The following is a 205,733-nucleotide window of genomic DNA, read 5'->3' on the forward strand; positions in this document are numbered from 1 at the left end:
AGGCGCTCCAGGATCAGGTCGAGCACCGGCGAGCTGTAGGCGTAGCTGTCGCCGAGGTTGCCGGTGAGCAGGCCGCCGATCCAGTGCCAGTAGCGGGTCCACGCCGGCAGGTCGAGGCCGAGCTTGGTGGCCAGCGCCGCGACGGCCTCGGGCGATGCGTCGGGGCCCATGAGCATCTGCGCGGCGTTGCCGGGCAGGATCTCGAGGACGAGGAACACGATGACCGACGCGCCGACCAGCGTGCCCAGCAGCGTCAGCGAACGCTTCAGCAGGAACAGGCCCATCTCAGTCTCCCCGGCCGCGAAGGGATGGGCAGGGCGTCATGCCGAGATGCAGTCGGCAATCGCGCGGCCCACGTCCACCGTGTTGGCCGTGCCGCCCATGTCGCGGGTGCGCGGGCCTTCGCTCAGCACCGTCTCGATGGCAGAGACCACCGCGGCCGAGGCTTGCGCGTACACCGGGTCGTTGTTGCCGAGGTGGTCGAGCATCATCGCGGCCGACCAGATCTGGCCGATCGGGTTGGCGATGCCCTTGCCCGCGATGTCGGGCGCCGAGCCGTGCACCGGCTCGAACAGCGAGGGGAACTTGCGCTCGGGGTTCAGGTTGGCCGACGGCGCGATGCCGATGGTGCCGGTGCAGGCCGGGCCCAGGTCGGACAGGATGTCGCCGAACAGGTTGGAGGCGACCACCACGTCGAACCAGTCGGGGTGCTGCACGAAGTGCGCGCAAAGAATGTCGATGTGGTACTTGCTGGTCGCGATGTCGGGGTGGCGCTTGGCGATTTCGGCCAGGCGCTCGTCCCAGTAGGGCATGGTCACCGAGATGCCGTTCGACTTGGTGGCGGCCACCAGGTTCTTGCGCTTGCGGCGGCTGGCCAGCTCGAACGCGTATTCGATGATGCGGTCCACGCCCACGCGGGTGAACACCGCCTCCTGAATGGCCATTTCGCGCGGCGTGCCTTCGAACAGGCGTCCGCCCACCGAGGTGTATTCGCCTTCGGTGTTCTCGCGCACCACCAGGAAGTCGATGTCGCCGGGCTTGCGGTGCGCCAGCGGGCCGGGCACGCCGGGCATCAGGCGCACGGGGCGCAGGTTCACGTACTGGTCGAAGTCGCGGCGGATCTTGATGAGCAGGCCCCACACCGCGATGTGATCGGGCACCTTGTCGGGTGCGCCCACCGCGCCGAAGTAGATGGCGTCGTGGCCCTGGATCTTGTCGGCCCAGTCGGCCGGCATCATCAGGCCGGTGCGCACGTAGTGGTCGGAACCCCAGTCGAAATGGTCGTAGGAGAAGTCGATGCCGAAGCGCCGGCCGACCGCGTCGAGCACGCGCAAACCTTCGGGCATGACCTCGACGCCGATGCCGTCTCCGGGAATGACGGCAATCCTGTGCTTTTTCTGCATTGACTCAACCTGTTCCAAGTTCGTTTCGATGGGGCGCCGGCGCTCGTGACGCCGAGCCAGGCAAAAATTCTAGGAGCGAGAGGCACACAGCCGAAGGGGGTTGGCACCCAAAGCGCATTGACAAAATCAGAAGGCGTCGCAGACGGGTTTCTCAAGATGCGCTGGGATTTTTGTGTCACGAAACTGACTTTGACTTCTAAAAATTAGAAGGCCAGGCGGGCCGGCAATGGCACGCGCAGCGGCCGTCGGCGGCGGATTCATGAAGGTTTTCTGAAGCTTTGCGCCCAGGCCCGCCGGATACTCCACGCGCTCGCGCAGCGCTCCCCCGGGGAGACCGCGGCCAGGAGACCCATGAAGCTTTGGACCGTCGTCATGCAGGCATTCGCGCGGCGCGTGCGGCACTGGCTGCAGCCCTCGCTGGTGCGGCGCCTGCTGCTGGCGCAGGTCGCCGTGGCCGCGCTGCTGTGGTGCGGCACCGTGGGGCTGTTCCTGTACGAGTCGAACCGCACGCCGGAACTGGTGCGCTTCGACAAGGTCTTCGTCAGCATCATCGAGACGGCGCAGAGCCTCGCGCACGACCCGGCCCGCCAGCAGGACACGCTGAAGGCCTTCGACATGGCGCTGCTCGAGACCTCGGGCGATTTCACGTCCGGCTCGGACAGGGCGCCCATCATGCAGGTGTGGCAGCAGGGCCGGCTGATCTACACCTCGAGCGCCACGGCACCGGTGATGCAGACCTCTGCGCCCGGCCCGGTGGAGCGCGTTCGCGCCGGAAACCGCGTGTGGCGCGCGCGGACCATGGTGTCGCCGTTGCTCGACACGCGCGTGCTGCTGGCCGAGCCGCATTCGCTGCGGCTGAACATCACCGTCGAAAACCGCGTGTACTACCTGCTGCCGCTCGCCATCAGCCTGCCGTTCCTGGTGTTTCCGGCCTGGCTGTCGGTGATGCTGGCATTGCGGCCATGGCGCGAGGTGACGCGCGAGACCGCCGCGCGCGGCCCGGCCGACCTGACGCCGCTGTCCTTCGAGCCGGCCCACAAGGAACTGCAGCCGCTGGTGCGCAGCATCAACGGGTTGCTGCGCAGCGTGCGCGACCGCACCTCGCGCGAGCGCGGGCTGATCGCCGATGCGGCCAACGAACTGCGCACGCCGCTCGATGCGATGCGCGTGAACGTGGAGGCACTGCAGGCGCAGACCGCCGACGAAGGCCAGCGCGAACTCATGGCCAACCTGCTGCGCAGCAACGACCGTGCGGCGCGTCTGGTGACGCAGCTGCAGCAACTGATGCACAGCGACGAGATGCCGCAGCGCGCACTGCCGGTGAAGCTGGACTTCGGCGCGCTGGTGCGCGAACGGGTGGAGCTGGTCGAGAGCCTGGCGCGTGCGCGCGGCATCGTGCTGGACTTTCGTTGCGACGCGCCGGTGGCCATGTGCGGCGAGCGCGAGAGCCTGATCTCGATGGTCGGCAACCTGGTGGAGAACGCCATCAAGTACAGCCCGGACGGGGCCACGGTGACGGTGTGCCTCTCGCGCGAGGCGGGGAGCCAAGAGCATGGAGGACACGCGATCTTGGGCGTGGCCGACCACGGACCGGGCATTCCGCCGGCCCTGCGCGAGCGCGTGTTCGACCGTTTCTTTCGCAACCCCGACCAGACGCAGTCGGGCAGCGGGCTGGGGCTGGCCATCGTGAAGTCGGTGCTGCTGGCGCACGGCGGCGAGGCCGAGCTGGCCGACGGTGACGGCGAGCGCGGCCTGCGGGTCACGGTGCGCCTGCCGCTGGCGGCGGACTGACGGGGCTTGCGCCCGCCGTGGGCGTCCGTACCATGGCCCGATGCGAACACTCCAACTCCCCACCGGCGGCGCGATGCCGGTCCTCGGCCTCGGCACCTGGCGCATGGGCGAAGACCCGGGCCGCCGCGCGGCCGAGGTGAAGGCGGTGCGCGAGGCCATCGCGCTCGGCTACCGGCTCATCGACACCGCCGAGATGTACGGCGAAGGCGGCGCGGAAACGGTGGTCGGCCAGGCCGTCGGCGAAGCGCTGCGCGCGGGCGACGTGCGGCGCGAAGAGCTCTTCGTGGTGAGCAAGGTCTACCCGCACAACGCCAGCCGGCGCGGCACGCGCGAAGCCTGCGAGCGCAGCCTGAAGCGGCTGGGGCTCGAGGCCGTCGACCTCTACCTGCTGCACTGGCGCGGCAATCATCCGCTGCGCGACACCGTCGCCGCGATGCAGTCGCTGGTGGCCGACGGGCGCATCGGCCACTGGGGCGTGAGCAACTTCGACACCGACGACATGGAGGCGCTGATGCACGCGATGGGCGACGGCCCCGGCTGCGCGGCGAACCAGGTGTACCTGTCGCTGGGCGAGCGCGGCCCGGAGTTCAGCCTGCTGCCGTGGCAGCGCGAGCGCGGCATGCCGCTGATGGCCTACAGCCCGATCGACCAGGGCGCGCTGGCGGCGGACGAGGGGCTCGGTGAACTGGCCGGCCGGCTCGGCGTGACAGCGGCGCAACTGGCGCTGGCCGCGGTGATTTCGCGGCCCGGCGTGGCGGCGATTCCGAAGGCGGTGCGCGGCGCCCACCTGAAAGAGAACCTGGCCGCGGCCGACCTGCGGCTCGATGCGGCGACTCTGGCCGAGCTGGACCGCCTGCACCCGCCGCCGCGGCGCAAGGCGCCGCTGGCGATGATCTAGAGACGATCTAGAAAAAGCTCAATGCGCCTCGGCCTGCTTGGCCGCGGCGATCACGGCCTGCTCGTCGTGCTTCGCGCCATTGAGGAACAGGTTCAGCAGCACGGCCACGATCGACGCCAGCAGGATGCCCGACTCGATCAGCGAGTGGATCGCGTGCGGCATCCATTGCTTGAAGTTGGGTGCGATCAGCGGGATCATGCCGACGCCGATCGACACCGCGACGATCATCGCGTTGTGGCGGTTGGTCTTGAAGTCCACGCCCGACAGGATGCGGATGCCGGTGGCGGCCACCATGCCGAACATCACCAGGCCCGCGCCGCCGAGCACCACGGTGGGCAGCGACTCGACCAGCGCGGCCATCTTCGGCAGCAGGCCCAGCACGATCAGGATCGCGCCGCCGGCCACGCACACGTAGCGGCTCTTGATGCCGGTGACGGCCACCAGCCCTACGTTCTGCGAGAAGCTGGTGTACGGGAAGGTGTTGAAGATGCCGCCGATGAGCGTGCCCAGCCCGTCGGTGCGCAGGCCGCGCGCCAGGTCCTTCTGGCTGATCTTGCGGTCGGTCATTTCGCCGAGCGCCAGGAACATGCCCGTCGACTCGATCATCACCACGATCATGATGAGCGTCATGGTGAGGATCAGGATCGGGTCGAACTGCGGCATGCCGAAGTGAAAGGGCAGCACGATGTCGACCCACGCGGCGCGGCCGACCTTCTCGTAGGTCATGAGGCCGGTGACCGACGCCACGACGGCGCCGATGACGATGCCCAGCAGCACCGAAATGTTGGCGATGAAGCCCTTGGCGTACTTCACGATCAGCAGGATCGACACCAGCACCAGCGCGGCCACGCCGAAGCCCGAGAGGTCCGCGTACTTGGGGTTGGGCACGGTGGGCATGATCGCGAAGCCCTTGGGCACCGCGGGAATGGAACTGCCGGGCGAGGTGACCTCGGCGAGCCACCTGGCATACACCGGGTCGACCAGCGCGGGCGCCGTCGGGCCCACCGGGTTGCCGAAGATCCAGTTGATGCCCACGCGCATCAGGCTGATGCCGATGACCGCGATGATGGTGCCGGTGACCACCGGCGGAAAGAAGCGCAGCATGCGGCTCACGAGCGGCGCGATCAGTATCGACACCACCCCCGCGCCGATGATGGCGCCGAAGAGCAGCTGCGCGCCGTTCTGGCCCGGGTTGGCATTGGCGATGGCGACCATCGGCGCGACCGACGCGAAGGTCACGCCCATCATCACGGGCAGCTTGATGCCGAAGAACTGCGTGGCGCCCAGCGCCTGGATCAGCGTGGCGATGCCGCAGCAGAACAGGTCGGCCGAGATCAGCAGCGCCACCTCGTCGGGCGAGAGCTTGAGCGCGCGGCCGACGATGAGCGGCACCGCAACGGCGCCCGCATACATCACCAGCACGTGCTGCAGGCCGAGGGCCGCGAGCTTGCCCGAAGGCAGGCGCTGGTCCACGGGGTGGACTTGGGAGAGGGAGTTGTCGGCCGTCATCGTTGGGCTCCAGCTGCTGCGAGAAGGAAGGCGGGCGACACGGCTTGCCATGCGCGCACCCTGTTTGTGTACGCGAAACTGTATACAATTAATGCGACAATCCGGACTCAGGTAAACCCGCATCCGCCTGGGGGGCTTGTAACCGGCTGCTAAGCCACCGGATAAGGGCCCTGCGCGAAGGCCCGCGCGTGGTAGCCCTTGATGCCCACGTCGCGTGCCAGCTGGCTGCGAAAGTCGCGGCCTTCGCGCAGGCACTGCAGCACATGCGCGAAGTCGTGGCGCGGCCGCCACCCGAGATCGCGCCGCGCCAGCGCATTCACATACACCCGGTCGAGCTGCGCGGGCAACGTCCATCCCTGCCTTGCATAGAGCGCCTCGCAGTCAGGGAACAGGCGGTGCAGCACGCGCGGCGCGCTCTCGCGCAGCATCGGCAGGTCATCGCGCGTGAAGGGCGTGGTGGCCGAGACGATGTAGCGGCCGAAGCCGATGGCCCTGGCGCGCCGCACTGCGAGCAGGTGCGCATCGACCACGTCCTCGATGTCGACGCGGCGGTGCAGCAGCTCGTTGGCCTGCATGTTCTCCAGCGCATGGAGACTGCGCGCGACGGCATCGTCGTCGTCTTCCGGAAAGAAGCGCGAGGTCTTCAGCACCACCACAGGCAGGCGCTGCCTGCGATGGAACAGCTCGCACAGGCTCTCGGCGGAGGTCTTCGTCACGCCGTAGATGTTCTTGGGGATCGGCGTCACGTCCTCGGTGATCCACGCGGCGGGCATGCCCTCGGCCGGCGTGAGCGCCGCGCCGAAGGTGCTGGTGGTGCTCGTGAAGACGAAGGCCTCGACGCCGGCCGCCGCTGCTTCCTCGAGCAGCACCAGCGTGCCCGTGATGTTGGTGTCGACGAAGTCCTGCAGGCTGTGCGTTGCCACGTGGGGCTTGTGCAGCGTGGCCGCATGGACCACGGCGCGCACGCCCTTCATGGCATCGCGAACGAAGGCACGCTCGGCGATGGAGCCGGTGCGGTCGGTGAACGGGGAGGGCGCGATGTCGATGCCGCGTGCATCTTGCGAGGTGGCACGCAGCGTGCGCATCAAGGCCTCGCCGAGGTGGCCGGCGCTGCCGGTGATCAGGGTCGTCATGGCCGCGAGACTACCGCCGGGTGGCGGCGCGGTCCACGCATAAGTTATGCGCGGACCCGGCGAGGATCAGCCCCGGACGCGGGCCTCGCGCACCGTGAGTCCCGACGCCGCGTGCTTGGCCTCGTGCTTCGCGATGGCCGCCTCGCTGGCCACGTCTTCGGCGTGCCTGAACATGCCCGGCGGAATGCGCACCGCCCCGATGGACAGCGTGGTGAGCGGCGTGAAGCGGATCACGCCCTGCCGGTCTTCGCCCTCGATGCCGCCGGCGCGCCGGTCGGCCTCGTCGTAGAGGTCGCGCGCCAGCCGGTTGAAGTCGTCGATCACGCCGGCGCAGCGTTGCTGCCAGTCGGGGCTCTGGAACAGCACCAGGAAGTCGTCGCCGCCGATGTGGCCGACAAAGTCGCGGTGCGCGTTGGCGTGCTGCGTGGCCAGCCGCGCGAGCAGCAGGATCATCTCGTCGCCGCGCCGGTAGCCGTAGTGGTCGTTGAACACCTTGAAGTTGTTCAGGTCGGCGTAGCAGGCGACGAAGTCGGCGCCGCCCTCCAGCAGCCGGCCGATGTGGATGTTGGTGGGCAGGTTGCCCGGCAGGAAGCTCAGCGGGTTGGCGTGCCGCGCGGCCTCGATGCGCGCCTCGGTCACGGCGCGCACGAGCTGGTCGCCGGTGCCCAGGCCCACGTAGCGCTTGTTCTGCGTGACGATGAAGCCTTCGCTCAGGTAGCGCTGGTCTTCCGACATCAGGATGCCCATGAGGCTTTCGACGTTGTCCTCGCGCTCCACGATGCGCGGCGTGTCGCTGCCGTACGAGAGGCAGGGGCGGCGGCCGTGCACCTCGCGGAAGTACATGCGCGCGTAGTCGTTCATGAAAGAACGGCGGTTGATCAGCGCAACGGGCGTGCCCTGGTCGACCACCGCGAGCGCATGCAGCTCGGGGTGGTCCTGGAAGGTGGCCGAGACCTCGTCGACAGGTGTGAGCGGGCTGAGCGCCGGCGCCTGGATCACCGAGAGGCTGCGCAGCACGTTGGGCTGCGAAGGCTGGGCGGCGTGCGGCATCACCGCGATGCGGGTGTCGCGAATCACCGCGGCCACCGGCTCGGGCAAGGCCGGCTGCAGGGCGGGCGCCGGGTGGCCGAAGAGGTAGCCCTGGCCGTGCGCGATGCCGAGGTCGCGCAGCACGCGCAGGTCCTGCGCGTCTTCCACGCCTTCCGCGACCAGCTCGGTGCCCAGCGCATTGCCCAGGCCGACGATGGTGCGCACCAGCTCCACGTTCTGCGGGCAGTTGGCGACGCCTTGCGTGAGCAGCTTGTCGATCTTCACGTAGTCGGGGTGCAGCTCCTTCCAGCGCCGCAGGTTGGAATGCCCTTCGCCGAAGTCGTCGAGCGCCACGCGCGCGCCCAGCGCATGCAAGGCCTTGACGGCCTGGCGCAGCGCCTCCGGATTGCCGGCCGCCCGCTGCTCGGTGAGCTCGATGGTGACGTCGCGCGCCGCCACGCCGTGCTGCGCCAGCATGCGCTCGAGCCAGCAGGGCGAGCCCGCGCTGCTGCTCTCGCTGACGTCACCCGCCTCACTCATCTCACCCGCCTCGCTCATTGCCGCGGTGAGCGCATCCGCGCTCATGTTCACGAAGAGCCGGCCGGGCTCTGCCTGGCGGCCCCACTCGGCGAGGATGACTTCGGCGCAATGCAGCTCGAACTCGGTCAGCCGCGATTCGTTCGCCGCCAGTGCCAGCAGCGCCAGCGGGCTGTGCAGCGCCGTGCCGGCGGGTCCGCGAATCAGTGCTTCATGGCCGAAGACCGTGCCCCGGCGAAGGTCCACGATCGGTTGGAAGAAAGGAAATATTGCGGGATGCGAGGCGGGAGCGTCGCTGTGCCGAAGTTGCCGGGGCATGCTGTAGAAATGGTCGTCCATGGTGCTGCCGCAGGAATGCGGAGCCCGTCCGGGATGCAGCATGAGGCATTTGTATGACAAGCGCTCGGGCCGCGTCCCGGGCACGCGCGCTTTCGAGCGAGGGTGTGGCCGTCAGGCCACGGTCGTGACGATGCGCCCCGCGCGGCCGCTGGACAGCGCGATGCGTTCCCACAGCACGTGCCCCGACAGGATCGGCATCAGCGGGTCTTGCGTGGCGCCCGTCGCGATCTCGAGCGACGCGAGTTCGCCGTCATGCCAGCCGAGGCCGTCGAGCGTGGCCTCGGCCTCGAGGATTTCCTGCGAGGCATAGCCGATCAGCGAACGGCCCATGAACTCGGCGGCGTCCGCGCGCCACTCGGCCTGGCGCGGCGCCGACGCGGCCAGCAGCCGGTGCGTGCGGTCGCAGATCAGATGCACCTTGCGCGTGGAGGACTCGACCAGCCGCTTCAGCGCGGCGTCTTGCGCCGAGTCGCACGCCGCCGCAAGCAGGCGGTGCGCCGCGGCCTGCTGCGCCGCCGAGAGCGGCAGCTGCCCGCGCTCCCAGCGCGACACGGTCGCCTGGTTCACGCCCATCAGCTGCGCGAAGTGGGTCTGCTTGATGCCGCGCAGCAGCCGCATCTGGCGCAGCGCGAGGCCGAGGTTCTTCTGCGGTGCCATGCGCGGGCCGGGCTTCAGGCCAGCAGCGCCTTGACCAGGTCGAGCTGGCGGTCGGGCTTGTCGGTGCCGAGCTCGAGGCTGGCCTCGATGCGTTCGAGGTGTTCGGTCATGCTGGTCACCGCGGCCTCCGTGTCGCCCTTGCGGCACAGGCGCAGGAACTCCGCGTGCTCGTCCGACGAGCAATGCGGGTCGTTCGACGAGTGGTACAGCATGGCGATCAGCGAGCTGCGCGCCACCAGCTCGCGCACCAGCTCGGCCAGCGTGCGGTTGCCCGTGGCCTCGGCCAGCGCCACGTGGAAGTCGCCCAGCAGCTTCTCGCGCACCGTGCCCATGGTGGTGGTCTGGCGCAGCGCGGCGCGCTCGAACTTGATGTGCTGCTCCAGCACCTGGTAGTCGCGCGGCCGCGCGTTGGCGATGAACAGGCGCACCACCTCGCTCTCGAGGATGCGTCGCACCGCGAACACCTCGCGCGCCTCTTCCACCGTGGGCTGGCTCACGAAGGCGCCCTTGTCGGGAATCATCTCGATCAGCTTGTCCTTCGAGAGCATCAGCAGCGCCGCGCGCACCTTGGTACGGCTCACCGAATAGACCCGGCCCAGGGCCTCTTCGCGCAGCCAGGTGCCAGGGGGCAGGCGCTTTTCGACGATCGCCGTGGCGATGTCGTTGGCGATGCTTTCGATGGAGCTGTTCTTGTCGGCCGGGGCCACGCCCGCTTCGGCCGGAGCGGGCGCGGCGGGGGTGACCGGACGGGCCGGGGTCGTGGGAGTTTTGGAGCTGGCGCGGGGCATGCGCGGATTGTGGCCTAGCGCGTTGCGCGATCCACAGGTGAAGGCGTCTCGCCTGGATGGAGGTGCGTTGCCGGGAACATTCCTGGCTGGCCGGCGCGCCAGCCCGCCTGCCGGAACCAGTCCGGGTCGTACAGGTGCCTGAAGACGAATGCCGTATCGCCGGAGCCACGTCGTTCCGCGCACACGGCAAGGCGGTGGTTGTCGTCGAGCGCCCCCAGGCCGAATTGCCAGCGCTCGGGCGCGTCGTCGGTCACCGCAGGGTCAAGGTGCAAGCGGATGCCCGGTGAATCGAAAGAGAACCTGAACTGGTCGAGGGGCAGCGACAAGCCGATGCCGCGAGCCTTGATGTAGCTCTCCTTCAAGGTCCAGAGCTCCCAGAATCGTGCGGCCCTGCCGGCGTCGTCCACGCTGGCCAGCATCGCTCGCTCTTCGGGCGCAAAGCTTTCGGTGACTTCGAAAGGAGCGTCACGCGCGACGAACTCGGTGTCCAGCCCGATGCGGCGGTTGCGCGCCACGCCGATGGCGATCAGATGGTCCGTATGGGAAATATTGAAATCGAGGCCGTGCGCCAGCGCGTGTGCGTTGGCGATGGCCGGACGCCCATGCGCATTGGCACGAAAGCGCCATTCGGCTGGCGCGAGGGGGATGTAGCGTGAAAGCACATGGCGGACCATCGAGCGCGTGGCCAGGTAGCGGCGCCTGTCTTTCGCGAAGAAAAATCGCGCGCTTTGCGCGATCTCTTCCGGGTTCAGAACCGCACTCGGCCCCGATGCGCCCTCGAGCACGCGAGGGTCGTCCGTGCGGCATGCCCAGACATGAACCGCGTCCCCGTCGGCGAACGCGGGGTCATGTGCCGTCACTGGCGATCCCGGCAATCTTGTGCATTGAAGTCATGGAAAGTCGCTGGACGCCGACACCCTGTCCCAAGGGGTCAGCGCGGCAGCGTGAAGCCCTCGAGCGCGCCGATCATCGTCTTGGGCAGCGGCTTCGCCAACTCCCCGCGCTTGCTGGTGCGCAGCTTCAGCGTGACGAGCGACTCGATGAGCTTGGTGCCCGCCGCCACGCCGTCGACCACCGGCACGCCGAGCACCTGCTCGATGTGCGCGCACAGGTCGGTCATGCCGGCGCAGCCGAGCACGATGCAGTCGGAGCCGTCTTCGGCCAGTGCGCGCCGGCATTCCTCGACGATGCGCTCGCGCGCATTCGAGCCCGGCTCCTCGAGCTCGAGCACCGGCAGTTCGCAGGCGCGCACGTTGGCGCAGAAGCGCTCCATGCCGTAGATCTCGGCCAGGTGCCAGGCCTGTCCCATGGTGCGGCCCAGCGTGGTCACCACGCTGAAGCGGCTGCCGATCATGCTGGCCAGGTGCATCGCGGCTTCGGCGATGCCCACCACGGGGCCGCTGGCCAGTTCGCGCGCGGCCTTCAGGCCCGGGTCGCCGAAGCACGCGATCACGTAGCCGTCGATGCCGTCGCGCTCGCCCGCCGCAATCTCCTGCAGCAAGCCGGGCACGGCCAGCGCCTCGTCGTAGTGGCTCTCGATGGAGACCGGCCCCATGGCCGGGCTCACGGCCACGATCTCGGTGCCGGGGTGCGCCACCGCGCGGGCGCAGGCACCGATCTTCTCGGTCATGCTCCAGGTGGTGTTGGGGTTGATGATCTTGATGCGCACGGCGTGGCCCTTTCTCTTTCTATCTCTTCAGTTCAAGTCTTGCGGTTGCGGTTCAGCAGCACGTACAGGATGAAACCCAGGCCCATGCCGATGAACCACGCGTAGTTGGCGGCGCCGCGCAGCGTCGGCACCATCACGCACAGGATCGGCACCAGCGCCGAGGGCACCAGCGCCTGGATCGCCTTCGGGTTGTAGCCGCCGCTGTACCAGTATTCGCCCTTCGGGCTCATGGTGTAGAGCGCGTCCACGTCGATGCGCTGCTTGCGCACGATGTAGAAGTCGGCAATCAGGATGCCGAACAGCGGACCGATGAACGAACCCAGCACGTCGAGTGTGTAGTGAATGACCTCGGGGCTGTTGTAAAGGTTCCAGGGCGTGAGAAACACCGAGCCCACCGCGGCGATCATGCCGCCCGTGCGCCAGCTGATGTGCTGCGGCGCCACGTTCGAGAAGTCGAAGGCCGGCGAGACGAAGTTGGCGACGATGTTGATGCCGATGGTGGCGATCATGAAGGTCAGCGCGCCCAGCACCACGGCGGTGGTGCTGTCGATCTTGCCCACGGTGTGCACCGGATCGGTGATGAGCTCGCCGAACACCGGCAGCGTGGCCGCCGTGGTGATCACGGTCAGCAGGGAGAAGAACACGAAGTTCACCGGCAGGCCCCAGAAGTTGCCCTTCTTCACCGCGTCGAAGCTCTTGCCGTAGCGCGAGAAGTCGCCGAAGTTGAGCATCGGGCCGCTGAAGTAGCTCACCACCAGCGCGATGGCCGAGAGCATGACCGGCAGCGCGTCCCAGCCCTGGAACTTGATGCCGCCCAGGTTCAGGTCGATCTTGCTCCAGCCGGCCTTCCACACCAGCCAGCCGCACAGCACCGCCATGACCACGTACACGGCCGGGCCGGCCCAGTCGATGAACTTGCGAATGGCTTCCATGCCGTGCCAGAACACGAAGGCCTGCAGCACCCACATGACCATGAAGGCGACCCAGCCGAGGGTCGACAGGCCCACGAAGCCGTGCTGCGCCACGTCGGCGTACGGCGCGAGGCTGGGGAACATGTGCAGCGCCAGCACCATGAAGGCGGCCGACGCGAGGTAGGTCTGCACGCCGTACCAGGCCACCGCGATCAGTCCGCGGATGATGGCCGGAATGTTCGCGCCCAGCACGCCGAAGGGCGCGCGGCACACCACCGGGTAGGGCACGCCCGTCACCTGGCTGGGCTTGGCCACCAGGTTGCAGAAGAACTGCACGATCACGATGCCCACCAGCAGCGACACCAGCACCTGCCAGCTCGACAGCCCCAGCGCGAACAGGCTGCCGGCCGTGATGTAGCCGCCCACGCTGTGCACGTCGGACATCCAGAACGCAAAGATGTTGTATTGACCCCAGGTCTGCTTCTTCAGCGGCGCAAGGTCCTCGTTGGTCAGGCGCGGGTGGTAGCCGGGCTTGATGAGGGCGTTCGATTCCGCGTGCGGCGCAATGCCGGCTTCGCTTGCCCCCGCGGGGGCTTGGCTGACGACTGTGCTCATGGTCTTTCCTCGTGCGAGTGAGTAGGGATTCGAGACCCGTTCCTGACGCAAATTTCGCATCGGATTTCGAATGCGTTATTTGTATACAAAAACTGCACGCAATCAAGAGCATTCGGGAAATCATATATCCGTAGATTCCCTGATGCGGTGCTGATGCTCAATAAAGTGCGTCGGGAAAATAAAGTGCGTCGCCATGTCGACGATTCCGTCGCGGGGCTGGGGAGTTCGCTGCGCCTAGTAGCGAATGGCTGTTTTCATCTGTCGATGCGACCGCAGTTACACATACTTCTCCGACAACACCAGAGGCATCGCAGGAAAGTCGAATGGGTCGATGCTTCCGATCTCTACGCCTGCACTCTCTGACCCAAGCTGACAAGGACTTTGTAGCGTTCGGTGTAATATACTGTATATAAATACAGTAAAAATGCGTCCAGCCACCATCACTACCGAATTCATGCCGAGCGCGCGCAGGCCAGTGCCGAGCGCGGGGGCGCTTGGTCGAGCTTGGCAAACTGTGCAATCGGAGAGAAGACCGATATCGGAAGACACAGTCCCCCTCGCAGGCGCCTATGGTCGGCCGTTACCTTCATTGAGGGGGCCTCGCCCGCCTAACGAAAACGTGCGTAACAAATTCGATACAGTCGACCTCATCGCCAGACAAAGGTGGAGGGGGAACTGCATGGGAACAAAGAAGCTTGCAATAGAGCTGCTTTTGAAGCGCCAGGACGTGATTCCATACGTGCGGCAAGTCGTCGAGGCAGCAGAGAGCGATCGGGCAGCACTGGGGTGGTTTCCATTCAAGGTATTTGAAGAAGCCGCGATAAGCGAGAAGCTGATCGTGACGCTCGCTCGTGAGGGTGATCAGGTCAGCTACGCTGGACATCTGCTGTTCGCCACCACGTTCCCGCGCGGGCATATCATGCAAATCCATGTGTCTTCCAGCTACCGCCGGCAGGGAGTCGCAAAGAAGCAACTGGATTTCCTCAAGAGTCATTTGGCGGGACTCAACTACATCTCCATCGGGGCTCGAGTCGCCGAAGACCTACGCATGTCGCAGGAGTTCTGGCAAAGCCAGGACTTCTATGCCCATGGAACAACTCCGGGCGGAAAAACCCGCGGCCGAACTCTGGTCCTGCGCAGCCACGAACTGCCGACCCAGCAGCTCTTTGCGACGAGCGGGCTGACGCACCGAGATCCGCTTGGCCTGGCGGTCGACCCCGCGACTGCGACGAAGCTGTACCTGCTGGACCTCAACGTCCTGTTCGACCTTGGACCGCGGAGGGCGCGACATCAGGACGTCGTCGACTTGTTTGCACTCGAGCGTCTAGGTGTCTGCCGCTTGGCACTGAGCACGGAGTTCGATGCCGAACTAGCCCGCTCGGCGACCAGCGGCAAAACGGATCCGATGCAAGGCCTGGGTCAAATCTTTCCGAAGTTCGCAGCACCTTCAGGCGATGACTGGGATCAGTTCGTCAAAGAAATCGGCCCCATGGTGTTCCCGGAGCGCCATGCGGCAGAGAAATTGACGAAGAACGACCTGTCGGACTTGCGCCATCTCGCGACTGTCATTCATCACAATCTTGCGGGTCTGGTCACGAGCGATGGTTCGATCCGTGATGCCGCAGCGATGCTGCGCATCCGCTACGGGATCGAGGTTCTCTCTCCCGCAGCTTTCAAGATTCTTGGGGAGCTGGATTCCGGGATCGGTGCCATCACTGCAAGTACCCGAGTCACATTGGATCTGGAAGAGCTTGCATCGGGTCAGGAGCAGGGTGTTCGAGCCCTGTTGACCGATCTGGGCGTCTCGGTGAGCGGCCAGTCAAGCCATTGGGCTGCGGATGATGGACGCAACAGAGCATGCCATCGCTACATCGTGCTGGAAGGACCGCGCGTCATCGGCTATCTCATGTGGCCCAGCAGCTTCCGGGGTAGTACATGCGATGCCTTCATCGCGATCGATGAAAGCTCGGCATGTGCCAAGGATGCTGCACGCCTGATGATCGTTCACCTCACGGGGCGAGCAAAGGAGCAGGTTCAGCGCGTTCGTCTGAACCTCGCCCCGCAACAGGCTTCAGTGAGAGAAATCGCGTTGGAAGTCGGTTTCACTGGCACAGACAAGACGCAGGAGCTGAACAAGGTTTCATTGAACGGTGTTCTTGTTCCCGAGAACTGGGCCGCACTGCGCGCCGAACTGTTGAAGGTGAGTGAGATTGGGCTCCCGAAAGCGATGCCCACTTTCCGGGATGCGGACCAATACTTCGAGCTGCAGCGCCCGGATGGCCAGCGTACGCAGTTGACAACCTTCGCCCTGGAAACCTTGCTCTCTCCGGCATTGATTTGCATGGCCGGCAGACCGGGTGTGCTCGTGCCGATTCAGCGGGATTATTCCGAGCATCTTCTCGATCACCTCGATCAGATGCAACTGCTCCCGCATGGCAAAGCGTTGCTGTATCAACAGCGCCACTACCTGAGTGCTCCCAGGACGCTCAAAGTGTTCCAGCGCGGCAGTCTCATGCTCTTCTACGAGTCGAACAAGGGTAAGGGACTGAAGGCCGTTGTCGCAATCGCAAGAGTGATAAATGCGTACCTGAGCTCAGAAGGCGCCGTCGAGAGAGCAGACCTGGAGCGATCCGCGCTGGAACCAAGCGACCTCGTGGCGATCGGAAAATCTGAAACCAAAGCCGTGGTCGTCTTCGACAATCTGATGAAGTTGCCGCATCCGGTGCCGCTCGAAAGCCTCCGACGATTCGGTTGTGGCCAGGCAACCCAATTGCTCACGAGTCGTCCACTCACTCCTGATCAAATCCGAAACATTCTCCTTGAAGGACTCCAACATGAGCGCTCCGCAGAACGTCCTGATCTCTCTTGAAGAGCGGCACGCGGAAAAAATTCTTGATGGAACAAAGACCGTCGAGCTGCGCCGTCGCCCCATGCACGTCGCAATCGGTGCGACTGTCTGGTTCTATGTGAAAGTGCCGGTTGGCAGCGTGATCGGATGCGCCAAGGTGGCGGGCGTCCACACGCTTGCACCAAGCACGCTCTGGAATCGTTTCGGCCCGGTCTCTGGCCTTCAGCGCCGTGAATTTTTCGATTACTTCTCGGGGTTGCCGACGGCGTTTGCCCTGAACCTCAAGGAGCCCTGCAGGCTTGCAAAGCCGATTCCACTCAGCGAGCTGCGGGATGTTTCGAGCGGATTTCACCCACCGCAGTTCTTCGCGAACGTCGCGAGTGATGGCCCTCTGCTCTTGGCCATGAGTCGCGGTCTGCAGTCAAAGCGCTCAACTGGGCTGCGGCACGAACCAGCCCTTTCCCTCGTGTAGTTCACCTAGCGATCAAGTTGCGAACGCCATCTAACTCGGTGCCCCTAAGTCGGCTTTCTTCCACCACCATACTTGTGCAACGTCATCTGTGTGGGAATGGCTGAGTCGTTGTCACCATTGAGTTATTTGCTCCGTGCCGTACTACTTCACGGAGTAATTAAAGTGCGCATGAAAAATTAAAAAATCATGTGTGCGAAATAGTTTCCTCTACAAGAAGAGCGGCGATGTCATTTGATCGGAGGGTGGCAGCATTTCCACCTGGCGCAGAAGAAGAGTGGGGAATCGTCATCGACCAGTTGCGTGCACGCAGTGTCAGAAGCTAAGATGGCTCGGCATAGATCACTTTTGACTTTACGAATCCCCCATGTTCAAGCTCTCGGCCACTACCGCCAAATGCGTCAGCATCGATGCAGGTGTGGTTATGCGCGTGGTGATTCGCTCGGGATGTTCAGGCCAGTCGGCGAACCGAATAGCAGTGGTGGCATCGCCTCTTCTCGCCCTCGTTCCCCAGTCTTAAGGAGCTGACATTTTTGGCTCCATCTAGGAGCCCAGAATGTTCAGCCGAATCAGTTTTCTCCTCCTCTCTCCCTTGGGCACGCTGCCCAAATTGATGTTCCTTGGCGACTCGGCCGTAGTCAGGAAATCAAGCGCCTCAATCCCACGCAGATCGCCGACCTATAAGACACCACTGTTTCTGCTGGGGGCGAGGTCTCAATGGTGAAAGCGATGCCGATCCACGACGCCCCCGGCCGCGCCGGTGACTCCAGCGATCTGCTGTTCCTGGATGTAGACGGTGTTCTTCATCCTGTCGGCGCGGACTACTCGTTCAGCAGCAGGTTCTTCAGTCATTTGCCGCGGCTGGAAGAGCTCCTGCGCGAGTTCAGGTCTGTCGATATCGTCATCTCGTCGGATTGGCGACTGGCCGAAAGCATCGAGCAACTGCAACAGTATTTCAGCGATGACATCCGGCACCGGATCATCGGAGCGACGCCGCAGATTGACCCAAGTGTCGTCGTCCGACACCGACGCCAGTTAGAGATCCAGGCCTGGCTCTATGGAAACGGCAGCCATGACGCAGAGTGGGTCGCACTTGACGATTGGCCCGGGAGCTTTGAAGCGGGCTTCGCGCGGCTCGTGCTCACCGATCCCCAACGCGCGTTCGATCAAGATAGCTTCCAGGAGCTGCGCTCGCACTTCATTCGGTTCGCGGCTGGCCGATGCACTGTCGTCACTTCGACGCACATGAGATGAAAACTCATATCTCGTCGGACCTCCACGCGCGATCCGAACACGACCAGTCGAAGCCGAAGCTGATGTTCTTCGGCGACCCGCACGGCGATCTCGATCCGGTGATCGCCGCGGTCGAGCGCTTTCGGCCTGAGGCGATCGTGCTGCTAGGTGACATCCAGGCGCGCCGGCCTCTGCACGTCGAGTTGAAGCCGATCCTGGATCTCACCGAGATCTGGTTCATCCATGGGAATCACGATACGGACTCGGGCTCGGACGCCGCCTACGACAACCTGTGGGGATCGAAGCTCGCGCATCGAAATCTCGATGGCCGTGTGATCTCCGTCGCCGGGTACAGGGTCGCGGGCCTGGGCGGCGTCTTCCGCAGCAAGATCTGGGATCCGCGACGGCCGATTGAGGAAGCTGCGTTCCAGTCGAGCGATGCCATGCGCCGAACCATGAAGCGCGAAGAGCGCTGGCGCGACGGCATCTCGCGTCGGCACCGATCGTCGATCTTCCCAGCCGACTACCAACACCTACTGCGGAGCGGTCCTGCCAACATCCTGGTGACGCACGAAGCGCCTTCGGCTCATCCGCACGGCTGGCGGGTGATCGACGAGCTTGCCGAGAAGCTCGGCGTTCTGTTGGTGGTACATGGCCATCATCACCAGAACATAAATTACGCCGAGGAGGGCTTGATGCCCGCTGCGGGACCGTTTCGCGCCTTCGGGGTAGACATGGGCTCGTACCTAGCATGGCCACGGGATCCGCACGAGAAAACTGGGTTGGGAAGTCCTTCACAAGACTTGCTGAATCTCGCTGAGCAAGTGTTCGGCGCAGAGGCCCGAGTATGGCTGGACAAACCGCACGAATGGCTCGATGGCCAAACGCCAGCAGCGTTCGCCGCCGGAGGCGGTTCGAAAAAGGTGCGATCGATCCTCAACGCGATTCAAAACGGCGGGGTCGTGTGATCAACGCCGCGACGCCCTTCTGCGCCTTCGACGCCGACATGGGCTCGTGCCTGACGTGGCCACTTGGCGGAAGCCGGCTGGGAGGTCCGGAGTGATCCTGTTCCTCGACTTCGACGGCGTGCTCCATCCCGAAGGGGAGGACCACATCCACAACGGCGGCGTCGACTTCTGTTTCCTGCCCCGGCTCGAGGCACTGCTGCGCGAATTCCCGCATGTGAGGATCGTCATCAGCTCGAGTTGGCGCGAACAGCTTGCCTATCGGACCTTGCTCAAGCCTTTCTCCGATGACATTCGAGTTCGGATCATTGGCGCGACACCGCCTCGCGAATTCGGGCTTCCCCACCCATTCGCCCATCGCGAAGGAGAGATCCTCGCCTGGCTGCAGCTTCATGATGCCGTCGGTGAGCCATGGGTGGCACTCGATGACGCCGCATGGCAGTTCGACAGGTACAAGGATCACCTGGTCGTCTGCGGGTCGTTCATTGGATTCGACGACAAGGCGAGTGCGGCGCTTCGGGATCGCTTCGAAGAGGCGTCTCGATGAAAGTACTGGTTCTTTCAGACCTTCATCTCGAGTTCGCCCCCTTCGAGCTAGCACCTGATCTCCAGTTCGATGTCGCCATCCTCGCCGGTGACATCCATTCGCCAGCAGCGGCTGCCCTCGAGTGGGCAGCGGACCGGTTTCGCGGCAAGCCAATCATTCAGATCGCTGGCAATCACGAGTACTACCAGTCAGTGATGGACAGAGAGCTGGCAGAGATGCGAAGCCGCGCCAAGGAACTCGGCATCCACTTTCTCGATTGCGACGAGGTCGTGATCGCCGGCGTGCGCTTCCTTGGCTGCACTCTGTGGACTGACTTCCGCCTGCGCATCGACAATCCAGGCTTCGCGGGGCAGCCCGTGCGTCGGCTGTCCGATCGCCAGCGCTCCATGACGGAGAGCGCGCGCTACCTTGCCGACTACTCCGCCATCCGCATCGATGACCCGCAGACCTCCAACTCCCGCGGCACGCGGCGCTTGGTGCCGGCGGACACCTTGGAGATCCATCGGCGGCACCGCTCGTGGCTACGCGCGAAGCTGTCTGAGCCATTCAACGGGTCTACGGCGGTCGTCACCCACCACGCGCCGCACCGCAACTCTCTGGCGCCCCGGTTCGCTGGGGACTGGCTTTCGGGTGGATTCGTCAACGAGATGCCGCCCGACTTCTTCACGGTCCCGTCACTCTTCGTGCATGGGCATACGCATGACAGCTTCAATTACGAAGTCGGCACATGCCGGGTGGTGTGCAACCCGCGCGGGTACTTGAACCGGAAGGGGCAATTCGAGAACAAGGATTTCGATCCTGGGCTTGTCATCGATGTCCAATCCTGTGCGTGAGACCGCGATCGTTCAGATCCATCTGCGCGGCGAATGGCACGCCGCTGCCACCGTTCAGGCCCTGGGCTCTGACCGTTGCCGCGTGGAATATCTTCCGGAGTACGTCTTCGGCGTAGACGACCCGGTACCTATCGCGTCGGGCCTGCCCCTCGCCCTGGAGCCGGACAGGTTCGTGGACGGCCCGACCGGGCAGGAGGTAGATCGGCGAGCCAGTGCATTCCTCTATGACCTTGCTCCACAAGGCGAGGGGAGAAAGTACCTTCTCCAGCGCTTAGGACTGCAGGACGCGGAGAACCTGGTCCTGCCACTCGTCATGGCCGGCGCTTTCAATCCCATCGGCTGCTTGAGACTCGACTCGGCGCTTCAGTTCTTTCATGAGGAAGCACAGCACAACCCCGACACAACGGCGACAACCGGCTTCTCGGTGGAAGAAGTGTTCGGTCACAGCGAGGAGTTCCTGAACCATCTGTCGACGCATGCGATGCTGGCATCCGGTACTACCGGTGTCCAGGGCGTATCCCCAAAGTACCTTCTGAGCACCGATGAAGAGGGGCGTTGGTTTCCAGATATGACGGTGCCCGATGAACGCGCGCGCGCTCACTGGCTTCTCAAGCTGCCGCGCGGCAAGAGCAAAGCGGATCGGACAGTGCTGCGAAACGAAGGCGCCTACCTACGCTTGGCGGAGGCGTGCGGGCTGCGCGCGACCTCGGCGCCAGAGCTTCACGGCGATGTGCTGTTCTTGCGTCGCTTTGATCGACTGCTGGTGGAGGGCCGCCTGTACCGCTTGCATCAAGAAAGCCTGGCGAGTGTCTGCGACCTGCGCGGTTTCGGACTTCCCAAGAGCCAGCAGACGCTGCTGCGGGGGTTGCGGACCGTGGTAACCGATCCGCTTGGCGAGACGATCGAATTCATGTTGCGCGACGTCCTGAACCTAGCGATGCGCAACACCGACAACCACGCACGCAACACGGCTGTGCAGCGGCTGCCGGGCGGAACGGTGCAGCTCACACCCCTCTTCGACTTTGCTCCGATGTTCCTCGATCCGGAGATCATCCCGCGCAGCTGCCACTGGCAAGCCAGCGACGGTAAGGTGCAACGCGTCTGGACGGAAATTGTCGAAGGCCTGGAAGTTGATGACCGCGAGCGAGGCGCGATCGCCAAAGCCCTGCATCATTTCGCGCCAAGGATGGCCGCTTTGGCTGAAATCGCAAAAGACTGCGGCGTCGAGGCGCAGGTCATCGAGCCTTGCCGAATGACCATCGACGCCCAAGCGCAGCAACTCGATGCATTGGCAGCCCTGTTGCCCAAAGGGAAGTGCTCAAATGGGTAACATGCGATAAGGAGTGAACGCCGGCATCGGTGGTAACCAGATTCTCAATGACTCCGGGGGTGGCCCTTCTGCCCTCAGCCGGCTTGAGCGCGACGTACTGAATTTGTCGGGAGTCGGTGCCGTGATCTGGCTCGAGGGCATCAACGACTTGAATGCGGGGGCCTCGGCGGAGGCCGTAGTCAATGGGATCAAGTCAGGCGTGGCCATGATGCGTGCACGTCGACCTGGCTTGAAGATCATTCAAGCGACTATCCTTTCAAGCTTGGGCAGTCCGGCTCTTGGATATGGAACGCCCGAACTGAACACCCGCCGGCAGGTGGTCAACAGTTTCATTCGCACCGCGGGAATCTTCGACGCGGTGACCATTGATCCGAGCACAGGTCAACTACGGCCGGAGTTCCAGGCGAACAGCAGTACGGCCGCAATCGATTTTCTTCACCCCAACCGCGCCGGCTACCCGGCCATGGCTGGAGCAATCAATCTTGACCTGCTCGCTCCCCTGGGCATCCACAGGAGACCCAGGCGCCGTTGAACTGGTTGCTCTCTCGATCGATTCGAGTCTCTTTCGGGCACTTCCGAGTCAGACCAGTGCCGCAGGCCTCGCAATGTAGCGCTCGCGTATCGCCTTTGCCGACCAGTAGGCCAGCGCCGCAACCAGACCGGTCGGGTTGTAGCCCAGCCCCTGCGGGAACGCCGACGCACCGGGCACGAAGACGTTGTGCACGTCCCAACTCTGCAAGTACCGGTTGACCGCGCTGGTGCGCGGATCGGTGCCCATGATCGCTCCGCCGTTGAGGTGGGTGGTCTGGTAGCTGGTCGTGTCGAAGTGCTCGCCGAAGTTCTTGACGAACACGCGCACGGCCTTCGGGCCCATAGCCTCGGCGATGCCGCGCATCTTTTCCGCCATGAAGCGGGTCATGCGGATGTCGTTGTCCTTCCAGTCGAAGGTCATGCGCAGCAAGGGCAGGCCCCAGGCGTCCTTGTAGGTCGGGTCCAGGCTCAGGTAGTTGTCGTGGTAGCTCATGTGCGCGCCATGCGCATCCATCGACATCGTGTGCGTGTAATTGTCGGCAACGGCCTGCTTCCACGCGCTGCCCCAGCCGGGCGCACCCTCGGGCAACGAGATGCCGCTGATCGGCTTCACGCCGGCCTGGTTGACCCACATCGGCGAGCCGCCCACGAAGCCGAACGGGCCGTGGTCGAAGTTGTCGGCGTTGAAGTCGTCGATCGCCACGCCGTTGCCGCCCGCGCCGATGAAGGGGTTGGCATGCACGTCCTTGTCGAAGAAGGCCTTGATCGTCGCCATGTTCTGGTACGCGAAGTTGCGCCCGACGGTGCCTTTGCCGGTCGCCGGGTCGTAGGGCGTGCCGATGCCAGACAGCAGCATCAGCCGCACGTTGTGGAATTGGAACGCGCAGATGACGACGATGTCCGCCGGCTGCTCCACCTCGCGCCCTTGCGCATCGACATAAGTGACGCCGGTGGCGGTGCGGCGATCGGCAGCGAGGTTCACGCGCAGCACGTGCGCATGCGTGCGCAGTTCGAAGTTGGGCACTTGGCGCAGCGCCGGCAGCACGTTGACGTTGGGCGAGGCCTTCGAGTAGTTGTAGCAGACGTAGCCGCTGCAGTAGCCGCAGAAATTGCACGGCCCCATCTGGCAACCGTACGGATTGGTGTATGGCCCGGAGGCGTTGGCCGATGGCAGGTCGTAGGGGTGATAGCCCATCTTGGCCGCGGCATCGCCGAAGCGTTGTGCCGACACCGTGCGCTTCTGGGCGGGCAGCGGAAAGGCGTGCGAGCGGTCGGCCGCGAACGGGTTGCCGCCCTTGCCTTCGCCCACGTTCTTGCCAGCCACGGTCCACGCGGTGCCCGAGGTGCCGAACACCTTTTCAGCAAAGTCGAAATGCGGCTCCAGCTCTTCGTAGCTGACGCCGAAGTCCTGGATCGTCATGCCCTCGGGAATGAACTTCTTGCCGTAGCGCTCTTCGTAGTGGCTGCGCAGGCGCAGCTCGGCGGGGTCGACGCGGAAGTGCACGCCCGACCAGTGCAGCCCCGCGCCACCGACACCGGTTCCGGGCAGGAAGGCACCCAGCTGCCGATAGGGCAGCGCCGTGTCGTTCATGCCGTGGCGGATCGTCACCGTTTCGCGCGAGATGTCCTGGAACAGCTTGCGGCGGATGTTGTAGGTGAGCTCGTCAAGCACCTTGGGGTAGATGCCGTCGGTGGCCGTGTCCTGCATCGGGCCACGCTCGAGCGCGACCACGTTCAGGCCGGCCTCGGTCAGCTCCTTGGCCATGATCGCGCCGGTCCAGCCGAAGCCGACGATCACCACGTCGGCTTTCTTCATCGTGTTGCCGGCCATGCTCAGCCTCTCTGCCCACTCAAGGCCACGGGTGGCAGCGGGTACTTCACGTCCCGCTCGACCCAGTCCATGAAGTCGGCGCGCGCGCCAGGGAACCCGATCAGCGTCCAGCCTGCGAGGCCGCGGTTGCCGCCGTGCACCGGATCGGCGAAGAAGCCTTCGCGCACGTTCTGCAGCAGCATCGAGAAGAACAGCTTGGCCGGCACGACTTCGAACACGGCCTGGCCGGATTCGATCTCATGCAGCGCCGCGTCTTGCGCGTCCGCCGCAAGTTGAACGAAGGATTTGCCTTGCGCCTTCCGCACGAAACCGTCGGCGGCGGCAATGCCCAGGCGATAGATTTGCTGCGGGGTGAGCTGGGATTGATAGCCCATCGTGGCCGGTGCGTCGGCGTTGAATGGCCCTTGCATGTACCAGAGCTTGCCGGTGGCCCAGGGTGTGTCCATCTGCCGGTCGATGTACTCGGGCACGCCAGACTCCACAGCCCCGGGGCCCAATGCGTCGTTCGGGATCAGCCGCGCGCTGGCAGCATTGACGAAGGCCCATTCACCGGCGGTGAAGAACCGTGGCGCATAGGTGCCCGGTGCCGGATTGCTTGCTGTGGCCCCTCCTTGTCCGGCCGCCGACTGCCGGGTGTCGCACCCGGGAAGGACGGCGACGGCGAGGGTCGCTGCGCCCAATCCCTTGAACAGCTGGCGCCTCGATGGTGTTTGCGATGAGTCCGGTGCTGTCACGGGCATGCTCCTGTCTGGGTTCATGGGGCGGTCAACGCGCGGCAGCAGCTTGCGCGGCCCGCTCCTTCTCGATGGCGCGGCGGATCGTGCCGACTTGCTCAGCCTGCACGGCCGAAGCCTGGTTGCCCCAGCTCTGGCGCGTGAAGCTCGCTAACTGGGCCACCTCGTCGTCCGACAGGCGCCAGCCGAAGCCTGGCATGGCAAGCTCCGAGGGTGCGACGCGCGTGGCGGGCAGTCGGCTGCCGTCGAGAATCAGGCGGATCACCGAGCTCGGGTCGCTTGCCAACACGCTGGAATTCCCGGCCAGGCGCGGAAATGCTTGCGCATAGCCCAGGCCGTCGCTGCGATGGCAGGCCGCACAGTTGTCGACATACAGTTCGGTCCCGCGCGTCGCATTCACCCCCTGCCACAGGGCCTTGGCGGTCGCGGGATCGGCATTGAACGACGACGGCGAGTGCGCCGAAGGTGGCAGTGTCTTCAGGAACGCGGCGATGGCCTTCAAGTCATCTTCGCTCAGGTGCTGCGTGCTGTGCACGACGGCCTCGTTCATCGCCCCGCCCACCACCGCGCGCGACATGTTGCGCGCGCTGCGCAAGGTTGCGACGATGTCAGCAGTCGACCATGCGCCCAGTCCATCCGCCGGATTGCCGCGCAGGTTCACCGCCACCCATCCGTCGATGAGGGGCCCGCCGGCCAGGTAGTCGGCGCCGGACTCGTCCAGCGCTTTCTCCTGCATCGTCGGCGCCCGCGGCGTATGGCAACTGCCGCAATGACCCAGACCCTGCACCAGATATGCACCCCGCGCCACCGAGATGTCGGGATAGCGAGCGGGATCGAAGGCGACGGCATCCGGTTGCGGCGCAAATGCCTTGCGCCACAACGCCATCGGCCAGCGCATCGACAACGGCCAGGGGATACCGTGTGGATGCGGTGATGACTGGGCCGGCGTCACCCCGTGCATGAAAAAGGCGTACAGCGCGCGGACGTCGTCGTCGCTCATGCGCGCATACGACGGGTAGGGCATCGCGGGGTACAGCGAAGCGCCGTCGGCCCGGATACCGTGGCGCACTGCGCGATCGAAGTCGGCGAGCGTGTACTTGCCGATGCCGCTGTCGCGATCGGGCGTGATGTTGGTGCTGTACATCGCACCGATCGGTGAAGCCAGCGGCAGCCCGCCTGTGAATGGCATTCCGCCTGGGGACGTGTGGCAGGCCACGCAATCGCCGGCCTGGGCCAGGTAGCGGCCCTTGTCGATGAGAGCCTGCGAATTGCTGTCGGACGCGGTGGCGATGGTCCGCGTGGTCGTGGGCCACAGCGCAAGAATCAGCACCACGCCAACGACGAGGACGGTGATGCCTGCGAAGGCCCACAGAAACTTCTTCGTCATCGTTGCATGCTCCTAGTACTTCCAGGTGTCGTTAAGCAAAGGGTGGAGCAGACCGGCTCTTGATGGATTCTTCGTCTGAGGCGAACCTATGCAGGCCGAGTCGAACCCGATGCACAAGTGGACGCGGCGGCTGGTGCAAGCCGAGCAGTTCAAGACCGGCATGCGCGCGAAGGTCGAGCATCGGTTCAATGGGATCAAGAATCTCTTTGTTCACAGGGAGATCAGTATTCGCTCGGAAAACTCGGCACGCAACGCCCATCGATCAGTGCCTGCCTGGTTGCTCGACGCGCTGCGTTCGCGAGACGAGCGGCTTGGCGCCTTGTTCATTCATGATTGCCGCGGCCCATTCACGCAGCCGACGCAGGAAGCGTGCCGCCTAGTCGAGGGTGCGCTTGACGTCAGACCTGGTACTCGGGACCCTTGGGATCCGTCTTGATCTTCCACTTGCCCCCAGAGCTGAACGAACGCGCAGATGCGAACGTGTCTTCCATGAACATAAAGTACACGATCTTCCCGTCCTTCACCTTCGCATGGATTGCGAGAGGTGAGCGGAACAATTTTCCGCGAGTCTTGGAGCGGTAGGTAAACGAGCCGAACACGGACACGTTCTCCCCGGCACCGAAGGCATCGGAGATCTTGAAGTCTTCGATCGTCCAATAGTTTGCAACACCGATGAACGTGCTGGTGTACGCCTTCCGCCCATTCTGGGTACCGGTCCAGGGCAGGATTTTCTTCAACTCCGGATTGTCGAAGTTGAGAGAGATGTAGGTTGCGTCCTCGGCTACAAGTCGTGCGACGGCAGCTTCGATCTTGTCTGGTGCGGTGTTGTTCAGGAACTCCAACACCACTTTGGTGGCGGGAGTTTTCTCATCGCCGGACTGAGCTTGCGCCGATGCGCAAGCCAGTACCGTCGATGCGCCAACAGCTCCGGAAGCAACGATGAATCCGCGGCGGCTCGGCGGCGCGACAGCAGTGTGGGCTTGGTCTTTCATGGCGAATCGTTTCATGGTTGAGTTGGCATTCGTGAATCCGGACATGGAGTTCGCTGCATTGCACCGATCATGGTTCGGACACTGATACTTTTGAAGGTGGCCCAGTGTCCGTACACTTCGGACACCATGTCCGGAATGCTTACCCTTGATTCCTTGAGCGGCCTGCTTGCCTTCGCAACGACCGTCGAGCTCGGCAGCTTCACATCGGCGGGACGAGAACTCGGCGTTTCCGGCTCTGCCGTTGGGAAATCGGTCGATCGCCTTGAAGGCCGCCTTGGCGTCGTACTGCTTCAGCGCACAACGCGTTCCATCGCGCTCACCGCAGAAGGAGAAGCCTTGTACGCCCGCGCACGGCAGATCCTTGGCAGTGTCCGAGACGCCGAGGCCTTGATAAGCAGCACGCGCGAGACGCCTCGCGGCCGCGTCAAGGTCAGCTTGCCCACGGTTGTGGGGCGGCACGTGATCGTGCCTGCTCTTCATCAGTTCCTGGACGCGTATCCCGATGTTGAGATCGACTTGTGGCTTGATGATCGGATCGTCAACGTGGTCGCCGAGGGTTTCGATTTGACTGTCCGACTTGGTCATCTCAAGAATTCGGGGTTGATCGCGCAAAGGATCGGCCCTCATGCATTCGCGACGTGCGCATCCCCCAGCTACATCGCCAGGTTCGGTTCGCCCCAATCGCCTGCCGATCTTGCAAATCACCGATGCGTGCGCTATCGGTTCCCCACGACGGGGCTGCTCGAGCAGTGGGAATACGCAGGCGAGCAGAGGACGCCACCGCTGGGTGCGGGCTTGGTCTTGAATGATGGCGAGACGCTCGCTGTTGCCGCCCTGGGTGGGTTGGGATTGGTGCAGTTGCCGATCTATCAGGTTGCCGGCCACCTTAAGGGCGGACGGCTTCAGGCAGTCCTTGAAGGGGGCGACGCAACCCGGGGTGATATTTGGCTCGTATGGCCTCCGGGCCGCTCCGATATTCCACGAGTACGGGTGTTCTCGGAGTTCGTCCAGACCCTGCTGAGCCGGTGCCCCGAAAACCTTTCTCGCTCAACTCAGGAGCCGGGGTCGCGATCTTTTACCGAATAAGGGCTTTGATGCGCGCGGTTCAGCGGCCCAGAAACGACTGTAAGTCGTTCGTGAGTCTCACGTGGGTTCGCCCAATGGGCTGCCTCTGGTCTGGTTCGTTCGCGAAGGTGCTGTCGTGAGTGCGTTCCTCAGCATGGATTCGGCTGAATCGAGGAGCACGCTGGGTCAGTGTTCGCCGGGCCGCTTCGTCCGCTTGAGGATGCTTTCTTTTTCCGTGGCATTCAGGCCGGCCGACGAAACCATCCCTCCTATCCGTGCTGACAAGGTGCGAGCGGCGATGCCTAGCGCCTGGGTGACCTCTGGAATCGACTTTCGCTGTACCTGATCGATCCGCTCGGCGTACGGCACGGTGAGTGCGGCGATTGCTTGCCCCTGCGTGTCGAGAATCGGGAAGCTGATGGCGTAGAGGCCGCGGACCTGCACGCTCGGAATCGACTCAAAGCCAGTGGCGCGGATCGAATCGAGGATGGTGCCTATCTGCTGGTTTGCTTGCTCCGGTCGCCGCTGGAGCGATTCCTCGATGCGCAGCTTGCGCGTCTCCTCATCTTGGAACGCCAGCAGGACGCGGCCAGATGCGGAGATCAGTACGTCGAGTTCCGCCCCGGCACGGACGGCAAAACCCATGCCACTGGGGGTATCGATCTTGCACAAAACCACCTGCTTGCCCTGACCGTAGATCGTGAGGTGACAAGACTGATCGAGTTCGCCCGCCAGTCTTTGCATGATCGGTGTGGCTTCGAAGAGAAGCCGGTGCGTCGGCGGATTGATGTGAGCGAGCTCGAACAGTTTGGTCGTGATTCCATAGCAGGTCTCGTCGACGAGCGTCACGTAGTTGCGGTTGACCAGGCAGGCGACCATCCGGTAGATCTCGCCGAGGCTGCGACCCAGGCGCTGCGCGATATCTTTTTGCGAGAGGGGTTGCTCGCTTCGGCACAGGGCCTCGAGGATGTCGAGCCCCTTTTCCAGGGCTGGAGCCGAGTAAGACCGGCTCTCGGCTTCGGCCACCGTAGTCACTTCATTCGCATCGTCTTTCATCTCGTACCTCCGTCCGTTGCCCAGGGCAACATCGGCATGATTCGGCTGGGGTTCATTTCTTTATTGTGCGTCAGCGTCCAAGAAGGCCGGCACGGCATGCTGCGGTCATTCTTGCCGGGGAGCCTGGTGCAGTCGAGCAAGCACGTTGGGGTGAAGACGTCGATCGCCTCGGGCTTCACTCGACCTTCGCCCCGGATTGCTTGACGATCCCGGCCCATTTCGAAAGCTCCGCCTTTGCGAACGCGGCGAACTCTTTGGGCGTGTTGCCGATCGGCTCGGCCCCCAGGCTGGCGAACTGCTCGCGCACCTCTGGCAGCCGAACAATGGCTGCGATTTCCCTCGACAGGTGTTCAACGACTGGGGTCGGCGTGGCCGACGGCGCCCACATCCCGTACCAGGTACTGATGCTGAAACCGGGGTATCCGCTCTCGGCGACCGTCGGCACATCCGGCAATGCCGAGGACCGCCGAGGCGTCGTCACCGCCAACGGGCGGATCGCGCCTGACTTGATGAACGGCATGCTCGAGGGAAGCGAGTCGAACATCAACTGGACCTGCCCACCCACCAGGTCCGTCAATGCGGGCGCGCTGCCCTTATACGGAACGTGCAGCATGTCGATGCCGGCTGCGATCTTGAAGGCTTCGCCGGAGAGGTGCTGGGACGTCGCATTGCCCGCCGAAGCAAAGGCGAGGGGCGTTCTGGAGGATTTGGCCAGCGCGACCAGTTCCTTCACCGACCGCGCCGGGACCTTTGGATGCACGCCGAGCACCAGCGGCACATCGGCGAGATTGCTGATGGCTGCGAAATCGGCGAGTGCGTCGTAGCGCGGCTTCGCGTACAGGCTCGGGTTGATGACATGAATCGAGGCGTTTGCCAGCAGGGTGTAGCCGTCCGGAACTGCCTTTGCGACCGCATCGGCCCCGATCATCCCACTCGCGCCGGGCTTGTTGTCAATGATGACAGGCTGCCCCAGCCTCCCGGCCAGGCGCGTCGCGACGATGCGGGCGAGCACGTCGGTGGGCCCGCCTGGAGGGAACGGGACGACCAGGCGGATCGGCCGCGACGGGTAGTCCTGCGAATGCACACCGAACGGCAGTGCGACGAGGCCGGCGGCTGCCGATTTGAGCAGTTGCCGACGGTCCAGGCAGCGGCTGGGGCGGGCGAAGTGGTTTGCGTCCATCGTGCGATTAGGTGGAGGACGCGGCCTGTGCCGCGCCGGCGGATAGCAGCGCCTCTATGGCATCGTCTTCGTAGCCGATCTCGCGCAGCAATTCGCAGGTGTCCGCGCCGCGGGGCTGCGCTGGCGAGCGTCGAGGTGGATAGGCGCCCTCGAAGCGGATCGACGACCGGATCGCCGCCGTTCGGCCTTCAGTCGGATGTTGCTCGAAACCGATCAATCCGACGGCCTCAAGGTGAGGATCATGAGGCAGCGTCTCAAGGGTGTGGCAGGGTTGCACGGCGATATCCGCAGCGCGCAAGACATCGAGCCACTCGGCCGTCGTCCGGCTCGTCAATGGTGCGCCGCGGACTTCGAACCATTCAGCGACATGGCGTGCGCGCGCCGCCACGTTCGTGAACCTCGGGTCGTCCAGCAACTGCTGCCGGTCGGTGGCCTTGAGGAACGCGCGGACCTGCGGGTTGGTATTGATGGTGAACGAGATCCACCCATCCGCGGTCTTCACCGGCTTGTTGTGCGGACTCAGCAGTCGCAGGTCGCCGGGTGGGCCCACGGGCGGGTCGAAGCTGTGCTGTGCAAGATGCTCTTGGAGAACAAAGGTGGCCATGGTTTCGAACATCGGCACCTCGATGCTGCAGCCCGAACCGCTGGCCCTTCGCTCCACGATGGCGGCAAGGATCGCACCCGCCGCGATCTCGCCGGCCACGTGATCGCAGATCAGCATCGGAACGTAAGCCGGCTCTCCGTCGCGCGCAAGCATCAGACCCGCCATCCCCGTCGCGGCCTGCACGACACTGTCGTACGTGGGCCGGCCCGCGTACGGACCATCGGTGCCGTAGCCGGTGATCAGGCAGTAGACCTTGTCGGGATGCTTGGCGCGCACGGTCGCCGCGTCGAGGCCCAATCGCTCGAGTGCTTGGGGGCGCATATTGGCGACGATGACGTCGGCCGACGCAATGAGCCTTTCGATGACTTGCCCGGCGCCTTCCTTCTTCAGGTCGAGGCAGATGTTGCGCTTGCCGCGGTTGAAGTGCAGGTAGGCACCTGAGTGCTGGCCCGTCGGCGACAGCCCCCCCAGTCCGCGCATCAGATCGCCTTCGGGGCTCTCGATCTTCACGATCTCGGCGCCATACTGACCCAGTCGCCAGGTGCAAACAGGGCCGACCACGACGCTGGTCAGGTCCAGGACGCGTACGCCCTTTAGGGGTTCGAAGTTCATTAAATGTCTACCTCCATATCGACTGCGTGGGTGTTGAGGTCGTCGAAGGCCTTCAGGTGCCATGCGCTGCCGTCTCGATCGGCTGCCAGGGTCACCGTCCGCCCACAGTACAAAGGGGCCAGGTGGCGAACTCGGATTGCTGAAGGAACGACGAGGAGATCCTTGCGGAGAAACTCGGTCAGCAGGAGCGTGGCAAGGCCGCCGTTGACCACAAGATCGGGGAAGCCCTCCACATCCCGGGCATGCGCCCGATCGATATGGATCTTGTGGGAGTTGAAGCCGAGGGCGGAGTACTGGAAGAGCAGGGTTTCATCGGCCACGGCGGTTGTGATTCGCTCGGCCGACACAGGCGGCAGCCTGTCGACCTTGCCGGGCGACAGCTTCGAGGCCGGCAACAAGAGGTAGGTCTGGGTTTCGCTGACGGCAGGACTCGCGTGGCCATCGAGATTCAGCTCGTGACCAATGGTCACGATGGCCATGGACCCAGATGTCGTCTCCTTCTGTCGGAGACTTCTCACCGAACTTGTTCTCTTCAAGCTCGCGCCGATCGGGATGTCGCTATGAAAGGCGACCGTGCGTGCCCCCAGCATCAATCGCGGGAGGCCGAGGTCAGGCATCGGGACGCCGAGTCCGGGGAAGCCATCGACACGCAGGGCAGACCTTCTTGTGTCCGCCCCGAGCAGGATGAAGTGCCAACCCCGTGGTAGCGGGGCGCCTTCACGGAAGTCATCCGGATCGAGATCCAGCATCGCAGCCACGCGACGTACCGTGGCCACGTTGCAGCACTCTTCGCGTGTGATTGCATCTCCAAGTTCAGTCAAGGTTGTCCCCGTTTTTCACGCCTACAGATGACGACGTTGCCGATGCGTGATTTCGACGTGCAACGATTCGTATATGCAATTAACTATGCACCTGTGAAGTGTAGTCGTCGACAAGTCAGGGAGAAATGGGTGCGATCTCGACTTAGGTGTTTTCACCTATGCATTATTGACTTCACCAATGAATTTAAATATCGTTGCGCCGTGCTTCGACTGTCGGGCACGAACGACCGTTTCGCTAAGGCGCGAACTGCGTGAACACCGTGACATTTGCGGCGACGTTCCAAGTGACTGCCAAGACACCGCCGCGCGTGGCGCATCCCTTCGACTTCTCAAAAGGACCACACATGAACTTCAAGTTCCATCACATGAATCTGTGCACTGACAGCCTGCCCAGGCTCACCAAGTTCTATCAAACGCTGTTCGACCTCGGAACGATCAAGGATGAAGAACACACGGTCGTCAGCGGCCAATCCCCGAGCCGCCCCTACACCGGCAAGGTCGACTTTCTGAGCGACGGCGCGATCGAGTTTCACTGGGCAGAGCGCGACCTCGATACAGGCTTCAAGATGAAGCAGTTCGTCAATCCGATGGCTCATGGTCACTTCTGCTTCCGGACCGACGACATCAAGGGCTTCATGCGCAGGTGCGACGAACTGGGGATCCGCTATTCGGACTACGGCACTTGGGCGATCCCGGGTTGGTACCAGGTCTTCCTGCAGGACCCGGACGGCAATGTCATCGAGGTGCACCAGCCGGGCGTGTTCGGCAAGTGAACTCCATGCTGCTGAAAGACAAAGTCTGCATCGTGGCTGGCGCCGCGTCGACACGCGGTATCGGCTACGCAACCGCGGAACTGTTTGTTGAACATGGAGCGAAAGTTGTCATCGTCGACGTGGCGATTGACGAACGCTCAGGTGCGGCTCTCGAGGCGTCGATCCGCCAAGCGACACGCTCCGATGCCGAAGTGCTCGCCGTTCGATGTGACATAGCGAACGCCGCAGACTGCGACCAAATGGTCAGCGCGGCGATCAAGCGCTTTGGAACCGTCGATTGCCTCGTCAACAGCGCCGGAATCGTCAGGGCGAAGCCCCTCGTGGAGATCAGCGAGCAGGAGTATGACCTCGTGGTCGACGTGAACCTCAAGGGCGCATTCAACCTTTGCAAGAGCGTGCTTAACTTCTTCTTGCAAAAACAGAATGGGGTGATCGTCAATGTCGCGTCAGCGGCTGCGCAGCGAGGAGGTGGTCTCGTGGGCGGCGCGCACTATGCAGCAGCCAAGGGTGGCGTGATCAGCCTTACCCGAACCATCGCACGCGAATATGGGGCGCAAGGCATTCGCGCCAATGTGATCTGCCCCGCGATGATCGAGACGACCATGTTGGACGGCCTCTCGGACGAGAGGCTGCTGGGCATCATCGATGGCATTCCGCTGCGACGTACCGGGACGACCAGAGAGGCGGCCGGCGTCTGCCTTTTCCTGGCCTCCGATCTCTCTGCCTACGTCACGGGGGCCACGCTGGACGTCAATGGCGGAAGCCATATCCACTAGGGGCGAGAAGCCCACCGTTTCCACCATGCGCGCGAGCCGCGCTTCTCAACCCATCGGCCGCAAATGGCCAGACTAGGAGACAAAAAATGATGCAACGTCGTACTGCCCTCAAGACGCTGGCCAGCGCTGCCGTCGCGACCTCAATGCCAGGCTTGGCGTTCGCGCAAGGCAACAAGATCTCGATGAAGCTGGGCATCTCGCTCGCGCAATCGCATCCCACCGTCGTGGGCTTGCAAGCCGCCTGCGCGGAGATCCTGAAGGAGTCCAATGGCCAGTTGGCCATCGAGGTGTTCCCTAACAGCCAACTCGGCAGCGACACGGACATGATCTCTCAGGTTCGCTCGGGTGCCATCGAGATGATGGCGACGGCAAGCGGTGTCTTCGCGACTCTGATTCCCAGTGCAGCAGTAGCCGTGACGCCGTTCGTGTTCCCCGACCTGGAGTCCGCTTTCCGCGCCATGGACGGTGACCTGGGCGCCCACATCCGCGCCGGCTTCACGAAAGTCAACCTGGTGCCGCTGGGCAAGGCATGGGATCACGGGTTCCGTCATGTCACGATGAGCACCAAGCCCGTCAAGACGGTGCAGGACCTGCAGGGCGTGAAGCTCCGCGTACCTGCGACGCCGGTGCTCCAGCAGACTTTCAAGGCGCTCGGGGCGTCTCCCACGACCATCGGCATCGGCGAGGCCTATACGGCGCTGCAAACCAAGGTCGTGGACGGCCAGGAGAATGGGCTCGCCATCATCGAGGCCCAGCGCTTCTATGAAGTCCAGAAGTACTGCTCGCTCACAGGACATGCGTGGGAGTGCTTCTGGATCGCTGCCAACCCGCGTACCTGGAGCGTGGTGCCCGAGAACCTGCGTCAGATTGCTGCCCGCGCCTTCGAAGCGCACGCCGTGAAGACGCGCGCCGCCATGGCCAGCCTCAATACCTCGCTCCAGGAAAGCCTGAGCAAGCGCGGATTGGTGTTCAACAATGTCGATCCCAAACCGTTCCGCGAAGCGCTGCAGAAGGCCGGGGCTTACAAGGAATGGAAGAGCAAGTTCGGCGATGAAACCTGGGCCTTGCTCGAGAAGTACGCAGGCAAGCTGGCCTGAGCAGGAAGGAAGAGACATGACTCACGCAAGCCAAGCAGGCGCCATGCCTATGCTGGAGGACGGGATGTTTCCCGCAGAGGGCGAGAGCCGACCGAAATCCGGCTGGATCATCCCACTCGAGGTCGTCGCCGCCCTCCTGATCGCAGGCATCGTTCTGCTCCTGTTCGGCGGAGTCGTGTCCCGGTACGTCTTCTCCCAGCCCATCGACTGGATCGACGAGACCGTGTCGATGGCATTCATCTGGGTCGGGATGATCGGTGCGGCCATCGCGATGCACAGAAACGAGCATCTCCGATTGGCGACATTCGTGGACAGGCTGTCGCCGAGAACCCGTGAATTCGTGAATGCAGTCGCGCTTGTGTGCGTTGCCGCGTTCCTGATCGCGCTTATTCCGCCTGCGATCGAGCACGCGAAGCAGGAATGGGTGATCGAGATGCAGACCCTGCACATCCCGAACACCTTCCGCGTCGGCGCCATCGCGGTCGGCGCCCTGCTCATGCTCGCCGTGGTCCTGCTGCACGTGGCTCGCACGGTTCCCAAGGCCCAGTTGGCATGGGCCGCTGTCATGGTCGGCGGCGCCGCCCTAGCGTTCTACCTTTTGTCGCCGTTCATCGCCCAGTTCAAGGTGGGAAGCCTGGTCCTGTTCCTGGTCGGCGTCGTGGCACTGCTGCTGGCCGCAGGGACACCGATCGCCTTCTGTTTCGGGATTGGCGTCATGGGGTACCTCGCGTTCGGGACCGCGGTCCCGATCGGTGTAATCGTCGGCCGGATGGACGAAGGCATGTCAAATCTCGTTCTCGTCTCGGTTCCCGTTTTCGTGCTGCTGGGGTGCATCCTGGACGCGACTGGCATGGGGAAGGCCATCATCGACATCCTCGCGGCCCTCATCGGACACATCAAGGCGGGCATGTCCTATGTGCTGCTGGGGTCGCTCTTCATCGTGTCCGGCATCTCGGGCTCTAAGGTCTCCGACATGGCGACAGTCGCTCCGGCGCTGTTCCCCGAAATGACGCGGCGCGGGAACAAGCGACCCGAGATGGTGGCGCTTCTGGGAACGGGGGCGGCAATGGCGGACACCGTGCCGCCGAGCATCGTGCTGATCGTTCTCGGGTCGGTGGCCGGCGTATCCATCGCCGGTCTGTTCCAGAGCGGGTTCGTGATTGCGATGGTGCTGCTGCTGACGCTAGTGGCCGTTGCGCGCTGGAAGGCCAGGAAAGAGCAGACCGATGGCACGAAGCGACCGGCGTGGAACAAGATCGGACGCCTGGCACTGATCGCCGCTCCGGCGCTTGCACTTCCCTTCCTGATTCGCAGCGCAGTGGGCGAGGGCGTGGCGACGGCAACCGAGGTGTCCACCATCGCCGTGATCTACGCGCTGATCGTCGGACATGTGCTCTATGGTGGCCTTCGTTTCGGAAGGCTCTACGGAATGCTGGTCGAAACGGCCGCGTTGAGCGGAGCGATTCTGATGATCCTGGGCACAGCGTCAGCGATGGCGTGGGGCATTACCCAAAGCGGCGTGGTGCAGGTGATGTCGCAGTTCCTGACGACGATGCCCGGCGGTGCGTTCGCCTTCATGGCCGCCTCCATCGTGATCTTCGTGGTGCTCGGATGTCTGCTGGAAGGGCTGCCAGCGGTCCTGCTGCTTGCGCCGATCATGTTTCCCATCGCGAAAAAGCTCGGGATCCACGACATCCAATACGCCATGGTCATCGTCTCCTCGATGAACATCGGCCTGATGTTGCCGCCCGTCGGCGTGGGCTTCTACGTGGCCTGCCGGATCGGGGAAGGCCGGCCGGAGGAGGTCATGCGGGCCATCTGGCCCTACATGGCGGCCCTGCTCGTCGGCGTGATCGTGATCGCGACCGTCCCGGCGCTTTCGACCATTGCCCTGTAGCGCGAGGACCTCCACGATGAAAGTGTTCATGACCGGCGCCGCCGGCTATATCGGGGGCAGCATCGCCGCGCGACTGGTCGCCGACGGCCATGTTGTTCGGGGGCTGGTGCGCGACGGCGCAAAGGCCGACCTTCTTCGCACGCGAGGCGTCGAGCCCGTTCCCGGCAGCCTGGACGACAGCGAAGTCCTGGCCCGCGAGGCACGCGACGCGGATGGCGTCGTAAACACCGCCAACGCGGATCATTTGCCTTCGCTGGAGGTGATGCTCGCAGCGCTGGAAGGATCCGGCAAGCCGCTTCTGCACACCAGCGGCTCGAGCGTCATCGGCGACGATGCCCGCGGCAACCGCCCCTCGGACACCGTCTTCGATGAAGACACGCCGTTCGTGGTCGAACCCGGCAAGCGCGCCCGGCACGCGCTCAACGAGGCCGTGCTGGCCGCCGCAAGGCGCGGTGTGCGCACGGTCGTGATCTGTCCGACCTTGATCTACGGTGCGGGCAGAGGATTGAACCCGCACAGCATTCAGATCCCATTCCTTGTGGAGCAGGCGCGAGCACAAGGTGTGGTGCGAGTCGTGGGCCACGGCCTCAACCGCTGGTCCACGGTGCACATCGACGACCTGACGGACCTGTACGCGCTTGCGCTGGACAAGGCGCCGGCCGGCTCCTTCTACTTCGCCGAGAACGGAGAAGCCTCGTTCGCAGCCATCGGCGAGGCTATCGCCGCTCGCCTTGGGACAACCGGTGTCGAGCCGCTCCCGGCAGAGGAAGCGGCAAGGCTGTGGGGGCCGGGCCGCGCGTACTACACCTATGGAAGCAACAGCCGCGTCTTCGCAAGGCGAGCGCGGCGCGAATTGGGATGGACGCCTCGCCATGATTCCGCGCTGGCGTGGATCCGCAACGAGATGCCCATCTGAGGAAAGACGAACGATGATCCTGGAACTTGCCGACATTCGCGTCCATTCCGGCCAGCAGGCCGAGTTTGAACAGGCCGCGCGCCATGGCCTCGAAACGGTTCTTTCGAAGGCGGATGGCTTTCGCAAATACGAGGTACGCCGAAGCGTCGAAACTCCCGAACGATTCGTACTGCTGATTCACTGGGACACTCTGGAAGACCACACAATCGGGTTTCGCGCGTCGCCGGCATATGCGCAATGGCGGGCTATCGTCGGCCCCTTCTTCGCGCAACCTCCCTTCGTCGAGCATTTCGAGTTCTGCGCCTCGCTTTCGGCATGATGCCCCGGACCTCCTTCTTCGAAGGGCGGGAGTAGGGCCCCGCGCGAAGAGGCTGCCCAAGGTCTTTCTGTCGCGCCTCTCGGAGTGATGGACGGGAGCTACGTCGCGAAGAGCACGCGCTATTTGTCGCTCAGGCTGGCGCAAGTCGCGTTGCTAGATTTGCTAGCAACGCGGGATGAGGTTCGTGCCCGACGCCGGGCGCCAAGTCCAAGGTCGCGTCAACGCCCAATTCAAGCAGCCGCGCTTGCGCGGACTGTCCCCGAGCAGCGGGCATCACTGGGTCTGCACTGCCATGCAAAAGATGAATCGCAGCGGCGGATTTCTGCTGCGGCAGCGTGGCGAATCGTCCCGCAATGGCGACGATGCGCAGCGCGGGAGGCGCTGCGAGCTTGGTGGATTCGAGCGCCATGATCGCGCCCTGTGAGAAACCGGCGATCAACGTGCGTTGTTCATTGACACGCGAAGCCTGCTGCCAGTGCCGCACGGTCGCCACGAAGACTGGCATGGCCGCATCCACGCGTGCCTGGCGATTGGCCTCGGTCACGTTGCGCACCGAGAACCACTGGAGTCCGTTGGAAATATCAGAAGGTTCGGGCGATGCGACGCTGACCACCATGGCGTTTCGGTCGTGGTTGGTGAACCAGCGCGCGACGCCCAGCATGGATTGCGGTACGGAGCCGACACCGTGCGTGAGCAGCACCAGACTGGACGCTGGGCCTTCGGGTTGTTGGACGATGATGGACATGGAAGACACGTGTTTTTTTCCTGGACATGCGATGAGTCAGGCCGCGGCGGACACGCCGGGCAGTTCACCGAATACGTAACCTTCCATCGAAAGTACACCGTAGGTGACGCCGCCTTCGATGACTTCGACAGGTTCCCCCGCGCTGCTGGTACCGGCTGCGACGAGCAGCGGCAAGTAGTGCTCGTCCGAAGGGTGGGCGCGACGGCCGTGCGGGGCACCTCGGAGGTCGACCAAGGCGCTCACGTCATGCTCAATGGCCGCCCGGCGTGCCCACTGCACGAACTCTCGCACGTAGTCCTCGGGCGCCTCGGTTTCGGACTGGCGGAACTCATACAGGTTGTGCGTGAGGCTGCCCGAACCCACGACAAGTACACCTCGCTCACGCAACGGCGCCAGAGCGCGCCCGAGGGCGAGTGCATTGGCGGGACGCAGTTCAATCGGCAGCGACAGTTGAAACACCGGCACCGATGCGTCAGGCAGCATGTGCATCAGCGGCACCCAGGCACCATGGTCCAGCCCCTGCTCATCCACCAGTTGCGCGGAGAGCCCGGACTGCGTCAACAACTCGGCCACCTCACGCGCTACGTCCGGCGCCCCTTCAACGGGGTAATGCAGCGCGTACAACGATGCGGGGAAACCGCCGAAGTCGTGGACGGTCTGAGGCCGCGCACTGGCCCCGATGCGCAGGCCGCGGGTGCGCCAGTGCGGCGATATCACCAGGACGGCCCGCAGCCCGGACAGCGCGAGGACACGTTTGCCGATGGCGTGCAGCAGCGGGCCGGCCTGACCAGGTTCCGCCGCAAAGGTGGGGGCACCGTGTGAGACGAAGAGAGCAGGAAACTTCATGGGACGCTCCTTGGCGCTGGCGTCCCCCGCGCCGCAAGGCACAGGGGACGCAGGCGGACTACTTGACGAGGCCGAACGGGTCTTTCACCGGGCGCTTGGCGGGGTCGGCGTTGTTCCAGAATTGCTGCACGATCCAGCCGTACTCGGGCAGGCCGTTGATGAACGGCGGCAGCATGTCGTTGCCCGACGGAAGCTTCCAGTCGGCCTGCAGCTCCGCACCGAGGGCATAGACGGTGTTGAGTTGCGCGCCCGCGGCACTCATGCGCTGCATCGCGGCTTCGGCTTCGTACTTGCTCCAGGCGCCCGATGCATCGACCACCGGGTGTACAACGTAGCCGTCGTTGATCATCGCCAGCGTCGGCAGCGCCACGCATGTACCCAGCGTCACACCCGAGATGATGATGTGCTTGCGGCCCGTCTTGGCGACCAGGTTCTCCAGTGCCTTGCGGAAGGTCGGATCCTCGTAGGCGTTGATGATGCCGGTGCGGCGGTAGATAGGCTGGTCCTTGAAGATTTCCTTGAGTTCCGGCAGCAGGTCGCCGTTCTGCCATTGGGCATTCGATGACGACAGGAGCACCGGGATCTTGAGAGCCTTGGCCATCTGCGCCAGCGACACCACATTGGCCTTGTAGCCCGAGGCTTGGGCGAAGTCGCGCACGCTGGCCATCAGGCCGACCTGATGGTCGATGAACAGGATGATGCTGTTGTCGGGGGTGGGCTTTTCGTAGGCCGCACGGCCGGCCTTGCGGGCGTCCGCCGGGCTGGTTTTGGTGGACAGTGCCTTGTCGGTGATCGGGCTCACGATGTCGGCCGGGCGATCCTGCGCAGCAGCGAGGGTGGTGGCAGCCGCCAGGGCGATTGCGGCGGTAACTCGGGTCAGCTTCTTGTGCATGTGTGTTCTCTTTGGCGATGACGATCGAGGTGAATCAGGCGCGGCGGATCCAGGTGGGCGAGATCTGCGTGCCTTGTCCAGCGCCGTAGGCGAAGTAAATGTTGAGACCTGCCACTGGCTCCAGGTAGCGCGCGTTCTTCAGCCCGCCCGCGTCCACGGCGGCAAAGCCGATGCTTTCGATCAGTGCACGCACGGTCTGCTTGGCACGCTCGTCGTCGCCGGCATAGAACACGGGCACGGTCTGGCCGTTTGCGAACGCCGGGCCTTCGGCCAGCACCTGGGCCAGCACGGTGTTGAAAGCCTTGACTACTTGCGCGCCAGGCAGCGCCTTGGCGATTTCTTCGGCGGCGGACGTCTCGAAGCCCAATGTCAGACCCATGTAGTCATTCGTCAGCGGGTTCGTGATGTCCACCACCACGCGACCTTCGAGCGAGCCGAGTGCCTTCAGCGCGGGCACGGCATCGGCAAAGCCGGTGGCGACGATCACGACTTGCGAATCGCCCAGCGCGTCGGCCGGGGCCGCGACCGTGACGCCCGGATGCGCGGAGGCCAGCGCCTGAGCCTTGGCCAGATCGCGCGCGGTCACGCGCACTTTGTGGCCGGCGGCGGTGAGTTGTTTGGCAAAGCCCGCGCCCATGTTGCCGGCGCCGATGAGTGTGATGTTCATGATGAAAGTCCTTCAGTGGTTGGGTGGAGCCGCGGAGATCGAGGTGCCCAGCGGCCTGTCCGCCAGCAAGTTGTGCTGGCACGGGAAGGACTTTATTAATATCGAATGTCGAGATAAATAACTGCGTGCAACATATATTGTTCTGAAAGTCGAAACAATGGACGTTCTTCAAGCCATGAAAACCTTCACTGCGGTTGTCGAGGCCGGCAGCTTCGTCGGTGCGATGGACGCGACGGCGCTGTCCAAGCCCGCCGTGTCGCGGCATGTCAACGAGCTGGAGGGGCACCTGGGCACGCGGCTGCTGCAGCGCACGACGCGCCGGCTCTCGCTCACCAGCGAGGGACAGCTCTACTACCAGCGTTGCAAGGAGGTCCTGCAAGCCGTCCAGGAAGCGGAGGCCGAAGTGGGGGCGAGCACCGGTCAGGCCCAGGGACGTCTGCGCATCGGCGCGCCGCAGACCTTCGGCGCGTTGCACTTGGCGGCGCTCTGGGGGCGATTCGCGGCAGAGAACCCCCAAGTCACGCTGGACATCGTGCTGTCGGACCGCGTGGTCGACCTGGTCGAGGAGGGCTATGACCTGGTCGTGCGCATCGCGCGGCTGTCCGACTCCAACCTTGTCAGCCGTCCGCTTGCCAGTACGCGCATGGTGCTGTGCGCCTCGCCGACCTACCTCGCGCAGCACGGCAAGCCGGCACAACCGCACGCGCTGGAGAAGCACGATGTGGTGTCGTACACCTACTGGTCATCCGGGGACGTGTGGAGCTTCCAGGGGCCACGAGGCGAGGTCACGGTGCGCACGCACTCGCGCATCCACGCCAACAACGGTGACACCTGCCGCGCAGCGGCACTCGCGCATCAAGGCATCATCCTGCAGCCCGATTTCCTGGTTCACGAGGATCTGCGCAGTGGCGCCCTTGTCGAGCTCATGCCAGAGTTTCGCGCAACTGAGCTGGGCATCTTCGCCGTGTACCCGACGCGAAAGCAACTGCCACTAAAGGTGCGGCGACTCATCGACTTTCTGGTGGACGCGTTGCGGGATCCGCCTTGGGGCCGGGAGCCAAGCTCGCACGTGTGATGTGTTGATGGCGGGCTGCGGGGACTGTGCGTCGACGGGCGGTTCTTTTAGCCCATCCGATTTCTGGTTGGTTAATCAAATCTTAAAACCACTAAAAAGTTATTAAAGCCGCTCCCTCAGCATCCGCTCCAGAGGGTGACGACATGGTGTCGATCGCCAGGTATCCCTACTGGAGTCCCCATGCTGAATTGCCTCGTATTCGCTGGCGTCCCGCTCAGGTCGACGCTGGCCCCGAGGGCCCGCGCGGCAAAGGCCACGCTGGTCCTGTCGCTGGCTGGCGCCTTGTTGCTGGGCGGTTGTGCCACCCCCCAGCGCCCCGATCCCCTTGAAGCCATGAACCGCCAGGTCTTCGGCTTCAACGAAACCGTAGACAAGGCTGTGATGGCCCCTGTCGCCCGTGGCTACGAGCGCGTTGTGCCAGAGCCGGTTCGCGGTGGCGTCAGGAACTTCTTCGCCAATCCCCGCGACCTTGGCGCCGGCGTCAACCTGGTGCTGCAAGGTCGGCCGAAAGAAGGCCTGACCGATCTGGCGCGCGTGGCGACGAACACCACGGTGGGATTGCTCGGCGTGTTCGATGTTGCGACACCGCTGGGGCTGCCGCGCCAATCCGCTGATCTGGGCCAGACCCTTGGGCGCTGGGGCGTCGGATCAGGAGCCTACGTTGTCTTGCCCCTGATGGGCCCCTCGACCGTGCGCGACACCGCCAACATTCCGATCGACATGATGCTGACGCCGCAGACCTTCGTTTCCAACAGCGCGCTCGGCGGTGGGTTGACCGTGGCGCAGTTCGCGAGCAAGCGTGCGGATCTTCTGCCGGCAACGCGCCTGCTCGACGACGTCGCGCTCGATCGCTATCTCCTTGTCCGCGACACCTATCTGCAACGCAGACAAAGCCTCGTCCTTGGCGCCTCGCAGCCCGGTCGGAGCAGCGATGACAGCGCGGCGCCGCCTGCTGCAAACCACTGATTTTTTCAACCCCGAGGATTTCCATGACAGAACGAATCCGCCTTGTGAAGCAAGGCAAGAACTTCCGCGCCCACCTGCCTTTCACGGCCATCGCCGCAGGGGTCGCGTGCGCCGCTTTCCTTTCGCCGGCGTGGGCACAGGCCGATGCAGAAAAAAGCCCCGAAGCGAGTTCGCAATGGGGCCTTGGCATTGGCGTGGCCATGGAGCAAAAGCCCTATCGCGACTTCAACAACAAGGCCCAGGGCATTCCGATGATCACCTACGAGAACAAGTGGGTCAGCGTCGCGTTTCCGAGCGCCGATCTGAAGCTGACATCCGTAGGGCCGGTTTCTTTGCGGCTGCGCGCGCGGCTCGCTGGAGACGGCTACGAGGCCGACGACTCGCCATTCCTCAATGGCATGGACAAGCGCAAGAGCGGCCTGTGGCTGGGCGGCGCGGCCATCTGGCGCAATGACATTGCCAACCTGTCGGCCGAACTGCTGGCCGACGGATCGGGCAACAGCAAGGGCTCTCGGTTCAAGGTACAGGTCGACCGACGCTTCGCTGCAGGTGCCTTCGGCTTCACGCCTCGCCTGGCGGCACATTGGGTGGACAGCAAGTATGTCGACTACTACTACGGCGTGAAGGACTCCGAAGCTCAGTCCGGCCGGCCGGCCTATGTAGGGAGGTCGAGCGCCAACATGGAGGTGGGCCTGCGTGTGGACTACGCCGTGGCCCCCAAGCAAACGGTGTTCCTGGACGTGAGTGCGACCAGCTTCGGCAGCGGTATCAAGAACAGCCCGCTCGTCAGCCGATCCAGTCAGTCCGGCGTGCGTCTGGGCTACGTCTACCGGTTCTGAGAAACCCTAGCCGCGCTTGCGCGGCCAGAGGGCTGCATGGCGCACCAGCGCTTCAGATTGCAGGGCCTGCAAAGAGCTTCGGTGCGCCTTCACGCGGGCCCGTCGGTTCAGGCCCGGCGTCTTCCACGCGAAATGACTTCCTCCCTCACACCCAGCCGGAGCATTCCATGACCTTCCTTCATTTTTTCCGCCTTGCAGGCATCGCAGCCATACTCGCCGCAGCCTTCAACGCCCACGCCGGCAGCTTCGCTGCGTCCGTGGCCTCCAGTGCCGGCTCCGCATCCAGCAACGGCGTGTCCGCGTCGCTGCGCGGTTCCAGCAAGAGTTCGTTCGACGGCGACAAGGTGGCCGAAGGCGACTACCGCATCACGGAGATCGCGCGGGCCAGCGACCGCGAGGGCTTCACGCGCGTCGCAATGCAGAGCGACGGCGACGCGCAGCGGCGCATCGTGCTCGAACTGCCGCAAGCCACTTTCGCGAAGGAACGCCTGGGCCTCGGTGACCTTGTGCACGCACAGCAGCGCACCTACGGCACCGCCTTCGCACGTGGCGATACGCGCGAGGCGTTCTACCTCGTGCTCACCGACGACTGGTACGGGGGCCTCGCCGCGCGCGCCGTGAGTCTTTGATCGTGGCTCGCAAGTTGAAGGCACTGCTGGGCCTTGCGGCCATCCTCGCCTTCGCAGGGGGCGCTGCACACGCAGCATCCTTGCATTTCTGCGATCGCGCGAAACCGCTCACAGCGAGTCAGCAGGATCGCCTGCTGCGTTTCACCGCCGTCGTGCAAGAAGCGCTTTCGAACACTGGCAGAGACGCCGTGCTGATCAGCCGCTCCGGGCTCGATCTCTCGCGGTTTCACATCCGCTACTCCCACGCCGCCATCGCCTGGAAAGCTGCGGACGGTACCTGGTCCGCACGGCAGCTGTACTACGCCTGCGACGAAGGACACCCGCGCCTCTACGACCAGGGCCTGGCCGGCTTCGTCATGGGCATCGACGACGCTGCGCTAGGCTACGTCTCCATCGTGGCGCTGCCCTCCGAAGCGGCACAGGCGCTGCGCAGCGCGGCGCTCGACACGCCGCGCGCCATGCATCTGCTGGCCGCGCGCTACAGCGCCAATGCCTATCCGTTCAGCCTGCGCTACCAGAACTGCAATCAGTGGGTCATGGAGCTGCTTGCCGTGGCGTGGGGCAGGCTGCCCGACGGAGACGACCTGCGCGAGCGCGCCCAGCAATGGTTGCGCGAAGCACCCTACAAACCCGAGCCGGTCGATGTCGGCTCGCATGCGCTCATCTTCGCGTCGAACTTCGTACCCCTGCTGCATCTGGACGACCACCCGGAGGACGACACCTATGCGCTCAGGCTTCGCATCAGCCTGCCCTCGGCCGTGGAGGCCTTCGTGCGCGAGCAACGCCCCGGGAGCGAGCGCGTCGAGCTGTGCCACGACAGCAGGCAGGTCGTGGTGCACAGTGGCTGGACACCCGTCTCCGATGGCTGCTCTCCGGGCGAGAGCGATCGTGTCGTGTCGCTCGACTAGCGCGCAGGCAAGGGGAACACAATGATTTGGCTCATCCCCACGATCGCTGTACCGGTCGGTATCGCACTGAGCGCCTGGGTCCTCCTCCGGCGAGGCCCCGGGATCGATGAGAGCTTCAGAACGACCGAATGGCTGGATGCTTGTAGTACGCAATTCCTGCTGCATGTCGAGGACGCCGGTTTGCTCGGCGTGGGCTCTCCGGCGTTTTTCCGGCGCATCAAGGTCGGCCAGGTCGCCGCTTGCGAGCCCGACGGTGACGGCCGCGGCGCGATGCTGCTGATCTTCGTGAACGCGCCCTATGACAAACCCGAGGGCGCCAACACACGCTTCTGGCATACGAGCGGGTTCGGCCTGCAGCTCATCTCGAGCGGCGCGACGCTGAGCACGCCGTCGTTCACATCCTCCCTGCTCTGGGGTATTGTCTTTGGCGCGTCGGGCGACGCCAGCGGTCCGGTCGCCTGGGAGAACACAAGCTTCGCGCCACTCCTGCAACCGGACGACAGCAAGTGAAATACCCCTCCAGCTTTGCAGTCGCCCACGCCGCAGTGCTCGCTCTGGTGCTCGGCGTCTTTCTGATGGACGGCTGCGCGCAGAGGCAATCGAGCACTTCCCTGAAAACTCTAGATGCGCCGGCTTCAACACCGGCACAGGGGCCTTACCGATGAATGTCCTGTTCCTCAAATCCGGAGGCGGGACGTGCGATGAATTTGGCGGCGTGCTCGGAAGATGTGGCTTTTCCGTCGACGTGATCGACTCCCCCGATGCAGGCGCGTGGCTTTTCGCAGGCAAGCCGTATGCACTGATTCTTGTTGACGCCGTGCAGCCGGCAGCCGCTCATGCGGTGATACGTTCCGTGCGGCGTAGCAGCAGTGCTCCGCTGCTGGTATTGATCCAGCGAGACCAGGTGGTCGAACGCCTTGAAGGACTGGCCCGGGGTGCGACCGAGTACCTGGTCAAGCCTTGTGCGCCGGCCGATCTGGTGGCGCGCGCCTGGGCGCTTGCATCTGGCAATCATGGTCTGAAGTCGGCCGTCCTGCGATTGGCGGACTTGGCCATCGACCGCGCGCGCGGCAAGGCGTTCCGTCAAGACGTAGACCTCGGCCTCAGTGCCACGCTGTTCGAGCTTCTGGATGCGCTGATGGCACGCAGAGGCCGGGTGTGGTCGCGCGCTGAGCTGATCAAGGCCGTGTGGGGATCGGGCGCCGGCGAGAGGGACAATATGGTCACGGTTGGCATCCTCAGGCTGCGTCAGAAATTGGACGATCCGTTTGATCTGAAGCTGCTCCACACGGTGCGCGGTCAGGGGTACGTGCTGAAGCTGTGCAACGGCCATCAGGAAATCAAGCTCCGGATGGCTTTGTGCAGACAGGGCTGCATCGCCCCAACGCCTGGATTTTCGGCAACACGCTGGCCTTGATCGTCGCGTTGCCAACTTGAATGTCAAGCTGCCTTTCTGTTTCCGGTTTGGACGGCGACAGATTTTCTCTTCCAGAGGTGGCCCTCACCATTCCTCGGCCGTCGGTCCGGGAGCGAGTACAAAGCTAAGTCGGGGCTTTTACCGAGGGGAAAACGACCCGTATGCAGCAACCTCGCCCTTCCAATCCATCCCCGGTCTCGATCGTTGCATGGTGTAGTTGGGAAATCCCGGCCACCAGCGACAACCCAATACCGCTACCGTGCACGGAAGTACCTGCGACTCGATAGAAGCGTTCGAAGATCGCCTGTCGTTCCGACAGCGGGACGCCAGGACCGTCGTCCGCCACTTCGACATAGACCCGTTGTTCCGCCGCTTGCCCGCCTTCCTGTGTGGCGGCGGCCTCATGCCCGCAACTGACGCGGATGCGTCCTCCCTTTGCGGTGTAGCGCAGCGCGTTGTCGATCAGGTTACGCAGCAGGATACCCATCTCATCGATATTGCAGAGGATGATGCAATTGTTGCGAATATCGAGTTGGATCGAACGCTCCTGCTGGAGGGCATAGGTGTCGAAATCTCGTACCACGAGCAGAGCGAGATCGCTCAAGTTCGCAAGCGCGTGCTGTGGGGCGTTGGCGCTCGAATTCAGCCGAGCCAGGTCGAGCAGCTGTTCGGACAGTCGTGTGCTTCTCTGCGCGACCAGAAGCAGTTTTGTCAGCGCCACGTCCTTGTCGGCCAATGTGGTGGCACGCAGCGCAATCTGGGCGTGCGCCTGCAGTGTGGAAAGGGGTGTGCGCAACTCGTGCGCGGCATCACCGATGAAGCGGCGCTCGCCTTCGACCGACTCGGAGAGCTGTTCCAACAGATGATTGAACGATGCAATCAGCGGATGCAACTCGCGCGGCAGGGTAGAAGAGGTCAGCGGCGTGAGGTCGAACTTGCGGCGGCTTCGCATGGCGGCCTCCAGCGCCACCACCGGCTTGAGTGAGCTGCGAACCACGAACCACATCAACGTGCCTACGATCAGCAAAAGAATCGAGCTGAGTACCAAGCCAACCAACGCTTCGTGCTGCATTTCGGCATCCACCACGCTGTGGAGATTACCGACCTGCACGTAGATTCGGCCTTCGGAATCCGAGACGGAATAGACGCGCCACCGCCTTCCCTCGATCACCGTGGTGGCAATGCCATCCTCAAAGTCAGGCCGTAGCGGGGATCCGGGTGCCCCGGGCGTACGAACGGACAATCGTTTGCGGTCGATCCAGACTTGAAAGACGAGCTGCTCGCTCTCTGCCAGTGCGGGATCCCGCAACTGCAGTCCCGGCCCCGTCGCGACCATGTCCTTGCCAGCCGGAATTGTCAGCAGGATGCGCGTGGCAATGGTCTTGAGCTTGTCGTCCCAGATGCTGGCCTTGTTGTGCGAGAGATATGCGAAAAGCATCGCGAATGCCACGATCCAGCATAGGGCGATGGTTGCGCCCAGCACCAGGATCATTCGCGCGTACAGTGATTTCGAGTTCACGGCGGAGGTTGGTCGACAACGTAGCCGTGGCCGTGAACGGTGCGGATCAGGTCGTCGCCGAGCTTGCGGCGCAACTGGTGAATGAATACGGCAATGGTGTTGCTTTCGACGACGCTGGCCGTTCCGTAGACCACATCCTGCAGTTGGTCGCGCGTGACGACGTGGCCGGGGCGTTCGAGCAGGGCAAGCAGGGTGCGGTACTCGTGCGCGCTCAGCGGCACGTCAACGCCTGCCTTGGTGACCACGCGGCGACTGCGGTCGACCGCGACGTCGCCACGGGAAAAAACGGGGATCACGCGACCCTGGCTGCGGCGGATGACCGAACGGACGCGCGCCCACAGTTCATCGAACTGGAAAGGCTTGACAAGGTAGTCGTCGGCGCCTGCATCGAGGCCGTGGATGCGTTCGCTCAACTGATCGCGCGCCGTGAGAATGAGAACCGGTGTCGGGTCGTAGCGGCTTCGCATCGATCGCAGCACCGTCAGTCCCGACTCCCCTCCCGGCAGGCCCAGGTCCAGCAGCACTGCGGCATAGGAATGGTCGATCAGGGCGATCCGGGCGGCAGATGCATTGCCGACGCGATCGATGGACCAGCCGCTCTGGCGTGCGCCATCGCACACGGCCTCACCCAGCATGTCGTCGTCTTCTACGAGGAGCAGGTGCATGGATAGGAACTTCTTTTGGCCAAGTGGGACATCTTGAATGATGACCGTGGAATATTAGGATCTTTTTAAGGTGCGTGGTGGCTGCCGAGCGCTTGGTCGATTGCGGCTGTGAATAGGGGCAGTCGTCCGCTAGCTGTGGCGGCGAGATGCACTATTGCGCGACACGCGACCTGAACCAGCGCTCGAATCCGTTGACATACGTGAATACCACAGGGACCACGAGCAGGCTGAGCAGTGTCGAGGTCACGAGACCACCGATCACAGCGATCGCCATCGGCTGACGAAAGCTCGCGTCCGAGCCCAAACCGAGGGCGATGGGCAGCATGCCTGCGATCATCGCTACCGTGGTCATCACGATCGGCCTCGAACGCTTATGGCAGGCATCGATCAACGCGTCCATGGGAGGAAGGCCGCGGTCCCTCATGCCGACGACTGTGTGTTCCACCAGCAAGATCGAGTTCTTGGTGACGATGCCCATGAGCATCACCAATCCGATCATCGACGGAACATCCAGCTCACTTCGCGCCAGAAGCAGCGCCACGAAGGCTCCGCCCAGCGACAGCGGAATCGCCGAAAGGATGGTGACGGGCTGCAGGAAGTCTTTGAAAAGAAGCACCAGCACACAGAACATGCACAGCACGCCAGTGAGGATCGCGAGGCCGAAGCCCGAGGTCAGCTCGGCCGCCACTTCGGCATCGCCCGTATTGATCAGCGAAACGCTCGACGGCATCTGCTGCGCCGCTGGCAGTGCACGGGCTGCTGTCAGTGCCTCGCCCAGCGGCATGCCGCCGAGGTCGGCGCTCACGGTGACGTAGCGGCGCCTGTCGTAACGGTCGATCTGTGCCGGGCCGCTTTCAACAGCCAGTTCGGCCACGCTCGACAGCGGTACCAGTCCGTTGCGCGAAGGCACTCGCAGGCTAGCGAGCGCTTCGATGTCCTGGCGCGTCGTATCGGGCACGCGCACACGGATGTCGACCTGGCGGCTGTCGAGGTTGAGCTTGGGCAACTGCGCATCGAAATCGCCACTGGTGGCAATTCGGATGGTCTCGCCAATCGTGGCCGTGCTCACTCCACGCTCGGCGGCACGTTTCAGGTCGGGCCGCACGATGATTTCTGGGCGCTCAAGGCTGGCTGTTGTGCGAATACTCGAGAGTCGACTCACGCCGCGTAAATCGCGCTCGAAGGCTTGCGCACTTGCTTTCAGTGCCTGCGCGTTGTCACTCGTGAGAATCAACGACATCTGTTCGCCTGCGCCGCCACCGCTCACGGCAAAGCGTGCACCCGGTAGCGTGGTGAGTATCCTGCGCACACTCTTTTCGATCGCCATTTGCGAGGGGCGGTCTTCACGGGCTCGCAGCACCAAGGTCAGCGCGCTCTTGCGCACATCGGAAGCCTGGCCCGCACCACCGATTTGTGCGGCTCCCACGGCGGTAAATACGCTGCGAATTCCCGGGACGTCGTGCAGCGCACCGCGCACGCGCTCCGACACTTCCACGGTGTCGCTCAGCGAACTGCCCGGCGGTAGCTCGACGTTGACCGTGGTGAAGCCGCGATCCGATGCGGGAATCAGGCCTGAGGGTATCAGCGGGATCAGCGCGATCGAGATCAGGAAGAACGCGGTGGCTGCGGCCATCGTTGTCCAGCGGTGCGTCAGGCACCACCGCACCGAGTCCAGGTAGACGCGCATGAGCTTGCCGTCTGCCTCCGGCTTTCCCGACGGTGCATGCGGCTTGAGCAGCCATGAGGCCAAGATGGGTGTCAGCAGGCGCGCCACGAGCAGCGACGCCAGCACTGCGATCACCGCAGTCCAGCCGAACTGCTGAAAAAAGAGACCCGGTATGCCACTCATCAACGTGGTTGGCACAAAAACCACCACCAGCGTCATCGTGGTTGCGATCACCGCCAACGCGATCTCATTGACTGCGTCGCCGGTGGCCTGCAGCACGGACTTACCCATGCGCCGGTGGCGTTCGATGTTCTCGATCTCGACGATGGCATCGTCGACCAGGATGCCGACGATCACCGCCAGAGAAAGCAGCGTCAGTGTGTTGAGCGAATAGCCGAGCCAGGACATCGCCGCGAACGCCGGCAAGATCGACAGCGGCAGGGCAGAGGCTGCCACCAGCGTGGCACGCCAGTCACGCAGGAACCACCAGACGACCAGCACCGCAAGGATCGCTCCCTCGTACAGCATCTGCATCGAGCCGTGGAACTGTTCGCGGGTGTATTCCACACTCCCCGATACCGGCGTGACGACCAGAGACGTGTCGGCCGCCTGCATGCGTTCTAGCGCTTCGGTGACGCCCTGTGCGATTCGCGTCTCGTCGAAGCCTTTGGCGCGATAGACGCTGAATCCCACGACGGCCTTGCCGTCCAGCAGTGCGGCCTGGTTGCGTTCGGCATTCGTATCGTGCACCGATGCCACTTGGTCCAGCCGCACCTCGCGACCATCGGCCAGGGCCACCGGCATGTCCACCAGTTCGGCGGCCTGTCGCACCGTCGCAACCGTTCTTACCGATTGCTCGGAGAGGCCGATCTGGCCGCGCCCACCGGAGGATTCCTGCTGGGTGCGCCGCAATGCCCGCGAGACGTCGGTTGTCGTCACGCCAAGCGCATTCATCTGTGCGGTATTCACTTCGACGCGGACTTCGCGCTGGACGCCACCCAGCCGGTCCACGCGTCCGACACCGGGTACCGCGAGCAGCGCTTTGCCGACAGCGTCATCGACGAACCACGAGAGCGCTTCCTCGTTCATTCGATCGGATGCGATGGCGTAAGTGAGGATCGGGCTGCCGCGTTCGGTGACGGCGCTGATGGTCGGTTGCAGTAGATCCGCTGGCAGGTTCGAACGCACGCGATCGACCGCATCTTTCGTGTCGATCAGGGCGTCCGAAAGCTTCTTCTCCAGCGAAAACTCCACACGGATTTGCACGCTGCCGTCGGTGATCGACGTGCGTGTGTGCTTGAGTCCGGTGATGGTGGCGAGCGAATTCTCTACCGTGCGAGCGACCTCGGTCTCGAGCTGGGCGGGAGCCGCGCCAGGCTGAGAGAGCACGATGTTCACGGTCGGCAGGTCCAGGTCTGGAAGAGCCTGGATCGGGAGTTGCTGAAAACCGCGCACACCTGCAAATGTCAGCAGGGCGAACAACAGGATGGCTGGAATCGGGTTGCGCAAGGACCACGTGGCGAAGTTCATCGTTCAGCCCTTGTTCAATGTCAGCGCCGCCAACGGTGCAGTGACTGATGGACTGGCGACGCGCACGGTATCGCCATCGTTTAGCAGGCCGGCACCCTGCGCGACTACGTGATCGCCTTGCGCGAGGTTTTGCAGGATTTCGATCTCCGTGCCACGTCGACGTCCGGTCGTCACGGCCTGCGCACGCACTTTGCGCGTGGCCTCGGATCCAATCAATCGGAATACAAAACTGCGACCGTCGCGGATCACCACACTCGACGCAGGAACCACCAACGCATTGCTCGTCGTCAGTGCGATCTGACCGCTGGCGTACATGCCGCCGCGTGCGGTGCTGCCGGGGGCAATGTCCGCATACACAACGCCGAGCCGCGAACGCTCGTCGAGCAGGGGCGCGATCTGACGGATGCGCGCCTGGGCGGTGCCGCCGTCGGGTAGCGCGAGCGAAACCGACTGCCCCAAGGTCACGGCTGCGATCTGCCCGGCCGTGAGCTCGCCGCGCCATTCGAGCCTGCTTTGCCGCACCAGCCGGAAGAGCTCCTGCCCGCTGCTTGCCACCGCCCCCAAGGTGGCCGAGCGCGCGCTGATTTCACCATCGTCAGGGGCAATGACGTCTGCATGGCGCAGTTGCAAGCGTTTGGAGTTCAATTGCGCGCGAGCCGAATCGACCTGCGCTCGCGCAGTCGCGGCTTGCGTGACGTACTGAAGGATCTCCTGCTCGCTGATGCCTCCGCTGCCCTTGAGTTGAAGGGCGCGTTCGCGGTTCGCATCGGCCTGCGCGGCGAGACTCTCGGCTTGCGCAACGCCGGCGAGAAGTTGCGCTTCATCCGCGCGCAGCATGGCGGCATCGAAGCGCGCGAGGAGCTGGCCGCGTCGTACGACGTCGCCCACGCCGACATGCAGTTCTGCAATCCGCAGCCCCGAAGTCTGGGAGCCGACGACAGCTTCCTGCCATGGCGCAATCGCGCCAGTGGCATCCAGCGTGGTGGGCCATTCGGTCGTGCGCGCGAGAGCTTCCGTTACCGTCAATGCAGAGGCGGTCGGTGCCGCGGGGAGCGGCGAATGGCGTTCCCGAAGGCCCCACACGGCAAATGCGATGGACAGCACGGCGATCGTGGATGTGGCAACAACCCACACAAGGCGTCGGCCCGAACGTAGAGCAGGGCGCAGGGCATGCTTTGCGGGCTGGAGCGTGACCAGTTCGGTGTTGTCGTACTCGTTCGAGTTCATGAAGAGAGAGCGGTTTCGGTGACGGCGGCATTGCCTGAAGCTCGCACGAGGCTGATCCAGGCTTGGCCGCTGTCCTGTGCGGCAGTGATTGCGCTGTCCTGCGCTGCCGCGAACTGGCGTCGTGCGTCCTCGAGCTCGAAGAGGCTCACGGCGCCAGCGCGCCAGCGCGCTTCCGTGGCTTCGAGAACCAGCCGGGCGGCGACCACCGCCTCATGGGTGGTGAGGCGGCGTTCATCGGACGAGGCGACCGCCGCCAGGGCGTCTTCGATTTCCTGAGCCGCGGAGCGCACGGCGATGCGCAAGGCAGCTACCGCACCGCGGTAGCGGGCCTCTGTCGCTGCCACGTTGGCCGCGCCGCGTCCGCCGTCGAACAAACTGCCCACGAGCGCGGGACCTGCTGACCAGGCTGTGTAGTCGAGCGTGGTGCCGGCTGCGTGAAGCCATTGGCCGCTCAATGCCGCTGAAAGGTCCAGTCGCGGAAGGCGTTCTGCCCGTGCCACGCCAATCTCCGCCCAGGCAGCGGCGACTTCGCGCTCGGCACTCACCACGCTGGGATGTGCCGCAAGCACCTCGGCTGGCAAGGACAACCGCGCGCGCGGTGCGACTGGCATCACCGAGTCGATCCCAAACCGGGTGTCTCTGCTGATTGCAGCGGGAAGCGATGCTGACAACGGGACGAAAACAAGTGCGCGAACGGTGTCGAGTGGCTGTCCACTCAGTGCCACCAGTGCATTGGCACTGCGGGCGCATTCCTGCCGCCGAGCGGCAAGGCTTGTGCGTGCGGTGGCCAGTCCGCTGATTGCGCGCGCTTCTTCGATGGGTGCGACAAATCCGGTGGTGACGCGGCGACGGGTAAGTTGAAGCGTTTTCTCGCGCGAATCGATGTCTTCGGCCAGCACCATGCTGGAAAACTCGCAGGCCCGCAACGCCAGCACCTGGCTTGCGATCTGCGAAGTCAGCGAAAGGTGGGCCGCGCGGGCATCGGCATCCCGGGCGTCGAGCTTGCGCTCACTGGCCTCCACTGAATTGCGGATGCGGCCGAAGAGGTCAAGCTCCCAACTGGGGCCAATGCCGACGGATGTCGCGGTGGTCGTGCGCGTGCTTCCATCGCTGCTATCGGTGTTCAGGCTGCGCCCGCGCGTGCTGCCGGCGTTGATGCCCAAGGTCGGCAAGCGCTGTGCGCTGGAAACGCCCAACTGAGCCCTGGCTTCATCGACGCGTGACATGGCTTGAGCAAGGGTGGGGCTGTCGGCCAGTGCTGCGCCGGTCAGTGCATCGATGGCGGGGTCGTTCAGTTGGCGCCACCACTGGGTGTTCGCCGTGGCTGTGGAGAGGCCTTCCTGCTGCATCGCAGACCAGGCTGCCGGCGCTGAAATGGCGTCGGCTGCATACGGCGGCTGCGTTGAACAGCCAGCCAGTGCGGCAAGCAGTGGAATCAGGAGGGATGCTGTAAATCTCGGCTTCGCGCTGCGCATCGGGTGGCGCTTCATTGCGCAGTTCAGCATGGGGTCTCCGGTCTGAAAGGCATGCGCGTGACGACATGTCTTCGCTTGCTGGAGCAGATGCTGAGCGAAGGGCTTTAATAACTCTTTAGAGAAATTAAGAATTGATTAATTCGGGAGGGCCCCGCCTGGGCGTCAACCCAGCCGACCTTTGGCCGCATAGGCCAGAAGTTGATCGATCACGTAGCGCACACGAGGGTTCAGGTGTGCCTGTCGTGGCCACACGGCGTGAACCTCCACGCCGACGCCCGAGTAAGCCCGCAGTACAGGCCTCAGGAGGCCGGCGCTCAATGGCTCGCGCACCAGCGAGTGGGGCAACTGGACGATCCCGAGGCCACCGATGGCGGCATCCACCATGGCCTCTCCATCGCTCAGCCGGTGTGTAGCAGGTGGAGTGAAGCGCTTTTGTGTTCCATCGTCGCGCACGAACCAGACGAGGGGTGGACCTTTCAGTGAACCCACGATGCAGCGATGCGCACGGACGTCCGTCAGGGTTCGAGGCTCGCCGCGTGCCTGCAGATACGCTGGCGAGGCACAGATCACGCGCTCTTGTGTCACGAGATGGCGTGCAACGAGCTCGGCACTGTCCGGGAGGGCCCCGAAGCGGATTGCCAGATCGACTCCGTCCTGCAGCAGGTCGCTGGTGGCGTCCGTGAACGTGAGCGTCAGGCTCAGATCGGGGTGAGGCCGCGTGATCTCGATGAGTGCGGGCAAGAGGACCCGTCGACCGAACGCGACGGGCATGTCGATATGCAGCCGTCCGCTGAGGATCTGGTTGTCGGATGAAAGGGCCGCCTGTGCCGCGGTGATCTCATCGATTGCCGAAGTGCAGGCGGCGAGATAGGCCTCGCCGTCGGCCGTCAGCTTCGTCAGGCGGGTGGTTCGATGGAACAGTTTGAAGCCGAGCCTGTCTTCCAGGCGGGCAATGGTCTTGCCCACCGCCGACTTCGTCAGGCTCAGCCGCTCGGCGGCTTCCGTGAATGTGCTCGATCGCGCGGTCGCCACGAAAACGGACACGCCAGACAGGGGGTCGCGTTGCATGGGTGTATCTCCAGAGGCTACACAGAGTGGAAAGAATGGCTAATTATGGACTTCAGTTCTTCATTAGCATTGGTATTCCACAGCCGGAGCACCACGTCCACCAAGGGCGCTTTGGTGCCGGCTTCAACCGTTTCAAGGAGCACTTTATGCCCGTCGTTCGTGTGAGTTGGTTTGAAGGCAAGGACCATGCGCAAAAGGAAAAGGTCGCATCGGAGATCACGCAGAGCATCGTCCGCAATACCGGGACGGACCCGAACTACATCTATGTGATCTTCGAAGACGTCAAGGCGTCCGACTGGGCCGGGGCAGGCAAGCTTTTCGGGAAAGCGTCGGAAGAAAGCGCCGGCTGATTCGCGGAGGAAGAACATGCAAAAGACGATCGCAGGCCTCGCGCTTGCCGCGGTGTGCGGCTTGCTTTCCATCCAGGTCAGAGCCGAACCCGCGCTGGAGGTCTTGGGCCGAGACTTCGTGTTTTCCCATCGCGTCGAAGGCATGCCGGCCAGGCTGTCCGATTTCAAGGGCCTTCAAGTTAACCATTTCGTCACCAACGACGGGGTCAAACTGGCCTACTGGGAGGCAGGGCAGGGCAAGCCGTTGATCCTTGTGCCCGGATGGTCGGCCAATGGTGCCCAGTACATCAACGTCATGTATCTGTTGGCCAAGCACTACCGTGTCTATGTGCTGGACCCGCGCAACCAGGGGTTGTCGCAGCACGTCGACTACGGCAACCGGATTGCACGCTATTCGATGGACCTGAAGGAATTCGGGGACCACCTCGGCGTGAAGTCGGCCGACTACGTGGGGCACTCGATGGGGGCGGCTATCCTCTGGAGCTATATCGACTTGTTCGGTACGGGCGCTATGCGAAAGGCGGTCTTCGTCGACGAGCCGATCTCCATCTACTCGCACAGCGATTGGTCGGAAAAGGAGCGCTCCGAAGCGGGTGGGAGCACCAGTTCGCCGGAGCGGATGGTGGCCGCCTTGACTGCGGGTGGCCCGGTCAACAAGCTCATCACGGACATGAAACCGTTCGAGCGCGCACAGTCATTCGACTCGCCCTACTTTGCGAACTCCGAGGGCTTTGCCAGTGCAGTCATCAAGAGCGATCCACAGGCGATGGGACGGGTGCTGTTCAATCACACGGTAAGCGACTGGCGCGACGTCGTGCGCCACAAGATCGACATACCCGTTGCGATCTTCTCGGGAGACGAAAGCAACAATCTCCCCAGCCAACGCTGGGCGCAGTCGGTGATCCCGAACGCTACGCTCTACAGCTACACGTCAGCCGAACAAGGTGATCACTTCCTGATGTTCAAGAATCCCGTCAAGTTCGCCAGCGATCTGCAGGCATTCCTGGCGCGTTGAGGTGTACCGGGCAACGTGCGTGCGGTCCGCCTCGCTCTGAACCACTCAAGCGGCGTCGGGCTGCGCCGACGGTTCTGCGCGCTTGAACGCTTCCAGGCTTGAACAGGCGGCATCGATGGCCTGCAACCGAGGCCAACGACCGAGTTCGACCTTGAACCTGCGAGCGCTTTCGATCTGAGGAACAAGATAGGTATCGGCCAGCGTCGGGTGGTCGCCAAAAGAGAAGTCACCGCGGGACCCTTTGGCTGCAATCAATGCGTCGAATGCGTCGAACCCGCTGGTGATCCAGGTGCCGCACCACTGATTGATCGCTGCTTCGTCAGCGCCGAAGCAGCGGCGGAGCGTCTCCAGAATCCGACGGTTGTTGATCGGATGAACGTCGCATCCGATGATCGCGGCCAAGGTTCTGACATGTGCGCGTTCGAGCAACTCCGAGGGGAGCAGTGGAACATCCGGATAGCGTTCCTCCAGCCACTCGATGATCGCTGGCGATTGGGTGAGCCGGGTGTCACCGATGTCCAGTGTCGGCACCAACTGCTGCGGGTTGATGGCCGTGTAGGCTTCGGCGAGATGCTCCTCTTTGCGCAAGTCGACCGCGATCTGTTCATAGCTCAGACCTTTGAGATTCAGTGCAATGCGCAGGCGGTGGGAGGTGCCGCTTCGGAAAAAGTTGTAGAGCTTCATGGTGTTGGACTCCGGAAAAAGCGGGCGTCGGAAGGTTCAGGAGCAGGTCGGCTAGTTCGCACTCCCGTTCGAGGGCGTACTAAACGCCCATGTACTGATGAACGATCTCGGGCTGCCCGCGCAGTTCGGTGGAGCTACCGCTCCATACGACGCGTCCCTTCTCGATCACGAAGTGACGATCCGCGAGGTTCAAAAGCGACTTGACGTTCTTGTCGATGACTATCTGCGAGAGGCCGTCCTGCTTGAGCTCCGTGAGCGCGCGCCAGATCTCATTGCGGATCAGCGGTGCCAGGCCTTCGGTGGCTTCATCGAGCACTAGCAGGCGAGGATTCGTCATCAGTGCACGGCCAATGGCCAGCATCTGCTGTTCGCCACCGGAAAGCTGCGTTCCAAGGTTGCCGCGCCTTTCCTTGAGCCGGGGAAAGAAGGCGTAGACGCGGTCCAGATCCCATTGACGAATAACGTCCTTCTTGCTTGCGCGTGCCGTGGCGACGAGGTTTTCCTCCACCGTGAGGTTGGAGAAAATCTGGCGCCCCTCGGGTACCAGCGCAAGTCCATGCCGGGCAATGCGGTGCGAAGGCAACCGATCGACCCGGGCGCCGCCGACCCAAATGTTCCCGCCGGTCACAGGCAACATGCCGAAGAGGCACTTCACCGTGGTGGAGCGACCCATGCCGTTTCGCCCGAGCAGCGTGACGACTTCGCCGGCGCCCACGTCGAAGGAAATGTCGAACAGCGCCTGCGCGTGGCCGTAGGAAGCCTTCACGCCTTTGACAGACAGAAATGTGCTCATGCTTCGGCCTCTTCTTCGCCCAGATACACAGCCCGTACCTCAGGGTGGTTGCGGATCTCGTCGGGGGTCCCGGTGAACAGGATCCTGCCGTAGACCAGGACGCTGATGCGATCAGCCAATGCGAATACCGCGTCCATGTCGTGCTCCACCAGGAGAATGGTGTACTGACGCTTGAGCCGCTGAAGCAGCGCGATCACGCTGCTGGACTCCTGCACGCTCATGCCGGCCATCGGCTCGTCGAGCAGCAGAAACTTTGGACCTGCGGCCAAGCTCATCGCGAGTTCGAGCTGCCGCTTCTCGCCGTACCCCAGATCGCCAGCTGCCACGTGGTGGTGGCTCCCCAGGCCGGTCGCGGCGAGTGCTTCCTCGGCCGAACGGTGGGCCTGACGATCGGCCGCCATCGGGCGCCAGAACTGGAATGCATGTCGCTTTGAGGCAAGCGCAGCAAATGTGGCGTTCTCGATCACGGTGAAATCTTCGAACACCGAAGTGATCTGGTAAGAACGCAGCAGGCCGCGCTGCGCCCTTTCCTGGATGGGCAGGCGGGACACGTCGGTGCCGTTGAACCATACGGTGCCGGAGTCCGACGCAAGTTCACCCGAGAGCTGGTTGATCAGCGTCGTCTTGCCGGCGCCATTGGGCCCGATGATCGCGTGCAATTCGCCTTCGCCGATGTCCAGCGATACGGCATCGGTGACGAGCAGCGCGCCATAGCGCTTGGTCAGCGAATCAGTGCGAAGAACGGTTGAGGTCATGTCGTCTTCCTGGCTGTCGATGTCGCATCGATGGCTGCGTGTTCTGCAATGGGCGCGGTCGTCGATGCGTTGACCGGTGCGCGCGCGTCGAAGTGTTCGAGCAGGCCGACGATGCCGCGCTTGCCCAGCAGGGCGACCAGCACGATCAGTGGGCCGAAGATCACCATCCAGTGTTCCGTCACGCCTTTCAGCGCTTCTTCCAGGCCGAGGAAGACCAGGGCACCCAGGAGTGGCCCGAAGACCGACCCGAGCCCGCCGATTACCACGATCACGATCAGCTCGCCGGACACCGACCAGGCAAGCGTGCTGGGCGATGCGAACGCATTGAGGTTGGCCAGCAATAGGCCCGCGACGCCGCACAACATGCCAGAGATAACGTAGGCCAGCAACTGGTAACGCCTGGCCGGAATGCCTGCCGCATTCACGCGCCGCAGGTTCTGCGTGGCGCCGCGAATCACCATGCCGAACGGCGCGACGCGAAGGCGCGCCAACCACCAGAGCGACAAGACGAGAACAACGAATGCGGCGATGTAGACGTTGGTGGCCGAAGAAAGGTCGAACGGACCGAAGCGGCTGCCCGTCGCGATCGACAGTCCGTCATCCCCGCCATAGGCCTTCAGGCTCACGAACAGAAAATAGCCCATCTGGGCGAAGGCCAGCGTGATCATGATGAAGGCGATGCCACTCGTGCGAAGGCTGATCGCGCCCGTGACAAGCCCCACGAGGCCACACGCAACCAGGCACACGAACAGATGGACCCAGCCGCTGCCGATGCCGTGAAACGCCGCAAGGCCCACCGCATAGCTTCCCAGCCCCAGGAACAGCGAGTGACCGAAGCTCACCAGCCCACCGTAGCCCAGTGCGATGTTGAGCGCGCAGGCGGCAATGGCATAGATGATGATGCGTGCGAAGAAGGCGATGTAGAAGGTCTCGCCGATCGCTTGCGCGACCAGGGGGACGCTTGCAAGGAGCAGTAGGACAAGTAGCGGCACCCAGACACTGGGGCGTGAGAGGAGTAATTTCATGGGATCACCTGTTGGCCGGAAAGAGCCCTTGGGGCCGCCAGGCCAGAACCACCGCCATCAGCAGGTAGACCAGCATCGAGGCCAACGCGGGACCGGCCGCGTCGGCGAAGGAGCGCTCCGTCATCTGCCGGAGGATCAGCGGCAGGAACACACGGCCCATCGTGTCGACGATGCCCACGATCAAGGCGGCATAGAAGGCCCCCGTCACCGAGCCGATACCCCCGATGACGATGACCACGAGCGTGGTGATCAGGACAGACTCGCCCATGCCCGACTGAACCGAAAGAATCGGCCCGGCCATCGCGCCGGCCAGTCCTGCCAGCATGGCGCCAACGGCAAACAGCATGGCGTTGAGCAGCCGTATGTTCACGCCCAGGGCCGCAACCATTGCCGGGTTGACGGCGCCCGCGCGGATCAGCATGCCCACTCTTGTCTTGTTGATCAATATCCAGGAACCCACTGCAACCGCGAGTCCGACCAGGATTATCGCGAACCGATAGGAGGGATAGCTGAACCCGCCGATGTCGATGGCGCCGCTCAGGAAGTCGGGCACCTGCAGGAAGACCGGTTGCGAACCCCAGACGATGCGCACCAGCTCGTTGAAGAAGAGCACAAGTCCGAACGTGGCCAGTACATGGTCGAGGTGGTCGCGGCGATAGAGCCGAGCCACGACTGCGAGCTCGAGCACCAGGCCCAGCAGCAGCGCGCCGCCCATGGCCGCGGCAACGGCAAGGCCGAACGAGCCGGTGTACTGGAAGGCGGTGGCCGCGAAGTACGCGCCCATCATGTAGAGCGATCCATGCGCCAGGTTGACGAAGCTCATGATGCCGAAGACCAGTGTCAGGCCGGCGGCCAGCAGAAACAACAGGACCCCGTACTGGAGCCCGTTGAGAAGCTGTGCGAGAACGAGCGTGCTGCTCATGAGATCACTTCTGTGCGCACTGCGTGTGATACGCGTCGACGTGCTTCGTCAGTGGCGTTGCAAGCAGCTTGCCGGTGATGCGCCCGCCGTCCTTCACGGTCTCGAAGGCGTAGTAGTTCTGCACCGGCATGTTGTTGTTGTTGAATGCGAAAGGGCCGCGCACCGATTTCAGCTCGCTGCCGGCGGCGCGGACCGCAGCAGACAGGGCCTTGCTGTCACCCGGTTTGGCCTTTCCGAGCGCGATGTTCAACAGGTTGGCCGCGTCGTACGCGGTGGCTGCGTATTCGCTTGGCGTGCGCTTGTACTTGGCTTCGAAGGCGGCGACGAACTTCTTGTTCTCGGGCGTGTCCAGCGCGGCGTCCCACATCGCGCCGCTGATGCTGCCGACGGCCGCATCGCGCAATGCGGGCAACGTGGTGCCGTCCACCGTGAAGACTGAGTACAGCGGAATCTTCGCCATCAGGCCGGCCTGTGCCATCTGCTTGATGAAGTTGACACCCATGCCGCCCGGATAGAACACGAACGCCGCATCAGGCTTGGCCGCCTGGAGTTGAGCGAGTTCGGCGGAGTAGTCCGGCTGGTTCACCTGCGTGTAGACCTCTTCGACGATCTGCCCCTTGAAGTAGCGCTTGAAGCCGCTCAGCATGTCCTTGCCGGCCTGGTAGTTCGGCGCCATCAGGTAGACCTTCTTCACACCGCGGTCCTGCGCGAACTTGCCCATCGCTTCGGCTGCACCGTCGTTCTGCCAAGCCGTCGAGAAGACATTCGCCTTGCAGCCGGCGCCAGCGACTGGCGACGGTCCTGCATTGGTCGCGATGGCCACGGTGCTGGTTTCGGCAATGCGCGGAAGGCTTGCCATCATGACGTTCGAGAAGCTCAGGCCAACGATGGCGTCGACCTTGTCCTTGTCGATGAACTTGCGCACGATCTGGCCGCCGATCTCCGGCTTCAGCTGGTCGTCCTCTTTCAGCACGGTGGCCGCTTGGCCGCCGAGCTTGCCGCCCAGTTGTTCGACGGCCAGCATGAAGCCGTCGACCTGGTCCTGACCCACGACAGCAATAGGCCCGGAAAGCGGCGCCATGAGGCCGATCGTGGCTGCGCTCGCGAGATGACCTATGCCCGCGCTGGCCAGTGCGGTGAGTGCCAAAGCAGTGCGGCGGAAAGAGGTGTTCGGTGTCGTCATGGTCGTTCTGGCGAAGCCAGGTCCTGGGTTGCGTGAGGTAGCAGGAAAGGTGGATTGCCGTTGCGTCGAAGCGAAGGCAGATGCGGCCGCGCGTAGCCGGGCCGAGCGCGATCTGTGCGCATCATTTGGGGGATGCGCCAGGAGTGCTCAGGGGAGCTCGTGTTGGCTCAAGGAAGCTCGAAGTTCAAACTTCGATCGTCACGGGAAGGGCGTCAAGGCATCGCGTTCAAACTGCTCGTTCGGTCTGCGAGTCAGCGCGTTATTGACGCTCCTGCGGCGGGCGCCGAGGCCCTATGAGAGATGGAACCGGTGCATTTTTGTCTCCGTTGTAGGCTGCTCGCTGGGCGCCTGTTCGTGGGTGCGGGTGGCGCAATCATTGCGCCACCGGAGACATAAGCCAATAGTATGTAGTGAATACAGCGCATAGATTTGGCGAATATTGATTTCGCTTCGTCATGGCTTGCATTCGAGACAGCTAGGTGATTACCACCATCTTGCCGCTTGCCTCGTTGTTCTCCATCCTTCGATGAACCTCCACGATCTCGTCGAGGCCGCAGATCTGGTCAATGGGGACCTTTGCTGTTCCGGCGCGAACCCGGTCCAGGAAGTCCTGCAGCACAGGCGCCGGCAGGTCGCTCGCATCCCCGGAATATGCGCAAAGCCGAATGCAGCGCGGCAGGTACGCGATGGGGTAGAAGTCCCTCACGGTCCATTCGTTGGAGAGCATTCCCGTGAAGCAGACGGTGCCCCGGTTGCGGGTTGCCCGCAGGGTGTCCGGCAAGGTGGGCGCGCCTACCAACTCAAGTGCGGTGTCCACGCCCTCGCTATGCGCGAGAACCTGCGATGCGACATCGCCATCGTCGATGAGTACGTGGTCGACGCCAGCGTCCACCAGGACCTGTCGCTTGGCTGTACTGCGTGTTGTCGCATACACGGTCATGCCGCGTTGCTTTGCCAGTACGGCGGCGGCCAGTCCCACCGAGGACGTGCCACCCCTGATCAGGATGGACTGGCCTGGTTGCACATCCAGTGCGGCCGTCAAAGAGCCATAAGCGGTCTGAAGCATCTCCGGTATGGCCCCCAACGTGCTCCACGGAAGATCGCTCCGGAAGGCAATCGCCTGGCTTACCGGCACGCAGGTGTACTCGGCGTAGCCGCCGTCGTACGTGCGTCCCATGTTCCCCATCATTGCCGCCACCTGTTGACCTGATTGAAGTTCCCCGCCGGGGCAGGCTTCGACTATGCCGCAGGCTTCGATACCCAGTACGCGCGGAAAAGTAACGCCCTCGGCGAGGCCCAGCCTGGTGTGCAACTCCGACCGGTTGATGCCGAAAGAGCGAACGCGAATCAGCACCTCGCCTGGCCGAGGAACCGGCACTGGCAATTGGCGAATGCGAAGTGCCTCGGGAGGGCCCGGGGCATCCAGAACCACGGCTTTCATCATCGGTTTCATCGGCATCTCCGTGCAGCATTCATCAGGCTGCGTAACCCTTCAGGAAAACTTCGACACAAGCCGCGCAGTAGCGCTTTGTCTGTGCGCCTGTTCGTCGGCACTGTAGGCCAAGAATCAGTCGAAGCTGCTCGTTTCCGCGAACCATCGCGGCGAACTGTTCGGCCGCATCCTGTGCATGAGCAATTCTGAGGCTGCGAACACGATCACAAGCCCTCAGGTATTTGACGAGCGTCGTGGTCACTGCCTCCGGACCGCTCTCCAGGAAGCTGGTCGAGAGGTCGACATTGCGGGCTCCGGACGCATTGAGCATCCGGACGTGTTGGATCACTGCCGCATCCGTGATCAGACTCAGATAGCTCTGTGCAACGCGAAGCAGTGCTTCTCGCGGATTGCCTGGATCCAGCGACGCGATGTCCAGGTCCAGCGCCTGGCGCACCGGCTCGTTCACGGTCGCGTTGAACAGGGCTTCCTTGGACGGAAAGTACTTGTAGAGAGTGACTTTCGAGACTCCCGACGCTTCGGCAATGCCGTCCATGCTGGAGCCTTCGAGCCCGAGTTGGGCGAACTGCTCACGGGCGGCAGAGAGCATCCGGTCAAGGCGGGCGGGGTCGCGCGGTCGGCCTCTCGGCCGCGCAGACAACCGTGTCGTGAGTGGGGTAATGCTGCTCATGCCGAATCCTGTTTATTTGTTTACTGTACTGTTCAGTAAATAAATTTATATTCTACGCGCTGTCGACCATGCGGCGCTCTCCCAGCGATGAAGCAATCGACGAGTTCCACTATTCGAGGCGCCCAGGGGCTTCTCTCGCGCCATGCCCTGCTGCTCATGCTGGTCTTCTGTCTCACAACGACGGACTTCCTTCAAAGCACCATCGTGGCGATCAACGCCGCCGCGATCATCGGGGATCTGGGTGCGAGTCCCGAGGAGTTCAGTCTTGCCGCAACCATGTATGCGCTGGTGGCTGTCGGTGCGATCTATAAGCAGCGTTGGCTTGTCGAGCGCCTGGGCTGGCGGCTGTTCACGCAGGTCTCCATTGCGATCTTCGTCGCGGGTCTGCTGGTCAGTTCGACCGGCCGCTCCATGGTGCAGTTCGTCGTCGGGCGGGTGTTGATGGCTGCAGGCGGCGCGACGTTCGTGACGGTGGCAAGGGTCATCGTTAATCACATCCCCCCGTCTGCGCGGCGCTTCGACGGCGTGAGGTTTTTCGCTTACGGTCTTGTTGCGGGCAGTGTGCTTGGGCCCCTGGTTGCCGTCATGGCGCTCGATCACGGGTCATGGCGGTATGCGTTCTGGATACTGGGCGTGCCGGCGGTGGCGATGGCCGCCCTCGCTACCGTGGTGCTGCCCGAGGAGTCGGCGCCGGCCGAACTCCGCTCCGAAGCACATCCGACCGGCCTGCTTCTTCTGATGCTCGGTACCTTCGCGCTGCTTCACGCGCTGCAGCGGTCCAGCTATGACTGGTTCCCCGATCGCTCGACGATCCTGGCATGGAGCCTGCTGGCCATCGCCCTGCTCGCGCTCTACGCATTGATGGAGCGGCGGCGGCACCGGGCGCCGCTTCAACTTGCGCGGCTGGGGCACGGTCGCTACTTGCTGGGAGTAGCGGCGTTCACCGTCGCGTACATGGTCATGGCCGGCGATAACTATGTCGTTCCGCTTCTCATCAGGCAGGGCCTGGGCCTGCCGCTGCAGACCGTGGGGTCGCTGCTCGCCACGGGAGCTGCAACAGGTGTCGTCACTTGGTTCTTCATGGCTCGCCTGATGAAGCGCCATGCGCTGTCGACGCCCTTCTACGCACTGGGTTTCACGTGCCTCGCGCTCTACGGCACATTGCTGGCGCGTCTGACACCGCAGGTGCACCCATGGCTGCACATCGCACCAGTCCTCATGTTGCATGGCATGTTCGTGATCCTCGTGCTCGCGACGACGGCGGTGCAGACCTACCGCAACGTTCAGCACGACGAGGCTGTCTTTTCGACTGCCAACCAGGTCAAGAACATGTTGGGTCAGTTCGGCACGGCCGCAGGCATTGCGCTGGCCACGCTGGTGACGCAGTGGCGCACCGCCTGGCATTACGACCAGCTTGCTCAGGACATCGCGCGAGGGCGGCCCGGAGTGGATGAAATGCTTGCGCAGCTCACCACCCGTTTTGCCACCACGGATGCACCGCTTCTTGCGGCGCAACGCGCGCTGGGCTACCTGCAGCAGCAGGTGGCTGTGCAATCGACCTTCATGGCGACGACGGACTATTTCTGGGGCATCTCCGCGCTGGGCCTGCTCTGCCTCCTGCTCGTGGCCATCGAATGGGGAGTTCGACGACCCGTGAAACAGGTGGCTTGAGCAGGCCATTGGTCAGCGATGACGGCTGGGAGCACCCATCATGCCTTGCATGAACCTCAGATCGGATACTGCTGTCCGGACGGCTCGATGGTGATCCACTTCAGCTCGGTGAATTCATCGATGACCGCGCGCCCGTCGAAGCGGCCATAGCCGCTGTGCTTGGTTCCGCCGTAGGGCGCCTGTGCTTCGTTCTGCACCGTCGCTCCGTTCACGTGGCACGCCCCGGTGTCGATCTGCATCGCAACATTCAGGGCACGCATGACGTCCTTGCAGAAGACGGCCGCGGAGAGCCCGTAGGCCGTGTCGTTGGCCACGGTCGCGGCCTCCTGGTCGCCGTTGACGCGAACGATGGTCGTGACCGGCCCGAAGGTTTCCTCGTCGTAGATCTTCATGTCGCGGGTGACGTGATCGACGATGGTCGCCGGCATCGACGCACCTTCGGCACGTCCGCCGCACGCCAGCTTTGCACCTTTGGCGAGAGCGTCCTCGAGCAGCGAATTGAGTCGCGGGCCGGAGTCTTTGGACACCATGGGGCCGATCACGCATTGCGGGTTCTTCATCGGGTCGCCCGCAGGCAGTTCCTTCGCGCGTGCGGCGAACTTCGCGACAAATTCATCGGCAATCGATTCATCGACGACGATTCGCTCGGTGGACATGCAGATCTGGCCTTGATAGAGGAACGATCCGAACACGGCTGCGTTCACCGCATCGTCGATGTTCGCGTCCTTCAGGACCACCAGCGGCGACTTTCCGCCGAGCTCCAGCAGGCAGCGCTTCAGATGCACGGCGGCCTTTTGCGCAATGATGCGGCCGACACGCGTCGAACCGGTGAAGTTGACGCGCCGCACGGCCTTGTGGGCAATCAGCGCATCGATCACCTCCGGTGCGTCCTGGGGCGCATTGGTCAGGAAGTTGAGCACGCCAGGCGGGAGCCCTGCATCGACTAGCGCCTCTGCCACCAGCATGTGAGTGCGCGGGCTGGCTTCGGATGCCCGGAACACCACGGTGTTGCCGCACATCAGCGGGTAGGCGATGGCCCGGGCGGCCAGCACCACCGGACCGTTCCACGGCACGATGCTCAGGATCACGCCCACGGGCTGGCGAACGGTCATCGACAACGCGCCGGGCTTGTCGGTCGGGATGGTCTCGCCCTGGATCTGCGTGGTCATCGATGCGGCCTCGCGAAATGCGGTTGCAGCCAGGACGACGTTGAATCCTGCCCAGAGTGCGGCGGCGCCGACTTCGGCCGCCATGGCTTCGATGAAATCCGGCATCCGCGCTTCCAGCGCGTCGGCCGCCTTCAGCAGGATGCGGCGACGCTCCGACGGCGAACTGTGCCGCCACGATTGAAACGCGATGCTGGCCGAGTCAGCCGCCGCGATGGCATCGGCCACGTCCCCCGCGGCAGCGCGGGTGACGATGTCGCCACTGGTCGGATGCCGGCGCTCGAAGATGGCATTTCCGTGGGCAGCGCGCTTCTGGTTGTCGATGATCAGTTCTGTTTGCATGAGAGTGCTCCGTCGATGGAGTGTTGAATAAAACGGGATGAGTGAGAGCGGCGGGGGAGCGGGTGTTCAGGCTTTCGGGCGCAGGAGCTCCGCCATGCGTTCGCCGATGAGCGCGCAAGTCGCCATGGTTGCGACCGCCGGGATGGTTGGCATGATCGAGCTGTCCGCGATTCGCAGGTTCTGCACGCCGTTCACGCGCAATCTGGCATCGACCACGGCTGTCGCATCCTTGCCCATGCGGCAGGTGCCGACCTGATGGAAGTAGGTCGTTGCGCCGTTGCGCACGAAGTCTTCCATCGCCTTGCCCGACAGCTTCTCGCCCGGTGCGACTTCGCGTTTCACGAAATCGCGCATGGCCGCCGAATTGCCGATCTCCCTGCACACCTCGATGCCATGCGCCAGCGCCTTGACGTCGTCGGGGTGGCTGAGAAAGCGTGCGTCGACGATCGGACGGTCCGCCGGATTTGCCGAGCGAAGCCGGATCTCGCCGCGGCTCTTGGGGGCCACGAGGCCCGCGCACAGCGCCCAGCTGCTTGGCGGCGGAGAGAACTGCTTTCCGACGACGTCGCTGGCATAGGGCAACTCGATCTGCACGAGATTCAAGTCCGGCGTGTTCAGGCCAGCGTGACTCTTCAGGAAGCCCGATACGTTGGCGGCGCTGTTGCGATGGGGAACCTGCTCCTTCGGCTCCCAGATGCAGCCGCCATGCAGCAGGTGGTCGTGGAAGTTCTGCCCCACATCCGGCGAATGCGCCACGGTCTGGATGCCGTGTGCGCGCAACTGCGCTTCGTCGCCGATGCCGCTGAGCATGAGGAGCTTTGGCGTGTTGATGCCTCCGGAACTCAGGATGACTTCGGACCTCGCCTGGATGCGAACAGGCGCTGCGTCGTCGCGGGTCAGTTCCACTCCCGTGACGCGGGTGCCGCTGAACGTCAGGCGGTTGACGTGCGTCTTGACGAGGACCGTGACGTTCTTCCGCCCGAGGACGGGGTAGAGGTACGAGCGCGCCATGCTTTGCCGACGGCCATCCCGGATGATCTGGTTCATCAGCGCAAAGCCGCCAGCACCAATTTCCCGGGCGCCGTTCAGGTCATCGAGCATGGGCATGCCAAGCGAGCGGCATGCCGCCAGCATGCCCAGCGCGACGGGTGGCGGATCGAATGCCGGCTGGACCCACACCGGGCCGCCTTTGCCGCGGTAGTGGCTGTCGGCCTTGCCTTGCCAGTTCTCCATGCGGCGGTAAATGCCGAGGCAGTGCTCATAGCCCCAGGCGGCATCGCCGCTCTCTCGAGCCCAGTGTTCGAGGTTGTTTCGAAAGGGGCGCGCCCAGATGGTGGCGTTGATGCTGCTGCCGCCGCCAACCACCTTGCCCATGTGCTCGGGAATGGCCCGGCCGTTCGTGCTGGGGGATGGCAGGGCGACGTCCTTCCAGTCGAGTTCGGTCCCCAGGTTGGTGAACCACAGCCGCGGGTCCATGACGGAGGGCGCGGCATCCCAATCGCCCGCTTCGATCACAAGGATGTTCGCGCTTGTCTTTGCCGCCAGCCGGCCGACGAGTGCGGAGCCGGCGCTGCCGGTCCCGACAACGATGTAGTCGTAAGCGGGCAGCAGCGAGGCGGTTCGCTCGGCCTGGTTGGCTCGCGCGGCATCCAACTCGTCGGCGAGCGAAGGCAGACTCGTCGCGGCAATGCCTGCTGCGGCGGCTGCTCGCAGGAAGCCTCGTCGGTCGAGCCGTCCGGCGATCAATGCACGTTCCAATCGGTCCAGCTTGTCGTCGTTGTCTTTTTCGTTCTGGGGATGCAGAGAGAGTCGCATGGCGTATCCACCTCGGGTTGGGAGAAAAATGCTCGTTGGATAACGCTCCGGACGAAGGCCGAAGTCGTATCGCAGGGGGAAGGTAAGTCACCGGATACGGTGGCCGAAGCATCGGGAAAACCCGACCCGATACGGGTGTTCCGTTTCGGAACGGTGGGCGATGCGAAGCTAGCGCCTGGCCTGCGCGCGATTGCGCAGTCGTCGATAGATCAACCCGCGCGAAACGCCGAGTTTCTCGGCCGCCTTGGTGACGTTGCCGCCGTAGGTTTCCAAGGTTCGATCGATGAGATCGTTGCCGCATTCGCGAAGCCTGACCGATGGCTCGCTGGCATCGCGAGGCGCTTCAGGTCCGGGCGGCGCGGAGGCGACGTCCGGCTCTTCGATTGCGCTCGCGGTCGCAAGCTCGGCAGTGGTCTCTTCGTCGCTTGGCGCGGCCAGGGCGCAGGGGGAAGTCACTGCTGGTGCAGGAGTGGGGTCACGTTTCCCGAACTCATCGACCCCCGGGACAAGGCCACGGTGACCATCGGCGGCGCGCATCTCGCCGCGGGCCCAGACCATCAGTCCATTCGCCAGTTGCAATGGCGCCGAGCCCGATCGGGGCAGTGAAGCCAGTTGCGCGATGCTGGCGCCCATGGCCTCTTCCACGGACGAGGTATTCGCGCCGCGCTCGGCTGGCGGCAACCCTAGTAGGCGGGCTGCCGCACCGTTCATCCAGGCGAGCTGGCCGTTGATGTCGATACCGACCAGCGCGACAAATCTCGAATCGAGCAGCATTGCATCCACTTGAAATCGCACTACGAGATGCTGGTCGGACTGCGAGATGAAGAGCCGGTTCTCGATGGCCGCGGCATACAGCCCGACAACGGAGGTTGCATCGAAGCTGAACGGAATGGCCTCGCTCGATATGTCGAGCACGCCAACCAGCCGGCCGCGGGTGTCGTGAATAGGCGCTGCGGCGCAATGCATCGCCTTGACCTCGTCGAAGAAGTGCTCCGCGCCGTCGACCGATACCGCGCGACCCGTGCGCGCGGCCACGCCGGGTGCGGTCGTGCCCACCGCTTCCTCGCAGAGGTTCACGCCCGTGCGGGTCGCGATCGGCATGATGCGTTCGTGCGAGCGGCCCACACACGTGGCTCCGATGAGTACGCCCGTTGCATCGGTCAGCATGGCCGCGCAAGAGGTCGCACCCAGTACCGACTGCAGTTGCGGGAGTTCTTCGAGCCAGGCGTGGACGAGATCGCGATTCTTCTGAAGCGCCAGATGTGCCCGGCTCGTCGAGACCGGCTGAAAGGAGACCTTCGCGCCAGGACCGTCATGCAGGCGCTGGCACCGCGCCCACGACTGATACACAGCGTCGCTCACGATCCCCGAGGGCAGCAGTCCTTCTTCGAAGTAGCGCCGACGCGCGAGCGCAAGACGCTCGATCCTGGAGTTGAAGAACAACGATGTTCCGGGGGAGTTCATCGACAGCTGCGTGGTCAATCTTCTGGCCGTGTGTTTCTCACGCGAGTGTCCCCCGGCCGGCACGGCTGGCAAGCCGGGCTATCCCTGCGTCCGCCCGCGGGGGAATGGCCGGGGCATTCGCGTCACTCTTGCTCGGCCGAGGCGGCTCTGTGCGCGTGGAGCGCTTCGAGAATCGGTGCGTCGCTGAAGCGGAACAGGTCGAGCGATCCGGGGCAGGTCTCGTCGCAGTGGGCCGAAAACGCCTGCCACGACGGCACAACGAACATGTCCCCACGCCTGACCGTCCAAGCGTGGTCACCGACCTTCACCTTGCCGCTGCCGTCGAACACCTGGTACACGGACGAGCCCACCTCGCGCCGCGAAAGGGTGCTGGCACCGCTTCGGATGCGGTGCATCTCCGTACGGATCGTGGGCAGCACATCGCGCCCGTTGCTCGGGTTGGTGAAGCGAACGGCCGCATGACCCGGGCTGAGCGTGGCTGCATGGCCCTCGGCTTCCAGGATCAGCTGGTCTGCGAGCGCCTTGTCCGTGTCGACCCAACGGTAAGCGAGCAAGGGCGTGGCCACCGGGGACTCGGGCTGCGACAGCGGGCGCAAACCAGGGTGTCCCCACAAGTGCTCCGATCGCGAACGCTCGGGCGTCGACTGCTCGGCCGTGCTGACGCGTTCGCGTCCGAACTCGAAGAACTGCGACTCGGTGTAGTAGGAGAACGGAATGTCCAGCCCGTCGATCCAGGCCATCGGTGCGCTGGCTGCGTTGTGGTGCGAGTGCCAGTTCCAGCCGGCCTGCGGCAGGAAATCGCCACGCGACATTCGGACCGGATCGCCATTGACCACGGTCCATACGCCTTCGCCTTCGACCACGAAACGGAAGGCATGCTGCGTATGCCGGTGTTCCGGGGCGTTTTCGCCCGGCATGAGGTACTGGATCGCAGCCCACAGCGTGGGTGTGGCGAACGGCCTGCCGCCGAGCGCCGGATTGGCCAGCGCAATCGCGCGGCGTTCCCCGCCGCGGCCGACCGGCACGATGCGTCCGGCTTCGGCGGCGAGCTCCACAAGGCGGTCCCACCGCCAGAGATGCGGGGCGGCCTTGCTGCGTGGCTGGCGGGGCATCAGGTCGCCGATCTCCGTCCAGAGAGGAACCAGCAACTCGCGCTCGAAGCCTCGGTAAAGCTGCTCGAGCGCCGGACTGGGGTCGGGCTGGGACGGGCCGGCGACGGCCTTCAGGTGCACAGGGGAGGGGACGGTATCGGCGGTCATCGGCGGTTCCTTTGCGGGGCTGCGAGCGCGACTGGTGCACGCCCGCAGCTTGGCTGTTCAGCGGTGCTCTGGGGAGCGTTGTTGCATCATTCGGCCGGGCCGACCGTGAGGGCGATCTCTCCGACGCCGGCAACGCTGCCTTCGACGCGATCGCCCGGCTGCAATGCACCGACGCCTTCGGGTGTTCCCGTGAAGATCAGGTCTCCCGGCTCGAGGTGGTAGAACTTCGAGAGATCCTCGATCAGCTCGGGGATGTTCCAGATCAGCTTCGAAAGGTCGGAGCTCTGCCGCTCCTGGCCGTTCACGCTGAGCCTCAGGGCGCCCTGGTCGATCACCTTGCCGGCCATCGGCACCACTTCGGATACGACCGACGATTGCTCCACGTCCTTGCCGAGATCCCATGGCCGACCTTTGTCGCGGGCGACCAGCTGGAGGTCCCGTCGCGTCATGTCCAGACCGCAGGCATACCCATAGATCAACTTGTGGGCGTCGTCGCGATTGACACGGAAGCCAGGCGCTCCGACCACCAGCACCAACTCCATCTCATGGTGGTAGTTCTTGGTTTCGGGCGGATAGGCGACGGTCACACCCGACTCGACCAACGTCGAGGGGCTCTTCGTGAAATAGAACGGGACTTCGATGGTCTTGTCGACGGGTCGTCCCATCTCCACCGCATGCGCGTGGTAGTTGCGGCCCACGAAGAAAAGCCGGTTGATGGGCAGGCGCTGCGAGGTGCCGCGCACCGGCAGCGAAGGAACGGCAGGGGGATTCCAGAGATAGGTGGGGGTCATGATTTAGGTCTGTAGAAGGTGAAAATCCGTCCGGTCGTTTTCGACCTTCAGAGCTTGGAAAGAGGGACCTGGAGGTTGGCGAGTTGTTGGGGATCGACGCTTGTGCGGCGCTCGATCAGGCGTCGCGCAAAGCGCAGGTCGCGTGCCGCGTTCGGCCCGAGCGCAGCGGCAACTCTGTCTGCCTCAAGAAAGAACATGACAAAGCTGTTGGAGCCCACGTCGCCGCGTACGACCACCTGGTGCCTGGGCGTCGGAACGCCGAATATCTGCAGATTGACGTCGTATTGGTCGGACCAGAACCACGGCAGCGGCTGATGGTTCACCGCGGCTCCCAGCGCGGCGCGCGCGGCCGCGATCCCTTGCTCCTGGGCGTTCTGCCAGGACTCCAGTCGCATGCGCCGGGCAGCCCAGTCGCAGTGCCAGACCGCGACGTCGCCAGCGGCAAGGATGTCCGGATCCGAGGTCCGGCACTGGGAATCGACCAGGACGCCGCCTTCACATGCCAGACCCGCTTCGCGTGCGAGTTCATCGTTCGCGATCAATCCAACGCCGAAGAGAACCACGTCGCAAGCCAGCTCCCGTCCGTCGCTGAGGGTTGCCGTCAGGTCTTCGCCCGGCCCTTGGGCCAACTGCTCGATCCCCGCACCCAACTCGACCTGAACGCCATGCGCGGTGTGAAGCCGCAGCAGATAACTGGAAATCTCCGCAGGCACTGTGCGCTCGCACAGCCGGTCCATGGCTTCGACGACGATGACGTCCAGGCCCTTCTTTCGGGCGGTTGCCGCGACTTCCAGTCCGATCCATCCTCCGCCCACCACAAGCAGCCGCTTTCCGGCGACGAGCGCCGCTCCGAGCGCCGCCGCATCGCCGATGCTGCGCAGGGTGAAGATGCCAGGCAGATCGGAACCCGGGATGCCCAAACGGCGCGCCCGTCCTCCGGTGCAGAGGATCAAGCTGTCGTAGTGAATCGGCTCGCCGTGGCTCAGATGCAGTCGTTTCGCGGTCCTGTCGATGCGCGTTGCGCTGACATCGGGGCGCCAGTCGAGGTTCAGCGCATCGAACGCTTCCGATTTCTGCAGGTAGGTCGTGTCCGGATGCGCATCGCCTGCGAGCACCGCCTTTGACAGGGGCGGCCTTTCGTAGGGGCGGTGAGGTTCGTCGCCGATCAGCACCACCCGGCCATCGAAGCCGTCGCTGCGCAGCGTCTGCGCAGCCCATCCTCCGGCCTGACCACCGCCCACGATCACGATCGTTCGATCACTCATGGGGCCTCCGGGCCGCTGGGGAACGGTGTGTCTGCGCTCGGTGCGCGAGCATCGCCATGTGACGCATTGATGTCTCCATTCTTCTTGGCGCGAGGGGAAGCGGACGTTCGTGTTCCGCTTGTCGAACTGCCGTCTTGCAGCGGCGCTTCACGCCGCCGCAAGGGCATTGCCATGCAGCTGAATCAGCCCAGTGAAAGAAACACCCGACCGCCTTCGATCTTCACCGGATAGGAGCGGATCGCTTCCGTCACAGGGGCGCACGTCGGTGCGCCGTTGCGCACGTCGAACTTGCCTTGGTGCAGAGGGCACTCGATCTCGTGTCCCTCCAGAAAGCCCTCGCACAGGCGGGCGTGTCCGTGGGTGCAGATGTTGTCGGTCGCATAGATCTGACCGTCTACGCTGTACAAGGCGATGTCGCGTCCGCCGACGAGCATGCCCACGACATCGTCTGCCGGTACTTCATCGACCGGAGTCGCGTCGGTCCATTGGAAATCAGGATCGCTCATGGGTTGCCTCACAACGGGTAGATGACGGAGTTCGGGATCATTTCGCTGTCATAGATGACCTGCCGCGAAGCGAATTTCAGTCCCTGTTCGGTCCGTACGACGACGTCGATGTAGCGCCCGACGCTGAAGACCGTCGAAAGCTCGGAGAGCTTGGTGCGAAACACCGCGTAGTTGGCCTCCGACTCGAAGCGATTGGCTTCGGCCTTCAGCACAACCGGTGTTCCGACAATGTGGCGCTGGTAGTAGGGGTCGTGAAACAGGGTTTCGCGAATCCCGTAGACACGGTCCTTGAGCATCCCCTTGCTCTCGAACGAGAGCGTCGCCAGCGGAAAGCCGCGGTCGTAGTTCTCTCGTGGCTGAAGCCTGTAGATGCAGTCTTCCGTGAAGAATTCGGGCCAGAGTTCCCATTGGCTGGAGCTGACGGCCTGGGCGTAGCTAGCGTAGAGCTGGGACAGTTCGAAGTAGTCTTTGAAGTCCATGTTAAGCCTCCATCACCTTGCGCCAGTACTCGTACATGCCCCGGATCAGGGTCTCGGTGACCATGTGATCCGTGTCGCCGACCTCGCGTCCGCCAAGCTCGGCGAGCGTGCGATGAAAAGGCTTCTGCTCAAAACCCTTTTGCGACAACTCGATCACTTCACCGTCGTCCGCGGACACGAATCCGGCGGGTCCGAAGAGATTGGCCTGACGCAGCCGGCGCTGCGTCATTTCTTCGGTATCGTCCTCGAATCCGAAGTGGGTCCAAACAAAATCGAAGGCACCGGGGCCGCTCGGTTGGATGTGGCGCGTAGAGACGCTGTTGACCTGCTGTTGAAAGATCACGCTCGGGAACAGCGTCATCATCACAGCCGTCGGTCCGCCCCACCAAGGCTCCGGCACGATGTCGAGGAAGCGGGGGTCGTTGAGCTGCATGCTTTCCTTGAAGCTCGACACCTGGGTGACCTGGTCGGCCTTGCCGCTCGCACCGCGCGTTGAGATCATGGCGGCATGCCGATGGTGCCGATCCATCTTGAGCTCCGACTTGTTGTCTGCACGCCAGAGACCGAAGGTGACGAACCAGGTGTGCAGCAGGCCCGGGTGGTATGGGTCCTTGATGTTCTCCTGCATCAGCTTCCAGTTGCCCGGAATGCGCTGGCGGTTGTAGCCGAGGATCTTCAGCTTTCGGCCGTTGAACAGCCGATCGAAATAACCCAGGATCTCCGGCCCCATGAAGTCTTCGAGCGATTCGACGTCGGGGTCGAAGGATGCAAAGACGACACCCCCGCGGGTCGCGACCTTGAGTTTGTTCAGGCCATGGTCGGCGGGCTTGAAGTCCACTGGCATCCCACCGTTGACCTTGCCGTCCTGCTTGACGCCCCGGCGAAACGGCACGCCTTGCAAGTCGCCGGTGAGTGCGTAGTTCCACTGGTGATAAGGGCAGGTGAACCCCTCCGCCTTGCGGTTTCCATGGCGCTCGCGGCAGAACTGCATGCCTCGGTGAGCGCACACGTTCTCGACGACGCTGATGGAGTCCTCGGCGTCGCGCACCATGATCACGGAGCGTTCGCCGACGACTGTTCGCTTGAAGTCCCCGATCTCTGGAATCTCGGCTTCGAGGCCGACGTAGCACCAGTGGTTTCGATAGAAGAGGCGTTCCAACTCTTGCCGATGCTGATCAGCCTCGGTGTAGGCCATGAAGGGGATTCGGCTGGTGCCCTGGTTTTCCCAGTGGATCTTCTGGGGGAAGACGGCTGATGTGTCATCCATGTTTTGTGTCTCCTGTGCTGCCGCAGGGGGACAGCGTCTTGTGGGTGCAGCAATGATGTCCATTCCAGTGCCATCGCTCAATAGAATATGGGGAATAGTTCAGATTGATTTTGCGAATGTGAGGCGCCATGGAGCTCAAAGACATCGACCTCAACCTTCTGGTCGTTTTCCATCAGTTGCTAGTCGATCGACGCGTCTCGAAGGTGGCCAGCAGCCTCGGCCTTTCCCAGCCGGGCGTGAGTAACGCGCTGGCTCGCCTGCGCAAGCTCACCGATGACCAGTTGTTCCTTCGAACGCCAAACGGCATGGAGCCGACGCCGTATGCGCAGCAGCTTGCAGGACCCACCGCGAGCGCATTGCAAGTCATCCACGCGGCCATCAACCAGAAGGCGTCATTCGACCCGTCGACTTCGAAGCGCGCCTTCACGGTGGGTATGACGGACATTGGCGAGATCTACTTCCTGCCCAAGCTGATGAAGGAGGTGGCACGTGTTGCGCCGAATGTGTCAATCAGCACTGTTCGGAACACGGCCGTGAATCTGCAGGATGAGATGGAAGCGGGTCATGTGAACCTTGCGATCGGTCTGTTGCCGCAGCTCAAGGCGGGCTACTTTCAGCGCCGGCTGTTCAAGCAGCAGTACGTCTGCATGTTCAGGCGAGGTCATCCCCTCGACAAGAAGACGGTTTCATTGAGTGAGTTTTCCTCGGCCGACCACGTCGTCGTGATCTCCGCGGGAACGGGGCACGGCAACGCCGACGAAATCCTTGGACGGAAGAAGGTGGTGCGAAAGGTGGTCCTCACCGTTCCGCACTATGTGGCGGTGGGCCACATCCTTCACGACTCCGACTTGGTGGCAACCGTTCCTGAGCGGCTCGCCCAGGCTTTGGCGGGGCCCTTTGGCCTGTCCTACATCCGGCACCCGGCCAAGCTGCCGGAGATTGCGATCAACCTGTTCTGGCATGGTCGCTTTCACAAGGACCCGGCCATCACGTGGCTGCGCTCGCTGATCGTCGGGCTGCATGGGGAAGGCGCGCCCGACTAGGGCTTTGAAGGTCGGCGCCTAGCGCCGTCTGAGCTTCTTCAAAAGCCAACAGGAAAGCACTGGCTCGGCTTTCCGATGCGACACCGATGTGTCGCAAAGTGTCGCGGCCGGGACGGCGCATCGCGACTAAGTCCTTGATTTGATTGAGATCCGCTTCGGGCATGCGATCTGCAGAGATCGTTGGGAGCGCATCACCAAACCAACTCAGGAGACTTCCCGCCATGTCCTCGCTCCCCGATTCCTCTGCCGCACTCGATGTCGCAACCGCATTTCGAGACGCCATGCGTCGCGTTGCGTCCTCGGTCACCCTGATCACCACACGCGATGCGAATGGCGAGCCTCACGGGATGGCCGCTTCCGCCGTCATTCCGGTGTCCATGGACCCGCCGGCCATCCTGGTGGCGGTGAATCGCACGTCAGGGCTGCATCCTGCGCTCAGCGCACAGGGGCGGTTCTGCGTGAACCTGCTGGCGGGGGCTCATCACCCCTTGCTGGGCGCGTTCTCGCAGAGTTCGCGCAGAGGCGAGCGCTTCGTTACCGGCGATTGGCAAGACAGCTCCGACTCGCTCCCTTGCCTGACCTCGGCACTTGCCGCGGTCTCCTGCGAAGTCGACCAGCGCGTCGAGTACGCGACCCACACTTTGTTCATCGGTCGCGTCACGGCCGTGCAACTGGCAGAGGGCCAATCGGACCCGCTCGTCTGGTTCGACGGAGCGGGCGTGGCCGTTTCGAGCCGCTGCAAGGCCGCTGCGGAACAAGCCGTGGCCTGAGTCTTTCCATGTTCCCCGCGCGGCATCCGCTGCGCTTTTCAACCCTGCAAAAAAGGAGACTTCATGAAACTCGGATTGTTCGGCATGCCTCTGCATCCACCCGCCCGGCCCAAGTCGGAAAGCTTCACGGAAACTACCGAGAAGATCGTGTACGCCGATGAAATCGGCTTCGACGAGGTGTGGATCGGTGAGCATATTTCCTGCACGACGGAGCCGATCTCGTCACCCCTCATCTTCCTTGCGTCACTGATCCACCAGACCAAGCGCATCCGCTTCGGAACGGGCGTCATCGCCTTGCCGAACCACCATCCGGCCGTGGTGGCCGCAGAGATTGCACAGTTCGATCACATGAGCAAAGGACGCCTGATGTTCGGCATCGGCCCCGGTGGCCTGGCCAGCGACATGGAGTTGTTCGAAGTGCTCGATGGTGCGTATCGCACCGAGCGCATGATGGAATCGATCGACACGATCCTCAAGCTCTGGTCGCAGGACCCGCCCTACGATATCCAGGGAAAGCACTGGAAGATCTCTCTGAAGGACATGGTCATCCCCGAGCTGGGCGTGGGCTTCATGCCCAAGCCGTACCAGCTCCCGCACCCCGAGATCTCGATGACCGCGATGTCGCCGTTCTCCGACAGCGTGAAGACGGCTGCAGCGCGCGGGTTCGGCGCGATGAGCGCCAACTTCTGTCCGGAGTATGTGATTGCCAGTCACTGGAAAAAGTATGTCGAGGGGTGCGAGTCCGCGGGCCGCGAACCCACCGGGAATGACTGGCGGGTCGCCCGAAACATCGTCATTGCTGCCAGTGATGCTGAAGCCCGTGAGCGGGTGATGGATCCGGCCGGCAGCAACTACTACTACTTCGACTATTTGTGGCGTGTTCTCAAGTCCGTGAACTACACGGCTGTCATGAAGGACGACCCCAAGCAGCCCGACGACGCCGTGACCGTTGAGCAACTCATCGAGAGCATGGTGATCTACGGATCTCCCGGCACCGTGGCGGACAAGCTGGTGGCGTTCCGCGAACGCACGGGGCCATTCCATGGACTGATGATGGCATCGATGGACGGATCCGGCGTCAACCGCGAATGGGAATGGGAGACCATGCGCAGGCTTGCACAGGACGTGATGCCGAAGGTGCGCAAGGCGTCTGCGCGGGGCTGACACGCAGTTCCGCCAGCGTGACACCAGGGGGCAAAGGATGCAGAATCCTTCGACAAGGGCCGGCTCCAGGCCCCCTGCAGGAGACAACGCGCTGTGGACAAAGCATCCCATTCGAACGTGCTGCGCGCTGCCGCAGTGCTGGCCCCTATCCAGGACGAAGTGATGGAACGTTGGAGCGTTGCCGCGTCGAGAGAACGCTGTGTTTCGCTCCATGGCCTCAACCCGGAAAGGGTGGGTCGCCCTGGTGTTCTCACAGCGGTCGAAATCCAGGACCATCGCGAGCCCATCGCCGATCTTCTGTCGCTGTCGCAGGGCGAAGTTCAACGCCTGTTCGAGCTCCTGGCGGAACAGGACTATGTCGTGATGCTGACCGATCCCCAGGGCGTCGCTCTGGGTTTCCGCTCGACCGAACTGGTTCTGGACGCCTGTAGCAATGCGGGCGTCTTGCCCGGTTCGATCTGGTCGGAGGAGATGCAAGGCACGAACGGAATCGCACTGTGCATCCGCGAGCAGAGGGCGCTCTCCGTTGTGATGCAGGATCACTTTGCTTCGAGCCTGGCGAGTGTGAGCTGTACGGTGGCGCCCGTTTTCGGCGCCGGCGGCCAGTTCGCCGCGGCGTTGAATGTCACGACGCTCCGGGCATCCGACCGCGCGACCCAGGCTGTGGTTCGCCAGGTGGTCATTGCGTCGGCGCGACGCATCGAGAACCTCTATTTCGATCGTCGCAATGTGGGACAGACGATTCTTCGCGTATCCAGGCATGGCGACTTCTGCGATGCGGCTGTCGAGTCGCGCGTCGCCCTCGATTCATCGGGCAGAGTGCTCGACGCCACGCCGTTGGCGCAGCGCATTCTCCTTCCCGCAGGAGCGCCGTTGATCGGCCGCCCTTTGTCCGATGTCTGCGGAATGGACCAGTGGCAAAAGGCCTTCGATGGCAGGGATCTCGTGCTCCAGCTTGCAAGCGGCCAGCACTTCTTTCGCGTGGAGCAGCCGAGACGGCAGCTTCAGGCCGTGTCGGCGCCGGAGAAGCTCGATCGCACCTTCGACATCAGCCAGCCTGCGGTGGAGGAGATCATTGGAGACGACCCGGCAGTCGGCGAAGCGGTGTCGATGGCGCGCAGGCTCATGGCCCACCAAGTACCGGTGTTCGTGCACGGAGAGACCGGAACAGGAAAGAGCGCCTTGGCGCGCGCATTGCATGTCGATGCAGGCGGCAGGCCCGACAAGTTCGTTGGTATCAACTGTGCCGCGATCAGCGCGGAGTTGATTGAAAGCGAACTGTTTGGCTACCGTCCCGGTGCCTTCACCGGCGCATCCCGACACGGCTCGCGAGGCCGGTTGCTGGAGGCGAACGGCGGCACCTTGTTCCTCGATGAAATCGGCGACATGCCATTCGGATTGCAGACCCGGTTGCTGCAGGTCCTGTCAGATGGTGAGTTCACGCCTGTGGGAGCGACGCGGCCGGTGCAGGTGCGCTTTGCCCTCATCGCGGCCAGCCTGCACGACGTGGCGCAGCTGGTGCGGGAAGGGCGTTTTCGCGAAGATCTCTATTTCAGACTGGCTGGGGCTACCGTGCGCTTGCCGGCGCTGCGGCAGCGCGACGATCTCGAGCAACTGATAGAGCGAGCCGTGATTGGCGCCGCGCAACGCGTCGGACGGCGGGCTCCCGTGCTGACGGCTGCCGCCGCGAAGGCGCTGCTCGCGCACGATTGGCCCGGAAATTTACGTGAACTCCACCATGCCATGCGATTCGCCGTTGCGATGGACTCGGACGGGAAGATCGATCTGGCCGATCTTCCTCCCCCTTTGGGGCAAAGAGGAGTGTCGCGAAACACTCGTCCGTCTGGCAGGCGTGCTGCGATCGAAGCGGTTCTGGAGCGCTGTGGATGGAATGTGTCTGAAGCTGCAATCTCGATGGGCGTGTCGCGCGCAACCCTCCATCGCCACATCCGAGAGTTGGGAATTTCTCGTCCCACCGACTGATACGCCTAGATGTCGAAAAAGCGTGACCGTCGCCGGCTCGGTTTGCAGGAGAAGGCAATTTCGATGGCTGCCTCTGGCAACTCAGCGACCGTTGGATCGGTCTGAGCGTTTGAGGATGCTTTCCCGTTCGGTGGGATTCAAGCTTCCCGACGAGACCACTCCACCAGCACGCACTGACAGCGTTCGGGCTGCCACGCCTAGTCGTTCGGTCACTTCTGGAATTGACTTTCGCTGAATCTGGTCGATCCGCTCGGCATAGGGCACTGTGAGGGCCGCAATGGCACACTCCAGAGTATCGAGAATGGGATAACTGATTGCGTAGAGACTGCGGACTGCTCGCGTGGACGAGCCAGTAAATGAAGGCGGCATATCGAGCAATTGAGCTCCTTGGTCTGGCAGGCTGTGTTGGGGACAGCGGTTGCACGAAACAAGACGACAAGTATCGTTTCACAGAACTCCTGCACGGACTTCACTCTGACTTCACTTGGGTCACGCACACTGACTCTCGACAGTGGTTCGGCGCTGGTAGAGGCCAGGGAGAAAAAAGCCGCTCAGGGAACCGCCTCGATGCCGACCGCTGTCGCTTTTCATGCGCAGGCTCGCAGAAAGCATCAGCGCTGCAATGGGACGGCACAATGCGTCCATGCCAAACATCGCCTCGATCCTCAAAGCCGAGATCTCCCGCGTTGCTCGCAAAGAAGTGCGCGCCGAGATCGAAACGCTCAAGAAGGCATCCGTCACGCATCGCGCGTCGATTGCCGAGCTACGTCGCCAAGTGAATGCGCTCGAGAAGGAACTGCGCCGTGTTGCGAAGGGAGCGACGCGCCCCGCCACGGTGCCCGATTCGGACCATGAAGCAGCAACGGGGACGAAGCGCCGATTCAGCGCAACCAGGTTGGCGGCACATCGCGCAAAGCTTGGACTTTCCGCAGCGAGTTATGGGCAGTTGGTTGGCGTGTCCGGGCAGACGATCTACCACTGGGAACAGGGCAAGGCACGTCCGCGGGCGGCGCAACTCGAAAGTCTTGCGGCAGTGCGAGACCTCGGTGCACGCGAAGTTGCGGAGCGCCTAAGCTGTTGATTGCTGCTGAAAATTGACCCAGGCAGAGCCAGACTGATCGAGGTCAATCGCGAGATCGTCGATGCGGCAGTTGGACTCGCAGCTCTGCTGAATGAGCGCACTGACTTGAAGAATGGCTCGGGGTTTTCCTGCGATACCCTTTATCACCCGGTGGATGCATTGCACGCCGCTGCGCATGGCAACTACAGCTACAGGAATTGGGTGCAGGCGAAGCTGCAGGCCATCAGGGGGCAGTTCGACCTCAAGTACTGGCCTTCTCTAGGCGAGGTCATTCAGGCCATTGCGGATGACGCTTTGCGCGCCGAGCCTGTGCCGCATGATTCAGTGACTGGAGCCTGGTTCTAAAAAGGCCCTCGAACCCACGCCAATACTCACTTTTCCCATCTCATCTGTTCTTTGGGTACACCGCTGGGTACACCGGACTGATTGAATGGGCTAGTGTGCTGTCCCGTTAATTCGCCCGCATAGGCGGGAGAGTTTTTCGAGGATGGAATCTGCGGTAGCCGTCCACGCGAACGGTTTGCAGGCCTCGTTGTAGTGACTGACGAACGTGTCGATCTTGTTCGTCAGTTCCTTGACGCTTTTGAACGATCCGCGGCGTATCGCCTTGTCGGTGATGATCCCAAAGAAGCGCTCCACCTGATTGAGCCAGCTCGAGTAGGTTGGGACGAAGTGCATGTGCCAACGTGGCCGCTGCGCCAGCCAGGCGCGCACCTTCGGGTGCTTGTGGCTGGCGTAGTTGTCCACGATGCAGTGCACGTCCAGTGCCGGCGGCACCGCCTTGTCGATCTCACGCAGGAACGCCAAGAACTCCTGGTGCCGATGGCGAGGCTTGCAACTGGCCAGCACGGAGCCATTGAGCACATTCAACGCCGCGAACAGTGTCGTCGTGCCATGTCGCACATAGTCGTGTGTGACACCTTCAACGTAGCCGAATCCCATCGGCAGCATCGGCTGAGTTCTCTCCAGCGCCTGGCATTGGCTCTTCTCGTCGACGCACAGCACCAAGGCGTTCTCGGGCGGGTTGAGGTATAGACCCACCACGTCGCGCAGCTTTTCGATGAACAGCGGATCTGTTGAGAGCTTGAAGCTCTCAACGCGATGCGGCTTGAGCTGGAACGCCTGGAGGTAGCGGGCCACCGTCGTCTTGCTGATCCCGGTCTCGGCCGCCAGACCACGAGTGCTCCAGTGCGTCGAGCCATCCGCAGGCTTGGTATGCAGCGTCGTGTTGATCAGCCCGGCAACGCGATCGTCATCGACCGTGCGCGGGCGGCCAGGCCGAAGTTCGTCATACAGCCCCGTGATTCGCTCGCGCGCATATCGCAGTCGCCACCTCGTCACCGTGCCACGGTTGATCCCTAGCGCCTGTGCCACGTCTGTGCTGGCCTTTCCGGGCCCCTCACACGCCAGCACGATGCGCGCTCTCAGCGCCAGCGCCGCCGGCAGCGAGCGTGATCGAGCCATCGATGTCAGCTCGGCGCGCTCATCGTCGGTCAGCGCAATTTCGGTCCGCGTATGGGCATTGGGCATGAGGGCATCTCCAAGGATGCCTCAACCCATGCAGTTCTTGTGCCTGCGAATTAACGGGACAGCACACTAGTGGAAACGAACCACCAAGCTTGCAGTGATTATCCCACAGCCTCCCAAAATCAGCTGCTGCGCAGTATGGACGAGAAAAACCAGGAACACATCGCCCCATTGCTTACGATCTGGCGCTTCGGCGCCGTCGAAAACCAAAACCGATACCGCAGCCCAAAACAAAGCCCCGCCGGCAGCACGCCGACGGGGCTTTCTGTTTCTGGAGCGGCGCTCAGGCGAGCGTGATCGTCACGTCGATGTTGCCGCGGGTCGCGTTGGAATAGGGGCAGACCTGGTGCGCGGAGTCCACCAACGCCTGGGCCTGTGCGCGGTCCATGCCGGGCAGGTGCACGGTCAGGCGCGCGGCGACGCCATAGGCCTGGCCCACGGGGCCGAGGTCCACCTCGGCGTCCACCGCCACATCAGCCGGCACCGCCAACTTCAACCTCCCGCCCACGGCCTTGAGGGCGCCAATGAAGCAGGCGGAGTAACCGGCGGCGAACAGCTGTTCGGGGTTTGTGCCGTTGCCGGGTGCGCCGGGCGGGGTGTGGGTTACAGCCAGGCGGCCGTCGTCGGAGCGCGAGGCGCCGTCGCGGCCCCCTGTGGTGTGGGTGCGGGCGGTGTAGAGGACTTTGTCAAGGGAAGCCATGATGGTGGGGGTCTTTGGGTGGGGATTTGTGGAGGAAACGGGTGGTTGAAAGAACCGGGGGGCGGGCTCAGGCCGTGAGCCGCTTGGGCAGCGCTTGCACCTAGCGCGCGAGCGCCAGGCCCTCGGCCAGGTCGAACTGCGAGGCCCGCAGCACGCAGCCCGGGATGTGCTGGGGGGGCGGACCTTGGGGACGAACTATCTCGCGGCACGAGCCTTCGCTACCTGGGCACGTCTTGCTGGAGCGTAGGGTTCCTGACCAAGAGCGGTGTAGAGGGCAAGCGAAACGTCATGGTGTTCGGCCAGGCCGGTCCGTTCCAACAACGAAATGGGGCCCTCAGGGTAGCCAAGGCCAAGGCAAAGTGTTTTGTCAAGATCGTCTGCGCTGGCAAGGCGTTCATCCAAGCGACGCAGCGCCGCGTTGAAATAGGGCCTGATCAAGCGGTTGATGATTCGACCAGGGAAATCCCCACAAACTGCGACCTTGAAGCCAGCGCTCTCAAAAGCGGACTTGGCCGCCTGCAAAGCAGTTTCCTGTGTGCCTGGTTGACGCACGAGTTCAATCAACTGCGTGGGATCTGCCGTCCCGAGCCGGAAGCGTGCGAAACCGACGACATTGGTGCCCTCGAGTCCTCGGGACTCGCCCGTGTACTCCCCCAGGCACTCGTTGCCCAGCTCGATCGCCACGAAAGGGCATGCAACGAGCTCTCCAGCATCGCGCAACGCGGTGCCAGCATCGCTGCCGATAAAAACACGTGAGGCGCCTTGAGAGTCGCTTTGCTCCAGGAACGGATGCGCGACTGGAAAGGAACGGCTCTCGCCGGCGCAGAAAACGCGGTACTTGCTCATGAATTCAGGCTCCGTACATCTTGCTGTCGGCATAGTCGTGGAAACCACGGCCGGATTTTTTTCCTAGACGATTGGCAGCAATCATCCGTTTGACCAGAGGTGGGCAGGCCGCACGGGGCTCGTTGGTGATGCCGTACATCGCCTCACACAAGAGCTTTTGCGTGTCCATGCCAACGAGGTCAAGCAATTCCATGGGCCCCATGGCATATCCCATTGCCGTTTTGATCGCGAGATCGATATCCGCAGGGGTTGCCACACCTTGCTCAACTAGGCGAATCGCGTCGTTGTTGAATGGGATGAGGAAGTAGTTCAGCACGAAACCCGGCGTGTCTTGCGTCTTCACCGGCTTTTGACCGAGTGCTTCGCATACAGCCCACGCAGCTGCAAAGGTTTCATCGGATGTCGCCATGCCTGGCGACATCTCAACCAGTTTCATCAGCTGCGCCGGAAGACAAAAGTGCATGCCAACAAATCGGTCCGGTCTTCCGGAGCCGCCAGCAATCTCGGTGATGCTGATGGTTGACGTGTTGCTTGCGAAGATGGTGTGGGGCGCACACAACTTGTCCAGTTTGCTGAACAAGTCATGCTTGACGGGCAGGCTTTCAAAGACCGCCTCGATGACCAGATCGCAATCAGAAAAATCGGCCAGGTCTGTGGTGCCTTGCCACTGGGCCATGATTTGTGGAAGCTTGTCAGCTTCAAGCTTGCCGCGCTCGACACTTTTCCGTAGAAAGGCTTCGGTCTGCTGACGAGCCCGATCAACGGCATCCTGTTTGAGATCAAAAAGGCGTGTGCGGAAGCCTGCTCGTGCACATACGATTGCGATGCCTGCACCCATGGTGCCGCCGCCCGCAATGCCAATGGTTTTGATGTTTTGCATGGGTTTTCTTTCAACGTTGAAGGAAGCTGCGACCAACAAGCTGGCGGTGAACTTGGTTGGTGCCCTCCCATATCTGAGTAATCTTGGCATCGCGCATGAGACGCTCCATTCGGTAGTCTTTGCAGTAGCCATAGCCACCCAGAAGTTGGACACCTTCTGTCGCCATGCGCATGGCCAGGTCCGTGGCACGATATTTGAGGATGGAGGCGTCAATGCCAAAGTCCTGCTCACCCGCATCAACACGTGCGGCAAGCTGCCACAGCCAGCTTTCAATGAGTACGAGTTCTGACGCGAGATCGGCAAGGAGGAACTGGATGCCTTGAAACTCAAGAATGCGTTTCCCGGACTGCTTGCGCTCGTTGATGTAGTTCACCGCATCCTCGAAGGCCGCTCGTGCTATGCCCAAACCATGGGCTGCAACACTGGGACGCGACTTGTTCAGCGAGGCAAATAGGATTTTTAAGCCGTCGCCCGGTTCGCGCAAAAGGTTCGAGCGTGGAACGCGGCAATTGTCGAAGGCAAGCGACGCTGTGCTGGACGCGCGCGTGCCCATTTTTTCTTCCAGCCGCACCACCGACAAGCCAGGCGTTCCCTTTTCGAGGATGAGGACAGAGATGCTCTCCTTGGCTCCGGCAATACCGTCCCACTTGCCAAAAAGAAGAAATAGGTCAGCGACATCGCCGTTTGTGATGAAGGTCTTGCTTCCATTGATGACGATCTCATCGCCATCCTCCCGGAAAGTGGTCTTCATGCCTGTTGCGTCGGAGCCTGCTCCAGGTTCGGTGATTGCCAAAGCGGCCAAGCCACCTCCTGCGATCCGAGGCAGCAATCGCGATTTCTGTTCCTCGCTGCCCCAATCGATTAGGGGTTTCATCGCATGGTAGTTCGTCGCCCAGACAATCCCCGTGGAGGCGCATGCCTTGCTGATCTCTCTCACACAGGTCAGATAAGCTGTGTAAGACAGTTGTGCTCCGCCGTACGCCTCAGGGATGAACATGGCATTGAGCCCAAGTTCATTGATAGCGCGAACGTTCTCCCAAGGGAACTCACAAGAACGGTCCGCATGCTCGGCACGCGGGGCGATCTGCTTCGCGGCAAGCGATTGAACGCTGTCAAACAGCATGCGCTCATCGCTGGTCAGCGAGATGCTCTTGTCGAGGCGTTCTAAAACGTTCATAACTTGATGTCTCCTCAGTGAGCGATGCCCTGCGCACCGTCGATATAGATTGTTTCGCCGGTCAAGAACCGACCGCCGTCGTTGTAAAGCGTTGTCACCAGGGAGGCCACATCGTCTGCAGTCCCTGGAGTTCCAGAGGGAATACGCTTCTCCAGGTACGCGCGCAGCGGCCCCGTGGTCAACGCTTCTACGTTCAAGTCTGTCTGGATGTAGCCGGGAGCCACGTCGATGACACGAATGCCTTTGCTCGCCCACTCCACCGCCAAGCAGCGCGTGATGGCACCGACCGCAGCTTTGCTCGCGCAATAGGCCAGGTTGCGCTTGACCCCCATCTTGTCAAAGAATGACCCGATATTGATGATGAGCCCGCCACCGGACGCCAGGAGTGCGGGGTAGGCGACCTGACAAGTGGTCAAGACCGAAGTTGCGTTTGTATCGAGAACCTCGCGCCAATGATCCGCGGAGATCTCCGCTGAGGAGCCCTCCAAGTGGACACCAGCGTTGTTCACAAGACCGGTGATGCGAAAGCCTTTACCGATGATGGTCTCAAAGGCTTCGCGCAGACTGGTTGCGTCTGTGACATCAGCCTTAACAGGAATCCAGCGACTGGTGACTTCCTTGGACGCGTCTTCTCGTTTTGGTGCAGACCCAGAACGTGAAAGGCAGGCAACGTAGTAGCCTCCCGTCGCAAGTTGATGGGCGATGGCGGCTCCGATGCCTCGGCTTGCGCCAGTAACTACGATGCAGTTTTGATTCATTTTCTTAGCCCTCGTGCTTAGATTATTCGTCCCGAAACAGGGGTTTTCGCTTATCTACAAAGGCCTGCATGCCCTCTTTGGCGTCAGAAGTTTGGTAGGCAAGCGTCGACAAGTCAGCCTCCATTCGAAGCCCATCGTGCAAAGGCAGGTCTGCTGCACGCAGTACTGCTTCACGGGCTAGCTGAACAGCGCGCAAACCGTTGCCAGTGAACTCTCGGGCATAGGAGAAAGCTGCGTCCAGGCCCGGCGGCTGGACAATTCGATTGACCAAGCCAATGCTCAGCGCCTCTTCGGCTGCAACCGTCCGACCGGTCATCGTGAGTTCCAAGGAGCGACCCATGCCGACCAAGCGCGGTAGGCGTTGAGTACCCCCATAGCCGGGAATCAGGCCAAGTTTGACCTCAGGAAGTCCGAATTTGGCGTTTGGCAGCGCTATACGAAGCGTGCACGCCAAGGCAAGCTCGCAGCCGCCCCCAAATGCATATCCATTGACCAGAGCAACCGACGGGATGGAAAGGCGGTCCAAAAGGGCAAAGACTTCTTGACCCCTCTCTGCTCCAGCACGCTGCGCACCAAGATTTCGGCTCTGCAACTCTTTAATGTCGGCGCCAGCACAAAACGCTTTCTCGCCCGCCCCTGTGACGATGAGCGCACGTGCCTCCGAGCGTCCTGCTTCGGCAATCGCGCTGCCAATGTCATCAATGAGACTGAAGCTCAGTGCATTGAGTGCCTCTGGACGACGCAGAGTAAGTACTGCGAATTCTTCTTGGTAGCTAAGCTCAATCATTGAGGCTTCCCTTGGTAGCGGATGGGTTGAGGTTGGAGCTTGCCGGTGCGGGCCCATGCGACAAGCTCGCGTTTGAGAATCTTTCCACTGGCAGTGAGCGGCATGGAATCCAGGGCCATGTAGTATTCCGGCATATCGAACTTGGACAGGCCAACCTCCGCCAGGTGATTCAGCAACTCGTCACCGCTAGGCGCTTGCCCGTCCGCGATGATCGCAAGGCACACCTTCTCTCCCAAGCGCTCGTCAGCGACAGCAAATGCTGCCGCCTTCTTTACCCTTGGATGCCTGTGGGCCAAGTCCTCAATGCGTGCAGGATGGATGTTGTGGCCCCCGCGGATGATGAGGTCCTTTTTGCGACCGACGATCTGAACGTTTCCGTTCTCATCGAACTTGCCCAAGTCACCACTCATGAACCATCCCGAGGAGTTGAAGGAGGACTCCGTGGCTTGTTGATTGCCAAAGTACCCGAGCATCAGAAGGCCACCACGACCACCAATCTCACCGATCTCGCCTGACGTAGCCTCGACGTCTGGGTTTTCTTGATTCCACAGCTTGATCTCATACCCCGTGCAGGCCTTGCCACACGTACTCGTGATGACGTCCGGAGAGTCCGTTGGCTTTGTGTACTGATGTGAACCGTTCTCGGTCATGCCGTAAACGTTTTGTGGCTTTGCCCCCATCGCCATCAGTTTGCGCGCAGTTTCCGTTGGAATTGGTGAGCCAGCAAGATAGAAGACCCGGACGGATCCGAGTTGCGTCAAGCCCCGTCCCTCTGCAATATGCAGCAGATCCATTGCGTGGGTCGGAACGCCCATCACGTAGGTTGCACCGGTGTCATGGATCCAATCGATAGCCGCCGTTCCCGCTGCAGGGTCATGCACCACCAGCTCACAACCAGCTACCAATGCTTGCTCCAGAGCCACTGTGCCAATGTGATGGCTCATTGGGCTAAGAGACAGCAACACGGTGTCAGAACCATGCCCCCAATCCGCGACCATCGAACGCCCGTTGGCCAAGAGCGTGTTGTCGCTATGCATGACAGCTTTGGGTAGCCCAGTCGTTCCACTGGTGAATGCCAGGTAGACGATCTGGTCCGGATCTGAACTTGGAGTCGAGAAATCCGGTAGCCCCGCTCGCCCGGTGGGGAGCCCGGGGAACTCAGCGGCGCCTGCAGGAAGTGAAGTGACGGCCGCATTCAACGATGGCAGCGCATACACGCGCTTGAGAGAGGGAATGTCTGCCGCCGAGGAGAAGATGCTCGCCGTCGACGAATCAGCTCCCCAGCCTGGTTGAGTGATGAGTGCACGCGCTCCAATTGAGCCTAGAAGGCCGGCGATTTCCGCTACGGTGTAGTTTTGATGCAGCGACGGATTGCAGATGTAGCCATTTCTGGAACAGGCGAGGAAAGCCACAGTCGCTTCAAGGCGGTTTGGGAGCCAGACGGACACCCTGTCGCCACTGCGAAGGCCTGCGGCCTCCAGGTCGTGCGCAAACACATCTACCCAAGAAACGACTTGCGACCAAGTCAGCCGGCGATGGGCATCACGCAAAGCAAAGCTATGCCCGCGCTCAATCGCATGCCGTCTTGCCAGCTGATACATCGTGTCGCGTTGCCAAACATTAGCGCGGTAGTACTCGCGGGCTTGGTTGGGGTGGTGCAGTGTCAGAATTCGAGCCATATAGAGCCTCTACGCGCACGATCTCAGCGACCAAAGTGCTTGGGGTCAGGGCTCCGTCGTTCTGCGAACGCAACAGCAAGCTCAGTGTGTTCTTTCGTCTCGAGATATCCGCGCAGCAGCAGGTCGTGAGCCATGCGAGACAGCCCGCTGACGCCGCCGTGGCGCGCATTGAATGCGGCTTTGACGGAGGCCAGCGCGAAGGACCCGCGGTCCGCGATCTCAAGAGCCATTTTGCGAGTTGCGTCTGCGAACTCAGCATCGGGCACCACTTGATTAATGAGGCCCCACTCCTGTGCTTCACGAGCGCTGAGCTTGGGATTGCGGTACCACATTTCCTTTGCTCGCTTTTTGCCAACCAGGTCCTCAAGGTACCAAGTGCCGTAGCCTGCGTCGAAGCTACCCATCATTGGGCCGACCTGACGGAACACTGCACTCTCTTTCGCGATGGTGATATCACACACCATCTGCAGGACATTCCCGCCGCCGACGGCGAAGCCGTTGACTGCTGCGATCACAGGCTTTTGAATTCGGTCAATGCTTTCGTACATCTCAAGGGTAGGGAGTACTCCCGCATAGAGGAGCGTGTCTTCCATGCCTTCTTTGCGACCGCCGATGCAGAAAAAGCGGTCGCCAGCACCCGTGATCACAAGGACGCGAGTGCGGGTTTCCCGACGGACCTCATTGATGCAGTCACGAATCTCATGGCACATCAGGGGGGTAAACATGTTGCCGTCTTGGGGGCGGTTCAGCGTGAGCGTGCCGATCGGGCCGTCTTCGGTGTAGGTGATTTCTTGAAATGCCATGGAAGTGATCTCCGTTTAAATAATCTTCTGTGAACGCAGTTGCTCAAGCTTGTCGGTATCCAAGCCAGCCCATTCTCTCAATACCAGCTCCGTATCCGCGCCAAGCTTGGGTGGGGGAAGCGTTGTGCCTTCCGCCCGGCCATCGAAGCGGATGCCCAGCCCCACTTGAGGGATCGGACCATCTGCTCCTTTGCTTGAGTAGATGAATCCGGAGTCAAGAAGCATGGTGTCTTCAGCTAGTTCGTCAAGGCGGTAGATCGGGCCAGATGGCACGCGAGCTGCGGCCAGCAGTTCGAGCCAGTGGGATCTGGGCTTCGTACTGAGGATGCTGTTGATGCGCTGCACAATTTCATCGCGAAGTGCGCGCCGTGAGGGGTTGTCCTTAAAGGCTGGGTCCTCGGCGATTGCTGGTTCGCCTAGAGCCAGCCAGAAGCGTTGCCATATGCCATCATTTCCCAGGCCAAGGGTGATTGGGCCATCCGCAGTCTCGAAAACTTGGTAGATCGCAATCACGCTGTCAGTTCCGCCCGAGCGGCGAGGCAATTGTCCGGAGCCAAGGTACGGAAGCAAGCGTGGCGACATGAAACGGGCCATCGTCTCAACCATTGAAATGTCAATGGCGCAGCCCTGCTGGGTGTTGGAACGGCGATAGAGCGCGGCCAAAACCGCCAAAGCAGCATCGCCACCAGACAAAAGGTCTGCCGCGGGCGTTCCAACTTTCTGTGGCGCCCCTTGCGCTTCACCGGTTAGATCCATCACACCCGAGTAGCCTTCGGCAATGAGGTCATAGCAGGGAAGGTCTGCGCGAGGGCCGGTCAGGCCGAATCCTGTCAAAGAAAGATGGATTAGCCCAGGATTTACCGCGTGCAAACTGGAGGAGTCCACACGCAACTTCTTTTGGACTCTCGGAACGAGGTTGAGCAGGATGACGTCTGCGGTAACAACCAACGCCATCAGCGCTTCGTAGCCCTCTGGCTGAGAGTAGTCAAGCGTCACACTTCGCTTGCCACGATTTACGCTGAGGAACCAAAGTGACGCCCCATCGAGGAATGGCGGCCCCCAAGCTCGACAGTCATCACCTGAACCCGGGCGCTCGACCTTGACGACGGTAGCGCCAAGATCCGCAAGCAGTTGACCGGCATATGGACCGGCAATGGAGGTCGTCAGATCTAGCACCTTGACGCCCGACAAAAGATCCAGCGCAGGCGACGACTTCAGGGGAAGTCGGTGCAGAGGAAGGGTGTGATTGCTGCTGTTCATTGCCTCCGTACATGCAACGCCTGTGCCAGCCGTTTTGAGTACGAAATGCACTCAAATTCGCCGCTCGCAGGCACAAAAACCCCTGCAGTGCTGTCGCTGCGGGCAGCGAAGCGCGCTCCCAACTGCTAACATGTCCTTCATGAAGACACGAGAAGAACAGCAGGAGACACAGCCCGAAAATGCAGACTCCATCGGCCAAGACGCAGCCCTTAAAGGCATTCTCGTTTTGGGCGCGGATGGGCAGCTTAAATCTGCACTAGGGATAGCGTCGCGCAGTGAATTTGCGGTTCGTATGCATCAACGTTGGCTTGAGGCCAACGAAGACGGTCAGTCTGTGTTTGTTGTTGATGACGAACCTAACGGACCACGCGTCGTAATCGCGCTGACGAGCGACGAAGGAACTGTTCTGGTTGCGCTGCAGCATGACCGCAGGAATGCGTTGATGGAGCTGGTGGCCTCCGTCGATTTTTCCGGTGACATCCTCCAGCATCTTTTGACCAACCCGTTCGAAGCGTTGACCGTGGTCGATCACGCGGGTGTGGTGAGGTACATCAGCCCAATCCATGAAAAGTTCTTTGGTATTGCTCCCGGAGGTGGGACTGGGCGGCATGTGACTCAAGTTATTGAGAACACTCGACTTCACACCGTCGCCGCGACGGGCAAGGCCGAAATTGGCTCACTACAGCCCATGCGGGGGGGGAGCCGTGTTGTGTCTCGGCATCCTGTGCTGGGGCGCGACGGCAAAGTAGTGGGTGCCATCGGCCAAGTGATGTTCAAGGGGCCCGAGCAGCTCCAGGTGATGTCGGCTGAACTGAAGCGCCTGCAGGCCGAGGTTGGGTTTTATCGCAGAGAGCTCAATGGTTTGCGCAACCGTAGTTACGGCCTCGAGCACATCGTGGGTAACAGTGGGGCAATTGAGCGTCTGAAGCGACAGATCGTGAAGGTCGCCTCGATGGATATCCCTGTTCTTCTGACGGGTGAGAGCGGGACAGGTAAGGAACTCGCTGCCCACGCTATTCACCTGTTGAGCAATCGTCGCGACGCGAACATGGTGATGGTCAACGCGGCTGCGCTGCCTGCGACCCTTGTTGAGAGTGAGTTGTTCGGGTATGAGGCGGGCTCTTTCACCGGTGCGGAGCGCAAGGGGCGGAGAGGGAAGATTGAACAGGCTGACAAGGGCAGTCTTTTCTTCGACGAAGTTGGAGATATGCCCGCAGAAGTGCAGGTCAAGTTGCTGCGGGTGCTACAGGATGGTCGCTTCGAACGAGTGGGCGGTCATGAGTCAAAGCTTTCCAGCTTTCGCTTGATAAGCGCCAGCAATCGAAATTTTGACCAGATGATTGAAGAGGGAACGTTCCGGCTCGATCTCTTCTATCGAATCAGCGCGGTCACCATTCGAATGCCCGCTCTCCGTGAGAGGCGTGAAGACATCCCGTTGCTCGCGGACCTCGCGCTACGGAACTTTGCGTCGCGACATGGGCTCCAGCCAAAGAAGATGTCTGCAGATGCCCTTTTGTTCTTGCACGGCCTGGACTGGCCAGGAAACGTGCGGCAGCTCATTCACACCGTTGAAAGAGCCGCAATCTTTAGCGAGTCCGACGTAATCGAACCTCCTGATTTTGGTCTTCTGGATGACACTCTCGACGAAGTTCAGGCACCACCCTCACCTAGCCTGACAACGGACTCGGTTGTCGAAGCATTGCGCCCGGAGCCCTTGCCCTTGGACGGAGGGCGCACCGAGACACTAGGCGTGCGCCGCGCTGTGGGGGAGGTTGAAGAACAGCTGATTCGTGCTGCGATGGTTAAGTGTCGTGGCAACAAAAAGCAAGCCGCTGTCGAACTCGGCATCTCCCGTTCCTATCTCTATAAGAGACTGGGTGAGCTCGAGATTCAGGGCTAGCTTCATGCTGCCACGCGTCTGCCTCATGTGTTTGGAGTAGATGCCACCTTCGGGTTTGCAGGTTTGCGCTTCTGACCAGGAGTTAGTACGGCGAGCAGCCCTCCGACTATTCCCTTGCGGAAGGACAGGACACAAATGACGAATATCACGCCCATGATGACCGTTACCCAAGACCCTACCTTGTCTGCGAGTTCAGACTGAATCCCCACAACAGCCGTGGCGCCAATCACTGGGCCCAGAAGCGTGCCGACGCCGCCCATCAGCGTCATCAGCACAACCTCGCCAGAGGTATGCCAGTGAACATCGGTCAGCGTTTCAACGCCCAGGACCAACACCTTTAACGACCCAGCCAGTCCCGCGAGTGCGGAAGAGAGAACGAAGGCAAGCAGCTTGAATCGATTGGCATCGTATCCAAGAGACACGGCACGTGGCTCATTCTCCCGAATGGCCTTCAGGATGTGACCAAATGGGGAATTGACGATTCTCCAGATGGCAACAAACCCTAGCACAAAGACCAGTGCGACGAAGTAATACATGGCTATGTCGCTCGACAGATCAAAGATGCCCAAGAAGCTCCCGCGAGGAACACCTTGTAGGCCATCCTCGCCGCCCGTGAACGGCGCTTGAAGCAGAACGAAGTACACCATTTGCGATAGGGCCAGCGTGATCATCGCGAAGTAGATGCCCTGTCGGCGAATGGCGAGTGACCCAACAAGAAGGCCAGCTAAAGCCGCCGCGAGCGTTCCGAGGAGCAGGCCGATTTCAGGCGTTACACCCCAGGCTTTCATGGCATATCCAGCGGTGTAGCCGGCCGACCCGAAGAACATGGCGTGTCCGAATGAAAGCAGGCCTGTGAATCCGAGCAACAGGTTGAATGCGCATGCGAACAAGGCGAAGCACAGGATCTTCATTAGAAGAACTGGATATAGGCCGAGATACGGCGCCGCCAATAGCAGCAGTGCGCCGACAACCCAAGAAAATTTGGTTAAACGATTCATAGGTCAAGCTTCCCTGCCGAACAGGCCGGCCGGCCGAAGGAGCAGTACCAAGGCCATGATGATGAAAAGGATGGTGGCAGATGCCTCTGGGTAGATAACCCTGGTGAGGCCCTCGATGACTCCCAGACCAAGGCCTGTAGCGATCGATCCGAGAATGGAGCCCATGCCGCCGATGACGACGACTGCGAAGACTACGATGATGATGTTCGAGCCCATGAGAGGACTAATTTGAATGACTGGTGCTGCCAGGACACCGGCGAAGGCTGCTAAGCCAACTCCTGCGCCATAGGTCAGCGAAATCATCAAAGGAACGTTGACCCCAAAGGCTTGCACCAGTTTTGCGTTCTCCGTGCCTGCGCGAAGGTATGCGCCGAGTCGGGTCTTTTCGACTAGGAACCATGTTGCAAAGCAGATAGCCAGTGACGCGACCACCACCCAGGCCCTGTAGGTTGGAAGCATGATAAAGCCGAGATCTGTCGCGCCCATCAACGCTTCCGGGACAGGGTAGGGCTGACCCGCCACACCAAAGAAGTGACGGAACAGGCCTTCGATGATCAGCGCAAGCCCAAACGTAAGAAGCAGGCCGTAGATGTGGTCCAGCTCGTACAGCCTTCTCAGCAGGGTGCGTTCGATGAGCATTCCGAAGGCTCCGACGACGATCGGAGAAAGCAACAGGCTCCACCAATAGCCGATTCCAAACCAGTTCAAGCCCATCCATGCGCAGAAGGCACCGAACATGTACAGAGCGCCATGGGAGAAGTTGATGATGTTGAGCAGGCCGAAGATGATGGCCAGGCCCAGTGACAACACTGCGTAGAAGGAACCGTTCATCAGTCCCAGCAAAATTTGACCAAGCCAAGCTTGTGCCGGTATTCCAAAAATATCCATGACTTCAAACCCCAAGGAATTCGTGCAACATGTTCATCTTTGACTCGAGTTCCCTTGCTTCGAATCCTTCCACCACTCGACCGTGCTCCATGATGTAGAAGCGGTCAGCCAGCGGTGCTGCAAAACGGAAGTTTTGTTCGACCAAGATGATCGTGTAGCCCTGTTTTTTAAGAGCGCGAATTGCCCGGTCGAGTGTCTGCACAATCACAGGCGCAAGACCCTCCGAGATTTCGTCTAACAGCAGGACCCGTGCTCCAGTACGCAAAATGCGTGCAATGGCAAGCATCTGCTGCTCGCCGCCTGAGAGCTTTGTCCCTGGGCTGTTTGCCCGTTCTTGGAGGTTGGGGAAAAGTCGATAGATCTCTGCCACGCTCATCCCACCTTCCGCAATCTGAGGCGGTAAGAGCAGGTTCTCTTCGCAGGACAGGCTTGCAAAGATTCCTCGCTCCTCGGGACAGTAGCCAACACCCATCCGCGCAATCTTGTGTGGTGGGATGCCGAGGACATCCTTGCCTTGTATTTGAATCGTGCCCGTGCAACGGCCCATGAGCCCCATCAGTGACCTCAGAGTTGTCGTTCGACCGGATCCGTTGCGGCCGAGCAATGTGACGACTTCACCTCGGTTGACGTGCAAGTCCACGCCATGAAGAACGTGAGATTCGCCGTAGTACGCCTGGAGGTTCTTGATGCGAACGCATTCGATGGTTTCAACCATGACTGCCTCCGCCAAGCTGTGCAGAAGCGTCACCCATGTAAGCTTCGATGACCAAGGGATTGCGAGACACTTCGTCGTAGGACCCCTCTGCTATGACGCGTCCGCGTTGTAAAACGCTGATGGCGTCACACAGACCAGCAACGACACTCATGTTGTGCTCAACCATCAGTATGCTTCGCCCCTTGGACACTTGTTTAATGAGTGCGGTGACGCTCGCGACATCCTCGTGCCCCATACCCTGCGTAGGCTCGTCAAGCAACATCAGCTCCGGCTCCAGAGCCAGCGTTGTGGCCAACTCCAGAGCGCGTTTCTGCCCATAGGCTAGATCCGCAGTGGTCCAGTCGGCAAGGTGCTCGAGCCCGACCTCGGTCAATAGCTCCATAGCGCGGTCGTTCAGAACGCCCAAACTGCTTCCGGACCTCCAAAAATGAAAGGCGGTACCCAACTTGCGTTGAAGTGCCACGCGAACGTTCTCTTGCACCGTCAAGTGAGGGAAGGTGGCTGAAATCTGGAAAGAACGCACCAAGCCTCTGCGCGCAGTTTGTGCTGGACGTTCTTGGGTAATGTCCACGTCGTTGAACTGAATCGCCCCCTTGGTTGGCAGCAGGAATTTGGTTAGCAAGTTGAAGAAGGTCGTCTTCCCGGCCCCGTTGGGACCGATAAGCGCGTGGATGTCTCCACGCTTGACCTTGAAGTTCACATCGCTTACCGCGGTGAACCCCCGGAACTCTTTGGTGAGTCCGGTTGTTTGAAGAACGTAGTCAAAACTCATCGCGGCAAGCCTAGTCTGCTGTGTTTAGGGCAAGGTGAAAATCAATTGCGCTTGACCAGATTGCACGTGCTTGCGGCCAGAGGTTGGAATGCCTCATCGCCAGGAATAGTCCGCTTGATCTTGATCATGTCCCACTCACCCTTGGACTCCGAGGGCTTCTTCACTTCAGCCAGGTACATGTCATGAACCATCCGACCGTCAGCACGAATCTTTCCGCCTTTGGCGAAGAAGTCGTTCACCGGAGTGGCGTGCATTTGTGCGAGAACCGTCTCGGCGCTGTCGGTCCCTTTGGCATCGATAGCCTTCAGGTAGTGCATGGCGGCGGAATAGGCGCCTGCGTGAATCATCGTTGGCATGCCTTTGTGAATGTCGAAGAAGCGCTTGCCGAACTCCCTTGTCTCCGGGTTTGCATCCCAGTAAAAGCCCGTGGTGAACATCATTCCCTGGGCAGCAGGAAGGCCGAGGCCTTTGATGTCCGTGTCGAACACCAGCAGGGTTGCCAAGGTTTGGTTTTTGGTGATGCCAAACTCGGCAGCTTGGCGAACGGCGTTCTGCGTGTCTTTGCCCGCGTTGGCCAGGCCCACAACCTTTGCTTTGGAGGACTGCGCCTGGAGCAAGAAGGAGGCAAAGTCGGAGGCGTTCAATGGGTGCTTTGCACTACCCAGGACCTTGCCACCCATCTCATTCACCACTGCGGACGTGTCGCGCTCAAGAGAATGGCCGAATGCGTAGTCGGCAGTTACGAAGTACCAGGAACTTCCGCCTTCTTGCATCACTGCGCGACCAGTGCCGGTGGCCAACGCGTAGGTGTCGTACACCCAGTGAATCCCGTAGGGTGAGCACTCCTTGTTGGTCAACGCCGTGGTTGCAGAGCCCGCAAAGATGATGGGCTTCTTTTTGTCCAAGGCCACCTTCTGCATAGCGATAGACGCCGCAGAGTCCGTGGACTCGATGATCAGGTCTACCTTCTCAACGTCGTACCACTGGCGAGCCTTGGACGAAGCAACGTCGACCTTGTTTTGGTAGTCGGCGGAAACCACTTGAATGGGCTTGCCTTGCACCTTGCCGCCAAAGTCCTTTACGGCCATTTCAACGGCGCGAACTGCCCCCATGCCGCCATTGGCCGAGTAGACGCCGCTCATGTCGACGATCACACCGATCTTCACGGTTTCGTCGGAAATCTGGGCGAATGCCGGACCCGCGACGAGCGCTGCGAGCGTTGTAGCGGCGAGTTTTAGAACCTGGTTCATTGCGATCTCCTGTAAGTGTGTGAAGAGCTGTCGAAGTTGAGCTCTGCACGTATCACCGCAACCTGTGTGCCAATAGGAGAAAGACAATGAACAGGAGATTTTTCAAGGGTTAACCCTTGTCTTTGACATACTTGGCGGTAATGGTGTGCGCCAAGACAACACGGCATAAATTTGTCGTGTACTTCGAAACTACAGGAGCAGAGCTCCTTCAAACAGAAGAGCTCCGTGACGCGCTGCGCGACGGAGCTCAAAAGGCTTCCCAAGCGTCGGCGCCCGTGGGATGGACGCGTGCTACTGCATGCCGGAGCTATTTGCTGAGGTGTGTGACCAACTCGGGAACGGCTCGGAAGAGGTCGGCCTCCAGGCCGTAGTCGGCCACCGAGAAGATCGGGGCCTCTGGGTCCTTGTTGATCGCCACGATGACCTTGGAGTCCTTCATGCCGGCCAGGTGCTGGATGGCGCCCGAGATGCCGCAGGCCACGTACAGTTGCGGCGCCACGATCTTGCCGGTCTGGCCCACCTGCCAGTCGTTGGGCGCGTAGCCCGCGTCCACTGCGGCGCGGCTGGCGCCCAGCGCGGCACCCAGCTTGTCGGCCAGCGGCGTCATCACCTCGTTGAACTTCTCGCTCGAACCCAGCGCACGGCCACCGGAGACGATGATCTTGGCCGCTGTGAGTTCGGGGCGGTCGCTCTTGGCGATCTCGCTGCCCAGGAACTTGCTCTTGCCTTCGTCGGCCACGGCTGCTGCGGTTTCCACTGCGGCACTGCCACCGGTGGCGGCCGCCGGATCAAAGCCGGTGGTGCGCACGGTGATCACGTGCTTCGCATCGGTGCTCTGCACGGTGGCGATCGCGTTGCCGGCGTAGATCGGGCGCTCGAAGGTGTCGGCGCTGATCACTTTGGTGATGTCGGAGAGCTGGCCCACGTCCAGCGCAGCGGCCACGCGGGGCGCCACGTTCTTGCCGCTGGCGGTGGCCGGGAACAGGATGTGGCTGTAGTTGACGGCGATGCTGAGCACCTGCGCGGCCACGTTCTCGGCCAGGCCGTGTTCGAAGCCCGGGGCATCGGCGTGGATCACCTTGCTCACGCCGGCGATCTGCGCGGCAGCGGCAGCGGCAGCGCCGGCGTTGTGCCCGGCGATGAGCACGTGCACCTCACCGCCACATTGGGCGGCGGCGGCCACGGTGTTGAGCGTGGCGCCCTTGACGAAGGCGTTGTCGTGTTCGGCCACCACGAGAATGTTTGCGAGTGCGGTCATGTTCTTGGTCCTCAGATCACTTTGGCTTCGTTCTTCAGCTTGTCCACCAGGGCGGCCACATCGGCCACCTTGATGCCCGCGCCGCGCTTGGGCGGCTCGCTGACCTTCAGGGTCTTGATGCGCGGGCTCACGTCCACACCCAGGTCTTCGGGCTTGAGGATGTCGAGCTGCTTCTTCTTGGCCTTCATGATGTTGGGCAGCGTCACGTAGCGCGGCTCGTTCAGGCGCAGGTCCGTGGTGATGACCGCCGGCAGTGTGATGGACAGCGTTTCCAGGCCGCCGTCCACCTCGCGCGTCACGGTGGCTTTGCCGTCGGCCACTTCCACTTTGGAAGCGAAGGTGGCTTGCGGCAGGCCCGCGAGCGCGGCCAGCATCTGGCCGGTCTGGTTGCAGTCGTCGTCGATGGCCTGTTTGCCCAGGATGATGAGGGCGGGTTGTTCCTTGTCCACCAGGGCCTTCAGGAGCTTGGCCACGGCCAGGGGCTGCAGCTCCACGGTGGTCTCCACCAGGATGGCGCGGTCCGCGCCGATGGCCATGGCCGTGCGCAGGGTCTCCTGGCACTGCGTGACGCCGCAGGAAACAGCGATCACCTCGGTGACCACGCCCTTCTCCCTCAGCCGCACGGCTTCTTCCACAGCGATCTCGTCAAACGGGTTCATGCTCATCTTGACGTTGGCGATGTCCACGTCGCTGCCGTCGCTCTTGACGCGCACCTTGACGTTGTAGTCCACGACACGCTTTACTGCGATCAATATCTTCATCTGTATTTCCTATCTAACAATGTAAGAATCTGAGACGCGGTGAGAGGTCCGCAGTCAAATTTCACGAGCGCAATCGGTGGGTAGTTCCAGGCAGCCAAAGGAGTTCTCTAGAGCCGCTGCGTTGGGACTTCATCCGTCGCGTTCTGGCTGCTATGCATCACTTGTCATCGAATAGCCAAGCGACGGGGATGTTGCCGTTGATCTTGATGTCCAACAGCACAGGCCCCTGGGGATTCTTCAGAATTGACGCAGCCTGCTCCAAATCCTGCATGGTTCGGATGGTGGCAGTTTCAAAACCCAGCGCTTCTGCGATGGGTGCGAAGTCTATGTCGAGGAAAAGGGTGGTGGCTGGCGGCATGTTCTGCATCTTGAGATAGTGAACCTCAGCCCCGTAAGCACAGTCATTCATCAAAATGACTACCAGTGGAATGTCTTCTCGGACGACAGTTTCGAGTTCGCCGATGGTCATAAGTAGACCGCCGTCGCCGATCACAAGAACGGAAGTCGCGTTAGGGCGACCGACGCTGTATCCCATAGCCGCGCCGATTCCCAGGCCAATGGAGGCGAAGTCAGTCGCTTGGCGGAAGGCCCGGGGATCCGGGACTGTCAGATACGGCAGGGCCTGCAGAAAGTTGCCTGCGTCGTACACGACGTTTCGATTGCTTGGAAGAATGTCATTTAGAGCCAGCGCTACTGCGCGCGCATCGACGGTTCGTGGCGTGTGTTGCGGCGTGAAGTCCTGGGAGAGCTCAAACTTTTCGAGCCAGCTGCGATACGGCTCAAGATGAAATTCTTTCTCGTTGGGTGCACGTCCGGGAATCGCTTCAAGGAGCGCTTGAGCCGCCAACTTGGCATCCGCCAAGATGGCCACATCAGTGGCAAACCATCGACCAATGCTGGAGCGCGCACTGTCAACGTGGATGAGAGGAACATCGCTAGGAATGGCGGTTCCCATAGACGTTGTACGCCCATTGAGGCCTGCGCCGAACGCGATGATGCAGTCGGCTTGTTCGATGAGACGTCGACCACCAGCGTGAGAGTAGGAACCGACCAAGCCGCAGTCCATTGGGTGCCCGTGAAAGAGGTCCTTAGCCTTGAGTGTGGTGCTCAGTGCAGCGCCCAAATGGTCAGCCAGCGCAATCAGTTCATTTTTCGCGCCAGCCTGGTATGCACCCCATCCGGCGATGATCAGAGGGCGCTTGCTCTTGGCAAGTAGCGCCACAGCTGCTTCGATAGCCGGTTTGCGCGGTGCTCGATGAACTTGAGTGGGTGCGACCACCATCGACGGTGCAGTTGCTGATAGATCGACCGAGGCTCGCTGTACGTCCGTGGGAAGAAGTAACGCAGCCGCACCTGCGTACGTCGCATTGACGGCTTGAACAAGCGTTTGACGTGCGCTTTGAGCGTCTCTGGCTACATAGGCTTCCATGCCGGCCGCGCGAAGCGCTCCCACGGCATCGAATCGTTTCAGGTCGGGCCCGCATCCGTGAGCAGGAGGCTGCAGTGCAGCATCACCAAAAATCATGAGAACGCGTGATCCGCTGCGGTGTGCGTATGTCGCCGCATGGAGTGCGTTGGCGGTCGCGGGACCGCGACCGATAACTGCAATACCCAGTTTTCCAGTGGACGCTGCATAGCCATCCGCCATAGCAACGGCGGTGTTTTCATGGCGAGCGCCATAGAACTTGATTCCAATAGAGTCAAGCGTCGCAACGAAGAGCGCTGTATCGTCGCTGATTAGCCCGAAAGCGATCTCAACTCCCATCGCCTTGATATCGAGGGCGAGCGCTTCATAAATGGGCACTACGGTTTGAGTCAATTTTTATCTCCTCAGATAAATACGGTTAATGGTGAAGACAAAGAGTCTGCGATGAATCCGCAACGTGCATGCCAGTCGAGACAGGAGCAACCGAGCTGATTCCCCCCCTTAGAGACAGTGTTGTGCAAAGAACGTGGTGTTTTCGAACACAAGCTGTACTCGGCGAAGACATGCTTGGCGCGCCTGTGGCTGTCTTTGACAGCACGCGAAAATGCTTTGTGATCGACGGATGTGCCGACTTGAGAAGACCGCTCATGTTTTATCGTTTCGGCATAACGATTTCTTCACTAAGTTGGCTGATGTCAACGCAGCCGGTGAATGCCATCGTCAGCTGAAGTTCTCTTTGGATGATCTCCAAACATCTTTGAACTCCTGCTTGGCCTTGCGCTCCCAGGCCATACAAGAATGGGCGGCCGATCAACGTGCCCGTTGCTCCGAGTGCGCAAGCCTTCACAACATCTTGGCCGCTTCGAATGCCGCTATCCATCCAAATCTCAGTTTTGCTTTTAACTGCATCTGCAATGAGAGGTAGCATGCGAATTGTGGATGAAGCCCCGTCCAATTGACGACCGCCATGGTTCGAGACCACGATGGCGTCTACGCCCATGTTTGCTGCAATCAAGGCGTCCTCGGAGTCCAGAATGCCTTTAATAACCAACTGACCCGACCAGTTGTCCCGCACCCATTGCACGTCAGTCCACGTGAACGTCGGGTCGAACTGCTTCGCAGACCATTCGGCAAGAGTCTCCATGCTGGCAACACCATTCACATGACCAACAATGTTGCCCAGACTGTGGCGCCTGGTGCCCAGCATGCCCATGCACCAGCGTGGATGCATGGCCATGTTGAGGATGTTCTTCGCGGTCAGTTTGGGTGGAGCAGAGAGGCCGTTTCGAGCATCTTTATGGCGGTCACCAATGATGGGAAGATCGACTGTTAGAACTAGAACTGGACACCCGAGTGCGTGCGCACGTCCCATCAGGCTTCTTATGAAGCCGCGGTCACGCATGAGATAGATCTGCTGCCAAAACGGCGCCTTGGTGTGGGCTGCAACGTCCTCCATGGAACAAATGCTCGCAATACTCAGAATGAAGGGGACCCCGAATTCCTCCGCAGCCCGCGCCGCCAGAATCTCACCATCCGCGTGCTGCATGCCCGCAAGACCTGTTGGCGCCAATGCCACTGGCATAGCCACTTTTCTGCCCAACATCGTCGCCTCGGTGCTGCGACTTCCAACGTCAACGGCAACACGCTGACGCAACTCAATTGCTTGAAGGTCGCTTTCGTTTTTTCGATAGGTGGCCTCGGTCCAAGATCCCGAGTCCGCGTAGTCGTAGAACATTTTCGGGACTCGCTTGCGCGCGAGGATGCGCAAGTCTTCGACCGACGTCACGATAGGCATAACTGATCTCCAAAGGCCAGAGGACGCCAGTGGTCTGGCGCTTCAATATGTGGCGAGAGACACGGCCCCGTGAGGTAGACCGGGGCATCAAAAGGTTGGCGCATAGCGGCGCGATCCGCTCACTGCAGCGGTATGTTCAACTGTTTGATGGTCTTCTCGTATTTTTTGACCAGCACCTGAGACTCCGCCTTGGCTTCTGCGGGAGGTAGATAGGCAGGGCTCATTGCCACTTCGTTCAGCCAAGCGATGATGCGAGGAGACTCGAGAGCACCTTTGAGATGAAGGCTTAGCTGCTGTGTGACGGAGGGAGGGGTGCCGGGTGGCACATACGCTGCGAACCACGTCCCACCGGAAAACCCTGGGTACCCTGCCTCAATAAACGTTGGAGCGTCTGGGAACTGCTTGACTCGCGACGATGCGGTTACGGCCAGCAGGCGCACTTTTCCTGTCTGAACAAGCTGCACAACAGTGGGTAGATCCACCATAACCGCTGCAATCTGACCTGCCATCAGATCTTGGACCGCGGGTAGTCCACCGCGATATGGCACGTGAATCATGTTTCTGACTCCAGCGCGCTCCAAGAATCCCGCCATTAACAAATGGAGAGTCGTACCTGTTCCTGCGGAGCCAAATGCAAGTCCGGGCTTTTCTTGAGCTCTGCTGACGAACTCTTTGACCGTGGCTGCAGGAAAGTCGGGCGCAACCACCAAACCGAGGCCTGACTCGTACAGTTTTGCAGTTGGCTGCAGCAGTCCAGGATCGTAGAGGGGTTTCCTGTAAAGGAACTGATTGACCGCGACAGTGACTGACTCAAAAATCGCTAGCGTGTGTCCGTCTGGCTGCGCTTGGGTCAATGCGCTGACCGCTGGGGCAGTTGCTCCCCCAGTTCGATTTTCAACAATGATCGATTGACCCATTCGGGCACTCAGCTCCTGGCCCAACTGCCGTGCAAATACATCAGTTGACCCTCCTGCTGCATAGGGGACAATGATTCGAACAGGTTTGGATGGGTAGTCGGCCGCGTGTGAGGTCGCAAGCCAAGGGGTCATGGCAGCCCCAGCCATCGCAAATTGACGACGTGTGATGCTCAATTTTGTCTCCTTGTTAAGTCCACTGATAGTTCGCGTTCGCTAGCATCCCAGCCCAGCTTGTGGTGGGAGAGGCTTTAGCGAACTTTGGATCGTAGGGGGCTGCATCGCCGATGAGGCCGATACTTCCTCGCGCTCATCCCGAAACGTTTTCGGGCTGTGGCTAGCGCTCCAAGGGGGTGACTCTCAATCGCTCTTGGAGCGGCTGCGGTGAACCACCCCGGGGCGATTCAGCGGAGGCTCGCGAGATGCCTCGGAGAGCGGCTGCTTACGCGTTGGAGAAAAAGCTCTTTGTGAGCGCGAAATTCCTCGCAGCGATCCTGCGGCAGAGCCCCTGAAGCCAAGAGATAAACAGCTCTGCCTCTGCATGCATTGGATTTGGAAGCACGTAGTAGCTCCCAGGCGGCTCTGCGTAGATGTCGAAGAGTGGCTGAAGTGCTTTTCGGTCTAACCAGTCACCCATCAAGCTGGGCCGGCACAAGGCCACCCCCTGACCATTGACCGCCGCTTCATACACAAGCCCTAAGTCCTGGAATTTCGGGCCAGTGTCCGGTTCACGGCAAACCAATCCGGCCGCGTCCATCCAAATTTTCCAGGACTCGTAGGGCGCGTTCAATCGCGTTACTCTGTGCAGCTCAGATGGCATAAGAGGTGCTTGCAGGCTTTGAAGGTACTTTGGTGAGGCCATCGGCGTCACAACGTCCTGCATCAATACGGCAGGATCTGAAGTGGGTCTTCGCCCTTGCCGGATTTCTACGTCTGCGCCCGTCGCGGGCGAGTCGGGAACAGGCGCGATCACAATCAACTCCAGGTCGAACTGTGGGTGAGACTCTGCAAATGAAGTCAGGTGTGGGGCAAGGATTTGCCTCGCGAATGTAGGGGTGGCTGTCACTGTAAGTCGCTTGAGCTGTGTGGCATGAGCCCCTCGATGCATCGCCGCGAGCATCCGGAGAACCTCTCTCGCTTGCTCAACATAAGTTGCTCCAGCTTGGGTCAACTCAAGTGAATTGGCCTTCCTCGTGAACAGAGAAATTCCCAGTAGACGCTCCAAGGTGATGACTCTCTTGCTGACCGCGCTGGGCGTTAGGCTGAGCTCTAGCGCCGCACGTTCGAAGCTGCATAGACGCGCGGTAGCCTCGATGGCCCGCAGTCCCTCAATCGACGGAAGGTGGATTGGTGGGACGCGGTTCATTGTGAGATGAGAATTAGGCCTAGCAGGGCGGCTGGCAGCACTGGACTGCTCACTCAGAACGACGGCGAGGATGATTCGACTCCCCGTTGGAGAGTTTCCTTGACGATATGCTCGATGTTCGGCCCATTTAAGATGCTTGATGCAAGCTCTTTGGGTCTGCCTCACCGAGAGCGGGGGCTGGGCGCGCTGAACCGTGCAAAAAGGACGCCGCAACGGGCAAGGGAAGTGCTGGAATATGGCCTCCTGAGCCGTCAGATATCTGCTCTGAAAATAGCCCACGGGCTTTGAAGTGAGGGGACTCCACCGCTTCTCGCAAAGACTTGACGACAGAGACGCAGGCGTCCACTTCAGAAAACTTCTTCATCCAGTCCTCGGCCGTGCGAGTCAAGATGATGGCTGCAACGGCCTTGCAGATCTTTTGAGGGTCTTTGGAATCATCCAGCAGCTCTGGGGCCGCAATAACACCGAGAAAGCTCTCCCAGAACTTCTGCTCCAACGGTGCGGCCGCCAAGAATCGATCGTCTTTTGTGCGATAGACTTGGTAGCGCGGCGTGCCGCCAGTGAGGAGCTCCCGTCCTGCTTCAGGCCAGAGACCGGCAGAAAAGCCATTGCCAAGGCCCCAATAGTTGAATGTGAAAAGGTTGTCTGCCATTGCGATGTCCAGCATGCAGCCTTGCCCGTCAGCCTCACGGGAGCGCAGTGCCAGGAGAATATTCATCACCGCTGGATAGGCGCCTCCGGCGATGTCCGCCGATAAGAGACTCGGCAGCAAGGGTGTGCCGTCAGTTCCAGCCGTCAAGCCCACAATGCCTGCCTCCGCCTGATAGTTGAGGTCATGTGCCGCAACGTTGGCCAGCGGACCATCTTGTCCCCAGCCTGTGATCGAGCAGTAGATCAGCCCGGGATTGATGGCGTGCAAAGCCTTGTATCCCAGTCCGAGTCGTTCCATGACTCCGGGACGAAACTGTTCGATTACAACGTCGGCAGACCGAACAAGATCGATTGCTTGCTGCACATCCGACGGATCCTTGAGGTCTAGAGCGACTGAGCGCTTGCCCTGGTTGAGTAACGCAAAGTTGACCGAATGGGAGCCGAATTTTGGCTCATACGTTCGCATCTCGTCGCCGCGGCCGGGACGTTCGACTTTGATCACTTCGGCACCGGCTCGGGCGAGGATGAGACTGCACATAGGTCCGGGAAGCAGTGTGCTGAAGTCGATGACACGAATTCCGGCAAGTGGAGTCGAACCGGTCAGTTTTTTAGGGGTGTTTGCGTTTTCCATGCAAGTCTTCGAGCAAACGGCATGCCATGGCATTGCATGCCAGTTTTCAGTGGAGTGTGCGCGAAAAAGACAGTTAGTGTCATGCTGGCGCACAGGGATGCCGTTTTCCTCCTTAATTTTATGAACTTTGACGGGCACGCGTTTTGCGTTTACCTCGGCTCTGCGTCATTTCACAAACACAGGAGAGCATCAGGTGCGTGCAGTTCAGGTTCGACAACCAGGTCCTCTGGATAGTCATCAAATTGAGGAAATTTCAGATCTGACCACGGGCCCTGGAGAGGTCGTTGTGGACCTCAGAGCTGCGGTGGTCAACTATCCAGACCTCTTGGTCGTAACTGGCCGATACCAAGTTACGCCTCCCGCCCCCTTTGCACCTGGTAAGGAGGGTGCTGGCATAGTGAGTTCGGTTGGCCCTGGCGTGAAAGGACTGCGCGTCGGAGACCGCGTTCTCGTGCACGTAGAGCACGGAGCGTACGCCACTCAGGTAATCGCCAAAGAAGGCCAGTGCTTTCCGCTGCCGTCCGAGATGAGTTTTGTTGATGCCGCCGCCGTGGGACTCGCAGCACAAACTGCGTGGTTTGCCTTACAGGAGCGAGGGAAGTTCGAGGCGGGTGAGATTGTCTTGATCACCGGAGCAAGTGGGGCTGTAGGTCAAGCCGCCGTTCAAATTGTTGCTGCGTTGGGCGGTGTCGCCATTGCCGCGGCAAGCAATCTCGACCGCGCCAAGACGGTCCTCGAAGGAACGAATAGCCATTTCGTGAACCTTGCTGCTCCCGATCTGCGCAACAGTTTGAGGCAGCAGGTGCATGACGCCACGCAAGGTAGGGGCGTTGACATCGTCATCGATACGCTAGGCGGTGACGTCTTCGATGCGGCAATTCGCACGTTGGCGTGGTGCGGCCGTATTGTCACTGTGGGTTTTGCCGCTGGCCGAATTCCAGAGGTAAAAGCGAACTACCTCCTAGTCAAAAACATTTCCGCTAGCGGTCTCCAGTGGTCTGACTATCGGGACCGAACCCCAGAACGGGTCGCACGCGCTCATGGAGGTTTGGTCGACCTGTGGTCTCGAGGTCTCTTGCGTCCTGGGAAGGTAAGAACGCTCCCTTTGAGTGATTTCGCAAAGGCACTTGAAGCGATTGACTCTCGGCAAGCGACCGGTCGGCTGGTGCTGACGATGGAGTGAGCGTCTGCGAGAGCCTGTTGGTGGGCTGTCATGCATGCCCGATGTGACAGCGGTCGTGGGATTTCGGGGGGCTTACTGGATGTGGCGTCTCACATCTCAGATGAAGAGTGTGTCAAGACGCGTTTCACGCCGACGTCCTCTTGACTCCAGATCTAGTTTTCGTGTCCCCAAAAATGTGATCGGGGCGAGAACGTTCTATATCAAGCATTGTTTTCAACTGAGGAGCATCAGGAATGGGTTTTCAAAGGATTGGGGTGGTGGGTGCCGGGGCAATGGGGCTTGGAATTGCACAAGTGTGTGCCGCCGCAGGCTGCTCGGTGCGACTGTTTGACGTAACCCCCGGTGCAGTTGAGCGGGCACTCGATACCGTCAAAAAAGACCTTTCGCATGGGGTTTCAAAGGGAAAGCTGTCGCAAGACGAAGCCGACGCAACGGTGGCGCGTATCGTGCCTGCGCGAGAGCTTCAGGATCTGAGTGACTCCGACTTGGTGGTGGAGGCAATCGTTGAAAGGCTTGATGCCAAGCAAGACTTGTTTGGTGCTTTGGAAGCGATCGTCACGCCCGACTGTGTCCTTGCGACCAATACGTCCTCTCTCAGCGTCACGGCGATCGCAGCAACCTGCAAACAACCGCAACGTGTTGCTGGGTGGCACTTCTTCAACCCCGTCCCGCGCATGCGGGTGGTCGAAGTCATTCAGGCCCCACGCACCAACCCTGGCGTTGTCGATGCCCTCGTTGAGCTGTCCAAGCGAATCGGGCATAGGCCCGTTGCCACTTCAGATTCGCCTGGCTTTGTCGTGAACCACGCGGGTCGAGCGTTTGTTACGGAGGGCCTTAAGCTTCTTTCTGAGAGAGTCGCCGATCATTCCGTCATCGATGGAATTCTGCGCTCTTGCGCCGGTTTTCGGATGGGTCCACTGGAGCTGCTCGATTTGACTGGGTTGGATGTTTCTGTCCCTGTCATGGAGTCGATTCACTCGCAGTACTACGGGGACGACCGATATCGGCCGGCAGTATTGGCTCGCACACGGATGGTCGCGGGCCTTTTGGGAAGAAAGACCAAGCAAGGCTTCTACAGCCACGACTCTGCGAAAGAGGGACCGGCCACCATTGCGGCTGCACCTGTCGGCACCCCGAACGTGCGTGTTTGGTGGCCGGTTGAGGGGCCAGGAGCAGTTTCCTCAAACGTCGCCTCGCTGCTGGGCGGCATAACACGCCAGCCTGCTCCCGATCACGCAGACGTTATCTTGCTGGCGCCAACAACAGGAGATCTCTCCACAACAATTGGAGCTATGGCATTGGGTGCCGCTCGGACTGTCGCGATTGACCCCTATTTCAGTGGGCCGAGTGGCGTCACCCTCATGACTTCTCCAGCGACATCCTCAACCACCGTTGATGCACTCAGGGCACTGTTCGAGGCGCGCCAGATCCCTGTCTATGTGGTGGCAGATTCCCCCGGCTACGTCGCGCCACGCGTCGTAGCTTGCATCATCAATTTGGCCTGCGAAATTGCTCAACAGGGCATCGCGTCTCCCGCAGACATTGACGCGGCAGTTCGCCTTGGACTTGGCTATCCGGCTGGGCCATTTGAGTGGGGTGACAGATTGGGCTTGCGGACAGTGTTAGAGATTCTGCAAGCTCTTCACAAAACATTTGGGGATCAACGCTATCGACCATCCCCATGGCTTGTAAGAAGGGCGACGCTGGGACTATCTCTGGCAGCGCCTGACCGGGCTGCTTAGCCCAAACATTGACAAGGCACTTCATGAGCACACATTCAGCCTTCATCTGCGACGCGATTCGCACCCCCTTCGGCCGCTACGGCGGCGCTCTCTCCGGCGTGCGCGCCGACGACCTCGGCGCGATCCCGCTGCGAGCATTGATGGCATGCAATCCCAACGTGGACTGGGCCGCCGTGACGGACGTGATCTACGGCTGCGCCAACCAGGCCGGTGAAGACAACCGCAACGTCGCCCGCATGAGCGGCTTGCTCGCCGGTCTGCCGATGGAGGTGCCGGGATCGACCGTTAACCGCCTGTGTGGTTCCGGGCTGGACGCCATCGGCACTGCGGCGCGCGCCATCAAGGCCGGTGAAGCGGGCCTGATGATCGCCGGCGGGTTGGAGAGCATGAGCCGCGCACCCTTTGTCATGCCCAAGGCCGAGAGCGCCTTCAGCCGCAACAACGCGGTGTACGACACCACCATCGGCTGGCGCTTCGTCAACAAACTCATGAAAACCCAGTACGGTGTGGATTCCATGCCCGAAACCGCTGAGAACGTTGCGACCGTCTATGGGATCGAACGCGAAGCGCAGGACCGCATGGCGCTCGCAAGCCAGATGAAGGCCGTGGCCGCCATCAAGGCCGGTCACCTGGCGCGCGAGATCTGCCCGGTGAGCATCCCGCAGAAGAAGGGTGATCCGGTCATCGTGGACACCGACGAACACCCGCGCGAAACCAGCCTGGAAACGCTGGCCAAACTCAAGGGCGTGGTGCGGCCCGACGGCACCGTGACCGCCGGCAACGCCAGCGGCGTGAACGACGGCGCCTGTGCGCTGTTGCTGGCCGACGAAGCCACAGCCGCGAAGAACGGACTCACGCCGAAGGCCCGCATCGTGGGCATGGCCACGGCGGGCGTGGCCCCGCGCATCATGGGCATCGGCCCGGCACCGGCGACGCAGAAGGTGCTGGCGCTCACCGGCCTGACGCTGGAACAACTGGACGTGATCGAACTCAACGAAGCCTTCGCTGCCCAGGGCCTGGCGGTGCTGCGCCAACTGGGCCTGAAAGACGACGATGAACGTGTCAACGCCTGGGGTGGTGCCATCGCGCTGGGCCACCCGCTGGGCGCCAGCGGCGCGCGGCTGGCGACCACGGCGGTGAACCGCCTGCACGCCACCGGCGGGCGCTACGCGCTGTGCACCATGTGTATTGGGGTGGGGCAAGGCATTGCACTGGTCATCGAGCGGGTCTGACAGTCAGCGCGATTCGAATAAGTAGTAGGAGAACCCAAATGAGAATAGGTGTGCCAGCCGAATCTACGGCAGGCGAGACGCGCGTGGCTGTGACGCCAGAAACGGCAAAAAAACTTGTTGCCGGTGGTCACGAGGTTCGTGTTCAGTCGGGTGCTGGCTTGCGCTCTAGCGCATTGGATTCCGCGTATGAGGCTGTCGGGGCAAGGATAACCAACGAATCAGGAGCCCTCGGTGCCGATCTGGTGCTCAAGGTGCGCACCCCGTTCGACAACGAGCTCGCGCTGATGAAGTCCGGCGCCACCATCGTCGGCATGCTCAACCCGTTCGACGCCGCTGGCCTGCAGCGCATGGCGTCTGCCGGCCTCACCGCCTTCGCGCTCGAAGCCGCACCGCGCACCACACGCGCGCAGAGCATGGACGTGCTGTCCTCGCAGGCCAACATCGCCGGCTACAAGGCCGTGATGGTCGCGGCGCACCACTACCAGCGTTTCTTCCCCATGCTCATGACGGCGGCCGGCACCGTGAAGGCCGCGCGCGTGGTCATCCTTGGTGTGGGGGTGGCGGGCCTGCAGGCCATCGCCACCGCCAAGCGCCTGGGCGCGGTGATTGAGGCCAGCGACGTGCGCCCGAGCGTGAAGGAGCAGGTCGAGTCGCTGGGCGGCAAGTTCATCGACGTGCCCTATGAAACCGCCGAAGAGAAGGAAGCGGCCGAGGGCGTGGGTGGTTACGCGCGGCCCATGCCACCAAGCTGGCTGGAGCGCCAGAAGCTGGAAGTGGCCAAGCGCGTGGCACTGGCCGACGTGGTCATCTCCACCGCGCTCATTCCCGGACGCGCCGCGCCGGTGCTGATCACCGAAGACATGGTCAAGTCCATGAAGCCGGGCAGCGTGATCGTGGACATCGCCGCGGGCAAGGGTGCGGACGGTGTGGGCGGCAACTGTCCGCTGACCGAGGCCGACAAGACCGTGGTCAAACACGGTGTTACGCTGGTGGGTGAGACCAACCTGGCGGCCATGGTAGGTGCCGATGCGTCCGCGCTGTATGCGCGCAACGTGCTGGATTTCCTGAAGCTCGTGCTGCAGAAGGAAGCGACGGCTGTGCAGGTGGACATGGAAGACGACATCGTGGCCGCGTGCCTGATGACGCAAAGCGGCGAGGTCAAACGCAAATGAGCCGAGTCATGCTGCGCGCGAAACTGCACCGCGCGACCGTCACCGAAGCCGACCTGCACTACGAAGGTTCCTGCGGCATCGATGAAGATCTACTCGACGCCGCCGACATGCGCGAGTACGAGAAGATCGAGCTCTACAACGTCAACAACGGCGAGCGCTTCTCCACCTACATCATCAAGGCCGCGCGCGGCTCGGGCGCCATTTCGCTCAACGGCGCGGCGGCGCGCAAGGCGCATGTGGGCGACCTGCTGATCATCTGCACCTACTCACCGGTGGACGATGCCGTGGTGCCGCAATGGAAACCGCGTGTCGTGTTGCTCGGCGAGGGCAACCGCGTCAACGAGATCAAGAAAACCTGAAGCGAGGACATTCCCATGGAAGCCGTATCCCCCACCGTTCTCAACCTCATCATCTTCGTGCTGGCCATCTACGTGGGCTACCACGTGGTGTGGAACGTCACGCCCGCGCTGCACACGCCGCTGATGGCCGTGACCAATGCGGTCTCGGCCATCGTGATCGTCGGCGCCATGCTGGCCGCCGCGCTCACCGAAACGACCTTGGGCAAGACCATGGGCGTGATGGCTGTGGCACTGGCCGCGGTCAATGTGTTCGGCGGCTTCCTGGTCACGCGGCGCATGCTGGAAATGTTCAAGAAGAAAGAGCGCAAAGCACCTGCGGCTTCTGAAGGAGCGCACAAATGAGCATGAGTCTCGTCACGCTGCTGTACCTCGTTGCCAGCATCTGCTTCATCCAGGCGCTCAAAGGCCTGAGCCATCCCACCACCTCCATCCGGGGCAACGTCTTCGGCATGACCGGCATGGCCATCGCCGTGCTGACCACCGCCGCGCTCATCGTCGAGCTCTCCGGCGGCAAGGCCCAGGGCATGGTCTGGGTGCTCGGCGGTCTGGTTGTGGGCGGTGCCATCGGCGCGATCATGGCCAATCGGGTCGAGATGACCAAGATGCCCGAGCTGGTCGCCTTCATGCACAGCATGATCGGCCTGGCCGCTGTCTGCATCGCCGTGGCCGTGGTGGCCGAACCCTGGGCCTTCGGCATCGTTGCCAAGGGCGAGGCCATCCCGGGCGGCAACCGCATCGAACTCGCGCTGGGCGCCTTCATCGGCGCGGTCACCTTCTCGGGCTCGGTCATCGCGTTCGGCAAGCTCTCGGGCAAGTACAAGTTCCGACTGTTCCAGGGCGCGCCGGTGCAGTTCGCCGGCCAGCACAAGCTCAACCTGCTGCTGGGCTTGGCGGTGGTGTTCTTCTGTTTCGGTTTCTGGCACTCGCAGAGCTGGATCGACATCGTGCTGGTGATCGCGCTGGGCTTCATCCTGGGTGTGCTGATCATCATCCCCATCGGCGGTGCCGACATGCCGGTGGTGGTGTCCATGCTCAACAGCTATTCGGGCTGGGCGGCCGCGGGCATCGGCTTCAGCCTGAACAACTCCATGCTGATCATTGCCGGCTCGCTGGTGGGCTCGTCGGGCGCGATCCTGAGCTACATCATGTGCAAGGCGATGAACCGCTCGTTCTTCAACGTGATCCTGGGCGGCTTCGGTGGCGAAGCGGCCGCCGCCGGTGGCGCCAAGGCCGAAGCGCGGCCGGTCAAGAGCGGCAGCGCCGATGACGCGGCCTTCGTGCTGGGCAACGCCGAGACCGTGGTGATCGTGCCCGGTTACGGCCTGGCCGTGGCGCGCGCGCAGCATGCGGTGAAAGAGCTCGCACACAAGCTGACCGAAAAGGGCATCACCGTGAAGTACGCGATCCACCCGGTGGCCGGGCGCATGCCGGGCCACATGAATGTGCTGCTGGCCGAGGCCGAGGTGCCGTACGACCAGGTGTTCGAGATGGAAGACATCAACGGCGAGTTCGGGCAGGCCGACGTGGCGATCATCCTGGGCGCCAATGATGTGGTGAACCCGGCCGCGCTGCAGAAGGGCAGCACGATCTACGGCATGCCCATCCTGGAAGCCTACAAGGCCAAGACGGTGATCGTGAACAAGCGCTCCATGGCCGCTGGTTATGCGGGCCTGGACAACGAACTGTTCTACATGGACAAGACCATGATGGTGTTTGGTGACGCCAAGAAGGTTGTTGAAGACATGACCAAGGCTGTGGAATGAGCTGGTATGCCAGTTGCATGAATGCCCCGTGATGCGAGATCGCAGGCACGAAGACACGCATGTTGAGCGCCTGCATTAGCGCTCGTTTTTAACCCGAAGGAGACTTAGATGAAGGTTTTTGCCGTTTCGCACATCGATGTGTCAGACCCTGAGCTGTATATGGAATATGTCGCGCTCGCACCAGCGACCGTCGCCACCTATGGTGGTCAGTACTTGGCCCGCAATGGAAAAAAGTATGCGCTCGAAGGTGAGATCCCGGACAAGCGCATGGTGGTGATGGAGTTCCCCTCGCTGGAAAAAGCCATGGCTTGGTACAACTCACCCGAGTATCAGGAAGTCGCCAAGATCCGCCACCGTGCTGCCAAGCACAGTTCGATCATCCTGATCGAAGGGCCGGAAGTGCCGGTGATCTGAGGTACACGCCGCATCGATAAAGGCCCTGCCGCGTTTGCGGTTGTGGCCGCGTTGAATGCAAGGTACGGATAGTTCTGGTGCGTGCGCAATCGGTTGATCGATGACGCGCGCCTTTTCCTCTTTTCCTTTTAGTCGTCCTACTAGGGTGCGGGACCAACGAAGACAGTCCCGTGGCAGCCTCCAATACGAAACCATATTTTCATGAGCTTTCGCCTTGCAATCTGTACGTCAGTGGCTCATGCCCGCTTTCAAAAACTGTTGGAGCCACTGTCGCAAGTGGCGGTGCAGTGGGTTTCTGCTGCCGAGCTACCTGAGGCCGCAAATCGGGCCGATGCCTTGGTTCTGTCTGCGGCTGACTACTTTCCCGCAGTTGCCCATGCGCTTTCCGGTCCCGAAAGCGCCTGCAGGTGGTTGCAGCTGCTGACCGCTGGCTATGAGACCCTTCAGATGCATGGCGTACCCGATCGTCTGGAGGTGACAAACGCGGGGTCGGTGTGGTCACCTATGGTGGCCGAGCACGCAATGGCCATGATTCTTGCGGTGGCGCGCCGTGTGCCGGCGTTGCTCGCGGCGCAAGCCCGTGGCCAGTGGGATGACAGTATCCGTCAGGATATGGCTATGCTGTTTGGCGCGCGTCTCGTCATCGTCGGCATGGGGAGCATTGGGGGTGAGCTTGCGCGCCGCGCGCGAGCTTTTGGCATGCACGTGACCGGTGTGAGTCGCAGCGGACGCGCCCACCCAGATGCCGACCAGGTGCTGCCCGTGAGCTGCCTGCATGAAGCGCTATCGCAGGCCGACTTTGTCGTCTGCGCAGTTCCCGGCTCACCCACAAACACCGGCCTTATCGGCGCGAGCGAACTCGCAGCCTGTTCGCGCCAGACGGTGATCGTGAACCTGGGCCGTGGCAACGTCATCGATACACCCGCGCTGCTGCACGCCCTGCAGACGGGCATCATCTCCGGTGCTGCGCTCGATGTGACCGACCCTGAGCCACTGCCCGAGGGCCACCCTCTGTGGCAGATGCCGAACGTGATCATCTCGCCTCACCTCGGTGGCGCTGCGCCCGAGCGTTATTACGACCGTCTTGCGCACCATGTAGTCCACAACCTCCAAGCCCGCCTTGCTGGCCAGCCACTCAAGGACCGAATTGAATTCCGCGCGTCCGCATGAACTGCGCAGCCGGTCCTGATCTGATACCACCGCACCTTTGATCCGGCCAGTGCAGGCGTGTGTGCACAGCAGTACCCACCGGGATCAATGGTGGGGTATTCGTCTGCAGACTGGACGCGATCAGACTCGGGGGCTACTTTTGGATGACCGGCTTGGCAGAAAGCTTGCCGTGCGACCAGCCGCCATCGCAGACCAGCACCTGGCCCGTCAGGTATCCGGCTTCTTCGCGCGCAAGGAACGCAGCAGTGGTGCCGAACTCTTCAGGCGTTCCGAGACGGCCAACTGGAATCTCGTCTATGACGGATTGCTGCACACCGAGCTGCTTCATGCGGTCGGTGGCGTGGTAACCAGGGGCCACAGCATTGAAGGTCACGCCCTGACTGGCGTGTTCCGCACTCAGCGTGGTGAGCAGCCCATGCAGACCGGCGCGCAACGAGGTCGACACCGAGAGATTGGGAACGAAGCGCACACAAGACACCGAGGTCACCCAGATCACCCGGCCCCAGCGACGTTCCAGCATCGGCGGCAGCAACTGACCCAGCAGGGCCAATGGGCCTGCCCACAGCAGGTCGAATGACTCTTGCCAGGCTTCTGCACTAACGCTCAGGGTCGTTCCCTTGGCGGGACCCGGACCGTTGACGATAAGGATGTCAGGCTTGATGTTTGAGCTCGCCAGAGCCTGGGCACAGGCTGCCGGCGAGGCCTTGTCGTGGAAGTCGAGGTGCACGATGTCGTTCACCACGCTGTCTTTGGAAGGCGCGCGCGAACTGGTTGACACCACGTGTACGCCTTGCTGGCGCAGGGCGAGGGCGATTCCGCCGCCGAGGCCACTGGTGCCGCCGCAAACGAGGGCTGTTCGAACTGTCATGGAATGGGTCTCCTGTGTATTGGGATGAGAAATTGGGTTCAAGCCCTGGGCAGGACTTTTCCGGGGTTGAGGATGTTGTGTGGGTCGAGGGCCTGCTTGAGGGCGCGCATCATGGCAGTACCCGCCTGCCCATGCTCCCTGACCAGATAACGGGCCTTGTGCAGGCCCACACCGTGCTCACCGGTGCAAGTGCCTCCAAGACGGATGGCCCGCTCCACCAAGCGGTGGCCAAAGGCCTCAGCCGCTTCGATCTCTGAGGGAGAATCGGGGTCGAGTAACACCATACAGTGGAAGTTGCCATCACCCACGTGCCCGAAGACCGGAACCAGCAACTGGTGCTCAGCGATGTCAGTCTGTGTCTGTTCGATGCATTCGGCCAGGGCGGTGAGAGGGACGCAGACGTCGGTGGACAGGCTGCGGGAACCGGCCCGCAGTTGCAGGCAGGCAAAGTATGCATGGTGGCGAGGGGTCCACAAGCGAGAGCGCTCTTCGGGGCGGCTGGCCCACTGAAATTCACCCCCGCCGTGAACGTTGGTGAGCTCGCGCATCACCTCGGTCTGCGCATTGATCTGTTCCTGGCTGCCCACGAACTCTAGAAACAGCGTAGGCTCTTCGCGTAGAGCGGTTCTGCTGTGGGCATTGATGGCGCGCAGTGCGAGCGCGTCCAGCATCTCGGCACGCGCCAGTGGGACGCCATGCTGGATGGCCTCAATCACGCACTGGACGGCGGAGCGCACATTGGGGAAAGTGACCACGGCAGCAGCGATCGCTTCGGGCAGCGGGTGCAAACGAACCGTGACCTCGGTGATCAGGCCCAGGGTGCCTTCGGAACCGCAAAACAGTTGCGTGAGGTTGTAGCCGGCAGAGCTTTTGCGGGCGCGGGAGGCGGTGCGGACGACCTCCCCTTCAGCCGTGACGACCTCCAGGTTCACAATGTTGTCGCGCATGGTGCCGTAGCGGACGGTGTTGGTACCAGAAGCGCCGGTCGCGACCATGCCACCCATGCTGGCGTCGGCACCAGGGTCAACCGAGAAGAATAGACCAGTGCCTTGCAAGGCTGCATTGAGTTGGGTCCGCGTGACGCCTGCCTGTACTGTGGCGTTGAGATCGCCGGGACGAAGTTCCAACACCTGATTCATCTGTGAGAAGTCGACGCAGACCCCACCTTGCACGGCGAGAAAGTGTCCCTCAACGGATGAGCCTGCGCCGTAGCCAATGACAGGCGTTTTGTCCGCTGAGCAGGCTGACAACACGAAAGCCACCTCTTCGGTGCTGTGCACAAAGACCACGGCGTCTGGCGGCTGTGTCGGGAAGAACGATTCGTCGCGGCCGTGTTGCTGCAGAACGGCCGCGCTCGTCGAGAGGCGGTCGCCGAAACGCTCCTTGAGCGTGGTCAGCAGTGGGCTGGAGGGGGGGCGCCTTTGTGTGGATGTGGTGGGAATCGCGCCAATATTCGTCGCGTGCATTGCGAATGTTTCCAGGTCCTAGATAAACGGATGGTCCGCCGCGTTTTCGTCAACGCAGCGATCGCTATGCAGCGCAAGAATCAGGCCCGCCATTCAGAGGTCGCAAAGCTGCTTTCCATGGGTGGCTGTGTCTTTGTCAAAGACACGCTGGCGTTTCGAGCAACACCCTTTGCGTCGTTTGAAGCACAGCATCCGTGAAACGCGTGTTATTCAGGCCCAGGAAGGCCGGTAGGGTTGGGGTTTACGCGCGGAGTCACATGGCATGCAGTTTGCGAAGTGATGGTTTTGTGGCGAATGCCTTGCGTGTTCTCCAAAGTATTAGCCCAACCCCGAGATCTGAACCCCATGAATGCACCTTTGCCCGAGTCCGTTCGAAAAAACCTGGAGAGCGCGTCTCTCGATGACAAATACAGCCTGGACCGTGGACGTGCCTTCATGAGTGGTGTGCAGGCGCTGGTGCGTTTGCCCATGCTGCAGCGCCAGCGAGACAAAGCCGTTGGTCTCAACACAGGTGGATTCATCAGCGGGTACCGCGGCAGCCCACTGGGCTCTTATGACCAAGCATTGTGGTCGGCACAGCAGCACCTCAAGGCCAACCACATCGTTTTCCAGCCCGGCGTGAACGAAGAGTTGGCTGCGACCGCGCTTTGGGGAACTCAGCAACTCGATTTGTATCCGCAGAGCAAGCAATACGACGGCGTGTTCGGCATCTGGTACGGCAAGGGTCCGGGCGTGGACCGCTGCGCCGACGTATTCAAACACGGCAACATGGCCGGTACCGCGAAGTACGGTGGTGTGATTGCAATTGCAGGTGACGACCACGCGGCCAAGAGCAGCACCGTGGCGCACCAGAGCGACCAACTGTTCATGCACTGCAGCATGCCGGTGTTCTTCCCATCCAGCGTACAGGACATCCTCGACATGGGGTTGCATGCATTTGCGCTGGGCCGTTACGCGGGAGTGTGGACCGGCATGAAAACCATCCAGGAGGTCGTCGAGTCTTCGGCTTCGGTGAGCGTGGACCCCGACCGCGTGAAGATTATCCTGCCCGAGGATGTGGCGCTGCCTGCGAGCGGTGTGCACATCCGGTGGCCCGACACGCCGCTGGAGCAGGAGGCGCGGCTGTTCGACACGAAGTGGCATGCCGCGCTGGCCTACATGCGCGCCAACCGCCTGAACCACAACGTGATTGAAGGCCCGCAGGATCGATTCGGCATCATTGCCAGCGGCAAGGCCTACAACGACACGCGTCAAGCCTTGTCTGACTTGGGACTTGACGACGCTACGTGCCGCCGCTTGGGCATCCGCCTGCACAAGGTTAACGTGGTGTGGCCGCTAGAGCCGAGCGCCACACGTGAGTTTGCCCAGGGTCTGCAGGAGATCTTGGTGGTTGAAGAGAAGCGCGAGATCATGGAGAGCCAGATAAAAGAACTGCTCTACGGCTGGCGCGACGATGTGAAACCCACGGTTTTGGGCAAGTATGACCCCGTGGCTGGCCTGCTGGCCGATGGCATGCAGGCGAACCCAGCGGACCACTGGCTGTTGCGCGCCAAGGCGGACCTGACGCCGGCGCTGATCGCCAAGGCCATTGCTAAGCGCCTGCGCGCTCTAGGTCTGGCGCCCGAGGGCAGTGAGGTGGCTGCGCGTATGGACGCACGTCTGGCCGCGGTTATGCATCGGGAACAGACGCTCAACAATCAAACCACAGAAACAGGTGAGCGCCAGCCCTGGTTCTGCAGTGGATGTCCACATAACACCAGCACGCGCGTGCCTGAAGGCTCGCGTGCCATGGCCGGCATCGGTTGCCATCACATGGTGCTCACCATGGACCGTAGCACGAGTACCTTCAGCCAGATGGGTGGCGAGGGCGCGGCCTGGGTGGGGCAGGCACCGTTCACCAGCGACACGCACGTGTTCTCCAACCTCGGTGATGGCACCTACTTCCACAGTGGGCTTCTAGCAATCCGTCAGAGCATCGCTGCGGGCGTGAACATAACCTACAAGATTCTCTACAACGACGCAGTGGCCATGACCGGCGGGCAGCGCGTGGGCGAGCGACCGGAAGGCCACAGCGTGCTGCAGATCCAGAAGAGCCTGCTCTCGGAGGGGATCAAGAAGCTCGTCATCGTGACAGACGAGCCACAGAAGTACGAGGGTGTGGCTCTGGAGTCAGGTGTGACCGTGCACCACCGCGACGAACTCGATACGATCCAGCGCGAGTTTCGCGAGTTGTTGGGTACGACCGCGATCATCTATGACCAGACCTGCGCCACCGAGAAGCGCCGTCGCCGCAAGCGCGGCAAGCTGGCTACGCCGGCCAAGACGGTTGTGATTAACGAGCTGGTGTGCGAAGGCTGTGGCGACTGTTCAGTGCAGTCGAACTGCCTGTCGGTGGAGCCGCTGGAAACGGAGTTCGGCCGGAAGCGCCGCATCAACCAAAACAGCTGCAACAAGGACTTCTCCTGTGTGAAAGGCTTCTGTCCGAGCTTCGTCACCGTGGAAGGTGGAACGCCGAAAAAGCAGCAGAAGAAACAGCGCGATCCGTCTGTGCAACTTGCGTTGCCCGAGCCGGTGCTGCCCTCGACCGAGGAGCCCTGGAGCATCATTGTGGCGGGCGTAGGCGGCACCGGTGTGATCACGATTGGGCAACTGCTGGGTATGGCCGCGCAACTGGAAGGCAAGGGCGTGGTGACGCAGGACGCGGCCGGCCTGGCACAAAAGGGTGGTGCCACCTGGAGTCACGTGCAGATCGCCAACCGACCCGAGGCTATCCTCACCACCAAGATCGACGTCGCGAAGGCCGACCTGGTGATCGCTTGTGATGCGATCGTGGGTGCGAGCAAGTACACCATGAGTGTGATGCGCGAAGGCCACACCCAGGTGGCACTGAACACGCACGGTACGCCCACAGCGGCTTTTGTACGCAACCCGCAATGGAGTTTTCCGGGCGAAAACTGCGAGACGGTGCTGGCCGCCACGGTTGGCGCGGAAAGGGTGGGCGGCTTTGATGCCGAGGAAGTGGCCGTGGAGCTGGTGGGTGACGCGATCTACACCAACCCGCTGATGCTGGGCTATGCGTGGCAGAAGGGCCATGTGCCACTGTCACACGCCGCGCTGATGCGCGCTCTGGAGCTCAACGGCGTACAGATCGAAAACAACAAGGCGGCCTTCGAATGGGGCCGGCGTTGCGCCCACGACCTGAGGTCTGTGAAGGCACTTTTTCAGGCCGCTTCGGTGATCCAGTTCGTTCGTAAGCCTTCGCTGGACGAGATCGTGAAGCAGCGCGTAGATTTTCTCACCGAATACCAGAACGCGGCCTACGCGGTCGCGTACAGTTCTTTCGTCGAGCACGTGCGCGCAACCGAAGCGCCGTTGTCAAGCACACGCCTCAGCGAGACCGTGGCGCGCTACCTCTTCAAACTCATGGCATACAAGGATGAGTATGAGGTCGCTCGCCTGCACACCGATCCTGCGTTCACGAAACGAATCGCTGAGATGTTCGAGGGCGACGTGAAAGTAGTGCACCACCTGGCTCCGCCCCTGTTAGCCAAAACCAACGCCAAGGGAGAGCTGATCAAGCAGGCCTACAGCGGGTGGATCCGGTGGGGATTTTGGCTTTTGCGACGCATGAAAGGTTTGCGTGGCACGCCTTTCGATCCTTTCGGCCGCACCGAAGAGCGCAAGACCGAGCGGGCCCTGATCGGCGAGTACAAGAGTTGCGTGGAGGAGCTGATTCTGGGCTTGACGCGTGACAAGCTGGCATTGGCGGTCGAGATCGCCGCCATCCCGGAGCAGATACGTGGCTACGGGCATGTGAAGGCTCGGCACCTAGCGCTGGCGCGCACTCAGTGGGACTCACTTCGAGGGCAATGGCGGGACGATGGCGCAAAGCGCCGCGTCGCTTGAAGGCAGAACTCATGACCGATGTACAGTGTGTCGGTGTGGTGGGTGCGGGCACCATGGGTAGCGGCATTGCGCAGGTGTGTGCAGCCGCCGGACTGGACGTGGTGCTGTTGGACGTGTCCGAAGCGGCGCTAGAACGAGGGGTTGCCGCCATTGCCGCCAGCTTGGATAAGCGCGTGCAAAAGGGTGCGCTGAGCGCCCAAGAGAAGCAGGCGACTTTGCAGCGTTTGCAGACAACGATTCGCTACGAAGACCTGGCGCGGGTGCAGATAGCGATCGAGACTGCAACGGAACAACCCCAGCTCAAGTTCGAACTGCTGCGCCGCATGGAGAGCGCATTGCCGTCCCATGCATTGATCGGTTCCAACACCTCATCCATTTCCATCACGCAACTGGCGGCAGCATTGCGTGAGCCCTCTCACTTGGTGGGGCTGCACTTCTTCAACCCGGTGCCGGCGATGGCATTGGTGGAAGTCATCCGCGGCCTCCAGACGAGCGAAGATGCGTACGATCGGGCAATGGTCTTTGCCAGGGCGCTCGGCAAGACGCCCATACCCGTGGCCAACCGCCCCGGCTTCGTGGTCAACCGCATCTTGATTCCCATGGTCAACGAGGCCATCTTTGCGGTGCAGGAGCGGCTAGGCAGCGTTGACGACATCGACACTGCGATGCAGATCGGCGGTGGCCACCCCATTGGGCCGTTGCGACTAGCCGACGTAGTGGGCCTGGATGTGGTGCTGGCGGTGATGGAGGTGCTGCAGGGCAGCTTTGGCGACAACAAATACCGTCCTGCGTTTCTACTGCGGGAGATGGTTCAGGCCGGTCTTCTCGGCCGAAAAACTGGTCAAGGTTTCTACAAGTATTGACCAATTTTGATGGGTTGCGGTGCCACCAATCTATCGATGACGGCGGTTCCGTTCTGGCCATGCAGAGAGCCATCCCAGCCCCCTGAATTCGTTCTACGCGTTAACCCTACGGGGGCAAGAAGTGCTGTTCTTGGCGAATACACAACTGGCTTGACGGAACACACCGCGCGTCTGTGAGGACACCTGAAACAGCGATGCGCCGCTCCAACTACGCAAAAAGCGTTGGCATGTGGCTTGCGTAATAAGACAGCACGGGCCCTTCTTTTTTTCCGAAGGGCAACGATCTAACTGTAGGAGACAGCGAATGAAAACAAGGGGAGACGCCCTTACGGAAGTACTTGAAGAGGTCATGGGCTGGACGTTGGCAGTGATGCTGCTTCTTGTTTTTGGCAACGTGGTGCTTCGATACGGATTCAACTCCGGCATCCCGATCTCTGAGGAGCTGGCTCGCTACCTGTTTGTGGGCATGACGTTCATGGGCGCTGTGGTTGGCCTTCACAGACGACAGCATCTTGGTCTGGACATGCTCGTTCAGCGCCTGCCGTCTTGGGGGCGAAGGCTCGCAGCGATAGCTGGACACTTGGTGATGCTGCTTTGCTGCGCTGTGCTGTTCTGGGGAAGTCTTGAGCAGATGAAGGTCAACCAAGGCAACCGCTCCCCGGCAATGGACATGCCGCTGTCCATCATCTATGGCGGCGCAGCTTTCGCTGGTCTGGTCATGACGTTGATTCTGCTGATCTCCTTGTTTCGTCTTCTAACGGGTAGGGCAACAGCCGACGATCTCAAGATGAGTACCGATGACGCAGAACAGGCAATGCACGAAGTAGAGCTCGTCACCCTGTCAATCAATGCAGGCGAAATGAAGGTCGCGGGGGCTCGGAAATGACAGTCGCAATTTTCCTGGGCTCCCTGTGCGGGGCCATGTTCCTGGGCGTTCCAGTTGCCTTCGCACTGCTGTTCTGCGGCTTGGCGCTGATGTGGCACCTCGACATGATGGATGCACAGATCGTTGCGCAGAACCTCATCGGCGGTGCGGACAGCTTCTCTCTTCTGGCTGTTCCATTCTTCATTCTGGCCGGCGAGCTGATGAACGCCGGCGGTCTCAGTCGCCGCATCATCGATGTCGGGATCGCTTTCTTTGGCCATTTCCGAGGGGGGCTTGGCTACGTAGCGGTGGCAGCCGCCATTCTGATGGCCAGTTTGTCGGGGTCTGCTATTGCCGACACAGCGGCACTCTCGGCAGTTCTGCTGCCCATGATGCGGCAAGCGGGCTATCCCCCAGCGCGCAGCTGCGGTCTCATCGCTGCTGGAGGCATCATTGCTCCAGTGATTCCGCCAAGCATTGGCTTCATCCTGTTTGGAGTGGCCAGCGGTGTCTCCATTACCAAGCTGTTCCTGGCAGGTGTCGTCCCTGGCCTCTTGATGGGGGTGAGCTTGATCGTGGTTTGGTGGATCATTGCCCGTCGTTCAACACTGCCTGTTAGTGAGCGTGTGAGCGGCACCGACCGGATTCGTGCGATAGGCCGAGCCTTCTGGGCGATTCCCCTGCCGCTGATCATCATCTTCGGTCTGAAATTCGGTGTCTTTACGCCCACGGAAGCTGCGGTCGTTGCCGCAATGTACGCATGGTTCGTTGGAGCCGTGGTCTACCGAACGGTGACGTTCAAAGTATTGCGGCAGTGCCTTGTGGGGGCTGCCCGCATGTCAGCGATCGTGATGTTCCTCATCGCCGCTGCCTCTGTCTCAGCTTGGCTGATAACGATTGCGGAACTGCCAGAAATTCTTGCCGGATGGGTTCAACCGTTCGTGGACCGCCCCATTCTGCTGATGGCCATTCTGATGTTCATCGTGTTCGTGGTGGGAACTGCTCTGGATCTGGTGCCAAGCATCTTGATCCTGACGCCGATTCTCATGCCCATCGTGAAAGAGGCTGGTATCGACCCCGTGTACTTCGGTGTTTTGTTCATCATGAACAACGCCATTGGTCTCATCACGCCCCCTGTGGGCCCTGTACTCAACGTTGCGGCCGGAGTCGGCCGAGTCAGCATGGACGACGTTATCAAGGGCGTATGGCCATTCATGGTCGCGCAACTCATCGTTCTGGTGCTTTTGATTGTTTTCCCCTCAATAGTCATCAACTCTATGAACTTCCTGACGCGATGACTTGTTTTTCAACCACAAAGGAGACCTCGTGAAAACTATTCTCACCACGCTTGCTTGTTCCATTTCCCTCGCTTTGAGCTGCGCAACAACTGCTCACGCGCAAGAGTACAAAGAACGTACCATTCGGTTCGGCCACTTAGTCAACAAGGACCATCCCATCAGCGCGGGTGTGCGGAAATTCGCGGAATTGGTGGAGAAGGGCAGCGGTGGGAAGATCAAAGTGAAGGAGTTTCCTTCGGCCCAGCTTGGCGCTGAGCAGCAGCAACAAGCGGCACTGCAAGGGGGCACGCAGGATATGACGGTCGGTGCGACCAGCGCTGCCGTAGGCGTCGTGAAGGAGTTGGGTCTGCTGGACTTCCCGTTCCTGTTTGCGACCGAGCAGCAAGCTGACCAACTGATGGATGGTCCGGTCGGTCGAAAACTCCTGGACCGATTTGAATCCAAGGGCACCATCGGCTTGGTCTACTGGGACAACCTGTTCCGAAACGTCACCAATAGCCGTCATCCCGTCAAGACGGTGGCTGACTTGGCCGGTCTGAAGATTCGTGTTCAACAGAGTCCCATCTACTTGGGTGTCTTCAAGGAGCTTGGTACCAACCCCGTTCCGATGTCCTTTGCTGAGTTGTTCACCGCGTTGGAAACACGCACTGTTGACGCCCAAGAGACGCCGTACCCTCTGATCTACTCCAACCGCTTCTATGAGGTGCAGAAGTATCTGGCGGTGACCCGCCACTCTTACAGCGCATTGGTGGTGCAGTTCAGCAAGAAGGTGTGGGATGGCATGTCTCCTGTCGAGCAAAAGCTCATTCGCGAAAGCATGACTGCCGCTCGCGACTATCAGCGAGTCGTGAGTCGTGAAGAAGACGTGAAGTCGTTCGCCGGCCTCAAGGCGAAGGGTATGGAGGTGACCACCTTCAGTGAAGCCGAGCGGGAAAAGATGAAGGCAACTGCAAAGCCGGCTGTCGACCGCCTTCTGGGCGAATACGATCCTGCCCTTGTGAAGGAGTTCATGGCTGAGGTTGCGCGGGTCACCCGCTAACTTGTCGACCAGGGGAAGTTCTTCAAACCTCCCTTGGTCTGCAAATCAGTTCACGTTGACGCAGCAGCATGCCGAGCAGTAGTCGAAGAAGGCCTATGCCGGTCGAGGTCGAGTGCACATGGGCAGGCGTGCCATCACATCACCTCAGAACGGGAAACGCATCAATAACCAGCTGCGACGGAGCGAGCATTCAAACGACGCGGCCTCTGCATGAATCCTTGAACTCGTTCTAATAGGACTTTTGAGTCTCGATAGACGCGGTGGTTGCCCATTGTGGCTTTTCTGTCAGGCTCTCGTCTGCGTACTCGCGCTGTCCAATTCCAAGAAGGTCAAACTTCCGATACAAGGTCGACCGAGCAATGCGGCTCCCTAGCCGGAGCATCGGAGACCCCAACAACCTCACCTCCTTGCGACAGAACCTCGGGAGGGAGGTGGTCTGCGACGACAACCCCATCATCTGCACAGAGCAATGCAGCTTCCATCACGTTGCGAATCTCTCGGGCATTGCCAGGCCAAGAGTACGCGGCGAGCGCTGAAGACGCAGAACTGTCAACAATGGTCTTGGGCAACTTGTGCTTGCGCTCAAGCTCGGCACGGAAGTGATTGACCAGAATCGGAACGTCGGCGGCGCGCGCTCGTATTGGTTTGATGCTGCGTTGGACAATCTTCAGACGATAGTAGAGGTCTTGGCGAAACTTCCCTTGGGCGACCATCCTCGGCGTCGATACGCATCTGGACGTTCATGTTGGTGTCGTCATCGATGCTGTAGGACGCGTGAAGGGCACGCTCTCGATTGAGACGAATCCCAGCGGCTATGAGAAGCTGCTGATCTGGGCCCGGAGCTTCGGCAGGCTGGATCGTGCCGGCATCGAAGGGACGGGCTCCTACGGTGCTGGTCTGACACGCTTCCTCGAAGAAAAAGGGATTGCGATCATCGAGGTCAATCGGCCGAATCGTTCCCGTCGACGTCTACGACGAAAAAGTGACCCGACCGATGCCGAGAGCGCGGCGCGATCCGTGCTGGCCAACGATGCAACCAGTGTCCCGAAGGCTCGCAACGGAACGGCTGAAGCCCTGCGTACACTGAGCGTTGCGCGCCGCAGCGCCGTCAAAGCCAAGACACAGGCGGTGAATCAACTGCGCGCCCTGCTGGTCAGCGCGCCGTCGTCCCTGCGAGATCTGGTGTTGAAGGTCAAGACAGAACACTGTGTCGCTGCCTGCGCAGCGCTGCCAGAGGACGACGAGAAGAACGCTGTCATGGCCAGCTTGAAGACGACGCTCAGGCTCCTGGCGAGGCGCTGGAACGCGCTGCATGAAGAGTTGCGCGAGCTTGATAAGCAGCTTGCTCGTTTGACGAAGCTGGCAGCGCCACGCATTCTCAGCCGCTTCGGCGTCGGGCCGCAGACCGCGGCGACGCTGCTCACCGCGGCCGGTGACAATCCCGGCCGGTTGCGTAACGAGGCCACTCTCGCAGCCCTGTGTGGCGTCAGTCCTATCGAGGCCTCATCTGGAAAGACGAGCCGTCACCGGCTCAATCGCGGTGGGCAAAGACAGGCCAACAACGCCCTGTGGACTATCGCGATGGTCCGAATGCGAAGCGATGCGCGTACCCTCCAATACGTCGCCCGGCGCACTGGCGAGGGCCTGTCCAGAAAGGAGATTCACCGCTGCCTGAAGCGCTACATCGTGCGCGAGCTATACCCGTTGATCTTGGCCGACCTGGCCGACTCTGCCGCCATTGCTTGACATAGGAGCGTCAACGCTCCCACCGAGAGCCTGTGGGGACGGCTGAAGACGGCCTGCGTGCACGGTCAGCGATTTGCCACGCGCCAGCAGGCAAGACACGCGATCATGGACTGGATCGCCTTCTACAACCACTCGCGGCTACATTCGGCGCTGGGCTACCTCAGCCCAATGCAGTTCGAACAACGCTGGTTGGCGGCGCAGCGCAAATCTGCCGCTTGAGGACCGGGCTACGCACTCCGGTTTTCAGGGGCAACCTCACTCCTCAGGAAAGGGCAACGGGCTAAAGATGCTGCAACTTCAGACTGGCACGTTCTTGCGCCCAGCGCGGGTGCGAGCAATCACGGTCTTCATGATCTGCGCAGTGCCATCGCCGATCTGGTAGCCAAGAACATCACGCAGCCGCTGCTCCATGGGTCCACGGTCGTACCCGCCATGACCGAAAGACAGCAAGCACTGATGAATGACGTCGTAGGCAAGCTTTGGGCCCCACCACTTGGCCATTCCCGCCTCTGCGCTGTGAGGCAAGCCCTTGTCCTTGAGCCACAAGCCCTGCAGGCAGAGCAGCCGCGCCCCCTCCACTTCAGTATCGAACTGCGCCAGCGGATGGGTCACCCCTTGGAACGCCGACAATGGTTGGCCGAAGGCTTGGCGCTGGGTGATGTAAGCCCAGGTTTCGTCCAGTGCCGCGCGTGCGACCGCCAAGCACTTCAGGCCGATCAGTGAACGTGAGTAGTCGAAGCCCTGCATCACCTGCACGAATCCCTTGTTCTCGTCTCCAAGGCGATGGTTCAGCGGAATTTGCACGTTCTCGAAGAAGATCGAGCCTCGACCGATGGCTCGCTGACCGTGGCACTCAAAGCGGTTCGTCGTCAGGCCCGGCGTGTCCATCGGTACCAGTAGCGCGGTAACGCCATGCGCACCCGACTCCGGCGTGCCCGTTCGACCAAATACCACCGCAATGTCGGCCTGGTCAGCCGCTGAAATCGACGTCTTCTCGCCGTTAACCACATATTGGTCACCTTGGCGCTCGATGCGCAGGCGCAGGTTCGCCGCATCTGAGCCCCCACGCGGTTCGGTCAGTGCAATTGAACACAGTGCCTCGCCGGCGATGATCTTCCTTATCCAGGGACCCACGACCTCCGGATCGCCGTGCTCTGCAAGGATCTGCCCGTTCAACGACGCCAGCAGATTGATATAGGCGAGGTTCAGATCGACGCGCGAGATCTCCTCGTGGATCACACCGGCAGCGAGGCACCCCAGACCGAGCCCGCCAAAGGCTTCGGGAAGTTCTGGACCGATAAAACCGAGCTCTCCCATTTCGCGCATCAGATCTCGGTCGAGGACACGGGTTTGGTCACGCTCGAGAAAGCCCGGCTTCACACGATCCTCTGCAAATCGCCGCACGGTATCGGCCAGCGCCTTCAAGTCGTCATCGATGTAAGGATTGGGATTCGTGTTCATGGTTCAGGCCGCTTGTGTCGGCGACATTGGTGGTTTTGAAAGGGGTGTGTGACTGGCACGCCAAGCCAGTCACGAGGTTCGGGAATACGGAAATGACGGCGCTTCGGATGTCGTCTGGAACGGCTACCGCGCGTCGTCGCTCCAAGTTGAGCAGCACACACTTGTAGTCGACCTCCATGGCCACATCGTCCCCGGGACCGGTGCGCAGTTGGTGGTGAAAGACCACTAACTTATCGTCCATTCGGGTGATGGTGGAGTCCAATGCGATGACATCACCAACATGCAGTTCTCGACGAAAGTCAGCCGGTACAGCAATGCCGCGTCGGGTCGCGTTGTCAACGTGACGCACTCGTCTGCAGGCCTTGCTGACACAGGAACAAGTGCACGAGGCGCTGCCGAAGGTCCACCGACGCCACCATCGGCTCGGCAGAGATAGGTGGATTTCACCGTACAGAGTGGGCGACCACTAGTCCGTAGGGCAACTCAACCGCCTTGACCGCACCGAGCGATGCAAGGCCAACAGCTTCAAGCAGCTCCTTCGCGCGCTTGTCCAGAACGTTCAGCGAGCGCTCGTGTCGCCAAAATTCGAATGATGCACCCTGCTTGCGCTGGAGTGCCACCCGGACGTTCTGCAGCACGGTCAGGTGCGGGAAGGTGGCAGAAATCTGGAACGAACGACCCCTCGACGGGCCGCCTTGTCAGGCGTCTCATGCGTGATGTCCTCACCGCGATAGAGGATCTTTCCCTCCGTCGGAGTCAGAAACTTGGTCAGCAGATTGAAGACGGTTGTCTTGCCCCCGCCATTCGGTCCGATCAGAGCGTGGATGGATCCCCGCTTGACGCGCAAATTGACCTTGTTCACAGCCGTGAAGCCGTTGAACGACTTGGTCAGATCGACCGTTTCGAGAAGGGTGTCAGGTACCACGGGTTGCCTCTATCGATCTACATGCCGACGAATTTGGGCTTTTTCTTGCCGAGGAAAGCCAAGATGCCTTCCATTGCGTCGCGTGTCTGAGACGCGGTGGAGAACAGCTCAGCCTCCAGGCCAAGCCCCAGTTCCAGTGGCAGGGCGTTTGCACTCTTCACGGCAGTCAACGCCTGACCCAATGCCGCAGGAAATGGGATCCCCATGTCGGAAAGGAACTGCATGCCGACCTCGACTGGATCGCTGATCTCCACGATGCGGTGGATGAGTCCGATGCGCTCGGCCTCTTCCCCGCCCACGGCTCGGCCACTGACAATCATTTCGGTAGCCCGTGACGTACCCACCAGTCTTGGCAGTCGTTGTGTTCCGCCATACGCCGGTATGAGCCCCAGCTTGATTTCGGGCAGGCCGAACCGGGACGCAGCGGTCGCGATGCGGAAGGTGCAGGCCATTGCTAGCTCCAGCCCACCGCCAAATGCAACACCATTGATCACTGCCACCGACGGAATATCGAGTCTGTCGAGCTTCGCAAACGCAGCCTGACCGCTCCGGGCCGTTGAACGCTGTGTGTCGGCGTCCTTGCCCATCAGCTCCTTCACGTCGGCTCCTGCACTAAAGGCCTTGCCACCTTCGCCCACGATCAGCAGCGCACGGGCATCCGACGTAGCCACTTCGTCAAGACGCGCACCGACCTGAGCAATCATGTCGGCGTTGAGTACATTCAGCGCCTGCGGTCGGTTCAACCGCAGCACAGCGACACGTTCGCGAAAACTCAGTTCGACGCTCACGATGCGTCCGCCTTGTCGCCGCCGTCTGACGGTTCCGGACGAAAACGGGGCTTGCGCTTGCCCATGAAGGCTGCAACGCCCTCGTGAGATTCGTCGGTGCCGTAGTAGAGTGCGAGCGCTTGCATGCCCAGGCCACCAATGCCCCTGATCGAGTCGGAATCGGCATTGAACGAGCGCTTGGCAATGGCGATGGCGGTCGGGCTCAGGGCCAGGATTTCCTGGCACCATTTGTCTACCTCGGCATCCAGATCGGCAGGCGGCACAACCGCATTGACCAGCCCCATGGCGAGTGCCTGTTGCGCTGTGTAGCGGCGGCACAGATACCAGATCTCACGCGCCTTCTTTTCGCCCACCACACGGGAGAGGAATGCCGTCCCGAAGCCCGGATCCACCGAACCCACTTTGGGGCCGACCTGGCCGAACTGAGCGGTCTCCGAGGCGATGGCCAAGTCGCAGCAGGTAACCAACACATTGCCACCGCCGATGGCGAAGCCATTGACACGTGCGATGACGGGCTTCGGAGCCTCCCGAATCAGGCCCTGAAGTTCTTCCACCGGCAAGCCGATCAGGCCCCGACCGTCGTAGCCACCATCGTGAGCCGATTGGTCACCACCAGTGCAGAAGGCCTTTTCGCCGATCCCCGTGAGCACGATGACGCCGACCGTTTTGTTCCACGATGCGCGATGCAGCGCATCGATCAACTCATCGCAGGTTTTGCCGCGAAAGGCGTTGTACTTGTCCGGGCGGTTGATGGTGATGCGGGCAACGCCCGCTTTCTCTTCGTAAAGAATGTCGGTGTAGTTGGTCATGATTTCATCCATGCATGGTGAGACCGCCGGACACGCTGATGACCTGTCCGGTGATGAAGTTCGCGTCGTCGCTGGCGAGGAAAGCGACCATGCCCGGGATGTCCTCAGGCTGGCCCAGACGCTTGAGTGGGATGGCCCGCTTCAGGCCATCAAAGATCTTCTGACCGTATTCACCTTCGCCAGCGAAGGAGCGCAGAAGTGCCGTGTCGGTCGGACCCGGGCACACGACATTGACCCGTACATCCTTGCGCGCGGTTTCTCTGGCCAACGTCTTGCTGAAGGCGATGATTCCGCCCTTGCAAGCCGAATAGACCGACTCACCGGAAGAACCCACACGCCCTGCGTCTGAGGCGATGTTGATGATCTTGCCGCCACCGGCTTCGGTCATCAGCGGGACAACAGCGTGCTGCAGATTCAGCGGGCCTTTGAGGTTGATCGCGATCACCTTGTCCCAGAACTCAGGCGTTGACTCCGTGAACTGCATGGCGATATCCCACCCGGCGTTGTTGACCAGGATGTCGATCCGTCCACACACACCGTGAATCTCACGGATGGTCGAGGTGACCGCCGCGTGATCCGTGATGTCGAGCGTCCGCACCGAGAGCTTCTCGGAATACGCGGCCAATTGCCCGGTGAGTTCTTTGAGGCCTTCGGCGTTGAGGTCCAGGGCAACGACCCGGCACCCTTCCTCGCAAAAGCGGCGCACCAGTTCGCGACCAATGCCACCGGCGGCGCCGGTGATCACGGCAACTTTTTCATTCAATCCACGCATGCGGTTCTCCTGGGGTAAGTAAGTAATGAAAGCCATCAGCCATTTCGGGCCACGATGACCCCGGCTGCGTGAGCGCGCAGCTTGAATTTCTGCAGCTTTCCGGTGGCGGTCCGGACGATGGGTTCGAAGATGACGTGACGCGGAGACTTGAAGCCCGCCAGCCTGGCGCGGCAGTACTTGATGACGTCGTCCTGGGTCAGGCTACCAACCGCCTCGGGTCTCAACTCCAGAACAGCGCAAACCACCTCGCCCCATTTCTCGTCAGGAATGGCCACCACGGCGGCGTTCAGCACGGCTGGGTGTGTGTAGAGAACTTCCTCGACTTCGAGCGAAGAGACGTTCTCACCGCCCGAAATGATGATGTCCTTCGACCGGTCCTTGATCTCGATGTAACCGTTCTCGTGCACGACTGCCAGGTCACCGCTGTGGTGCCACCCGCCCGCAAACGCTTCCTGTGTGGCATCCGCGTTTTTGAGGTAACCCTTCATGCCCAGGTTGCCGCGGAACAGCACTTCACCCATCGTAATGCCGTCACGCGGCACAGGCTTGAAAGTGGTCGGATCGGCGACGATCATCTCGTCCGAAACGGCGGTTCGAACGCCCTGTCGGCCCATGAGCGCCGACTGCTCATCCGCCGACAGCTTCGACCAGGACTCCTGGGGGACGCAAACTGTGTTCACACCGTGCTGCTCCGTCATCCCGTACACGTGCTGCACACGGAAACCCAGCGCCTGCGTGGCCCGGATGATGCTCACCGGTGGCGAGGCACCAGCGCACGCAATCGTGATCGGACCTGCAGGAGGTTGCCAGTCAGCAGGCTTTCCGGCCACCAGAGATCCCAGCACCGTGGGGGCACCGCAGAAGTAGGTGACGCCATGTCGCTCCACAGCGGCATAGATGTCTTCCGGCACGACCTTGCGCAGACACACATGGGTTCCAGCCACGGCCGCCATGGCCCACGCGTAACACCAGCCATTGCAGTGAAACAGAGGCAGCGTCCAGAGATAGACAGGTATCTGCCCGTTGCTCAGCTCGGCATAGATCACCTGCCCCAGAGCGTTCAGATAGGCCCCACGGTGGTGGTAGACCACCCCCTTGGGGTTCCCCGTCGTCCCGGACGTGTAGTTCAGTGCAATGGCATCCCATTCGTCACGGGGGTAGCGCAGCTCTGCATTCGCCGGGGCGTCGCGAAGGAAATCCTCGTAGTCGACCAGCCCAACACGATCTGCCTCTGGCACGTCGTCGCCTCGGATGTCAATCACGTCGATCTGCATTCCCGACTGCTTCACGGCCTCGCGGGCGACATCAGCGAACATCTGGTCCACCAGCAGAACACGCGCATCGGAGTGCATCAGGATGAAGGCCATCGCGGCCGGTTCAAGCCGTACGTTGATGCAGTTCAGCACGGCGCCCGACATCGGGACACCAAACTGCGCTTCCAGCATGGCTGGAATGTTCGACGCGATGATTGCCACCGTATCGCCACGCTGCACACCGGCGCCGATCAGAGCACGTGCGAGACGCCGACATCGGTCTGCGTGCTCAGCCCAGCTGTAGCGGAGATCGCCATGGATGACAGCGGTGCGATCCGGGAACACGTCTGCAGCACGGTCCAGGAAGCGAAGGACGGTGAGCGGTTGATGGTTGGCCTGGCACTTGTCCAAACCCGTGTCGTACTTGGTAGGCATAGTTGGTCTCTTTTTTCTAGGTTTCCGAGTGGTTCGAGTTGGGCAGGTCAGAGCGAAACGGCAAGGCGCGTCGCTTGATCGATGGCTCGCAGTGCGTCCAGTTCAGCGGCGACATCGGCACCGCCAATCACGTGTGCGCTCACCCCCCGCTGACTCAGCTCATTGAAAAGTTGACGGTTCGACAGCTGACCGGCGCACAGCACCACGTTGTCCACATCCACCACTCGCTGTTCACCGTTGACCGTGATGTGCAGACCGGCATCGTCGATGGCGTCATAAGTGGCACCTGCAGTCATCGTGACTTCGGCCTTGCGCAACTTGGCCTTGAGGATCCACCCCGTGGACTTTCCGAGGTTCTTGCCCAGCGACTCCGGTTTGCGCTGGAACATGTGAACGGTGCGTGCCGGCACCTCGTGTGTGGTCGGTGTCTTCAAGCCTCCCGGGCTTGCCATTGATTCATCGACACCCCAGGCATCCATGAAGTGCCGCGGATCGAGCGATTCCTCATGACTCCCCACAAGGTACTCGGCCACATCGAAGCCAATCCCACCGGCGCCGATGATCGCCACCTTCTTTCCGACCTTGGCACCACCACCCAGCACGTCCAGGTAGCTCAGTACTTTTGAATGGTCGAGTCCTTTGATCTCTGGCTGGCGAGGCAACACACCCGTGGCCAGAACAACCTCATCAAATTCACCCGTCCTGACACGCTGGGCCAGGTTCTCGGCATCGACCTTGGTGCCCAAGTGCACCGTGACCTTCGCGCGCTCCAGGGCTACACGGAAATGGCGCAGCATTTCGTTGAATTCGTTTTTTCCCGGCACCTTCTTTGCCAGGTTCAACTGACCACCGAGCTCCGGCCCAGCCTCGAACAGCGTGACCTGATGACCACGTCGTCCGGCGTTGAGGGCAAACGACATGCCGGCCGGTCCGCCACCGACAACCGCAAAGCGTTTCGGTGCCGTGGTCTCACCATCTTCAAATTCGATCTCTCGGCCAGCCCGGGGATTGACGAGGCAGGTTGCCGTGCGATCTGTAAAGATGCGGTCCAGGCAGGCTTGATTGCAGGCGATGCAGGTGTTGATCTCTTCGGGCATGCCCAGGCGAGTCTTCTTCGCGAAGTCCGGATCGGCCAGCAGGGGGCGAGCCATCGAGACAAGGTCAGCAGCCCCGGAAGCGATGATCTGCTCAGCGATCTCGGGGGTGTTGATCCGGTTGCTCGCCATCACCGGAATCGACACCGCCTGCTTTACATTGCGGACCGCCTCCACCCAGGCTGCGCGCGGCACCGGCGCAGCCATCGTCGGCACCGACGACTCATGCCAACCGATCCCCGTGTTGATCATGTCTGCACCTGCGCGCTCGACCCTGCGCGCAAACTCGGCCACCTCCGTCCCGGTCATGCCACCATCCATCAGGTCGATCGCCGAGATGCGGTAGATCACCATGAAGTTGGCACCGACTCGCGCCCGCACAGATTTGACGATTTCGAGCGGGAAGCGAATGCGGTTATCGAAGCTGCCACCGAATTCGTCGTCTCGCTGGTTGGTCAACCCGGCGGTGAATTCATTGATGAGGTAGCCCTCAGACCCCATGATCTCAACACCCGCGTATCCACCCTCCTCGGCCAGCACCGCCGTGTTTGCGAAGCTATTCACCGTGACCCACACCTCGTCAGTAGACAAAGGCCGCGGCGGGTACACATTGATGCGGGCCTTCCCCTCAGACGGCGACACGCAGTTGGCAACCTTGGCGTAGCGGCCCGCATGCAGGATCTGCAACACGATCCGACCGCCGGCCTGGTTGACAGTCCCGGTGATCAACCGGTGCTCGTCAAGTTGCTCAGGCGCGTCGAGCACCAGGCCGCCTTCATCCATCACACCCTCAGGCACGGGGGAGTAGCCACCCGTCAGGATGAGTCCGATCTCTCCCTTGGCACGCGCTGCGTAGAACGCCGCCAGGCGTTCCTGCGGCCGGTCCAAGGTCTCCAAACGGGTATGCATGGCGCCCATCACCATGCGATTCGGAAGCTCAACGCCTCCAACGCGCAGCGGGCTCAACAGGTGGGGGTAGGAAGTCATGGCATTCATGCATGCGTTGTCGAAGTGCTTGAATGGTGCCAATCCCTGGATATTACGTCAAGTACTTGATATATAGTTTTCGAAGCACTAGGGTAAACACTTGCGCGGAGGATGCTTTTTCAGTGATTTTCATAGGCAGTCCTCAGAATCAACCAGACAATCTCTGGGATCATCACCTCTTGCACTCGATAAACTAGATCATACACTTGACATATTTGTAAAACTGATCAACTCTCTCAGCGGAATCAAAATGAGGTATCAGGTACGATCTTTTTTCCCTTTACATGGACCAGAGAAATCTCGTGACTTTTCCCAGTGAACCCACGTACGAGCAGTCGGTTTCCGCCATCCACAACCGGCTGTTCTTCCGGCTGTTCCAGACCGGAAACACACTTGACCGCCAGGCCACCAAAGAACTGGGTATCTCACCGGTGCACTGGGCGGTTCTGGGTGCGCTGTCGCGCCCACAGGTGATCACTGGCATGTCGTTCTCAGACCTTGTGGAATATCTTTTCGTGAGTCGGCAAAGCCTGGACGGCCTCTTGAAGCGGCTGGAACGGGATGGCCATGTGCTCCGCGTTGCGGACACGACTGACCGACGCGTCAAGAAGGTGGTGTTGACCCCAGAAGGCAAAAAAGCCTGGAACGAGCTGCAACCCAAGATCTACGAGTTCTACACACAGGCCCTGGATGGCTTCCGGTTCGATGACAAGGTCACACTCGTGCACTTCCTGAATCGCCTCAACGAAGGCATGCGAGACGTTTCGCTCGGAGCGATTGACCAAACTCCGGCAGTTAACGAAATGGCCAAAAGCGGCGTGTGAGCGCACTCAAAACCGGACCGATCACCGAGGCGTTACGCAAGTGGAAGGCGCACGGATGAATGCTTCATTGGGCAGGATGTTGGATTCCATCGATCTCTGACCCGATTAACAACCGACCCAGAATGGGCCTGGGCGTACGATCTCCCTTGGCGATATATCGAGAGTTCCTGGTTCGATCACTCTGGCGCAGGGCCTCAGGGAACCAACACGAGGCAACCGGCCGTACGACGGCTTTCGAGTTCTCGGTGGGCATCCGCCGCATCACTCAGCGCGAACCGCTTGATCGGCGGCGCCTTCACGCCGCCATCCTTGAGCGCACCGAAAAACTCCGCGGCCATCGCGTCGCGCTTGGCTTCGGTAGACGCGTAGTGCGGCATCATCGGCCGCGTAGCAAACAGCGATCCGCGCTTGGCCAGCTCAAGCATGCTGAACGGCTCGACGGGCCCAGAGGCGTTGCCATAACTGACGAACATGCCCCGAGGCCTTAGGCAATCCAGCGAGCCCATCGCGGTGGTCTTGCCGACCCCGTCATAGACGACATCGCAAAGCTCTCCCTTGGTGATGTCCTTGACACGGTCTGCGAAGCTCTCACGGGAGTACACGATGACGTGACGGCAACCATTGGCGAGAGCCACTTCGACTTTGTCATCAGACCCGACCGTTCCGATCACGGTAGCCCCCAGATAGGAACCCCACTGCGACAGAAGCGTGCCGACGCCTCCTGCGGCCGCATGGACCAACATGACCGTGTCCGGAACCACCTTGAAGGTTTGACGCAGCAGCATGTGCGCCGTCAGCCCCTTCATCGTCAAGGCCGCCGCAACTTCGTCGCTGACCCACTCAGGCACCTTGAAGGCTGCATCCGAAGCGATCACGCGTTCGGAGGCGTATCCGCCACCGCCCATCGTGGAGTAGCTCACCCGATCCCCCACCTGGAAACCGGTAACCTCCGTCCCGACCGACAGCACTTCGCCCGCGGCTTCCTGACCCAGGATGAAAGGCAGCGTGACCGGATAGAGGCCGGAGCGGAAATAGGTGTCGATGAAGTTCACACCGCATCGGGTTTGGCGAATCCTCAGTTCTTTTGGCCCCGGATCTCCGACGTTCCGCTGCTCGAATTTCAGGACCTCGGGTCCGCCATGGGCGTGGATGCTGACAACGTGCGCCATCGATGTTCTCCTGGTAAGTGTTTTCAAGGGGGATTCCCCAGTGCGAATGTCAGGCGCGTTGGCCCAACAACGTCCGCACTGCCTCAGCAAGGCGGCGCACCCCTTCGGCGAGCCGCTCGGACGAATTCGCGGTGAAGTTCAGCCGCAGAGCACTGTGGTTCTTTCTCCAGGGATCGAACACGCTGCTCGGTCCCACGAGAACGCCCGCTTCGGTGCCCACCGAGACAAGGCGATCGGTATCCAACGAAGCATCGCGTGCCCTGGCCCACACAAACATGCCGCCGACAGGCACCTCCCAATCGAACCACTCGGCCAAATGGTCTGACATAGCCGAGCAAAGCGCGTTGCGCCGCTCTCGGTAGAGCTCAACCATGCGCGGGGCAAGCCTGTCGAGGAGCCCCATCTCCATGGCCGAGAGGACAATCCGCTGGTTGAGCCCGCTGGAACACAGATCCGTCCCCTGCTTCGCGGCAGTCAGGGTCTGGATGACCTCAGGCGCAGCGATCACCCAGCCGATACGCAGGCCGGGAGCGAGCTCTTTGGAAACACTCCCCAAATGAAGGACAGGGCCATCGTAGAACTGGGCCGACGAACACCGGCTCGACAGTTCGATCATGCTGGGCAAGCGCTCCCCCTCGTACTGCAGGGTGCAGTAGGGATCGTCCTCGACCAGCCAGACACCGCTCCGATGCGTGGCATCGACAAGCGCCTCGCGCATGGCCATCCCCACCAGCTTTCCCGTCGGGTTGGAAAAGTTCGGCACGGCGTAGGCAAACTGTGCTCCGGCCAAGCTTGAACCCGAATCGAAAGCGCCATCGTCCAGGACGAGATCGCGGTACATCGGCTCCCGCGGCCTCCATGCGTCCATCGCCCCGACGTAGCTGGGAAACTGCGTCGCGATCACTCCGCCGGGCTCCACCAGAATCTTGCCCACGAGGTCCAACGCCTGGGTACCGCTGGAAGTCAGCAAGACATTCTCTCGTCGCAGGCGGAGAGCGTGCGAGCTGTACCGCGACGCGATCGCATCGCGCAGTTCCGGCAGGCCGTCCGTCGGTATATAGCTCAGACAATCCTGCGGATACCGCAGGATCACCTCGCGGGCAATCGAAGCCAATTCTTCGGCCGGAAGCAGCGTCGGCTCAGGCAACCCGCCAGCAAGATTGATCAACCCAGGAATTCGCCCTGCCGCGACGAAACGGGCAGTCAGATCATTCCTCGTCGCCAGCCACGAAGCGAATCGTGGCGCTGCAACGGGTGCTTCTAAGGGGCGAAGTTCCCTTTGTTCCTTCATAAAGACCTTTCTTGAATGCCCCGCTAACGTTTCGGCAAGGCGTGCGTTCAATTCGACGACTGATGCTGCGACTTGGGCCCGCGGTGTCTCGGCCCGCCCATCCCGAAGATATTGGTTGTGAGGCTTGTTTCGGAGTGAGAGGCGGGAGCAAGGCATTTGGCTGGTTGCACGCCCGGGTATCTCAACCCATTTACGCCGCCTGTTTCTGCTCTACTACGCCGCGCCACTGGCTTAGCAGCGAGGACCGCTTCACACGCGCCGCCGCAAGGTGGCGAACCTTCACATGTCCGAATCCTCGGATGCCTTCCGGCACCCTGGCAATCTCGACCGCAAGCGGCAGCCTTTTCGATGACAGATCCACCAGCAACCCTTCGATGCAAACGCGGTACTCGCTGATCAGGGCCCGCTCAGTCTTGCGCTCTTCCGTCCGACCAAACGGGTCCAGGGCGGTGCCGCGCAGCCACTTGAGCCTTGTGAGCAGGGCAAAAGCCCACCGCATCCAAGGCCCGTAGGGCTTCTTGAGCAGTTCCCCTTTCTCGTTCGTCTTGGCAAGCAGCGGCGGAGCCAGGTGATGGACGACCCTCACGTCTCCCTCGAACATGTCGGTCAATTTTCTCGTGAACGTCGTATCGGTGTGCAGGCGCGCGACTTCATACTCACCGACGCGGAGGACTCGACCACTTCCTGGATCGTCTTCATCCCCATCCACACGCCTGAGAAACGGCTCATGGCGATCCTCGCATCGTGCCACCCTCGCTCCTCGGTGTATCGGATCGTCGCCATGTGATCCGAAAAAACCCGGCCGAACCCAGGGGTCTGAAGTTGCCGTGCCCGCTCCTCAGGCTCCGCGGGCTCCGCACACGCCTCGACCGCAAAGGCCGGGGACAAATCGTCGTTCATGGGTATCTCCAAGCAATGTTTCGGGATTCGAACGAGCCGAAATCCCGCTATCAAGCAGGGAGATCTTAGAAACTATCGTGCGCAATTTGGAGCCAAAGTAACCAGTCTTATTTGGAATACTGGAATAATATTCCAATATTTTCTGTTTTTGAAGCATTCATGACCACCTAGTCCAAATCGCTTTGGAAGTGCGCCTCTTTAAGCGGCCCACACGTCAAGCGATGCACTTGCCGGGCACAAAGGCAACCCACTAACCTCAACAGCTGGAACAATACTGCCGCTGGATAGCAAACACCGCGGCCCCGGATCACGCGCTCCAATACGGGGGCGATCTTGTCGGCATGTCCTCTGCCATCTATCTGAATGCCACAGCGCTCGATAGCACCTGCTAACGCACACACCTGGCTCTGCAGGACGCCAACGAAAGGCCTATCGATCCATTCTATGTATCCACACCCCGGGTCTGGCAATGGACGCGCCTTTGCGAACCAAAACCCCAAAAACTACGGATTTCAAGCAACACCATGCCAATTGAACTTGACACGATAGACCGGCGAATTCTGCTGGTACTGCAGCGTGACGGCCGCATCCAGAACACTGATCTCGCGCGCGAGGTCGGGCTTTCCCCATCGCCTTGCCTACGCCGCGTGCGGATCCTCGAAGAAGCAGGGGTCATCAGTCGCTACGTCGCAGTGATTGACCCCGCCAAAGTAGGGGTAGGCCAAACCTTCTTCATCCGGATCTGGTTGCAGGCACAGGACGAGAAGACCGTGCAACGCTTCGCTGATGCGATGGCCGGGTTGCCCCAGGTCGTTGAGTGCTATCTGATGCTGGGCGACTGCGACGCTCTGGTGCGCGTCGTAGCGAGGGACATCGAGGACTACAGACGCTTCCAGAGTAAGAATCTGACCCGCGACATCGGCATTCAGAACATGAAAACCGACGTGCCGACGCAGACAGTTAAACAGTCGTATGCGCTCCCCCTATAGACGCCTGCGAGTCCACACAAAACTTCTTCGGCACGCCGCCGTCAACATTTGATTCGGCGTCGTGCCATAGCTGCCGACCAGGGGGCGCCATTTCCACGCGTGCGAGATCGCTCTCTGGATCCCATGGCTGTCCATGCCGAGGTGGATGCCCAACGTGCCAAGCTGACAATGCGCCAGAGGTTACAACCTGCCTATAGCACGTTGCTCGACGCGCTTGCTGCGTCGGCGTTGCCGTTCGAGGAGGGCCTGCAGAAGGAGCGCGAGCTCTTCCTCGGCCTGATGCCGACCACCGCCGCACGCGCGCTGCGCTACCAGTTCAAGGCCGAGCGCGACGCAAGCAAGCTGCCCGAAAAATGGCAGGCACCGCCGCGCCCGGTGCGTACAGTTGCGGTGGTCGGTGCCGGCACGATGGGGGCGGGAATCGCGATTGCCGCGCTTGACGTTGGCCTGTCCGTTCTGCTGCTGGAACAAGATGGCGCCGCACTCGAGCGCGGCCGCGAGCGCGTCACTGGGCACTATCAGGGACGCGTGGCGGCGGGCAAGATGGCGGCTGAGAAGGCGGCCGATAACCTGGCGCGCCTGACTCCCACTGTGGAGTGGAGGCAGCTGCAGGGGGCCGATTTGGTGATCGAAGCGGTGTTCGAGGACCCCGCCGTCAAGCAGGCGGTGTTTCGCCAGATCGGCGCCCACGCACGGCCCGGCGCAGTGCTCGCGACCAATACGTCCTATCTGGACGTCGATGCGATCGCGGCGGCAACGTCGCGTCCGCAAGACGTGGTGGGCATGCACTTTTTCAGTCCGGCCAATGTGATGAAGCTGCTCGAGGTGGTTCGTGGCAGCCTGACGGAGGCTAACGTCGTCGCCACCGGCATGGCATTGGGTTCCGTACTCAAGAAGATGCCTGTGCTGACCGGCAATGCCTTTGGCTTCATTGGCAATCGGATCTACAACGCCTGCTGCAGCGGCTGCTTGAGCAGATGGTGCAGCTTGCGTGCGCCCAACCGGGGCTGGCGCAAGCGCACCTCCCGAACGAGCTCGATCACCGTGTCGGCGCGCGCACAGCGCTGCTGCTGATGCTGCAACTGCTGGTAGTAGGCTTGGCGGCTGACGCCCCAATGGCGGCAAGCCCTCGTCACGCTCAGCCCCGGGAGGAGCTCTTGCGTGAGGACTTGCCCGAAGGCTTTTTTACGATGCGCACCCCGTAGTCCTTCTTCAGGACGTTGATCACCGCTTCGAACAGCTGAGCCTTCTCATTGGCATCGCGAAGCTGGACTTCGAGGGCCTTGATCTTTTGCTCGGGGGTCAGTGGTGCAGTGGGTGCAGATGAGGATTTCTTGATCGGTACTGGCATGGGCAGCCCAGATGATGCCCAACCCCAGCTCTGGCGGCCATGCTTGCGCAGCCACACCAGCACCGTCGAGCGGCCCTGGATGCCGTAGCGCGCCTGAGCCTGCTTGTACGTGAGCTCGCCTTTTTCTACCTGATCGACCACCGACAGCTTAAAAGCCAGCGTGTAGTCCCGCTGCGTGCGTTTGACGCCTGATTCCATTGACTTGCCTTTTCTTGAGGGAAAAGGCGTCAACCCAGATCAGGACGGGTCAACCGCATGAAAAAAGCCGCCGGCCCGAAAGGGCCGGCGGCTTTTTCGCTCCCCTTGAACCATGGAAGGCAGCCTTGACGCAGTGGAGGGTTAACAGAGTACTTCCCCGTTGCGCGCCAAATCATCCATACCTAGCCGCGATACCCATATCAAAAGATTCTATCCACCAACAGGTTCGACCCATCTAAAGTATGGATTCAACGCCAACGGAAATTATGAAATCCCTACCGCTTTCTGGAATCAAAGTTTTAGACTTGACGCGGGCCTTGTCAGGGCCATTCTGCACGATGATCCTCGCCGATTTAGGTGCCGATGTGATCAAGGTTGAACCGGCTCCGCACGGAGACATGATTCGCCAATGGGGACCATTCAAGGACGGGGAGAGTATTTACTACCTGTCCGGCAACAGGAACAAGCGAAGCTTGGCGCTTAATTTTCGAGACCCCTCGTGCAAGGAGACTTTGTTGAAAATGATCGAGAGCTCCGATGTGGTCGTCGAAAACTTTCGGCCCGGGGTTGTCGAGAATATTGGCATCAGTGAGCAAATCGCGCGGGCTATCAATCCGAGATTAATCTGGACAAGCATCACTGGCTACGGATCGAAGGGGCCGAAGGCAACGTGGCCTGGGTTCGATCAGATTGCGCAAGGGGAAGCCGGATTCATGAGCTTTACTGGAACGCCAAGTTCCGGGCCTCAAAGAGTTGGAGTCGCCATCGGCGACCTTACGTCAGGCATGTGGGCAGCACTTGGAGTCATTGCTGCTCTCTACCAGCGAAGTTCCACCGGCTCGGGGCAACGGGTCGAAACCTCGTTGCTCGAAAGTCTGGTTGGTTTGCTGAGCGTGCAGGGACAGCGGTATTTGTCTGCTGGCGAGGTCCCGCAACTCTCGGGAAACGTACATCCCGTGATCTCACCTTATGGAGCGTTTCAAGCAAAGGATGGATTGCTTAATATCGGAGCAGCAACCCAACAGCAGTGGGAGAAGTTGGCCCGACTCCTTTCGTTGGAGCCCTTAATTAAGGACGATAAATTTCTAGATAACGCAGCAAGAATCACCAACAGGAACGAGTTAAAGACGCTCATTGAAGACCGTCTCGACCAGAAACAGCGGGCAGAGTGGATTCCCGATATGGTCGCACTTGGCATACCCGCTGGAGCGATCAATGACATACAGGCCGTGTTTGAGGACGAGCAAGTTAAAGCAACTGGAATTATTGAAGAAATTCACCACCCCGTGCTTGGGAAGATTCGTCAGGTTGGATCGCCGATACGAATGGACGCTTTGAAAGCTGGCAGCATTCACCGCGCTCCGCCTATTCTTGGGCAACATAGCGAAGAGATTCTCGGCGAGTTTGGCTATACAGCCGGTGAAATCGAACACCTGCTTCGTAGCGGCGCAATCGTGCAGTCAGACGTCGATGCCGTTGTGAGTACTTAGGCTAGATCACATGGAGCTTCGCCAACTACGATATTTTATTGCCATTGTCGAGTGTGGCTCTCTCACTCGCGCGGCTGCTCAAGTGAACATTGTGCAACCCGCTCTAAGTAGGCAGATTTCGATGTTGGAAGAAGAGCTCAATACATCGCTTCTTGCACGGAGTGCGCGCGGCGTAGCGCCGACAGAATCCGGCATGGCGCTATTTCGTCACGCAAGGCGAATTATTCAGCTGGCGGACAACACAAAAGAAGCGCTCAAGGATTCGGACCTTGTGGTTTCAGGAAGAGTTAGGCTCGGAATGCCGTCAAGCATTGCGATGGCGATAGCGCCGACGTTAATAGGAAGTTTGAAGGCGCAATTTCCTCAAATCGCGCTAGAGATCCACGAAGCACCTAGCATATTGCTAGCGTCCAATCTATCGAACAATAAAATTGATATCGGGATTTTGGTTGACGAGCCGATAATGCCCGGTTTGCAATATACCTCATTGCTGGAAGAAAGATTGTGCTTTGTGCAGTCGAAGTCCAAGCCCTTGATTAAATGTGGTCCTCTCATGGCTGCGAACAGCCTGGTCGGGATTCCTTTCTACCTGCCGACCCAGGCAACTACCCTCAGAGTCGCGATCGACGACCTCTTTCGTCGACTAGGAAGCAAGCCGGTAGTCTATGCGGAGGCGAGTTCTATCAATACGCTTCTGAACCTGGTCGTTGAAGGGGATGCCGCTACCTTGTTGGTTCCCTCCGCTTTCACGAGTCAGTGGGCCAGAAGGGCAATTAGTTGGGCCCTCATTGAGCCGGCGGTTATTCGCCGCGTCCATGTGGCGACCTCCGTCATGAATGAACTATCTATGGCTGCGACGACGGTGAAAGGTGCCATAGCCCTAGTAACAGAGCAACTCATAAATGCAAAGAAATGGCCTGAAGCCAACAGCATTGTGAAGCCGTAAATTCCCTGAACCAATGGAGACAATATGAATATTCTAGGAAAAATTATTGCAGTCGCCGCATGTGGCGCATTTTCTTGTGCTGCGATGTCGCAGCAAACACAGCCGATTCGTTTGGTTGTAACGTTCGCGGCCGGTGGCGGCACGGACTCAGTCGCGCGACGCTTAAATGTGGCGCTCGGGGAAAAGTTGGGCCGCTCAGTAATTGTGGAGAATCGACCTGGTGCAGGAGGCAGTGTAGCAACTGACTTTGTTGCTAAAAGCGCAGCCGATGGCAATACAATCTTATTGACGACGTCCTCGCATAGCATCAACCAAGCTCTATACCCAAAGCTGCCATTCGATACTCAACGTGATCTGAGGGGCGTGACGTATATCGGGACGGTTCCCCAGGTGCTGGCGGTACATCCGGGTAGCCCGGTGAAATCCCTTAAGGACTTTTTGCAGGCGTGTCGGCAGGATCCAAAATTATGTCTTTATGGTTCGGGAGGCATTGGAGTACCTGGACATTTGGCGGGCGAGGTGCTTGCCTCTGCCGCGGCAATTCAACTTGTGCATGTGCCTTACCGGGGGGCAGCTCCTGCCATTACAGATGTAGCTGGAGGACAAGTGCCCGCAATGTTCGGAACATTGAGTGCAGTTCTTCCGCAAATTCAGTCCGGTAGGCTCCGAGCTCTTGCTGTCACTTCTTCCAAGCGGCTCCCGGTTTTGCCGAATGTTGAGACAATTGCCGAGACATTTCCTGAATATATGGAAGACACATGGTTTGGCACGTTTGTCCCACGCAACACCCCTGACGCTTTGGTTGAAAAGATCCACCAAGCAACGCTTGCAGCGCTGAAAGAGCCGTCAGTGAAGGCAAGTCTCGATGCACAGACGGTTCAAGTAGTCGGAAGCGGTCCAGAGGAACTTGATAAAATTGTCGCCCGCGAGATCGTTTCCGTAAGCAAAGTGATCAAAAGTCGAGGCATCCGGCCTGAATAAATCGATTAAACCATTTATGAGCAAAAGTATTCACAGTAATGGTGCAGTGGGGAGTGAAGACGACCCATCACTCTCTATCTCTGGGGGCATTGCAACGATTAGTTTCAATCGACCGAGCAAGAAGAACTGCCTGCGTGTGTCAGATATCAAAATCCTCCGCGACATGCTTTCGAAGATAAACGAAAGCGGTGCAGTTCAAGCTGTTATTTTGCGCTCGCATGGGGATGTCTTTTGCTCCGGCTTCGATATTGGATCGTTGATTAATCTCAGTGAGAGCTCAAATCCGACAGACGATTTTGGATTTGCCTCTCTATGCGATGAGATTGAGAATCTGGCTCCGATCACGGTTGCGGTGATGCATGCCCCAGTGCTTGGCGGCGGAGTCGATATTGGATTGTCGTGCGATTTTCGTATTGGCACTGAAGCAGTATATGCACAAGTTCCTGCAGCCCGGCTTGGGATTTCTTACTACGGTTCTGGCTTGGCGCGGTACGTCTCCCGAACAGGACTTGATGCAGCTAAGAAACTTTTTTTATTAGGCGAGCGCATGGACTTTGACCTACTGAAGCTTAATGGTTACTTAACGCATCAGTGTGCTTCGGATGATCTGCAAAGCGTTGTCGACCGCGTTTGCGATCAGGTGCAGTCGAATTCTTTGATGGCGCTTCGCACAATGAAGACGTTCCTCAACGCTGCTGCTCACGCCAAACTCAATATCGACGATGCAAATAGAGCGTTTAGTGCCTCCATCAGGAGCGACGAAGTGGCTGTGTCGACAGCTCGGTTCTTGCGAATGCGGTAGCCAATTTGGGGTGCAAATCCGGTTGGTTTTTTCGCCGCCACGACACGGAACCGCCTCGTTGTCACTGTTTCGAGATGCCATGACTGCTTCGCGTTACGGCGCTGTGGCATCTTGTCGCGCTCGGATCCCATTTGAGAGCAACGGTGCCTACACAGGCAATCTAAGCTTATTGGATTCTGACAAAGCTGCAATGGGCGCCTTGTCCATCGCTCGACCGCTTGGGGCTTGTTTGGCGGCCATGTCGTGTTCGCCGGCCGAGATGAACATCTCGTTGCCGGTGAGTTTGTAGCTGCCGTAGCGGCCGGTAGCGGTACCGTGCGCGGGAACACGCCGCAGTCTCGCTCCCCTTGCCTCGTGATGGAGGTCACCGCCCCTGAAAGCTGGGAGGGCGCTTGTCAATGAAGGCCTGCACGCCTTCGCGATAGTCCGCGCTCCACCCCATTTCCCGGACAAAGCTCACTTCCATGGACAGCTGCTGCTCCAACGTATGCCCGCGGGCCGCTGCCACCAATTCTCGCGTCCGTACCAGCGCCTTCGTCGGCATGTTTGCCACTCGGCTCGCCAGTTGCTCGACTGCAGATGCAAAGTCGGCGTCGTCGTAGACCTCCCAGATAAGGCCCCAATCAGCCGCCTTGCTTGCATGCAGTTTGTCTGCCAGGTAAGTCAGCCCGATCGCACGGCTCGCACCGACCTTCTGTGTCAGGAACCAAGAGCCGCCCGTATCAGGGGTCAGCCCGATCTTGGAGAACGCTTGCAGGAAATAGGCCGAGCGGGCGGCCACGACGAGGTCACAGGCAAGCGCGAGTGATGCCCCACCTCCTGCCGCGAGACCGTTGACCGCTGCAATGGTCGGCACTTTGAGCGTCTGCAAGCGCAGGACCAGTGGCTTGTAGTGCCGCTCAACCACTTTGCCCACATCCGGCAGCTTGCCCTCGGCTTCCCGCATTGCAGGATCCGCAAGATCCTGGCCGGCGCAAAAGGCTCTTCCGACACCAGTGAGGACCAGCACGCGCACTTGAGGATTGTCTTCAACGGCGCCAAGCGCCTGCGCCAGCTCGACGAGAGTCTCCTCGTTCAGGCTATTCAACTTTTCAGGGCGGGTTAGGACGATGCGTGCCACCGCACCTTGAATCGCCAGTTCGATATTCGAGAAATTCATGTCAAATCTCCAGTTCGGTTCCTACTTGGGCGTCCGTTCCGCTAAACGCTGGCAACGCCTAGGATGGCGAGCCGCAACCTCCCGACCAGCGCCTTGGCCCAATACCGAGCGGCTAGTGACTGTCGCGCGAAAAGGCGGAGGCGACTCCGAAGCTCAGAGGCCACCAGGCGGACCAAGCCATGATGCTCGATGTAGGCCAGTTACGTCAAGTAGTTGATAGACAATCCGCTGGAGTCAAGGGGCGAGCAGACTGGCGAGTACGTCGCGGAGCTATCGAATCGCTTCGCCCTCAGGGCTTCCTTCATGCCAGCGCCTCCGGATAGCGCCGCCCGGCAACCGCACAGGCCCAGCAATCAGATTGCTGGGCCCGCGCCGCCGGATGGCAGACGCGCCCGGTTCTGGTCAATAGAGACCCGCTTGTTCCGAGGACGCTCCATACCCCCGACAGGGTGGAGCACAGGCAGCCCAACCCGGCGGATCGTCCCCTGGGGGCAAGACCAATTCGACCAAGGATGCTCACAGCTGCTCGTAGCATCGATGACTCAAGCGCTCGGTCATTGCAAATACCTGCGTCCGCGGCTTGCCCTTGCTAGATCCTCCTTCGAATGACCCCGGCGACGCTGTTTGCGTGGGGCGGGTGTGCACTCGCAAGCTGATCATCGGCAATGACTGGATGGTCATACTGATCGTCGGGGCCGATCTATCCTCAATCCGCTCAGCTAAGGCTCCGAAGCGCAGGCGCACCAGCGGATTTGGCCGTTTCAAGCTGGCCTTCAGCTCTGGAAGAAACAGCAGTTGGCTTTTCCGACATCTATACCTTGAACATCGTCGGCGGAGGCGGTCGGCGAGCTTCACGCCTTCTGCCTGGTCCGCGATTGCGGCAGCAGTCACCTCCATTTGTTGCCGGCTGTTTGAAGCGGACCCTTGGGCGCCACCCTGCGCTCCGATGGACTTCGGAGCATCCTTCATCAGCGCAATTGCCGGCCACTGCATCATCGCCGTGATATTTATACGAGCCGGATCACTTTAGTTTTTAGGGTTTACCGGAAGCTCTTGCAACTTTCCTATCAACATCTTGACATGTTTTGGAGGGTCAGCCAAGATGAGTGGAACTGATCCACACAGCCGTCTTATCAGCATCGCCATGACGACATACCCGCACCTGTTAAGCCCTCTCAAAATCGGGCGCGCCACCGTCCCGAATCGTATGGTCATGGGCGCCATGCATACCCGACTGGAAACGCTGGATCGCCCTCACGAGCGACTCGCAGCTTTTTACGCAGCGCGGGCACGCGGGGAGATTGGTCTGATCCTCACCGGCGGCTACTCGCCAGTCCCCGAGGGGGTCATGGACGAAGGCGGCCTAGTGCTGAACCACCGGGATCAACTCGCCGAGCACCGACTCATCACCTCAGCAGTGAAGAACGCTGGAGGTCAGATCGTGTTGCAGATCCTGCACGCCGGTCGCTACGCTAAGGTAGCTGAGTGTGTCTCCCCCTCTCCGGGTAAAGCGCGCATTAACGTGTTCCCGCCTCGCCCACTCAGCACAGCAGAAGTTTGGTCAACCATCGAAAGCTTCGCGATTACTTCTGCCCTGGCCCAGGAGGCCGGATACGCGGGCGTAGAGATCATGGGCTCCGAGGGCTACCTGATCAATGAATTCACAGCTGCCATCACAAACCAGCGTGACGACGAATTCGGCGGATCATTCGAAGGCCGAATTCGTTTCCCTATTGAGATCGTCAGGGAGGTGCGCGCCCGAGTCAATCCAGAATTCATGGTTATCTACCGTATCTCCTCGATCGACCTGATGGAAGGAGGGATGACCGGGAGGGAAATCGCTGAGTTCGCCCGTCAGGTGGAACAGGCGGGCGCGGACATGATCAACACAGGGGTTGGCTGGCACGAGTCGTCAGTACCGACAATCGCAGCATCCGTTCCGCGTGCAGCTTGGGGAGATGCCGTCCGCAATATTAAGCAAGCCGTGTCAATTCCGGTCATGGCTTCCAATCGCATCAACGCGCCCGAGGTGGCCGAACAACTCATCGCGACCGGGAGCGCCGACCTCGTTTCGATGGCTCGCCCGCTCTTGGCAGATCCGGATTTCGCCAAGAAGACGCGTCTGGGCAAGGCCGATGAAATCAATACCTGCATTGCCTGCAACCAAGCTTGCTTGGACCGAATTTTCACCGACCGCATAGCCACATGCCTGGTCAATCCACGGGCGGGTCGCGAGATCGAGTTCGACGACGGGCTGTCCAATCGTCCGCGCCGCGTCGCTGTGATCGGCGGCGGGCCTGCCGGCATGGCATTCGCGGTCAACGCCGCCCAGCGCGGTCACCAGGTCACGCTCTTCGAGGCGGGCCAAGAGCTTGGAGGGCAACTCAACATGGCCCGGCAAGTCCCGGGCAAGAACGAGTTCAACGAGATGCTGCGCTACTTCCGAGTTTCGCTGCAGCGAGCCGGTTCTGTGGTGCGGCTTAACACGCGCATCACGCCCGCGGAACTTGCCGAAGGCCATTTTGACGAGATTGTGATTGCCACGGGCGTCAGCCCCCGCACGCCAGAGATTCCAGGTATCAACCATCCGAAAGTGCTGAGCTACGTTGATGTCCTCACCAAGCGCGTCCAGGTCGGCCAACGCGTCGCCATCATCGGCGCGGGTGGAATCGGTTTCGACGTCGCGGAATTCCTGGTTGGTGATGCTCAAGAATCGCTGAGCACGACTGCGTTCATGAGCGCTTGGGGCGTGGATACCTCCATCAAGAGTCCCGGCGGCTTGGCGCCCGCCGCTTCCCATCCTCCGCGCCGCACCATCCACATGTTCCAGCGGAAGTCGGAGTCCCTCGGCAAGAACTTGGGCAAGTCCACCGGTTGGATTCTCAAAGCCAAGTTGCGCAAAGCAGGCGTTGCGATGACTGGTGGCGCGACCTATGACGCAATCGACGATGTCGGACTTCACTACACCGTCAACGGCGAGCGGCGGGTGGCCGAGGTCGATCATGTGATCCTGTGCGCAGGACAGAACTCCAATCGCGAGTTGTACGACGCGCTTCAACAGCGGGGCGTAACCACGCACTTGATAGGCGGCGCTGACGTTGCGACCGAACTAGATGCACTGCGCGCAATCGACCAGGCCACGCGCTTGGCCGTTTCCTTCTGATGGATGCACCCAGAGCGTGGGGACCGGTATGAGCAAGTTTGACCTGGACCTGGAGAAGAATCCTGCCAACTACCAGCCATTGACGCCGCTCCGGCTGCTTGATCGTGCTGCAGACGTATTCCCCCACCGGACCGCAGTCATTCATGGAAGCCGGCGCTACTCTTGGTCCGAGTATGCCGATCGCTGCCGCAGGCTCGCCCGGGCCCTGGTCGCCGCCGGCATCGAACGAGGTGACACGGTCGCGATCCTTGCCTCCAACATCCCTGCGATGCTAGAGGCGCAGTTTGGCGTGCCGCTTTCGGGCGCCGTTCTCAACTGCATCAACATTCGTTTGGACGCCATAGCCATCGCATTCATCCTGCAGCACTCTGAGACGCGCGTTATGCTGGTTGACCAGCAGTTCGCTGACGTCGCTCGCGAAGCCGTAGAGTTGTCGGGCATGCGCATCGATGTAGTCGACATCGAAGACGACGAAGTGCCCGGCGAAGCGGCGGCGGGCCAGATCGAATACGAAACCTTCCTCGCCAATGCGCCCTCGGACGCACACTTGAGCTATCCCGAGGACGAATGGGATGCCATTGCATTGAACTACACGTCCGGCACGACCGGCAACCCGAAAGGCGTGGTCTACCACCACCGTGGCGCCTACTTGAATGCACCTTCAAACGCGACTACGTGGCACGTATGGACCTGCGGGATGCGCAGACCGTGATGGCGCAGTTGCCAGCGGCCTTCGAGCACTTCAACAAGGTACATCCGCACTCATCGCTGAAAATGCGCTCGCCTCGGGAGTTCAGGCGGCAGCAGGCCGCACAGGTGCGCCAGGAACCATCGATGGACCAGGCGCTTTATTGCGACTAGGACCGGGTCGGAGTACGGGGGCAACATCACGCGGACGCGTGTCATGTGGTCAAGATCGTGGTCCGCCTTTGTCCAGGCGCGTTCCGATACTCCCGCATTCCGCCCGTGTTGCACGCTACGCATGCCTGCTCTGCGGTGATGGGTCCTGAGCGTTGCTTGGCGCTGGAGGTGCTGCGACGGCTGCCCGTCAGCTTCTTCCAAAACCCTGTGCACCAGCTTGCGCGCTGCCGACAGGCTGCGCGTCAACGACCCTTCAGTGACCACATAGCCCAAGCCATCAAACACGGCGTGCACCGCAACAGCATTGGCTGGACCGGGACCGAAGGAGCTCGAGCTGGGCTTGCGGACAGTTTCAAGGCATTTTTTGTCGCGCTGGAAGAGGCGAGCGGACGTAACTATGGGTCTCTGCCCCATGGTTTCGAGCTGACGGACCGTAGTGTGGCAAGCCTGCTGAGCTGCGCGCTGGGACTGGATCCCGACCAGGTTGTTGACTCAAGCTATGTGAAACGGCTTCGGCAGCGTCAACGTGAACGAGCCTGACACCCAAGAGCGTGACCGTGCATCGCGTACGGGCAGCATGCAGAGCCATCCCGAGGTCCTGTTCTGGTGCGCTAGGCAGCCGAACAGTCCGGAAAACCATTTTCCGTTGCTTTTTTGCAACAATTGGGATCCAGCCGGGTGGGCCAACCGTCTTGTTTGCGGGAGCCCAACCTTGTCCGATGGATTTGCAGCCCGTGCGTGTTCGATCCTATCGTTGAAAGCCGCTGGACGAGCGGAAACAAAAACGGCGAGCTCAAGGCTCGCCGTTACAGGATCGGCAGGAAGAGTTCAGGCCGCTCTAACGCGCAGCGGCTTTGCGTAGCGAACAGCCGTCGAACGCGGACGAGTACGAAGCTCCCCCGTGGCGACAGCTTCCCGTGCAGCCTGAAGCGCACGCGACATGCTGGCCTGCTTGAGACCTAGCACTTCGCTGTAGATGTCATTACGTTCTCTGGTACGCATGGCAAGTTCCTGTGAGAGGCAGTATAGCAGCGATCTGAAAGTGAGGCTGTTTCGCCAGCTTGTCGAATATCCGGCTGTATAGGCGGCCCAGCTTCGCGGATGCCGGGAGGTAGAGGAACTGTTCGACGTCCGGAGCCTCGTCAATGTACATCTGCATCACGTCACCCAGGATTTCAGCGAACTGGAAGATCTGGAAAGCTGCAGGGAGATGCCAGTCTGCGGGTTTGAAGTGATCTTGCTCGGCGTCTGCACGGCAGAACTTGATCAGGCGAGAATCTTGGGAAGGGATAAAACCCTGGACATCCACCGTTTCCAGCATTTGGCTAAGGAATTCGGGATCGTCACCAGCCTCAGCATGCGGCGACAAAAACAGGAACCAGAAATCAAGGCCGGCGAAGCGTACGGGCACGATCTCTCTGTTTGGGCCAATCTCGACCAAGTCTCCGATCCATGCGTCATCGCTTTGTGGCGCAGTCGCGAACAGTTTTTGTCGCAGGCCATCTTCCAACCAAGCAGCCAAAATTTCTCCAAATTGCAACCAAAATTAGACCACGAAGGAGAGGCGGCGCTGCTCGCGTCACCCACGCTTTTCATGCCTAATCGTGAGCTGATTTGAAAAATCTACGCAGTGAATCCTAGGTATGCCCCATCTCGTTCTGCTCGGTGACTCCGTCTTCGACAACGGCCCCTACGTTCCGCTCGGTCACGACGTGGGCCATCAGCTGCGTGAATGCTTGCCCGATCACTGGGGCCTCGACGTGCTGGCAGAGGACGGCGCGACGACCACGGACATTGAAAGACAGTTGGATGGCATGCCCAAGGGGGCAACGCATCTACTTTTGAGCGTTGGAGGAAACGATGCCTTGCTGAGGGCTGACATCCTTGCTTCGCCCGTCGATTCGTCGCAGGAAGCGTTTCAGCTCTTGTGTGAGGCGGCGCAAGCATTCGGATCGAACTACAAGCGGGTGCTTCGTCAGTGTCTTCGCTTCGATCTTCCGATGGCAATCTGCACGATCTATGAGGGCAGTTTTGACAATCAAAGCGTGCGTCAGACCACTTCGGCGGCCCTGACGGCCTTCAATGATGTGATCTACCGAGCTGCTGTGGAAAAGAAGCTGCCAGTTCTGGAGCTTCGCGCCGTGTGCAATCAAGCCCAGGACTTCGTGAGATCGATCGAGCCATCTGCGGTGGGCGGAATGAAGATTGCAAAGACAGTCGCGCGCGCTGCGGTGACCGATTTTCGCTCTGGCGCTAGCGTGTTGCTTTGAGTCGCGCACTGGGAACTGCAGGTACGCGCGCGGTTTGCTGGCATTTCTGAAGCCTTGCCACGCGACCGCGAGGTGCGGCGATTCTCTCTCGGTAGCTGATCCGCAAGCGAACGCCGCCTTCTGATCAGCTAGTGTTCCTTCCTTGGGGAGCAGCGTGTCTGGTTGATGGGCAACCTGGAAACCCGGCTTGGGCGAAGTCGCCGATTTGGCGATCTGCGGCATGGCGGTCGCCACGACCGTGGTCTCGAGAGCGACCATGGCCATCAAGGCCATGACTGCGATGACGACGAGCGGGCGGCTCGTGGTTGTGTGAATCGGCATGTTCGCCTAGAGACAATCCGAATAGGAGCAGGACCACACTTCCGTCAGCCGGCACCGACCGGCAGGCCACGCTTTATACGCAGCTGAACCGCTATAGAACGTCACCGAAGCATCTTTGGCCATGCGCGGCGCGAGGTGCCGGACCAGATATGTGGGCCCCCAGAATTTAGATGCAAGCATCCGCGCGATTTCGCCGTCGTCCAGCTCGAGGAACGGCTTGAAGACGAGGTCTGCGGCAGTGGTAACGAGATGGGGTGCATGGCCACACACATCAGCGCTTCGACTATCAAGTCCGCTCCTGCCGAGTGGTGTGCAATCCCCGTGGCTATGTGAACTGGAGCGGCAGGATCGAGAACAAGGCGTTCGATCCTGGGCTGGTCATTCAGGTGAAGAGACGGCCAAGGGGGTGATCTTCGTATCGCTGGAGGACGACGAGACGGGCACGGTGCAGGTCATCGCGTGGAAGACCATCAAGAAAGCCCAGCGGCATGAGTTCCTGAACTCGCGGCTCATGGCCGTGCACGGGACCTGGCAACGTGATGGGGAGCTGCGCAGTCTTGTGGCGTCTCGGCTTGAGGACCTGACACCGCTGCTTGGGCGGCTGTCGACCGTGAGCCGGGATTTCCATTGAGTGTCAGCAGCCACGAAAGATGTGGGCGCGGAACGGTCGTCAGTCTGGCCAAACACGCCTGTTCAGGTCACGCACACGCGAGACCTGCGCCGTGTACAAATCAGCCCAGGATGCCGTTCCCGACTGCAGGCGCATCCACTTGCGCGTTGGCAACAGCTCTACAGATCCGCACTGATCTTTGATGAGCCGACGAGTGGCCGACGCCGCGTGTCCAGCGAGAACATCTTGCTCGAAAAGCTGTAGAAAAAAGAAGAGTGGACCGAAACTCACGATGCGAAGCATGTACACCTCGTTCGGTTGCCCGTAGGAGATCCGCATGATGAACGGGTTGCTCAGTTTCTCTCCATCCACTTCAAGAGGCGACGGAGCCGCCAGGTAACTAACGATTGCGACTTCCGAGGACTTTGGCCGGATTCCCTTTCCCAGCATGTATGGGATGTACTTGGAAAACAGGGATGAATGCGCGCCGTCAGTGCGCGAAGAGTTGAACGAAATTTTCAGCAACCATCGCGCGAGTTGGTCGAAGTCGTAAGTCAACTCGAGGTCGCGCTTCTTGTAGTCGGCAACCAAAATGCCCGATGACTCAAGAGTTTCTTTCCCATAGGAGTCCAGATCTCCAAGCACCTTGTTGTTGCACGTCGCACACACATCTCGAACCTTGGCCTCTCCCGCGATCATTTTCTGGCTGACTTCATTCCACCCTAGGACTTTGCTGCCGAGCTTCTTCTGAAAATCGTAGATGAAAGAAGGAATGACATGCTCGCGCGTCATGGTCCCTTCGCAGCCGCAATAAGCGCAGGTTGTCATACGGTAAATCCATGTGAGTATCGAGTCGAAACGACGATCGTACTTTCATACGCCGTGCTCAAGTGAAGGGATCGGCATTACCCACCGGCCTAAGCCATCAGACCCGAGTCCATACGGCAATGCCGACCTCTAACAGCGCGGCGCCTACAGCGCGAGTCATCGTCGTTTGCAGCATGCATTTCTCGCTGTCCCCGCGACACCAGACCATGTTCCTCGAGGGCCTGGACCTGATCGATGCTGGTCTTGGGCAATGCACCGGGCGAGCCACTCGACGATCCGCCAGCGATGCGTATTCGCGTCAACGGCGTCCTCGCGGGTGGGCAGAGTGCTGCGGGGCTGTTGCCGCTAGTTCAGGGGGCCACGGTCACGGATTCCGCATCGCGTCAGTAGTCTTCCTCGTCATGGCGATGTTGCTCACGCCAAGTCTCATCGAGACCGCCGAAGGCCTCGGAATATATCGCGGTAAGGCCCGCCTAGCCTGCCTTGGAGAAGGTCAGCTCGCCTGGCAGTTCAACACGTGGCTGGTGTACGGGCGATCGTTGACAATCTGTTGTTGGCGATGAATCCACCTGAGAGCCGTTTATGTACTCGCTGCGCTATCAATCAGAAGATGGACAGGCTCCGCTGCAACTCGTCCCCGCAGCAGGCCGTTACTTTGACGTCGAGCCGCTTCCTCATTCGGCGCTCTCCGGCTACACCCATTCCGAAGCCACGTTTCCGCTGACGCTGACGAACGCCACGATTGTGGGCGCCGACACGCCGTCGGGGCATCGCCACACCGTCTCAATGCACATCCGTTCCGAGGCCGGCGAGCCTCTCTATGGCTTGGTCGAATCAGGCTGGATTCCATTTCCCTTCATGAGCGGGGACGTGGCTCTTCTCGACCGCAATGTGGTGAGCAAGATTGAGAATCTGCAGCCAGGACAGCCGAGGTCCGAGGGAGCACACCCGCGCCCCGAGTTTGATCTCTCCTTTGTCGGAAAGATGGTGAGTCCACTTCCGTACGTCCTTGAGGGCCGGTTTCGGAAGCCACAGACTCGAGGCGAGTTGCATGCTTCTCTGGCTCAGGGAACAAAGGCACTGCGCCGCGTTTTGCCAGCCGCACAAGTTCAGCCTATTGATGCCAGACGCCTCAAAGGATTGCACGGCTTACTTGATGATAAGAAGCGATTTCAAGCAAGGGCGGCGCCGTTCCTCAGGGAGATTTGCCCAAGCGTTGCGCAGCCTGCGGGAGCCCGTCAGCAGGTGGAGGTCGAACTAAAAGTACTTCGTCTTGCAAGGGAACGAAGCATCTCGCCCACTTCGCCCGTGGTATTGGCGGTGCTGAGTTGCCTGTACGACAACGTTGCACGACCGCTTCACAAGAAGATTCTGAAGCCCGGGCGAGCGGTATTGAAGCCCAAGCCGGAGTACTCTGAAGGTGATGCCTACGCCGCCCTCTCCGACTTGCTGTTCTTGGAGTTGCTCGTTTCAATGAAAGGCAATGGGCTGGCACAAAGGCCTGTGTTTTACACCCATGACCTCGGTCTTGCCGCGTTCTGGAGCGCTCTTGATCCGCGTGACTTCTCTGGCAATGGCCAGCAAGGGGCGACCGGCAGGTTTTCCTTGAGCCCGGCGCTTCTGCCAGCGCTTGACGAGGAGCAATGCGCCGCGCTGCTCGCCAGGCTGGAGCGTCAGGTTTGAAAGTTTGCTGCAAGACGACAGCATGCGCATGATGTCGTACCGGTATCCCAGCACTTCCACAAACTGATCCTCACCACCTGAAACTTTTATAGACATGGAGGACCATGATGGGAAACAGTTTTCGGTATGACCCGCTAATAGATGACCTACCATTCGAAGCTGAGATCAACTGGGTCAAGCGGCAAAGTGGCCGAGTGAACATCGATCCGCGACTGCTCGACCATCTGGATCGATCAATCTACAGGTATGCCACGCAGCCGGAAACCGCGACGTTGGTTGACCGCGACGAATGGTGGTTCGACCGTCCAATTTTCTGGAAGGACAAATACGAACGTCACATCGCCGCCAGATTGTTCGACGTTGGCGGTGCGTTCAACGACATGGGGGTATACGCCAAATGCTTCACCTTCGAGTACACGTCCGAGCCCATGTGGAGGCTCAATACTGACCGTATTCGGCTGGCGTTTACCTTGGGAGATCTTATCGATCGGCTCGCCGTCGCGACCGGCACAGATGGCGGCGCACTGCCAAAGCTCTATATAGGTCGTGCGCGCTACATGGGGCCGCGGAAGATCCGGAACGCGATTGACGGTATGCGCGAGGGTGAACCGGCGTTCAAGTCTCGACTCGCGGCAGCTGCCCTCTTGATGAAAAGGATCGGATTTCACTATGAGAACGAGATCCGCGCGTGCTTCATTTACGAGCCCGGCACACCAAGGCCCCACCATCTTGAGATCAAGATTGATGCCCCGATCACCGCCATGCTCATTGATCCGTATATGGGGCCGGACAAATCCCCGGCACTTATTGGGAAGTACAGGGCACTTCGCTACGAAATTGATCAGTCGAAGTTCGACCTTGATCCGAGTTTCCATGACCAACCGGATTGAATGCGTAGCGCTTCCGGAAACGAAATCTGCAACAAGCGGCACGCTTCTTCCGCAGAATCCATGGCTCATTTTTCTCATCTTTATTTGCGAGTTTCGCGATCTCCTACAGAGGCCTGACGAGTGTCTCGCCCGCGCACAGGCCTTCGCGCAAATCTCCGACTTGCGCCTTGATCAGTGCAGGCTAGCAACCTTAGCGCGGCCAGGTGGTGAACGGCGCGCGCTGATCGACGATATGGCTGCGCACGTCGCGCACGTCGCGCACGTCGCGCACGTCGCGCATGCGGCGCTGCCCCTGGCGCCTGCGGCGCGGAACCCATGACCTTGACTGAGGCAACCTGCATCTACTGCAGCAAGGCCAAGCCCTTCACGGACGAGCATGTCTTTCCGGCTGGGATGGGCGGGGATGACCACAGCTACATCCTCAGAAAACTGGTCTGCGGAGACTGCAACACGAACGTGTTCTCCCCGTTGGAGGCGCAGCTCATGCGCAACTCTCCGTACGCACTTGCGCGGCTTCACCAGCAGCCCACAAGCCGTGTTCGAGGAAACAAACCCGGGCCGCCTGAGTTCGCGCATGACCGCTGTGAAATGGTCGACAAGGATGGACACGTCTCGGAAGCACAACTGGTCGTCGGGGGGAAGCCAATGACCCTGTCGCAGATTCAAATACTGGACGGCCAAGTGAAGCTTGTGGGCAACGACGACGCGCGCATCACAGCATTCTTGGCAGAGCTTCCAACGCTGCTTGGCAACACCGCCAGGGTCATCGTGAAGATCCCCACGGCGGAAGGGGCGGAGTTCGACGTGACAGAGTACGCTTGGGACGGTCACGACTACCAAGAGAAGGGCAAAACGCTGAGCCCCAAACCGCCTCTCGGCATCTGGTTGGATTCTCTTGCAGGATCAAAGGGGCAAGCGATAGGCTGGCCTCGCATCTACAAGCGCCATCATGGTCAGATCGTCTTGCGCGTCATGGAACCTGCCGACGCCGCGTCGTTCCTCTCCGGTACAAAGCGCACGCTGCCGACGCTCGCAGCAAGCCCATTTCCAGTCGCTCGATACGTTGAGAACCCAGTCATCAGGGTCGGCATGAAGGCTGACCCACAGAAGATCTTCAGAGCAATGGCCAAGATTGGTGTGAATTTCGCTTGCCACGAGTATGGTGACCAGACCGTACGGTCGTCCGCGTTTGACTCCATCCGCGGGGTCATCATGAACGGCGGCGAAGGCGTACCGCTCGCGGACATGACCCATGTACAGGCGATGTTTTCAGTCGATAAGAGACTCGTGCATGTCGTAGTGCTCTTCCCTCAGCCCATCGAGGGTGGGCACTCTCTGGCTGTTCTGATTCGCTTGTACGGAGGCGGAATCCAGATGTTCTTAATTGCAGAATCGGTGAGTCTTCCATCGGAAACGACCCCGGTGGTGTTCACTGTGCATTACCTCGAGAACAAGATCGAACGCCTTAGCTTCTCGAGCTACGTGCACTACCTCACCGTGCAGATGCGACTGGCAGGGACCGACGCTGGCGATCCGAAGGCGCCAAATGCATGACCCACGACGACAAAAGCCGGCGCGACAAGCGCACGGGCAGTATGGCGCCGGACTTCGTCTGCGCAGAACACCTCGACAACGGAGCCATGATCCATCGGTGCATGACCACGACTGCGAGTCAGCAAAATGCCGAGCTTGAGCCGTTCGATGCCATCAGGCGCGAAGTCAGCTCGATCGGCCCCGTGGTCGCCACTCCCGGTTGAGCAGAGCTTGTCGGCACGGTTGGTTGACTAAGGTTTGCACCACTGCTGTTCGCAGGGCACGCCGTCATTATTTCCGTCCATCTTCACGCCAGGACAGTTCTTCAAGAAGTAGGTTGCCTCTTGGCACGAAGTCATTTGCGAACAGTACTTGCGACCGTCGCAAGTGAATGCGGCCGAAGGCTGCGGCGTCGAAGTGAAACCGAATGGCTCTGAGGAGGTCGGATGGGCCTGAGTCATTCGCTTCGCTTGATAATGCTCATAGCCCTTCCAAGCGCCAAAAAACAAGGCGGCGATCACCAGTAACCTGAACATTTCTCTCCTCCAGCATCTCGTGCGCGTGGTTACACTAGCTTACAAGCATTTCGAGGGGGAGTCGCGATGGTTGGTCGGTTTTCGAACTGGGTGAGGAGTAGTTGGCTGCTCAGCGTGTTGCTGCTGATGCTGCCGCTGCACGCCGCTGCGGCGGAACTCTCGGGTACGTTCGTGGGAGGAGGTCGTGATTTCGTCGTGCTCCTTCAGATCCTCCCGGCGGGGGGTGGGAAGATTGTCGGCCGTCTGAGAATTACAGCGTTCGACGCAAAGGGAGTCAAACAGCTGTTCGACAGGTCTGTGTCGGGCGCTGCGAGTGGTGACTCCTTTATTGGGAAGCTCGAAGGCAACTGGGACAACGGCGGCACTGTCGCAATCTCAGGAAGCCTGTCCAATGGGACATTGAACGTGTCAGCCGCCAACGGACTGAACGTGTCGCTGCGCCGCGGTGAGGAGCAAGACTTCAACCGCATAGTTGAACTTCTGGCGAACAAGTCGAATGCCACCCAACAAGAAAATGCGCAGCGTGAATCTGCGAAGAGAGCTGAGAATGCAATTAATGCAACTGTGTCGCGTATCAAAGCACTTCGTTTCGACATAGGTTTGTTCGCCAACGCTGAGCCTCGGACGGTTGAGGCCAAGGCCATCACCGCCGAGCAGTACAGAGGGCTCACCCAACAGATTCGAGACAAGGTAGACCAGCTCGAGCAAATCACTCAGCCTGGGCCTGAATCCGTTTCCAAGCGGTACGTGTTGCAAGCAGACATGAGCCGAGCAGAGACTGCAACGCTGCGCGTGGCTAGCGAGATCTTCGATGCACAGAAGAACTTCGAAACTCTATCCGCGAAATTGAGCTCAGGAATCGCTGAGGCCCAACGCGCTTGTGGTACTCCTGGTGGGACACAAGCACTGCATCAAGAATGCGCACTCTTGCCCGCATCCTCATCCACATTCGAGCAGGTCAACAAGGGCGTAGGCGACAGCTACAGGATTCTGAGAGACGCATGGCAGAAGGCGAAGGTCGAGCAACAAGATCTCAGCAAACGAACGTCGACGTTTATGACTCAGTACCAATACCGCCGCTGAAGTTCAGCGGACTTCCACGAAGACAACCATCTCATGCTCCTCTTCGACCTGTTGCGCCTCCAAGAGCCACTGCTTGAGTCCACGAAATGCAAGGTCCACCTGGCAGGATGGAATGGATTCGAAAACCCTCTGCAGGTTTACTTCGCAGGCGAGTTCGACAAGTGGCAAGCTTGGCAGACCAAGAGGAATTTTGAACGTCAGTATGTCGTGTCGCTCATCCAGCTTCCCGAGCGTCATCGATGGCTCTATGTTGGCGCCTACGAGTCAGTAGGGAGCGTTCCCAATCCAAAGGAGGGGGTGACCTACGACTTAAGACCCCTGCCCCAGTCGATGGAGTTGGCAGGGCGTGTGGTTTGCAATTTTGAAAGACCTGGGCGTCAACCGTACCTCAATGGTGAGTCAGTTGCTTCAACGTGTTCAGTTCATGAAGTACGTCCAGAAAAACTCCACCTGGCCGAGTTCCCAGGATTCAAGAAGGTGAACGTGTCCTTCAGCGAGCTTGGCGTGATTGTTCGCCAATCGATACCTTCCTGGAGAGCTGCACTCGAGAACGTTGCTGGGGTCTACCTGATTTCAGACGGGGAGACCGGCAAGCTCTATGTGGGCAGTGCCACGGGTGAGGGCGGCATATGGTCGCGGTGGTCCGCGTACCTCAATGGCCACGGTGAAAACGTGCGCCTTCGAAAGCTCATAAGTGAAGGGGGGCCTGCTCGTGCCGAGCACTTTCATTTCTCTGTGCTGGAGATAGCCGACACACACACCAAGCCCGACGAAGTTCTCCAGCGCGAAGCGCACTGGAAAGAGGTTCTTCTTTCGCGTCTGCATGGCCACAACGGAAACTGAGTTCGATGTTTTGCGCATGCGTTTCCTGGTCGAGCAGTGTTTCCGTTTCGTTGATGGGGTCGGGTTGTATCGAGAGCCGGCGCTATGCCATTCACCACATCAAGGGCTATGTAAGTCGATGGATCACCTGACGGTGCGACTCCAAACAACGTGGGTTCTAGGACAGGTGTGATTAGCCATTGCCCACTCGGTCGCCGCCGGCTCTTTCGACGGCGCCGGTGGTCGATCCCCTAGCGGCCTTCTTGGGCATCTCGCAGAATGAGAACAAAGCCGGGTTTTCGGACAAGGCCTTCCTCCCGACGTGGACGCGGTAACACGCGTTCCGCCGACTGTGACTATCGATACCACTTGCACGGAAAGCAGCTGAATGCAGATGAAGCCTGAAGAACGGATCGTCTCGCCATCACAGTTCATGCGCCAAATCCGGCCAGAGCTTTATTCTGATTCGACCTCACACGTCAAACACCAGCTCAAAGGCGAGGTCCTCTCCCATCACTTGGAGACCATCACCGAACGCAACCAGACGCATGACTTTGAGCTGTTCTGCCGCAAGCTTTGCGAGCGGACGATCTGTCCCAACTTGAGGCCCGCAACTGGCCCGGAGGGGGGTGGGGACAGCAAGGCCGACTCCGAAACCTCGCCGGTATCCGATGAGATCTGCAAACTCACCTACGTCGGTTTGGCGAACAGTGGCAGCGAGCGATGGGCCTTCGCCTTCAGCGCGAAGAAGACGTGGGCCGATAAGGCCCGATCGGACGTGGCCGGCATCATGGCCACGAACCGCGGCTATCAAAAGATCTTCTTTGTGACGTCGAGGGCTGCACGTGCAAAGGATCGGGCCCGAGTGGAGGATGAACTTAGCCGTGAGTACGGCGTTCAAGTCACGATCCACGACCGCGCCTGGATCCTTGACGAGGTCATCGACAAGAACCGCCGCGACCTTGCGTACAACTATTTGGGGATCGGTGATGAAACGAGCAACCTCGATCTTGGCCCTTCTGACTATTCGCGCAAGCAGCAGCTGACCGACATAGAAAAGGAGCTGACGGATCCTTCCGCGTTTGTCGGGATGGAGATGCATCGAGCCACCGAAGCTCTCGTGGCAGCCAAGCTGGCGCGAGAGCTGGAACTGCCTCGAGCTGACGTCGACGGCAGGCTCCTTCGTGCCGTTCGCTTAGCGGACGACGGGGGAACGCACCGGCAGCAACTCATCGCGCGCTACGAGATGCTCTGGACGGCGTTCTGGTGGTTCGACGACACCAAGGCGGTTGTCGATGGCTACGACGGCTTTGAAGCGTTGGTCATCGGAAGCGAGCATGCGACGAACCTCGAGATGCTGTGCAACCTTGCGCAGCTGCTATTCAATGCCGTCATCCACGGACATCTGACCTCGGAGCAAGCCGAGCTGCAGCTCCGAATCGCCCGATTGTCATCAAGGCTTTCCGAGCTAGCGAGCGACGGCGAACGCCGAAACAACGCGTTGGAGGCAGAGACTTCGCTGCTGACCATCCAGGTCAACGAAGCCGTGATGGCCGGTGAGTCAAAGCGACTTTCTTCGTTGTGGCCTCAGTTCGGAGACATCCTTGCCAGGGCCGACGGCCTGGGAGAGTTCGATGCCAGGCGCCTGACCAGGCTGATTGAGGTGTTCGGTCAGGTCGCCGGCAAGGACCGCGGTTACAGAGACCTCGTAGACCAGGTCTCCGACTTCGTGGCCAAACGTACCGGCGAGAGCCAAGGCGCGTTGGTATTGCTCAAGCGCGCCAATCAGCTCGACTTCGAAGAGAACATGGAGATGATCCGGCTTCTTGGAAAAGCGGCCCGGCAGCTCACGAAAAAGGAGCATGCGGACGACCTGGTCCATGCACAAGCCCTGCTCGCAGTCGCCTACAGAAGTGCCGGCTTGCTCTGGGCGGCGCGTGCGAGCTGCACGTCGGCCGCCGCAACCTTGTTCATCGAAGCCGAGGGCGGCGGAGAGCTCCCAGCAACCGTATTTCCGACGCTGATGAATGCAGCGTGGCAGGCGGTGGAACTGAAACACTTTCCCGAAGTGCTGGAGACCGTTCAGGTTGCGCGAGGCTGCCTGAAATCCCTGCCCCTCGACGACGAGTCGGCGAAGCGTGCCGCTGAGCAGTTGCAGGACTTCGATGCGGTGCTGGCCTGCCAGCTGGCGAACCTTTCCTTGGAGGAGGTGTCGCGGCTGGAAATGATCCCCGATATTCTGCGAGGGTTGAGCCTGAACCACAGCCGATTCACGCTGCTCTACATGCTGGGGTACGAGGACGTGCTGAGGGAGGAAGGGTGGATTGCGGAGACCGACTCCGCTCAGGACGTTAAGAGCCTCTTCAACCGGTTGGCAGGTCAGCCAGCCGGTGACGCGCGATGGAGGCCTGCGATCTTCAACGGTCGGAACACGCAGGTGTTTGCTACCTCGGTTCTTGGGGTGCAGGTGAACGTGACGCATGAACCTACTGACACCGGCATCACCGTGGCCGAGGCCATTGTCGGGACGGTCGAGGCCTTCTTCGCAACAGCGTTCGAGCTGGACGCTTTCGCCCATGCGGAGCGTTTCGATGTCACCGTGGTCGAAGCGAACCTCACGCGATTCGAGGTGAAGACAGACATTGACCGGATGAGGGCGACGGTCCGCTGGCCCGATGGCGTGTTCCCCGGATCACCGTCGGTGTACGGCGACTTTCTAAACATGTTGTTGGAAGTTGCAGCCACCATCTTTTCGGCGACTTGCCGTACGAGGAACTTCAAAGAAGCCGCCTCTCGGCTTTTCAAGACAGATGCTGCAATGGATCGCGCTGCGATGATTGGCTCACTGTGCTTCAGCCGTCAGCGCATCTTCGGCGGTGTGGCGCGCCTGACCTGTTGGGACAAGCATTCACCGAAGAGGTTCGAGGCCAAGCCAGACAGACCACATGTTGAACGCGAGCCACCCCCAACCAAGACAGACGAGCGAGCCAAGGGTGAGGTCCGCGACGACGCGGAGCCCCCGAAGTTTACCGACCATCGCGATGTGAGAGTTCGATCGGTCATCGACATTAATTTGTGGGATCGTGCGGGCTGGATGGGCACCGCCTACGGAGTAGTCGACCCCAAGGCCCCGCCCTTCATGGCGCTGATGTTCAAAGATGGAGAGGCGGCTGTACTAATATTTGAACGGTGGCGGGAGCGGTTCGGGACAGCCGACAAGGAAGAGGAAATCCACATCGGCATCGTTCGCCGGTTTTCTGTCGAACATCCGACGCACTACGGAATGGTCATCACGTCGGAGTTTCCTAAGAGTCAGGGGGACTCCCGCATTGCAATGCTCGCGTCGCGCTCCCTCACCATGGAGCCGTCCAACGACGTCAATCTCACAGGATTCTTGGGCCTTTACAAGAAGGCTGGTGCCTACCTCCTGATGCCAGTCCTCATGGTGCCAGGACGATCGCCACAATTTATCAAAGGACTCCATCTGCTTAAGCGGTCGTTGCACGTGAAGATGGCCGCCGATGTGAGTCCCAATGACCTGGAGAACATGTTTCTGAAACCTCGGGGGCACGGGAGCGACAAAGCGTGACGCGGGGAGGTTCGCAGGTGTCGGGTTCGCTGTGCGGACGCGGTTTGGAACTGCAACCTACCAAGACAATGGAATTCTTCGCAAGAGCTGTGATTGCTGGCAACCCTGATCCGCAATTGCCACACAGACTAGGGAGAGAGAAGCTATGGGTGAGATCAACGTCCGTCGCGACGAGCAGGATGCCCTGGGAGCGGTTGACACCGAGGAGTTGGACAAGCTTATTGAGCAGTGCCTTCATGAGGAGCGACCACATGCATTGCTGACTCTTCAACTCGATAGCTGCGGAATGTACGTTGCTTCGCGGCTTCGAAACTACGAGAGGGCGCTGGCTGAGCACGGCAAGGCAAAGGCGGCAAAGAAACGTGCTGAGACGGTGTATCGCGCTCGTCGGGCCGGCAGCGATCTGGCGCATGCTGTCCGGGAAATGAAGTCCCGGGTAGAAGCGGAGAAAAGAGAAGGAGAACGATCTCCCTGGGCTCTCTCAGCCCCATCGAATACCGAGAGAGTCTTGGACTTACGGCATAAAACCAGTCCAAATTTTATCCGCATCCCCTCAACACCTTTGCTATCGGGATGCACTCCAAGGAGCCCAAACACGTTCGCTTGGTGACAGATGCAGTAGCGTGAGAATGTATCCGTACGAGTCGCACAACAATTTCATTTCCCGTAGGACGGCGCCCTTGTCGGCGTGTTCGAACCAGATATGGGCGCCGACCGAACTCCCCATCTTGTCCGTTGCCCTCGCCGAGTCCGCTGCAATTGATCCTGACGGCAGTTCAACAACTCGTCCCCTTGTGCGGAAGAATGCCCCGTTCTTTCTTGCACGCTCAGACGACACTGCCCAGTCTACGAAGCCGTCACGGGATAGAACGAGAACTGCGCTTTCGAGCGTCGCAGACACCCAGCGCAACGCCGCTGCGGTCAAAGAGACGCCGAACATCTCTGCGCATTGGCCGATCATCTGGAAGTCAACGCGACTTTCATCGATTTGCTGGCGCAAATGGTTGAGCGGCATCAGCAGAGAAGAGGCAAATTCATCCGCCTGTGCTTCTAGCAGGTGTTCGACCGAACCCCATGCGACCATGTCCTGTTGGCTGCACTGGAAGATCTCCTGCTTGTCGCGATGAAGCAAGTAGTGCCCCAACTCGTGGGCCTGCGAGAAGCGCATGCGTCCTGCCGATCTGATGCGTTCGCTGTAGAGCAGGGCCCAGCCGTCATCGACTTTGAACAAACCCGCCTCGAACGTTTGTAGATCCACAGCTTGAACTGCAACAACAGGATCGTCGAACCTGAACTGTCCTGCAATGTCGAGTGCTAGTTGCTCAACGTCGACAGGAAATCGCTCGAAATGTCCCGCTTGAGAAGCGAAATCGAGCAGGTGGGATAGTTGGGTTGCTGCTTTCGCGGGAGTATCCATGCTCGTGCGTCGACCTTGGATTATTTCCGCTTGAACGTCTCGAGAATGAGTCGAAGGCGCTCCTTATCGTCGGGAGCCAGCTTCGAATAGTTCCGGAAGAACTGCTTGTCTACGTGAGCTTCCTGGGCGCGATCGATGGAGTCGTCTAGGAAGTAGGAGACATCGACCCCCAACTGATCAGCCAGACCTTGAAGTTTTTCGCCCGAAGGGCGTTGGGACTCGCGGTTCTCGAGTTCCCAAAGATAGCTCTTGCTCAGCCCGGCTCGCAGCGCGAGGGCCTCAAGGGTTAGCTCCTTCTCAAGACGGAGCACGCGAATTTTCTCGCCAAGCTTGGTTGCCATTGATTCTTCAGTATGGCGACTAGTCCACAGAAGAAAATTCTATTCCACTTCTCCGAACTTTTTGCACCTGAGTTCAGTTACATTTTGGAACCAAGAAGTTCGCTGTACCGAACTTTTTCTAATACCATTGAGGTAACTGTAAAGGCTGCCTCTCAGATGCTCTCGCTGACCGACGCCCAACTTGCTGCAGCTCTCAAAACCGCCTCTCAGGAAGGCGCTTACGAATACTTGCTGCTGAAGAACGCCTATCAGGCCGGTATCTACTCGCGGCCGAAGAGCGGGGCGGAGTGGGAAGAGATCGGCGCTGGTGACTTAGATGCGGCTGCGGTCGCACAACTCAAGCCTTTGCTGGCCACAAATCGGGTGTTCGCGGCTGATATCGAGGGCGCGATTGCCGCATTCGACGTTGCTTTGTGTACTCCCATGCCCATCAAGCTCACTCAGCTTAAGGAATGGCAAGCTGCCCGCGACGCCGCCACGAAGGGGCGTAAGGGGGAGGTCGACCGTGCAACTGAGTTCGAAGTCGCATCCTTGGCGGCCTGGCGCTGTCAGATGGAGGGTTGCGGCGAACCGCTGAGGGATCATTTCTCGGCAGGCCGGCGGGCGAACTATGGCTACCTGGCGCATATCGTCGCTTCTTCGCCCAGCGGCCCGCGCGGCGACCCCGCTACGTCAGCTGCGCTCGCAACGGTTGCCGAGAACATCATGCTCTTGTGCGACAAGTGCCACCGCCTGATCGACCGTGTTGCGCCAGACAGCTACTGCGCCGATCGCCTGCGCGCGATGCGAGAGCAAAACATCGTCGAGGTGAATCGATTGCTCGGGACCCTGCGTTTTCCAGCCGCACGCGCGATTGTGATTGGCGGCAACATCGAAGGGCAGAACGTTGGATTCAACCTGCGGGCCGTCGAGCAGGCGATGTGGGGGCGCAAGCTGCGGCTAGCTGATCACACCCCACTTCGATTCATGTCCAACAGCAGCAATGCGTCGGTCAGTACTCAGGCGCACTACTGGCAGACGCTGTTTCATAGTCTGGGGATGGAAATCCCGGCGCTGCGAAACCAACTCGGCGGCAACGCTGATGGGACAGCAGCCGCTGCACAGATCGCTGTGTTCCCGACGCATGTCATGTCGGTCTTGGTCCTGGCCGGGCGCCTGATCGGAAACTCCACGACGGTTCATCTGTTTCAGCCCAATCGAAATGCGGCCCCTGATGCACTTGGTGAGAGATGGGCATGGCCGAGTTCCGAGAGAAAATCGGTCGACCCGCAGCGTTTCAGAGTCGAAGCGGATCCGCCTTCGGGGGCCAAAGAAGCAGTGCTCTTGGTCTACCTCACGGCCGTCCTTCCCGACTGCGAACTCCCGGTTGAGGGACTTCCGACGGTGCGCATTGTTGCCGACGAACCGAGTCACATGGCGATCGGCGGTCAGCCCGATCTGGACCTCCTGGCCGTCAAGATCGACGAAGCCTTGAGGCTGCTTCAAGACACATGGCGAGTCGATCGCATCCACTGCGTTCTCATCGCACCTGCGTCGGCATGCGTGCTGTTCGGACAGAAGCTCCAGGCCCGGCACCACACGCCTGTAAGGCTCTACGAGCGGGAGCGCGCATCTGCAGGGTCGCAGCAGAAAGCAGCGTTCGTACCCACGATCGACATCTTTCCGGATCAAGTAAATCTGCCCAATAGCAGTAGTTCCATTTCGATCATCTAGGACACCAACCGAAGGTCAATGCCATGAATCAGTCGTTATCCCTTGCCAAGTCGATCGCTGCCGAATTGGCCGCACGCCAACAAACGCGACAGTGGGAGACGTTCATCCTTTCGATGCTCACGCGGCTTGAGCTCGATCCCTCCGAGCGTTCGCGCGCAGAGGCCCACTATCAGGTGATGGCGCGCCACATCGCCTCGAAGCTTGGCATCGGCGACAACGATGTGCACGTGGTTATCCAAGGGTCGATGCGCACCCAGACCACAATCTCGCCGCGCGGCAACGCCAAATTTGACCTTGATGTGGTAGTCAAGCTCACAGGTTCTCGCTTCGACAATATTCAGGCGGAGGCCTTTTTTGAAGAGTTCGGCAAAGCGTTGAAGGGACTGCCTGAAGCCGCCGGTGAGCCTGAGGCGCGGCGACGCTGCTGGCGACTGCAATACCCCGGCGAGCCGTTCTACTTTGACGTCACTCCGGCAATACCGGGCAGTCTGGAGATCACCGGAACCGACCTTCGAGTTCGCGACCCCGACACGGTGTGGAGCCCCTCCAATCCGGAGGATTTCGCCGATTGGTTCTGCGCCATTGCGCAGCTTCGGTTTGCGTTTCAGCAGGGCGGTGGCCGGGTGGTCACCATGGATGGGCGCAGCCAAGTCGACCCGCTGCCGAACCGTGCGATCAGCCTTGATGACGTGCTGCGCCGGACCGTGCAACTGATAAAACTTCACCGCGACAACCACTATCATCTCTTGCCTGCTGAGCGCAAGGAGGCGATGCCGATCTCTGTGATCCTCGTGACGCTCGCGGGTCATGTCTACCGTGAGCTGCACGCTTCAAGGCCCAACGGCTTTTCCTCGCCCATCGAGCTGGCGCTCGAGGTGGTAGATCAACTTCCAAGGTACATCGATCGCAGCAAGGGTAACTATCGCGTGCCCAATCCTGGGCTCGCCCATGAGAACTTCGCTGATCGCTGGAACCATGACGGGGGTGCACGAGCGAGCGAGTTTTCTCATTGGCATGCGCGGCTGAAAGATGACCTGGCTCTGCTTTTCCACGAGGACTATGACTCGCGAAGTGCCGAGCGCATCCGCAGCGTGTTTGGCCAAGCTGGCGTTGATGCCTGGAAGGCGAGCCTGCCTGCGAGCAATGACGTCTTGAAAGGGCTTCGCGCTACAGTGCCAGTGCAGCCGCGAGACCCTTCTTCGCCGACCCCCATGGGTTCGAGGAAAACGCTTGCTTGATCGGACTCAACGTGCGCCGTCCGCGCTTGACCTCGCTGCTCAAGCAGTTGAGGATTGGCTCGATGGCGCGGGTTCGGCGTTCGCGACGCGTCTCGGAAAAGACGGCGGAGGGCGCCGCGCGAGAACCTGGCTTTTGGCGGTTGATCACCCTGTGCTGGATGGAAAGCCGGTTTCGCTGATCGTGCCGCGGGATTTTCCAGCTAATCCCGTGCAGATCCGGGTGAACAAGAAGCTGTGCCTTGTCCTTCCGCATGTCGAAGAAGATGGGCGGGTGTGCCTTGGTATGGAGGCCTGGCCGGTGGACTATGCGCATCCTGTGCATGCGGTCGACCGTGCACTCGAGATCTTCGAGGGCTTCCTGGAGAGGTGCCGAGATCCAAGCTGGATCGAAAAGGAGCTTCACCGAGAACGCCTTGCTTACTGGGGGCGATGGTGCCTGCGGCGTCGCCGAGCGCATGATCGGCGCCCAGCGCCCAAGCAAACGTTTATCAGCCATCAGGGGGCGGTTGTCACGGGACGGGGGCTTGCCGCCGTGTATGAGAACGGCAACGCAATACTGACCTTTGGCGAGCAGGATCCGAACATCCTGGCACGTCGACACAGGCTCGCGGGGGGGACGATGACCCTCGGTGACGTGCTGCTGATCGGTGCCGAATTGGCTTGGACGCCAGCAACATGGCCCCGTGACTTCGCCCAACTCGACGCATTGATCGGGCAAGCAACCGAACACCAAACCTCCCTTCAGGCTTGGCTTCAGGAGTGTGAGGATGCGACGATGCCGGCCCATCGCCGGCAGAAAGGGATCTCGACGAAGGCAGATCGCCCTTCGAAGTCGATTCGGCGCAAGTTTGTTGTTCTTGCGCAAAAGGGCATCTATTACGGTTTTCAGCTGTCTGGGCCGCTAGCGCCCTCGGCACCTGCCGTCGAGCCGCTTTTCCTTGATCGAATTGATCCGACGTGGGCGCTCACGCGAGATCACCTTGCACCGGTGTTCGGCGAACGTCGCAAGAAGAAGGTGCTTGTGCTTGGTTGCGGCTCGCTCGCCAGTCCTTTGCTGGAGCTGCTTGTGCGAGCAGGGGTGGCGCACGTGCATGTGGTTGATGCCCAGGCTTTTCAAGCGGAGAACTGTTCGCGTCACGTGCTGGGGATGTCGGCTTTAGGAAAAAACAAGGCTGTAGCGATGGCTGAGCGGTTGAACCTGGAGATTCCGGGCGCTCGCGTCTATGGGGTCGCGGCGCTCGCAGTGCCATGGATCGACCAAGTGTGCTCGCCTGGAGATTACGATCTGGTGATTGAAGCAACCGGAGAAAGCAGCGTTCGTACAGCGATTTCCCAGTTGAAGACTCGTTCGCTCGGTGCGATTCCTGTCATCTACGCCTGGATGGAGCCGTACTGTGCCGCGGCGCACGCGGTTCTTGAGTGCGCCAACGATTCCTGGCCTTCTCATGACCCGGCGGACGAACTCGTCAACGCGGCCGGATGGCCGGAGCAAACGCGTATTGAGTTGCCTGCTTGCAGTGCCGGCTTTCACCCCTATGGTGCTGCCGATGCTTTCTTTGCCGCGAGTTTTGTGGCTGAACGCGTGATCGCGGCCCTCGATGGACTGATCAACGAATCAATGGTCTGGTCGTGGGTGCGAACAAAGACCTTTTTTGAATCCCTCCCGGTCAAGGCACATACGCGTCATATTGTCCCGAGCAGGGGCGGTCATTTTGATTCCACTACGCTAACTCGGTCCCTCGATGAAGTTCTTCGCGAGAGCAAATAGGCACAGCATCACGTACCGGCTTCCCGGGGCCGCCTGGACATTGGAGTTCGACTCGCTTGTTGTTGATTTTTTGGGCGGGCACGTGCAAAAGGGGCGCTTAGCAAAAGAGGCTGCGGGTCAGTTCTATGCGCGTGAGCTGAGTGGCGATGCCATTCACGTTGAAGTTGCCACTGTGTTGGCTGAAGCACGGTCTACCCGAACGAACGTCCTTGTTGATATCCCTTCAGCTGAAGCTGAACGAGTTGCACGCTTCGCACAAGGATTTCACTGCGTTGGCTTTTGGCATTCTCACCCGGAACCGGTCCCGCATCCATCAGGTGAAGATCTGATGTTTGCCGCAGACCACGCGCGAGCGGCGCGATCACATTTGACTGGACTCGTTTTTGTCATTGTGGGGACGGCACGATTTCCAGAAGGGCTATGCGTTGGCCTGCACGATGGCGTGCGCTGGACTTTGGCAGCACCGATATGAATGCGACGGCTTCTTTGCCTGATGCCGAATACCGGTACAGATACGACGGTTTGCAGGCGCTGCGCGGTTTGTTGACAGATTTTTGCGCTCGACGTTGGGACAACGGTCCGAATCCGTGGCCTCACAAATCTCTTTGCCGCGCACTACAAGACAAGCCGAACGGTCACGGTATCTATCGCATCTGCTTCTGGGTCAATGAAGGGGTGGCGCGGAAACGGATGGCGAGAGGAGGCGGTAGCGATGTGCAGATCCTCATGCGGGTCAGGACCCTTGCCTTGACTCGAGTCTTCGAAGGTTGGACTTTCGAGGAGGATGATCATCTTCCTGGCGAAGCCGATCTGATCTGGAGCACTGAAGCGGTTTCGGTGGCCGATGAGGACTTTCGCAGGGGCGGCGTCCCTCTGGAGGACTTCGAGGTTTGGACAGAGGATGGAGGGTGGCGACCATGGCATTTTGCGGAGCCTATGTGGCCTGAGCCAGTACGCATGGCGCGCATTGGTTGGGGCCGCGTTGCTTACCGGGGACCGCAGCACACCGTCGGTGGTTGCTACTGGCAGATACTGCCAGATCCTCGAGTTGGCCACGCCCATCAGTTCTGGTGTCTGCTTACTTCTGACGAGGTGATTGGCGGCAGTGTGGTGGGCGACCTATCGGCCCTTTCAGGCGTCCTTGAGCAGGTGGTGGATGGTGCTGCGGGTGCGTACGCAGGTGCTATCTGTGGTGTGCTGGTCGTCGACTTGTTGAACGTCCCATTGCCCGAAGTGTGGACGCAACAATATGCAGTCCAATGGACCCTTGTCCATCGGAGCACTTGCGATCATTGGCCTTGGGGTACCCGATTTCTCGTGCGGCGCCTGGTTGGCTCGCGCAACATGCTAGTCCCAGACGTCGAGCCCAGCGTTCTTCTCAAGTCAGGCGACGTGCGAAATCTGATCGTCCGATCGGGGCTGCGTTTGGCGAAAATTGTGCCTCGCGAGGCTTGGCTCTCCCATCTTCGATGAACCGCGCCAGCTGCTGGCACACCTTCGCTTTTCACCCAGGATTTTCGAAATTTTTTTGAACTCTATTTTTTGATGGCTAGTAAAGTACTGGGCAATTTTTTGAACTCTATTTGCTTGTTTTGAACTCTATTAGCTTCGACCAACGGCATCACGGCATCACGGCATCACGGCATCACGGCATCACGGCATCACGGCATCACGGCATCACGGCATCACGGCATCACGGTCGCCACGCTTGCGAACTTCCTGGTCGGCTCTTGCGTACTTGAGGTTCTGTGAGTAGATCCTCCACCTTGTGAAATTCCAATTGATTCTTTCGGCGCTCACTAGACGATGAGAACGCGTGGTACTGCCGCATGAATCCTTCCCAATCTTCGAAAAGCCATGCGATAGCCAGCAGATGCCACAGCGGATTTCGGGGCATGCGGTTCGATTTCATCAAGCGTAGTAAGTGGCCGTTTGCCTGCTCGGGATTCTGTAACAGCCCCAAAAAATCACTGGAGCGGCAGAGTGCGGCGCCAAATGCATAGAACCGATCTCCCGCTTCTGGCTGTCGCAGGTGTCCGGTACCTGCTGTTAGCAGTCCTTGATGCGAGAGTGTGGCTCGATATACGTCGCTCAATATCCTTCCTTCCAATCGCAAAAGGTGGCCATGCGTGCCAAGGGCAATGGCGATCGATGCGATGCACTTGATGACGTTCTCGTGTGCGCTGTCCTGAGGTGGGAACGGCGTGAAGTAGGAGGCGTGGAAAGCATTTTGCTGTACGAGGTGAGCGGACATGCTGTTTGCAGGGCCCGCATTTGATGACTCCAATGCTTCGATAACTGGCAGACACCAGATGAGTCCATGTGCGGAAATTGGCTGGATGGTCAGTTCGCGAAGAGGGAGGTCGTGGAGAGGGCAGCGATAGACGCCAGGCCACTGGTGATCTCGATGCCAGTACGCGATGTGATGGGCCGCCCTGTCCGCGCGGGCACAGGCTAGGCAGGCGCGCAGCGATCGTGGGATCGCAGATCGCCCAGCCAGCGCATTCAGTGCCACCTTCAACCCCCCAGGCGTGCCTGTGCTCATGGCCGTGATCGTTCGAGTGACGCGGCGCTGCGTAAGAAACGGCATGTGAAACGGCAACAGCGTCCGGTCTTCGATGATCTTTCTTGTATTACCGAGCTGGCCTCTGGCGCGTTCGACAAGCGCTGCGACGCCACCTGTCCGCACTGGGCCGCAGGATGAGGTGCCAAAAAGCTGCAGAGTGGTTTCGCCCGCGCGCGTGTTGCCGGCTATGAAGTGGTGGCGACAGCACAGGCTATACAAGGTTTCTCCTGGCAGCCAAGTGCATGTCGTTGGGAGATCAAAGAGGGGGGCAGTGGAAGCCATTGACGCTTGGGCGTATCTGGTCAATCAACCGCGCAGAAATCAACTAGAACAATGTGCATTCTTGATTTGCTTCGCATAAGAGTAATTCCAAAAAAGAAATAATTTTCTCGGCGAAATGGAAAAATCATAGATCGAATTGAAAACTATTTCACATTGTAAAATTAAGAAAAATTGAGGCAATGGCGTCGAATGTGCCGAACTAAGAGGGTTCGATTAAAAATCTATTGCAAGAATTGATAGGGCGCATTAATAATTGCGGAGTTTGGAGTGAAGGAGTTGATTTTTCAAGGTCAACGAACGCGTCTTCGAGCCGCGAGCAAAGTCTGCTGCAGACGATTCATGATCTTGAGGAATGATATGGTAGGGGCGCTGCAGAACTCTGACGCTATCCCTGTCAGACGCTTGACGTGCTTGCGTAACTGGCGAGATCGACATCTGAATTCAGAGCTTGTGACCGATCTCGTGCGGAAGGTCTTGCCTGTTGCAGACTGGCGGACACCAGTCCTTATTTGAGCAACAGATGATCTGACGCCAAAAACAAAACCCGCTCACCTCGCCAAAGGTGAAACGGGCTTCTACAACCAGCGTGAGCTGGAGCGTCGCGATATGTTGAGTAGTACCTGATTCGACTGTCGCGCAAATGTCGCTCACCGTCAAGACGGTAGGGGAATCTCTTTCCTTGGGCGTGCTATGCCGAAAACGACAACTCAGACTCTAGCCCGGCTGAAAAAGACTCTGATCAGACAGGATCCACCAGAGTTCGGTCCAGGTTACACGCCCTCCATCTTGGCGACCAGGGAGGAAGCACCAAGCGTTTCAGGGTATCTCACCGTCTATTGGCCGTTAATGGGGCGTGACGTCCACGTGTTGTCAGCGCCAGAGTTCAAGGTGGTGCTGATTGTGTTGCACTGTCCCTGGGTTTTTGAACTGCAAGAGCAACGCCTCATCCATTTCGATGAACGCCCTCATCCGCTGACTGATCATCCGCGAGCAGATCTTTTGCGCCCCGCACCATTGCCTGGCGCCTGCATGCTCGCGGAGAAACTGGGGTTGCTAAAGCACTACCCGACGATCAAGACCAAGGTTGCCGGCCAGCGCTATGAGGTGCCCAGTTTCCTCATTGGCGATCTCCTGCCGTTCATAGCGGGCTCTCAAGGCCCCTACTGCGTGCATCTGAACATCAAAGATTCACGCGATGCGTTCCAAGACCCTCCGGATTTCAAGCTCTCAAGAATGAGCCCAGAAGATGCTCGCGAGCAAGAGATATCGCGCCATCGGATCGTGCGTGAGCGCTACCGAGCTGGGGATATCAAGACGGTCGATATCGCCGCTGACGAGGACGTGGATTCAGAGGTTTGCAACAACCTTCGTGCTGCCTTGCTCTATCAGAAGCGTCGATTCGCGCTGAGTCGGACGGCTTATGCCGATCTGATGGAAGAGTTTCGCCTTGGCATATCGAAGGGGCAAAGCGCGCTCGAGGTCGTCCGGCGCGTAAGCGCGAGTTCCTCATCACTTGACGTCGATGAGCTCAAGACGGCTTTCTATCGCGCGATTTGGAGTCGGGATCTGCGTCTTGATCTGTTTCACCCAGTGCTTTTCGATCAGCCGATGCAGTCGGAGACAAAGGATGTCTTCGAGGTCTACGCCAACTGGTTCACGCGAGACTGATATGCCAGCTACTGGAACACAGATTTACGCGCCTCGGGGGTATCTCAACCTGGAGCAAGGGGCGGCCTACCATTTCCTGCAGAGCAATGAGAACACCAAGCTTGTCTCGCTAGTGCAGTTCATCGCCCCGGCCCCGGCCTTTCCGCCGAAATCCAGGAACGATCCGCGGAAGTCGGAAGCGAAAGATCAGGACGCCGAACCGGCACCACGAACCAAACGGAAGCCACAGCCACGGGCAATCCTTGTGCGCTTGGGCCGTTCGGAGTTCGAGGCCGGGCTCGACAATGGCATGATAAGAAAACTTGAAGAACAGAACAGCTTGCCCCCATGGCTGTCTGGACTCACTGTCGACAGATTGCATGCGAGCGATGCGGGAAGGCGAAACGCCGTCAAGACGCACGCTGACCGCATCAAGGACAAGCTCAAGCGTATTGCCCCCGCGCTAAAGATCAAGAACGAGATCCTGGCGTCCCAAAAACCGGAGCAGATACTCGGCCGGCTCGCGCGATCTTGCAAGCCTGCGGTCAACGAGACGCGGTATTCGTGGTGGTTTTATACGAGGCTTGCATTTGAAGGCAACGATCTGGCCTTGCACTACTCATTTGCAAGCATCGGACATTGGGACCGACTCGACTCGAATTCCTTGGTCAAGAGGGGGGCACCAAGCCGCGATGAGGGACCTGGCCACGGGTACAACACTGACCGGGCAATGCTCGGGACGATCTTGGAATCCTATCGGCGCCTAGCCAAATCAGGCGTCAGACTCGACGACATTTACATTCGCGCAGTCGTCGAGGATTTTGGGTGCAAGACCCGGGAGGTCAACGGTGCACGCGAGTTCTACCATCCGCGTGGGGAGCGATTTCCTACCGAAAAGATGTACTGGTACCACGTCGATCAGACCATCGGCAAGAAGAAGAAGCGCCGTACCCGCATCGGACGCAAGAAGGAACGTTCGAAGTTCGCACCCTTCGTTGGGTCATTCAGCTCCAATGTCGCGAACCTGATGGAGCGGGTGGAGGGCGATGCATATGTGTTGAAGGAAGTTCCTCGTGGTCTGATCAGTGATGCAGATGTAAAGCCCTTGGTGGTTGTTCGGCTGCGAGATCAGCGCTCGGGGCTTTTCACCGGGATCGGGTTTTCCTTCGGCTCTGAAACCAGTAGCGCCTACCGGATGGCGAGGTTTGTGCAGGCCGTCGACAAGGTCTGGCTCTGCAGCCTCTTTGGCATCAGGATTACGGCAGATATGTGGCCCAGCGAAGGCAACTCTCCGCACGACATCCAGGATCGCGGCCCCGGCGGAACGGATGGAGCATTTGCGAGGGAGGATGAGTTCACGCCTGTGATTGTCGAAGGTTCGCCGAGCCGCAGCCCGCAATCCAAGGCGCTTATCGAGGCATCCAATCCGCGGGAGCTCAAGGTCGATGATCAGTTGGCGTACATGCGCTCAGACAAGAACTCGTTTCAGTTGGTTGTCCAGGAGATCTGGAGGTTGATCAGGGACAACGACAGCATGAATGTGCAAGACCGGGTGCCCGATGATTTGCTTGCGGAAGTCTCCGTGCCGACACCACTGCGGCTGTGGAGGGCACTCGATGCACGCATGCGCAACGATGGCATTGCAATGCTGCGGGAGGATGCGATCCGTGCCTTCCTGACTCCTGCGAAAGCGAAGCTCACTCGGCGAGGTGTCGAGTTGATGGGGCGAGTCTTCCGCTCAGATGCACTAGACAAATCCGGCCTACGGGAGTGCATCAATGGGAATCAGACGCTTGAGGTCGACGTTTGGGTTCTTGAGGCGTGTGTTCGCCACATCTGGCTTGATATGAAGGGAAAGCTGATCCAACTCGACATGACAGCTGCGTACCGTACAACAGATCGCGAGTTCTTCGTCACCTTGTCCGAACTGCAGGAGCGAGCGGACCAACACCGAAAATGGGAACGCAAGCTGCCTGAGCACCAGCATGCTACGGAAGCCCATGTCGCAGAGCAGCATCGGTCCCAGACCGGGAAGTCCTGGCGCTCGGCCAAAGCCAAACCGGGGCGTGCCAAATATGGAACCAAGCAAGCCCGCAGTGAGGGCGCGCGAACGCGGGCCCTCTCGAAGGGCAAGGAGGTCATTCATTGACCCATGGTGTTGAGCCTTGTGAGAGTCCGTGGACCAGTCACCTGCGTGGAATCAAGACCATTGGCGATATAGCTCGGATGGTGCGAGTGGGGGCGCAGGCCCTTTCAGGTCTTGGAGACGAGCCTGTCGAGGTGGCGTGTCGGCGTATCGAAGCCGCTTGGGATGCCATCTACATTCCGAGCGAGAGTGAGTGTCGGCTGCTGCTGGAATTTGTAGAAGTGGCACTCGCATACGCTAACGAATGGTTTCGGACGAAGAAGGCATTTTTGGGCGCTATCTTCAGCGGAGCTATCAACATACCACCGGTTTTCCCTTTCTGCGTGACGGGTTTGTCCGGTGTTGGCAAGAGCGCATTGCGCCGAGCTTTGGAGCGACTGTTCACGCCACCGGCGTCTACGATCGCGGTGTCTGATGAATATGAGCCATTTCCATGGATTCCGATGCGATCTGCGCTGATCGAAAACGGACCGCAGAGCACCTTGGTCTTCGCAGCACTGGCCGGTCCCGGCTCCAAGCTCAAGCAGACGATGGTCGAATGTCGAGGTTCGATGTATCGCTCGGGTGCCTGTTTCGCAGTTCTCGACGAGATGCAGTTCCTCACTCATGGGGAAGACGCTCGAGCCATGGCGGCCAGATTGCTCTTGAGCGCGGCAAGCTTGGGAACGCCACTGGCGTATTTTTGCAATTTCAGCATGGTCTACAAGATGCTTAAGTTGCCACATGAGAGTCGTCAACGGTTGCTCGCCCGCTTGAGATTGGTGACTCCTTGTTCGCCGCGAGATCCATTGTGGGCTGAATATTTGCAGGAGCTGCAAGCTGCAGTTCCAGGACTGTTTGCATTCAATCTTGTCGATCGGGCAACGGAGCTGTGGAACTACAGCGCCGGACTCAAGCGCAACCTCCAGCAGTTGCTAAAAGAATCGTTCCGGGCATCTCGGCGTGTTGGTGAGACTTCGGTGAGCTGGTCGACTGTCGAGTCGACCTACCTGCACACTGACTACTTCTCGACCCGAGAAGAGGTCGAGCAATTGCTTGCACATGCGATGGGCAACACGAAGATCAAGCGGGATCTCATGTGTCCGTTTGCAAGTCCGTCAAACAACGAATACCAAGCGGCATTGAGGAGCCTGCTTCAGCAGCGCTTCGGGAAGGCGGTTGAAGACTCCGTGCTGAACGAAGCCGAGAAGAAGGAGCTCGCGAAGATCAAATCTGATCTGAGTCCTGTTCCAGCCGCGCAGAGGCGCAGAGCAGATCCGAGACCTCGCACGACAGGGGCGGCTGCACCTGCAGAGCGCGCTGACGCGATATCAGAAATGAAATCTGTGGCCTTGGTCAAGGCCGCATACTCGCTTCTCCAACCGAAAAGTAAGTCGCGCAATCCTTCGAGCGTAAAGCGAGGCTAGATTTGTTTGGAGCGGCGCGTTCTTCGGACATCGGGCGACTCAATTGAGCTCACGCGGATCGACTGGCTTGTGAGCCACATCTGGGTTCGCATCATCGGTTCGAAGGTGCCGTGGCTTGAGTTCGTGTTTAAGTGCTGCGAAAACTCGCGGCATCAGAATACGTGCTGAAAGTTCATTGCTTGGACCAAGATGCTCTAGGCGCAGGACAATATCCCAGCGGCTCGGCTCACGATACGGATCGACCTTTCGGAGCTCTCCAGCCGCGGTTCTGATAGCCTGAACATAGAGCTCTTCAAGTTCTGCCCATTGGTGTTGATTCTTGTGGCGGCGGGTTGAGACGCGTGGATTGAGATTCACTGATGACGTTGCGTACTGGACGTCGTACTTTCTAAGGTAGTGGTAGTCTGAGGAAGCGACTTTCGTCGCTCCTACATCCCCTCGACGAGAACGCTCGAGAGCATATGTCCAGTTGGCACGAGCAGTTTCGAGGCGCTTCAGAGCACGTGCGCGCTTCCTTTCCTCGTGCATTTGAGGATTCAGTCGTAGATATTCACGGACCTTGCTCATTGAAATAGAAAGTTTCAAGGCAATGACTTCTGATGGTTCGCCGCTGCGGATCATTGAGTCGAGCCGGTCGCGATACTCTTTGGGTATGGTGTTGCGGCGGAGCCTGGGCTCAATTCCTAGGGCAGCTGCCCAGCCTCTGCCTATTCCGTTTGAAATACCAACAGTCTGCGCTGCGGCGGATACCGATGCACCCTCTCGAATCAGGTGACCAAATTTCTGCTTGCGAGCATTGATGTCAAGTGAACGTTGTGATGGCAAACGGAAATACGGTTGCTGTCTGTGAAATGCTGGGTCCTGAGCGGCGTGGATTCGATAGCAATCCATGAAGTCTTCCCAGTTATCGAAAAGCCACGCGATTGCTACGAACTGGAAGAAAGGTCGAACCGAACGCGCTCGCAGTTGGTGGAACAAGTTGGACCTCGCATACAAGCTACTAAGCCAACCCGGATGGGTGCGATGTCTGTCGATAGCACTCGCGAATCCAAGCAGATCAGTCGTCGCACGATTCCAATCGATGTGCTTTTGACTGTCATTGGCCCAGCCTCGGCCTATCAAGCGAGATCGATAGGCTTGCAGGAGTGGTGCCCGTTCGATTTTGAAGCCTGCAGGTTGATGAGCGATTTTGATCGAGAAACTCGTGATCTTGATCAGAGCCTCTGCTTCTCGCTGATTTGTAGCCGTGACTGCAGGCACAAACTCAAGGTCGTCAATGAGGCTGAGCGTCGGGAGCTTTAGATATGATTCTCTAAGACGGTCTCGCATCGAGCGTTCATGTAGTTCGCAACCGTGCAAGAGACAACGGAAAACGCCCGGAAGTTGATGGTCTCGGTGCCAGTGTGCCGTGCCATGTTGAATGGTGTCTCGACTTGCACACTCCCTGCAAAAACGTAGGCATTGTGTCTTGAAATAGCGCTCGCCCCCTAGGCCGATTTTGGCGTAGACGCCGTTGCGTCCAGAGCTCTGTCGCATTGATTCGAGTGCAATCTGCTCTTGGCCTGAACTCAAGAATGGGAGGTATGCGGCCAGTATCGTCCTGCGTCGGATGATCTCTTCGCTAGCTCCGAGTTTGCCACCCGTTCGTTCAACAAAGGTGTCTATCGCGTCCGGAAAATCATGTGTGATCTTTCTGGCGCTTTGACCAAAAAGTTGAGAATTTGTCTCGGAACTCGTAACGTTTCCTGAGAGGAAATGCTGACGAGTACACAGGCTATGTAACGTTTCGTCTTCTAGCCAGCTGATTGTTTTCAAACTTGGCTCGTCGCCTCGAAATTCGATCATCGAAGTACTTGGCAAGATTAGAGATTGAAAATCCTCTAGGCCGCGAGTTTGGATGGCAACGCTACTTTAGCCAATTGCATTCGCTTGGTCTACAGAAAATCTTGCTATACCAAGAAAAACAGTAAATTTCCTTTACACGTGAGCCTGAGAAGATTGGGCGTTACTAGAAGCGGTTAACAAAGCGCGACATGAATGCTGATATGACCCTCGAAGCGGATACATAGCTTATCGTTTACCGGTAGTGGTGGCAGAGTGTGTACTCGTGTCCCTTGTCCGCGTGCAATATGCTTGGCCATTAGCGCCGCCTTCCATTGGCTTGCCACCCGCCGCCGGCAGGGCATTGACCAGTTCCTTGAAAAGCCATCGAATCGTGTTGTGACGAGCTGTTCGCTATCGGGGGAATGAATAAGGGGCCGCGTTGGGAGACCGCTCATTAAAACGGCGACGCACTTTGCGTTGCGTTATGAATCTCAAAAAAACTCCGCCAAATCAATGGCTTATGGTGAGAGCTTTCCCGACGCACTTTATTCACACATAGCAGCGGGGAAGGCGTGTTGCTTTGGATTGAGGTGCGTCGGAAAAATAAGGTGCGTCGAGGAAACGGCAGCGGCGCACACCGGCTGCGATGCCGAACACGCCCAGACGGCAGTTTGTCGTCGAGGGGAAACCCATGGTGACCAGCAACGGCCAGGACTGCTCGCTGACATGACAGAGCGATCGGTATGCCTAGGCAGCGATCGGCTCACCGTCCGCTGCCGGCGCAAGCCTGGTAGCAGATGAAGTGCTGGGAATGCTGTGACTTGCGGCTCCAGGCCCTGCGCACACTTCTCGTGCTCGGCACGTGCCGCGGCTCGGCGCCACGCCGGGTGCCGTCCACCGGCGCCTTCGCTTTTGGCCTACCCGACGATATTGCACTCTCGGTGCAGCAGCGCCAGAGCATCCTCGGTGGCTTGCACCCGGTCGCTGCGCAGAAGGGGCTCGGCCTCTTCGACGAAGGCGTTCCACAGGTGCAGGTAGTCGCCCTGCAGCTGAACGGGGGCGTGCTGCAGCACGAACTGCCGGGGCAGATCGGTATCGAGGCCCGATGTCCGGATCTTCTTGAGCAGGCTGGCTACGGTCTTCCTGGTGAGTAGCGTGGTGTGCTTGCCGTGCGTGGCGATGCGCAGGAACAGTGTCAACAGCGAACTGTCGTCGGTGTGGCCCTCGGTGGCCTTCTCCCACAAGACGCTGTTGCTGCGCTCGAGATGGTCCAGGTCGGCCATGGTGTCTTCTAACCAGAAATAGCGGCCCAGGAAGGCCGGCGTCTGGTCGAAGAGTTTGTACACGTGGAGCGTGGCATCCAGGATCCTTGGCATGTCCTGCATGACAGAGGCCTGCACCGACTGCACCACCTCTCGGTAGGATGCCGGCAGATCCCTGGGCAAGCTCATGGGGACCGGCGTCGCCTGGTCATCGGCTCGTGGCGCATATTTCTTGCGCAGACCCACCACCATCTTCTCGAATGTGGCCCAGTCCGGCATGGTGCTGCGTCGGCATGCGCGCACCAGCAGCGCCGTGCGGATCACCGCTTCTGCATCTCTGCCGGCATCCTCCAGGTCATCGGCATCCAGACCCAGTTGGGCTGCCATCCAGACGGCAGCTTCCACCAGGGTGGTCGCGTGGCTGCGGGCGGTACGCTCGGCGTGGTATTCGTGCAGGCTGCGCAGCGACCACTTGGCGAGCAACGGGATGTGCTTGTTCTCGAAGACCCCATGCGCCTGCATGCCGAAATGGCTGCTCTGGGGCATGGCGATCAGCGCCTTGAGCATGTCGGAACCGCCCTTTGAGCGCGACAGCAGACTGTGGTCCCGCAGGGACTGGGCGGCCTGGTCCAGGTCGCCGCCAGTCGAATGCTCCAGGTACAGGCTCACCAGGTTGATCAGCCTGTCCCTGGCGCGCTCCAGGTCGGGACGCAGGTACTCGGTGCCGAAGTAACGCGCGATCTGCACCATGCCCTTGGGCGCTTCCTGGCACATGGCGGCCAGCTTCTCGGGCCCGATGATGCCGTGGCGCACGCCATGCTGCAGGGCCTTCTCAAAAAAGGGCCGCCCATCGAACAGCGCGACGGCCTGGGGGGGCATGTCTGGGGTGATGTGGTGGGGGGTGGGCATCGAAAGCATCGTTCATTCAGGCGCTGTGGCTGGCGCCGTCAGATCGCCGACTCTTCCTCGTCGTCGCGTGCCGCCGGTGTGCTGCGGCCCCGATCGGTGTCGCTGGTCTCCACGCGCGTGTCTTCTTCAACGGTCTCTTCGTCGTCCCCCACGCCGCGGTCATGGGCGCGTGCCTGGGCACGCAAGACCAGCAAGGTCTCGGTGAAGAGGTCGGGGCACTCGTGGCGCATGCGCCAGGCCAGCTCCATCCAGTCCTGGTCGGCCACCTCGTCCAGCGGGACCTGGGGGGTGGCATAAGCTGACGCCAGCAGCTCGGTCTCGGAGAGCATCTCGCCGTCTTCCTCCGCGGTGTCGAAGGTCCCGCTGCGGGCGAAGGATTCGATGCGCGCCCATTTCTCGGCGAAGTAGTTGGCCATGGCTTCGCTGCCGCCCTCCAGATCGCCCACAGCGGTCAGGAACGCCACCGGGTCCGCGTCCTCCCGGAAGACGATGGCGTTCACCATGCCGCGCAGGTGCGTGTGGGTGAGGTCCTTGTAGCGCTTCTCGATCACGATGGCGTGCGCGAACTGTGCCGGGGTGACCAACAGGCTCACCACCGACTCCCGGGACGGGTCGTACTCGCGCATCACCGCGAGGATGTCCTTCGGCTCCAGCTGGTCGAGTACCACCATCAGCGCGCTGTCGCCCTCGGTGTCCGCCAGTTCGGTGAGCGCGGACTCGGCGCCGGAAATGTCGCCTGCGGCAATCAGGCTGCGGGTCTTCGTGATCAGGGCGAGGTGGTTCATTGCGGTGGGTGTCTTGCGTGCCGGTCTGCTCAGTCTTTGCGGTCGAAGCCATGTTCGGCCATCCAGTCGGCGCGAGCGTCCTCGCGGGTCTGGCCATCGGCGTCGTCCAGGTCGTCGGCCGACAGGGGCTGGCGGTCGTCCGTGTCGTCGTCGGCGTTGGTCGCGTCTTTTTCGCTGTCGTCTTCGTCACCTGCATGGGCGGGCGCGTGCCGGGGGCTCCCCGCCATGTACTCCAGCGCGGCAGCCACGCTCAGGAAGCGGTCGCCGGCGGCTTGCTTGCGCAGCAGCTGCACGGTCGGCCTGGCCCATGGGGCGATGTCGATGGTCTTTTGCAGGCTCTCCCACGCCGCCAGGTCCTCGGGCTCGCAAGCGAGCAACTGGTCCATGGCCGGGGTGGACGTGAAGTGGAAAGCCTTGTGCAGCACGACTGCCACCATCTCGGGCGCGACCTCCAGCATGTGAACTAGGAACGCGATCTCGCTGCGCCGCTCGGCCAGCCGCCGATCCAGCACGAAATGCCCCTCGGAGTCGTGGCGCATGTCGTCGAGTTCAGCCAGGTACGCGGAGTTCAGGTTGTGGAAGAAGGGGGATACGTGCATCGAGACCTAGATGAGCCGTTGGAAATAGTCTGCCCAGATGCCGCGCGCGGTTTGCAGTGGATCGTCCAGCAGGTTGCGCTTGCGGTTGTCGTCATAAGTCTCCCGCTTGGCTCTGTCGCCGAGGATGTCGTAGGCCTCCTGAACAGCACGGAAACGTGTGGCAGCGTCCGGCGCGGGGTTGCGGTCCGGGTGGTGCCGGGCGGCTTGCTGGCGGTAGGCCTTCTTGATGTCCGCCGGACTCGCGCTGCTGCTGACGCCCAAGGCGAGATAGTGGTCTTGCACGCGGTGCCTTTGTGAGTTGCGGGTGTCACGGCGAGCCGCAGAAGGCGTTGATTGTAGGCAGGACGTGTGAGCTCGTGCCTCGCGAGGCCTTGATCTGAGGTTGATCGAACCTGCGGCGACCGCGCAGCGTCGTCGCGCTCGGTACTGCGCCAACGGCCCGCAAGTGGCCCGGTCGCTATCTGGCGGGCGGAGAAGCTGGCTTGGCTGATGCCTCTTCCAGGCCCATAGGCTCGCCCAGAACCATCGACTCAGGCAAGGCGTTGCTCATCGTCGAGCTGCGTAAACGTCGAATGCTGCAGGCTCGCATCGCACGCAGCGTGGGGGTCTCGGAGTCCACGGTCAGCTGCGTTCTGGCGCGAGCGGGCATGTCCAAGTCGAGCGACCTGGGTCCTGTCGAGGCTGTCGTGCGCTACGAGCACAAGGCGCCCGGCGATCTGCTGCACATCGACACCAGGAAGCTCGGGCGGATCGTGCGGCCCAGCCCCCGCGTCGCAGGCAACCGACGCGACTCCGTCGATGGTGCAGGGTGGGAGACGCTGTTCGTGCCATCGATGACCACGCAAGACGGCCGTTCAACGCCATGCATCCTGACGAGAAGCAGGCACAGGCAATTCCTGCGCAATGCCGTGGCCTATTACGCCCGCCTGGGCATCACCGTGCGCCGATTGCTGACGGACAACGGCTCGGCGTTCCGCTCGCGCGAGTTCAGGGCGCGACCTTCGGTCAAGCAAGCCGCAACGCCGCGTCGCACGCGCTTGGCAAGAGGCATGCATCTGAACCGGGCTTGGTGTGGTCGGCCGGCGTTTCGCAGGCCGTCCGCGGAGGATCTCGAGGCAACCAGCTGCGTTGCGCCCTGGTCGTCGACTGCGACTCGGCTCAGGGCGGCCTGCATCCCGCTGCGGGGATGAACAGCCCGCTCACCTGCGCGATGGAAGCAGCGCCGACAGCGCGTCGGCCTCTTTCTTCATCGCCGATGCCAGCTCGGTGCCGGCCGCGCCGGCCAGCTTGTCGGACAGGCCCGTGGCCACCAGCGTGTGCGCGATGCGCCCGGAGGCATCGAGCAGCGGCACGGCTACCACGGTGACGCCGCTCATGTAGTAGCCGCGGTCGATGCTGAAACCCCGCTTGCGGACCTGCTCGACCTCGCGCTTCCAGGTCGCGAACTCGAGCGGCTTGTCCCAGCGCAGGGTCTTGAAACGCTTTTCGATCTGGGGCCAGGTCTCGCTGCTGAACGCAGCCACGAGGCGGCCCGTGGCGCTTACCAGCGCAGGGAAACGGCTGCCGACGTCCACGTGCAGGCGAAAAGGCGCGTTGGAGCGCGACAAGGCCAGCACGACCATCGACTCCATGTCGCGGGTCTCGACGCCGATCATCGTCACGTTCCAGTCTCTGGCCAGGGCGTCCAGCACCGGCTGCGCGAGGCTGGCGAAACTGCTGCTCTCGATCGCGCTGCGGGCCAGGCTCAACATGCCGGTGCCCAGCGAATAGCGCTTGGTGTCGCTGTCGATCTTGACGAGGTCTTCGGCGATCAGCGCGCGAAGAATGTGCAGGCAGGTGCTGGGGACAAGCTGGAGCTCGTCGGCAATGGCCTTGACACCCATCGCGTTCGCGGAGCGCCCGAGAAGCCGCAGGATCGCCACGGCCCGGGTGACCCCGGGCACCGGCCTGATGCGCACCGCCTTGGCGGGCTTGGCAACCGTTTTTGCTGGCTTCGAGGCGGAAGAGGGGCTGGACTTCATAGGGCTTGCGATCGGCGGGCGCAAGCTTATCTCAGAAGGTGTCCGGCGACCCAGGCCGGCCCAGGTGTTGCCGATCATGGCGAGAGGGGCGGTCAGCGAAGTCATGGCGTCCACCGGGCCTAGTCCGCCTTCATCCCCGATGTCCTGATGATCGGCTCCCACTTGCGGCGCTCGCCCTGCACGAAGTCGGCGAGTTGCTGGCGCGTGCCGCCGCCGGGGTCGAAGCCGTATTCCAGGAGTTGCTGTCGGGTCTCGGGTCTCTTGAGAATCCGGTTCATGGCTTCGTTCAACGTGTCCAGCACGGCCGAAGGCGTGCCGTGCGGCGCGAAGAGCGCGTTCCACGCGATCACCTCGAAGCCCGCATAGCCCTGTTCCGCCACCGGTTTCACGCCCGGCACGAGCGCGCTCGGCACCGAGGACGTCACGGCGATCGCGCGGACATGCCCCGCCTGCAGTTGCGAGCGCAATGCCGTGGGCGTATCGACCAGCAGCGGCAGCTGCCCACCGAGCACGTCGGTCATCGCAATGCCGGAGCCCTTGTAGGGCACGTAGAAGATCTTGAGGCTCGAGCGCTCCTTGAGCAGCTCGATGACCAGGCGGGCGCTCGTGCTCGGTGTTGCGATGTCGGCCGAGCGCGGATCGCTCTTGAGCGCGCCCACCAGATCGGTGATGGAGTGCATCGGCGACTTGGCGTTCACCGCCAGCACCATCGGAAAGCTGCCCGTCAGCACGATCGGCTCGAAGTCTTTCTCTGCCCTGGTGCGCACGCCGCTGTAGAGGTACTGGTTGACTGCATGCGTGGCATTGGTGCCCATCGTGAGCGTGTAGCCATCGGGCGGTGCGTCCGCGGCCAGTTCGGTGCCGAGATTGCCGCCGGCGCCCGGCCGGTTGTCGACGATCACCGGTTGCCCCAGTTCCTTGGCGAGCTGGTTGCCCAGGTAGCGCGTGGCGATGTCCGTGCCTTGCCCGGCCTGGTAGGCCACGATGATCCGGATCGGCTTGGTGGGGTAGGCCTGTGCCAGCGCGCCTTGCGAGCAAAGAGCAAATGCGCAGCCCGTGGCGAGCAGCTTCCAAAGTCTCATTCTTGTCTCCTGTGAAGGCATCGGTGCCCTGCCTGGCGCCCGTTCGACGGGTCTGAGTAGCAGGCCTGGCTCCACTTCGGAAGCTTCTTTCAAGGAGAAGAGAAGCGTCTGGAGCGGCTTGGATGAAGTATCAAATTCGCGTCAACGCTTGTCAAATACGACTTGAATTTGTACTAAGACAATAAGTCTTCTGTCAAAAGATGGCCGGAATTCGAGCAGGCCCGGAAGGCGCGTGCAGCTTCATGAGTGCCTGTGCGACCAGCACTTCCCGGTCCGCGACCTGAAGCAGGCCGCGCATGAACAACAAGCTGGAGGTGCGCCGCACCAACTGCGCGCGCGCCTCGATGAGCACGCCGGTCGTCACGGGTGCCAGGAACTGCGTGTCCAGTTGCACCGTCACGCAAGGCACGCGTTGCGCAGCCTCCCAGGCCACGGTGCTGATCGCGTGGTCGGCCAATGTCGCCAGCAGGCCGCCGTGCACGAAGCCGGCCGGGTTCAGGTGCGCCTCGGTCGACCAGATGCCATAGCGCCAGCCTTCGCCTTCGCGCATGGCCCAGAGCGGTCCGGCCCCCGACATGAAGGCGCCGGCCGAACGAACACGGCGCCAGCCCGCGGCGGCGAGCTTTTCGGATGGATCGATCGGTTCTTCCATGAGGTGTCAGCTCCTTCGGTTGATGAAAACCTTCCGGCTTCTACACCACTCCAGTATTTGCATTTGTCTATATACAAAACAGACGCGCATTTGACAATTCGAAGCTGGAAATCGCATAGTTGGGCATCGCAAGAGGACCAGAACCAATCATGACCCAACTGACCGACTACACCTCCTTCGCCGACGCAAAGGCGCATTGCTCCACGCAGAAGCTCTGGGCGCTGTTCGACGGCGATCGGGAGTCGTTCAACATCGCCCATGAGTGCGTCGATCGCCATGCGAACGACGACAAGGTGGCCATCGTGGTGGCGTACGCGAACGGCAGCGAAGAGGTCATCACGTTCAAGGCGCTGTCGCGTCTGTCGAGCCGCTTCGCCCACCTGCTGGTTGCGCGCGGCGTCCAGCCCGGCGACCGGGTCGCGGTGATGCTCGAGCCCTCGCTGGCCTTCTACGTGGCGATCTTCGGCGCGATCAAGACCGGCGCGATTGCCGTGCCGCTCTTCACGCTCTTCGGCCCGGACGGCATACGCCTGCGCGTCGATGACTGCAAACCGAAGATCCTCGTGACCAACGTGGAGAAGGCGCCGGTGTGCGAAGGCATCGGCGGTGTCGACGTGCTGGTGGTCGACGGCGGCTTCATGCAGAGCCTGGGCGCATTCCCCGACACCTTCGAGGTCCGGACGAACGCCGAGGACCACGCGATATTCCAGTACACGTCCGGCACCACGCGCGAGTTGCCGGCGGCCGTCAAGCACAAGCAGCGCTCGCTCGTCACGTTGATGATGGCCGCGCTCTACGGCACGGGCATCCGGCCCGGCGACCGCTTCTTCTGCCCTTCCTCTCCCGCGTGGGGGCACGGGCTCTGGCACGGCACCCTGGCGCCGCTGGCGCTGGGTGTGACGATCGGCGCCTACTCCGGCAAGTTCGACGCACAGCGTCTGCTGAAGGCCCTGCAGCGCGGGCGCTTCAACAGCATCTCGGCGGCGGCGACGCACTTCCGGATGATGCGGAATTCCGGTGCCGCGGACAAATACAAGTACTACCTCGAGAAGGTCTCCTTCACCGGCGAGCCGATGGACAGCGAGACCGAAGACTTCGTGCGCGCCACGTTCGGGCGGCCGGTGTGCAGCATGTACGGCACCACCGAGATCGGCGTGGTTCTGGTGAACTACCCCGGCGCCGCCGACTTCAAGGTGAAGCGCGGCTCGCTCGGCAAGGCCATTCCCGGTGGGCGGGTCGACGTGCAGGACCCGGAAGGCCGCTCCTGTGCCCCGGGTGTCGTGGGCGAGCTCAAGATCTGGCGCAACGATGCCTGGGTGCCCACGAAGGACCTGGGCAAGGTCGACGATGACGGCTACTTCTTTCACGCCGGCCGGGCCGACGACGTGATCATTTCCGCGGGCTGGACCATGAGCGCGGTCGAGATCGAGGACGCCGTTCTGAGGCACCCCGACGTGCGCGAGGCCGCTGCGATCGGCGTGGCCGACGAGCTCCGCGGCCAGGTGGTCAAGGCCTTTGTGGTCACCGAGCGCGAAGGAAGCGACGCCTTCACCAAGGAAATCCAGGACCTCGTGCGCAGCCGGCTGAGCCAGCACGAGTATCCGCGCCACGTGGTCTTCGTGTCGGACCTTCCCAAGACGCCTGCCGGCAAGGTCCACCGCAAGGTCCTGCGGGACCGCGAGCGCGAGCCCGCGAGCGCCTGAACCTCATCTCTTCATCCCCTCGTTCCTACATCCCATTCATTCAACACCACCAGGAGACCAACGATGTCCGTACAGAGCGAAAGAACCTTCCCCAAGATCACCGAGCGCGGCCTGGACGAATTGCGCGAGCGCATCGGCCAGAAGATCGAGAACACGCAGGAGCCATGGTGCTACGAAGCCACGCGCGACAACATCCGCCACTATGCGCACGGCATCGGTGACGACAACCCGCTGTGGTGCGATCCGGCGTATGCCGCCAAGACGCGCTACGGCAGCCTCGTGGCACTCCCGAGCTTCCTGTTCTCGACCAGCCGGATCGTCTCCGGCTATGTGGGCGGCCTGCCCGGCGTGCATGCGATGTGGTCGGGCGCCGACTGGACCTGGCACAAGCCCGTGCTGCGCAATGACGAGATCCGTACCGAGGCTTACCTCAAGGACCTGATCGAACACCAGACGCGTTTCGCGGGCCGTGCGGTCCAGCAGATCTACCACGTCGACTTCTACAACCAGAAGGGCGACAAGGTGTCCGAGGCCGACAGCTGGTGCTTCCGCACCGAGCGCGATCACGCCCGGGAGCAAGGCACCAAGTACAGCGAAGTGCGCGCGCGCACGCCCCGCCAGTACTCGCCGGAGGAGATCCAGGAGGCCTTCAAGCTCTACCGTGAAGAAGAAGTGCGCGGCGCCACCCCGCGCTACTGGGAAGACGTGGTCGAGGGCGAGGCGTTGCCTGTGATGTTCAAGGGCCCGATGACCGTGACCGGCTTCATCGCCTACGCGCAGGGTTGGGGCGGCCTGTACATCCGCGCCAACAAGATGGCCTGGAAACTGATCGATGCGCATCCCGGCGTGGGCATCACCAACCGCTTCGGCATTCCCGACGTGCCCGAGCGCGTGCATTGGGAAGAAGACTTCGCGCTGGAAGTGGGCGCGCCGGGTGCCTACGACTACGGCCCCGAGCGCACCTCCTGGCTCACGCATCACCTGACGAACTGGATGGGCGACGACGCATTCCTGCGCAAGGCCAGCTGCAAGATCCGCCGCCACAACCCCGAGGGCGACATGCTGTTCATCAAGGGCCGCGTGAAGCGCAAGTACGTCGAGGACGGCAGGCACCTGGTCGAGATCGAGCAGGAGGCGCGCAACCAGGACGACGAACTCTCCGTGCTCGGTTCCGGCGTGGTCGAATTGCCCCGCCGCGGCTAGCATCCACGCTCGGCCCCGGCCCCCGTCTGCTGCGGCAGCCGGGGCCGGGCGTGTTCCGGCGCCAGGAAAACCAACAACAGCCGACAAGGAAGACAAGCGATGCGTGGTGCACTCAGCGGCATTCGGGTGGTGGATCTGTCACGCGTGCTGGCGGGGCCGATGTGCGCCCAGATGCTGGCGGACCATGGCGCGCAGGTGATCAAGGTCGAGCCGCCCGGCGGGGACGACACCCGCACGCTCGGGCCGCCTTTCGATCGCCACGGCGACGCGTCCTACTTCAGCGCGCTCAACCGGGGCAAGCAGTGCATCGGCATCGACCTGTCGAAGCCGTCGGGGCGACAGGTGCTGGAGCGTTTGCTCGCCGATGCCGACGTCCTGATCGAGAACTTCCTGCCCGGCACCCTGGAAAAGTGGGGCATCCCCTATGAAGGATGGATCAAGGCGCGCTTTCCGCGCCTGGTCCACTGCAGCATCAGCGGCTTCGGCGCCGACGGTCCCCTGGGCGGGCTGCCCGGTTACGACGCGGTGCTGCAGGCGATGTGCGGACTCATGAGCATCAACGGCGAAAAGTCGAGCGGCCCCACGCGGATCGGCGTGCCCATCGTCGACCACCTCACGGCCTACACCGCGCTGACGGGCATCCTGCTCGCATTGCAAAGCCGCAGCGTCACCGGCGAAGGGCAGAGGGTGGAGGCCACGCTGTTCGATGCGGCGCTGAGCCTGCTGGTCCCGCATGCGGGCAACTATTTTCAATCGCATCAGGAGCCGGGCTTGCTCGGCAGTGCGCACCCCAACATCGCGCCGTACGACCGTTTCGCCTGTGAGGACGGCGACATCTTTCTCGGCGTCATGAACCGTGGCCAGTTCCAGCGCTTCTGTGCCGTCGTCGAACGGCCCGATCTTGCGTTGGACGAACGCTTCGCCGACAACGCCCGGCGCCTGCGGCATCGCGATGCCCTGCGGCACGAGATCGAAAGCGCCATCCGCCACCACGCGCGCAAGGCGCTGTGCGACGCATTGATGGCCGCGGGCGTTCCCGCGGCACCGGTGCATTCGGTGTCGGAGGCCTTCGCCCAGCCTCACGCAACGCATCGGGAGATGGTGGTCATGCGCGACGGTTACAAGGGAATCGGCCTGACGGCCCGGCTGCACGGCACACCGGGTTCGCCGGGCAGCAGCCCCCGGCCCTTCAATGCGGACGCGGCCTGCGTCCTGAAGTCGCTCGGATTCACCGCGCCGGAAATCGATCAGCTCTTTGCCGATGGCGTCGTGCCCGCGCCGAAGCTCGATGCCGAGGGCGCCGTGCCGTCCTGAGTCGGCCGCTCCGGCGACCCGCCGTTACTGCACTTACTGCACTTGCCGCACCTGCCGCAGTCCAGGCGGGCTCTGCCGATGCAAGAGCTCTCGAGCGGCCTGCATCATCGCGTTCCCGTGTTCATGCCGAAGCCCATGTGAAACCCCATCGACGAGGAGTCACGCAGCCTTGCGCAGGAACCCCTGGTTGCCGCCGTTGCGGTTCGGCGCGAAGCCGTTGGCCAGCAGCGACTCTTCGGTGCTCTCGTAGAACACGCCGATCTTCGATATCTCGCGCGCCTGCTGCGCCGTGGCAATGGGGCGGCCGAACTCGCGCGCGATGCGCACCAGTTGCTCGATCTGCGCGACGGTGCCGATCTTGGCGGAGCGCGTCTGGTTCCACAGCACGTCCTCGGTGCCGCAGCGCACATGCAGGCCCATGGCCACGCCGAACATGTTCACCGGCAGCACGTTGCGCACCGAGCTTTCGACCGTGAGCACGGCGCCGTCGGGCACGGCACGCACGAAGTTCGACAGGTTGTAGATGTTGGGCGCGTCCATGCCGCCGCTGATGGCCACCCAGTTCATCACCAGCGGGCCCTTGTAGACGCCCCTGCGCATGAGCCGCTCCACCGACTCGAAGCTGTTGATGTTGTAGCACTGGAACGCGCTCTGGATGCCCGCCGCGGTGAGGCGGCGGATGTGCTCCTCGACCCAGCCGGGCTGCGCCGGCACCGTCATCTCCTTGTAGGCCTCGAAGATCGCGGGGTTCTCGCGCGAGGTGCCCTTGAAGTCGGCCAGCTCGGCGTGTTCCGTCACGTTCATCTGCGAGGTGTTGACAGTCACCGTCACCTGGTCGGGCACGGGCTCCAGCTCGGCCAGCATGTGGCGCGTGTCGTCGCTGAGCCACTTGGCGGCGGCACCTTCGCTCTCGGGCGCGAAGCTGATCGAGCCGCCGACCTGGATGATCATCTCGGGCACGGCCTTGCGCACGCCGGCAATGAGCTCGTTGAACTTCGACAGCCGCTTGCTGCCCTTGCCGTCGAGTTCGCGCACGTGCAGGTGCAGCACGGTGGCGCCAGCGTTGTAGCAGTCGACCGCCTTCTGGATCTGGTCTTCCATCGTGACCGGAATCTCGCCCGGGAAGTCGGAAGGCAGCCAACCCGGCGCGTAAGGGGCGGCCGTGATGATCAGCGGCTGCTGGTTTTCGGGGAACAGGTGTCCGTCGAGGAAGTTCATGTCGTTGCGTCTCGGAAGTGCGATGTGGGGGCCGGAAGGCGCGCGCTCAGTACGGCACGTCGCCGACGATGCCGGCGCGCTCCATCTTTCGCGGCGCCGGCCAGTAGTCGTTCAGCGCGTAGTGCTGCGTGCTGCGGTTGTCCCAGACCACCACGTCGCCCGGTTGCCACGACCAGCGCACCTGGTATTCGGGAATGGTGGCGCGGCTCAGCAGGTAGTTCAGCAGCAGCGCCGCACCGGGTGTCTTGTCGATGCCGTGGCGCACGTTGTCGGGTGTGCTGTAGTTGGCGAAGTGCGTGCTGAAGCTGCCGACGTACAACACCTTCTCTCCGGTCTCTGGGTGCGTGCGCACCACGGGGTGTTCCACGGGCGGGTGGTCCTGGCCCAGCTTCCTGCGGGCCTCGGGCGTCATCACGGCACCGAACGAATGCTCGATGCTGGCCTTGGCGCGCAGGTTGGCGATCTTCTGCTTGATCTCTTCGGGCAGCTCCTCGTGCGCCTGCACCATGTTCACCCAGATGGTGTCGCCGCCGATCTCGGGGCACTCGATGCAGCGCAGCACCGCGCCCATTGCCGGCGCCGGGCGCCACAGGCCGTCGCAGTGGTAGGTGTTCTCGTAGCTGTGCTTGTTGTCGCTGCGGTAGATGCGCACGAGGCCCGGGTGCTCGGGGTCGCTGCCGACCACGGGGTGGTCTTCCAGCGGGCCGAAGCAGGTGGCGAAGGCGACGTGGTCGGCACGCGTGATGTCCTGCCCGCGGAAGAACAGCACCTTGTGCTTGAGCAGCGCGGCGCGGATCTGCGCGAAGGTGTCCGGGTTGCGCGCGGCCTCGCCGAGGTGCACGCCGGTGACTTGCGCGCCGATGGCGGGCGTGATGGGTCGGATGTCCATGGTTCAGTTCGCCTTGATGTTGTATTTCTTGACGATGGCGGCGTTGCGCTCCGACAGCGTGCGCGTCTCGGCAATCAGCGCCGGCGTGTCGATGCTGACCTCGGGCTCCAGCCCCACGTCGACCAGCTTCTGCTGCACCAGCGGCGACCGTGCGGCCTTGTCGATGGTGGCGTGCAGCTTGGCCATCACGTCGGGCGGCAGCTTGCTCGAGCCGATCACGCCGACCCAGCCGCGGAACTGCAGGTCGGGAAAGCCGAGCTCTGTGGTGGTCGGAATGTCGGGCAGGTAGCGCGAACGCACGTTGCCGGTGAAGGCATAGGGGCGCAGCTTGCCGCCGCGGATCAGCGGCATCGAGGTGACCATGCCGTCGAACATCAAGTCCACCTGGCCGCCCAGGATGTCCTGCAGCGCCGGCGGCGAGCCCGCATAGCCCACGTGCTGCAGGTCGAGCCCGGCGCGGTCGCTGAGGATCAGGCCGGCGTACTGCGAGGTGGTGCCGGGGCTGTAGCTCGCAAAGCTCGACTTGCCCTTGCGCGTCTTCAGCTGCGCGACCAGGTCGGCGAAGTCCTTGGCCGGATACGAGGCCGCCGTCACCAGCACGATGCCCGAGCGCGCCAGCGACGCGATGGGCACCACGTCCTTCAGCGGATCGAAGGGCATCTTCACGATCTGCGGCGTCTCGGCCAGCACGTTGCTGGCGGCCAGCACGATGGTGTTGCCGTCGGGGGCGGCCTGCAGCATCGCCTGCAGGCCGATCGATCCGCCGGCGCCGGGGCGGTTCTCGACGATCACCGGCCGCCCGATGTCGATCGACATCTGCTGGCCGAGCACACGCGCGACGATGTCCATCGTGCCGCCCGGCGGCGCGGGCACGATGAGCCGCACGGGCTTTTCACCGAACGCCCACACGCTGAGCGCCAACGACCATCCGGCCAGCGCCACGGCGGCGCGCAAAAACTGCTGAATCTTCATTTATGTCTCCGGTTCTTGGGTCTCGCACCGGTGTGCGGACGCAGTCAGTATCCGGCGCGGGGGGCGCGGGAGACTTGCTTATCGGAGACAGCAAATTGCTTCTGAGGGACAGCCACAAAGTCGCTGCCTTGGTCGCTGCCTTGGTCGCTGCCTTTGTCGCTTCACGCGACGCGCATCAGGGAGGCGCAATGCCAGAATCGGGCCCATGAACGAGGCCTCGAGACCGATCTCCCGACTCATGCGCAGCGCGAGCCTGAATGGCTACGTCGAGCTGGTGAAGTCGCTGGGCCGCGACCCTCACGCCTTCATGCGCAGCGTGGGCCTGCATGCGAAGCTGCTCGAAGACCCCGAGACACTGATCCCCCGCGATGCCGCGCGCGAGTTGCTCGAGATCACCGCGCGTGCCACGCACACCGAGGACCTGGCGCTGCGCATGGCGGCCCGGCGCAAGCTCTCCGCCCTCGGCCCGATCAGCCTGGTGCTGCGCGAGGCGCTCACGCCACGGGATTCGCTCGACACGCTGTGCCGCTACCTGAAGCTGGTCAACACCTCGCTGATCATCCGGGTCGAAGACGCCGGCGGCGTGGTCGTCATCCGCGAAGACCTGCTGCCCAGCCCCGGGCTGGCGATGCGGCAGTCGGTGGAGCTGGCGGTGGGCACCATGTTCCGCATGCTGAGCGAACTTGCCGGCCCGCAGTGGCAACCGCTGGAGGTCTGCTTCACGCACCGCCCGCCCAAGGACACGAGCGCGCACCGCGCGTTCTTCGGGCGCGGCGTCAAGTTCAACCAGGAGTTCAACGGGCTGGTCTGCAGGGCCGACGACCTGTCCCGGCCGCGCGAAGCCGGTGACCCGGTGTCGGCGGAGTTCGCGCGCAAATACCTCGAGGCGGCGCTGAAGGACCGCACGGAGAGCGCGCAGGAAAACTGCCGCCAGATGATCCTGGCCTTGCTGCCCGGCGGCGCCTGCAGCGCACAGGAGGTGGCGCGGCTGTTGCGTGTCGACCGCCGCACGCTGCACCGTCAGCTCGATGCGGAAGGGACGAGTTTCAGCGGCCTGCTCGACCAGGTGCGCTCGGACCTGGTCAAGCGCCATCTGCGCGAGAGCGATCTGCCGCTCGGAGACATCGCCGAGCAGCTGGGTTTTTCCAGGCTCAGCAGCTTCAGCCACTGGTTTCGCAACCTCTTCGGATGCAGCGCCTCGCAGTGGCGCAAGCAGGCCGCCGACATGGCGGCGACCTGACGCCGACCGGTCGGCGATGAAGGCGCTTCAGGAACGCCTCAGGAACGCCTCAGGAACACTTCAGGCCGGCTTGCGCAGGAAGCCCTGCTGCGCGCCGTTGCGGTTCGGCGCGAAGCCGTTGGCCTGCAGCGTTTCTTCCACCGTCTCGTAGAACACGCCGATCTTCATGATCTCGCGCGCCTGCTGCGCGGTGGCGATGGGGCGGCCGAATTCGGTCGAGATGCGCACCAGCTGCTTGATCTGGTCGACGGAGCTCGCCTTGCCGGTGCGCGTCTGGTTCCACAGCACGTCCTCGATGCCGCAGCGCACGTGCAGGCCCAGCGCAATGCCGATCATGTTCACGGGCAGCACGTTCAGCACCGAGCTCTCCACCGTGACCACCGAGCCGTCGGGTGCGGCGCGCAGGAAGTTGGCCAGGTTGTAGATGTTCGCCTGGTCCATGCCGCCACTGATGGCCACCCAGTTCATCACCAGCGGGCCCTTGTAGACGCCGCGGCGGATCATCCGCTCGATGGTCTCGAAGCTGTTGATGTTGTAGCACTGGAACTCGCTCTGGATGCCGGCGGCCGTCAGGCGCCGGATGTGTTCCTCGACCCAGCTGGGGTTCGAGGGCACGATCATGTCCCGGTAGCTCGCGTAGAGGTTGGGGAAGCCGCGCGACACGCCCTTGAAGTCGTCCACGCCGGCGTGTTCCGTCACGTTCATCTGCGTGGTGTTGACGGTCACCGTCACCTGGTCGGGCTTGGGCGTGAGCTCGGCCAGCATGTGGCGCGTGTCGTCGCTGAGCCACTTGGCGGATTCGCCTTCGTTCTCCGGCGCGAAGCTGATCGACCCGCCCACCTGGATCACCATTTCCGGCACGCGTGCGCGCACCCCGGCAATCAGCTCGTTGAACATCGACAGCCGCTTGCTGCCCTTGCCGTTGGCCTCGCGCACATGCAGGTGCAGCACCGTGGCGCCGGCCTCGTAGCAGTCCACGGCCTTCTGGATCTGGTCTTCCATCGTGACCGGGATGTCCTCCGGGAAGTCGGAGGGAATCCAGCCCGGCGCGTAAGGAGCGGCGGTGATGATCAGCGGCTGCTGGTTCTCGGGGTAGAGGTGGCCGTCGAGGAAGTTCATGGGGGGTGTCCAGGTTGAAGGGTGGATGTCGAGCGGGTTGCCCGACGTCGAATGCGCAACCTTCGTCGGACGGTTGCAACCACGCGTTCAGTGTCTGGGTTGCCACCGGATAAGACTTGCCAATTTGAGACATTCGTTTGTCAATTTGGGGCACTGTTTTGCACGTCGGTGCTGTCACCTAAAGCCAAGTGCGCGACGCCCGGCGACAAGCGGCCAACGAGGCAAATCCAGAAGATGGGCCCGTCTTGCAAATTGCAGGCAGTCAACTACAACCGAGACTTACGCACCGCCATGTTCATTCATCGACTAAAACTTTCTCTCATCGTCCTTGCAGCCCTGTGCGGCCTGGGTTCGGGGCCCGCGCTGGCGCAGCAGTGGCCCGACAAGCCCATCCGGCTGGTCGTGCCCGCGCCGCCCGGCGGCATCACCGACGCGTCGGCGCGCCTGCTGGCCGAGCAGCTGCGCACGCAGCTCGGCCAGCCCGTGCTGGTGGACAACAGGCCGGGCGGCTCCACCGTGATCGCGCAGCGATCGGTGATGGCCGCCGCGCCCGACGGCTACACGCTCATGGTGGCGCCGTCGAGCTTCCTGTCCGACATTCCTCTCGTCGTGAAGACGCCCCACGACCCATTGAAGACCTTCACCTTCATCGGTGAGGTCTCCGGCATGGTCCACGTGCTGGTGGCCAACACGAACTTTCCCGCGAACAACGTGAAAGACCTGCTGGACTACGCCAGGCAGCACCCGAAGTCGGTCAGCGTGGCCAACCTGAGCACGGGCACGCGCTCCAACCTGCTGGGCGAAATGCTGCGCGAGCGCAGCGGAGACAACATCCTGGCGGTGCCGTACAAGGGCTCGGCGCCGGCGCTGGTCGACCTCATGGGCAACCAGGTGCAGCTGACCTTCGAGGTCACGAGCAACGTGAGCTCGCTGGTGCGCAGCGGCAAGGTCAAGGCGCTGGCCGTGGCGTCGGCCAGGCGTTCGCGCTTCCTGCCCGACGTGCCGAGCTTCGGCGAACTGGGTCTGCCGGATTTCGTGATGCCCGATGCGAGCATCGGTGTGTTCGTGCTCAGCAGCATGCCCAAGGCGCTGCAGGACAGGCTGCACGCCGAAGTGGCCAAGGCCGTCGACGCGCCCAAGTTCCGCGAGGCGCTGGTCGCGCAGAACCTCGACTCGCCGCGCACCGCATCGATGGAGCAGCTGCGCCAGACGCTCGACGCCACCACGGCCCACAATAAGGCCATCATCGAGAAACTGAAACTGAAGATCAGCCCCGAATGAAGTACGTGGGGCGCGCCAATGCCCCCATGAAACCCGTCGGCCGATTGATACGCAGCGCCAGTCTCAGCGGCTATGTCGAGCTGGTGAACTCGCTCGGGCGCGATCCGCACGCCTTCATGCGCACCGTGGGGCTGCGCGCCAGGCTGCTCGAAGAGCCCGAGACCATGATCCCGGAAGACGCGGTACGCGAGCTGCTCGAGATCACCGCGCGCGCCACGCGCACCGAAGACCTCGCGCTTCGCCTGGCGGCACAGCGCAAGCTCTCGCACCTGGGCCCCATCAGCCTGGTGCTGCGCGAGGAGCCCACGCCGCGCGACGCGCTCGACACGCTGTGCCGCTACCTCAAGCTGGTGAACGCCTCGCTCATCACGAACATCGAGGACACGGGCAGCGTCGTCATCATCCGCGAAGACCTGCTGCCCAGCCCCGGCCTGCCGATGCGCCAGGCGGTGGAGCTGGCCGTGGGCATCATCTTTCGCATGCTGCGCGAGCTGATCGATCCGCAATGGCGGCCGCTGCAGGTGTGCTTCACGCACCGCGCGCCGGCGGACGCGGCGCCGCATCGGGCGTTCTTCGGGCGCAACGTCAAGTTCAACGAGGAATTCAACGGGCTGGTCTGCGTGGCGGCCGACCTGGCCAGGCCGCGCGAAGTGACCGACGAGGGCTCCGCGCGGCTGGCGCGCAAATACCTCGAGGCGGGCCTGAGGGACCGCGGCGAGACCATGCTCGAAACCTGCCGCGAACTGATCCTCGCGCTGCTGCCCGGCGGCGCATGCACCGTGCAGGAAGTGGCGCGGCACCTGCGCATCGACCGGCGCACGCTGCACCGCCGGCTCGACGCCGAAGGCCTCACCTTCAGCCACCTGCTCGACCAGGTGCGCGGCGACCTCGTCAAGCGCCACCTGCGCGACAGCGACCTGCCGCTGGGCGAAGTGGCCGAGCTGCTGGGGTTTTCGGGTCCGAGCAGCTTCAGCCACTGGTTTCGCAAGCAGTTCGGATGCAGCGCGTCCGAGTGGCGTTGAGCGGCAGCGTTGTTATTGCTTATCGGGGACATTGATTTGTTCATCCGGGACATCGCGACACCCGCGCTTCCCGTCCTGGCGGGTCCTCGCAAGAATCTTGTCTCCCCATGCATTCATCAGGAGACAGACCATGACCAAGGCCATCCGCTTTCATGAAACCGGGGGCGCCGATGTCCTGAAGCTCGAAGACGTCGAGGTCGGCGAGCCCGGCCCGGGCCAGGCCCGCGTGCGCCACAGCTACATCGCCGTCAACTTCATCGACATCTACTTTCGCACCGGCCGCTATCCGCTGGCACTGCCCAACGGGCTGGGCTCCGACGCGGTCGGCGTCGTGGAGGCGGTGGGCCCCGGCGTGGACGACATTCGCGTGGGCGACCGCGTGGGCTACCTCATCGGGCCGCAGGGCGCCTACTCGCAGGTGCGCGTGATGCCGGCCGACGTGCTCATCCCGCTGCCCGACGGCATCAGCGACCGCACGGCCGCCACGCTCATGATGAAGGGCATGACGGCGCAGTACCTGTTCCGCCAGGTCTATCCGCTGCAGGGCGGCGAGACCATCCTGTACCACGCGGCCGCCGGCGGCGTGGGCCTCATCGCCTGCCAATGGGCGCGTGCCCTGGGCGTGACGATGATCGGCACCGTCAGCACCGACGAGAAGGCCGCCATGGCCAAGGCCAACGGCTGCGCGCACACCATCGTCACCTCGCGCGAGAACATCGCGCAGCGCGTGAAGGAGATCACCGACGGCAAGGGCGTGCCCGTGGTGTTCGACTCCGTGGGCAAGGACACGCTCGAGGCCTCGCTCGATTGCCTGCAGCCGCGCGGCTCGCTGGTGAGCAACGGCACCTCGTCGGGCGCCGTGGTCCTCGACACCAAGGTGCTCGCGGGCAAGGGCTCGATCTGGCTCACGCGCCCCGCGATGATCCATTACATCCATCCGCGCGCGCACATGCTCGACATGGCGCGCGAGCTGTTCGACCACGTGCTGGCGGGGCGCATCGTGAGCGAGCCGCAGCAGGTCTTCGCGCTGGCCGATGCGGCCGACGCGCACCGTGCGCTCGAAGGCCGCAAGACCACCGGTGCCACGGTGCTCGTGCCATGAAGCACGACGAGATCTATGTGGTGGGCATGGCCCGCACCGCCATCGGCACCTTCGGCGGCGCGCTGAAGGACGTTCCGAACACCCAGCTGGCGACGACGGCGGTCAAGGCCGCCATCGAGCGCAGCGGCCTTGCCGGCGATGCCATCGGCCACGTGGTCATGGGCAACGTGATTCCCACCGACGTGAAAGACGCGTACCTGAGCCGCGTGGCGGCCATCGACGCGGG

183 protein-coding genes and 10 pseudogenes are annotated in these 205,733 nt (G+C 61.3%); 90 read left to right on the forward strand and 103 right to left on the reverse strand.

Annotated elements, in window-relative coordinates; all coding sequences use genetic code 11:
* Together BM004_RS27210 and BM004_RS27215 are read right to left on the reverse strand one after the other, a co-directional pair.
* Positions 1 to 284 (reverse strand): annotated as a pseudogene (locus tag BM004_RS27210) (ABC transporter permease); the annotation flags it as partial.
* A gap of 36 nt (positions 285 to 320) precedes the next feature.
* Positions 321 to 1,403, reverse strand: a complete 1,083-nt coding sequence (locus BM004_RS27215) for a tartrate dehydrogenase (RefSeq protein WP_093129986.1) — start codon at positions 1,401 to 1,403, stop codon at positions 321 to 323.
* A 351-nt stretch (positions 1,404 to 1,754) separates the two neighbouring features.
* Here BM004_RS27215 and BM004_RS27220 point away from each other — a divergent pair, with 351 nt between their 5' ends.
* Positions 1,755 to 3,194 carry a sensor histidine kinase gene (locus BM004_RS27220; protein WP_093218214.1) on the forward strand — a complete coding sequence of 480 codons (1,440 nt, stop codon included), beginning with the start codon at positions 1,755 to 1,757 and terminating at the stop codon, positions 3,192 to 3,194.
* 40 nt (positions 3,195 to 3,234) lie between these two features.
* Complete coding sequence (locus BM004_RS27225; protein WP_093218216.1) at positions 3,235 to 4,092, forward strand: aldo/keto reductase; 858 nt, start codon at positions 3,235 to 3,237, stop codon at positions 4,090 to 4,092.
* An 18-nt stretch (positions 4,093 to 4,110) separates the two neighbouring features.
* On the opposite strand, the gene BM004_RS27230 is transcribed toward BM004_RS27225, so the two are convergent.
* The 8 genes from BM004_RS27230 to BM004_RS27265 form a co-directional block, all read right to left on the reverse strand.
* The gene (locus BM004_RS27230) at positions 4,111 to 5,601 is read right to left on the reverse strand and encodes a nucleobase:cation symporter-2 family protein (protein WP_093129983.1); all 1,491 of its coding nucleotides are present in this window, start codon (positions 5,599 to 5,601) and stop codon (positions 4,111 to 4,113) included.
* A gap of 149 nt (positions 5,602 to 5,750) precedes the next feature.
* The gene (locus BM004_RS27235) at positions 5,751 to 6,734 is read right to left on the reverse strand and encodes an NAD-dependent epimerase/dehydratase family protein (protein WP_093218217.1); all 984 of its coding nucleotides are present in this window, start codon (positions 6,732 to 6,734) and stop codon (positions 5,751 to 5,753) included.
* 66 nt (positions 6,735 to 6,800) lie between these two features.
* Positions 6,801 to 8,639: an EAL domain-containing protein gene (locus BM004_RS27240; RefSeq protein ID WP_371287260.1), complete on the reverse strand. Its 1,839-nt coding sequence runs from the start codon at positions 8,637 to 8,639 to the stop codon at positions 6,801 to 6,803.
* Positions 8,640 to 8,750: 111 nt separating this feature from the next.
* Positions 8,751 to 9,296 (reverse strand): helix-turn-helix domain-containing protein, encoded by a 546-nt coding sequence (locus tag BM004_RS27245; protein WP_093218219.1) that lies wholly within the window; start codon positions 9,294 to 9,296, stop codon positions 8,751 to 8,753.
* Between the two features lie 14 nt (positions 9,297 to 9,310).
* Positions 9,311 to 10,084 carry a GntR family transcriptional regulator gene (locus tag BM004_RS27250; RefSeq protein WP_093218221.1) on the reverse strand — a complete coding sequence of 258 codons (774 nt, stop codon included), beginning with the start codon at positions 10,082 to 10,084 and terminating at the stop codon, positions 9,311 to 9,313.
* A 14-nt stretch (positions 10,085 to 10,098) separates the two neighbouring features.
* Positions 10,099 to 10,869: a 4'-phosphopantetheinyl transferase family protein gene (locus tag BM004_RS27255; protein ID WP_093218222.1), complete on the reverse strand. Its 771-nt coding sequence runs from the start codon at positions 10,867 to 10,869 to the stop codon at positions 10,099 to 10,101.
* Positions 10,870 to 11,015: 146 nt separating this feature from the next.
* A complete protein-coding gene (locus tag BM004_RS27260) occupies positions 11,016 to 11,753 on the reverse strand; it encodes an aspartate/glutamate racemase family protein (RefSeq protein WP_093218224.1) in 738 nt (245 codons plus the stop codon).
* A 32-nt stretch (positions 11,754 to 11,785) separates the two neighbouring features.
* Complete coding sequence (locus tag BM004_RS27265; protein WP_093129977.1) at positions 11,786 to 13,279, reverse strand: NCS1 family nucleobase:cation symporter-1; 1,494 nt, start codon at positions 13,277 to 13,279, stop codon at positions 11,786 to 11,788.
* Positions 13,280 to 13,958: 679 nt separating this feature from the next.
* On the opposite strand from BM004_RS27265, the gene BM004_RS27270 reads away from it, so the two are divergent.
* From BM004_RS27270 to BM004_RS27305, 8 genes are all read left to right on the forward strand, one after another.
* Complete coding sequence (locus BM004_RS27270) at positions 13,959 to 16,148, forward strand: GNAT family N-acetyltransferase (protein ID WP_093218225.1); 2,190 nt, start codon at positions 13,959 to 13,961, stop codon at positions 16,146 to 16,148.
* A complete protein-coding gene (locus tag BM004_RS27275) occupies positions 16,114 to 16,599 on the forward strand; it encodes an ASCH domain-containing protein (protein ID WP_093218227.1) in 486 nt (161 codons plus the stop codon). Before BM004_RS27270 ends, BM004_RS27275 begins: the two co-directional genes overlap by 35 nt.
* A gap of 726 nt (positions 16,600 to 17,325) precedes the next feature.
* The gene (locus tag BM004_RS27280) at positions 17,326 to 17,850 is read left to right on the forward strand and encodes an HAD domain-containing protein (RefSeq protein WP_256220072.1); all 525 of its coding nucleotides are present in this window, start codon (positions 17,326 to 17,328) and stop codon (positions 17,848 to 17,850) included.
* Positions 17,847 to 18,797, forward strand: coding sequence for a metallophosphoesterase (locus BM004_RS27285; RefSeq protein ID WP_093218230.1), 951 nt, complete (start codon positions 17,847 to 17,849; stop codon positions 18,795 to 18,797). The genes BM004_RS27280 and BM004_RS27285 overlap by 4 nt, the downstream gene beginning before the upstream one ends.
* Before the next feature lie 91 nt (positions 18,798 to 18,888).
* Positions 18,889 to 19,341: an HAD domain-containing protein gene (locus BM004_RS27290; protein ID WP_093218420.1), complete on the forward strand. Its 453-nt coding sequence runs from the start codon at positions 18,889 to 18,891 to the stop codon at positions 19,339 to 19,341.
* Positions 19,338 to 20,174: a metallophosphoesterase gene (locus BM004_RS27295; protein WP_093218232.1), complete on the forward strand. Its 837-nt coding sequence runs from the start codon at positions 19,338 to 19,340 to the stop codon at positions 20,172 to 20,174. The genes BM004_RS27290 and BM004_RS27295 overlap by 4 nt, the downstream gene beginning before the upstream one ends.
* On the forward strand, positions 20,155 to 21,504 hold the full coding sequence (locus tag BM004_RS27300; protein WP_093218233.1) for a type II toxin-antitoxin system HipA family toxin: 1,350 nt from the start codon (positions 20,155 to 20,157) through the stop codon (positions 21,502 to 21,504). The genes BM004_RS27295 and BM004_RS27300 overlap by 20 nt, the downstream gene beginning before the upstream one ends.
* Positions 21,505 to 21,517: 13 nt before the next feature.
* Positions 21,518 to 22,036, forward strand: coding sequence for a GDSL-type esterase/lipase family protein (locus BM004_RS27305; RefSeq protein ID WP_093218235.1), 519 nt, complete (start codon positions 21,518 to 21,520; stop codon positions 22,034 to 22,036).
* A gap of 48 nt (positions 22,037 to 22,084) precedes the next feature.
* Here BM004_RS27305 and BM004_RS27310 read toward each other — a convergent pair whose 3' ends face one another.
* From BM004_RS27310 to BM004_RS27320, 3 genes are read right to left on the reverse strand one after another with little or no spacing between them, the layout of a single operon-like run.
* Positions 22,085 to 23,866 carry a GMC family oxidoreductase gene (locus tag BM004_RS27310; protein WP_218152736.1) on the reverse strand — a complete coding sequence of 594 codons (1,782 nt, stop codon included), beginning with the start codon at positions 23,864 to 23,866 and terminating at the stop codon, positions 22,085 to 22,087.
* 2 nt (positions 23,867 to 23,868) lie between these two features.
* Positions 23,869 to 24,606, reverse strand: a complete 738-nt coding sequence (locus BM004_RS27315) for a gluconate 2-dehydrogenase subunit 3 family protein (RefSeq protein WP_093218237.1) — start codon at positions 24,604 to 24,606, stop codon at positions 23,869 to 23,871.
* Between the two features lie 25 nt (positions 24,607 to 24,631).
* Positions 24,632 to 25,987, reverse strand: coding sequence for a cytochrome c (locus BM004_RS27320; RefSeq protein ID WP_093218238.1), 1,356 nt, complete (start codon positions 25,985 to 25,987; stop codon positions 24,632 to 24,634).
* An 88-nt stretch (positions 25,988 to 26,075) separates the two neighbouring features.
* Between BM004_RS27320 and BM004_RS40855 the strand changes: the two genes are divergently transcribed.
* A complete protein-coding gene (locus BM004_RS40855; protein ID WP_143120472.1) occupies positions 26,076 to 26,423 on the forward strand; it encodes a hypothetical protein in 348 nt (115 codons plus the stop codon).
* Here the strand turns inward: BM004_RS40855 and BM004_RS27325 are convergent.
* On the reverse strand, positions 26,386 to 26,994 hold the full coding sequence (locus BM004_RS27325) for a nuclear transport factor 2 family protein (protein WP_218152735.1): 609 nt from the start codon (positions 26,992 to 26,994) through the stop codon (positions 26,386 to 26,388). The two genes, BM004_RS40855 and BM004_RS27325, sit on opposite strands and share 38 nt — an antisense overlap.
* A 111-nt stretch (positions 26,995 to 27,105) precedes the next feature.
* On the opposite strand from BM004_RS27325, the gene BM004_RS27330 reads away from it, so the two are divergent.
* Complete coding sequence (locus BM004_RS27330; protein ID WP_093218426.1) at positions 27,106 to 28,065, forward strand: LysR family transcriptional regulator; 960 nt, start codon at positions 27,106 to 27,108, stop codon at positions 28,063 to 28,065.
* 165 nt (positions 28,066 to 28,230) lie between these two features.
* Here BM004_RS27330 and BM004_RS27335 read toward each other — a convergent pair whose 3' ends face one another.
* From BM004_RS27335 to BM004_RS27350, 4 genes are all read right to left on the reverse strand, one after another.
* On the reverse strand, positions 28,231 to 29,100 hold the full coding sequence (locus BM004_RS27335) for an IclR family transcriptional regulator (RefSeq protein ID WP_093218240.1): 870 nt from the start codon (positions 29,098 to 29,100) through the stop codon (positions 28,231 to 28,233).
* 175 nt (positions 29,101 to 29,275) lie between these two features.
* Positions 29,276 to 30,280, reverse strand: a complete 1,005-nt coding sequence (locus BM004_RS27340; protein ID WP_021005347.1) for a Bug family tripartite tricarboxylate transporter substrate binding protein — start codon at positions 30,278 to 30,280, stop codon at positions 29,276 to 29,278.
* A 7-nt stretch (positions 30,281 to 30,287) separates the two neighbouring features.
* Positions 30,288 to 31,496: a CaiB/BaiF CoA transferase family protein gene (locus tag BM004_RS27345; RefSeq protein WP_093218241.1), complete on the reverse strand. Its 1,209-nt coding sequence runs from the start codon at positions 31,494 to 31,496 to the stop codon at positions 30,288 to 30,290.
* Entirely contained in the window at positions 31,496 to 32,272 is a 777-nt protein-coding gene (locus tag BM004_RS27350) for an HTD2 family dehydratase (RefSeq protein WP_218152734.1), read from the reverse strand. Before BM004_RS27350 ends, BM004_RS27345 begins: the two co-directional genes overlap by 1 nt.
* A 296-nt stretch (positions 32,273 to 32,568) precedes the next feature.
* On the opposite strand from BM004_RS27350, the gene BM004_RS27355 reads away from it, so the two are divergent.
* From BM004_RS27355 to BM004_RS27380, 6 genes are all read left to right on the forward strand, one after another.
* Positions 32,569 to 33,090: a VOC family protein gene (locus BM004_RS27355; protein ID WP_230558950.1), complete on the forward strand. Its 522-nt coding sequence runs from the start codon at positions 32,569 to 32,571 to the stop codon at positions 33,088 to 33,090.
* A gap of 5 nt (positions 33,091 to 33,095) precedes the next feature.
* Positions 33,096 to 33,866 carry an SDR family NAD(P)-dependent oxidoreductase gene (locus BM004_RS27360; protein WP_093218244.1) on the forward strand — a complete coding sequence of 257 codons (771 nt, stop codon included), beginning with the start codon at positions 33,096 to 33,098 and terminating at the stop codon, positions 33,864 to 33,866.
* Between the two features lie 86 nt (positions 33,867 to 33,952).
* Positions 33,953 to 34,963, forward strand: coding sequence for a TRAP transporter substrate-binding protein (locus BM004_RS27365; protein WP_021005352.1), 1,011 nt, complete (start codon positions 33,953 to 33,955; stop codon positions 34,961 to 34,963).
* A 16-nt stretch (positions 34,964 to 34,979) separates the two neighbouring features.
* Positions 34,980 to 36,860: a TRAP transporter large permease gene (locus BM004_RS27370; RefSeq protein ID WP_256220075.1), complete on the forward strand. Its 1,881-nt coding sequence runs from the start codon at positions 34,980 to 34,982 to the stop codon at positions 36,858 to 36,860.
* Positions 36,861 to 36,876: 16 nt separating this feature from the next.
* Complete coding sequence (locus tag BM004_RS27375; protein ID WP_021005354.1) at positions 36,877 to 37,776, forward strand: NAD-dependent epimerase/dehydratase family protein; 900 nt, start codon at positions 36,877 to 36,879, stop codon at positions 37,774 to 37,776.
* 13 nt (positions 37,777 to 37,789) lie between these two features.
* Positions 37,790 to 38,095, forward strand: a complete 306-nt coding sequence (locus BM004_RS27380) for an antibiotic biosynthesis monooxygenase family protein (RefSeq protein WP_021005355.1) — start codon at positions 37,790 to 37,792, stop codon at positions 38,093 to 38,095.
* Between the two features lie 130 nt (positions 38,096 to 38,225).
* Here BM004_RS27380 and ypfH read toward each other — a convergent pair whose 3' ends face one another.
* Genes ypfH through BM004_RS27400 form a run of 4 tightly spaced genes read right to left on the reverse strand, consistent with a single transcriptional unit; the run spans position 38,226 to position 41,245 of the window.
* A complete protein-coding gene (gene ypfH, locus BM004_RS27385) occupies positions 38,226 to 38,840 on the reverse strand; it encodes an esterase (protein ID WP_093218247.1) in 615 nt (204 codons plus the stop codon).
* A gap of 36 nt (positions 38,841 to 38,876) precedes the next feature.
* A complete protein-coding gene (locus tag BM004_RS27390; protein ID WP_093218248.1) occupies positions 38,877 to 39,686 on the reverse strand; it encodes a dioxygenase family protein in 810 nt (269 codons plus the stop codon).
* Between the two features lie 58 nt (positions 39,687 to 39,744).
* Positions 39,745 to 40,578 carry an isochorismatase family protein gene (locus tag BM004_RS27395; RefSeq protein ID WP_021005358.1) on the reverse strand — a complete coding sequence of 278 codons (834 nt, stop codon included), beginning with the start codon at positions 40,576 to 40,578 and terminating at the stop codon, positions 39,745 to 39,747.
* 34 nt (positions 40,579 to 40,612) lie between these two features.
* Positions 40,613 to 41,245, reverse strand: coding sequence for an NADPH-dependent F420 reductase (locus BM004_RS27400; protein WP_021005359.1), 633 nt, complete (start codon positions 41,243 to 41,245; stop codon positions 40,613 to 40,615).
* A 157-nt stretch (positions 41,246 to 41,402) separates the two neighbouring features.
* Here BM004_RS27400 and BM004_RS27405 point away from each other — a divergent pair, with 157 nt between their 5' ends.
* The 7 genes from BM004_RS27405 (at position 41,403) to BM004_RS27435 (ending at position 47,079) form a co-directional block, all read left to right on the forward strand.
* Positions 41,403 to 42,320: a LysR family transcriptional regulator gene (locus BM004_RS27405; RefSeq protein ID WP_093218250.1), complete on the forward strand. Its 918-nt coding sequence runs from the start codon at positions 41,403 to 41,405 to the stop codon at positions 42,318 to 42,320.
* Positions 42,321 to 42,500: 180 nt separating this feature from the next.
* Positions 42,501 to 43,286, forward strand: a complete 786-nt coding sequence (locus tag BM004_RS27410; protein ID WP_093218251.1) for an MlaA family lipoprotein — start codon at positions 42,501 to 42,503, stop codon at positions 43,284 to 43,286.
* Positions 43,287 to 43,309: 23 nt separating this feature from the next.
* Positions 43,310 to 44,125, forward strand: a complete 816-nt coding sequence (locus BM004_RS27415) for a MipA/OmpV family protein (protein WP_093218253.1) — start codon at positions 43,310 to 43,312, stop codon at positions 44,123 to 44,125.
* A gap of 167 nt (positions 44,126 to 44,292) precedes the next feature.
* Positions 44,293 to 44,754: a hypothetical protein gene (locus BM004_RS27420; RefSeq protein ID WP_093218254.1), complete on the forward strand. Its 462-nt coding sequence runs from the start codon at positions 44,293 to 44,295 to the stop codon at positions 44,752 to 44,754.
* Between the two features lie 14 nt (positions 44,755 to 44,768).
* Positions 44,769 to 45,662: a DUF2145 domain-containing protein gene (locus BM004_RS27425; RefSeq protein ID WP_256220076.1), complete on the forward strand. Its 894-nt coding sequence runs from the start codon at positions 44,769 to 44,771 to the stop codon at positions 45,660 to 45,662.
* A 21-nt stretch (positions 45,663 to 45,683) separates the two neighbouring features.
* Positions 45,684 to 46,172 (forward strand): MlaD/PqiB family protein, encoded by a 489-nt coding sequence (locus BM004_RS27430; RefSeq protein ID WP_093218256.1) that lies wholly within the window; start codon positions 45,684 to 45,686, stop codon positions 46,170 to 46,172.
* Between the two features lie 151 nt (positions 46,173 to 46,323).
* A complete protein-coding gene (locus tag BM004_RS27435; RefSeq protein WP_093218257.1) occupies positions 46,324 to 47,079 on the forward strand; it encodes a winged helix-turn-helix domain-containing protein in 756 nt (251 codons plus the stop codon).
* Between the two features lie 124 nt (positions 47,080 to 47,203).
* Here BM004_RS27435 and BM004_RS27440 read toward each other — a convergent pair whose 3' ends face one another.
* The 6 genes from BM004_RS27440 to BM004_RS27465 all read right to left on the reverse strand — a co-directional run bounded on the left by BM004_RS27440 (position 47,204) and on the right by BM004_RS27465 (position 56,229).
* Positions 47,204 to 48,571, reverse strand: coding sequence for a HAMP domain-containing sensor histidine kinase (locus tag BM004_RS27440; protein WP_093218259.1), 1,368 nt, complete (start codon positions 48,569 to 48,571; stop codon positions 47,204 to 47,206).
* A 23-nt stretch (positions 48,572 to 48,594) separates the two neighbouring features.
* Positions 48,595 to 49,263: a response regulator transcription factor gene (locus tag BM004_RS27445; protein ID WP_093218260.1), complete on the reverse strand. Its 669-nt coding sequence runs from the start codon at positions 49,261 to 49,263 to the stop codon at positions 48,595 to 48,597.
* Positions 49,264 to 49,414: 151 nt separating this feature from the next.
* On the reverse strand, positions 49,415 to 52,459 hold the full coding sequence (locus BM004_RS27450) for an efflux RND transporter permease subunit (RefSeq protein ID WP_093218262.1): 3,045 nt from the start codon (positions 52,457 to 52,459) through the stop codon (positions 49,415 to 49,417).
* A 3-nt stretch (positions 52,460 to 52,462) separates the two neighbouring features.
* On the reverse strand, positions 52,463 to 53,686 hold the full coding sequence (locus tag BM004_RS27455) for an efflux RND transporter periplasmic adaptor subunit (RefSeq protein ID WP_093218264.1): 1,224 nt from the start codon (positions 53,684 to 53,686) through the stop codon (positions 52,463 to 52,465).
* The gene (locus BM004_RS27460) at positions 53,683 to 55,191 is read right to left on the reverse strand and encodes an efflux transporter outer membrane subunit (RefSeq protein WP_256220077.1); all 1,509 of its coding nucleotides are present in this window, start codon (positions 55,189 to 55,191) and stop codon (positions 53,683 to 53,685) included. The genes BM004_RS27455 and BM004_RS27460 overlap by 4 nt, the downstream gene beginning before the upstream one ends.
* A gap of 132 nt (positions 55,192 to 55,323) precedes the next feature.
* Positions 55,324 to 56,229 (reverse strand): LysR family transcriptional regulator, encoded by a 906-nt coding sequence (locus BM004_RS27465; protein ID WP_093218265.1) that lies wholly within the window; start codon positions 56,227 to 56,229, stop codon positions 55,324 to 55,326.
* 35 nt (positions 56,230 to 56,264) lie between these two features.
* Between BM004_RS27465 and BM004_RS42090 the strand changes: the two genes are divergently transcribed.
* Both BM004_RS42090 and BM004_RS27475 read left to right on the forward strand, forming a co-directional pair.
* Entirely contained in the window at positions 56,265 to 56,579 is a 315-nt protein-coding gene (locus tag BM004_RS42090; protein WP_230558953.1) for a tautomerase family protein, read from the forward strand.
* A gap of 16 nt (positions 56,580 to 56,595) precedes the next feature.
* Positions 56,596 to 57,594: an alpha/beta fold hydrolase gene (locus BM004_RS27475; protein ID WP_021005373.1), complete on the forward strand. Its 999-nt coding sequence runs from the start codon at positions 56,596 to 56,598 to the stop codon at positions 57,592 to 57,594.
* 45 nt (positions 57,595 to 57,639) lie between these two features.
* Here the strand turns inward: BM004_RS27475 and maiA are convergent, their stop codons facing one another.
* From maiA to BM004_RS27515, 8 genes are all read right to left on the reverse strand, one after another.
* Positions 57,640 to 58,278, reverse strand: a complete 639-nt coding sequence (gene maiA, locus BM004_RS27480; RefSeq protein WP_093218267.1) for a maleylacetoacetate isomerase — start codon at positions 58,276 to 58,278, stop codon at positions 57,640 to 57,642.
* Between the two features lie 79 nt (positions 58,279 to 58,357).
* Positions 58,358 to 59,071, reverse strand: a complete 714-nt coding sequence (locus BM004_RS27485; protein WP_093218268.1) for an ABC transporter ATP-binding protein — start codon at positions 59,069 to 59,071, stop codon at positions 58,358 to 58,360.
* The gene (locus BM004_RS27490; RefSeq protein WP_093218270.1) at positions 59,068 to 59,826 is read right to left on the reverse strand and encodes an ABC transporter ATP-binding protein; all 759 of its coding nucleotides are present in this window, start codon (positions 59,824 to 59,826) and stop codon (positions 59,068 to 59,070) included. The genes BM004_RS27485 and BM004_RS27490 overlap by 4 nt, the downstream gene beginning before the upstream one ends.
* The gene (locus tag BM004_RS27495) at positions 59,823 to 60,851 is read right to left on the reverse strand and encodes a branched-chain amino acid ABC transporter permease (RefSeq protein ID WP_093218272.1); all 1,029 of its coding nucleotides are present in this window, start codon (positions 60,849 to 60,851) and stop codon (positions 59,823 to 59,825) included. Before BM004_RS27495 ends, BM004_RS27490 begins: the two co-directional genes overlap by 4 nt.
* A 4-nt stretch (positions 60,852 to 60,855) precedes the next feature.
* Positions 60,856 to 61,773 (reverse strand): branched-chain amino acid ABC transporter permease, encoded by a 918-nt coding sequence (locus BM004_RS27500; RefSeq protein ID WP_093218273.1) that lies wholly within the window; start codon positions 61,771 to 61,773, stop codon positions 60,856 to 60,858.
* A 4-nt stretch (positions 61,774 to 61,777) separates the two neighbouring features.
* Positions 61,778 to 62,956 (reverse strand): ABC transporter substrate-binding protein, encoded by a 1,179-nt coding sequence (locus tag BM004_RS27505; protein ID WP_093125828.1) that lies wholly within the window; start codon positions 62,954 to 62,956, stop codon positions 61,778 to 61,780.
* Positions 62,957 to 63,431: 475 nt separating this feature from the next.
* Entirely contained in the window at positions 63,432 to 64,409 is a 978-nt protein-coding gene (locus BM004_RS27510) for a zinc-binding alcohol dehydrogenase family protein (protein ID WP_093218433.1), read from the reverse strand.
* A gap of 22 nt (positions 64,410 to 64,431) precedes the next feature.
* The gene (locus BM004_RS27515; protein ID WP_093125826.1) at positions 64,432 to 65,079 is read right to left on the reverse strand and encodes a TetR/AcrR family transcriptional regulator; all 648 of its coding nucleotides are present in this window, start codon (positions 65,077 to 65,079) and stop codon (positions 64,432 to 64,434) included.
* A gap of 87 nt (positions 65,080 to 65,166) precedes the next feature.
* Between BM004_RS27515 and BM004_RS27520 the strand changes: the two genes are divergently transcribed.
* Complete coding sequence (locus BM004_RS27520; RefSeq protein ID WP_093218274.1) at positions 65,167 to 66,750, forward strand: MFS transporter; 1,584 nt, start codon at positions 65,167 to 65,169, stop codon at positions 66,748 to 66,750.
* A 56-nt stretch (positions 66,751 to 66,806) separates the two neighbouring features.
* On the opposite strand, the gene BM004_RS27525 is transcribed toward BM004_RS27520, so the two are convergent.
* From BM004_RS27525 to BM004_RS27565, 9 genes are all read right to left on the reverse strand, one after another.
* On the reverse strand, positions 66,807 to 68,258 hold the full coding sequence (locus tag BM004_RS27525; RefSeq protein ID WP_093125821.1) for an aldehyde dehydrogenase: 1,452 nt from the start codon (positions 68,256 to 68,258) through the stop codon (positions 66,807 to 66,809).
* Between the two features lie 66 nt (positions 68,259 to 68,324).
* Positions 68,325 to 70,073 (reverse strand): GMC family oxidoreductase, encoded by a 1,749-nt coding sequence (locus BM004_RS27530; protein WP_093125818.1) that lies wholly within the window; start codon positions 70,071 to 70,073, stop codon positions 68,325 to 68,327.
* A 168-nt stretch (positions 70,074 to 70,241) separates the two neighbouring features.
* Positions 70,242 to 71,555 carry a GAF domain-containing protein gene (locus tag BM004_RS27535; protein ID WP_143072539.1) on the reverse strand — a complete coding sequence of 438 codons (1,314 nt, stop codon included), beginning with the start codon at positions 71,553 to 71,555 and terminating at the stop codon, positions 70,242 to 70,244.
* Between the two features lie 104 nt (positions 71,556 to 71,659).
* Positions 71,660 to 72,796, reverse strand: coding sequence for a cupin domain-containing protein (locus BM004_RS27540; protein WP_021005387.1), 1,137 nt, complete (start codon positions 72,794 to 72,796; stop codon positions 71,660 to 71,662).
* Positions 72,797 to 72,882: 86 nt separating this feature from the next.
* Entirely contained in the window at positions 72,883 to 73,587 is a 705-nt protein-coding gene (locus BM004_RS27545; protein WP_021005388.1) for a fumarylacetoacetate hydrolase family protein, read from the reverse strand.
* A gap of 47 nt (positions 73,588 to 73,634) precedes the next feature.
* Positions 73,635 to 74,852, reverse strand: coding sequence for an NAD(P)/FAD-dependent oxidoreductase (locus BM004_RS27550; RefSeq protein ID WP_093218275.1), 1,218 nt, complete (start codon positions 74,850 to 74,852; stop codon positions 73,635 to 73,637).
* Positions 74,853 to 75,034: 182 nt separating this feature from the next.
* Positions 75,035 to 75,358, reverse strand: a complete 324-nt coding sequence (locus BM004_RS27555; protein ID WP_021005390.1) for a non-heme iron oxygenase ferredoxin subunit — start codon at positions 75,356 to 75,358, stop codon at positions 75,035 to 75,037.
* A gap of 8 nt (positions 75,359 to 75,366) precedes the next feature.
* Positions 75,367 to 75,837 (reverse strand): aromatic-ring-hydroxylating dioxygenase subunit beta, encoded by a 471-nt coding sequence (locus BM004_RS27560; protein ID WP_021005391.1) that lies wholly within the window; start codon positions 75,835 to 75,837, stop codon positions 75,367 to 75,369.
* 1 nt (position 75,838) lies between these two features.
* On the reverse strand, positions 75,839 to 77,104 hold the full coding sequence (locus tag BM004_RS27565) for an aromatic ring-hydroxylating dioxygenase subunit alpha (RefSeq protein ID WP_093218277.1): 1,266 nt from the start codon (positions 77,102 to 77,104) through the stop codon (positions 75,839 to 75,841).
* Positions 77,105 to 77,232: 128 nt separating this feature from the next.
* Here BM004_RS27565 and BM004_RS27570 point away from each other — a divergent pair, with 128 nt between their 5' ends.
* From BM004_RS27570 to BM004_RS27595, 6 genes are all read left to right on the forward strand, one after another.
* Positions 77,233 to 78,147 carry a LysR family transcriptional regulator gene (locus BM004_RS27570; protein ID WP_093056015.1) on the forward strand — a complete coding sequence of 305 codons (915 nt, stop codon included), beginning with the start codon at positions 77,233 to 77,235 and terminating at the stop codon, positions 78,145 to 78,147.
* Positions 78,148 to 78,368: 221 nt separating this feature from the next.
* Positions 78,369 to 78,917 carry a flavin reductase family protein gene (locus BM004_RS27575; RefSeq protein ID WP_021005394.1) on the forward strand — a complete coding sequence of 183 codons (549 nt, stop codon included), beginning with the start codon at positions 78,369 to 78,371 and terminating at the stop codon, positions 78,915 to 78,917.
* A gap of 63 nt (positions 78,918 to 78,980) precedes the next feature.
* The gene (locus BM004_RS27580) at positions 78,981 to 80,081 is read left to right on the forward strand and encodes an LLM class flavin-dependent oxidoreductase (protein ID WP_021005395.1); all 1,101 of its coding nucleotides are present in this window, start codon (positions 78,981 to 78,983) and stop codon (positions 80,079 to 80,081) included.
* Between the two features lie 93 nt (positions 80,082 to 80,174).
* Positions 80,175 to 82,064 carry a sigma-54-dependent Fis family transcriptional regulator gene (locus BM004_RS27585; protein WP_143072538.1) on the forward strand — a complete coding sequence of 630 codons (1,890 nt, stop codon included), beginning with the start codon at positions 80,175 to 80,177 and terminating at the stop codon, positions 82,062 to 82,064.
* 643 nt (positions 82,065 to 82,707) lie between these two features.
* Positions 82,708 to 83,145: a helix-turn-helix domain-containing protein gene (locus BM004_RS27590; protein WP_093218434.1), complete on the forward strand. Its 438-nt coding sequence runs from the start codon at positions 82,708 to 82,710 to the stop codon at positions 83,143 to 83,145.
* Positions 83,146 to 83,490 (forward strand): hypothetical protein, encoded by a 345-nt coding sequence (locus BM004_RS27595; protein WP_093218279.1) that lies wholly within the window; start codon positions 83,146 to 83,148, stop codon positions 83,488 to 83,490.
* A 90-nt stretch (positions 83,491 to 83,580) separates the two neighbouring features.
* Here BM004_RS27595 and BM004_RS27600 read toward each other — a convergent pair whose 3' ends face one another.
* From BM004_RS27600 to BM004_RS27645, 10 genes are all read right to left on the reverse strand, one after another.
* Complete coding sequence (locus BM004_RS27600; protein ID WP_371270833.1) at positions 83,581 to 84,609, reverse strand: IS630 family transposase; 1,029 nt, start codon at positions 84,607 to 84,609, stop codon at positions 83,581 to 83,583.
* A 346-nt stretch (positions 84,610 to 84,955) separates the two neighbouring features.
* Positions 84,956 to 85,372, reverse strand: a complete 417-nt coding sequence (locus tag BM004_RS27605) for an organic hydroperoxide resistance protein (RefSeq protein WP_093218282.1) — start codon at positions 85,370 to 85,372, stop codon at positions 84,956 to 84,958.
* Positions 85,373 to 85,567: 195 nt separating this feature from the next.
* Positions 85,568 to 86,218 carry a 3-hydroxyacyl-CoA dehydrogenase family protein gene (locus BM004_RS27610; RefSeq protein WP_093218283.1) on the reverse strand — a complete coding sequence of 217 codons (651 nt, stop codon included), beginning with the start codon at positions 86,216 to 86,218 and terminating at the stop codon, positions 85,568 to 85,570.
* A 4-nt stretch (positions 86,219 to 86,222) separates the two neighbouring features.
* Positions 86,223 to 87,098 (reverse strand): 3-hydroxyacyl-CoA dehydrogenase family protein, encoded by an 876-nt coding sequence (locus BM004_RS27615; protein WP_093218285.1) that lies wholly within the window; start codon positions 87,096 to 87,098, stop codon positions 86,223 to 86,225.
* Between the two features lie 10 nt (positions 87,099 to 87,108).
* On the reverse strand, positions 87,109 to 88,275 hold the full coding sequence (locus BM004_RS27620; protein ID WP_093218286.1) for an acyl-CoA dehydrogenase family protein: 1,167 nt from the start codon (positions 88,273 to 88,275) through the stop codon (positions 87,109 to 87,111).
* Positions 88,276 to 88,289: 14 nt separating this feature from the next.
* On the reverse strand, positions 88,290 to 89,033 hold the full coding sequence (locus BM004_RS27625; RefSeq protein ID WP_093218288.1) for an SDR family NAD(P)-dependent oxidoreductase: 744 nt from the start codon (positions 89,031 to 89,033) through the stop codon (positions 88,290 to 88,292).
* Between the two features lie 22 nt (positions 89,034 to 89,055).
* The gene (locus BM004_RS27630) at positions 89,056 to 89,820 is read right to left on the reverse strand and encodes an enoyl-CoA hydratase/isomerase family protein (protein WP_093218290.1); all 765 of its coding nucleotides are present in this window, start codon (positions 89,818 to 89,820) and stop codon (positions 89,056 to 89,058) included.
* Entirely contained in the window at positions 89,817 to 91,499 is a 1,683-nt protein-coding gene (locus BM004_RS27635) for a class I adenylate-forming enzyme family protein (protein WP_093218292.1), read from the reverse strand. The genes BM004_RS27630 and BM004_RS27635 overlap by 4 nt, the downstream gene beginning before the upstream one ends.
* A gap of 23 nt (positions 91,500 to 91,522) precedes the next feature.
* Positions 91,523 to 92,302 (reverse strand): enoyl-CoA hydratase-related protein, encoded by a 780-nt coding sequence (locus BM004_RS27640; RefSeq protein ID WP_093218294.1) that lies wholly within the window; start codon positions 92,300 to 92,302, stop codon positions 91,523 to 91,525.
* Positions 92,303 to 92,317: 15 nt separating this feature from the next.
* Positions 92,318 to 93,562, reverse strand: a complete 1,245-nt coding sequence (locus BM004_RS27645; RefSeq protein WP_093218296.1) for a CaiB/BaiF CoA transferase family protein — start codon at positions 93,560 to 93,562, stop codon at positions 92,318 to 92,320.
* A gap of 139 nt (positions 93,563 to 93,701) precedes the next feature.
* Between BM004_RS27645 and BM004_RS27650 the strand changes: the two genes are divergently transcribed.
* Positions 93,702 to 95,462 carry a sigma-54 interaction domain-containing protein gene (locus BM004_RS27650; protein WP_256220079.1) on the forward strand — a complete coding sequence of 587 codons (1,761 nt, stop codon included), beginning with the start codon at positions 93,702 to 93,704 and terminating at the stop codon, positions 95,460 to 95,462.
* Positions 95,463 to 95,485: 23 nt separating this feature from the next.
* Here BM004_RS27650 and BM004_RS27655 read toward each other — a convergent pair whose 3' ends face one another.
* The 12 genes from BM004_RS27655 to BM004_RS27710 form a co-directional block, all read right to left on the reverse strand.
* Entirely contained in the window at positions 95,486 to 96,460 is a 975-nt protein-coding gene (locus BM004_RS27655; RefSeq protein ID WP_093218299.1) for a branched-chain amino acid ABC transporter permease, read from the reverse strand.
* 3 nt (positions 96,461 to 96,463) lie between these two features.
* The gene (locus BM004_RS27660; RefSeq protein ID WP_093218300.1) at positions 96,464 to 97,348 is read right to left on the reverse strand and encodes a branched-chain amino acid ABC transporter permease; all 885 of its coding nucleotides are present in this window, start codon (positions 97,346 to 97,348) and stop codon (positions 96,464 to 96,466) included.
* Positions 97,349 to 97,352: 4 nt separating this feature from the next.
* Positions 97,353 to 98,063 carry an ABC transporter ATP-binding protein gene (locus BM004_RS27665; RefSeq protein ID WP_093218302.1) on the reverse strand — a complete coding sequence of 237 codons (711 nt, stop codon included), beginning with the start codon at positions 98,061 to 98,063 and terminating at the stop codon, positions 97,353 to 97,355.
* Positions 98,056 to 98,835 (reverse strand): ABC transporter ATP-binding protein, encoded by a 780-nt coding sequence (locus BM004_RS27670; protein ID WP_093218304.1) that lies wholly within the window; start codon positions 98,833 to 98,835, stop codon positions 98,056 to 98,058. Before BM004_RS27670 ends, BM004_RS27665 begins: the two co-directional genes overlap by 8 nt.
* Positions 98,836 to 98,876: 41 nt before the next feature.
* A complete protein-coding gene (locus BM004_RS27675; protein WP_093218305.1) occupies positions 98,877 to 100,085 on the reverse strand; it encodes an ABC transporter substrate-binding protein in 1,209 nt (402 codons plus the stop codon).
* A gap of 307 nt (positions 100,086 to 100,392) precedes the next feature.
* Positions 100,393 to 101,343 (reverse strand): electron transfer flavoprotein subunit alpha/FixB family protein, encoded by a 951-nt coding sequence (locus tag BM004_RS27680; RefSeq protein WP_093218307.1) that lies wholly within the window; start codon positions 101,341 to 101,343, stop codon positions 100,393 to 100,395.
* A gap of 11 nt (positions 101,344 to 101,354) precedes the next feature.
* The gene (locus BM004_RS27685; protein WP_093218309.1) at positions 101,355 to 102,104 is read right to left on the reverse strand and encodes an electron transfer flavoprotein subunit beta/FixA family protein; all 750 of its coding nucleotides are present in this window, start codon (positions 102,102 to 102,104) and stop codon (positions 101,355 to 101,357) included.
* Between the two features lie 157 nt (positions 102,105 to 102,261).
* On the reverse strand, positions 102,262 to 103,923 hold the full coding sequence (locus BM004_RS27690) for a thiamine pyrophosphate-binding protein (protein WP_093218311.1): 1,662 nt from the start codon (positions 103,921 to 103,923) through the stop codon (positions 102,262 to 102,264).
* A 259-nt stretch (positions 103,924 to 104,182) separates the two neighbouring features.
* Positions 104,183 to 105,325: an alpha-hydroxy acid oxidase gene (locus BM004_RS27695; protein ID WP_093218312.1), complete on the reverse strand. Its 1,143-nt coding sequence runs from the start codon at positions 105,323 to 105,325 to the stop codon at positions 104,183 to 104,185.
* Between the two features lie 119 nt (positions 105,326 to 105,444).
* Positions 105,445 to 106,416, reverse strand: a complete 972-nt coding sequence (locus BM004_RS27700; protein WP_143072536.1) for a Bug family tripartite tricarboxylate transporter substrate binding protein — start codon at positions 106,414 to 106,416, stop codon at positions 105,445 to 105,447.
* Positions 106,417 to 106,681: 265 nt separating this feature from the next.
* Positions 106,682 to 107,605: a LysR substrate-binding domain-containing protein gene (locus BM004_RS27705; protein ID WP_093218315.1), complete on the reverse strand. Its 924-nt coding sequence runs from the start codon at positions 107,603 to 107,605 to the stop codon at positions 106,682 to 106,684.
* A 127-nt stretch (positions 107,606 to 107,732) separates the two neighbouring features.
* On the reverse strand, positions 107,733 to 108,887 hold the full coding sequence (locus BM004_RS27710; protein ID WP_093218317.1) for a CaiB/BaiF CoA transferase family protein: 1,155 nt from the start codon (positions 108,885 to 108,887) through the stop codon (positions 107,733 to 107,735).
* Positions 108,888 to 109,080: 193 nt separating this feature from the next.
* On the opposite strand from BM004_RS27710, the gene BM004_RS27715 reads away from it, so the two are divergent.
* From BM004_RS27715 to BM004_RS27755, 9 genes are all read left to right on the forward strand, one after another.
* Positions 109,081 to 110,070: an NADPH:quinone oxidoreductase family protein gene (locus BM004_RS27715; RefSeq protein ID WP_093218318.1), complete on the forward strand. Its 990-nt coding sequence runs from the start codon at positions 109,081 to 109,083 to the stop codon at positions 110,068 to 110,070.
* Positions 110,071 to 110,303: 233 nt separating this feature from the next.
* A complete protein-coding gene (locus BM004_RS27720; protein WP_093218320.1) occupies positions 110,304 to 111,812 on the forward strand; it encodes a 3-hydroxyacyl-CoA dehydrogenase in 1,509 nt (502 codons plus the stop codon).
* 23 nt (positions 111,813 to 111,835) lie between these two features.
* Positions 111,836 to 113,044, forward strand: a complete 1,209-nt coding sequence (gene pcaF / locus BM004_RS27725; protein WP_093218322.1) for a 3-oxoadipyl-CoA thiolase — start codon at positions 111,836 to 111,838, stop codon at positions 113,042 to 113,044.
* 38 nt (positions 113,045 to 113,082) lie between these two features.
* Positions 113,083 to 114,216: a Re/Si-specific NAD(P)(+) transhydrogenase subunit alpha gene (locus BM004_RS27730; RefSeq protein WP_093218323.1), complete on the forward strand. Its 1,134-nt coding sequence runs from the start codon at positions 113,083 to 113,085 to the stop codon at positions 114,214 to 114,216.
* The gene (gene panD / locus BM004_RS27735) at positions 114,213 to 114,575 is read left to right on the forward strand and encodes an aspartate 1-decarboxylase (protein ID WP_093218325.1); all 363 of its coding nucleotides are present in this window, start codon (positions 114,213 to 114,215) and stop codon (positions 114,573 to 114,575) included. The genes BM004_RS27730 and panD overlap by 4 nt, the downstream gene beginning before the upstream one ends.
* Positions 114,576 to 114,590: 15 nt before the next feature.
* Complete coding sequence (locus BM004_RS27740) at positions 114,591 to 114,917, forward strand: NAD(P) transhydrogenase subunit alpha part 2 (RefSeq protein WP_093218327.1); 327 nt, start codon at positions 114,591 to 114,593, stop codon at positions 114,915 to 114,917.
* A complete protein-coding gene (locus tag BM004_RS27745; RefSeq protein WP_093218328.1) occupies positions 114,914 to 116,338 on the forward strand; it encodes an NAD(P)(+) transhydrogenase (Re/Si-specific) subunit beta in 1,425 nt (474 codons plus the stop codon). The genes BM004_RS27740 and BM004_RS27745 overlap by 4 nt, the downstream gene beginning before the upstream one ends.
* Before the next feature lie 108 nt (positions 116,339 to 116,446).
* The gene (locus BM004_RS27750) at positions 116,447 to 116,752 is read left to right on the forward strand and encodes a DUF1330 domain-containing protein (protein ID WP_093218330.1); all 306 of its coding nucleotides are present in this window, start codon (positions 116,447 to 116,449) and stop codon (positions 116,750 to 116,752) included.
* A 201-nt stretch (positions 116,753 to 116,953) separates the two neighbouring features.
* Positions 116,954 to 117,922, forward strand: a complete 969-nt coding sequence (locus BM004_RS27755; protein ID WP_093218331.1) for a D-2-hydroxyacid dehydrogenase — start codon at positions 116,954 to 116,956, stop codon at positions 117,920 to 117,922.
* Between the two features lie 133 nt (positions 117,923 to 118,055).
* Here the strand turns inward: BM004_RS27755 and BM004_RS27760 are convergent, their stop codons facing one another.
* Both BM004_RS27760 and BM004_RS27765 read right to left on the reverse strand, forming a co-directional pair.
* Positions 118,056 to 118,790: an SDR family oxidoreductase gene (locus BM004_RS27760; protein ID WP_093218333.1), complete on the reverse strand. Its 735-nt coding sequence runs from the start codon at positions 118,788 to 118,790 to the stop codon at positions 118,056 to 118,058.
* A 38-nt stretch (positions 118,791 to 118,828) separates the two neighbouring features.
* Positions 118,829 to 120,256, reverse strand: a complete 1,428-nt coding sequence (locus BM004_RS27765; protein WP_093218334.1) for an FAD-binding oxidoreductase — start codon at positions 120,254 to 120,256, stop codon at positions 118,829 to 118,831.
* 345 nt (positions 120,257 to 120,601) lie between these two features.
* On the opposite strand from BM004_RS27765, the gene BM004_RS27770 reads away from it, so the two are divergent.
* From BM004_RS27770 to BM004_RS27790, 5 genes are all read left to right on the forward strand, one after another.
* Positions 120,602 to 124,162, forward strand: coding sequence for an indolepyruvate ferredoxin oxidoreductase family protein (locus tag BM004_RS27770; protein WP_093218336.1), 3,561 nt, complete (start codon positions 120,602 to 120,604; stop codon positions 124,160 to 124,162).
* Positions 124,163 to 124,173: 11 nt separating this feature from the next.
* Positions 124,174 to 125,025, forward strand: coding sequence for a 3-hydroxyacyl-CoA dehydrogenase NAD-binding domain-containing protein (locus BM004_RS27775; protein WP_093218338.1), 852 nt, complete (start codon positions 124,174 to 124,176; stop codon positions 125,023 to 125,025).
* A gap of 304 nt (positions 125,026 to 125,329) precedes the next feature.
* Positions 125,330 to 125,911, forward strand: a complete 582-nt coding sequence (locus tag BM004_RS27780; RefSeq protein ID WP_093218339.1) for a TRAP transporter small permease — start codon at positions 125,330 to 125,332, stop codon at positions 125,909 to 125,911.
* Complete coding sequence (locus BM004_RS27785) at positions 125,908 to 127,188, forward strand: TRAP transporter large permease (protein WP_093218341.1); 1,281 nt, start codon at positions 125,908 to 125,910, stop codon at positions 127,186 to 127,188. Before BM004_RS27780 ends, BM004_RS27785 begins: the two co-directional genes overlap by 4 nt.
* Positions 127,189 to 127,216: 28 nt before the next feature.
* On the forward strand, positions 127,217 to 128,227 hold the full coding sequence (locus tag BM004_RS27790) for a TRAP transporter substrate-binding protein (protein ID WP_093218436.1): 1,011 nt from the start codon (positions 127,217 to 127,219) through the stop codon (positions 128,225 to 128,227).
* 329 nt (positions 128,228 to 128,556) lie between these two features.
* Here the strand turns inward: BM004_RS27790 and BM004_RS40865 are convergent, their stop codons facing one another.
* Entirely contained in the window at positions 128,557 to 128,940 is a 384-nt protein-coding gene (locus BM004_RS40865; RefSeq protein WP_143072535.1) for an AAA-type ATPase lid domain-containing protein, read from the reverse strand.
* Here BM004_RS40865 and BM004_RS27800 point away from each other — a divergent pair.
* Both BM004_RS27800 and BM004_RS27805 read left to right on the forward strand, forming a co-directional pair.
* The gene (locus BM004_RS27800; protein ID WP_093218344.1) at positions 128,939 to 129,973 is read left to right on the forward strand and encodes an IS110 family RNA-guided transposase; all 1,035 of its coding nucleotides are present in this window, start codon (positions 128,939 to 128,941) and stop codon (positions 129,971 to 129,973) included. The two genes, BM004_RS40865 and BM004_RS27800, sit on opposite strands and share 2 nt — an antisense overlap.
* 12 nt (positions 129,974 to 129,985) lie before the next feature.
* Positions 129,986 to 130,192, forward strand: a pseudogene (locus BM004_RS27805) (IS3 family transposase); the annotation flags it as partial.
* A gap of 78 nt (positions 130,193 to 130,270) precedes the next feature.
* On the opposite strand, the gene aliB reads toward BM004_RS27805, so the two are convergent.
* The 8 genes and pseudogenes from aliB to BM004_RS27840 form a co-directional block, all read right to left on the reverse strand.
* Complete coding sequence (gene aliB, locus BM004_RS27810; RefSeq protein WP_093218345.1) at positions 130,271 to 131,434, reverse strand: cyclohexanecarboxyl-CoA dehydrogenase; 1,164 nt, start codon at positions 131,432 to 131,434, stop codon at positions 130,271 to 130,273.
* Positions 131,403 to 131,783 carry an acyl-CoA thioesterase gene (locus tag BM004_RS41565; RefSeq protein ID WP_143072534.1) on the reverse strand — a complete coding sequence of 127 codons (381 nt, stop codon included), beginning with the start codon at positions 131,781 to 131,783 and terminating at the stop codon, positions 131,403 to 131,405. The genes aliB and BM004_RS41565 overlap by 32 nt, the downstream gene beginning before the upstream one ends.
* Before the next feature lie 121 nt (positions 131,784 to 131,904).
* A pseudogene (locus tag BM004_RS27815) lies at positions 131,905 to 132,359 on the reverse strand (ATP-binding cassette domain-containing protein); the annotation flags it as partial.
* A gap of 17 nt (positions 132,360 to 132,376) precedes the next feature.
* Positions 132,377 to 133,147 carry an enoyl-CoA hydratase/isomerase family protein gene (locus BM004_RS27820; RefSeq protein WP_093218347.1) on the reverse strand — a complete coding sequence of 257 codons (771 nt, stop codon included), beginning with the start codon at positions 133,145 to 133,147 and terminating at the stop codon, positions 132,377 to 132,379.
* On the reverse strand, positions 133,144 to 133,956 hold the full coding sequence (locus BM004_RS27825) for an enoyl-CoA hydratase-related protein (RefSeq protein WP_093218438.1): 813 nt from the start codon (positions 133,954 to 133,956) through the stop codon (positions 133,144 to 133,146). Before BM004_RS27825 ends, BM004_RS27820 begins: the two co-directional genes overlap by 4 nt.
* 4 nt (positions 133,957 to 133,960) lie before the next feature.
* Complete coding sequence (locus BM004_RS27830) at positions 133,961 to 134,728, reverse strand: glucose 1-dehydrogenase (protein ID WP_093218439.1); 768 nt, start codon at positions 134,726 to 134,728, stop codon at positions 133,961 to 133,963.
* 35 nt (positions 134,729 to 134,763) lie between these two features.
* Entirely contained in the window at positions 134,764 to 136,416 is a 1,653-nt protein-coding gene (locus tag BM004_RS27835; protein WP_093218348.1) for an AMP-binding protein, read from the reverse strand.
* 47 nt (positions 136,417 to 136,463) lie between these two features.
* Positions 136,464 to 138,497 carry an NADPH-dependent 2,4-dienoyl-CoA reductase gene (locus tag BM004_RS27840; RefSeq protein WP_093218442.1) on the reverse strand — a complete coding sequence of 678 codons (2,034 nt, stop codon included), beginning with the start codon at positions 138,495 to 138,497 and terminating at the stop codon, positions 136,464 to 136,466.
* 284 nt (positions 138,498 to 138,781) lie between these two features.
* On the opposite strand from BM004_RS27840, the gene BM004_RS27845 reads away from it, so the two are divergent.
* Positions 138,782 to 139,321: a MarR family winged helix-turn-helix transcriptional regulator gene (locus BM004_RS27845; RefSeq protein WP_093218350.1), complete on the forward strand. Its 540-nt coding sequence runs from the start codon at positions 138,782 to 138,784 to the stop codon at positions 139,319 to 139,321.
* Between the two features lie 194 nt (positions 139,322 to 139,515).
* Here BM004_RS27845 and BM004_RS27850 read toward each other — a convergent pair whose 3' ends face one another.
* The 4 genes and pseudogenes from BM004_RS27850 to BM004_RS41820 all read right to left on the reverse strand — a co-directional run bounded on the left by BM004_RS27850 (position 139,516) and on the right by BM004_RS41820 (position 142,681).
* Positions 139,516 to 140,490, reverse strand: a complete 975-nt coding sequence (locus BM004_RS27850) for a quinone oxidoreductase family protein (protein ID WP_093218351.1) — start codon at positions 140,488 to 140,490, stop codon at positions 139,516 to 139,518.
* Between the two features lie 49 nt (positions 140,491 to 140,539).
* Complete coding sequence (locus BM004_RS27855; RefSeq protein ID WP_093218353.1) at positions 140,540 to 141,781, reverse strand: aminotransferase-like domain-containing protein; 1,242 nt, start codon at positions 141,779 to 141,781, stop codon at positions 140,540 to 140,542.
* 190 nt (positions 141,782 to 141,971) lie between these two features.
* Positions 141,972 to 142,439 (reverse strand): annotated as a pseudogene (locus tag BM004_RS27860) (DUF6537 domain-containing protein); the annotation flags it as partial.
* On the reverse strand, positions 142,388 to 142,681 hold the full coding sequence (locus tag BM004_RS41820; protein ID WP_093334559.1) for a hypothetical protein: 294 nt from the start codon (positions 142,679 to 142,681) through the stop codon (positions 142,388 to 142,390). The pseudogene BM004_RS27860 and the gene BM004_RS41820, both read right to left, overlap by 52 nt.
* A 530-nt stretch (positions 142,682 to 143,211) precedes the next feature.
* On the opposite strand from BM004_RS41820, the gene BM004_RS27870 reads away from it, so the two are divergent.
* Positions 143,212 to 143,670, forward strand: coding sequence for an Lrp/AsnC family transcriptional regulator (locus BM004_RS27870; RefSeq protein WP_218152737.1), 459 nt, complete (start codon positions 143,212 to 143,214; stop codon positions 143,668 to 143,670).
* Positions 143,671 to 143,949: 279 nt separating this feature from the next.
* Positions 143,950 to 144,744, forward strand: coding sequence for a 3-hydroxyacyl-CoA dehydrogenase family protein (locus tag BM004_RS27875; RefSeq protein WP_256220086.1), 795 nt, complete (start codon positions 143,950 to 143,952; stop codon positions 144,742 to 144,744).
* On the opposite strand, the pseudogene BM004_RS27880 reads toward BM004_RS27875, so the two are convergent.
* A pseudogene (locus BM004_RS27880) lies at positions 144,639 to 145,219 on the reverse strand (IS3 family transposase); the annotation flags it as partial. The gene BM004_RS27875 and the pseudogene BM004_RS27880 overlap by 106 nt on opposite strands.
* Before the next feature lie 266 nt (positions 145,220 to 145,485).
* Here BM004_RS27880 and BM004_RS27885 point away from each other — a divergent pair.
* The 4 genes from BM004_RS27885 to BM004_RS27900 are packed head-to-tail and all read left to right on the forward strand — an operon-like array spanning position 145,486 to position 149,438.
* On the forward strand, positions 145,486 to 146,709 hold the full coding sequence (locus BM004_RS27885) for a CaiB/BaiF CoA transferase family protein (protein ID WP_093218361.1): 1,224 nt from the start codon (positions 145,486 to 145,488) through the stop codon (positions 146,707 to 146,709).
* A 10-nt stretch (positions 146,710 to 146,719) separates the two neighbouring features.
* Complete coding sequence (locus BM004_RS27890) at positions 146,720 to 147,655, forward strand: LysR family transcriptional regulator (RefSeq protein ID WP_093218362.1); 936 nt, start codon at positions 146,720 to 146,722, stop codon at positions 147,653 to 147,655.
* A gap of 24 nt (positions 147,656 to 147,679) precedes the next feature.
* Positions 147,680 to 148,636 (forward strand): tripartite tricarboxylate transporter substrate binding protein, encoded by a 957-nt coding sequence (locus BM004_RS27895; protein WP_093218364.1) that lies wholly within the window; start codon positions 147,680 to 147,682, stop codon positions 148,634 to 148,636.
* A gap of 16 nt (positions 148,637 to 148,652) precedes the next feature.
* Positions 148,653 to 149,438, forward strand: a complete 786-nt coding sequence (locus BM004_RS27900; protein ID WP_093218366.1) for an enoyl-CoA hydratase/isomerase family protein — start codon at positions 148,653 to 148,655, stop codon at positions 149,436 to 149,438.
* A gap of 364 nt (positions 149,439 to 149,802) precedes the next feature.
* Here BM004_RS27900 and BM004_RS27905 read toward each other — a convergent pair whose 3' ends face one another.
* Both BM004_RS27905 and BM004_RS41575 read right to left on the reverse strand, forming a co-directional pair.
* Positions 149,803 to 150,597, reverse strand: a complete 795-nt coding sequence (locus BM004_RS27905; RefSeq protein WP_093218367.1) for an enoyl-CoA hydratase-related protein — start codon at positions 150,595 to 150,597, stop codon at positions 149,803 to 149,805.
* A gap of 516 nt (positions 150,598 to 151,113) precedes the next feature.
* A complete protein-coding gene (locus BM004_RS41575; RefSeq protein WP_143072533.1) occupies positions 151,114 to 151,593 on the reverse strand; it encodes a hypothetical protein in 480 nt (159 codons plus the stop codon).
* Positions 151,594 to 151,741: 148 nt separating this feature from the next.
* On the opposite strand from BM004_RS41575, the gene BM004_RS27910 reads away from it, so the two are divergent.
* From BM004_RS27910 to BM004_RS40870, 4 genes and pseudogenes are all read left to right on the forward strand, one after another.
* Positions 151,742 to 153,760 carry an NADPH-dependent 2,4-dienoyl-CoA reductase gene (locus BM004_RS27910; RefSeq protein WP_093218369.1) on the forward strand — a complete coding sequence of 673 codons (2,019 nt, stop codon included), beginning with the start codon at positions 151,742 to 151,744 and terminating at the stop codon, positions 153,758 to 153,760.
* Between the two features lie 28 nt (positions 153,761 to 153,788).
* Positions 153,789 to 154,472, forward strand: coding sequence for an AMP-binding protein (locus BM004_RS27915; protein WP_093218370.1), 684 nt, complete (start codon positions 153,789 to 153,791; stop codon positions 154,470 to 154,472).
* A pseudogene (locus BM004_RS27920) lies at positions 154,418 to 154,621 on the forward strand (integrase core domain-containing protein); the annotation flags it as partial. The gene BM004_RS27915 and the pseudogene BM004_RS27920, both read left to right, overlap by 55 nt.
* A gap of 156 nt (positions 154,622 to 154,777) precedes the next feature.
* Complete coding sequence (locus tag BM004_RS40870) at positions 154,778 to 155,161, forward strand: hypothetical protein (protein ID WP_143072532.1); 384 nt, start codon at positions 154,778 to 154,780, stop codon at positions 155,159 to 155,161.
* A 442-nt stretch (positions 155,162 to 155,603) separates the two neighbouring features.
* Here the strand turns inward: BM004_RS40870 and BM004_RS27925 are convergent, their stop codons facing one another.
* Positions 155,604 to 156,143, reverse strand: coding sequence for a hypothetical protein (locus BM004_RS27925; protein WP_093218372.1), 540 nt, complete (start codon positions 156,141 to 156,143; stop codon positions 155,604 to 155,606).
* A 121-nt stretch (positions 156,144 to 156,264) separates the two neighbouring features.
* Here BM004_RS27925 and BM004_RS27930 point away from each other — a divergent pair, with 121 nt between their 5' ends.
* The 4 genes and pseudogenes from BM004_RS27930 to BM004_RS27935 form a co-directional block, all read left to right on the forward strand.
* Entirely contained in the window at positions 156,265 to 156,891 is a 627-nt protein-coding gene (locus BM004_RS27930) for an SGNH/GDSL hydrolase family protein (protein ID WP_093218373.1), read from the forward strand.
* Positions 156,892 to 157,078: 187 nt separating this feature from the next.
* Positions 157,079 to 157,204, forward strand: coding sequence for a hypothetical protein (locus BM004_RS42095; protein WP_256220081.1), 126 nt, complete (start codon positions 157,079 to 157,081; stop codon positions 157,202 to 157,204).
* A 262-nt stretch (positions 157,205 to 157,466) separates the two neighbouring features.
* Positions 157,467 to 157,622 (forward strand): annotated as a pseudogene (locus tag BM004_RS42100) (metallophosphoesterase); the annotation flags it as partial.
* Positions 157,604 to 157,843 (forward strand): annotated as a pseudogene (locus BM004_RS27935) (OB-fold nucleic acid binding domain-containing protein); the annotation flags it as partial. The pseudogenes BM004_RS42100 and BM004_RS27935, both read left to right, overlap by 19 nt.
* 39 nt (positions 157,844 to 157,882) lie before the next feature.
* On the opposite strand, the gene BM004_RS27940 reads toward BM004_RS27935, so the two are convergent.
* Complete coding sequence (locus BM004_RS27940) at positions 157,883 to 158,614, reverse strand: hypothetical protein (protein ID WP_143072531.1); 732 nt, start codon at positions 158,612 to 158,614, stop codon at positions 157,883 to 157,885.
* Positions 158,615 to 159,232: 618 nt separating this feature from the next.
* Between BM004_RS27940 and BM004_RS40880 the strand changes: the two genes are divergently transcribed.
* The 4 genes from BM004_RS40880 (at position 159,233) to BM004_RS27960 (ending at position 162,980) form a co-directional block, all read left to right on the forward strand.
* Positions 159,233 to 160,333 (forward strand): hypothetical protein, encoded by a 1,101-nt coding sequence (locus BM004_RS40880; RefSeq protein ID WP_143072530.1) that lies wholly within the window; start codon positions 159,233 to 159,235, stop codon positions 160,331 to 160,333.
* A 194-nt stretch (positions 160,334 to 160,527) separates the two neighbouring features.
* Positions 160,528 to 161,223, forward strand: coding sequence for a hypothetical protein (locus tag BM004_RS27950; RefSeq protein WP_143072529.1), 696 nt, complete (start codon positions 160,528 to 160,530; stop codon positions 161,221 to 161,223).
* Between the two features lie 315 nt (positions 161,224 to 161,538).
* Positions 161,539 to 162,777 carry an HNH endonuclease gene (locus BM004_RS27955; protein WP_093218379.1) on the forward strand — a complete coding sequence of 413 codons (1,239 nt, stop codon included), beginning with the start codon at positions 161,539 to 161,541 and terminating at the stop codon, positions 162,775 to 162,777.
* Positions 162,774 to 162,980, forward strand: coding sequence for a hypothetical protein (locus BM004_RS27960; protein WP_093218381.1), 207 nt, complete (start codon positions 162,774 to 162,776; stop codon positions 162,978 to 162,980). Before BM004_RS27955 ends, BM004_RS27960 begins: the two co-directional genes overlap by 4 nt.
* 27 nt (positions 162,981 to 163,007) lie before the next feature.
* Here the strand turns inward: BM004_RS27960 and BM004_RS27965 are convergent, their stop codons facing one another.
* A complete protein-coding gene (locus BM004_RS27965) occupies positions 163,008 to 163,292 on the reverse strand; it encodes an excalibur calcium-binding domain-containing protein (RefSeq protein WP_093218382.1) in 285 nt (94 codons plus the stop codon).
* A gap of 114 nt (positions 163,293 to 163,406) precedes the next feature.
* Between BM004_RS27965 and BM004_RS27970 the strand changes: the two genes are divergently transcribed.
* From BM004_RS27970 to BM004_RS27980, 3 genes are all read left to right on the forward strand, one after another.
* Positions 163,407 to 164,375: a hypothetical protein gene (locus BM004_RS27970; protein ID WP_143072528.1), complete on the forward strand. Its 969-nt coding sequence runs from the start codon at positions 163,407 to 163,409 to the stop codon at positions 164,373 to 164,375.
* Positions 164,376 to 164,408: 33 nt separating this feature from the next.
* Positions 164,409 to 165,218 carry a GIY-YIG nuclease family protein gene (locus BM004_RS27975; RefSeq protein WP_093218385.1) on the forward strand — a complete coding sequence of 270 codons (810 nt, stop codon included), beginning with the start codon at positions 164,409 to 164,411 and terminating at the stop codon, positions 165,216 to 165,218.
* Between the two features lie 367 nt (positions 165,219 to 165,585).
* Positions 165,586 to 168,786, forward strand: coding sequence for a hypothetical protein (locus BM004_RS27980; protein WP_093218387.1), 3,201 nt, complete (start codon positions 165,586 to 165,588; stop codon positions 168,784 to 168,786).
* A gap of 565 nt (positions 168,787 to 169,351) precedes the next feature.
* Here the strand turns inward: BM004_RS27980 and BM004_RS27985 are convergent.
* Together BM004_RS27985 and BM004_RS27990 are read right to left on the reverse strand one after the other, a co-directional pair.
* Complete coding sequence (locus BM004_RS27985) at positions 169,352 to 170,203, reverse strand: ImmA/IrrE family metallo-endopeptidase (RefSeq protein WP_093218388.1); 852 nt, start codon at positions 170,201 to 170,203, stop codon at positions 169,352 to 169,354.
* Between the two features lie 20 nt (positions 170,204 to 170,223).
* The gene (locus BM004_RS27990) at positions 170,224 to 170,544 is read right to left on the reverse strand and encodes a helix-turn-helix domain-containing protein (RefSeq protein ID WP_093218390.1); all 321 of its coding nucleotides are present in this window, start codon (positions 170,542 to 170,544) and stop codon (positions 170,224 to 170,226) included.
* Positions 170,545 to 170,700: 156 nt separating this feature from the next.
* On the opposite strand from BM004_RS27990, the gene BM004_RS27995 reads away from it, so the two are divergent.
* From BM004_RS27995 to BM004_RS40885, 5 genes are read left to right on the forward strand one after another with little or no spacing between them, the layout of a single operon-like run.
* The gene (locus tag BM004_RS27995) at positions 170,701 to 172,257 is read left to right on the forward strand and encodes an SAVED domain-containing protein (RefSeq protein WP_093218391.1); all 1,557 of its coding nucleotides are present in this window, start codon (positions 170,701 to 170,703) and stop codon (positions 172,255 to 172,257) included.
* Between the two features lie 23 nt (positions 172,258 to 172,280).
* Complete coding sequence (locus tag BM004_RS28000; RefSeq protein WP_093218393.1) at positions 172,281 to 173,495, forward strand: nucleotidyltransferase domain-containing protein; 1,215 nt, start codon at positions 172,281 to 172,283, stop codon at positions 173,493 to 173,495.
* Positions 173,488 to 175,263, forward strand: coding sequence for a ThiF family adenylyltransferase (locus tag BM004_RS28005; RefSeq protein WP_143072526.1), 1,776 nt, complete (start codon positions 173,488 to 173,490; stop codon positions 175,261 to 175,263). Before BM004_RS28000 ends, BM004_RS28005 begins: the two co-directional genes overlap by 8 nt.
* Positions 175,238 to 175,735: a Mov34/MPN/PAD-1 family protein gene (locus tag BM004_RS28010; RefSeq protein ID WP_093218396.1), complete on the forward strand. Its 498-nt coding sequence runs from the start codon at positions 175,238 to 175,240 to the stop codon at positions 175,733 to 175,735. Before BM004_RS28005 ends, BM004_RS28010 begins: the two co-directional genes overlap by 26 nt.
* Positions 175,732 to 176,736, forward strand: coding sequence for a hypothetical protein (locus tag BM004_RS40885; protein WP_143072525.1), 1,005 nt, complete (start codon positions 175,732 to 175,734; stop codon positions 176,734 to 176,736). Before BM004_RS28010 ends, BM004_RS40885 begins: the two co-directional genes overlap by 4 nt.
* Positions 176,737 to 176,956: 220 nt before the next feature.
* Here BM004_RS40885 and BM004_RS28015 read toward each other — a convergent pair whose 3' ends face one another.
* A complete protein-coding gene (locus tag BM004_RS28015) occupies positions 176,957 to 178,111 on the reverse strand; it encodes a TniQ family protein (RefSeq protein ID WP_093218397.1) in 1,155 nt (384 codons plus the stop codon).
* Positions 178,112 to 178,801: 690 nt separating this feature from the next.
* On the opposite strand from BM004_RS28015, the gene BM004_RS28020 reads away from it, so the two are divergent.
* From BM004_RS28020 to BM004_RS40890, 3 genes are read left to right on the forward strand one after another with little or no spacing between them, the layout of a single operon-like run.
* Positions 178,802 to 179,779, forward strand: coding sequence for a PDDEXK family nuclease (locus tag BM004_RS28020; protein ID WP_143072524.1), 978 nt, complete (start codon positions 178,802 to 178,804; stop codon positions 179,777 to 179,779).
* Position 179,780: 1 nt separating this feature from the next.
* Positions 179,781 to 181,907, forward strand: a complete 2,127-nt coding sequence (locus BM004_RS28025) for a hypothetical protein (RefSeq protein WP_093218400.1) — start codon at positions 179,781 to 179,783, stop codon at positions 181,905 to 181,907.
* Positions 181,904 to 183,310 (forward strand): P-loop NTPase family protein, encoded by a 1,407-nt coding sequence (locus BM004_RS40890; RefSeq protein WP_143072523.1) that lies wholly within the window; start codon positions 181,904 to 181,906, stop codon positions 183,308 to 183,310. Before BM004_RS28025 ends, BM004_RS40890 begins: the two co-directional genes overlap by 4 nt.
* Before the next feature lie 39 nt (positions 183,311 to 183,349).
* Here BM004_RS40890 and BM004_RS28030 read toward each other — a convergent pair whose 3' ends face one another.
* From BM004_RS28030 to BM004_RS28050, 5 genes are all read right to left on the reverse strand, one after another.
* Complete coding sequence (locus BM004_RS28030) at positions 183,350 to 185,155, reverse strand: TnsD family Tn7-like transposition protein (RefSeq protein ID WP_093218401.1); 1,806 nt, start codon at positions 185,153 to 185,155, stop codon at positions 183,350 to 183,352.
* An 896-nt stretch (positions 185,156 to 186,051) separates the two neighbouring features.
* Positions 186,052 to 187,305, reverse strand: coding sequence for a hypothetical protein (locus BM004_RS28035; RefSeq protein ID WP_256220082.1), 1,254 nt, complete (start codon positions 187,303 to 187,305; stop codon positions 186,052 to 186,054).
* Positions 187,306 to 187,343: 38 nt separating this feature from the next.
* A complete protein-coding gene (locus BM004_RS28040) occupies positions 187,344 to 188,090 on the reverse strand; it encodes a hypothetical protein (RefSeq protein ID WP_093218402.1) in 747 nt (248 codons plus the stop codon).
* Between the two features lie 29 nt (positions 188,091 to 188,119).
* Positions 188,120 to 188,689, reverse strand: a complete 570-nt coding sequence (locus BM004_RS28045; RefSeq protein ID WP_093218404.1) for a hypothetical protein — start codon at positions 188,687 to 188,689, stop codon at positions 188,120 to 188,122.
* Between the two features lie 6 nt (positions 188,690 to 188,695).
* Positions 188,696 to 188,971 (reverse strand): DnaJ domain-containing protein, encoded by a 276-nt coding sequence (locus BM004_RS28050; RefSeq protein ID WP_093129171.1) that lies wholly within the window; start codon positions 188,969 to 188,971, stop codon positions 188,696 to 188,698.
* Positions 188,972 to 189,114: 143 nt separating this feature from the next.
* Between BM004_RS28050 and BM004_RS28055 the strand changes: the two are divergent.
* Positions 189,115 to 189,678, forward strand: a pseudogene (locus BM004_RS28055) (helix-turn-helix domain-containing protein); the annotation flags it as partial.
* 210 nt (positions 189,679 to 189,888) lie between these two features.
* Here BM004_RS28055 and BM004_RS28060 read toward each other — a convergent pair.
* The 3 genes from BM004_RS28060 to BM004_RS28070 form a co-directional block, all read right to left on the reverse strand.
* On the reverse strand, positions 189,889 to 190,815 hold the full coding sequence (locus BM004_RS28060; RefSeq protein ID WP_256220083.1) for an IclR family transcriptional regulator: 927 nt from the start codon (positions 190,813 to 190,815) through the stop codon (positions 189,889 to 189,891).
* 14 nt (positions 190,816 to 190,829) lie between these two features.
* Positions 190,830 to 191,792 (reverse strand): Bug family tripartite tricarboxylate transporter substrate binding protein, encoded by a 963-nt coding sequence (locus BM004_RS28065; protein WP_093218405.1) that lies wholly within the window; start codon positions 191,790 to 191,792, stop codon positions 190,830 to 190,832.
* 193 nt (positions 191,793 to 191,985) lie between these two features.
* Positions 191,986 to 192,444: a PaaI family thioesterase gene (locus tag BM004_RS28070; RefSeq protein ID WP_256220084.1), complete on the reverse strand. Its 459-nt coding sequence runs from the start codon at positions 192,442 to 192,444 to the stop codon at positions 191,986 to 191,988.
* A gap of 149 nt (positions 192,445 to 192,593) precedes the next feature.
* Here BM004_RS28070 and BM004_RS28075 point away from each other — a divergent pair, with 149 nt between their 5' ends.
* The 3 genes from BM004_RS28075 (at position 192,594) to BM004_RS28085 (ending at position 196,664) form a co-directional block, all read left to right on the forward strand.
* The gene (locus tag BM004_RS28075) at positions 192,594 to 194,147 is read left to right on the forward strand and encodes an acetate--CoA ligase (protein WP_093218407.1); all 1,554 of its coding nucleotides are present in this window, start codon (positions 192,594 to 192,596) and stop codon (positions 194,145 to 194,147) included.
* 63 nt (positions 194,148 to 194,210) lie between these two features.
* Positions 194,211 to 195,350, forward strand: a complete 1,140-nt coding sequence (locus BM004_RS28080; RefSeq protein ID WP_093218409.1) for an FAS1-like dehydratase domain-containing protein — start codon at positions 194,211 to 194,213, stop codon at positions 195,348 to 195,350.
* A gap of 99 nt (positions 195,351 to 195,449) precedes the next feature.
* A complete protein-coding gene (locus BM004_RS28085) occupies positions 195,450 to 196,664 on the forward strand; it encodes a CaiB/BaiF CoA transferase family protein (protein WP_093218411.1) in 1,215 nt (404 codons plus the stop codon).
* 159 nt (positions 196,665 to 196,823) lie between these two features.
* Here the strand turns inward: BM004_RS28085 and BM004_RS28090 are convergent, their stop codons facing one another.
* The 3 genes from BM004_RS28090 to BM004_RS28100 are packed head-to-tail and all read right to left on the reverse strand — an operon-like array spanning position 196,824 to position 199,743.
* On the reverse strand, positions 196,824 to 197,882 hold the full coding sequence (locus tag BM004_RS28090; RefSeq protein WP_093218412.1) for a beta-keto acid cleavage family enzyme: 1,059 nt from the start codon (positions 197,880 to 197,882) through the stop codon (positions 196,824 to 196,826).
* A gap of 46 nt (positions 197,883 to 197,928) precedes the next feature.
* Positions 197,929 to 198,771: a TauD/TfdA dioxygenase family protein gene (locus BM004_RS28095; protein ID WP_093129178.1), complete on the reverse strand. Its 843-nt coding sequence runs from the start codon at positions 198,769 to 198,771 to the stop codon at positions 197,929 to 197,931.
* 3 nt (positions 198,772 to 198,774) lie between these two features.
* Entirely contained in the window at positions 198,775 to 199,743 is a 969-nt protein-coding gene (locus tag BM004_RS28100; protein ID WP_093129179.1) for a Bug family tripartite tricarboxylate transporter substrate binding protein, read from the reverse strand.
* Positions 199,744 to 199,981: 238 nt separating this feature from the next.
* Here BM004_RS28100 and BM004_RS28105 point away from each other — a divergent pair, with 238 nt between their 5' ends.
* Positions 199,982 to 200,983, forward strand: coding sequence for an AraC family transcriptional regulator (locus tag BM004_RS28105; protein ID WP_256220085.1), 1,002 nt, complete (start codon positions 199,982 to 199,984; stop codon positions 200,981 to 200,983).
* A gap of 60 nt (positions 200,984 to 201,043) precedes the next feature.
* Here BM004_RS28105 and BM004_RS28110 read toward each other — a convergent pair whose 3' ends face one another.
* On the reverse strand, positions 201,044 to 202,102 hold the full coding sequence (locus BM004_RS28110) for a beta-keto acid cleavage family enzyme (protein WP_093129181.1): 1,059 nt from the start codon (positions 202,100 to 202,102) through the stop codon (positions 201,044 to 201,046).
* Between the two features lie 291 nt (positions 202,103 to 202,393).
* Between BM004_RS28110 and BM004_RS28115 the strand changes: the two genes are divergently transcribed.
* From BM004_RS28115 to BM004_RS28130, 4 genes and pseudogenes are all read left to right on the forward strand, one after another.
* The gene (locus BM004_RS28115) at positions 202,394 to 203,383 is read left to right on the forward strand and encodes a Bug family tripartite tricarboxylate transporter substrate binding protein (RefSeq protein WP_093218414.1); all 990 of its coding nucleotides are present in this window, start codon (positions 202,394 to 202,396) and stop codon (positions 203,381 to 203,383) included.
* A gap of 26 nt (positions 203,384 to 203,409) precedes the next feature.
* Positions 203,410 to 204,405 (forward strand): AraC family transcriptional regulator, encoded by a 996-nt coding sequence (locus tag BM004_RS28120; protein WP_093129183.1) that lies wholly within the window; start codon positions 203,410 to 203,412, stop codon positions 204,403 to 204,405.
* 130 nt (positions 204,406 to 204,535) lie between these two features.
* Positions 204,536 to 205,507, forward strand: coding sequence for a quinone oxidoreductase family protein (locus tag BM004_RS28125; RefSeq protein ID WP_093218416.1), 972 nt, complete (start codon positions 204,536 to 204,538; stop codon positions 205,505 to 205,507).
* Positions 205,504 to 205,733 (forward strand): annotated as a pseudogene (locus BM004_RS28130) (acetyl-CoA C-acyltransferase); the annotation flags it as partial. The gene BM004_RS28125 and the pseudogene BM004_RS28130, both read left to right, overlap by 4 nt.

The organism is Variovorax sp. OK212, from assembly GCF_900112425.1.
Classification (GTDB): domain Bacteria; phylum Pseudomonadota; class Gammaproteobacteria; order Burkholderiales; family Burkholderiaceae_C; genus Variovorax.

Excerpts from the sequence above, each read along its gene's own strand:
- BM004_RS27215 (WP_093129986.1), bottom strand. The coding sequence starts at position 1,403 with ATGCAGAAAAAGCACAGGATTGCCGTCATTCCCGGAGACGGCATCGGC.
- BM004_RS27220 (WP_093218214.1), top strand. The coding sequence starts at position 1,755 with ATGAAGCTTTGGACCGTCGTCATGCAGGCATTCGCGCGGCGCGTGCGG.
- BM004_RS27225 (WP_093218216.1), top strand. The coding sequence starts at position 3,235 with ATGCGAACACTCCAACTCCCCACCGGCGGCGCGATGCCGGTCCTCGGC.
- BM004_RS27230 (WP_093129983.1), bottom strand. The coding sequence starts at position 5,601 with ATGACGGCCGACAACTCCCTCTCCCAAGTCCACCCCGTGGACCAGCGC.
- BM004_RS27235 (WP_093218217.1), bottom strand. The coding sequence starts at position 6,734 with ATGACGACCCTGATCACCGGCAGCGCCGGCCACCTCGGCGAGGCCTTG.
- BM004_RS27240 (WP_371287260.1), bottom strand. The coding sequence starts at position 8,639 with ATGGACGACCATTTCTACAGCATGCCCCGGCAACTTCGGCACAGCGAC.
- BM004_RS27245 (WP_093218219.1), bottom strand. The coding sequence starts at position 9,296 with ATGGCACCGCAGAAGAACCTCGGCCTCGCGCTGCGCCAGATGCGGCTG.
- BM004_RS27250 (WP_093218221.1), bottom strand. The coding sequence starts at position 10,084 with ATGCCCCGCGCCAGCTCCAAAACTCCCACGACCCCGGCCCGTCCGGTC.
- BM004_RS27265 (WP_093129977.1), bottom strand. The coding sequence starts at position 13,279 with ATGAGCACAGTCGTCAGCCAAGCCCCCGCGGGGGCAAGCGAAGCCGGC.
- BM004_RS27270 (WP_093218225.1), top strand. The coding sequence starts at position 13,959 with ATGGGAACAAAGAAGCTTGCAATAGAGCTGCTTTTGAAGCGCCAGGAC.
- BM004_RS27275 (WP_093218227.1), top strand. The coding sequence starts at position 16,114 with ATGAGCGCTCCGCAGAACGTCCTGATCTCTCTTGAAGAGCGGCACGCG.
- BM004_RS27280 (WP_256220072.1), top strand. The coding sequence starts at position 17,326 with ATGCCGATCCACGACGCCCCCGGCCGCGCCGGTGACTCCAGCGATCTG.
- BM004_RS27285 (WP_093218230.1), top strand. The coding sequence starts at position 17,847 with ATGAAAACTCATATCTCGTCGGACCTCCACGCGCGATCCGAACACGAC.
- BM004_RS27295 (WP_093218232.1), top strand. The coding sequence starts at position 19,338 with ATGAAAGTACTGGTTCTTTCAGACCTTCATCTCGAGTTCGCCCCCTTC.
- BM004_RS27300 (WP_093218233.1), top strand. The coding sequence starts at position 20,155 with ATGTCCAATCCTGTGCGTGAGACCGCGATCGTTCAGATCCATCTGCGC.
- BM004_RS27310 (WP_218152736.1), bottom strand. The coding sequence starts at position 23,866 with ATGGCCGGCAACACGATGAAGAAAGCCGACGTGGTGATCGTCGGCTTC.
- BM004_RS27315 (WP_093218237.1), bottom strand. The coding sequence starts at position 24,606 with ATGCCCGTGACAGCACCGGACTCATCGCAAACACCATCGAGGCGCCAG.
- BM004_RS27320 (WP_093218238.1), bottom strand. The coding sequence starts at position 25,987 with ATGACGAAGAAGTTTCTGTGGGCCTTCGCAGGCATCACCGTCCTCGTC.
- BM004_RS40855 (WP_143120472.1), top strand. The coding sequence starts at position 26,076 with ATGCAGGCCGAGTCGAACCCGATGCACAAGTGGACGCGGCGGCTGGTG.
- BM004_RS27325 (WP_218152735.1), bottom strand. The coding sequence starts at position 26,994 with ATGAAACGATTCGCCATGAAAGACCAAGCCCACACTGCTGTCGCGCCG.
- BM004_RS27330 (WP_093218426.1), top strand. The coding sequence starts at position 27,106 with ATGTCCGGAATGCTTACCCTTGATTCCTTGAGCGGCCTGCTTGCCTTC.
- BM004_RS27335 (WP_093218240.1), bottom strand. The coding sequence starts at position 29,100 with ATGAAAGACGATGCGAATGAAGTGACTACGGTGGCCGAAGCCGAGAGC.
- BM004_RS27340 (WP_021005347.1), bottom strand. The coding sequence starts at position 30,280 with ATGGACGCAAACCACTTCGCCCGCCCCAGCCGCTGCCTGGACCGTCGG.
- BM004_RS27345 (WP_093218241.1), bottom strand. The coding sequence starts at position 31,496 with ATGAACTTCGAACCCCTAAAGGGCGTACGCGTCCTGGACCTGACCAGC.
- BM004_RS27360 (WP_093218244.1), top strand. The coding sequence starts at position 33,096 with ATGCTGCTGAAAGACAAAGTCTGCATCGTGGCTGGCGCCGCGTCGACA.
- BM004_RS27365 (WP_021005352.1), top strand. The coding sequence starts at position 33,953 with ATGATGCAACGTCGTACTGCCCTCAAGACGCTGGCCAGCGCTGCCGTC.
- BM004_RS27370 (WP_256220075.1), top strand. The coding sequence starts at position 34,980 with ATGACTCACGCAAGCCAAGCAGGCGCCATGCCTATGCTGGAGGACGGG.
- BM004_RS27375 (WP_021005354.1), top strand. The coding sequence starts at position 36,877 with ATGAAAGTGTTCATGACCGGCGCCGCCGGCTATATCGGGGGCAGCATC.
- BM004_RS27380 (WP_021005355.1), top strand. The coding sequence starts at position 37,790 with ATGATCCTGGAACTTGCCGACATTCGCGTCCATTCCGGCCAGCAGGCC.
- ypfH (WP_093218247.1), bottom strand. The coding sequence starts at position 38,840 with ATGTCCATCATCGTCCAACAACCCGAAGGCCCAGCGTCCAGTCTGGTG.
- BM004_RS27390 (WP_093218248.1), bottom strand. The coding sequence starts at position 39,686 with ATGAAGTTTCCTGCTCTCTTCGTCTCACACGGTGCCCCCACCTTTGCG.
- BM004_RS27395 (WP_021005358.1), bottom strand. The coding sequence starts at position 40,578 with ATGCACAAGAAGCTGACCCGAGTTACCGCCGCAATCGCCCTGGCGGCT.
- BM004_RS27400 (WP_021005359.1), bottom strand. The coding sequence starts at position 41,245 with ATGAACATCACACTCATCGGCGCCGGCAACATGGGCGCGGGCTTTGCC.
- BM004_RS27405 (WP_093218250.1), top strand. The coding sequence starts at position 41,403 with ATGGACGTTCTTCAAGCCATGAAAACCTTCACTGCGGTTGTCGAGGCC.
- BM004_RS27410 (WP_093218251.1), top strand. The coding sequence starts at position 42,501 with ATGCTGAATTGCCTCGTATTCGCTGGCGTCCCGCTCAGGTCGACGCTG.
- BM004_RS27415 (WP_093218253.1), top strand. The coding sequence starts at position 43,310 with ATGACAGAACGAATCCGCCTTGTGAAGCAAGGCAAGAACTTCCGCGCC.
- BM004_RS27420 (WP_093218254.1), top strand. The coding sequence starts at position 44,293 with ATGACCTTCCTTCATTTTTTCCGCCTTGCAGGCATCGCAGCCATACTC.
- BM004_RS27430 (WP_093218256.1), top strand. The coding sequence starts at position 45,684 with ATGATTTGGCTCATCCCCACGATCGCTGTACCGGTCGGTATCGCACTG.
- BM004_RS27435 (WP_093218257.1), top strand. The coding sequence starts at position 46,324 with ATGAATGTCCTGTTCCTCAAATCCGGAGGCGGGACGTGCGATGAATTT.
- BM004_RS27440 (WP_093218259.1), bottom strand. The coding sequence starts at position 48,571 with ATGATCCTGGTGCTGGGCGCAACCATCGCCCTATGCTGGATCGTGGCA.
- BM004_RS27445 (WP_093218260.1), bottom strand. The coding sequence starts at position 49,263 with ATGCACCTGCTCCTCGTAGAAGACGACGACATGCTGGGTGAGGCCGTG.
- BM004_RS27450 (WP_093218262.1), bottom strand. The coding sequence starts at position 52,459 with ATGAACTTCGCCACGTGGTCCTTGCGCAACCCGATTCCAGCCATCCTG.
- BM004_RS27455 (WP_093218264.1), bottom strand. The coding sequence starts at position 53,686 with ATGAACTCGAACGAGTACGACAACACCGAACTGGTCACGCTCCAGCCC.
- BM004_RS27460 (WP_256220077.1), bottom strand. The coding sequence starts at position 55,191 with ATGCTGAACTGCGCAATGAAGCGCCACCCGATGCGCAGCGCGAAGCCG.
- BM004_RS27465 (WP_093218265.1), bottom strand. The coding sequence starts at position 56,229 with ATGCAACGCGACCCCCTGTCTGGCGTGTCCGTTTTCGTGGCGACCGCG.
- BM004_RS42090 (WP_230558953.1), top strand. The coding sequence starts at position 56,265 with ATGGCTAATTATGGACTTCAGTTCTTCATTAGCATTGGTATTCCACAG.
- BM004_RS27475 (WP_021005373.1), top strand. The coding sequence starts at position 56,596 with ATGCAAAAGACGATCGCAGGCCTCGCGCTTGCCGCGGTGTGCGGCTTG.
- maiA (WP_093218267.1), bottom strand. The coding sequence starts at position 58,278 with ATGAAGCTCTACAACTTTTTCCGAAGCGGCACCTCCCACCGCCTGCGC.
- BM004_RS27485 (WP_093218268.1), bottom strand. The coding sequence starts at position 59,071 with ATGAGCACATTTCTGTCTGTCAAAGGCGTGAAGGCTTCCTACGGCCAC.
- BM004_RS27490 (WP_093218270.1), bottom strand. The coding sequence starts at position 59,826 with ATGACCTCAACCGTTCTTCGCACTGATTCGCTGACCAAGCGCTATGGC.
- BM004_RS27495 (WP_093218272.1), bottom strand. The coding sequence starts at position 60,851 with ATGAAATTACTCCTCTCACGCCCCAGTGTCTGGGTGCCGCTACTTGTC.
- BM004_RS27500 (WP_093218273.1), bottom strand. The coding sequence starts at position 61,773 with ATGAGCAGCACGCTCGTTCTCGCACAGCTTCTCAACGGGCTCCAGTAC.
- BM004_RS27505 (WP_093125828.1), bottom strand. The coding sequence starts at position 62,956 with ATGACGACACCGAACACCTCTTTCCGCCGCACTGCTTTGGCACTCACC.
- BM004_RS27510 (WP_093218433.1), bottom strand. The coding sequence starts at position 64,409 with ATGAAACCGATGATGAAAGCCGTGGTTCTGGATGCCCCGGGCCCTCCC.
- BM004_RS27515 (WP_093125826.1), bottom strand. The coding sequence starts at position 65,079 with ATGAGCAGCATTACCCCACTCACGACACGGTTGTCTGCGCGGCCGAGA.
- BM004_RS27520 (WP_093218274.1), top strand. The coding sequence starts at position 65,167 with ATGAAGCAATCGACGAGTTCCACTATTCGAGGCGCCCAGGGGCTTCTC.
- BM004_RS27525 (WP_093125821.1), bottom strand. The coding sequence starts at position 68,258 with ATGCAAACAGAACTGATCATCGACAACCAGAAGCGCGCTGCCCACGGA.
- BM004_RS27530 (WP_093125818.1), bottom strand. The coding sequence starts at position 70,073 with ATGCGACTCTCTCTGCATCCCCAGAACGAAAAAGACAACGACGACAAG.
- BM004_RS27540 (WP_021005387.1), bottom strand. The coding sequence starts at position 72,796 with ATGACCGCCGATACCGTCCCCTCCCCTGTGCACCTGAAGGCCGTCGCC.
- BM004_RS27545 (WP_021005388.1), bottom strand. The coding sequence starts at position 73,587 with ATGACCCCCACCTATCTCTGGAATCCCCCTGCCGTTCCTTCGCTGCCG.
- BM004_RS27550 (WP_093218275.1), bottom strand. The coding sequence starts at position 74,852 with ATGAGTGATCGAACGATCGTGATCGTGGGCGGTGGTCAGGCCGGAGGA.
- BM004_RS27555 (WP_021005390.1), bottom strand. The coding sequence starts at position 75,358 with ATGAGCGATCCTGATTTCCAATGGACCGACGCGACTCCGGTCGATGAA.
- BM004_RS27560 (WP_021005391.1), bottom strand. The coding sequence starts at position 75,837 with ATGGACTTCAAAGACTACTTCGAACTGTCCCAGCTCTACGCTAGCTAC.
- BM004_RS27565 (WP_093218277.1), bottom strand. The coding sequence starts at position 77,104 with ATGGATGACACATCAGCCGTCTTCCCCCAGAAGATCCACTGGGAAAAC.
- BM004_RS27570 (WP_093056015.1), top strand. The coding sequence starts at position 77,233 with ATGGAGCTCAAAGACATCGACCTCAACCTTCTGGTCGTTTTCCATCAG.
- BM004_RS27575 (WP_021005394.1), top strand. The coding sequence starts at position 78,369 with ATGTCCTCGCTCCCCGATTCCTCTGCCGCACTCGATGTCGCAACCGCA.
- BM004_RS27580 (WP_021005395.1), top strand. The coding sequence starts at position 78,981 with ATGAAACTCGGATTGTTCGGCATGCCTCTGCATCCACCCGCCCGGCCC.
- BM004_RS27590 (WP_093218434.1), top strand. The coding sequence starts at position 82,708 with ATGCCAAACATCGCCTCGATCCTCAAAGCCGAGATCTCCCGCGTTGCT.
- BM004_RS27600 (WP_371270833.1), bottom strand. The coding sequence starts at position 84,609 with ATGGCTCGATCACGCTCGCTGCCGGCGGCGCTGGCGCTGAGAGCGCGC.
- BM004_RS27605 (WP_093218282.1), bottom strand. The coding sequence starts at position 85,372 with ATGGCTTCCCTTGACAAAGTCCTCTACACCGCCCGCACCCACACCACA.
- BM004_RS27610 (WP_093218283.1), bottom strand. The coding sequence starts at position 86,218 with ATGAGCAAGTACCGCGTTTTCTGCGCCGGCGAGAGCCGTTCCTTTCCA.
- BM004_RS27615 (WP_093218285.1), bottom strand. The coding sequence starts at position 87,098 with ATGCAAAACATCAAAACCATTGGCATTGCGGGCGGCGGCACCATGGGT.
- BM004_RS27620 (WP_093218286.1), bottom strand. The coding sequence starts at position 88,275 with ATGAACGTTTTAGAACGCCTCGACAAGAGCATCTCGCTGACCAGCGAT.
- BM004_RS27625 (WP_093218288.1), bottom strand. The coding sequence starts at position 89,033 with ATGAATCAAAACTGCATCGTAGTTACTGGCGCAAGCCGAGGCATCGGA.
- BM004_RS27630 (WP_093218290.1), bottom strand. The coding sequence starts at position 89,820 with ATGATTGAGCTTAGCTACCAAGAAGAATTCGCAGTACTTACTCTGCGT.
- BM004_RS27635 (WP_093218292.1), bottom strand. The coding sequence starts at position 91,499 with ATGGCTCGAATTCTGACACTGCACCACCCCAACCAAGCCCGCGAGTAC.
- BM004_RS27640 (WP_093218294.1), bottom strand. The coding sequence starts at position 92,302 with ATGGCATTTCAAGAAATCACCTACACCGAAGACGGCCCGATCGGCACG.
- BM004_RS27645 (WP_093218296.1), bottom strand. The coding sequence starts at position 93,562 with ATGAACAGCAGCAATCACACCCTTCCTCTGCACCGACTTCCCCTGAAG.
- BM004_RS27650 (WP_256220079.1), top strand. The coding sequence starts at position 93,702 with ATGAAGACACGAGAAGAACAGCAGGAGACACAGCCCGAAAATGCAGAC.
- BM004_RS27655 (WP_093218299.1), bottom strand. The coding sequence starts at position 96,460 with ATGAATCGTTTAACCAAATTTTCTTGGGTTGTCGGCGCACTGCTGCTA.
- BM004_RS27660 (WP_093218300.1), bottom strand. The coding sequence starts at position 97,348 with ATGGATATTTTTGGAATACCGGCACAAGCTTGGCTTGGTCAAATTTTG.
- BM004_RS27665 (WP_093218302.1), bottom strand. The coding sequence starts at position 98,063 with ATGGTTGAAACCATCGAATGCGTTCGCATCAAGAACCTCCAGGCGTAC.
- BM004_RS27670 (WP_093218304.1), bottom strand. The coding sequence starts at position 98,835 with ATGAGTTTTGACTACGTTCTTCAAACAACCGGACTCACCAAAGAGTTC.
- BM004_RS27675 (WP_093218305.1), bottom strand. The coding sequence starts at position 100,085 with ATGAACCAGGTTCTAAAACTCGCCGCTACAACGCTCGCAGCGCTCGTC.
- BM004_RS27680 (WP_093218307.1), bottom strand. The coding sequence starts at position 101,343 with ATGACCGCACTCGCAAACATTCTCGTGGTGGCCGAACACGACAACGCC.
- BM004_RS27685 (WP_093218309.1), bottom strand. The coding sequence starts at position 102,104 with ATGAAGATATTGATCGCAGTAAAGCGTGTCGTGGACTACAACGTCAAG.
- BM004_RS27695 (WP_093218312.1), bottom strand. The coding sequence starts at position 105,325 with ATGCCTATCGTGACGTCGGTCGAAGACTTGCGCATCCTCGCGCGCAAG.
- BM004_RS27705 (WP_093218315.1), bottom strand. The coding sequence starts at position 107,605 with ATGAACCGCGTCCCACCAATCCACCTTCCGTCGATTGAGGGACTGCGG.
- BM004_RS27710 (WP_093218317.1), bottom strand. The coding sequence starts at position 108,887 with ATGGAAAACGCAAACACCCCTAAAAAACTGACCGGTTCGACTCCACTT.
- BM004_RS27720 (WP_093218320.1), top strand. The coding sequence starts at position 110,304 with ATGGGTTTTCAAAGGATTGGGGTGGTGGGTGCCGGGGCAATGGGGCTT.
- pcaF (WP_093218322.1), top strand. The coding sequence starts at position 111,836 with ATGAGCACACATTCAGCCTTCATCTGCGACGCGATTCGCACCCCCTTC.
- BM004_RS27730 (WP_093218323.1), top strand. The coding sequence starts at position 113,083 with ATGAGAATAGGTGTGCCAGCCGAATCTACGGCAGGCGAGACGCGCGTG.
- panD (WP_093218325.1), top strand. The coding sequence starts at position 114,213 with ATGAGCCGAGTCATGCTGCGCGCGAAACTGCACCGCGCGACCGTCACC.
- BM004_RS27740 (WP_093218327.1), top strand. The coding sequence starts at position 114,591 with ATGGAAGCCGTATCCCCCACCGTTCTCAACCTCATCATCTTCGTGCTG.
- BM004_RS27745 (WP_093218328.1), top strand. The coding sequence starts at position 114,914 with ATGAGCATGAGTCTCGTCACGCTGCTGTACCTCGTTGCCAGCATCTGC.
- BM004_RS27750 (WP_093218330.1), top strand. The coding sequence starts at position 116,447 with ATGAAGGTTTTTGCCGTTTCGCACATCGATGTGTCAGACCCTGAGCTG.
- BM004_RS27755 (WP_093218331.1), top strand. The coding sequence starts at position 116,954 with ATGAGCTTTCGCCTTGCAATCTGTACGTCAGTGGCTCATGCCCGCTTT.
- BM004_RS27760 (WP_093218333.1), bottom strand. The coding sequence starts at position 118,790 with ATGACAGTTCGAACAGCCCTCGTTTGCGGCGGCACCAGTGGCCTCGGC.
- BM004_RS27765 (WP_093218334.1), bottom strand. The coding sequence starts at position 120,256 with ATGCACGCGACGAATATTGGCGCGATTCCCACCACATCCACACAAAGG.
- BM004_RS27770 (WP_093218336.1), top strand. The coding sequence starts at position 120,602 with ATGAATGCACCTTTGCCCGAGTCCGTTCGAAAAAACCTGGAGAGCGCG.
- BM004_RS27775 (WP_093218338.1), top strand. The coding sequence starts at position 124,174 with ATGACCGATGTACAGTGTGTCGGTGTGGTGGGTGCGGGCACCATGGGT.
- BM004_RS27780 (WP_093218339.1), top strand. The coding sequence starts at position 125,330 with ATGAAAACAAGGGGAGACGCCCTTACGGAAGTACTTGAAGAGGTCATG.
- BM004_RS27785 (WP_093218341.1), top strand. The coding sequence starts at position 125,908 with ATGACAGTCGCAATTTTCCTGGGCTCCCTGTGCGGGGCCATGTTCCTG.
- BM004_RS40865 (WP_143072535.1), bottom strand. The coding sequence starts at position 128,940 with ATGGTCGCCCAAGGGAAGTTTCGCCAAGACCTCTACTATCGTCTGAAG.
- aliB (WP_093218345.1), bottom strand. The coding sequence starts at position 131,434 with ATGAACACGAATCCCAATCCTTACATCGATGACGACTTGAAGGCGCTG.
- BM004_RS27825 (WP_093218438.1), bottom strand. The coding sequence starts at position 133,956 with ATGACCAACTACACCGACATTCTTTACGAAGAGAAAGCGGGCGTTGCC.
- BM004_RS27830 (WP_093218439.1), bottom strand. The coding sequence starts at position 134,728 with ATGCGTGGATTGAATGAAAAAGTTGCCGTGATCACCGGCGCCGCCGGT.
- BM004_RS27835 (WP_093218348.1), bottom strand. The coding sequence starts at position 136,416 with ATGCCTACCAAGTACGACACGGGTTTGGACAAGTGCCAGGCCAACCAT.
- BM004_RS27840 (WP_093218442.1), bottom strand. The coding sequence starts at position 138,497 with ATGACTTCCTACCCCCACCTGTTGAGCCCGCTGCGCGTTGGAGGCGTT.
- BM004_RS27845 (WP_093218350.1), top strand. The coding sequence starts at position 138,782 with ATGGACCAGAGAAATCTCGTGACTTTTCCCAGTGAACCCACGTACGAG.
- BM004_RS27850 (WP_093218351.1), bottom strand. The coding sequence starts at position 140,490 with ATGGCGCACGTTGTCAGCATCCACGCCCATGGCGGACCCGAGGTCCTG.
- BM004_RS27855 (WP_093218353.1), bottom strand. The coding sequence starts at position 141,781 with ATGAAGGAACAAAGGGAACTTCGCCCCTTAGAAGCACCCGTTGCAGCG.
- BM004_RS41820 (WP_093334559.1), bottom strand. The coding sequence starts at position 142,681 with ATGAACGACGATTTGTCCCCGGCCTTTGCGGTCGAGGCGTGTGCGGAG.
- BM004_RS27875 (WP_256220086.1), top strand. The coding sequence starts at position 143,950 with ATGCCGACCACCGCCGCACGCGCGCTGCGCTACCAGTTCAAGGCCGAG.
- BM004_RS27885 (WP_093218361.1), top strand. The coding sequence starts at position 145,486 with ATGAAATCCCTACCGCTTTCTGGAATCAAAGTTTTAGACTTGACGCGG.
- BM004_RS27890 (WP_093218362.1), top strand. The coding sequence starts at position 146,720 with ATGGAGCTTCGCCAACTACGATATTTTATTGCCATTGTCGAGTGTGGC.
- BM004_RS27895 (WP_093218364.1), top strand. The coding sequence starts at position 147,680 with ATGAATATTCTAGGAAAAATTATTGCAGTCGCCGCATGTGGCGCATTT.
- BM004_RS27900 (WP_093218366.1), top strand. The coding sequence starts at position 148,653 with ATGAGCAAAAGTATTCACAGTAATGGTGCAGTGGGGAGTGAAGACGAC.
- BM004_RS27905 (WP_093218367.1), bottom strand. The coding sequence starts at position 150,597 with ATGAATTTCTCGAATATCGAACTGGCGATTCAAGGTGCGGTGGCACGC.
- BM004_RS41575 (WP_143072533.1), bottom strand. The coding sequence starts at position 151,593 with ATGATGCAGTGGCCGGCAATTGCGCTGATGAAGGATGCTCCGAAGTCC.
- BM004_RS27910 (WP_093218369.1), top strand. The coding sequence starts at position 151,742 with ATGACGACATACCCGCACCTGTTAAGCCCTCTCAAAATCGGGCGCGCC.
- BM004_RS27915 (WP_093218370.1), top strand. The coding sequence starts at position 153,789 with ATGAGCAAGTTTGACCTGGACCTGGAGAAGAATCCTGCCAACTACCAG.
- BM004_RS27930 (WP_093218373.1), top strand. The coding sequence starts at position 156,265 with ATGCCCCATCTCGTTCTGCTCGGTGACTCCGTCTTCGACAACGGCCCC.
- BM004_RS27940 (WP_143072531.1), bottom strand. The coding sequence starts at position 158,614 with ATGACGCGCGAGCATGTCATTCCTTCTTTCATCTACGATTTTCAGAAG.
- BM004_RS40880 (WP_143072530.1), top strand. The coding sequence starts at position 159,233 with ATGTACTCGCTGCGCTATCAATCAGAAGATGGACAGGCTCCGCTGCAA.
- BM004_RS27955 (WP_093218379.1), top strand. The coding sequence starts at position 161,539 with ATGACCTTGACTGAGGCAACCTGCATCTACTGCAGCAAGGCCAAGCCC.
- BM004_RS27960 (WP_093218381.1), top strand. The coding sequence starts at position 162,774 with ATGACCCACGACGACAAAAGCCGGCGCGACAAGCGCACGGGCAGTATG.
- BM004_RS27965 (WP_093218382.1), bottom strand. The coding sequence starts at position 163,292 with ATGTTCAGGTTACTGGTGATCGCCGCCTTGTTTTTTGGCGCTTGGAAG.
- BM004_RS27975 (WP_093218385.1), top strand. The coding sequence starts at position 164,409 with ATGCTCCTCTTCGACCTGTTGCGCCTCCAAGAGCCACTGCTTGAGTCC.
- BM004_RS27980 (WP_093218387.1), top strand. The coding sequence starts at position 165,586 with ATGCAGATGAAGCCTGAAGAACGGATCGTCTCGCCATCACAGTTCATG.
- BM004_RS27985 (WP_093218388.1), bottom strand. The coding sequence starts at position 170,203 with ATGGATACTCCCGCGAAAGCAGCAACCCAACTATCCCACCTGCTCGAT.
- BM004_RS27990 (WP_093218390.1), bottom strand. The coding sequence starts at position 170,544 with ATGGCAACCAAGCTTGGCGAGAAAATTCGCGTGCTCCGTCTTGAGAAG.
- BM004_RS27995 (WP_093218391.1), top strand. The coding sequence starts at position 170,701 with ATGCTCTCGCTGACCGACGCCCAACTTGCTGCAGCTCTCAAAACCGCC.
- BM004_RS28000 (WP_093218393.1), top strand. The coding sequence starts at position 172,281 with ATGAATCAGTCGTTATCCCTTGCCAAGTCGATCGCTGCCGAATTGGCC.
- BM004_RS28010 (WP_093218396.1), top strand. The coding sequence starts at position 175,238 with ATGAAGTTCTTCGCGAGAGCAAATAGGCACAGCATCACGTACCGGCTT.
- BM004_RS40885 (WP_143072525.1), top strand. The coding sequence starts at position 175,732 with ATGAATGCGACGGCTTCTTTGCCTGATGCCGAATACCGGTACAGATAC.
- BM004_RS28015 (WP_093218397.1), bottom strand. The coding sequence starts at position 178,111 with ATGGCTTCCACTGCCCCCCTCTTTGATCTCCCAACGACATGCACTTGG.
- BM004_RS28020 (WP_143072524.1), top strand. The coding sequence starts at position 178,802 with ATGCCGAAAACGACAACTCAGACTCTAGCCCGGCTGAAAAAGACTCTG.
- BM004_RS28025 (WP_093218400.1), top strand. The coding sequence starts at position 179,781 with ATGCCAGCTACTGGAACACAGATTTACGCGCCTCGGGGGTATCTCAAC.
- BM004_RS28030 (WP_093218401.1), bottom strand. The coding sequence starts at position 185,155 with ATGATCGAATTTCGAGGCGACGAGCCAAGTTTGAAAACAATCAGCTGG.
- BM004_RS28035 (WP_256220082.1), bottom strand. The coding sequence starts at position 187,305 with ATGCCCACCCCCCACCACATCACCCCAGACATGCCCCCCCAGGCCGTC.
- BM004_RS28040 (WP_093218402.1), bottom strand. The coding sequence starts at position 188,090 with ATGAACCACCTCGCCCTGATCACGAAGACCCGCAGCCTGATTGCCGCA.
- BM004_RS28045 (WP_093218404.1), bottom strand. The coding sequence starts at position 188,689 with ATGCACGTATCCCCCTTCTTCCACAACCTGAACTCCGCGTACCTGGCT.
- BM004_RS28060 (WP_256220083.1), bottom strand. The coding sequence starts at position 190,815 with ATGACTTCGCTGACCGCCCCTCTCGCCATGATCGGCAACACCTGGGCC.
- BM004_RS28065 (WP_093218405.1), bottom strand. The coding sequence starts at position 191,792 with ATGAGACTTTGGAAGCTGCTCGCCACGGGCTGCGCATTTGCTCTTTGC.
- BM004_RS28070 (WP_256220084.1), bottom strand. The coding sequence starts at position 192,444 with ATGGAAGAACCGATCGATCCATCCGAAAAGCTCGCCGCCGCGGGCTGG.
- BM004_RS28075 (WP_093218407.1), top strand. The coding sequence starts at position 192,594 with ATGACCCAACTGACCGACTACACCTCCTTCGCCGACGCAAAGGCGCAT.
- BM004_RS28080 (WP_093218409.1), top strand. The coding sequence starts at position 194,211 with ATGTCCGTACAGAGCGAAAGAACCTTCCCCAAGATCACCGAGCGCGGC.
- BM004_RS28085 (WP_093218411.1), top strand. The coding sequence starts at position 195,450 with ATGCGTGGTGCACTCAGCGGCATTCGGGTGGTGGATCTGTCACGCGTG.
- BM004_RS28090 (WP_093218412.1), bottom strand. The coding sequence starts at position 197,882 with ATGAACTTCCTCGACGGACACCTGTTCCCCGAAAACCAGCAGCCGCTG.
- BM004_RS28095 (WP_093129178.1), bottom strand. The coding sequence starts at position 198,771 with ATGGACATCCGACCCATCACGCCCGCCATCGGCGCGCAAGTCACCGGC.
- BM004_RS28100 (WP_093129179.1), bottom strand. The coding sequence starts at position 199,743 with ATGAAGATTCAGCAGTTTTTGCGCGCCGCCGTGGCGCTGGCCGGATGG.
- BM004_RS28105 (WP_256220085.1), top strand. The coding sequence starts at position 199,982 with ATGCGCAGCGCGAGCCTGAATGGCTACGTCGAGCTGGTGAAGTCGCTG.
- BM004_RS28110 (WP_093129181.1), bottom strand. The coding sequence starts at position 202,102 with ATGAACTTCCTCGACGGCCACCTCTACCCCGAGAACCAGCAGCCGCTG.
- BM004_RS28115 (WP_093218414.1), top strand. The coding sequence starts at position 202,394 with ATGTTCATTCATCGACTAAAACTTTCTCTCATCGTCCTTGCAGCCCTG.
- BM004_RS28120 (WP_093129183.1), top strand. The coding sequence starts at position 203,410 with ATGAAACCCGTCGGCCGATTGATACGCAGCGCCAGTCTCAGCGGCTAT.
- BM004_RS28125 (WP_093218416.1), top strand. The coding sequence starts at position 204,536 with ATGACCAAGGCCATCCGCTTTCATGAAACCGGGGGCGCCGATGTCCTG.